The sequence below is a fragment of the Phycicoccus jejuensis genome (assembly GCF_044797865.1).
Taxonomy (GTDB): domain Bacteria; phylum Actinomycetota; class Actinomycetes; order Actinomycetales; family Dermatophilaceae; genus Phycicoccus; species Phycicoccus jejuensis.
Window position 1 is genome coordinate 1588162 of record NZ_CP085209.1, and the last position, 230686, is coordinate 1818847.

Below are 230686 nucleotides of genomic sequence, written 5' to 3' on the forward strand. Positions count from 1 at the left end.
GCCGCACCTCGCCGGACGGCACGTCGAGCGGATGACGGGACGGGGACGAGCCGGCCGAGGGCGGCCACCCGTCACGGAGCAACCCGCGCGCCCGCCGTCGTCCGGTGTTCTCGACGAGCACCCCGGTGGTCGTCGACTCGCCGAGCCGGACCTGGAGGGCGGGGTCCTCGCGGGTCAGCCGCAGGGCGCTCGGGGTGGCCGCGAGGGCGAGGTCGAGGCCGACGAGCACGAGCCACACGAGCGTCCACAGCGCGACCGTCGACCCCTCGGGCCGCAGCCCGACGGGGACGAGGCCGAGGAGGAGCAGCGCGGCGGCGCGCGTCGTCAGGGCCATCAGCGCGGCACGGGCACCGACGCGAGGACGCCGTGCAGGACCGACGTCACCGACGTGCCCTCGAGCTCGGCCTCGGGGCGCAGCATGAGGCGGTGCGCGAGCGTCGCGACCGCGAGGGCCTTGACGTCGTCGGGGGTGACGTAGCCACGACCGCTCAGCCACGCCCAGGCCCGGCTCGTCGCGAGCAGGGCCGTCGCGCCACGCGGCGAGACACCCAGCGCCAGCGAGGGGGAGGTGCGGGTGGCCCGTGCGATGTCGACGACGTAGCCGAGCACCTCGTCCGACACCTCGACCTCGCGGACGGCGGCCGCCCCGGCCTCGACGTCGGCGGCCGTGGCGACCGGGCGAAGGCCGGCGCCGGCGAGGTCGCGCGGGTCGAAGCCCGACGCGTGCCGGCGCAGGACCGACACCTCGTCGTCGCGCTCCGGCACGGGCAGGACGACCTTGAGGAGGAAGCGGTCGAGCTGGGCCTCGGGCAGCGGGTAGGTGCCCTCGTACTCGACGGGGTTCTGGGTGGCGGCGACGAGGAAGGGGGAGGGCAGCGGGTGCGGCGTGCCGTCGACCGTGACCTGCCGCTCCTCCATCGCCTCGAGCAGGGCCGACTGCGTCTTGGGCGGCGTCCGGTTGATCTCGTCGGCGAGCATGAGGTTCGTGAAGACCGGGCCGGGACGGAACTCGAAGTCGCTCGCGCGGCTGTCGTAGACGAGCGAGCCGGTGAGGTCGCCCGGCATGAGGTCCGGCGTGAACTGGACGCGCTTGGTCCCGACGTCGAGCGACGCGGCGAGGCTGCGCACGAGCAGCGTCTTCGCGACGCCGGGGACGCCCTCGAGGAGGATGTGCCCGCGGCAGAGCAGCGCGACGAGCATCCCGGCGACGGCGGCGTCCTGCCCGACGACGGCCTTGGCGACCTCCTCGCGGACCCGGACGAGGGCCGCGCGCGCGTCGGCGGCCTGCGGGGCGGGCGTGCTGGGGGTGTCTGTCATGACGTGCGGACCTTCTCCTCGAGATGGGCGAGCTGCTGGGCGAGGGCGACGAGGCCGACCTCGTCGAGCGGGGCGGGGGAGCGCAGGAGCGCGTCGACCTCGGTGGCCGGCATCCCGGCGGCCGCGGCGACGGCGGGCACGAGCTCGTCCGCCGGGGTGCGGGCGGACAGCCCGAGGCGGACGGCGAGCCGGGCACCCGTGGCCTGGCGGAGCACCCGGGCGGCGCGCACCCGGTCGCCCGAGGCGCGGTAGAGCTCGGCGCGGCTCTCGGTCGTCTCGGCGGCGCGCACGACGACGGGCAGCGGCTCGGGCACGAGGCGGCCGAGCCGGCGTCCACGGGCCACGGCGAAGGCGACGAACGCCAGGCCGGCGAGGAGCAGGCCCGGGCCGACCCACTCCGGCCACACCGACGAGTCGTCGGTCGACGGGTTGGCCGTCGCGTCCTCGGCGCCCGGGTGGTACCAGACGAGGCGCGGGGACGCGCCGAGCAGCCGGAGCATCAGCCCGGCGTCGTCGTCCTCGGTGACGAAGCGGTTCGTGGCGGCGTCGGGGAAGCCGACGACGGTGACCGGCGCGTGCGTGTCGGTGGCGGGGACGTCGACCGCCGCGTACGCCGTGGGGCCGTCGCCGTCATCCGGCGTGGGCCAGCACCCGACGACCCCGGGCGGCAGCTCGCGGCCGTCGACCGGGACGAGCGCCCACGCGGTCCGGCTCACGCGGTCCTCGCGCCCGACCCACGGGAGCGTGCACTGCGGGTCGGTCGCCGGGCCGTCGGCCGGGCGCGCCGTGACCCCGAGCCCGAGCGCGTCGAGGACGCCCGGTGCGGTGTCGAGGAGGACGACGCGGTCGGCGGCCCGGGTGCCCTCGAGCAGCCGGCGGGCCGCGGTGTCGGTCAGGAGGTCGGAGTTGCCGACCACGACGGTGCTGCCGTCGTCGGTGGCCTCGACGGCCTCCTGCGACGAGGTGACGACCTCGACGTCGATGCCCTGGTCGCGCAGCACCTCGACGAGGGCCCGGGTCCCGCCCTGCCCGGTGCCGTCGGGGTGCAGCCGGTCCTCGGGCGGGGGGCCGCCGGCCGCGTCGGCCAGGAGGGCGCCGCCGACCACGACGGCGATCACCCAGAGGACGACGTCGCGGGTGCGCCGGCCGACGCGGCCGGCATCGACGCCGGCCGGGGCGACGCTCATCGCACCGGCTCCGGGGCGGGAGCCGCTGCGGGCGGGTCGGTCGGGACCGTCGGACGCTCCGGGCGGGCGGCGGCCAGGCGCGCGTCGAGATCGAGCACGCCGCGGGCCTGCTCGGCGGTGGCGCGGCGGTCGCCGTACCGGACGGCGTCGAAGGCGTCGGCGGCGTCGGCGAGGGTCGCGTGCTCGCCGGGGAAGGGCACGCCGAGCAGCTGCGCGACCTCGTGCGCCGTCCGGCCGGGCGCGTCGTCGAGCAGCACCCGCTCGACCCCGGCTCGCGCGATCGCCCGCACGCCGTCGAGGACCGCTGCGTCGAGGTCGCCGCGCTCGAGGGCCGCCCGGGCGGACGCCCGCAGCGTCGCCGCCGGGACGTCGGGGACGTCGAGGGCGCGCGAGGACCCGCCGCCGGCGCTGCGCCCGACGTCGCGCCGCAGCACCCGCCAGAGGACGAGGGCCAGCACCGCGACGACGAGCCCGACGGCGATGGGCACGGCGACGCCCGGCAGGCCGCCCTCGGGGCGGGCGTCGAGCAGCCGGTCGAGGAGCTCGTTGAGGCGCTCGAGGATGCTCGGCTGCGCGTGGTACCGGGAGGCGGTCAGCTCCTCCTCGAGCCAGCGGCGCGCCTGCTCGTTGCTCGGGTCGAGCGGGGCGTCGGCGGGGGTCACGGCGAGGTGGAGGGCCACGGCGGGGCGGCGGCACCCTGGGCGCTCTGGATGAGCTGGATGTCGAGCCCCTCCAGGCGCATCCGCCCGTCGACGTACAGCAGCGCGTCGACCCCGGCGCTGAACGGTGTCGTCAGCGCCCCGGTCAGCAGGGCCGTCAGCCCGCTCACGAGGGTCTGCGCCACGAGCAGCGTGCCGCCGTCGGAGGAGCCCGAGCCGATGGTCGTCGCCGCGACGACGCCGAGCAGGAGGAGGGAGATGGGGAAGGTGATGACGGTGGAGGCGACGCCGGTGATGACGGCGGTGAGCAGGCGGATGCCGAAGACGCGCCAGAACGGGCCCTTCGACGGACCGCCGACGAGTCCCCACGAGCGCCGGAGCGAGGCCATGACCCCGATCCGCTCGAGGACGACCGCCGGTGCGGCGTAGGCCCATCGGGTCGCGAGCAGCGCGAGCAGGGCGACGGTCAGGAGCCCGACGAGCAGGACGATGCCGATCGCCGCGAGGATGCCCCCGGTGCCGCTCGGGTCGAGCGCGACGACGAGCGCCACGGCCCCCGCGACGCCGACGACGAGGACGACGAGGAGCAGGATGCCCGTGAGGAGGACGACCCCGACCAGCGGCAGGACGCGCCCGCGCGTGGAGCGCCAGATCTCGCCCATCCCGACCTTGCGGCCGAGGACGGCCTGGCCGACGACCTGGGCGAGGAACCCGGCGAGCAGGACCGCGGAGAGCAGCTGGCCGATGGTCGGCAGGTACTGGCCGACGAGCGAGATCCCGGCGTTGTCCGGGACCGTGTCGGTGGCCGCGAAGGAGCCGAGGGGGTCGCTGGACGCCTGGCCGGCGAGGAACGCGCCGAGAGCGGTCGTCGGCAGGAGCAGCGCGAAGCACGTGAGGGCGGCGAGTCCGATCGTCGCGGCGGGGTTGCCGCGCACGGCCTTGAGCACGCCGCCGTAGACGTCGCCGAGGCCGAGCGGGCGCAGCGGCACGATGCCCGGCCGCACGTCGACCGTGCGGTAGGCCGGCGGCTGCCATCCCGGCGGGGGAGCGGACCCCACGGGCGGCGGGGGGTGGGCCGCGCCGGGAGGCGGGGGGTGGGCCGCGCCGGGAGTCGGCGGGACGGCCGGTTGCGTCCATCCGCCCGGGGGCGGCGGGGCCGTCGGGTCGGGTCGTTCGGGCCCGGACCCGGGCGCCACCCAGGGCTGGTCGGTCATCCTCGGACCCCCTCGACGCTCACGGCGCCACCCTAGCCGAGGAGGGTGCGCTCCACGGCGGCTGCGCGAGAGCCCACGGCCCCGAGTGCGGTCTGCCGCTGGACGATCCCCGGCTCCTCCCGCATCAGCCGCCAGCCGCGTCGCACGAGGACGGTGGGCGGCTTGCGGCGCTCGCCGAGGTCGCGCAGCAGGCGGCGGACGAACGTGACCGACGGTCGGTGGTGGACGCACCACGCGCTGTGGAGCATCCCCTCGTCCTCGAGGCGTGCGACGACCTCGGCGGCGAAGATGCCCTCGGCGAGGACGAGGTCGGTCGGGCCGGCGGTCACCTCGTGCGACCCGGTGGCCCGGCTCGTCGAGATGTCGTAGACCGGCAGCAGCGTGCGCCCGGTGTCGACGAGCTCGCGCAGGGCGGCGACGGCGCGGTCGGCGTCCCAGCTGTCGGGGTGGTCCCAGTCGACGATGCCGAGGGTGGGATGGCGCGGCGCGGCGGGGTCGTCGCCGTCGCGGTAGAAGTCGTCGAGGCGGAAGACCGGCCAGCCGCGGCGGGCGTGGAGCCGCTCGGCGAGACGGGACTTGCCGGCTCCACTGGGGCCGGCGAGGACGACGACGCGGCGCCGGTCGGTCGTCGTGTCCCGCGCGTCCGTGTCCTGCTCACCCACGGGCCACCATCCTACGGCGCGCGGGGGAGGGCCCGACGCCGCCGTCGGGCGGGACCGCCTGCGCCGGATCGCAGCCGGGCGGTACCGTCGGTCCCGACGCAGGGGAAGGGAACGACATGGGTCGAGGGACGCGGGTCTTCGGGCTGGTGGCGGTGCTGCTCCTCGCGGGGTGCACGGGCACGGACTCGTCGCCCTCGCCGTCCTCGAGCGCGTCGGCTCCGGGCAGAGGTGCGCCCACGTCGGTGTCAGCGACGCCCGCGTCGCCGACGCCCGTCGTCACCGGGTCGCTGGACTCCGACGGTCCGGACGCGGCGACGGCCCGGCGCATCCTCACGGACTACCTCGCCGCGTGGCGCGACAAAGGGCCGGTGCTCGCCAGCACGACCTTCCTCACGCCCGACGAGCAGGCCACGACGTCCGACGACTCGCCGAAGCTCACGAAGGGGACGCTGGTCTCGGTCGAGGACCCCGAGCGCACGCCCGACGGCCGCCGCTACCTCGTGACCCTCGACCTCGCGTTCGACGGTGACCCCGGCGCCTGGTCCAAGGGCCGCAACGAGCGCTTCGTCACCTTCGTCCCGCGCGCCGAGGCGAACTCCTGGGAGATGACCTTCGCCACCGGTCGCTGACCGGGGGGCGGTGCTGCTCGGGTCAGCCGCGGGGTCGAGCCGGCGTGGCCTCGCGGTCGCGGCGCAGGAGGCCGAGGACCCACGTGTCCGACACCTCGCCGTCGACGACGCAGTCCTCGCGCAGCGTGCCCTCGTGGACGAAGCCGAGCTTCTCGAGGACGCGCCGGGAGGCCGGGTTGCGCGTGTCGGCCTCGCCCTGGACGCGGTTGAGGTCGAGGGTCGCGAAGGCCCAGCCGAGCAGCGCGCTCCCGGCCTCGGTGGCCAGGCCCTGCCCCCAGGCGTCCTGTCGCAGGACGTAGGTGATGACGGCGCTGCGGTACCCCGCGTCGTACTGCGTCAGAGCGCACCAGCCGACGAAGGAGCCGTCGGAGCGACGCTCGACGACGAGCCGTGCGCCGGAGCCGTTCTCGGCGACCCGCTCGCACGCCCGGACGAACGCCGGCGCCCGCTCGCGGTCCCGCCACGGCGGGGCGTCCCAGTACCGCAGCACGACGGGGTCGCTCATCAGGGTGAAGAGCGCGTCGGCATCCTCCGGGCGGAAGGGACGCAGCCGCAGCCTGGCGGTCTCCAGGGTCGGGGTCGGCAGCGGTGTCGGCATCCCGGCAGGCTAGGAGCGGTCGACGCGTCGGGGCGACCGGGTTTCCGGCGCGGAGCAGCGAGGGACGCATCTGACGCTCCGAGACCCCGGAACGTCCACGAGACCCCGGAACGGATCCGGGGTCTCGTGGACATTTCGGGGTGACCCCGAAAAGGTGGGGCGGGGGAGGAGACGAGGGTCAGCGGCCCTTCGGGTGCCAGACCGTCTTCGTCTCGAGGAACGCCGTGAGGCGCGAGAGGTCGGGCACCGCGTCGAAGTCGGGCTCGACCGCCTCGGGGCCGGAGCCGCCGGGGCGCAGCACCCGCTTGAGGTTCTCGGCGGCGGCGAGCTCGAGGTCGCCCCACTCCACGCCGGCCGCGTCCGCCGAGCCGGTGAGGTCGATGGCGTTGACGTCGCGGTGCGAGGCGAGCCACGGCGCGACCTCGGCGGTCCGCCCGGTGACGACGTTGACGACACCGCCCGGCACGTCGGACGTCGCGAGGCACTCGGCGAGGTCGATGGCCGGCAGCGGCCGGTCCTCGGAGGCGAGGACGACGCAGGTGTTGCCGGACACGACGACCGGCGCCACGACCGACACGAGGCCGAGCAGCGACGACGCCTGGGGCGCGAGCACCGCGACGACCCCGGTGGGCTCCGGCGCGGAGATGTCGAAGTACGGCCCGGCGACCGGGTTGAGCCCGCCGAGGACCTGCGCGTACTTGTCGGCCCAGCCGGCGTACCAGACCCACCGGTCGATCGCGGCGGAGACGACGGCCTCGGCGCGCGCGGGCGTCAGGCCCTCGCAGTCGCGGACGTCCTGGACGAGCTGCGCGCGGCGGCCCTCCATCACCTCGGCGACGCGGTAGAGCACCTGGCCGCGGTTGTACGCGGTGGCGCCGGCCCATCCGGGCTGCGCCTTGCGGGCGGCGACGACGGCGTCGCGGGCGTCCTTGCGCGAGCCCATCGCCGCGTTGGCGAGGAAGCGCGGGGTGGCGCGACGGCCGGTCGGCGCGGCGAGCACCTCGTAGGAGCGGCCGCTCTCGGAGCGGGGGAACTTCCCGCCGATGTAGAGCTTGTACGTCTTGCGGACGTCCACGCGCGCGCTCACTGGTCACTCCCGGTCTTGACGTAGGCCTCGAGGCCGTGGCGGCCGCCCTCGCGGCCGTAGCCCGACTCCTTGTAGCCGCCGAAGGGCGAGGTCGGGTCGAACTTGTTGAACGTGTTGGCCCACACCACACCGGCGCGCAGCTGGTCGGCCATCCAGAGGATGCGGCTGCCCTTCTCGGTCCAGATGCCGGCCGAGAGGCCGTACGGCGTGTTGTTCGCCTTGGCGACCGCCTCGCCGGGGGTGCGGAAGGTCAGCACCGAGACGACCGGCCCGAAGATCTCCTCCTGGGCGATCCGGTGCGACTGCGACACGTCGGTGAACACGGTCGGGCGGAACCAGTAGCCGGTGCTCGGCAGCTCGCAGCCGGAGTCCCAGCGCTCGGGGCCCTCCTGCGACCCGGCGGCCGTCAGCTCCTCGATGCGCTGCAGCTGCGCGCGGCTGTTGATGGCGCCCACGTCGGTGTTCTTGTCCATCGGGTCGCCGATGCGCAGCGTCGTGAGGCGGCGCTTGAGGCGACGCACGACCTCGTCGGCGACGTTCTCCTGCACCAGGATCCGGCTACCCGCGCAGCAGACGTGGCCCTGGTTGAAGAAGATGCCGTTGACGATGCCCTCGACCGCCTGGTCGACCGGGGCGTCGTCGAAGATGATGTTCGCGCCCTTGCCGCCGAGCTCGAGGGTCGCCTTCTTGCGGGTGCCGGCGATGGAGCGGGCGATCATCTTGCCCACGCCCGTCGAGCCGGTGAACGCGAGCTTGTCGATGCCCGGGTGGTCGACGATGGCCTGCCCGGTGGCGCCCGCGCCCGTGACGATGTTGACGACACCGGCGGGCAGCTCGGCCTGCTGGCAGATCTCGGCGAAGAGCAGCGCGGTGAGCGGGGTGGTCTCGGCCGGCTTGAGCACGACCGTGTTGCCGCACGCGAGCGCCGGCGCGACCTTCCACGCGAGCATGAGCAGCGGGAAGTTCCACGGGATGACCTGGCCGACGACGCCGACCGGCCGGGGGTTCTCGCCGAGCGCGGCGTACGACAGCTTGTCGGCCCAGCCCGCGTGGTAGAAGAAGTGCGCGGCGACGAGGGGGATGTCGACGTCGCGGCTCTCCTTGATCGGCTTGCCGTTGTCGAGCGTCTCGAGGACGGCGAGCTCGCGGGCGCGCTCCTGGATGATCCGGGCGATCCGGTAGAGGTACTTGCCGCGGTCGGCGCCGCTCATCCGCGACCAGACACGGGTGTAGGCGCTGCGGGCCGCGCGGACGGCGGCGTCGACGTCGTCCGCGGTCGCCTCGGAGACCTCCGAGAGGACCTCCTCGGTGGCGGGGTTGAGCGTCTTGAACGGCTTGCCGCCGGTGGCCTCGACGAACTCGCCGCCGATGAACAGCCCGTGGCTGCTGGCGATGTCGACGACGGCCCGGGACTCCGGGGCCGGCGCGTACTCGAAGGTGGGCATTCGCTGCTGTCCTTGGGTCGGTCGGGGTGGCGGGTCAGTAGCCGCTGGGGGCGTCGTCGGCGACGTAGTCGGCGCCGGAGTAGGCGCCCGTCGTCATCTTCTGGCGCTGGAGGACGAGGTCGTTGAGCAGGCTCGAGGCGCCGAAGCGGAACCACTCGTTGCTCAGCCAGTCCTCGCCGGCGACCTCGTTGACGGTGACGAGGAACTTGATGGCGTCCTTGCTCGTGCGGATGCCGCCGGCCGGCTTGACGCCGACCTGCTCACCGGTGGCGTCGCGCCAGTCACGGACGGCCTCGAGCATGACGAGCGTGACCGGCAGCGTCGCGGCCGGCGAGATCTTGCCGGTCGAGGTCTTGATGAAGTCGCCGCCGGCGAGCATCGAGAGCCACGAGGCGCGGCGGACGTTGTCGTAGGTGACGAGCTCGCCGGTCTCCATGATGACCTTGAGGCGCGCGTCACCGCAGGCCTCCTTGGTCTCGGCGATCTCGCGGAAGACCGACAGGTAGTCGCCGGCGAGGAAGGCCCCGCGGTCGATGACCATGTCGATCTCGTCGGCGCCGTTCTGCACGGCGTCCCGGGTGTCGGCGAGCTTGACGGCGCGGCTCGCGCGGCCGCTCGGGAACGCGGTGGCCACGGCGGCGATGCGCACGTCGCGCTCGCCGATGACCTCCCGGGCGAAGGGGACCATGTCACCGTAGACGCAGACCGCGGCCGGGCTCGGCGTGCTGGGGTCGCTGGGGTCCGGGACGAGCGCGCGCGTCGCGAGCCCGCGGACCTTGCCCGGGGTGTCGGCGCCCTCGAGCGTCGTCAGGTCGATCATCGAGATGGCGGTGTCGATGGCCCACGCCTTGCTCGAGGTCTTGACCGAGCGGGTCGACAGCGCCGCCGCGCGGGCCTCGCAGCCGACCTGGTCGACGCCCGGCAGGCCGTGCAGCCAGCCGGTCAGGGCGGAGTTGGTCAGGCGGGAGACCCCGAGGATGTCGCGGGCTCGCGTTGTCGGGTCGACCTCGGTGCTCGTGCTCACCCCGGGAGTGTACGGGGGTCGGTGGGGCCGGGTCACCGTCGGACGGGGGCACCACCGCATGACCCGGGGCCCGCCGGGATGGCACATCTCGCCACCCGCGGGCGCTGACCTCGGACGATGCCGAGGGGCCGGCGCCTGCGCCCCCTCGATGCACCCAGCCGGGCCGGCCGGGGCATCCTCCGCGACGCGTCCGGCGGATAGCCGAGGCGTCGCCGGCACCGGCTCGAAGTGCGGCCGATGGCGCGGGAACGGGGGTGATCACCCCCGTTCCCGCGCCACGGGCCCCACCGTCGGGTGCGCCACGGACGGCCGCCGATGGAGCGCGGGGTGCTGCAGCCATCAGGGTGCTGCGGCCGCCGAGGTCAGAGGGCGGTCGCGGCCTCGAGGTCGGCGCGGACCGCCGCGAGCCGGTCGGCCGCGCGCTCGCGGGCGCCGCGCAGGTCGTCGCCGGTGACCGGCTCGACGACCTCGAGGTACACCTTGAGCTTCGGCTCGGTGCCGGAGGGCCGCACGATGATGCGCGAGTCGTCCGCCAGGTGGTAGCGCAGGCCCTCGGTCGGCGGGAGGCCGCCGTCCCCGCGCGCGAGGTCGTCGGCGCGGGCGACGTCGACACCGGCCACCGTCGTCGGCGGCTGGGCGCGCAGCCGCTCCATGATCCGGCCGATGAGCGAGAGGTCCTCGACGCGCACGGAGAACGAGTCGGTGGCGTGCACGCCGTGCGCGCGGGCGAGGTCGTCGAGGCGGTCGACGAGGGTGCGGCCCTGCTGCTTGAGCGTCGCCGCGAGCTCGGCGACGAGCAGCGCGGCCGACACGCCGTCCTTGTCGCGGACGTGGCCGGGGTCGACGCAGTAGCCGAGCGCCTCCTCGTAGCCGTAGCGCAGCCCGGGCACGCGACCGATCCACTTGAAGCCGGTCAGGGTCTCCTCGTGGCGCACGCCGGCGGCCCGGCACATCGCCGCGAGCAGGCGCGAGGAGACGATCGAGTTGGCGAACACGGCCTCGGGGGAGTCCTGGGCGACGCCCCGCTCGAGCGCGTACGAGCCGAGCAGCGCGCCGACCTCGTCGCCGCGCAGCATCCGCCAGCCACCCGGGCCGGGCACCGCGACGGCGCAGCGGTCTGCGTCGGGGTCGTTGGCCACGACGAGGTCGGGGCCGGTCTGCTCGGCGAGCTCGAGGGCGGCGTCCATCGCCCCCGGCTCCTCCGGGTTGGGGAACGAGACCGTCGGGAACATCGGGTCCGGCTCGGCCTGCGAGGGGACGGGCAGCGGCTCGGCGAAGCCCGCGGCGAGGAAGGCGCGTCGCACCGTCTCGGAGCCGACGCCGTGCAGCGCGGTGTGGACGACGGTCAGCTCGCGCGGGGCCTCGGGCGAGACGACCGTCACGACGTCGTCGAGGTAGGCCTCGAGCACGTCGTCGCCGAGCGTGTCCCAGCCGTCGTCGGCCCGCGGCACGGACGCGACCGACGCGATGCGGTCGATCTCGGCGGCGATGAGCCCGTCGACCGGCGGGACGATCTGCGAGCCGTCGCCGACGTAGACCTTGTAGCCGTTGTCCTGCGGCGGGTTGTGCGAGGCGGTGACCATCACGCCGGCGTCGGCGCCGAGGTGGCGGATCGCGTACGCCAGCACCGGGGTCGGCAGCGGCCGGGGGAGGACGACGGCGCGGCCGCCCATCCCGGTGACGACGGCGCAGGTGTCGTGGGCGAAGACGTCGGAGTTGGTGCGCGCGTCGTAGCCGACGACGACGAACGGCTCGTCGGTGACGGTGCGCAGGTACGCGGTGAGCCCGGCCGCGGCCCGGATGACGACGGCGCGGTTCATCCGGTTCGGGCCGCCGCCGAGCTTCCCGCGCAGGCCGGCGGTGCCGAACTCGAGCATCCCCGACATCGCGTCGGCGAGCTCCTCGCGGGCGGCGTCGTCGGTGCCGGCGCGGTCGGCGAGGCCCTCCAGCTCGGCGCGCGTCGCGGGGTCGGGGTCGTCGGCCGCCCAAGCGCGGGCGGCGGCGGTCAGGGCGTCGAGGTCGGTGGGGGCGCTCACGGGGGCGATCCTCAGATGCGGCCGACGACGTCGGCGAGGAGTCGTCCGCAGCGCTCGGCCGCGGCCTGTCCGGCCTCGAGGACCTCCTCGTGGCTGAGCGGGTTCGGCGAGATGCCGGCCGCGGCGTTCGTCACGAGCGAGACGCCCAGCACCTCGAGGCCGCTCTGCCGGGCGGCGATCGCCTCGAGCGAGGTGGACATCCCGACGAGGTCACCGCCGAGGACCTTGGCCATCCGCACCTCGGCCGGGGTCTCGTAGTGCGGGCCGCGGAACTGGACGTAGACGCCCTCGTCGAGGGTCGGGTCGACCTCCTGCGCGACCGCACGCAGCCGGGGGCTGTAGAGGTCGGTGAGGTCGACGAAGTTCGCGCCCTCGATGGGGGAGTGCGCGGTGAGGTTGATGTGGTCGCTGATGAGTACGGGGGTGCCGGGCGCCCACTCGGGGCGCAGGCCGCCGCAGCCGTTCGTGATGACGATGGTCGTGCAGCCGGCGGCCGCCGCGGCGCGCACGCCGTGGACGACGGCACGCACGCCGCGGCCCTCGTAGAAGTGGGTGCGGGTGCCGTAGACGAGCGCGCGCCGGCCGGTGTCGCCGATGGCCACCGAGCGCATCGAGCCGCTGTGCCCGGCGACCGCGACCTTGCCGAAGCCGGGGACGTCGGTGTTCTCGATCGTCGTCACGGTCTCGCCGACGAGGTCGCCCGCCTGGCCCCAGCCGCTGCCGAGGACGAGGGCGACGTCGTGGCGCTCGACCCCCGTGCGCTCGCGGATGACGGCGGCGGCGGCCTCGGCGACCGCGAACGGGTCGGTCGAGGGGTCGGACAGGTCGTGGGCGGCGGCGGTGTCGGTCACGGCGGCAGCCTAGCGACGCCGCGCGGACCGCCCCAGTGCCGGGCTACACCGCAGTAACGGTCGCTGGGGCAGCACGTACTGCGGTGTAGCGCGCACCGGGCGCGCGTTAGGACTTGCGGATGCAAGTTGCATGTGCAAGTCTGCGTGCATGGCCTCCCTCGCCCACGAGCTCCACGTCCTCGTCGCCCTCATGGACCGCCGCGCCGAGACCCTCCTCGCGCGCTCGGGCAGCGGCCTGACCTACCGGCGCTACCTCGTCCTGCTCCACGCCTCTCGGCTCGACCGGCCCACCCAGCGCGAGCTCGCCGACGGACTCGGCGCGAGCGAGGCCGCGACGAGCCGGATGGTCGCCGGCCTCGCGGCGGACGGCCTGCTCGATGTCGGTCGCGGCCACGGCAACCGGCGCGAGCTGGCGGTGACCGCCGAGGGCGTCACCCGCCTCGCGGCCGCCACCGAGGTGCTCGGTGACCGCTTCGACGACGCCGTCCGCGCGGTGGGCGCCGACCCGGTCGACCTCCTGCACACCGTCACCACCCTCGTCACCGCCCTCCGGAAGGACTGACCGTGCACGCCTGGACCCTCCTCATCACCTCCCACGTCGCCGCCGCGCTCCTCTCGGTGTCGCTCGGTGTCGTGCAGCTCGCCCGCCGCAAGGGCGACGCCCGCCACCGTCACCTCGGGCGGGTCTGGGTCGTCCTCATGCTCTGGACGGCGGTGTCCTCGTTCTGGATCCGTCACCTGCGCGACGGCGCGTTCAGCTGGCTGCACGTCCTCAGCCTCGTGACGCTCGTGACCGTGTCGCTCGGCGTCGTCGGCATCCGCCGCGGCGACCTGCGGGCGCATCGGGCGAACATGGTCGGCAGCTGGCTCGGCTCGGCGATCGCGATGGTCTTCGCGCTCGCGCTGCCGACCCGGATGATCCCGACGTTCGCCGTCGACGAGCCGCTCGGCGCGGCCGCCGCGCTCGTCGTCCTCGCGGTCACGGTCGTGGCGGTCGTCGCCGCCGGGGACCGCCTCGCCCGTCGCAGCTCCGCGGTCGTCGTCCCCGGCTGATCCGTGGCCACCCGCGGCTCGGGCTACACCGCAGTAACGGTCGCTGGGGCGGCAGTTACTGCGGTGTAGCCCGCGCTCGCCCGGGGCTGGGGGCGTCAGTCGGCGGCGACGGCCAGCGCGGCGTCACCGCGCGGGGCGAGGACGACGTGGTCGCCCGGCCGGTAGCGCGTGACGTCGGTGTTGGGCACCTGGACCGTCACGAGCTCGCCGGCCGGCGTGCGGACGATGACGCGCCCGTGCCCGCCGAGGAAGCTCGCGCTGACGACACTCGCCCCGCCCTCGCCGGAACCGTCGCCCCCGGGGGAGACGGTGACGCCCTCGGGGCGCACGAGCACGACGGCGTCGCCCTCGGCCGAGCCCGGCAGGACCGGGATGCTGCCGCCGAGCACGTGCGCCCGACCGCCCTCGACGCGCGCCCGCAGCCGGTTGGTCAGCCCGACGAAGTCGGCGACGAACGGCGTGCGCGGCGCGGAGTAGAGCTCCGCCGGCGGCGCGAGCTGCTCGAGCCGGCCGGTGGACATGACGCCGACCCGGTCGGCGACCGCGAGCGCCTCCTCCTGGTCGTGCGTGACGAAGAGCGTCGTCGTGCCGACCTCGAGCTGGATGCGCCGGATCTCGTCGCGCAGCTGCGTGCGCACCTTGGCGTCGAGGGCCGACAGCGGCTCGTCGAGCAGCAGCACCTGCGGCTCGATGGCCAGCGCCCGGGCCAGCGCGACACGCTGCTGCTGCCCGCCGGACATCTGGTGGGCGTACTTGTCGGCGTGCTGCTGGAGGCCGACGAGGTCGAGCATCTCGCCCGCGCGGGCCCGCCGCGAGGCCTTGTCCCGGCCGCGCAGCTCGAGGCCGAACTCGACGTTCTGCCGCGCCGTCATGTGCGGGAAGAGGCTGTAGGCCTGGAAGACCATCCCCATGTCGCGCTTGTTCGTCGGGATGCGCGTGACGTCGCGGCCGCCGACCTCGATGGTGCCGCTGTCGGGGTCCTCGAGGCCCGCGAGGCAGCGCAGCGCCGTCGTCTTGCCGCAGCCGGACGGGCCGAGCAGGCACACCAGCTCGCCGGGCTCGAGGTGCAGGGTCAGCCCGTCGAGGGCCGAGACCCCGCCGTAGACGCGGCGCAGGTCGGTCAGCTGGACGGCGGTGCCGCGGGTCGTCGCGGTGTCGGGGGCGGCGGTCACGGGGTCTCCTTGGCGGGACGGGGACGACGCAGGCGGGCGATGCGCCCGGCGCCGGCCGGGCGGGTGCCGACGAAGGACATGGCGAAGAGCACGACGAAGCCGAAGACGAGGGCGGCGAGACCGACGGCGACGGAGATCTTCGCGTCGGACTTGCCGAGCTCGTACATCGCGACCTGGAGGTTCTTCTTGCTGAACAGGCTGGCGATGGTGAACTCGCCGAGGACGAGCGCGACCGAGAGGAACGAGGCCGACAGCACGGCGGTGCGCAGGTTCGGCATGACGACCCGCCACATGACGGTGAACCACGACGCCCCGAGCGAGCGCGCGGCCTCCGACAGCGTGCGGACGTCGATGGCGCGCAGCCCCGCGTCGAGCGAGCGGTACGCGTACGGGAGGACGAGCACGACGTAGGCGAGCGCGAGCCACATCGTCGAGGAGCCGACGAGGTAGTACACCCACGCGTACACCGGGGTCAGGCCGACGACGAGGACGATGGCGGGCACCGTGAGCGGCAGGAGGCAGACGAACTCGACGGTGCGCGACAGGCCGGGCAGCCGCAGCCGCACCCACGTCATCGTCGGGACGAGGAGCACGAGCATGACGAGCGGCGTGACGACCGCCAGCCCGACGGACGCGAGGAAGCCCTCCTTGAGCGCCGGGTACTCGAGCGAGATCTGCGAGACGTCGGCCAGGGTGCGCCAGGTGTCGAGCGTCCGGCCGTTCCCGCCGGGGCCCTGGAGCGTGAACTCGAGCATGCCGAGCAGCGGCAGGCCGAAGAACGCGAGCAGCAAGGTGAGGGTCACCCAGCGGAAGACCCGCTGGCGGTGACGGAACGTCGACCGCCCGCTCATCGCGTCATCCAGCGGCCGGCGCGCTTGTCGAGCCACGCGTACAGGGCCATGACGACCGCGACGACGACGACCATCTCGAGGGCCATCGCCTTGCCGATGTTCTCCTGGCCGAGGATGACCTCGGACGACAGCGAGCTGCCGATCTGCAGCGGGAGCAGCGGGTTCGCCTGCGGGACGAGCGCCTTCGCTGTCGAGTACGCCGAGAACGCGTTCGTGAACAGCAGCAGCGTGGCGCCGACGAACGACGGCAGGAGGATCGGCCCGGCGACGCGGCGCCAGTACGTCCACGTGGTGCCGCCGAGGGTCTCGGTCGCCTCGCGCCACTGCGGCCGCAGCCCCTCCACCGCGGGCAGGAAGACGATGAGCATGAGCGGGATCTGGAAGTAGAGGTAGACGAGCATCAGCCCGCGGTCCCACTCGTAGAGCCACAGGCCGCCGCCGGTCGACATCCCGACCTTCGAGAGCAGGACGCTGAGCAGGCCCTGCGCGCTGAACGACGCGATGAACGCGAACGCCAGTGCGACACCGCCGAACTGGGCGAGAACGCCGCACAGCGAGGTGAAGAACCGCTGCGTCACCGACCCCGGCCGCGCGGTGCTCACCGCGTACGCGAGGACGCCCCCGATGACTGCACCCCCGAGCGCGGTGACGGCCGACAGGACGACCGACTGCACGAGCCCCCGGACGACCGCCGGCTGCGTGAGCGCCGAGACGTTGCCGAGCGTGGGCCGGTTGTCGGCGTCGAGGAAGGCGCCGATGACCACGACGAGCGTCGGGATCAGCAGGAAGACGGTCGTGTAGGCGAAGAACGGCACGACCCCCGCGAGGGCGCCGGACGGCCGCAGCCGTCGCAGCGCCCCCGCGGGGCGGGCGATCGTCGTGTCAGCCAACCGCGTTGGCCCAGTTGTCGGCGAGGTACTTCTTGCCGCTGTCGGAGTCGGCCTGGGTCGGGACGACCGGGGTGCCCTCGACGGCCGGCAGCGTGGCGGCCGCGTCGGCGTCGAGCGTGCCGGCGGTCTTCATCGCGTCGAAGCGGACCGGTCGGGCGCCGCCCTTGAGCCAGAGGTTCTGGCCCTCGTCGCTGTAGAGGAACTCCTGCCACAGGCGCGCGGCGGCCGGGTGCGGCGCGTCGGCGTTGATCGCCTGGTAGTAGTAACCGGCGACGACGGCCTCCTTGGGCACGAACACCTTCCACGTCGGGACCTTGGCGCTCAGCGAGGCGTTGAGGTAGTCCCAGTCGATGACGACCGGCGTCTGGCCGGACTCGACGGTGGCGGGGGTCGGGTCGACCGGCAGGAAGTTGCCGGCGGCCTTGAGCTGCTTGAAGAAGTCGACGCCCTTGGTGAGGTCGCCGGCGCTGCCGCCCTCGGCGATCGAGACCATCTGCACGCCCGCGAACGCGGCGCCGGCCTCGGTCGGGTTGCCGTTGAGCGCGACCTTGCCCTTGAAGTCGGCGCCGAGGAGGTCCTGGACGCTCGTCGGGGCGGGGACCTTGGCCGAGTCGTAGCCGATGCTCATGTAGCCGCCGTAGTCGTTGACCCACGTGCCGTCGGCGTCCTTGAAGTCGGCCGGGATGTCGTCGAACGTCGCGACCTTGTACTTGGCGTACATGTCGGTGTTCGCGAGGGCGACGGCCGCACCGAGGTCGAAGACGTCGGGGGCGCCGGACTGGCCCTTGAGGCGCTTGGCCGTCGCGATCTCGTCGGCGCTGCTCGCGTCGGGCTGGTCGCTCGTGATCTTGATGTCCGGGTACTTCGCCTGGAAGGCCTTGATGACCTCGCCGTAGTTGGCCCAGTCCGGCGGCAGCGCGATGACGTTGAGCGCGCCCTCCTTCTTGGCGGCGGCGACGAGGCCGTCCATCCCGCCGAGGTCGGCGGCCGAGGTGGCCGTGGCGGCGGAGGAGCCGCCCGAGGACGCGGTGTCGCCGGAGCCGTCCTCCGAGGGCGGCGAGCAGGCGGCCAGGGCGAGGGCGGTGAGTCCGGCGGCGGCGAGCGCACCCGCGCGACGGCCGAGGGGACGGGACATGGAAGACCTCCAACAACGGGGGACGGCGGGGGCCGGGGACCGGCGGGGGTCCCGCTCGCACCCTAGGGGCACAGGTAGTGGTTCGGAAAGGGACCTTTGCCACTTCGTCACCCGGGTGCCCGGATCGTGACCTGCGCCGGAGTGGTTGGATGGGGGCCGTGAACGCGCGGTCGAGCAGAGTCGTCATCCTCGGCGGGGGGCCGGGTGGCTACGAGGCCGCCCTCGTGGCCGCCCACGTCGGCGCCGAGGTCACCGTCGTCGAGCGCACCGGCATCGGGGGCGCCGCGGTGCTCACCGACTGCGTGCCGAGCAAGGCGCTCATCTCGACCGCCGACTACATGAGCGACTTCGAGACCGCCGCGGACCTCGGGGTCCACCTCGAGGACCAGGAGGGCGACGAGGTCTCCGACGCGATCGCCGACCTGCCCGAGGTCAACCGCCGGGTCGTGCGCCTGGCCCGGGCGCAGAGCGACGACATCCGCGCCCGCCTCCTCGAGGTCGGCGTCCGCGTCGTCGAGGGCACCGGGTCGCTCGTGTCGCCGAGCACCGTCCGCGTCGACGACGAGCAGATCGACGCCGACGTCGTCCTCGTCGCCACCGGCGCCTCGCCCCGCGTGATGGACACCGCCGTGCCCGACGGCGAGCGCATCCTCACCTGGCAGCAGATCTACGACCTGCCCGAGCTGCCGCAGCGCCTCGTCGTCGTCGGGTCCGGCGTCACCGGCGCCGAGCTCGCGCAGGCCTACCTCGGCCTCGGGTCCGAGGTCGTCCTCGTCTCCTCGCGCGACCGCGTCCTGCCGGGCGAGGACCCCGACGCCGCCTCGGTCATCGAGGAGGTGTTCCGCAAGCGCGGGATGGAGGTGCTCGGTCGCTCGCGGATGGCCGCCGTCGAGCGCACCGACGACGGCGTGCTGGTGCGCCTCGAGGACGGCCGGGAGGTCACCGGGACTCACGCGCTGCTGGCGGTCGGGTCGGTGCCGTCGACGCGGGGCATCGGCCTCGAGGAGGTCGGGGTCGAGCTCGCGCCCTCGGGCCACGTCGTCGTCGACCGCGTCTCGCGCACGTCCGTCCGCGGCGTCTACGCGGCCGGGGACTGCACCGGCGTGCTGCCGCTGGCGTCCGTCGCGGCGATGCAGGGGCGCATCGCGATCGCGCACGCCCTCGGGGACGCCGTCGCACCGCTCAACCTCGGTGTGGTGTCGGCGAACATCTTCACCGACCCCGAGATCGCCACGGTCGGCATCTCGCAGAAGGACGTCGACGAGGAGCGTGTCGACGCCGAGGTCCTCATGCTGCCGCTGTCGCGCAACCCGCGCGCGAAGATGCTCGGCATCACCGACGGCTTCGTCAAGCTCTTCGCGCAGAAGGGCTCGGGGGCGGTCGTCGGCGGCGTCGTCGTCGCGCCGCGCGCCTCCGAGCTGATCTTCCCGGTGACGCTCGCCGTGCAGCACCGCCTCAACGTCGACCAGGTCGCGTCGACCTTCACGGTGTACCCGTCGCTGTCCGGCTCGCTCGCCGAGGCCGCGCGCCGGCTGCACCCCATCGCCTGACCTGCGGCGACGCCGTCGCTGCTGCGTCGCGCCCGGCCCGCCGGGAACCTTGCTCGGGCAGGATGGGTTGTCCCTTCAGACACCCCATCCCCGAGGAGGACAACATGGCCAAGGGTCGCGCCGCGGCGCTCATCGCTGCCGTCACGAAGGTCAAGGACTACGCCCGCAACAACCCGCAGAAGGCCGACGAGGCCATCGGCAAGGTGGAGGGCTTCGTGCGGTCCAAGGCCGGGCCGACGCACTCGGCGAAGGTCGACAAGGGCAGCGACGCTTTGCGCAAGGGGCTCGGGCTGCCGCCGCACGGCGGGTCCGGTGGGCCGACCTCCGGTGGCGGTCAGGTGCCCCCGCCCCCGCCGCCCTCCGGTGGCGGTCAGGTGCCCCCGCCGCCCCCGCCGTCGTCCGGTCCGACCCACTGAGGCGGGCGGGATGAGCGCCGAGCCCGGCCCCGACGTGCCCGACCTGCCCGACGAGGACCTGCCCGCGGCACCCGAGGCCCCGGACCCGGTCGACCCCGACGCGCCGGACACCCTCGACCCCGACCCCGTCGAGCCGTGGCACCCGCACGACCCCGCGGACCCGGCGCCGGTCGCGCCCAACCCCTCGCCGGGGACCGGTGACGACCCCCAGCCCCGCCGTGACCTGGGGTAGCAGCTCCACCACACCCGTCGAGTGAACAGAACACGCCGTCCGAGCCAGCGCTCGGACGGCGTGTTCTGTTCACTCGACGGGGTCGACCGGTTGGAGTCATCCCGCTGGGAGGCGGTCAGGCGTCGGCGGGCGCCTCGGCGTCCTTGATGTCGCAGATGACCGCACCGTTGGCGACCGTCCCACCGACCTCGGCCTTGAGGCCGGTGACGACACCGGCCTTGTGCGCGGTGATCGGCTGCTCCATCTTCATCGCCTCGAGGACGACGACCTGGTCGCCGGCGGCGACGGTCGCGCCCTCCTCGACGGAGACCTTGACGATGGTGCCCTGCATCGGGGCGGTGAGGGAGTCGCCGGACGCCGCGGCGCCGCCGGACCCGCCGCCGGAGCGCCGGGGGGCCTTCTTCTTCGCGCCGTGCGCGGCGCCGCCACCGCCGCCGAACGACAGGCCTCCGGGGACCGAGACCTCGAGCCGCCTGCCGCCGACCTCGACGACGACCGTCTGGCGCTCCTGCGCCTCGGCGGCGTCACCGACCGGGCCCGAGTACGGCTCGATGTCGTTGTCGAACTCGGTCTCGATCCAGCGCGTGTGGACGGTGAACTTCTCGTCGGGGTCGGCCGGGGCGAAGGCCGGGTCGGCGACGACCTTGCGGTGGAAGGGGACGACGGTCGGCATTCCCTCGACGACGAGCTCGGCGAGCGCGCGACGGGAGCGCTCGAGCGCCTGCTGCCGGGTGCGGCCGGTGACGACGAGCTTGGCGATCATCGAGTCGAACGCGCCGGCGACGGTGTCGCCCTCGACGATGCCGGCGTCCCAGCGCACGCCCGGCCCCTGCGGCACGACCATCCGCGACACGGTCCCGGGGGCGGGGAGGAAGTTCCGGCCGGCGTCCTCGCCGTTGATGCGGAACTCGATGGAGTGCGCGTGCGGCTCCGGGTCGGGGTAGTCGAGGGACTCGCCGTTCGCGATGCGCAGCTGCTCGCGGACGAGGTCGATGCCGGTGACCTCCTCGGACACGGGGTGCTCGACCTGGAGGCGGGTGTTGACCTCGAGGAAGCTGATGTCGCCCTGCGGCCCGACGAGGAACTCGCAGGTGCCGGCGCCGACGTAGCCGGCCCTGCGGAGGATCTCCTTGCTCGCGCGGAGGAGCTCGGTGTGCTGCTCCTCGGTGAGGAACGGGGCCGGCGCCTCCTCGACGAGCTTCTGGTTGCGGCGCTGGAGGGAGCAGTCGCGCGTCGAGACGACGACGACGTTGCCGTGCTGGTCGGCGAGGCACTGGGTCTCGACGTGGCGGGGGTGGTCGAGAAAGCGCTCGACGAAGCACTCACCGCGGCCGAAGGCGGTGACCGCCTCGCGCACCGCGGAGTCGAACAGCTCGGGGATCTCCTCGATGGTGCGGGCGACCTTGAGGCCGCGGCCGCCACCGCCGTACGCCGCCTTGATGGCGACGGGGAGGCCGTGCTCCTGCGCGAAGGCGACGACCTCGTCGGGGCCCTCGACCGGGTCCTTGGTGCCGGGGACGAGCGGGGCATCGGCGGCGAGGGCGATGTGCCGCGCCTTGACCTTGTCGCCGAGCGAGTCGATGGCCTCGGGGCCGGGGCCGATCCAGGTCAGGCCGGCGTCGATGACCTTCTGCGCGAAGTCGGCGTTCTCGGCGAGGAAGCCGTAGCCGGGGTGGACGGCGTCGGCGCCGGCCTGCTGCGCGACCTCGATGAGCTTGTCCTGCAGGAGGTAGGAGTCGCCGGGGGTGGAGCCGCCGAGGGCGTGGGCCTCGTCGGCGACCTTGACGTGGAGGGCGTCCCGGTCGGGCTCGGCGTAGACCGCGACGGACGCGACCCCGGAGTCCTTGCAGGCACGGGCGATGCGCACCGCGATCTCGCCCCGGTTCGCGATGAGGACCTTGCTGATCGGCATGTCTCGGACTCTATCGGTCCCGTGCGCCGCCCACCCGGGGGCGCGGCGAGGTCTCCCTCACACGTGGTCGGGGTGCTCGGCGCGGGCTCTGCTCAGGCGCCGAGGGACTCCGCGAGGCGCGCCAGCAGGCGGGCGAGGGTGTCGCGGTCGCGGGCGCCGAGGGCCTCGAGCAGCCGGGCCTCGTTGGCCACGTGGGCGGCCATCGCGTCGTCGATGAGGGTGCGGCCCGCCGGGGTGAGGACGACGGTGCGGGCGCGGCCGTCGGTGGCGTCGGCCCGTCGCTCGACGAGGCCGCGTGCCTGCAGTCGGTCGAGGCGCTTGCTCACGGCGCCGGAGGTGACCATCGTCCGCTCGGCGAGCTCGCCGGGGGAGAGGGTGTAGGGCTCGCCCTGGCGGCGGAGCGTGGCGAGGACGTCGAACTCGCCCTCGCCGAGGCCGAACTCGGCGTAGACGGCGGTCAGCTCGGGGGTGAGGGCGGCCGCGATGCGGTGGATGCGTCCGATGACGAGGAGCGGGGTGGTGTCGAGGTCGGGGCGCTCGGTGCGCCATTGCGCGTGGACGGTGGCGACGTGGTCCATCCCTCGACAATATCTTCCGCGGAAGGTAATGTCTCTTCCATGGAAGACACAGCGGGGATGCGGACGGTGCTCGTGACGGCGGTCGCTCCGGTGGTGTGGGGGTCGACGTACGCGGTGACGCAGCTCTGGCTGCCGCCGGGTCGCCCGCTCTTCGCCGCGGTCATGCGCATCCTCCCAGCGGGGGTGCTCCTGCTGCTCTGGGTGCGGCGGCGGCCGCGCGGTGAGTGGTGGGGTCGGGCGGCGGTGCTGGGGACGCTCAACCACGCGGTCTTCTTCGGGCTCGTGTACGTCGCGGCCTACCGTCTGCCGAGCGGGTTGGCGTCGACGCTGACCGCGGTGTCCCCGTTGGTGGTCATGGGTGTGGCGTGGCTGGTGCTCGGGGAGCGCCAGCCGTGGGTCGCGGTGCTGGCGGCGGTGGCGGGCATCGGGGGAGTGGTCGTGCTGGTCTCCGCGGGGGGCGGGGCGTCGGGGTCCGTCGACCCGGTCGGGGTGGCGGCGTCGGTCGGGGCCGTCGTGTCGGCGTCGGTGGGGTTCGTGCTCGTGCGGCGCTGGACGCCGCGCGACGCGGTGCTCGCGACGACGGCGTGGCAGCTGGTGGCCGGTGGGCTGGTGCTCGTGCCGGTGGCGCTGGTGGTCGAGGGGGCGCCGCCGGCGCTGGACGGGGCGGCGGTGCTGGCGCTGCTGTGGCTCGGGCTCGTCGGGTCGGTGGTCGGGTACGTCGTGTGGTTCCGCGGGCTGACCCGGATGGACGCCGGCGCCGTCGCGGTGGTGGGGCTGCTCAACCCGGTCGTCGGGACGGTGCTCGGGGTGGTCCTGCTGGGCGAGGGCTTCGGGTGGGTGCAGCTCGGGGCGATGCTCGTCGTCCTCGGTGGGGTGCTGGTGGCCCAGGCGCCGGTGCGTGCCGCGGCCGCGGGGTGGGCGCAGCGTATGCGGGGCCACCGGGTCGGGGTGGGCGGGCCGCGCGGCTCGCGCTCCGACGGCCGGACGCCGGAGCGCGAAGGGGCGCCCGACGCGGTCCGCGAGCCGTCCGAGCCCGCGGCCTGCCGCTCGTAGGGGCGTGGAGGGGGAATCACCTCGGCTCGAGGTGGAGCCTGTCAATGTGTCTGTGTAAGGGGCATGGTCAGAGGTGGGGGTTGATCCGGTCGGGGTAGGCGATCGCGAGTTGGGCGAGGGCCTTCTTCCAGTTGGTGACGATCTGGCCTTCGACGAGCCGGCCGGGGGCTTTGCGTTGGTCGGCGGGTCGGCCGCGTTCCTTCTCGCGTTCTCGGGCGCGTTTGTCCTCGATGGTGCAGATCGCCAGCCAGAGCAGCTTGACGACGGCGGTGTCGTTGGGGAAGTGGCCGCGGTTCTTGATGATCTTGCGCAGCTGGTAGTTCAGGGACTCGATCGCGTTGGTGGTGTAGATGACCCGGCGCAGCTCGGGCGGGAAGGCGAGGAACGGGGTGAACCGTTCCCAGGCCGCGCGCCAGGTGGAGACCGCGTGCGGGTACTTCCCGCCCCAGAGGTCCTCGAACGCCTCCAGCGCTGCCTGGGCGGCCGCGACGTCGGCGGCGGCGTAGATCGGTCGCAGCGCGGCCGCGACGGCCTTGCGGTCGCCGTAGCCGACGAACCGCATCGAGGCCCGGATCAGGTGCACCACGCAGGTTTGCACGGTCGCGGCGCTCCACGTGGCCTCGATCGCCTCGGGCAGCCCGGTGAGCCCGTCGCAGCAGACGATGAGCACGTCACGGATGCCGCGGTTGGCCAGGTCGGCGCACACCGACGCCCAGAACTTGGCGCCCTCGGTGGTTTGCACCCAGATCCCCAGGACGTGCTTGACCCCGTCCATGTCGACCCCGACGGCGAGGTGGGCGGCCTTGTTGACCACGTGTCCGCCGTCGCGGACCTTGACCACGATCGCGTCCAGGTAGATCACCGGGTACAGCGCCTCCAGCGGGCGCCGCTGCCAGGCCAGGACCTCCTCGCCGATCTCGTCGACGATCTTGCTGATCGTCTCGTACGACAGCTCGGTGCCGACCGTGGCGTGCAGGTGGTGGGCGATGTCGCGCAACGTCATCCCGCCGGCGTAGAGGCTGACGATCATCGCGTCGAGGCCGTCCAGGCGGCGCGCGCCCTTGGGGACCAGCTGCGGGGTGAACGTGCCCTGCCGATCCCGCGGGGTGTCCAGATCGACCGGCCCGACCTGGGTCGCCAGCGTCTTGGGTGTCGACCCGTTGCGGGAGTTGTCGAACATCGACGCCTCCGGGGCGCCCCTGTCGTAGCCGAGGTGATCGCTGAGCTCGGCCTGCAGGCCTCGCTCGAGCGCGGCCTTGATCAGTCCCGGGATCAACCCGTCGGTGCCGGTCATCTGGACCTGGCCGGCATCGATCCGCGCGAACAGCTCATCCAAGGCACCCGAGGCGGCCAGCTCAGCCGCCACGTCCCTCCCCGTAGCCGCCGACGCGGCCGGGCCCTGCTCATCGGTCATGGGATCCATCGTCTTCCTTTCAGACGGACCGACCCCTTACACAGACGATCTGACACCTCCTCGAGGTGCGATGGCCCCCGGGTGCGCGGGCCCGCCGACCTGAGAACCGGCCCGGGACAGGTGTTCTCCCAGCCTCCATGCGCCGCGGAAGGTTTCCCTTCCACCGGCAACCACCTGCCGGGCCCGCCGCCCCGGTGCCTGCGCCCGGCAAGGTTTCCCTTCCGCTCCGCAAGGTTTCCCTTCCGCTCCGCAAGGTTTCCCTTCCGCTCCGCAAGGTTTCCCTTCCGCTCCGCAAGGTTTCCCTTCCGGTGCGCATGGAGATCGGAGCACGGGGTTGTCCGTCGGTCGGCGACACGAGTGACACCCAGGATTCGTGGGACGGGCGTCGGGGTCCCGGGTGCGGTCGGCCTCCGCGCGGCCCGTGGCCACCCGGTCCGGTCGACGTGGCCGACGAGACACGGTCTGAGCACGAGTGCCCATGGCCCCGCCGGGAGGGGCGCGGGACACTGGCGGTGAACCCGGACCCGGGCCCGCTCTCCTCGAGGAGCACCGCGATGACCTCGCCCCCCAGCACCGCAGCGGAGACCCACCCGGACCCGGACGGCGCCCCCACCCTCCGCCACCCGGCCACGCCGGGCCAGCTGGCGTGGCTCGACACCCAGGTCACCGCCTGGCAGTCCGAGGGCCTCGTCGACGCACCCACCGCCGACCGCCTGCGCGCCCGCTACGTCGCCCACCGCCGCCTCACCCTCGCGCGGATCGTGCTCACCCTCGGGGCGGCCTTCGTCGGCATCGGCCTCGTGTGGACCGTCGCGGCCAACCTCGACGCGGTCCCGCCGCTCGTCCGCGTCCTCCTCGTGGCGCTCGTCTGGCTCGGGCTCGTCGTCGCAGCGGACGTCCTCCAGCGACGACGTGAGCACCTCGGCGACGTCGCCTCCCCGGTCGTCGGCGCCGTCCGGCTGCTCGCCGCGGCCGCCTTCGGGGCGGTCGTCTTCCAGGCCGCCCAGAGCCTCCAGGTCCCCGCCGACCGGCCGGGCCTCGTCGGGCTGTGGGCCGCCGGGGTGCTGCTCTACGGCTACGCCGTCGTCGGCGTCGGGCCGGTCGTCCTCGGCGTCGTGCTCGGCAGCATCTGGACGGTGTGGAGCGCCGCCGACGCGGGCCGCACCGTCCTCGGGGTGACCCTCACCGTCGCGGCCGCCGCGCTGGGCGCGGTCGCCGTCGGGGTCCTCCACCTGCGCCTCGACGGCCCGCTGCGCGACGGGCGGGCGCTGGGCGTCCCGTGGCGCGAGCTCGGAGCCGCGCTCGCCCTGGGCAGCCTCTTCGTCGCCGCGCTCCCGGTCGACGACGGCGGTGAGCGGACCGGCGCCGTCTTCGTCATCGCGCTCGGCGTCGCCGCGGCCGTCGCCCTCGCCGCGACCCTGCGGGCCGACCGCCTCGGCCGCACCGAGATCGCGCTCGCGGCGGCCACCCTCGTCGGCGTCGTCGTCCTCGGGCTGTGGCGGGCGTCGGCCGGACTCGGTGGCGTGGCGGACCCGACACCGTCCGACTGGGCTCGGGCGGTCGTCGCGGTCCTCGTCTACCTCGCCGTGACGAGCGGCTACGCCGTCCTCGGCGGGATGCGCGACTCCGAGCGGCTCACCTGGGTGGCCACCGCCGCGCTCGTCCTCTTCACGACCGTCCAGGCCTTCGCGGTGTTCGCGCCGGTGCTCTCCGGGGCCGTGCTCTTCCTCGCCGTCGGCGTCGTCCTCCTCGGCACCGGCATCGTCGCCGACCGGGGGCGCCGACGCCTCGTCGCCGAGGGCCGGGAGGCGCGCTCGTGACCGGCCGTACGGGACGCGTCGTCGCCGCCACCCTCGCCCAGCTCCTGCTCGTCGGCGTCGCGGTCTGGGCTCCGCTGTCCGCCCGGCTCACCGGTGACGAGGTGCGCCTGCGGGTCGCGCCGGTCGACCCCTATGACCCCTTCCGTGGCGCCTACGTCGACCTCACCTACCCCGACCTCCCGGACAGTGCCGCGACCGGCGACCGGTCCGACGCCGAGCCGCCCGAGGCTCGGGGCACGGCCTTCGTCCCCCTGACCCGCTCGGGCCAGGTGTGGGTCGGCGGGCCGGTCCGCCGCTCGGCCCCCGAGGACGGGCCCTTCCTCCGGTGCGACGACGCAGGATGGCGCCTGCGGTGCGGCATCGAGAGCTGGTTCCTGCCGCAGGACCGGGCCGCGGCGCTCGCGGAGGCGGTCCGCGCGGGCCGCGCCGTCGCGACGGTGCGCGTCGACGCACGAGGCCACGCGGCGCTCGTCGACGTCTCCATCGACCCCTGACACCCGAGCCGCGCCACCGCCGCACGGCGGCAGCGCCCCTAGTGCGCGAACCAGTCCGCCGGCGGCCGCGGGTCCGGGTCGCCCGACGCGCCGCCGGTCGCGGCCCAGGCCCCGAACCGCGCGGCGCCCCAGGTGCCGGGTTGCTCGACGTCGCCGACCTCGACGAGCGGCGCGAGGTCGCCGCGCGCCGCGACGACGGACCGCAACCGGGCCCATCCGCCGGCGACGACGATGCGCTCGACGGGCACGCCGGCCCGCTCGAGGGTCGCGAGGACGGCCCGCCCGCGCGCCGTGCCGCCGTCGAGGGCGGCCCGCCAGACGTGGGCCGGGGTGTGGTGGTCGGACCCGAGGTGCACGACGACCTCCCGGTCCTCCATCCCGAAGCCCGTGACGCGGACGTCCGCCGAGTCACCCGGTGCCAGCAGGAGCGCGGCGGCGTCGAGCTCCGAACGCGCGGGGTCCTCGGTGGCTCCGAGGATGCGCTGGACCCGTTTGAGCACGAGCCCGGTCCGGGTCCCGCCGATGAGGGCCGTGCTGCCGCGCACGACGTGCGGGTACACGGAGATGCCCTCGTGCGACAGACGGCCGACGACCGCCGGCTCGGGGACGTGGTCGGACGCCGCGAGCCAGGCCTCGGCCGTGCCGAAGCTGTCGAGGGCCGATCCTGGTGTGCCGCAACCCGTCGCGGCCGCTGCCACCGCGTGGTCGTGGCCGGCCATCGTGAGGACCGCGCCGCGCAGGGGGACGACCGGATGGTCCGCGCGCACGGTGCCGACCGGCTCGCCGGCCGCGACCGCGTCGGGCACGAGCGAGCCGTCGACCCCGAGCAGGTCGAGGCCCGGGCCCCACCATCCGCCGGTGTGGACGTCGAAGAACCCGGTCCGCCCGAGCAGCGAGCGCTCGGCGACGCGTCGGCCCCCGAGCCGGTGCACGACGAGCTCGGGTGCGCCGAGCCACTGCAGGCCGCGCAGGTCCAGGCCCTCGTCGCGCAGCCAGAGGAGCTTGAAGAGCGTCGCGACGTGGCCGACGGGCAGCCCGGTGCGCTCCGGGAAGGCCCGGGCGAGGTCCGCAGGCAGGACGGCTGCCTGCTCGTCGCCGCGCGGGTCGTGCCACGCCATGACGGGGGAGCGCGCGGCCCCGTCGGCGTCGAGCAGCGTCCCTGCTTCCGCCATCGAGGTGATGCCGACGGATCGCACGCCCGTGCCGGCGGGCAGGGCGGCCACGACCTCGTCGAGCAGGTGCTCGACCGCCTCGACGACCGACTCCGGCGTGCGCTCGGACCGGCCGTCGCCGGGCTCGCTCCAGGCGGTGGCGACAGCGGCGTCGCCGACGACCACGCCGGCCTCGTCGACGGCGGCCACCTTGGTCATCGTCGTGCCGAGGTCGATGCCGAGGTCGACGGTGCTCATGCCGCACCCCGCGGTCGCAGCTCGCCCGAGCCGCGCGGCACGAGCCGGGTCGGCAGCACGGTGTCGAGCGGCTCGGCGGACGGCTCGCGCAGCCGTCGCTGGAGGAGGTCGAACGCGGTCTCGGCCAAAGCGGTCGGCTGCTGGTCGACGACGGTCGTGGGTGGTGTCATCAGCTCTGCTCCCGGGAGGTCGCCGAAGACGACGAGCGCGACGTCCCGGCGGGCGAGGCGCTGCTGCGCCGTGAGGACGGCGAGCCCGGTCATCGGGGTCGCGGCGAGGAGGGCGGTCGGGGCGTCGGTGCGGGTGAGCAGGTGCGTCACGAGCGGCAGGGCCTCCTCGGTCGTCCACGCCCGTGTCTCGACGAGGGTGGGGTCGACCTCGAGACCGGCTTCCTGCAGCGCCCGCTCGTAACCGCGGTAGCGGTCGGCGAGGGTGACGAACTGGCCTGTGCGACCAACGAACCCGATGCGACGATGCCCGTGGTCGAGGAGGTGCCGGACGGCTTCGAACGCGCCCGCTTCGTCCGTGACGCGGACGGCGTCGGTGCCGACCGTGCCGCAGGGACGGTCGACGACGACCACCGGCACGTCGGACGGCAGGGCCGCGGCGATGGTCGCCGGGTTACCGAAGGGGGCGACGACGAGCCCCGCCACACCGCGCCGCGAGAGCCGCTCGACCTGCGAGCGCAGCCGCTCCTCGTCGAGGCCGGTCGAGGCGATGAGCACGTCCATCCCGACGGCCGCGGCGCGTGACTCGACGACCGCCGCGAGCTGGGCGAAGAAGGGGTCGGCGATGGAGTCGACGACGACGCCGACCGTGGGCAGGCGCCCGCCGCCGAGCCGCTGCGCGGCCGGGTCGGGCTGGTAGCCGAGGAGGTCGATCGCGGTGCGCACCCGGGCGAGCGTGGCCGGGCGGACGTTGGGGGCGTCGTTGATGACGCGCGAGACGGTCTTGATGGAGACCCCCGACTCGCGGGCGACGTCGTAGATCGTGGGCCGGCTCACGCGGGCACCGCCTCGGGCAGCGCGGCCAGCGCCGGGGCGACGAGGGCCGCGTCGAGCATCCCGCCGGACGGGTGCTGCACGGCGGCGGCCGCCACGGCCATCCCGCGGCGGACGGCCTCGGCGTCGGGGGCGCCGGACAGGAGCGCGTCGGCCGTCCCGGCGAGGAAGGAGTCGCCGGCGCCGATGGGGTTGGCGACCGGCACGCGGGCCGCTCCGAGCCACCACGCTCCGGCCGACGTGGCGAGGGCGGCGCCGTGCGAGCCCGCGGTGACGACCGCCCGTCGCGCGCCCCGCCCGTGCAGGTCGCGGGCCGCGGTGACACACCGGTCGACGAGGTCGTCGCCCGTCTCCTCGACCGCCTCGTCGGCGCGACCGTCCAGGAGGGCCTCTGCCTCATCGAGGTTGGGGCTCACGAGGTCCGGCTCGAGTGCGAGCGCGGCGCCGAGGACGGCGGGGGAGCCGTCGACGAAGGCCTCGAGCCCGCGGGCGTGGGCCAGCTCGACGACCCGGCCGTAGGTGTCGTCGGGCAGTCCCGGTGGGAGGGACCCGGAGCAGGCGACGGCGGGTGCGTCGTCGAGCGCCGCCTCGACGGCGGGCAGCAGCGCGTCGCGGTCCCACGCGGCGGGGTCGGGGCCGAGGCCGTTGACGACGGTGGCGCGTCCGTCGTCCTCGAGGAAGATCAGCGAGAGCCGCCCCTGCCCGTCGTGGGGGACCGGGACGAAGGCGCAGCCCTCGGCGGCCAGGAGGGTCGGCAGCCGGTCGTCGTCGCGTGGGGCGAGGCCGAGGAGGCGGTGCTCGCGGCCGAGCACGCGCAGGGTGCGGCAGACGTTGACCCCCTTGCCGCCGGCCACCGTGACGGTGCGCGAGGCCCGCGAGACCGTGCCCGGGGTCAGCGCGCCGAGCCACGTGGTGACGTCGAGACACGTGTTGGGGGTGACGACGAGCACGGAGGTCCTTCCGGGGCGACGGCGGTGTCGGGGCGCGCGAGGTCTTGTCGGACCGCCTCGCTCCGCGTACCGTAGGGCGGCATGACAGCGCTGTCAACGCCTCGCGTCCCGACCCCCTCGACCATCGGCCTGCACCGCCGCCTCGCGCGCATCTGCGACGCCGCCGGCCACATCCGCACGATGGCCATCGACCACCCCGAGAACTACCTGCGTCTCTTCGACGCCGACCTCGACGCCGTCTCGTTCGAGGAGGTCGTGGAGTCCAAGCTCGACATGCTGCGCGTGCTCTCGCGGCACGCGACCTCGGTGCTCGTCGACCCGGTGTGGAGCTTCGGCCAGTCCGTCGCCGCCGGCGTCGTGCCCGGTGACGTCGGCGTCATCAGCGGCATCGAGGACCTCTACTACCGGCCGGACAGCGCGGTCGGCTTCGACACCGGGCTGCACCTCAAAGAGGGGTGGGGGCCGCAGGTGCTCGCGACGCTCGGGGCCGACGCGGCGAAGCTCGTCGTCTTCCACCGCGCGGACCAGCCCGCCGAGGTCGTCGAGCAGCAGCACGCCGTCGTCGCCGACGCCGCGGCGCAGTGCCGGGCCCTGCAGATGCCGCTCGTCGTCGAGCCGCTGTGGTTCCCGACGGGCGACGAGGACACCGCCGACCCCGCGGTGCAGCGCGTGCGCCGCAGCAGCGTCCTGGCCTCGGCCCGCTCCTTCCGGGAGGCCGGCGCGGACATCATGAAGGTCGAGTTCCCCGTCCTCGACCTCGACGACCTCGGCGCCGCGCACGAGGCCTGTGCCGCCCTCGACGACGCGGTCTCCGGGCCGTGGGTCCTGCTCTCGGCGGGCGTGACGTACGAGGGGTTCCGCACCCAGCTCGACGTCGCCGCCGACCACGGCTGCAGCGGCTTCATGGCCGGGCGCGCGATCTGGGGCGACGCGGTCGGCCGGATGGACGCGACGGCGCGCGCCGCGGGGGCCGACCTCGCCGCCCGGCGCCTCGACGAGCTCGCCGAGGTGCTGGAGGGTCGGGGTGCGCCGGCATTCACGCCGGTCGACCCGGCCGAGGTCGCGGCGCTCGTCGGGCCGGAGTGGTACCGCGGCGCCGTCACGGGCTGAGCACCCGGGGCGACATCCCCGCACGTGCGGGCTTTTCGTGGTCCGCCACGGAACTCGGGCGCGACAACCCCGCACGTGCGGGGTTTTCGTGGTCCGGGAGGCGTGCGGGCATCGACAACCCCGCACGTGCGGGCTTTCCGTGGTCCGCCACGGAACTCGGGCGCGACAACCCCGCACGTGCGGGCTTTTCGTTGTGCGGGAGGCGTGCGGGCATCGACAACCCCGCACGTGCGGGCTTTTCGTGGTCCGGTTCGGGCGGGTCGGGGCTGCGGCGGGACGGCGGCGCGCGGTGGCACGATGGCGGCCATGAGCGACGACGCGGTCGACCGGGCCCAGCGAGCACTCGAGGAGGGCATCTCGCGGGACTTCGGCACCGCGATGTCGTACGGCGCCTACCTCGACCTCGACACGCTGCTGTCGGCGCAGCACCCCCGCAGCGAGCCGCCCCAGCACGACGAGCTGCTCTTCATCGTGCAGCACCAGGTCTCGGAGCTGTGGCTCAAGCTCCTGCTGCACGAGCTGCGTTCCGCGCGAACGCTGCTCGCCGCCGACGAGCTCGCCCCGGCGCTCAAGCGGCTCGCGCGGGTCAAGCACGTGCAGCGCCAGCTCGTGGAGATGTGGGACGTGCTCGCGACCCTCACGCCGAGCGAGTACGCGCAGATCCGCCCGTTCCTCGCGACGAGCTCGGGCTTCCAGAGCGACCAGTACCGGGCGGTGGAGTTCCTCCTCGGCAACAAGAACGCCGACATGCTCCGCGTCTTCGAGCACGACGCCCGGGCGAGCGTCCTGCTCGGGGAGCTCCTCGCCGAGCCGACGCTCTACGACGAGTTCCTGCGCCTCCTCGCGCGCCGCGGGTACGCCGTCCCGGAGGCGGTCCTGCACCGTGACGTCCGCGCGCCCTACCGGCTCGACCCGGACCTCGTCGCCGTCGTCGCGGAGGTGTACGCCGCCCCGGACGAGCACTGGGGCGTCTACGAGACCTGCGAGGAGCTCGTCGACATCGAGGACCTGTTCCAGCAGTGGCGCTTCCGCCACCTCCAGGTCGTCACGCGCACCATCGGTCACAAGGTCGGGACGGGCGGATCGAGCGGCGTCGACTTCCTGCGCCGCGCGCTCGACCTCACGTTCTTTCCCGAGCTCTACGAGGTGCGCACACAGGTCGGCTGACCCGCGAGCGTCTCACTAGGGTCGAGGCATGCCGCCCCGGGTCATCCACACCGCGCAGGCCCTCGTCGACGCCGTGATGGAGGTGCCGTCCCTCCCGCGGGGCGGCGGCAACGTCATGGCCAGCTCCTACCGGCGCTACGCCGGGGGCGCCGTGACCATCCTGCTCGCGGCGGCCCGCTCGGGGGCGCGCGCCGTCCACGCCGGCGCGATCGGGACCGGCCCGAACGGCGACCTCGTGCGGGCCTCGCTCGCCGCGGACGGCGTGGAGGCGGCGGCCCCGCCGGTCGAGGGTTCGGACACGGGGGTCTGCATCGTCCTCGTCGAGCCGAGCGCGGAGCGCAGCTTCGTGACGACCCAGGGCGCCGAGCGCGAGATCACGGTCGCCTCCCTGGCGACGAGCGCCCCCGTCGCGGGCGACTTCGTGTGCGTCAGCGGCTACTCGCTCGTCGGGCGCACGCGCGAGCCGCTGATGGAGTGGCTGGGCACGCTCGACGGCGGGGTGCAGGTCGTCCTCGACCCGGGCGCCGCCTTCGCCGAGGTGCCCCCCGCCGTCCGCGACGCGCTGCTGGCGCGCACGACCGTGTGGACGGGCAACGCCGAGGAGTCGGAGGCGCTCGCGGGTCTGCGCGGCCTGCAGGAGGCGGCGCAGGTCGTGGCCGGCATCCTGCGGCCGGACGCCGTCACCGTCGTCCGTGACGGCCCGCGCGGATGCCTCGTGCGGGCGGACGGGCGCGTCGACGTGCTGCCGGGCCACCCGCAGCGACCGGTCGACACCAACGGCGCCGGCGACACCCACACCGGGGTGCTGCTCGCCGAGCGCGCGGCCGGGCTCCCGTGGGTCGACGCGGCCGTGCGTGCCAACGCGGCGGCCGCCCTCAAGGTCACGAGGCGCGGCCCGGACACCGCCCCGACGCGCGCCGAGGTCGACGCCTTCCTGGCGGGCTGAGCCGGAGCACCGGCGGGTAATCGGGGTGCGCGGGCTCAGCGCATCCGGCCGAGGTCCTCGCGGCAGCGGCGCTCGAAGCCGTCGAGCTCGGCGAGCGCGGCCTCGAGGTCGCGGCGGCGCTGCTCGAGGTCGGCCCGGCGCTCGTCGATCTGGGCGAGGACGTACTCGAGCTGGCTGCGCCGGCCGCGCGGTGCGTCGTAGAGGTCGATGATCGTGCGGATCTCCTCGAGCGGGAACCCGAGGCGCTTGCCGCGCAGGACGAGCCCGAGGCGGGTGCGGTCGCGCCGGTGGTAGACGCGCGTGGTGCCGCGGCGCTCGGGTGAGATGAGTCCGAGGTCCTCGTAGTGGCGCACCGTGCGGTGGGTGACGCCGAACTCGTCGGCGACCTCGGCGATCGTCCACGTCATGGCGTCGGACGCCGGGTCGACCTCGTCGGGCAGGACGTCCGTCGTGCCGGGGGAGGTGCGCTGGCTTGTCACGGGGGTGAGTATTGCTTTACGTTGACGTCAACGTCAAGAACGTGACCACCGCCGGCCGCCGTGACCCGGGGCCGTGCACCTCGAGCGCGAAGGGGCGCCCATGTACGAGCTCAGCAAGGACCACGAGGACTTCCGGGCGGTCGTCCGCGAGTTCGCGACCGACGCCGTCGAGCCGCACGTCGCGCAGTGGGACCGCGACCACCACTTCCCGGCCGACCTCGTGCCGCGCATGGGGGAGCTCGGGCTCTTCGGGCTCGTCGTCCCCGAGGCGTTCGGCGGGTCGCTCGAGGACGCCGACGGCGGAGCGTTCACGAGCCTGTGCATCGCCATCGAGGAGCTCGGCCGGGTCGACCAGTCGATCGGCATCACGCTCTCGGCCGGGGTCGGCCTCGGCATCAACCCGATCCTCACGTACGGCAGCGAGGAGCAGAAGGAGCGCTTCCTGCCCGACCTCGTCGCCGGTCGCGCGCTCGCCGGCTTCGGCCTCACCGAGCCGGACGCCGGGTCGGACGCCGGCGCCACCCGCACCAAGGCGGTGCTCGACGGCGGCGAGTGGGTCGTCGACGGGGCGAAGGCGTTCATCACGAACTCCGGCACCGACATCACCTCGGTCGTTACGGTCACGGCGCGCACCGGCACGCTCGAGAACGGCCGTCCCGAGATCAGCGCCATCATGATCCCCTCCGGCACAACCGGATTCACCGTCGAGCCGGCCTACCAGAAGATGGGCTGGAACATCTCCGACACCCACGGCCTCTCGTTCGCCGGGTGCCGCGTCCCGGAGGCGAACCTCCTCGGCGAGCGCGGACGTGGTTTCCACCAGTTCCTCAAGACCCTCGACGACGGGCGCATCGCGATCAGCGCGCTCGCGCTCGGCCTCATCACGCGGATGCGGGAGGAGGCCGCGGCGTACGCGAAGTCCCGCACCGCCTTCGGTCGCCCGATCGGCGTCAACCAGGGCGTGGCCTTCCCCGTCGCCGACCTCGCCGTCATGGAGGACGCCGCCCGCCTGCTCACCTACCGCGCCGCCTGGCTCAAGGACGAGCACGAGGCCGGCCGCCGCTCGGTCGAGGAGGTCAAGCAGGCCGCCGCGAAGGCGAAGCTCTACACCTCCGAGGCCGCGGTCACCGCGACCCGCATCGCGACCCAGGTCTTCGGCGGCAACGGCTTCATGGAGGAGTACCCGGTGGCGCGCTTCTACCGCGACGCGAAGATCCTCGAGATCGGCGAGGGCACCTCCGAGGTCCAGCGGATGGTCCTCGCGAAGGGCCTCGGCCTCCCGGCATGAGCACCGACCCCGTGACCACCGACGCCCGCGTCGCCGACGTCCGCGCCCGGCTGCAGGCCGCCCACGCGGCCTCGGCCGCGCCGACGGAGAAGGCGGCGGCCAAGCTCGCCGCCCAGGGCAAGCTCTACGTCCGCGACCGCATCGCGCTGCTGCTCGACGAGGGCTCGTTCGTCGAGGACGGCCGCTACGCCAACTCGCGCGCGGCCGGGCTGCCCGCCGACGGCGTGGTCACCGGGCGCGGCACGGTCGAGGACCGGCCCGTGGTCGTCATCGCCAACGACCCGACCGTCAAGGCGGGGTCGTGGGGTGCCCGCACGGTCGAGAAGATCGTGCGCGCCACCGAGACCGCCCTGCGCGAGGAGCTGCCGGTCTTCTGGCTCGTCGACTCCGCGGGCGCCCGGATCACCGACCAGGTCGAGATGTTCCCCGGCCGGCGCGGGGCGGGGCGGATCTTCCACCACCAGGTCGCGCTCTCGGGCAAGGTCCCGCAGATCTGCTGCCTCTTCGGCCCGTCGGCCGCCGGCGGCGCGTACATCCCGAGCTTCTGCGACGTCATCATCATGGTCGAGGGCAACGCCTCGATGTACCTCGGCAGTCCGCGGATGGCCGAGATGGTCGTCGGCGAGAGGGTGTCGCTCGAGGAGATGGGCGGTGCACGGATGCACTGCACCGTCTCGGGCGTCGGCGACCTGCTCGCCGCCGACGACACCGAGGCCATCGAGCTCGCACGCCTGTACTTCTCGTACGTGCCCGACTCGTGGCGCGTCCCCACGCCGAGCTACCACGCGGAGGAGCCGACCGCGCCGCTGACGCAGGCCAGCGTCCCCGAGCGCGAGAGCCAGCCGTTCGACGTCCACGAGCTGATCGACGGCCTCGTCGACGACGACAGCTTCTTCGAGATCAAGCCGCTCTTCGCCCCCGAGCTCGTCGTCGGCTTCGGCCGGATGGCGGGGGAGTCGGTCGGCATCGTCGCCAACAACTCGGCCGTCAAGGGCGGCGTGCTGTTCACCGACTCCGCCGACAAGGCTGCCCGGTTCATCTGGCTGTGTGACGCGTTCTCGATCCCGCTCGTCTACCTCGCCGACGTCCCCGGCTTCATGATCGGCTCCGAGGTCGAGCGCGGCGGCATCATCCGGCACGGCGCGAAGATGGTCTCGGCCGTCGCCTCCGCGACCGTGCCGCAGTTCTGCGTCGTCGTCCGAAAGGCTTACGGCGCAGGGCTCTACGCGATGGGCGGGCCGGGCTTCGGCCCCGACGCGACGATCGCGCTGCCGACGGCGCGCATCGCCGTCATGGGGCCCGAAGCCGCCGTCAACGCGGTGTACGCCAACAAGATCGCCGAGATCGAGGCCGCCGAGGGGGCCGAGGCGCGCGACGCGTTCGTCGAGGCGCGGCGGGCCGAGTACCTCGAGGACGTCGACCTCGAGCGGCTCGCGGCCGACCTCGTCGTCGACCAGGTGGTGGAGGCCGACGAGCTGCGGGCCGAGCTGCTGCACCGGCTGCGCTACGCCGCCCGCCGCGACCGGCACTTCTCGACCAAGCGCCGCGACGTCCCCCCGGTCTGACCTCGTCCGGTCCTCGGCGCCCACCCGTCGAGTGAACAGAACACGCCGCGGGCGCGGTCGCTCGCACGGCGTGTTCTGTTCACTCGACGGGTTCTCGCGTCGGGGTCGGGCGGCGTGCTCAGGCGCCGGCGATGTCGCGCAGCGCCGCGAGGTGGGCCTGCCACGCGTCGCGGCCGGCCCGCGTGAGCGACAGCCAGGTCCGCGGCCGCTTGCCGACGTAGCCCTTGCGGACCTTGACGTAGCCGGCCTGCTCGAGCGCCGAGACCTGCTTGGAGAGCACCGAGTCCGACACCTCCACCTCGTCACGGACGAGGGCGAACTCGGCCTCGTCGGCGCCGGCGAGGGTGGCGGCGATGCTGAAGCGCACCGGGGCGTGCAGGACGTCGTCGAGGCGGTGCCGCGCGTGCGGGGGTCGCGTGGTGCCGTCGGCGCTCACTTCGGGTCACCACGGCGGATGCGCACCGCCGCGAGGAGCATCGGAGCCGCGACGACGACCCCGGCGAGCACGAGCAGCCACGGGTTCTCGGACGGGGCGAGGCCGTCCATCTTCTGCTCCGCCTCGCGGACGTTGAGGCCGATGACGGCGACGAGGAACAGCCCGAAGGTGACGCCGAGGCCGACGTACCCGGCCCGGCGGGCGTGCCGGGGCCAGGCCTGCGAGGCGCGGGTCTGCCACGTGGCCAGGCCGACGATCGCCAGCGCGTACGCGACGAGCACGGGCTGCTCGAAGGGCGTGTCGTCGGTGGCCCGCGAGAGCGACAGGTAGGCGCCCATCGCGGCGCCGAAGCCGGCGGTGGCCCAGGCGTGGACGCGGCGCTCGGCGTCGCGACGGCCGGTGGCGGCCTCGGCGTGGGCGAGCCGCTCGCGGGCCTGCTGGGGCGTCAGGTCGTTCATCGAGGTTCCCTCCTGCGTCGTGTGCATGCAGATCACACTACGAAAATACTTTCCAATGCGTCAAGTACTTTCTGGCAAGCGCTCGCAGCGGGCTACGCCGCAGTACGTGACGCCACAGCGACGGTTACTGCGGTGTAGCCCGCGATCGTGCGGGGGGAGGGGTGGGTCAGCGGGTGCGCAGGTCGTGCCAGGCGAGGCCGAGCTCGCCGACGAGCTCGCGCAGCAGCGGGAGGGAGACGCCGATGACGGTGCCGGGGTCGCCCTCGATGCCGGCGACGTACGGGCCGCCGAGGCCGTCGAGGGTGAAGGCGCCGGCGACGCGCAGCGGCTCGCCGGTGGCGACGTAGGCGTCGATCTCGGCGTCGGAGAGGTCGGCGAAGTGCACGGTCGTGCTCGCGGTGCCGCCGAGCTGGCCGCCGGTGCCGCCGTCGCCCGTGTCGCGCAGGTCGACGAGCCAGTGGCCGGTGTGCAAGACGCCGGAGCGCCCGCGCATCCGGCGCCAGCGCTCGACGGCCTCGGCGGCGTCGGCCGGCTTGCCGTGCACCTCACCGTCGAGCTCGAGCATCGAGTCGCAGCCGAGGACGAGCTCGACCTGGAGGTCCTCACCGGACTCCTCGAGGCTCGTGACGACGTCCTCGGCCTTGGCGCGGGCGAGGAGCAGGGTGACGTCCTCGGCCGCGAGGGTCCCGTGCTCCTGCTCGGCCGCGGCGACGGCACCGGGCTCGTCGACGTCGGAGACCCGGACGACGGGCTCGACGCCGGCCGACCGGAGGGTCGCGAGGCGGGCGGGGCTGGCGGAGGCGAGGACGAGGGTGACGTCGGGCATGGCGCACACGGTAGACGGCGGCGCCCGGCCTCAGCCCAGCACCTCGTCGACGAAGCACCAGCGCCACGCCTCGCCGGGCTCGATCGAGCGCATCACCGGGTGGCCCGAGGTGTTGAAGTGGCGGCTCGCGTGCTGCCCGACCGAGGAGTCGCAGCAGCCGACGTGCCCGCACTCGGTGCACGAGCGCAGGTGCACCCACGTGAGGCCCTCGGCCCGGCACTCGGGGCAGCCCTCCGTGTCGGACGGGGGGTGCGGGGCGCTGTCGTCGGCGAGGTGCTCGCACGCGCCGGCCACCCGGTCGGGCGGGCGGAGCTCGGACTCGCGCACGCCGGCCGTGCGGGTGGCGCTCCACACGAGGGCGGTCTCCTCGGCGTCGAGCTGGGCGAGGACGCTCGTGAGGACGGCGTGGTCGACCTCGCCGTTGCCGCGGATGCGGAGCAGCTCCTCGCGCTCGGCGCGGATCATCTCGGCGCGCAGCCGGGCCCGGGCCTCGGCCGGGCTCTCGCGGTCGGTCGGACCGAGCGTGCCGAGGCGCTCCCAGCTGCGGTTGACCCGGTCGGCGGCCTGCTGCCGGATGACCTCGAGCACGTCCTGGTCGACGTCGGGGTCGGCCTCGAGGTGCCGCAGCCCGGCCCCGGTCGTCGCGCCGAGGACGGTCGCCTCCTGGAGCGCGTCCTCGCGCGGGTCCGGGCCGCGGACGTCGAGGGCGCGGGCGAGCGCGGGCAGGGTCGTGCCCTGGAGGACCAGGGTGCCGACGGTGACGACGAGGGCGATGAGGACGAGCTCCGGGCGCATCGGGGTCTCCTCGGGCAGCGTGAGGGCCGCCGCGAGCGTGACGACCCCGCGCATCCCGGCCCAGCCGGTGACGAGGGACCACCCGAGCATCTGGCGGCGGTCGGCCCGGCCCCGCAGCACCTGGACGACGGACTGCCCGAACAGCCACAGCGGCCGCAGGACGAGGACGGTCACGAGGACCGCGCCGGCGACGGCCAGCGTGCGCCCGGTGCCGAGCTCGCCGGTGCGGGTGTCCTGGAACAGCGCCCACACCTGCAGCCCGATGAGGAGGAAGACCGCGTTCTCGAGGACGAAGGTGACGCTGCTCCAGTTGATCCGCTCCGCCAGGCGCGACGGCGCGGACTGCAGCACCGGAGCTCGGTAGGCGAGCAGCAGGCCCGCCGTGACGACGGCGAGGACGCCCGACGCGCCGACGGCCTCCGCCGGGGCGTACGCGACGTACGGGGCGATGAACGACAGCGCGGTGTCGGCCGCGACCTCGGTCAGCCGCCGGCGCATCCAGCCGATGACGACGAACGCGACGACCCCGACGGCCACGCCGCCGACCGCCGCGACGAGCAGCTCGAGGGTGACCGACGTGAAGGTGACCTGCGTGATCTCGGCGCCGTGCGCCGCGAGGCCGGCCGCCGCGAGGGCGGTGCGGAGGGTGACGAGCGCGGTCGCGTCGTTGAGCAGCGACTCGCCCTCGAGGATCGTCGTGATCTTGCGCGGCAGGCCGATGCGGCGCGCCACGGCGGTGGCAGCCACGGCGTCCGGGGGCGCCACGACCGCCCCGAGGGCCAGTGCCAGGGCGAACGAGACGCCCGGCATGAGCGCCCAGACGACGAGCGCGACCCCGAACGCGGTGAAGAGGACGAGGCCGACCGACAGGCTGAGGATCTTCGAGCGGAAGGTGCGGATGTCGACGAGCGAGCTCGACAGCGCGGCCGAGTACAGCAGCGGCGGCAGCAGCCCGAAGAGCGCGACCTCGGGGGAGAGGCGGATCTCGGGGACCTGGGGGATGGCCGACAGCACGGCGCCGACGACGAGCAGCGCGATCGGCGCCGGGACCCGGAGGGGTGCGGCGAGACGGCTGACGACGATGACGACGAGGATGATGGCGACGACGAGCGCGGCGGGCTCCACGGCGTGCATTCTCGCCTGTTGCGGCGCCGGAGGGGAGCCCGGGGCCGGGCGGACCCCGCGGTGCCCGGTCCGTGGACGGTCGGCGAACGGTCGGTGCGTTGCCGGCGCGCGGCCGGTCGTCAGCGGGGGACGACGTCCTCGAGGGCCCCGGTGAGGTAGTGCTGCAGGACCGGACCGACCGCGGCCGCGAGGCGGTCCGGGTCCTCCTCGGGGATGCCCGGGAGGGCCAGCACGTAGCGCGAGAAGATGTAGCCGACGAGCTGGCTGCCGATGAGCGAGGCCCGCAGCTCCGGCTCGTCCTCGCCGAGCAGGCGCGCGAGCGGGGTGAGCATCCGGTCGGACAGGACGTCGCGGACGAGCAGCGCGGCGTCGTCCTCCGAGGCCGCGGCGCGCACGAGGCCGGTCATCGACTGCCGGGTGCCGGGGTCGTCGAACATCCGGACGACCACCTGCGCGAGGCGGTACCCGGCCCGCTCCGGGCCCTCGGACATCACCGCGCCCGCGAGCTGGTCGGGGTCGAAGGGGAAGTCGACGACCGCGACGAAGAGGTTCTGCTTGGTGCCGAAGTAGTGCGTGACGAGCCGGGTGTCGACGTCGGCCTCACGGGCGATGGCCCGCAGCGTCGTGCCGGGGTACCCGTGCTCACCGAACTGGTGCGTGGCGGCGGCGAGGATGTCCTCGCGGGTGTTGCTGCCCGCCGGGCGTCGCCCTCGTGATCTCGGCATGGGTGCTCCTCCGGGTCCGGGTCCCACGGTCGCAGGACGGGGAGGCGTCGACCCGGCCGTCGGCCCCACCCCCCGGTGATCCACCAGCGTAGGGGACGCGGGTCCACCGGTGTCCACCCCCTCGGGCCCTCGAGTTTTCCCGGCCGGTGCGTCCGGGTGCCTCAGCCCCCGACGACGGCGGTGCGCAGCACGTCGAGCCCGACCGAGCCGACGTCGAGCGCCCGGCGGTGGAAGTCCTTGAGCGAGAACGCGTCCCCCTCGCGGGCGGCCACCTCGTCGCGCATCTGGAGCCAGAGCCGCTCGCCGATCTTGTAGCTCGGGGCCTGCCCGGGCCAGCCCAGGTAGCGGTCGAGCTCGAAGCGCAGCGAGGCCTCGTCGTTGCGGGCGTGGCGGCTGAGCAGCGTCCAGGCCTTCTCGTAGGTCCACGCGCCACCGCCGACCTCGGCCGGGGCCTCGAACCCGCAGTGGACGCCGATGTCGATGACGACGCGCACCGCGCGCAGCGACTGGGCGTCGAGCATCCCGAGGTACATGCCGGGGTCCTCGAGGTACCCGAGCTCGGCCATGAGCCGCTCGGCGTACAGGGCCCAGCCCTCGCCGTGACCGCTGACCCAGCACATCATCCGGCGCCACTTGTTGAGCAGCTCGCGGCGGTACACCGTCTGCGCGACCTGGAGGTGGTGCCCCGGCACGCCCTCGTGGTAGACGGTCGTCAGCTCCTTCCAGGTGCCGAACTCCGTGACGCCCTTGGGCACCGACCACCACATCCGGCCGGGGCGCGCGAAGTCGTCGCTCGGGCCGGTGTAGTAGATGCCGCCGGTCTGCGTCGGGGCGATGCGGCACTCGATGGTGCGCACCGGCTCCGGGATGTCGAAGTGGGTGCCGGCGAGCGCCTCGATGGCCTCGTCGGCGCGCACCTGCATCCACCGCTGGAGCGCGTCCGTGCCGTGGAGGCGGTAGGCCTCGTCGCGGTCGAGGTGCGCGACGGCGTCGTCGACCGAGCCGCCGGGGACGATGCGGGCGGCGGTGCGCTCCATGTCGGCGGTGATGCGGGCGAGCTCCTCCTGACCCCACGCGTAGGTCTCCTCGAGGTCGACGGCCGCGCCGAGGAAGGAGCGCGAGGCGAGGGCGTAGCGGTCGCGGCCGGCGGCGTCGGACTCCGGCGCCCGGTCGAGCAGGTGCGTCGCGAGGTCCTCGCCGGCGCGACGGTAGGCGGCGGCCGCGCCCTCCACGGCCCGGCGCAGGTCGGCGGCGACGGCGTCGTCGAGCGGCGCGTCGCCCGCCCGGGCTCCCGAGAGGAGGCCCGCGAAGTAGCCGTCGGGGGCGACGAGGTCCTCGCACTGGCGGATGCAGGCCTCGACCTGCCGCCGCGGCGTGACGAGCCCGCGGTCGGCCGTCTCGCGCAGGGTCCCGGTGTACTGCTCGAGCGCCCGCGGGATCTGCCCGACGCGGGCGGCCATCGTCGCCCAGTCGTCCTGGGTGTCGGTCGCCATGAGGTCGAGGACGTCGCGGACGCCCTGCAGCGGGGAGGCGATGACGTCGAGCTGCATCCGGTCCAGGCCGGCGTCGTGGGTCTCGAGCGCGAGGCCGAGCCGCTCGCGCATCGCGGCGACGGTGACGCGGTCGACGTCGTCGACCGGCTCCGCGGCGTCGAGACGGGCGAGGGTGGCGCGGGCGAGGTCCGCGTGGGCCGCGTAGCCCTCGGGGGAGAGGTCGTCGAGCTCGTGCTCGTGGCCGGGGACGCCGAGGTAGGTGGCCTCCATCGGGCTGAGGGCGACGGCGGCGTCGAAGTGGGCGTCGGCGACGGCGTCGACGGCGGTGGGGGTGCGGACGGTGGTGGGCTCGCTCACCCGGCGGACGCTACCCGAGGAGCGCGTCTGCGGCGCCCCGGTTTCCCGGCCTAGGCTCGGGTCCGTGACAGCACGCATCCGGTCGGTCAACGTCGGTGGCCCGCGCGAGGGCGTCGGGGCGCGCGGCCGGGCCAGCGCCATCGACAAGCAGCCGGTCGTGGCGGTCGAGGTGCGCGACCCCGGGCCGAAGCGGGGCGGGCTCGGCAGCGGGGTCGTCGGGGACGACGTCGTCTCGCGCAGGCACCACGGCGGGTCCTCGCAGGCGGTCTACGCCGTGGCCCGGGAGGAGCTCGACCACTGGGGCGTCGAGCTCGGGCGCGGGCTGCGCGACGGGCTCTTCGGCGAGAACCTCACGACGGAGGGCCTCGACGTCGACGCGGCCCTCGTCGGCGAGCGCTGGCGGGTCGGGACGGCGCTGCTCGAGGTGACCGGTCCGCGCATCCCGTGCGCGACGTTCGGGGCGTGGATGGGCGAGCGCGGCTGGGTGCGGCGCTTCACCGAGCGCGGGCGGACCGGGGCCTACCTCGCGGTGCTCGAGCCGGGGACGGTGTCGGTCGGCGACGCCGTCGAGGTCGTGGAGCGGCCGGAGCACGGCATCGTCGTCCCGCGGGTGTTCCGGGCGCTGTGCGGCGACCTGGAGGCCGCGGCCGAGGTGCTCGGGGCGCGGGTGCTCGACCCCCAGCACCACGCCGAGCTCGAGCGGTCGGTCGCCCGCCGCACCCCCTGACCCCCCGCCGATGTGCAGCAATCGTCGAATGTGTCGATTGATGCACGCCTGGACGGCACGGGGTGTGCAGGAATCGTCGAATGTGTCGATTGATGCACGCCTGGACGGCACGGGGTGTGCAGGAATCGTCGAATGTGTCGATTGATGCACGGTGGTCCAGTGGCGGCCGTCAGGCGGCCACTCGCACGACACGGAAATGTCGGCGCCACGCGTCGTGCGGTCGAGGCGGTACCGGCACACCCAGAGTCCTCAGCTCGTCGTGCAGCCGACTGACGAGGTTCTCCGTGGCGTTGAAGAGCTCGTCCGGAGTGACGACGAGGAACGTCCATCCGTCCTCCTCGGACAGGCGTGATCGGCGCGAGGAGTCGTGCAGACGTTGGGCGGGTTCCTCGTGCCAGCGGCCGTCGTACTCGATGGCGACCCGGTGCTCCTCGAAGGCGAGCTCGATGCGGTAGCGGATCGAACCGTCCTCGTGGTGGGCGGTGACATTGATCTGCGGTTCGGGGAGGCCGGACAGCACGATGAGCAGTCGCAGCGACGTCTCGGGTGACGAGTCGACGCCGTCCCGGACGAGGCGCGCGGCGTCGGTGGCCTCGGCGCGGCACTGGCCTTCCCAGCCCTCTGCCGACGCACGGAGGTCGAGCACCGTGATGTGTCCGCGCCGCACGAGGCTGTCCCCGAGGGCGACAAGGTCGACCAGCCCGAGGAACCTCGCGAGGTGACAGAACGTGACAGCAGGGGTGGTGACCGGGAGACCGTGCCGGCGCGTGGTGCCGAGTCGGTAGGTGAAGCAGTGCGGCTTGACCCCACGCAGCCGCCATCTCACGCGGCGGGAGAACGCGACGTGAACACAGTCGTGGTCCGGGACACGCCCACCCCAGAGGCGAGCCGCCGTCCAGTGGCTGAGGACTGCACCGTCGGGGGCGACGAGGAGCGCCGCTCGCGAGCGGACGACGACGGTGTCGGGCACCCGGACGTCGACGAGTACGCCACGCAGGACCGTCCGGTAGCGCGATCCGCGGAGCGCGCGCGCCGAGATGCCGAGGGCGACTGCGTCAGCCGCGAGGAAAGGGCCCAGCGGGTCGTCGGTCTGCATCCTTCGAGCGTGGCACCCGATGCAGCATCGGATCGCGTTGTCCACAGGCCAGGGGTGGCAGCAGGCTTGACGGGGCACGCCGTCAGCCGTCGGGGCGTACGGCAATCGACACATTCGTCGGATTGTGTACATCGGGCGAGTCCGGGGGTGTGCACGAATCGACACATTCGTCGGTTTGTGCACGGGCGTCAGCGGGAGGCCGGTGGGGGCGGGAAGGGACGGGGCGGGGAGGGACGGGGCGGGGAGGGACGGGGCGGGGCGGTCAGCGGCGGTAGGTGGTGTGCCAGGCGCCGGGGCCGTGGCCGACGGGCCGGCGGACGGCGGCGTCGTGGGCCGCCCACGTCGAGGTGCGCTGCGGCGGCGCCGGGTCCTCGCCGCCGCCGGCGGCCAGGAGGACGGCGACGACCGCCGCGACCTCCTCGGGGGTCGCGGGGCCGTGGACGACGATCGCCGGCGGCTCGTTCAACTGCACGTCGTCAGCCATCACAGGGCCGGGTCCCCCTGAGCTCTGGGCCTGCGAAGAGGTCATAGGGCGGGTCCCGTGGGAGGGCTGAGCCTGCGAAGCCATCACAGGGGGATGTTCCCGTGCTTCTTCGGCGGGAGGGACTCGCGCTTGGTGCGCAGCGCCCGCAGCGCCTTCGTGACGTTCATCCGCGTGTTCGACGGGGTGATGACGGTGTCGACGTACCCGCGCTCGGCGGCGACGTAGGGGTTGGCCAGCGCGTCCTCGTACTGCTTGATGAACGCCGCGCGCGCCTCCTCGACCGACTCGCCCTTCTCGGCGGCCTTCGCCAGCTCCTTGCGGTAGAGGATGTTCACCGCGCCCTGCGCGCCCATGACGGCGATCTGCGCGGTCGGCCACGCGAGGTTGATGTCGGCGCCGAGGTGCTTGGAGCCCATGACGTCGTAGGCACCGCCGTACGCCTTGCGGGTGATGACCGTGACGAGCGGGACGGTGGCCTCGGCGTACGCGTAGATGAGCTTGGCGCCGCGCCGGATGATGCCGTCCCACTCCTGGTCGGTGCCGGGGAGGAAGCCGGGCACGTCGACGAAGGTCAGCACGGGGACGTTGAAGGCGTCGCAGGTGCGCACGAAGCGGGCGGCCTTCTCGGAGGCGTCGATGTCGAGCGTGCCGGCGAACTGCATCGGGTTGTTCGCCACGACGCCGACCGAGCGACCCTCGACGCGACCGAAGCCGGTGATGATGTTCGGCGCGAACAGCGGCGAGACCTCGAGGAACTCGCCGTCGTCGACGACCTTCTCGATGACCTGGTGCATGTCGTAGGGGACGTTCGGGCTGTCCGGGACGATCGTGTCGAGGAAGCGGTCGTCGTCGGTGACCTCGAGGTCGAGCTCCTCGCCGAAGACCGGCGGGTCCTCCATGTTGTTGCTGGGCAGGTACGACAGCAGCGCCTTGACGTACTCGACGGCGTCGTCCTCGTCGGTGCCCATGTAGTGCGCCACACCGGATTTCGTGTTGTGCGTCCGCGCGCCGCCGAGCTCCTCGAAGCCGACGTCCTCGCCGGTGACGGTCTTGATGACGTCCGGGCCGGTGATGAACATGTGCGACGTCTGGTCGACCATCACGGTGAAGTCGGTGACGGCCGGCGAGTACACGGCGCCGCCGGCGCACGGGCCCATGATGAGCGAGATCTGCGGGACCACCCCGGACGCGTGGACGTTGCGCCGGAAGATCTCGCCGTACAGGCCGAGCGACACGACACCCTCCTGGATGCGCGCGCCGCCGGAGTCGTTGAGCCCGACCACGGGGCAGCCGACCTTCATCGCGAAGTCCATGACCTTGCAGATCTTCTCGCCGAAGACCTCGCCGAGCGAGCCGCCGAAGACCGTGAAGTCCTGCGCGAACACCGCGACCGTGCGGCCGTCGACCGTGCCGTACCCGGTGACGACGCCGTCGCCGTAGGGGCGGTTCTTGTCCTGCCCGAAGGAGACCGACCGGTGCCGGGCGTACTTGTCCATCTCGACGAACGAGCCCTCGTCGAGGAGCATCTCGAGGCGCTCGCGGGCGGTCTTCTTGCCCCGCGCGTGCTGCTTCTCGACCGCGCGCTCCGACCCCGCGTTGGCGACCTCCGCGACGCGCCGCTTGAGGTCGGCCAGCTTCCCCGCGGTGGTCGTGGTGTCGATGTCGGTCGGTACGTCGGTCCCGCCCATGGAGTGGTGGTCGCTCTTCGACATGACCCGAGCCTAGCCTTGGCGCCGTGAGCGAGAACCCCCTGAACGCGGCGCTGGACGCGGCGTCCGTCACACCCGGTGACCCATGGCTCCCGGTCGAGGTGCGGGAGCGGGTCGGGTCGACGAACGACGAGGTGCGCGCCGACCCGCGGCGGTGGCGCGTCCTCGTCGCGGAGGTGCAGGAGACCGGCCGTGGCCGGCTGGGGCGCTCCTGGACGACGACGCCCGGCACGGCGCTCGCCGTCTCGGTCTGCGTGCCGGTGCCGGCGTCCGGCGCCGGGTGGGTGCCGCTGTTCGCCGGGCTCGCGCTGCACCGGGCGGTCTCGGAGGTGGCCGGCGTCGCGACGAGCCTCAAGTGGCCCAACGACGTCCTCGTCCCCGGGGACGGCGACCGCAAGCTCGCCGGCCTGCTCTGCGAGTGGGTCCCGCCCGCCGGGGTCGTCGTCGGCTGCGGGGTCAACGTCGACACGCCGCGCGCGGAGCTGCCGCTCGACACCGCCACGTCGCTGCGGGCCGCGGGCGCACCGGGCGTCGACCGCGCCGCGCTGCTCACCTCCTACCTGCGCCACCTCGCCGCGGTCCTGCGGGAGGACACCGGCCCGGCGGGCCCGTCGGTCGCCGCCTACCGCGACGCGTGCGGCACGGTCGGGCGCGACGTCGAGGTCCACCAGCCGGACGGCAGCATCCGGCGGGGCAGGGCGACAGGCGTGGACGCGGAGGGCAGACTGGCCGTGCGCACCGAGGGCGGGACGACGAGCGTCTCCGCCGGCGACGTCGTCCACGTCCGGTCGCGCTGAGCGAGGGAGGTGGGATGACGCAGGAGCCACCGGGGGAGGAGACCGTCCTCCCCGTCCCGCCGCCGGAGCCGGCCGCCGACGACCTCGCCGAGCGGGTCGAGCGCTCGCTGCTCGGTCGCTCGGCGTCGATGGCCCGCGCCGAGGTGAGCGCGGCCGCGGGCGTCGACCCCACCGAGGCGCGCCGCTTCTGGCACGCGATGGGCTTCCAGCTCGTCGAGGACGACGAGGCGATGTTCACCGAGGCCGACCGGGCCGCCCTGCGCCGCGTCACCGACCTCGTCCAGCGCGGTGCGGTGAGCGAGGAGCTCGCGCTCGGGATGACCCGGGCCTTCGCCCGGACGGCCGACCGGCTCGCGGTCTGGCAGACCCAGCTCGTCGCCGAGTCGCTGACGCCGGAGGTCTCGGACCAGCTCGAGGGCAAGGACACCCGCTCGGTGCCCGAGCCCCGCATCGCCGCCGACGCGGCGAACCTGCTCTCGCGCACCATCGACGACATCGAGCCGCTGCTCGTCTACGTGTGGCGCCGGCACCTGACGAACGCGATCCAGCGCATGCTCGCGGACGCCGACCCTGCCGTCCGCTCCGACCCGTCGGCGCCCGTGCGCGCCGTGGGGTTCGCCGACCTCGTGTCGTTCACGTCCTTCGTGCGCCGGATGAGCGAGCGCCAGCTCGCCCGGCTCGTCCAGCACTTCGAGCTGCTCGCGAGCGACGTCGTCGCCGAGCACGGCGGCCGCGTCATCAAGACGGTGGGTGACGAGGTCCTCTTCGTCCACACCGACATCGCCGCGGCGTCCGCGATCGCCCTCGACCTCGTCGACGCGATGGCCGGGGACGAGCTGCTGCCCCCGGTGCGCGTCGGGATGGCCCACGGCCGGGTCGTCTCGCGGCTCGGGGACGTCTTCGGGGTGACGGTCAACAAGGCCAGCCGGATCACCGCCGTCACGCCGTCGGGCACCGTCTTCGTCGACGAGGACATGGCCCGTGCGCTGGGCTCGGTGTCCGGCTTCACGGCGGTCGAACGCCGCCGCCGGATGCTGCGCGGCATCGGCGTCGTGACCCTCCACGAGCTCCAGCGCTCGCCCGGAGGTCGCCGCCCCGCCGTGCCGAACGGCTCTGCGTGACTACGATCGCCCCCATGACGAAGGTGTTGCTTGCCGAGGACGACCCGGCCATCTCCGACCCGCTCGCCCGCGCCCTGCGGCGCGAGGGCTACGACGTCGAGGTGTGCTCCGACGGTGAGTCCGCCCTCGCGGCGGCCCTGCGCCAGCCCGACCTCGTCGTGCTCGACCTCGGCCTGCCGAAGATGGACGGCCTCGAGGTCTGCCGCCGGCTGCGGCAGGAGGGCAGCGGCGTCCCCGTCCTCATCCTCACCGCCCGCGCCGACGAGGTCGACACCGTCGTCGGGCTCGACGCCGGCGCCGACGACTACGTGACCAAGCCCTTCCGGCTCGCCGAGCTGCTGGCGCGGGCCCGGGCGCTGCTGCGCCGCGGCGTCGTCGAGGCCGCCGAGGACGAGGGCGACCAGCTGATCGACATCGACCCCGACGGCCGCCGGGTGTTCCTGCGCGGCGAGGAGGTGCAGCTGACCGGCAAGGAGTTCGAGCTGCTGCGCGTGCTCGTCGCGAACGAGGGCAAGGTCGTCTCCCGCGAGAAGCTGATGCGCGACGTCTGGGACAGCGCCTGGTACGGGTCGACGAAGACGCTCGACATGCACATCTCCGTGCTGCGCCGGAAGCTCGGCGACGATGCCGCGAGCCCGCGCTACATCACGACGATCCGCGGCCTCGGCTTCCGGTTCGACTCCCCGGAGGACTGACGCCGCGTGCGCCGCATCGCGCTGACCGTCGTCCTCCAGGCGTTCGGGCTCACGACCGTGGCCGCCGTCGCCGCCGTCGCGGGGGTCGCCGCCGAGGGCGTGCCGACGACCGACGACCCCGCGTCCTGGGTCGCGCCCGGGATCACCGTGCTCGCCGCGCTCGCCGTGGCGGTCCTCGGGGCGATGTGGCTCGCCGAGCGCAGCGCCGCGCGCGTCTCGACGCTGCTCGAGACGCTCCGACAACGGGTCGACCGGCTCAACGCCGGTGACCGGCCGGTGCCGCTGCACTCGGGCATCGTCGAGGTCGACCGGCTCGACGCGGCCCTCATCCGCGGCGCGGCCCAGGGCGCTCGGCGCCTGGCGTCGGAGCGCGACTTCGCGGCCGACGCCTCGCACCAGCTGCGCACGCCGCTCACCGCGCTCCTCATGCGCCTCGAGGAGATCAACCTCACCGACGACCTCTCCGTCGTCGCCGAGGAGTCGACGATCGCCATCGGGCAGGTCGAGCGGCTGAGCAAGGTCGTCGACGACCTGATGACGCGCACGCGGCACGGCGCCGAGGTCAACCCGTCGGTCTCGCTCGACTCGGTCCTCGCCTCGCTCCAGCGCGAGTGGCAGCCGGCCTTCGCGCAGGCACGGCGCAGCATCAAGGTGAGCGGCGAGCGCGGCCTCCTCGTGCGCGCGACCCCGGTGGCGCTCGGCCAGATCCTCACGACGCTGCTCGAGAACTCCCTCGCCTACGGGCGCGGGACGGTCGAGGTCAACGCGCGCCGCGTGGGGCCGTCGGTCGTCATCGAGGTGAGCGACCAGGGCGACGGGGTGCCGGCGTCGATGGCGCCGCACATCTTCGAGCGCTCGGTGTCGTCGTCCGGCTCCGGGCTGGGGCTCTCGCTCGCGCGCGACCTCGCCGAGGGCGCCGGGGGCCGGCTGGAGCTGGCCCGCGCCGCGCCGCCGGTCTTCGCGCTCTTCCTGTCGGTCAGCACCGACTGAGTGGCAGGTCTCAGAGGGGCTCGTGCGAGAAGACGAGCCGCCGGTAGGCCCAGAAGCGGAAGAGCGTCCCGAGGCCGATGCCGACGACCGTCGCGACGTTGTCGGCCAGGCGGCTCTCGAACCCGAGCCCGTAGTGCGAGAGGGCCAGCACGAGCGCCGAGATGCCGAGCGCCACGAGGTTGACCCCGAAGAAGAGCATCACCTCGTGGTGGACCGGGCGGCTGCGGCGGTGCCGGAAGGTCCACTGCCGGTTGCCGATCCACGCGACGAGCGTGGCCACCGCCCCGGAGATGATCTTGGCGGTCGTGATCTTGTCGGCGAGCACGGTGTGCCAGAGGAGGTTCGCGCCGCCGAGGTCGATGACGAAGGCGACGGCGCCGACGACCCCGAACTTGATCATCTCGCGGTACAGCACGTCGACCGCGCCCCGCGCCGAGGCGAGGACGCGGGAGACGGGGCCTCGCGAGGGGGCGTCCTGGGCGGTCACCCGTGCAGCCTACTGAGTGCAGGTCGGTATCCTCGGCCGGGTGACCACCCCACGTCGTGCGCCCGGAGGGTTCCCCGTCGTCGGCATCGTCGGGGGAGGGCAGCTGGCGCGGATGTGCGCCGGCCCCGCCGCGGAGCTCGGTGTCACGCTGAGCGTCCTCGCGGAGGCCGAGGACGCCAGCGCCGCCCTCGTCGTCCCGAGCTCGCCGGTCGGCCACCACACCGACGCCGAGGCCGTCCTCGCCTTCGCGCAGGCCTGCGACGTCGTCACCTTCGACCACGAGCACGTCCCGGCCGAGGTCCTCGCGCAGCTCGTCGCGACCGGGGTGCCGGTGCACCCGACGCCCGACGCCCTGCGCTTCGCCCAGGACAAGCTCGCGATGCGCGAGCGGCTCACCGCGCTCGGGGTGCCGTGCCCCCGCTGGGTGCGCGCCGACACCGCGGCCGACGTCGAGGCCTTCGCCGACGAGGTCGGCCGGCCGTTCGTCGCCAAGACCCCGCGGGGCGGGTACGACGGCAAGGGCGTGGCCGTCGTGTCGTCCGCCGCCGAGCTCGAGGACTGGCTCGCCCGGGCCCAGGAGGCCGGCACCGGGCTGCTCCTCGAGGAGAAGGTGCCCTTCCGCCGCGAGCTCGCCGTGCTCCTGGCACGCAGCCCCTCGGGGCAGGCGGCCGCGTGGCCCGTCGTCGAGACCGTCCAGACCGACGGCATCTGCACCGAGGTGCTCGCCCCGGCGCCCGCGCTCGACGCGGACCTGTCGGCGCGGGCCGTCGAGGCGGGGCTGCGCGTGGCCGGCGCGCTCGGCGTCACCGGTGTCCTCGCGGTCGAGCTCTTCGAGCTGGAGGGGGCGGACGGCGAGCCAGGGTTCGTCGTCAACGAGCTCGCGATGCGCCCGCACAACTCCGGCCACTGGTCGATGGACGGCGCGGTGACGGGGCAGTTCGAGCAGCACCTGCGAGCGGTGCTCGACCTGCCGCTCGGCTCGCCGCGGCCGCGCGCGCCGTGGACCGTCATGGCCAACGTCCTCGGCGGTGACTACCCCGAGCTCTACCCGGCCTACCGGCACGTCATGGCCCGCGACCCCGAGGCCAAGGTCCACCTCTACGGCAAGGGCGTGCGCCCGGGCCGCAAGATCGGGCACGTCAACGTCTCCGGCGACGACCTCGCCGACCTGCGCGAGCGGGCCGGGCACGCCGCCGACTACCTCCAGGGAGTGGTCACCGAATGAGCACGCAGCCGGTCGTCGGCGTCGTCATGGGCTCGGACTCCGACTGGCCCGTCATGGGGGCCGCCGTCGCCGCGCTCGAGGAGCTCGGCGTCGAGTGCGAGGTCGACGTCGTCTCCGCGCACCGGATGCCCGAGGAGATGCTCGAGTACGGCCGCTCCGCCGAGGAGCGCGGGCTGCGCGTGGTCATCGCCGGGGCCGGGGGTGCCGCGCACCTGCCCGGCATGCTCGCGTCGGTCACCTCGCTGCCGGTCATCGGCGTGCCGGTGCCCCTGAAGTACCTCGACGGGATGGACTCGTTGCTCTCGATCGTCCAGATGCCCGCCGGCGTGCCGGTGGCCACGGTGTCGGTCGGCGGGGCGCGCAACGCGGGCCTGCTCGCGGCCCGCATCCTCGGGTCCGGCGAGGGCGCCGAGGCGCAGCGGCTGCGTGCGGCGATGGGGGAGTTCCGCACCGCGCTGCGCGACCAGGCGCACGCCAAGGGCGCGGCCCTGCGGGAGCGCCGCCGCTCCTGAGCCCTCGGCTCCGGCCGGGTCGGCTCAGGCGGGGTCGGCCCCGGCCGGTCGGCTCAGGCGGGGTCGGCCGGGAGGATGCCGCGCCGCTGCAGGTCGTCGACGACGCGCCGCGCGGCGCCGCCGTCGTCGAGGGGCGCGAACCGCTCGCGGAAGTCGCGGACCGCCGGGGAGTACCCGGCCAGGCGCGCGTCGTCGAGCAGCACCTCGGCCAGCTCGGCGGTCGTGCGCACGAGCGGCCCGGGCGCCTCCTGCTCGAAGTCGAGGTAGAAGCCCCGCAGCGAGTCGCGGTAGTGGTCGAGGTCCGGGACGAAGAAGACCATCGGCCGGCCGAGCACGGAGTAGTCGAACATCACCGAGGAGTAGTCGGTGATGAGGACGTCCGCGGCGGCGAGGAGGTCGTCCATCTCGAAGCCGGCGCCGGTCTCGTGGACACCCCACGGCAGCCGCACCTTGCCGCGGACCACCGGGTGCAGGCGCACGAGCACCTCGTACTCCTCGCCGACGAGGCGCACCAGCGCGTCGAGGTCGACCGGCACGGTGAAGGTGAAGCGGTTGCCCGAGCGCTGGTCGTCGCGGAAGGTCGGCGCGTAGACGAGGACCTTCTTGGACCGGGCGAGGCCGAGGCGGCGGCGCACCGCGGCGGCGCGCTCCTGCGGCGCGGTGACGAGCACGTCGTTGCGCGGGTAGCCCTGCTCGATGACCGGCCCGTCGTACCGGAAGGCGGAGCGGAAGCGCTCGGTGGCCCACGGCCCGGGCGAGAGCAGCACGCTCCAGTCGCCGATCATCCGGTCGACGCGCCCGACGTAACCGGCGTCGCGGCCGACGACGGCGTCGAGGTCGTGGAGCATCCGCTTGAGCGGCGTGCCGTGCCAGGTCTGCACCCATGACGTCGCCCGCGGCCGGGGGACGAGGGCCGGCATGTTCTGGTTGCTGACCCAGACGCGGGCGCGACCCATGACCCACTGGTGGCGCAGCGACTGCCGGCGCAGCACCGGCACGTCGGCCGGCACCGGCACGCCGGGCTCGAGGCTCCACGCGGTCCGCACCGGCAGGCGGCGGCGCAGCACCTCGCGGTGGATGGCGCCGGGGCTGTCGCCGAGGTCGTTGCCGATGTTGCTCTCGAAGACGACGAGGGAGGAGCGCGGCAGCCGGCTCGCGAGGGTGAAGGCGACCCGGCCGGCAGGACGCACGACCCGGCGACGGACGGCGGCGACCTTGCCGCGGCGGCTCGAGCGCCGCCACAGCCGCTCGGCGGACCCGACGAGGTCGCGCAGGCCCGGCGGGTCCAGGCGTCGACGGGGGGCCGAGCGGGCCGCCTCGACGATGCGCTCGCGGGCGCCGGCGTCGCGGTGGGCGATGAGGTTGTCGGACTTGCGCCGGGCCGCCGGGCTGATGGCGAACCCGCGTGCGGCGGCGGCGTCGAGCTCCTCGAGCACCTCCGCCCTGGTCGCGACGATCTCGCCGGGCAGCTCCTCGTCGAGGTCGAAGTGCGAGGGGCGCTTGCCGATGAACCGGGTGCGGTCGAACTGGTAGTAGATGACCGGGCGGTCGAGGAACGAGAAGTCGATCGCCGCGCTCGTGTAGTCGGTGAGCATCGCGGTCGAGCGCAGCAGCAGGTCCTGGATGCTCACCTCGCCGTGGCGGACGACGTCGACGTGCGAGAGGTCGAAGAGGTGCGCGAACGGCTGCATGTTCGCGTGGAGGTAGAGGTCCGCGCGCAGGTCGTTGCGGCGCAGGAAGTCGACGAGCGCGGGGTCGTGGAGCAGGTCGTTCCACCGCGCGAAGAACTCGCTCGTCGCGACGTCGTCAGAGGTGCGCAGCCAGTCCCGCCACGTCGGCATGACGAGGAGGCGGCGCTCGGGCGGCGGGTGCTTCTCGAAGAGCCGGTCGTGCCGCGACAGGCCCGTGACGACGACCCGGTGCTCGGGCCAGCCGAAGTCGTCGACGATCATCCGGCGCTCGCGCTCGGAGCTGACGACGAACGCGTCGGCGCTGAAGCCGGGCGCCTTCCAGCCGTAGTTGGCGACCATGTTCTTGGTTCCCATGACGCCGTGCTGGAGGAAGACCCGGCGGGCCCGCACGTTGCGCTGGAAGGCGGGGCTGCGGGTGGCGAGCAGGTAGTCGCCGTGGTGCGAGGAGAGGATGCGCCGCGCCGCCAGGGTGGCCTCGACGTGCTCGCGGCTGCCGAACTCCAGCACTCCCGGGTCGTCGCCGAGGGCCTCGCGGTCGGGGGACCCGGGGGCGATGACGTAGCGCGCGTCGATCTCGGGGTGGTGCTCGCGCAGGTGGCGGTACAGCGCGATCCCGGTGTCCTGGGCGGTGTCCGGACGCTCGCCGACCACCCAGACCGGGCGGTGCCGGGTCTGCCAGCGCAGGCGGACCCCGTTGCGCGCCGGTGAGCGGGCGAGGTCGACGGCCGCGGCGTCGAGCGGACGGAACTCGAGGGCGAGGGCGCCGGACTTGAAGGTGCGGTAGGCGCGGACCTCGCCGGCGCCGTCGCCGGACCGCAGGACGGACGCGGGCATCGAGAGCCGCATCCGCCGGGCCACCTGGCGGACGGGGACCTCGGCGCGGCGGTGGTGGTGCGCGACGTCGGCCGACAGCACGACGTCGAGGAACTCCGGCCGGTCCAGGCGCCCGACGACGTCCGCGGCCGTCAGGTGCGCGACGAAGCGGGTGCGCCGGGCCGCGGCCGGCCGCTCCACCGGCGAGAGGGGCGTCAGCTCGGTGCGCAGCGGGATGCGCTCGCCCGTCCGCCGCGCCACGAGCGTCAGCTCACCGGAGGTGAGGGCGAAGCTGCGGGTGTCGACGACACCGTGGACCTCCCATCCCTCGTGCGAGGCCCGCACCCGGACGACCCGGCCGGACCCCGACACCGGGGGCTCCTGGCGGGCGTAGGCGAGGCTGAGGTTGCCCCCGCGGCGCTGGTACGGGGCGATGACGCCGCCGGGGACCTCCACCGCCCGGGAGGCGGCGAAGGAGGAGTCCCGGACGGGCAGGGTGCGGTAGGTGCCCCGGCCCGGGCGGACGACGTCGTCGCCCTCGTCGGCCTCGAGGGTGAGCTCGAGGTCGAGGATGGCCATCGGGTCGGTGCCGGGGCGAGGAGCCCGGACGATCGTCTCGAAGCGGGGGTCGGCGGACGCGCCCACCTCCGCGAGGGGCACACGGGCGCGCTCGGTGCTGCTGCCGCCGAGGGGCGCCGACCACAGCGTGGCGACCTCGCCCGCCCGGGCGACCACCGCGACCTCGAGCAGCCGCACCCCGGGGCGGGCGACGACGAGGACCTCGAGCCTGTCGTCGGTCTGGGTGACCTCGAGCCGCTCGAGGGTGGCGGGACGCAGGATCCGCACGGCGGTGGAGGCCTCTCGGGGTCGGAGCAGAGGGGAGCGCCGGTGAGCACGCGCGCTGGGTCAACGATATCGGGGTCCGAGGGGTGCCCGGGAGCGGGGCTCAGCGCTGCATGCCGTCGCGGCGGACCTTCGGCCACTCGATCTTCGGGCAGGTGTCCATGACCACGCCGAGGCCCGCGCGCCGGGCGCGCTCGGCCGCCGCGACGTCGACCACCCCGACCTGCATCCACACGGCGTCGAGCTGGAGGCGGTCCTTGTGCTCGATCGCCTGGTCGACGACCGCGCCGACCCGCGAGGAGTTGACGAAGCAGTCGACGACCTTGAGGTCCTGGTCGGGGATGTCGGCGAGGCTCGCGTACCCCTGTGCGCCGTGGACCGTCTGGGCCTTGGGGTGCACCGGGATGATCGGCGTCCCGAGCTCGACGCTCATCCAGCGCGACACCGACCACGCGGGACGGGACCGGTTGTCCGACAGGCCGACGACCACCCAGATGCCGGGGTCCATGAGCAGCTCGCGGATCAGGTCGGGGTCGTTCTGGTGCCTCAGTGCGCCCATCCGTCCATCATGCTCCGCCGCCGGTGCCGGTGGGGGGCGCCGCGCGGACGGGCTCCCGACGGCGGGACGGTCGGGGCCCGTCAGTCGTTGCCGAAGAGGTCACGCGTGTAGACGCGGTCCGCGACGTCGGCGAGCTCGTCGACGAGGCGGTTGGCGACGATGACGTCGGCACGCTCCTTGAGCTCCTCGAGCGAGACGAGCGGCGAGCCGAAGAAGTGGTCCTCGTGCAGCTCGGGCTCGAAGACGACGACCTCGACGCCCTTGGCCTTGAGGCGCTTCATGACGCCCTGGACGCTGCTGCTGCGGAAGTTGTCGGACCCGGACTTCATGATGAGCCGGTGGATGCCGACGACCTTCGGGCGGCGGGCGAGGATGTCGGTCGCCACGAAGTCCTTGCGGGTCGTGTTGGCGTCGACGATCGCCTGGATGAGCGTCTGCGGCACGTCCGCGTAGTTGGCGAGCAGCTGCTTGGTGTCCTTGGGCAGGCAGTAGCCGCCGTAGCCGAAGCTCGGGTTGTTGTAGTGCGTCCCGATGCGCGGGTCGAGGCCGACGCCGTCGATGATCTGGCGCGTGTCGAGCCCGTGGGTCGCCGCGTAGGTGTCGAGCTCGTTGAAGTACGCGACCCGCATCGCGAGGTAGGTGTTGGCGAAGAGCTTGATCGCCTCGGCCTCGGTGGGGTCGGTGAGCAGGACGGGCACGTCGGGGTCGAGGGCCGCCTCGGCGAGGAGGCGGGCGAAGAGCTCGCCGCGCTCGCTGCGGTCGCCGACGACGATGCGCGAGGGGTGGAGGTTGTCGTGCAGCGCGCGGCCCTCGCGGAGGAACTCGGGGCTGAAGACGACGCGGTCGGTGCCCAGGCGCTCGCGCAGGCCGCGGGTGAACCCGACGGGGACGGTCGACTTGACGACGGCGGTGGCGTCGGGCGCGATGCGGCGGACGTCGCCGACGACCTGCTCGACGCTGCTCGTGTCGAAGTAGTTCGTCCGCTCGTCGTAGTTCGTCGGGGTGGCGACGACGACGAACTCTGCGCCCCGGTACGCCTCCTCCTTGTCGGTCGTCACCGTGAGGTTCAGCCCGCCGGCGGCGAGGTGGCTCTCGATGTCGGGGTCCGAGATGGGGCTGCGACCCTCGCGCAGGGTCGCGACGCGGGACTCGTCGATGTCGAAGGCGACGACGTCGTGCCGGCGCGCCAGCAGGACCGCGAGCGAGAGCCCGACGTACGAGGTGCCGACGACGCAGATCCTGTGGGTCACGGCCGACAGCCTACGGTTCGGCGCGCTGGGGCATGATCGAGGTCCACGACCACGAGGAGAGCTCACGATGAAGTTCGGACTGTTCGTCCCGCAGGGCTGGCGCCACGACCTCGTCGGCATCGACCCGGCCCAGCACTGGGGGGTGATGGCCGGGCTCGCGCGCCGCGCCGACGGCATCGAGGACTGGACCTCGATCTGGGTCTACGACCACTTCCACCCGGTCCCGCGGCCGACCGAGGCCGGCGTGCACGAGGCGTGGACCCTCATGGCAGCGTTCGCGGGCGTCACCGGCCGGGTCCGCCTCGGCCAGATGTGCACCTGCCTGGGCTACCGCGAGCCGACCTACCTCGCCAAGGTCGCCGCCACCGTCGACGCCGTCTCGGAGGGACGCGTCGAGATGGGCATCGGCGCCGGCTGGTACGAGCACGAGTGGCGGGCCTACGGCTACGGCTTCCCGGGCGCCGGCGAGCGGCTGGCCCGCCTGCGCGAGGGCGTCGAGGTCATGCGGCAGATGTGGACCACCGGGCGCGCGACGCTCGACGGCGACCACTACCAGGTCGACGGCGCGATGTGCTTCCCGCAGCCGCTGCAGGGCACGTCGATGCCGGGCTCGCGCGCGAACGGCATCCCGATGTGGGTCGCCGGCGGCGGCCAGAAGAAGACGCTGCGCATCGCGGCCGAGTACGCCGACTACACGAACTTCGACGGCTCGCCCGAGGGCTTCAGCGCCAAGAGCGCGATCCTCGAGCAGCACTGCCGCGACATCGGTCGGGACTTCGGCGAGATCGTCCGCAGCGCCAACTACAACGTCGTCATCGGGCGCGACGAGTGCGAGGTGCAGGAGCGGCTCGCGTGGATCCGCGACCACTACGCGTCCGCCGGGCTGCCGGACGACGTCGTCGACGACACCGTGCGCTCCTTCGAGACCGGGCCCCTGGTCGGCACGCCCGAGCAGGTCGTCGAGAAGCTCAAGGACCTCCAGGCGCGCGGGATGACGTACGCCATCACCTACTTCGTCGAGCAGGCCTACGACCTCTCGGGCGTCGAGCTGTTCGAGCGCGAGGTGATGCCGGAGCTCGTCGACCGCGAGCGCCACGGCCACCTGTGGCACCTGCTGCGCGGCGAGTGACCGACCCGGGCCGGCTCCGGTGATCCTCCCGCCCGAGCGGGACCCGCGGCTGACGACCGTCCGCCGCGGGGGCACCCTGACCGACGCCGACCACCGCCTGCTGGCCCTGTGGGCGGTGGCCTGCGCCGAGCACGTCCTGCCGCTCGTCGAGGCCGAGCGGCCCGACGACCCCCGCCCCCGGGCCGCCCTCGAGGCGGTCCGGGGCTGGGTGCGCGGCGAGGTCGGGATGATGGCCTCGCGTGCGGCCGGCGGGCACGCGATGGGGGCGGCCCGCGACCTGCGAGGGGCCTCGCGCTTCGCGGCCTACGCCTGCGGGCAGGCGGCGTGCGTCGCGCACGTCGCGGCGCACGACCTTGGGGCGGCCGCGTACGCCCTCAAGGCCGTGCGGGCGGCGGCAGCGCCCGGCGAGGCGGAGGCGGCGGGGAGGGCCGAGTGCGCGTGGCAGCGCGCGCAGCTGCCCCAGGCCGTGCGCGGGCTCGTCCTCGAGGACCAGGAGCGCCGCAACCCCCTGTGCTGGGACCTCTTCCACACCTGACCGCGCGCGACGTCCAGCCCCGGTTTTCCCCAGGGTGGGGGTGGGGTCGGTCAGAGGAAGAGGGTGGGGTCGAACTCGTCGATGGGGATGATCCGGACGCGCGGGAGGGGCTCCTTGAACGCGCGGACGTCGTGCTCGAGGTCGAGCGCCTCGAGCCCACGGCCCACGAGCGCGTTGAAGGCCTGGTTGCGGAACTCGTCGAAGCCCGCGACCGCGACCTTGCGGCCGTCGAGGAGGCCCTCGACCTGCGGCAGGAAGTCGCCGTCGTTGCTCACGAGGATGACGTCGGCGGAGCGCTCCTGCAGCGCCTCGAGGGTGCGCTGGATCGCGACGTCGACGACCTTGACGCCCGGGTCGCCGGACAGCGGCACCGGGCGGTAGCCGATGGCGAGCAGCGCCTGGACGAACGACATCGGCAGCTCGGAGTTGGCTGCGAGGAAGAACAGCCCGCGGGTCGGCTGCTGCCAGTGCTCCTCGGCGAACTTGAGGACCCGCTCCCACCGCGGGCGCTCCTCGGGCCGGGGCCGCCGGGCCAGGATCGCGTTGCCCAGGGTGGCGTCGATGTTCTCGCCGTCCACCAGCACGTAGGTCAGCCGGCCGCTCTCGTCCATGAGGGCAGGCTAGGGGGCCCGGCGGTCCACGTCGCCCCCGGGGGCCGGTGCGGTCCGGCCCGGGCCGTCAGGTCGTCGGCTCGCCGGCGGCCGCGCGCAGGGCGGGGAGGAGCTCCTCCACGGGGCGGGAGGAGCGCACGACGACGATCTCGGTCTCGGGCGGCGGCGGGGCGGGAGAGCCCGACGGCGCCGCCCAGCGGGCGACCTCGGCCATCGCCCGGCCGAGCTCGGCGCGGGCGTCGGCGGCGTCGGTGTGGCCACGCAGCCACCGGCGCAGGACGTGGTTGTGGGCGGTGACGACGGCGCCCGCGAGGAGCTCGGCGCGCAAGTCGGAGGCCTCGCTCTCGTCGGTCAGCCGGCGCAGGAAGACCCGGAAGGTGCGGTGGTAGGGCAGCTGGCTCGCGGCCTCGCGGTCGCGCAGGGCGGCGACCTGCCGGGTGATCCGGTAGCGCAGCCGCGCCCGGTCGCCCTCGGCCAGGTAGTGCTCGAGCACGAGCCCCGCGGCGTCGGCCGCCGCCTGCAGCGCGGGGGCCTCGGACGCGGCCAGGCGCTCCTCGACGCGTGCGACGAGCGCCTCGTGGTCCGGGAAGACCGCGTCCTCCTTGCCGCTGAAGACGCGGAAGAAGGTCGTGCGGCCGACGCCCGCCCGGGCGACGACGTCGTCGACCGTCGTCTCGTGGAAGCCGCGCTCGGCGAAGAGGGCGAAGGCGGCGTCGGTGAGCCGCTCGCGGGGGGTGGACGTCACACGGCCCACGATAGACGCTGACGGTGGTACTGAGTATCGTGAGACGGGACTGAGTACCACGCGGCCCCGGCCGCCGGACGGAAGAAGCACCCATGAGCGGCAACCCCGACTTCGACACCTACCGGCTCTCGGAGGACCACGAGGCCATCCGCGAGGCCGTCCGCGCCGTCGCCGAGGACAAGATCGCGCCGTTCGCGGCGGCGGTCGACGAGGAGTCGCGCTACCCGCAGGAGGCGCACGACGCGCTCGTCGCCTCGGACTTCTTCGCCCCGCACGTGCCCGAGGAGTTCGGCGGCGTGGGGGCCGACGCGCTCGCCACCTGCCTCGTCATCGAGGAGGTCGCCCGGGTCTGCGCGTCGTCCTCGCTCATCCCGGCGGTCAACAAGCTCGGCTCGATGCCGCTGCTCCTCGCGGCGAACGACGACGTCAAGAAGCGCTACCTCACGCCGCTCGCGGCGGGGGAGTCGACGTTCTCCTACGGTCTCTCGGAGCGCGAGGCCGGGTCGGACACCGCGGCGATGAAGTGCAAGGCCGTGCGCGACGGCGACGACTGGGTGCTGACCGGCCAGAAGTCCTGGATCACGAATGCCGGTGTCTCCGAGTACTACACCGTCCTCGCGGTGACCGACCCCGACGGCCCGCGCGGCAACAACATCACCGCCTTCGTCGTCGAGAAGTCGGACGAGGGCTTCTCCTTCGGCGAGAAGGAGCGCAAGCTCGGCATCAAGGGCAGCCCGACCCGCGAGCTGCACTTCGACCGCTGCCGCATCCCCGGCGACCGCGTCGTCGGCGAGGTCGGCGCCGGCCTGAAGATCGCCCTCGCGACCCTCGACCACACCCGCGTGACGATCGGTGCGCAGGCCGTCGGCATCGCGCAGGGCGCGCTCGACCAGGCCGTGGCCTACGTCAAGGAGCGGCAGCAGTTCGGGAAGAAGGTCGCGGAGTTCCAGGGCGTGCAGTTCATGCTCGCCGACATGGCGATGCAGCTCGAGGCCGCCCGCCAGCTCGTCTACGTCGCCGCCGCGAAGTCCGAGCGCTCCGACGCCGACCTGCCGTTCTTCGGCGCCGCGGCCAAGGCCTACGCGTCCGACGTCGCGATGCAGGTGACGACCGACGCCGTCCAGCTGCTCGGCGGCGCCGGGTACACGCGTGACTTCCCGCTCGAGCGGATGATGCGCGACGCGAAGATCACCCAGATCTACGAGGGCACCAACCAGGTCCAGCGGATCGTCATGGCCCGCCAGCTCCTCAAGGGCTGACCCGCCGACCCGGCCGAGCCGCCGCCACGCTCGTCAGGCCAGAGCCAGGCGGGCGAGCGCGACGACGAGTCCGACGCCCGCGCAGGCCGCCAGGGTCCGCAGCACGGACCACCCGCGCCACAGGAGCAGCACGGCGGCCAGCGCGAGGTGGCCGAACGCGACGGGGTCGAGCGCGCGCGGGTCCGGGAGCTCGACCGAGACCGGCCCGAGGGCCGCGACGACGGTGCGGTCGGCGAGGGTGTGGACCGCGAGGTAGACGCCGAGGTGGGCGATGACGCCGACGACGGCGGCGGTGACCCCGCCCAGCGCGGCGGCGAGCGTGCGGTTGCCGCGCAACCGCTCGATGAACGGGGCGCCGAGGAAGACGAGGACGAACGAGGGGACGAATACGACCCACGTCGTCAGGAGCGACGCGAGGACCCCGGCGGCCCAGGGGGAGAGGGCGCCGGGGTCGCGGTACGCGCCGAGGAAGGCGACGAACTGCACGACCATGATGAGCGGCCCGGGCGTCGACTCGGCCAGCGCGAGCCCCCGGGCCATCTCGCCGGGGGCCAGCCACCCGTACACCTCGACCGCCCGCTGCGCGACGAAGGCGAGCACCGCGTAGGCGCCGCCGAAGGTGACGAGGGCGGTCCCCGTGAAGAACAGCCCCTGCTGCGTGAAGACGCTGCCCCGCCCGGTGAGGAGCACGACGGCGGTCATCGGCAGGGCCCACGCGAGCAGGCCGACACCGAGCACGCGGGCGACGTACCCCCGGGTCGGGCGGACGTGGTGGAGGGTGTCATCCCGGACGACCGGGGCGACGTCGCCGGGGCGGGAGGGCACGGCCGCCGTCGGAGGTTGGCCGCGAGCGGCGACCAGCCCGACCAGGCCGGCCGCGAGCACGACGAGGGGGAACGGCACGTGCACGAGGCCGAGGGCCAGGAACGCCGTCACCGCGATGCCCACGGAGAGGCGGGTGGTGAGCGCCTTGCGACCCACTCGCAGGACGGCCTGCGCGACGACGACGAGGACGGCCGGCGCGACGGCGGCGAACACCCCCGAGACGACGGCGGTCTCTCCCCACGCGACGTAGACGGCCGAGAGCCCGAGGAGCGCGACGAGCCCGGGGAGGACGAAGAGGGTCCCCGCGACGAGGCCCCCTCGGACGCCGTTGAGGAGCCACCCGACGTACACGGCGAGCTGCTGGGCCTCGGGCCCCGGCAGCAGGGTGCAGAAGGAGAGGGCGTGGAGGAAGCGCTCGTGGCCGATCCAGCGACGCCGCTCGACGAGCTCGCGCTCCATGACCGCGATCTGGCCCGCCGGCCCGCCGAAGGTCTGCAGCGAGATCGAGAACCACGCACGGACGGCCTCCGCGAACGGCACCAGGTCGGTGCGCCGGTCGGCGGCAGGCTGGGCGTCGGCCACGGTGGTCCTCCTCGGTCGCGGACCAAGGTAGGGGACGGCGGGGACGTGGGACGAGCCACCGCCCGTGGCGACGTCGCGTGCCTGCGGACGCACCGGCGGTCCATGGGTGCTCGGGGGCCGTGGCCCACAGCTGGTCACGAGCGGCTGAGCGGGGCGCGTCGAGAGCGGCCGAGAGGTGGTGCACCGGAGGGAAGTCCGGCCGATCGCACGGTCTGGTCGGACGATCGGCTGATTCGTCCACCGTCGAGCGGCCGCCCGGTCCCACCTCTGCGCACAATCACGGGGTCGACACAACTGGAGGACGGACCGTGCTTGTAGGGGAGCCCGCGACGTCCACGGCCACCCCCGCGGTGGCCGTGGGACGCCAACCGATCGTCGACCGCACCGGCGCGGTCATGGGCTACGAGCTCCTGTACCGCGCCGCGCGGTCGGACACCCCGCTGCCCTCCGGGGAGCAGATGACCGCCGACGTGGTGCTGGGTGCCCTGACCATCGGGGTCGCCCAGCTCGTCGGCGACAAGGTGATCTTCTGCAACGCCGAGCGGGGCGTGCTCACCGGCAGGACCCCCGTGACCCTCCCGCCCGCGCGCACCGTCATCGAGGTGCTCGAGACCGTGACCGTCGACGACGAGTCCGTGCAGGGATGCCGCGACCTCGTCGCGCGCGGGTACCAGCTCGCCCTCGACGACTTCGTGTGGATCGACGGCGCCGAGCGGCTGCTGGAGCTCGCCACGATCGTCAAGATCGACGTGCAGGCCCTCGGCCGGGAGGGTTCGCTCGCGCTCGCGGACCGGTGCCGGCCCCACGGCGTGCGGCTGCTGGCCGAGAAGCTCGAGACGCTCGACGACCTCGACTGGGCGATGCGCTCCGGCTTCGAGCTGTTCCAGGGCTACGCCATCGAGAAGCCGCGCGTGGTGCGCGGCCAGACCATCCCCACCGCCGCGCTGGCCCACGTCAACCTCGCGACGACCCTGCTCACCGAGGACGTCGACCTCGACGCGCTGGAGGCGATCCTGCGTCGCGAGCCCGGGCTCGTGCTCCAGGTGCTGCAGCTGGCGTCGGTCGGCGCCGACCACGGGCTCCGGCGCGAGGTCCGCGGCATCCGCGAGGCCCTCGTCATGCTCGGCACCGTCCGGATCCGGCAGTGGGTGGCGCTCACCCTGCTCTCGGGGCGGCCGGGGGCCGGAGCCGACGGGCTGGCGACCGCGCTGGTCCGGGCCCGCACCTGCGAGCTGCTCGCGGCCGAGCGCTCGGTCTGCGAGCCGGACTTCGCCTTCACCGCCGGGCTGCTGTCCGCCCTCGACCTGCTGCTCGGCGTCCCGATCGAGGACGTGGCGGGGATGCTCGACGTGCCCGCAGCGGTCGCCGACGCCGCCTTCCGCAGGGCGAGCGCCGCCGGCGAGCTGGTCGCCGAGGTGGCGGCGTTCCAGCACGGCGTGCTCGACGCGTCGCCCGCCGCCGCCGCTGCTGACCTCGACGCCGCCGCGGCCCGCGCGTTCGCGTGGGCGATGCCCTACGTCAACGGGATGCCCGGCCCCTCGGCGTGAACGACGTCCGCAGCCGCACGGTGTGGGACGGTCCGCGTGCCCCTCACGCGCGGACGCGGCAGGAGAGCAGCAGGTCAGCGGCGAGGGCCTCCCGCGCGAGGCGCGCCAGCCGGTACACGTCCGGGCGGTCCCGCCATCCGGCCGCCGGACCGTCGGCGGAGGCGGCGACCGCGTCGCGCAGGTCGGCCGGGCCGGCGGTGGCGAGGGCCTGCTGCAGCCCGCGGGTCACGGTGACCACCAGCGGGGTGGGCCCGCGGGGTGCGCCCAGGGCGCGGCCGCTGCGCGGGTCGGCGACGACCTCGGCGTGCGGACGCGCGGTCAGGAGCTCCTCGTCCTCGCCGGGTGCGGCACGGCCGTCCTCGCCGCCACCGCGACGGCGCAGGCCGACGGTCGACCCGTGCTCGTCGGGGTCGGCTACCTCGGCGTCGCCCTGGCCTTCGGCCTCGCCGTGACCACCGCCGCCTACGGCGTGGGCCACCTCTCGGGTGGGCACTTCAACCCGGCCGTCAGCGTCGGGCTCGCCGTGGCCGGCCGGTTCTCGTGGCGGGACGTGCCCGCCTACGTCGCGGCGCAGCTCGTCGGGGCGGTCCTCGGCGCCGGTGTCCTCCTCGCCGTCGCCTCCGGGCGTCCCGGTTTCACGACGGCCGACGGGTTCGCGACCAACGGCTTCGGCAACCACTCGCCCCAGCAGTACGGGCTGCTCGCGGCCCTCGTCGTCGAGGTCGTGCTCACGGCCGTGTTCGTCCTCGTCATCGTCGGTGCCACCGGCGAGCGCGCCCCGAAGGGGTTCGCGCCGTTGGCGATCGGCCTGACGCTCACGCTGATCCACCTCGTGTCCATCCCGGTGACGAACACCTCCGTCAACCCGGCCCGCTCGATCGCCCCGGCGCTGTTCGCCGGTGGCGCCGCGCTCGGCCAGGTGTGGCTGTTCGTCCTCGCGCCGCTCGCCGGCGGTGTGCTCGGCGGGCTCGTCGCCTCGCGGCTGCGTCCCTGACCTCGCCCTGACGACGACGGCGGCCCCGGTGCTCTCGCGCCGGGGCCGCCGTCGGTCGTCGGACCGGGTGCGTCCTCAGGCCCCGCAGATGTCGGCGTCGGCGGGGCGGGCCTCGATGGTGGGCGTCGGCGTCGGGGCGGGCTTCGGTGCGCTGACCGGCTGGTCCGGCAGGGCCTTCGTCCCCGTGCGGTTCTCGACCTCGACGACGTTCTCGGAGCCGGCGCCGAGCGTGACGCGGACGGTCCTCCCGAGCCCGGACGCCTCCTCGAGCGTCGCCCCGGGGAAGGCGGCGGCGACGGTGCGTGCGGCCTCCTCCTGCCCGGCGCCGTACTCGACGAGCGTGCCGGTCCGGCGCTCCCCGTTGCCGGTCGCGGTGACGGTGAAGCCCTGCACCGCGAGGGCGGCGCCCGCCTGGGAGGCCAGGCCCGAGGCGCCCGATCCGTTGCGCACCTCGACCCGCACCTCGTCGGGGGAGACGGTGAGCGGCGACGCGGTCGGGGACGGCGACGCGGTGGCCTCCGGCTCTTGCCCGAGCCGGCGGTCCTCGCGGAACGCCGTCCAGATGACCTGCGCCGACTCCTGCCACTGGACGCGGTTGGGGTCGGGCTCGTAGGCCTCGTGGGGGACGGTGACGAACTCGATGTTGTCCAGGCCGATGCCGCGCACGCTCTCGGCGAGGTCCTTCATCGTGCCGAGGCCGAACTCCGGGTCGGTGGTCAGCGAGCGCGTCGCGGCGTCGAGGAACCCGTAGAGCCGCGTGGGCTGGAAGAGCAGCTGGCTCGAGGTGGCCTTCTGCGCGATCGAGGAGAGGAAGGCCTGCTGGCGCTGGATGCGGCCCAGGTCGGAGCCGTCACCGACCGACTTGCGGGTGCGGACGTACGCGAGCGCCTGCTTGCCCTGGAGGGTGTGGGTGCCCGCGCTCAGGCGCAGGCCCGACTCCTTGTCGTCGATGGCCTCGCGGGTGCAGACCGGGACGCCGCCGAGGGCGTCGACCATCGACTGGAAGCCGCGGAAGTCGACGACGCCGTAGTGGTCGACGCGCACGCCGGTGTTGCCCTCGAGGGTGCGGATGAGGCAGCCGATGCCGCCGATCTTGTAGTTGTGGTTCCACTGCCGCGTGACCCACTGGTCCTTCGGGGCGGTGGGGGAGCACTCCGGGGGTGCCTTGGTCATCGAGTCCCGCGGGATGGAGACGACCGTGGCCCACGAGCGGTCCTTGGAGAGGTGGACCAGCAGGTTGGTGTCGGAGTGCTGGCCCGGGTCCTCGACGACCTTGCCGATGGCGTCGTTGCCGTCGCCCTCCCGCGTGTCGGAGCCGACGAGCAGGATGTTGACGGCGCCGCGCGCCTGCGGGGCGGACGTGGGCCGGTCGGTACCGAGCGCGCCCGAGACGTCGACCTTCGTGATGTTCGAGTTCAGCCGCCACGCCGCGACGGCGCCGCCGGCGCCCCCGACGACGACGAGGGAGACGAGGCCGATCGCGAGGCGCCGACGCCACCGCGGTCGGCCGCCGTGGATCTCCCGGCGACGGGAGCGTGACGCGTCGGCCGCGGGTGTCTCGTGCGCATCCGGCTCGACGCCGTCCACCGGGTCCTCCCCACGGGTGCTGGTCAGGGGCCCCGCGGTGCGGGACGTCGGGGAGTGTAACGAGCCGGGCTGAGGAGCGCGTCCAGGGTCGGGCCCGTCCGGGTGTCGCTCTCGTCAGCGACCCGAGGGGGTGCCGTCCGTCCCCGGCGGCGGCGCGTCGAGCGGGGTGCCGTCGCGCAGCATGCCGAACAGCTCCTTCGCGCGCTGCTCGTCCCAGAGGACCGAGGAGCCCGCCCGCGTCGTCGCGTTGAGGTCCGACACGGGCACGACGAGGCTCAGCGCCTCGTCGGAGGAGACCTTCCGCATCGTCGAGAGGATGCGGTACGCGTCGAGCAGCGAGGTGTCCTCGCCGACGAAGACGCTCGAGGCCGCCGCGTGGGTGAAGGACCACCAGCGCCACGGCACGAGCACGGTCCCCGGGGTCGCGGCCTCCTTCATCACGGCGCCGAGGAACTGGCGCTGGCGCTCGGCCCGGCCGAGGTCGCCCTTGGGGTCGGAGTACCGGGCCCGCACGTACCCGAGCGCCGTCGGCCCGTCGAGGGTCTGGCAGCCCTTCTTCACGTCGAGGTGCGCCTTCGCGTCCTTGATGTCGCGCGGCACGCAGATGTCGACGCCCCCGAGGCTGTCGACGACGTTGGCGAAGCCCCCGAACCCGATCTCGACGTAGCCGTCGATGCGCAGCCCGGTGGCCTGCTCGAGCGTCTGGACGAGCAGCTTCGGACCGCCGAAGGCGAAGGCGGCGTTGACCTTGTTGCTGCCGCGGCCGGGGATCGGGAGGTAGCTGTCGCGGGGGACGGAGACGAGGGCGGGCTTGCCGGAGCCCGACGGCACGTGGACGAGGATGATCGAGTCGGTCCGGCGGCCCTCGGCGGAGCCGGTGCCGAGCGCCTTCTTCTGCTCGGCGCTCAGCCCCTCGCGGCTGTCCGACCCGACGAGCAAGTAGGTGTGGCCGTCGCCGGCGGCGGGGCGCTCGCCCGCGGGCTCGGTGTCCTCGCGGCTGACCGTCGTCCACGCGTGCCACGGCGCCGCGGCCGTGACGGCCACCCAGCCGACGAGGAGCAGGACGAGGAGGAGCGCGACCCGGCGGGCGGGACGGCGACGGCGCGGGGGCCGCGGCTCGCGCACCGGGCGCGCCGAGCGGCCGCCGCGACCTCCGTCCCCGCCGCGCGCGGGGAGCGGACGGCCGTACTCGTCGTACCCGCCGGCGGGCTCGGCGGCCGCCGGCGCCGGCCGGCGCGGGGTCCGGGGGAGGGCACCCGTGGGTGCGGAGCGGGAGCCGGTGGGCGCGGACCGGGGCGCGGACGCCCGGGGGCGCCGCCGCGTGTCGACGACGTAGACGTCGTCGTCGGACCCCTGGGGGATCGGTCGGGCGCGGTCGTCGTCGCGCATCGTGGGTCCACCTCCGGGTCGGTCGCGGCGATCCAGTATGACGGGACCGGCCGGGAGGGCGGCGACGGCGGGGCCGGCCGAGCGCGCCGCGGCGCCGGTCGCGCGCTCGGCCGGCCCCCGGCGCGCCTCGGCCGCGCCCGCGCCGGGCGTGCCGATACTGGCTGACCATGGAGGAGCGACGGGGTACCGACCTGCTCGAGCGCGACGCGGTCGGGGACACGCTGCGGGTCGACACGCGGGGACGACGCGCCGGCAGCCGCGAGCGGCGCCGCGCCGTCACCCTCCTCGTGCTCACCCTCGTGCTGCCCGGCAGCGCGCAGGTCGCCGCCGGCAGCAAGCGGCTGGGTCGCCTCGCCTTGCGGGTGTGGGCCGGGGTGCTCTGCCTGGCCCTCGTGGCCGTGCTCGTCGGGCTGGTCAGCCGCACCACGCTGCTCTCGGTGCTCACCTCTGGCGTCGTCCTGGTCCTCCTCCAGGGACTGCTCCTGTGCCTCGCGGTCCTCTGGGTCGTCCTGCTCGTCGACGCCTGGCGGCTCGGGCGCCCGGACCGGCTCCCGGCCGGCGACCGCCGCCGGCTGCTCGTGCTGCTCCTGGTGCTCCTGCTCGTCCCGGGCCTCGTCGGCTGGCTGGGCACGACCGTCGGCACCGCCCGGGCCGCGATGACCTCGGTCTTCGGGACCGGGGAGGCCGCGGGCGCGGTCGACGGCCGGTACAACGTCCTGCTCCTCGGCGGCGACAGCGGCGCGGGCCGCACCGGCCTGCGCCCGGACTCCATCCAGCTCGCGAGCGTCGACGCGCAGAGCGGTCGTGCCGTGCTCTTCGGGTTCTCGCGCGAGACCGAGAACATCCGGTTCCGCCCCGGGTCGGTCATGGCCGGCCTCATGCCCGACGGCTGGACCTGCGGCGACGAGTGCCTCCTCAACGCGCTCTACACCTGGGGCCACGACCACGCCGACCGGTTCCCCGCCGGCACCCCCGACCCGGGCCTGCTCGCGACCCGGGAGGCGGTCGAGTCGCTGACCGGCCTCGACATCCAGTACTACGTCATGGTCGACCTCAAGGGCTTCAGCAGCCTCGTCGACGCCGTCGGCGGCCTCGACATCGCCGTGCAGCGCCGCACGCCGATGGGCGGCGGGTCGCGCGAGATCTTCGAGTGGATCGAGCCCGGTCGCCAGCACCTCGACGGCTTCCACGCCCTCTGGTACGCCCGCAGCCGCACGCAGTCGACGAACTACGAGCGGATGGCCCGGCAGCGCTGCGTCGTCACCGCCCTCGTCAAGCAGCTCGACCCGCAGACCGTGCTGCTCAACTTCGGTGACCTCGCGGCGGCCTCCAAGGGCGTGTTCAGCACCGACATCCCGCAGGACGCGCTCGCCGGGCTCGCCGACGTCGCGGTGAAGACCAAGCAGGAGAAGATCACGTCGGTCAACTTCGTCCCGCCGCTCATCAAGCCCTGGGACTACGACCCGGCCGTCGTCCGCTCGACCGTGGCGAAGGCCATCGCCGCCTCCGAGAAGGCGCCGGCGCCGCGTGCCGCGGCCGCGTCGCCCGCCGCGAAGAGCGGCGCCGCGACCACGAGCAGCCCGGTGAAGGCCACCCCGACGCCCGAGGCCTCGACACCTGCCGTGATGGAGCGCCCGGGCACCGACCCCGACGCGAACACCGAGGACCTCGCCGGCGTCTGCTCGGCCGGCTGACGTCCGCCGCGCGCACCGTCGGCGCCGTCACCCGATGGGCAATACTGACCGCCGTGCCCGACACCGCCTTCGCCCGACGCAACGCCGAGAAGGTCCTCTGGCTCCCGCAGTACGTGCTCGGGGACCTCGTGACGCGGGTCGTGCCCCGGCGTCCCGGGACCTGGGTGGTCGGCAGCGCCTACGGCGTCCACGACGGTGCCCGCGCCCTCGTCGAGGAGCTCGTGGAGCGTGGCCGGGCCGCCGAGGTGACGTGGCTCGCCCGCACCCCGCAGGAGGCCGCGGACGCCCGGGCCCTCGGGGTCCGCGCCCTGCGCCACGGCTCCCTCGCGGCCTTCCGTGCCGCCACCCGGGCCGCCGTCGTCGTGCTCACCCACGGCTACGGCGACGCCAGCCGCTTCGGCACCGGGGGAGCCCTCGTCGTGCAGCTGTGGCACGGCAGCCCGCTCAAGCGGATGCACCTGGACAGCCCGGCCGCGATGCGCCTGCCGCTGCTCGGTGACGCTCCGCCCGTCCCGGCCCTGCTCGGGGCGATGTACCGGCGCGGGGGTGCCCGCATCGGCCTCCTGCCCGTCTCGTCGCCGACGGTGGCGCCGCTCATGGCCTCCGCGCTCGGGGCCGACCCCGAGCGGGTCGAGGTCCTCGGCGAGCCGCGCGCCGACGTGCTGTTCCGCGGCACGGAGCAGGAGCGGCGCGACGCCGCGCGGGCCCGGCTGGAGGCCTCGGTCGGCGACCTCGGCGGGCGGCGCGTCGTCCTCCTCGCCCCCACCTGGCGCGACGGCGCCGCCGACCCCGTCGTGCCGACGCAGGCGGAGTGGGCCGCTGTCGAGTCCTGGCTCGCCGCCCACGACGCGGTGCTCGTCGTGCGCCCGCACCCGCTCGCGGTCGGCGACTGGTCGCACCGGTCCGACGCCGTCCGGCTGCTCGACTCCGCGCTCGAGCCCGAGGTGATGCGCGTCCTGTGGGCCACCGACGCCGTCGTCAGCGACTACTCGTCGGTCGTCATCGACGCGGCGGTCACCGGGGTCCCGCTCGTGTTCCTCGCGCCCGACCTCGAGGACTACACGCGGCGGCACGGCCTCTACGAGCCCTACGCGGCGACGACCGCCGGACGGGTCGAGCGCACCTGGGCGCAGGCGCTGGACCGGCTCTCCGACACCTGGGTCGGGGCGCCCGGGCGTGACGAGGCGCTGCGGCACACCCGCGCCCTGGCCGACCGCTACCACCAGCGACGAGACGGGCGCGCGGCCGCGCGCGTCGTGGACCGGGTCGACGCCCTGCTCGGACGGCCCGCCACCGCGCCGGTGGGACCCGTCCGCGGCACCGCCTTCTTCGAGAGCTTCCACGGGCGCAACGTCTCGTGCAACCCCGCGGCCATCGACCGCGAGCTGGCCCGGGTCGCGCCGGACGTGCAGCGGTACTGGTCGGTCTCCCGCGACGACGTCGAGGTGCCCGCCGGCGCGACGGCCGTGCGCGTCGGGTCGCCCGAGTGGCTGGCCGCCCGCGACCGCGCCGACCTGCTCGTCCTCAACGACTGGATCGAGGACGGCTGGCGCCCACGCCGCGAGCAGTTCGTCCTCCAGACGTGGCACGGCACGCCGCTCAAGCGGATCGCGCTCGGCCGGCGCGACCGCACGCCGCGCCTGTTCGCGGCGGTCGTCAAGCAGTCGACCCGCTGGTCGGCGATGCTCGCGCAGAACCCCTTCGCTGCCCGAGCGCTGCGCCGCAGCTACGCCGTCGCCCGCCCGATGTGGACGCTCGGCTACCCGCGCAACGACGTCGTCGTCACCTCCTCCGGCGAGGACGTGCGGGCGCGCCTGGGCGTCACGACGCCGCGGGTCGTCCTCTACGCACCGACCTGGCGCGACGACGCCCTCGACGGCCCCGACCCCCTCGACGCCGTCGCCCTCGCCGACCGGCTCGGCCCGGGGTGGACGGTGCTGGCCCGCGGACACGCGCGCACGCTGGGGCTGCGGGCCGAGGTGGGCGCCGACCGGGTCCTCGACGTCACCGGCTACCCCGACGTCAGCGACCTGCTCGCCCTCGCCGACGTCCTCGTGACCGACTACTCGTCGGTGATGTTCGACTTCAGCGCCACCGGGCGGCCGATGGTCTTCCACGTCGCCGACGCCGAGCACTACGAGCGCGAGGTGCGCGGCTTCGCGTGGGACCTCGGCGAGCGGGCCCCCGGGCCGCTCGTGCGCTCGGTCGAGGAGGTCGCCGACGCCGTGGCCCGCGCCGACGACCCGGACGAGCGGGCCCGCTGGGCCGAGCGCTACGCGCGCTGGCGGGCGGACTTCAACGCGCTCGACGACGGCCACGCCGCCGAGCGCGTCGTGCGGCGCCTGCTCGACGTCGGGGCGCTGCCCCGCCGGTGAGCCTCAGGGGCGGGGGAGCGCCCGGTGCCGCCGCAGCCGCGAGCGGTCGACCGTGGTCCCGGCCCCCGCGAGGAGCCCCTTGAGGAAGCCCGCGCCCCACGTCGTCTGGATCGTCGCGACCACCGCGGCGTCCCGCAGCCGGTCGGCCGGCTCCGTCGCGCCGGCGCGGGCCGCGACGTAGCCGAGGAAGCCGGCGTAGGCGACCGGCGCGGCGTGCGCGAGGGCGAACGGCACCGGATGCCGACGGTCGGCGCCGGTCAGGGCGACGGCCGCGCTCGCGGCGAGCCCGGTGACGACCGCCGGCGCCGCGAGGTAGCGCAGCCGCGAGCGGCCACGACGACGGACCATCTCGCCGCGCCACACGCCGGTGGCCCACATCTGCCGGACGAGCGGGCGCCAGGCCTCGCGGGGCCAGTACGTCACCTCGACGTCCGGGACGAACCACACCTCGAGCCCCGCCGCGCGCAGCCGCTCGTTGAGGTCGTAGTCCTCGCCGCGGCGCAGCGTCTCGTCGTAGCCCCCGACGGCCTCCAGCGCCGAGCGGCGGAACACCCCGAGGTAGGCGGTCTCCGCCGGCCCCGCGGCGAGGCCGCCGTGGTGCACCCCGCCCCCGAGCCCGAGGCCGCTGTTGTACGCCCGCGCGACGGAGGCCTGCAGCGGGGTGCGGCCGACGGCGCGCATCACGCCGCCCGCGTTGGCGGCGCCGGTCTCGAGCAGCACGCCGACCATCCGGCGGGTGTAGCCGGCGGGCAGCTCCGAGTGCGCGTCGACCCGGACGACGAACTCGCCGGTCGAGGCCTCGAGGGCGCGGTTGAGCCCCGCGGGGATGTCGGTGGCGTCGTTCTCGACGACCCGCACCCGGGCGTCCTCGCGGGCGAGGCGGGCCGCGACCTCCTCGGTGCCGTCGCTCGACGGGGCGAGGGCCACGACGACCTCCTGGGGCCCGTCGTGGTCCTGCGCGAGCGCGGCACGCACCGCGTCGGGCAGGCGCAGCGCCTCGTTGAGGACGGGCACGAGATAGGACACGGACGGGCCGGACACGGGGTCACCTGGGGGTCGTCGGGTAGGGCGCGGGTCAGGCTATCGGGCGGTGCACGCGCACCGGGTACTCTCGACCCTCGGGCCCGCGACCGCGGGCCCGACCCGAGCGACGAGGATTCGATGGAACTGGTACGCACGACGCAGCGGCTCTGGGGCCGTCGCAGCGTGCTCGCGACGCTCGTGGTGCGTGATCTGCGGATCCGCTACGCGCAGAGCGTCCTCGGGTACGTGTGGACGGTGCTCGACCCGCTGCTCATGTCGCTCATCTACTTCGTGGTGTTCGTCTACATCTTCAAGCGGGGCGACCTCGGCCACCAGCCGTACTTCCTCTTCCTCATCGTCGGCCTGCTCGCCTGGCAGTGGTTCTCGACGGTGCTCACCGACACCTCGCGCGCCCTGACCGGCGAGGCCAAGCTCGTGCGCTCGACGAACCTCCCGCGCGAGATCTGGGTCGTGCGCGTCGTCCTCAGCAAGGGGGTCGAGTACCTGCTCTCGCTCCCGGTGCTCCTGGCCTTCCTGCTCTTCTACCTCGTCCGGGGGGAGGCCCAGCTCAACGCGTGGCTGCTGCTCTTCCCGGTGGCCGTCGCCCTCCAGGCCGTCGCGCTGCTCGGCTTCGGGCTGGTGCTGGCGCCGCTGACCGTCCTCGTCACGGACATGCAGCGCGTCGTGCGCATCGTCCTGCGGATGCTCTTCTACGCGACCCCGGTCATCTACGCGACGCACCTGGTCCCCGCGCCGTACGACAAGATCACCTGGCTCAACCCGATGACGGGCATCCTCGAGATGATGCGGGCCGGCTTCTTCGAGCACGACCGGCTGCCGATCGTCTGGGGGTCGGTCGTCACGGCCGTCGTCGTGTCCTTCGTCATGCTGCTCGTCGGGGTGGCGGTCTTCCGCCGCCTCGAGCGCGCCGTGCTCAAGGAGATCTGATGACCGAGCCCGTCATCTCCGTCGAGGGTCTCGGCGTCGAGTTCTACCGCTCGCGCCGGCGCCGGCTCTCGGTGCGCGAGATGCTCTTCCGCGGCTCGTCCGGCACGTCCAAGGAGACGTTCTGGGCGCTGCGGGACGTCTCCTTCGACATCCACCACGGCGAGGCCGTCGGGGTCGTGGGCGGCAACGGCGGCGGCAAGTCGACGCTGCTCAAGATGATCGCCGGGGTGCTCCTGCCCGACGAGGGCACGGTCACCGTCAACGGCGGCGTGGCCCCCCTCATCGAGCTGACCGGCGGGTTCGTCGGCGACCTCACGGCGCGCGACAACGTCTACCTCCTGGCCGGGCTGCACGGCGTCTCCAAGGAAGCCGTCGACGAGCGCTTCGACGAGATCGTCGCCTTCGCCGGTCCGCAGGTGAAGGCCGGCCTCGACACCCCGTACCGTCACTTCTCCTCCGGCATGAAGGTGCGCCTCGGCTTCGCGGTCGTCACGACCCTCGACGAGCCGATCGTCCTCGTCGACGAGGTGCTCGCGGTGGGGGACAAGGCCTTCCGCGAGAAGTGCTACAAGCGGATGGAGGACCTGCTCTCCGACGGGCGCACGCTCTTCCTCGTCAGCCACAGCGAGCGCGACCTGCGCCGCTTCGGCGACCGCGCCCTCTACCTGCGCCACGGCCGGCTCGCCGTCGACGGCTCGATGGACGAGGTCCTCGACCAGTACAACGCCGACCTCGAGCGCAACGCCTGAGGAGGCCCGGCCCGATGACCGAGCCCGCGACGCACGACCCTACCCCTGCCGCGGGGTCGTCCACCGCCGACGCGGACCCCGCCGGCCTGGTGACCGGGCGGCGGACCACCCGCCTCGACGTCGGCGTCGGCGTCCTCGTCGGGCTCGTCGTCGCGGCGGTCGTCCTCGTGTGGCGCTCGCCGCTCGTGCCGACCGACCCGTGGCACTACGTCATGGCGACCCTCGACTTCCCGAGCGACCAGTGGATCGCCCTCGGGCTGACGCGGTACGGGATCATGCTGGCCACCATCCCGCCGGCCCTGCTGTGGAAGAACGCGGAGGCGACGTACTACGTCTGGCCCCTGCTCTCGTGCGCGGTCCTCGCGGCCTCGGTCTACCTGCTCGGCCGCCGCTTCTGGGGCGTGCTCGCCGGGCTCGTCGCCGTCGTCGTGCTCTTCGCGAACACCGTCCTGTTCTACAACGCCTCCCGCTTCTACCCCGACGTCATGGCGATGGCGCTCGTCGTGCTGGCGCTGCTCACCGCGGTCCTCGCGCGCGACCGCGGCCTGCGCGGCCGCGGCGCGGTGCTCTGGGTGCTCGCCACCGGCTTCCTCCTCGGGTGGAGCTTCGAGGTCCGTGAGACGGCGTTCTTCTCGTGGCCCGTCGTCCTCGCCGTCCTGACCCGCCGGGGGTCGGCGCTGCGCACCTGGGCGCTCGTGGCGCTCCCGGTACTCGGGTGGGCCGCGGTCGACGTCGCCATCAGCACGCTCGCCTACGGGACGCCGCTGGCCAAGGTGCAGGCGCTGCTCGGGATGAACCCCGAGGGCGTCGGGTACCCGCCGCCGACGAGCGGCGGCCCGCCGGCCGACCTCTCGGAGCGCACCCGCGGCTACTACCTCCTGGCCGTCCCGCTGCGGGCGCTCGAGACGCGGCCCGACGGGCTGTGGATGGTCGCCACGGGCGTGCTCGCGATCCTCGCCCTCGTGGCGGGCAACCGGGCGCTGCGGCTCATGGCCTTCGGCTTCGTCAGCGTCTACGCGCTCAACCTCCTCGCCGGCGGCGTGGCCGTCCCGACCCGGCCGCTCGGGAGCATCGACAACCCGCGGTACTGGATCCAGTACTTCCCGCCGATCGCGCTCGTCGTCGGCGGGGTGACCGCGCTCCTCGCGGCCCGGTTGGCCCGGGCGCTGCCCCGCGGGCGGCGGCTCCTGCGTGCCGCCGCCGTCGGGGGCGTGGCCGTCCTGGTCTGCGCGGTGCCCGCCTACCACGCCCAGCGCTTCATGACGACGACCAGCGCCTTCGCCCCGAACGGCGGCGACGCGATGGAGCGGCTGCGCTCGGCCCTCGAGGGCCGCGACTTCCGGGTGCCGGCGGTGTGGACCGACAGCCGGACGATGCGTGTGCTGCCCGCCTACCAGCGGCCGGTGTTCAACGGCCCGCAGGTCTGGAGCGGCCCGGGGGAGCGCCTGCGCCCCGACTCGCAGCCCCGGCCCGGCGACGCGGTGCTCTACTACAGCGCCTACGACGACGGCGTGTGCGTGCACTGCTACGAGTCGATCCGCCCCTGGATGGAGGCGCACCCGACGCCCCCGGCGAGCTGGGAGCTGGTCTACGCCACCCCGGACCGCGTCGTCGAGCTCTACCTCGTGCGCTGACGCCCCGTCGGGGACGCGGCCGGGCTCAGTGCTCGGGGCCGCCCTCGAGGCGTCCGCGGACCTCGGCCTCGTCGAGGGCGATCCGGCGGGCGAGGCGGGTGTAGCGCGTCTCGAGGTCGCGGAAGCGCAGGTAGGTCGTCACCGTGAAGCTGAGGAAGGCGACGACGAGCCCGTAGAGGACGAGGTCGGTGCCACGACCGACGCCGAACACGTGCGCCAGGCGCGTCCACACGTCCGGGAAGATGATCGACACGACGGCGAACGCGGCGAACGCGAGCACCCCGAGGCGGCGGATGGCCTGCGCCCGGGCCCCGCGCGAGCGGAACAGCCGGGCCGCGACGACGGCGACGACGACGATGAGCAGGACCTGGACGACGACGAGCTTCATCGGAGGATCAGCTCCACGAGGATGTTGACGGAGTTCCACAGCGACTGGCCCTTGGAGCGCGAGTAGTCGGTGTAGAGGATGTGCACCGGGCTCTCGGCGTAGCGCACGTCCATCGCGCCGATCTGCTCGACGAGCTCGGAGGCGTGGGCCATCCGGTTCTGGGTGATGTCGATCCGCTCCACGACGTCGCGGCGAAGCAGCCGCAGCCCGTTGTGGGCGTCGGTCAGGCGCGTGTGCGTCGTGAGGTTGGTGTACCCGACGGCCGCCCGCAGCACGAGCCGCTTGGCCAGGCTCGGGGTCGTGCGGTCGTCGAGGAAGCGGGAGCCGAAGACGACCTGGAGGTCCTCGGCGCGCGCCTTCTCGAGCATGGCGAGCACGTCGTCGGTCTGGTGCTGGCCGTCGGCGTCGAAGGTGACGGCCCACTCCATGTCGGGGCGGGAGCGGACGTACTCGAAGCCCGTCTGCAGCGCCGCGCCCTGGCCGAGGTTGACGGGGTGGCGCACGACGACGGCCCCGGCCTCGCGGGCGACCTCGGCCCCGTCGTCGGCGGACCCGTCGTCGACGACGACGACCTGGGGGAAGACGCTGCGGGCCCGGGTGACGACGTCCCCGATGACCGCGGCCTCGTTGTAGAGCGGGATCACCAGCCAGACACCCGAGGTGTCGACCTGCCGTGAGGTGTTCATCGCCGACCAGCGTACGGGGCCGGGCGGGAGGCCCTCACCATCCGGCCTGCGCCGCCCGGCGGGCCCACCAGCGCAGGCCCTCGTACTTGACGCGGGCGACGTGGCCGCGGCGCCGCCGGCCGGTCGCGACGTGCTCGGCGTGCCGCAGGACGGCGCTCGGGAGGTACCGCACGGCGAGGCCGAGGCGCTCGCACTCGCTCGCGAACCACAGCTCCTCGCCGAAGAGCGCGAAGGGGTAGTCGGTGCGGCCGCCCGCCGCGAGGTAGCGGGGGGTGAGGACGACGCACGAGCCGTGGCCGGCGAACACGGCCGCGCCCGGCTCGACCCCGCTCACCGTGCGCGAGCTGTGCCCTCCGCGGCGCAGGAGGAAGAGGTCCGCGACCGCCGGGAAGCGGTGGGCCGCCGCGAGCAGGCGCAGGCGGCGGGCGCTCGGCGGGTGCAGCAGGTTGGGGTTCTGGTCCTGCCCGAGTGCGCCGAGCACCGACGGCGCGAGCCACCCGGCGTCGGGGTGCTGCGCCACCCCGTCGAGGAGCGCCGCGACGCACCCAGGGTCGGCGACGAGGTCGCAGTTGGACAGCACGAGGGGGAGGGCGGGGTCGACCTCGGGCAGCGCCCGGTGCAGGGCGGGGAGGTAGCCCGGGTTGTCCTCGAAGTCGAGGACGCGCACCCGCGGGTCGTCCCCGAAGGCGGCCCGGGCGGCCGCGGTGTCGCCGGGCTTGTTGGCGCACAGGACGATGTCGACCGGGGCGTCCGGGCCGAGCGAGGCGACGAGGCCGCGGGCGTCGTCGACGCCCCCGTAGGACACGACGACCCAGGTGAGGGCGGGGGCGGGGCTCATGCCGCCGCCTCGCGTGCGCCGCGGCGGAAGAGGGCGGCGTACACCGGCCCGAGGAGGCGCCCGGGGACGAGGCGGAAGGCCCCGCGCACGACGAGGTTGACGGCCATCCGCGGGACGCCGACGACGCCGGCGGCCCGCAGCCGGCGCTGGAGGTCCCACTCGTAGCGCAGCATCCGCCAGCCGCCGCGCCGCGAGATCATCTCGTCGCCGGCGTTGAAGAGCACGAGCGGCTCCTCGAGGTTCTCGGCCCGCGCCCCGGCCGCGAGCATCCGCGCGAAGAGGTCGTAGTCCTGCATGTAGCGCAGGTCGGCGTACCCCCCGACCCGCAGGGCGAGCTCGCGGCGGAAGAGGGAGGTGGGGTTGTTGACCGGGTTGTTGAGGGGCAGACGGCGCATGATCGCCGCGTGCGAGGCGGGGTTGGTCCGGACGCCGAGCACGTGCCCGGGGTCGCCGCGGAACTCGAGCATCGCGGAGCCGACGAGGTCCAGGCCGTGCTCCTCGAGGTGGCGCACCTGGCGCTCGAGGCGGGTGGGGAGCGAGACGTCGTCGCTGTCGTGCCGGGCGACGAGGTCGCCGGTCGCGAGCTCGAGGCCGCGCGCGGAGGCCAGGCCGCTGCCGACGTTGCGGGGGAGGCGCTCGACGCGGACGGACGGGTGCTCCGCGGCGGCCGCCGCGAGCGCCGCGTCCAGGGCGTCCGGCACGGGGCCGTCGACGACGACGAGGAACTCCTCCGGCGGCCGCGTCTGGCCGGTCACCGAGGCGACCGAGCGCTCGAGGTCGGCGACCGTGGTCCCGTGGTAGGTCGTCATGAGGACGGTGACGGTGGGGGGCACGGCCAGCAGTCTAGGAGGCGGCCGGGTCGCCGCCCGCGCCACGCAGGGTGGCCCACAGGCTCGCCACCTCGCGCCGGTTCAGCCACCCCCAGAGCGCGGCGAAGCCGAGCGCCCCACCCACCTGGGCCAGCACGCCGGCGGGGCCCGCGAGGTCGCGGGTCAGCAGGGCGACGGCGGCGACGACCGCGACACCGGCCACGAGGCGCATCGCGAGGTCGAGCCAGGACTGCCTCTCGAGCCACCAGACGGCGCCGAGCGTCGCGAGGGACGCGCTGCCCGCCCCGACGAGGTAGCCGAGCGCGACGCCGTCGACACCCATCGACGGGGCGAGGACGAACCACGTGGCGACGCCGAGCACGAGCCCGCCGAGGTTGACCGCCGCGACGACCTGCGGGCCGCGTCGCCGGGTGGACTGGAGGGCGGTCGCCCCGCCGAGGGCGACGGAGGTGAGCATCACCGCGCCGAGCAGCACCGGCAGGACCGCCTCGGAGCGGGCGAACGAGGCGCCGTAGACGACCCGGATGCCGAGCGGGCTGAGGATGACGAGCACGCCGATGACACCGACGAAGATCGCGACGAGCCGGCGCGCGATGGCGTCGCTGTGCCGGCGCACGGCCGCGCGGTCGGCGCGCCCCGCGGCGGCGACGAGCGGCGGGACGAGGGCGGTGCTCAGGGCGATGGCGAACATCGACATCGGGGTGGCGAGGGAGAGCGCGGCCGCGAAGTCGCCGGCGCCGCTCTCGCCGCTCCAGTGGTGGGCCGCGAGCTGCGAGGCCTGGAGCAGCCCACCGCCCGCGAGGACGCCGACCGCCGAGAACGCGACCCACTGGTCGATCTCGCGCCGGGCGGCGCGGTCGAGGCGACCCCGGACGCGGGCCGGCCACGTGGCCACCGCGAAGAGGCCGTACCCGACGGCGAGGGGGATCAGGGTGAGCAGGTCGAGGTCGAGGACCAGCACGAGCGCGAGCACGGAGAGGGAGGTGACGGCGGCGAGCGTGTCCCAGAGGGCCACCTGCCGGAACCCGAGGAGCCCGAACCGGACGCCGCGGGTCGTCACGTAGACGGAGTAGGTCCAGCAGAGCACGACGCTCGCGACGACCTGCACCGGCTGCAGCCCGAGCCACCACGCCCCGAGCAGCCCGGTGGCCGTCGGCAGGACGGTGGCCACGAGAAGGGAGCGCTGGGCGATGTGACGGGCCACGCGCAGGGCGCCCTCCTCGTCCCCGAGCGAGCGGCGCAGCGCCACGAAGCGGGTGCCGGCGCTCGCCGCGGGGGAGGCCCAGGCGAGGCTCGTGAGGACCGAGATCGACAGCGCGCTGTTGGCCTGGCCGAGCAGCTCGCGGGAGCCGAGGCGGCCGATGATGACGCTGTAGACGAGGCGGGCGGCCCCCTGGACCGCCGTCGCGTAGGTGCTCAGCGCTGCGTTGTCCCGCAACGCCGCTGCGGGCGTGGAGCCTGGGGGGCGCTCCGGCGGCGGGGGCGCGGAGGGCATCGGCGAAGCATACCGGCGGGCCGTCCTCGGGTTGCGCCGAAACCCCGGTACGCGAGTGACGGCTGTGACAGACTCGAAGGACCCTGCCGTCCCCGAGGTGCCACGCCGTGCCGTCGGGGAAAATCCCCTCACTCCGTGGACTTCGCCATGCGCTCATTCCGCCTGCTCACCGCCACCACCCTGCTCGGTGGCCTCGCCGTCGTCGCCCCCGTGACCGGTCCGGTCACGGCCCGGGCCGTCACTCCCGTCGTGGAGGACGTCCCGATGCCCGCCGTGACACCCGTACCGACCGGCACGCCGACCCCCTCACCGGACGCGACGGGAGCCGGCGCCCTGCGCGCGGCGACCCCGAGCCCGAGCGCGTCCTCGCGCCCGTCGCCCTCGCCCTCGGCGACGCCGACGGTCGGCACCCGGCCGACCACCCCCGCCGGGGAGCAGCAGAGCCTGCTCGAGCGGGACGGCGAGAGCCTCGACGTCGTCGGCGTCAGCTTCCCGGACGAGGCCTCCGCCGCCCGCTCCACCGTCGAGGTCCGCACGAAGACCGACGGCCGGTGGAACGCCTGGGTGGAGGCCGCGGTCGACCCGGACGGCCCCGACGGTGACACCGAGGAGGCCCGCCGGGCCCGCGTCGGCACCGAGCCCGTGGCGGTCGCCGGGTCCGAGGCGGTGCAGATCCGCGTCCGCGCGGCCCGCGGGGTGGACCTCACGAAGGCCCACGCGGCCCTCGTCGACGCCGGCGACAGCGCGGCGGACGCCTCCGTCGGCCGGCCGGCCCTCGGGGCGGCCCACGCGGCCGGCCTCGCGCCGGCGATGGTGACCCGCGCCCAGTGGGGCGCCGACGAGAGCCTGCGCGGCTGCTCCCCGAGCTACAACGACAAGATCTCCGGCGCCATCGTCCACCACACGGTCAACGCGAACGACTACTCCGCGTCCGAGGCGGCCGGGCTCGTGCGCGGCATCTACGCGTACCACACGCGCTCCAACGGCTGGTGCGACATCGGCTACAACTTCCTCGTCGACCGCTTCGGCCGGCTCTACGAGGGCCGCTACGGCGGCGTCGAGCGCAACGTCCAGGGCGCCCAGGCCGGTGGCTTCAACGCCCAGACCGTCGGCATCGCGTCGATCGGCACCCACGACTCCTCGCAGGCCGGCGCCACGACGCCGTCGAGCTCGGTGCTCGCGACCGTCGCGAAGGTCATCGCGTGGAAGGCCGTGCTCAACGGCTGGGACCCGAGCACGAGCGCGACGTTCACCGCCGCCTCGGGGGCCGACAAGTACACCCCCGGCACGAAGATCACCCGCCCGCGCGTCTCGGGGCACCGCGACTTCAGCCTCACCTCGTGCCCGGGCAACCTCTACTACACCCAGCTCCCGGCCCTGCGGACCGCCGTCCAGGCGCGCTACCAGGAGGACCTGGCGAGCAGCGTCGGCGCGATGACCGGTGCCTCCGGTGACGAGGCCTACGGCCGCCCGGCCGGGTCGTCGTTCGACCTCTCGGGCCGGGGCTTCGGCCACGGCCGCGGGATGAGCCAGTACGGGGCCTACGGCGCCGCGCTCAAGGGCCTGACGACCGAGCAGACGCTCGCCTTCTACTACCCGAAGACCTCCCTCGTGTCGACGATCGGCAACCCCACGCTGCGGGTCTGGCTCTCGGCCGTCGGCAGCGGTGGCACCTCGGTGCGCTCGACGCCCGACCTCGTGATGTCGACCGGCGGTCGCACCGCGACGATCTACGGCCGCAACGCCGACGGCAGCGTCCGGGACCGCTGGCGCCTCGTCCCGGACTCCAAGGGCCTCACCCTCCAGTGGCTCGAGAAGGGCGTCTGGCGCAGCACGTCGAGCTGGCGCGCGATGACCGGCGGCGTCCGCCTCGTCGACACCCGGGCCGGCAAGGTCCGCGTCGTCCTCCCGAGCGGTGAGGAGCGCGCCTACCGGCGCACGGTCGAGACGACGAAGTCCGGCTCCGGCGCGCTGACGACGAACGTGCTCTCGCTCGACTACTACCTGCAGAGCGTCGTGCCCTCGGAGATGCCGGCCTCGTGGTCGAGCGCCGCCCTGCGCACGCAGGCCGTCGCCGCCCGCACCTACGCGCTCTACCAGCGTGCGCACCGGCCCTCGGGCTCGCTGTACGACGTCTGCGACAGCACGTCGTGCCAGGTCTTCAAGGGCCTCAACGGCTACACCTCGAGCGGCGGGGTCATCCCCTTCGAGAACGCCGCCACGACCGCGGCGGTCAAGGCGACGACGGGACGCGCGCTGTACTACGGCGGCGCGCCGGCCCTCACCGAGTTCTCGTCGTCGAACGGCGGCTACACGGTGGCGTCGTCGCTGCCGTACCAGCGCGCGGTGGCCGACCCCTACGACGCCGTGCCCTCGGGCAGCCCCAGCCGGTGGACGAGCACCCTCTCGGTCGCCGCGGTCGAGCGGGCCTTCCCCTCGGTCGGCCGGCTCACCGCGCTGCGCGTCGACTCCCGCGACGGGAACTCCACGTGGGGCGGCCGCATCGCGTCCGTGACGGTCCAGGGCCTCGACGGGGAGAGCACCGTCTCGGGTGACTCCTTCCGGGGCAGGCTCGGGCTGCGCAGCACGTGGTGGACCGTGACCTCGGCGCCGGCGCAGTCGGCGGCCTCGTTCCCGAAGGATCTCTCCGGCGACGGCAAGGGCGACCTCCTCGCCGTCGACTCCTCGCGGCGGCTCACCGTCGTGGCCGGTAACGGCGCCGGCGGGTTCTCGAGCAGGCCGATGGTCGGCACCGACTGGTCGTCGGTCTCGCTCGTCGCCAACGTCGGGACGTGGGACAACGACAGCCGCCACGACGTCGTCGAGCGCGACAAGGGGACGCTGTACTACCACCCGGGCGACGGCAACGGCCGGCTGAACCCGCGGCAGAAGATCAGCTCGGGCTGGGACGGCGTCGACTGGGTCGCCGGCACCGGGGACATGGACCAGGACGGGCGCACCGACTTCCTCGCGCGCCAGGTCAACGGCCAGCTGAAGATCTACCGCGGCGACGGCCGCGGTGGCGTCCTCGGCACGAAGCTCATCGGCTCCGGCTTCGGGGCCTTCCGCGTCCTCGTGGCGCCGGGCGACGTGACCGGCGACGGTCTGCCCGACGTCCTCGGCATCCGGGCGAGCGACGACGCGATGCTGCTCTACGCCGCGGCCCCGTCGCGCGACGGCCGCCTCTCGGCGCCGGTCGTGGTCCCCGGCTCCTGGTCCGGCGACAGCACCGTCGTCGGCGCCGGTGACGTCACCGGCGACGGGCGCGCCGACCTCGTCGCGCGCAAGTCCTCCACGGGGGCGCTCGTCGTCCTGCGCGGCGACGGGGCCGGCGGCTTCACCGCCGGGTCCGACGTGGCCGGGACCTCGACGTGGCGCACCTGGACCCGCTGGTCCTCCTGACGGCACCCGACGACCGAGGGCCGCGCGAGCATCGCGCGGCCCTCTGTCGTGTCGTGGCGTGTGGCGGGGGAGGCCGTCAGGCGAGGTCGACGGTCAGCGGGGCGCCGGTGGCCTCGCGGACCTGCTCCTCGGTGACGTCCGGCGCGAGCTCGCGCAGGACGAGGCCGTCCTCGGTGACGTCGATGACGGCGAGGTCGGTGATGATCCGCTGGACGACGGCCTTGCCGGTCAGGGGCAGCGAGCACTCGGCGACGATCTTGTGCGAGCCGTCCTTGGCGACGTGCTCCATGAGGACGACGACCTTCTTCGCGCCGTGGACGAGGTCCATGGCCCCGCCCATGCCCTTGACCATCTTGCCGGGGATCATCCAGTTGGCGATGTCGCCGGTCGCCGAGACCTGCATCGCGCCGAGGATCGCGGCGTCGACCTTGCCGCCGCGGATCATCCCGAAGGAGAGGGCGGAGTCGAAGTAGGAGGCGCCGCGACGGACCGTGACGGTCTCCTTGCCGGCGTTGATGAGGTCGGGGTCGACCGCGTCCTCGGCCGGGTAGGCACCGACGCCGAGGATGCCGTTCTCGGACTGCAGGACGATCTCGACGTCGTCGGGGACGTAGTTCGGCACGAGGGTCGGCAGGCCGATGCCGAGGTTGACGTACGCGCCGTCCTCGAGCTCGGCGGCGGCGCGGGCGGCCATCTGCTCACGGGTCAGCGGCATGGCTCAGGCCTCCTGGGGCGCACGGACGGTGCGCTTCTCGATGTGCTTGTCGGCGGCCTGCTCGGGCGTCAGCGGCAGGACGCGCTGGACGTAGATGCCGGGCAGGTGGACCTCGTCGGGGTCGAGCTCGCCGGGCTCGACGAGCTCCTCGACCTCGGCGACCGTGATGCGTCCGGCCATCGCCGCGAGCGGGTTGAAGTTGCGGGAGGACTTGTTGAACACGAGGTTGCCGTGCCGGTCGCCCTTCCAGGCGCGCACGAGACCGAAGTCGGCGACGATCGCGTGCTCGAGGACGTACTCGCGCTCCTCGCCGTCGCGCTCGAAGACCCGCACCTCCTTGGCGGGGGAGGCCTTCTCGACCCCGCCGTGGCCGTCGTACTTCCACGGCAGCCCGCCGTCGGCGACCTGGCTGCCGACGCCGGTCGGGGTGAAGAACGCCGGGATGCCGGCGCCGCCGGCGCGCAGCCGCTCCGCGAGCGTGCCCTGCGGCGTGAGCTCGACCTCGAGCTCGCCCTCGAGGTACTGCCGGGCGAACTCCTTGTTCTCGCCGACGTACGAGGAGACCATCCGGCGGATCTGCTTGCTCTGCAGGAGGATGCCGAGCCCCCACTCGTCGACCCCGCAGTTGTTGGAGACGACCTCGAGGTCCTTGGTGCCGGCCCGGTGGAGCTCGGCGATGAGGACCGAGGGGATGCCGCAGAGCCCGAACCCGCCGACGGCGAGGGTCGCCCCGTCGGAGATCCCGGCCACGGCCTCGGCTGGTGTGGCGACGACCTTGTCCATGGTCGGCACCCTAGCGCGGGCCGACCGGGGCCCCACGACGGGTGCCGACCACACAGGTCCGGCCGGCGAGCGGGGTCGGCCGCCATGCGCGGGGACCGGCCGGTCGGCGCCGACGACGTCGGCCGGACGGTCCGGGCCGACAAGTACAGCGGTGTAATTCGACGGAACCGGTTGCGCGCCCGTCGTGCCCAGTGAGAGAACAGGTGTGCCCGGTGATCCGACGGTGGCGGATGTGACATCTGAGACGACGGATTCCGGGCCACGTCCGGTTCCCTGCCCCGGGCGTACCCCCTGCCGAGGAGCCCTGCGTGTCCCTGCCCCATGTCGACGCCCCGACGAACCGACGCCTGCCCGTGCGGACCCTCGGAGCCCTGTCGGCCTCCGTCATCGCGTTCCCGCTCGCGGCCGGGACGGCCGAGGCCGCGACCCTGCCGCTGCCCAAGCCGAGCCGGACCCTGCCCTCGGCGCTCGACGTGGCCCCGCCCTACCAGCCGGGCACGCTGTGCCTGACCGAGAACCAGGTCGGGCCGGTCGCCTTCGCGAAGCTCCTCGACGCGACCTACGGCAAGCACGTGTGGGGCGTCCTGCGCACGTGCGACCAGGAGCACGGCGAGGGACGCGCCCTCGACTGGATGCTCAATGCCGCCAAGAGCTCCGACCTCGCGATGGGCAACGCGATCACCCGCTGGCTCGCCGCCCCCGACGCCCAGGGCCGCCAGGGCGCGATGGCCCGCCGGGTGGGCATCAACTACATCATCTGGAACCGGCAGATCTGGAAGGCCTGGGCGCCCGAGCGCGGCTGGCAGGCCTACACCGGCTCCTCGCCCCACACCGACCACATCCACCTCTCCTTCACCTGGGACGGCGCGGTCAAGCGCACGTCGTGGTGGACCGGCACGGCGGTCACCAACTACCTCACCGGCCCTCCCGGTACGGGGATGCCCACCTCCAACGACCCGCGCGACTACGTCAAGGTGACGCTGCGCCGCGGCTCGCGCGGCAAGCCCGTCGAGGTGCTCCAGCGCTCCATCGGCGGCATCGGCGTCGACGGCTCCTTCGGCCCGGCCACCGAGACCCGCGTCCTCGGCTACCAGAAGGAGAAGGGCCTCACGCAGAACGGCATCGTCGACAGCCGTGTCTGGAACGCGATCATCGGCGCCCCGAGCACCGGCGGCACGACCGGCTCCGGCTCGACCACGCCCACGACGAGCGCGCTCGCGAAGTACGCCGGGACCGTCCTGCGCAAGGGCTCGCGCGGGGAGGCCGTCACGGCGATGCAGAAGGCCGTCGGCGGCCTCGTCGCCGACGGGTCGTTCGGCCCGGCGACCGAGGCCCGCGTCAAGGCGTACCAGAAGTCGAAAGGCCTGCCGCAGAACGGTGTCGTCGACGCCACGGTGTGGGCCGCACTCATGGGCACCACGACCGCGGCCACCGGCTCGACCGGCTCGTCGCTCGCGAAGTACTCCAAGGTCGTCCTGCGCCTCTGGTCGCGCGGCGAGGCCGTCAAGGCGATGCAGAAGGCCGTCGGCGGCATCGCGGTCGACGGGTCGTTCGGCCCGGCGACCGAGGCCCGCGTCAAGGCCTGGCAGCGCTCGAAGGGGCTCGCGGCCGACGGCGTCGTCGACGCCAAGGACTGGAAGGTGCTGGCCGGCGGCTCGTCCGGGGTCGCCGCGTCGACGCCGGCCACCTCCAAGCCCTCGACGTCCACCCCCGCGACGACGAGCACCGAGCTCACCGCCCACAAGGGGAGCGTCCTGCGGTCCGGCTCGGCCGGCGCGGCGGTCAAGGCGCTCCAGCGCGCCCTCGGCGGCCTGTCCGCCGACGGCCGCTACGGGCCGGCCACCCAGGCGCGGGTCGTCTCCTTCCAGCGCGCCGCCGGGCTCACGGCGACCGGCGTCGTCGACCGGGCGACGTGGGACGCGGTGGAGCGCTCCGTGCACCCGCTGCTCGCGCACTGGAACACCGTGCTCAAGCGGGGCTCGCACGGCGCCGCGGTCGTCGCGCTCCAGCGGGCCCTCGGGATCGCCGCCGACGGGTCCTTCGGGCCGGCGACGGAGACCGCCGTCAAGGCCGCCCAGAAGGCCGCCCACCTGGCGCAGACGGGCGTCGTCGCCACCGTGACGTGGAAGGCCGTCGAGGCCCGCGCCCGCTGAGCGGGGCTCAGGCCTCCCGCGTGACGCCCTCGCTCGCGAGGCGTGCCGCGCGGGTGCCCGGCCCGGGGGTGCCCCGGGTCAGCACGAGCGAGCCGTCACCGGCCCACGCCGCGAGCGCGAGCCGCAGCAGCTCACCGGTGTCGGTGGTCTGCGTGTGCACCCGGCCGCCCGTCCCGTCGCCGGCGGCGGGGACGACCTCGGCGTAGGCGAGGACGTCGGCGCCGTCCCGCAGGGCCGGGTCCGCGGGGTCGGGCTCGTCCAGGGCGACGAGGACGTCGCCGTGCGTGGCGAGGTCGCGCGCCTCGTCGACGGCGCCGCCCGGCACCTCGACCGCGGCGGCCCGGGCCAGGGCCGCGAGGGTGACGACGACGAGGTGCTCGGCGCCGCCGCCGCGGGCGGGGTCGTCGGTGACGACGACGTCGGCGCCGTGCCCGTCGTCGCCCGGACGCGCCACCTCGACGCAGGCCCCGACCGACCAGGCGGCCAGCGCCCAGTACAGCGTGCGCCAGTGCGGCGGGAGGGCGAGGCGGACGACGCTGCCCGGCCCGGCGTCGAGCTCGTCCTGGAGCAGGTTGCCGGCCTTGGCGACCCAGTTGGCGAGGACGCGTGCCGAGAGCTCGACGCGCTCACCCGCGGTCGGGCCGTCCGTGTCGTCGTAGACGGTGACCCGGGGGCGTCCCGGGTCGGCCGCCACGAGGCCGGCGAGGAGGGCTGCGGGGGTGCGCGCGGGGGCCATCCCCCGGACGGTAGCAAGGGCCTCACCGACTAGGCTCGGCGACCATGAGTGGGCGCACCGTCATCACGTTCGGGACCTTCGACGTCTTCCACGTCGGCCACGTCCGGGTGCTCGAGCGCGCCGCCGCCCTCGGCGACCGGCTCGTCGTCGGGGTCTCCGCCGACGCGCTCAACGTCGCCAAGAAGGGTCGGCCCCCGGTCTACACGCAGGACGAGCGGATGGAGATCGTGCGCTCGCTGCGCGTCGTCGACGCGGTGTTCGTCGAGGAGTCGCTCGAGGCCAAGCGCGACTACGTCGTCGAGCACGGCGCCGACGTGCTCGTCATGGGCGACGACTGGGCGGGCAAGTTCGACTGGGTGTCGGACGTGTGCGAGGTCGTCTACCTGCCGCGCACCCCCTCGGTGTCGACGACGGGCATCATCGAGCACATCTCCGGCCTCGGGTCGTGACCGGCCGCGGCCTCACCGCCACCGGCCTGGGCGCGGCCCTCTGGGTCGTCGTCGTCACGACGGTGGGCGGCGTGGCCGCCGCGGTGGGCGTCTGGTCGCCCTGGCTGGGCTGGCCGGTCGCGGTGCTCGCCGCGGTCGGGGCGTGGTGGGCCGTCCGCGGCCTCCCGGCCGTCCGGACCGCGGCCGCACCGGGCCTCGCGCTCGTCGCGCTCGTGCTCGGCTTCGCGGTCTACGCCGGCGTCACCCACTCCGAGCACGTCCTGCCGCGCCGTGACGCCGCGAGCAACCTCCAGGCGGCGGTCAGCCTGGCGGCGACGGGGGAGCGGGTCGTCCCCGTCGACCCCTCGGTCATCGGCGGGCCGCGGCCCCTCGAGGACGGTGACGTCACGGTCGCCAGCGCCGCGTTCTACCAGGTGGGGTCCGCCGACGACCCCGCCGTCCAGCCGCAGTTCCTCATGGCCCCGGCCGTCGTCTACGGCTACGGCGTGTGGGCCGGCGGGCCCCCGCTCGCCCAGCTGCTCCCGGCGGTCGTCATGGCGCTGGTCCTCCTCGTCCTCGGGCTGTTCGCGGGGCACCTGGCCGGACCGTGGTGGGGCGTCGCCGCCGCCGGCCTCACGGCCGTGCTCTTCCCGGTCCTCAACGTCGCCCGTGGCACGTACTCCGAGCAGCTGGCCCTGCTGACCCTCGTCGGCGGGCTGCTCGCCCTGACCCTCGCGGTCGGTCGCGACGTGCCCGGCACCCGGCGGCTCGCGCTCGTCGCCGGGGTCCTCGTCGGCGGCACGGCCCTGGCGCGGGTCGACGCGCTGCGCGAGGTCCTCCTGCTCCTGCCCTTCCTCGCGGTCGGCGCCGCCCTCGGCCACCGCTGGGTGCGTCCGTTCGTCACGGGGCTCGCGGCCTCGAGCGTCGTCGCCTGGGGCCTCGCGGTGCTGCTGTCCTACCGCTACCTCGGTGACATCCACGCGAGCCTGCTGCCGCTCGTCGCGATGGCCGCCCTCGTCCTCGTCGCCTCCGTCGGGGGCCTGGTGCTGTGGCGGCGCGGGCGCCGGCTGCCGGGCGGGGTCGTCCGCCGGCTGCCGGACGTCGTCGGCGCGCTCACCGTCGTCGTCGGGGTCGGCCTGTGGACCCGCCCGTGGTGGATGACCGTGCGCCAGGACCCGAACGACCCCGGGGCCCGCTACGTCGCCGGGATGCAGCGCCGCCAGGGCCTGCCCGTCGACGGCGGCCGCACCTACGCCGAGCACACCGTCGACTGGCTCTCCTGGTACGTCGGCTGGGTCGCGCTCGTCGTCGCGCTCGTCGCGCTGGCCGTGCTGCTGCGCCGCGCGCTGCGCTCGCTCGGCGAGGGGCGGCTCGAGCCGTGGGCGCCCGTCCTCGTCATGGCCGCGGGCTCGACCGTCCTCACGCTGCTGCGCCCGGGCATCACCCCGGACCACCCGTGGGCCGACCGGCGGCTGCTCATCATGCTGCCGTTCGTCGTCGTGCTCGTCGTCGTGGCGGCCGCGTGGGCGGCGCGGCGGCTGGTGTCGTCCGGGCGCCCTTGGGGGACACCGGTGGTGGCGGTGGCGACCGTGCTCGCGCTCGGGGTGCCGGCCGTGCTCGCGACGTGGCCGTTCCGCGGGGTCGGGGTCGAGCGCGGGTCGCTCGAGGCGGCCGACCGCGTCTGCGCGGCGCTGGGCCCCGACGACGTCGTGCTCGGCATCGACGGCCGGGCCTCCTCGGAGTGGCCGCAGACCGTGCGCGGGATGTGCGGCCGCCCGTTCTTCGTCGCGGCGACCCCGGTGCGCCAGGACCCGCAGCGCCTCGCGGTGCTCGTCCAGGAGCTCGCGCGCGGGGCGTCCTCGAGCGGGCACCGGCTCGTGCTGCTCGCCGCCGACGGCCCCGAGGCCATCGAGGAGCTCGGTCTCACGCCGCGCTCGGTGGCGGACCTGCGCTTCCCGGAGGAGGAGCACGCGCTCGACCGCCCGCCGCGACGCACCGACCTCGGTGGGGTCCGGGTCTCGGTGGCCGAGGTGCCGCTGCGCTGAGCGCCCTTCGCCACCGGCCGCGGCCGGCGGCGGTGGGTCAGCGGGTGAAGTGCTCCGCCGCGCGGCGCCGCACCGCGCCGCAGGTGTGCGGGTCGACGGCGACGACGAGCCCGGGCAGAAGGGAGCGCGGGCCGTACGGGGTGCCGTCGGGGTGGACGACCGAGCCGCCGGCCTCGGTGACGAGCAGCGTGCCCGGGGCGTGGTCCCAGGGGTTGGAGCGCGAGTAGACGATGTAGTCGGTCGCGCCCTCGACGAGCCGGGTGTAGTCGACGCCGCAGCACACCCACGACAGCCGCATCCTCGGCAGGCCGTCGAACGCGTGGTCGCGCAGGCTCCACATCGAGGTGACCCCCTGCGGGGCGCGGTCCTCGGGGACGGGCGTGCAGGTCATCCGCTCGCCGTCGCGGAAGGTGCCGGCACCCTTCTCGGCGACCCAGGTCCGGCCGTGCTCGGGCTGGTGGATCCACGCCCGGACGGTCTCGCCGCCGATCGTCTCGGCGATCATGACGGCGTGGTCGGGGGAGCCGTGGACGAAGTTCTTCGTGCCGTCGACCGGGTCGACGGTGAAGGCGTGCTCGGCCCCGAGGTAGCGGTCCATCAGCGCGTGGTCGGCGGCGAAGGCCTCCTCGCCGAGCACGACGGCGTCGGGGTAGGCCTCGCGCAGGCGGGCGGAGATGACCACCTCGGCCTCGCGGTCGGCGACGGTGACGAGGTCGCCGGGGTTCTTCTCCATCACCTCGCCCTCGCCGAGCGAGCGGAACCGGGGCGTGATGACCTCCGCGGCGACCTCGCGCAGGAGGTCGGCGACGGCGTCGGTCGAGAGGCCGGACATGGGGGCCACGGTTCCACACGGGACCGACGCCGGCCAAAACGACCCCACCCCCCTCAACTTTTCGGGGTCACCCCGAAATGTCCGCGAGACCCCGGCTCGGTTCCGGGGTCTCGCGGACGAACCGGGGTCTCGGACCCGCCCGGCCGGCCGTCCACCAGATCGTCGGTCGAGGTAGGTAGACAGACCATCTAGGTAGTGCCACGATGTAGTCATGACGACGGAGGAGTGGCCCACCGAGTGGCTGCGGGCCGTGCTCGGGCTCGCCGTCCTCGGGGTGCTCGACGACGCGCCCGCCCACGGCTACGCGGTCGCGCAGCGGCTGGCCGAGCGCGGGCTGGGCGACGTGCGCGGGGGGACGCTCTACCCGCTGCTCGGCCGGCTGCAGGACGCCGGCTGGGTGGAGGGCGAGTGGGAGCCCGGCACCGCCGGCCCCGGCCGCAAGGTCTTTCGCCTCACCGCCACCGGTCGCCGCCACCTGGCCGAGCAGGGCGAGCGGTGGGCCGCCTTCTGCCGCACCACCGGCGTCGTGCTGTCCCCGTCCACCGCCTCCGAGAGGACACCCCGATGAGCGAGTCCCCGTCCACCCGCCACCCCCGCGAGCTCGCCACGGCGGCGGACCCGGCCTGGGTCGACGCCTTCGTCGTCGAGCTGCGGCTGCTCGGCGTCCCGGGTGACGAGATCGGCGAGCACCTCGTCGTCCTCGACACGCACCTGCGGGAGTCGGGCGAGGCGGTCGACGAGGCCTTCGGCGACCCCCGCGAGTACGCCCGCTCGCTCGCGCCGGGGGGTGGCCCGGCCGCCGCGGTCGACCGCTCGACGGTCGCGATGGCCGTGCTCGCCCTGGTCGGGGTCGTGCTGGTACCGGCGGCGCTCGGGGCCGTGCTCGACGGCACGCGCGTCACCGTGACGCTCGGCGGGGTGCTCGCCGCCGTGCTGCTGGGCGGGGCGCTCGCGGGCCTCGTGCTGCCGGGTGCGCCGCTGCTCGCGCTGCTCGTCCGCCGCCGGTGGGTGTCCTTCCTGCTCGCGCCGGCCCTCGTGGCCCTCGGAGCCGGGCTCGTGCTGCTGCTCCCGCAGGTCCTCGTGCGGGTGCCCGCGCCCCTCGTCCTCGGGGCCGGGGCGGCCGCGGTGCTCGCCGGGTCGGTGCTGCTCGCCCGCGCCCCCGCCGACCTCGTCACCGCGCCCGGCGAGCGGGCGAGCGGTGGTGGCGGGCGGCTCCTCGGGCTCCTCGTGCTGCCGGTGTTCGCGCTCGTCGCGTGCGTGCCGGTGCTGCTGGTGCGCCTCCTCGGCTGAGTGGCGCGTCCGCGCAGGTCACGCGCGTGGGGCGGGCCTCGCGTGGGTAGGGTCGCGCCATGGCGAGGTTGCGGCGGGTGTCCCCGCGGTCGGCGGGGTGGACGCGCAAGCGGGCGGGCAAGGGCTTCTCCTACCGCGACGCCGCGGGGGAGCCGCTGCCCAAGGAGTCGGTCGAGCGCATCCGGGCCCTCGCCATCCCGCCGGCGTGGCAGGACGTGTGGATCTGCCCCCGCGAGAACGGCCACATCCAGGCGGTCGGCACGGATGCCGCGGGCCGGCGCCAGTACCTCTACCACCCGGACTGGCGCACCGCCCGCGACGAGCTGAAGTTCGACCGCGTCAAGGTCGCCGGCACCCGGCTGGCCAAGGCGCGCGAGTCGATCGTCGGTGACCTCGCCGCCGAGGGGATGCCCCTGGCGCGCGCCGCGGCGACGGCCACGCGGCTGCTCGACCTCGGTTACTTCCGGATCGGCTCCGACGCCTACACCGACGCCAACGGCTCCTTCGGGCTGACGACGCTCGAGCGCCGGCACGTGCGCCGCCGCGGCTCGGACCTCGTCTTCAGCTTCGTCGGGAAGTCGGGCATCGAGCACTCGATCTCGGTGAGCGACCCCCAGGTCATCGAGTCGCTCAACTACATGCGCAAGCGGCGCGGCGGCTCCAAGCGGCTGCTCGCCTACCGCGGCGAGGCGAAGTGGGCCGACCTGCAGGCGTCGGCGGTCAACGAGTACATCTCGACGATGGTCGCCGAGGACCTGACCGCCAAGGACTTCCGCACCTGGCACGCGACCGTGCTCGCCGCCGTCGCGCTCGCCGAGTCGCCGGAGAAGGGCGACACCGCCGCCTCCCGCCGGCGCGCGGTCAAGGCCGCCGTCGAGGAGGTGTCGGCCTACCTCGGCAACACCCCGACGATCGCCCGCAAGTCCTACATCGACCCGCGCGTCATCGACCAGTACGAGGACGGCGTGACGATCGCGGGGACGCTGCGGCGCTCCTACCCGGACGACGCCAAGCGGCAGGCGGCGATCGAGAAGGCCGTCGCTCGCCTCATCGACGGCGCCTGACCCGCCCCGCGGCGCACCCCCGGGAGCGGCGGGACGAACGCAGCCGCACCGCGCCGGTAGGCTCGCGGGCGATGAACGAGCACCCCGCGGCGCCCGAGGGCGACCCCACCCACGACGTCCTCCACGCGGCCCCCACCGAGCAGATCGACGTCCGCACCGGTGAGATGGCCGGCCGCGGCAACGACCCCGCGGCCGGCGGCCGGGCCACCCGGACCAGCGGCGGCTACGTCATCGAGGACGGGCCCGACGGCCCCGGCCCGGCGCCGTACGTCACGGTCGTCCTGCCCTGCTACAACGAGGGCGCGCACGTCCTGAAGGAGATCGACCGCATCTCCGCCGTGCTCGAGGACTCCGAGCACACCTACGAGATCCTCTGCATCGACGACGCGAGCACCGACGACACCCTCGAGGTGCTGCGCGGGGCCCAGCGGCGCTACCCCCACATCCGTGTCCTGCCCTTCCGGCGCAACGGCGGCTCCGGCACCGCGCGGCGCATCGGCACCCAGCAGGCCCGTGGCGAGATCGTCGTGTGGACCGACGCCGACATGACCTACGAGAACGAGCGCATCCCCGAGCTCGTGCGGATCCTGCGCGACGACCCGACCTACGACCAGGTCGTCGGCGCGCGCACGACCGAGGAGGGCACGCACAAGTGGGCCCGCGTGCCCGCGAAGTGGCTCATCCGCAAGATCGCCGAGTGGCTGACCAAGACCCGCATCCCCGACCTCAACTCGGGCCTGCGCGCGTTCCGCCGCGAGGTCTCGCTGCCCTACCTGCGCCTGCTGCCGGCCGGCTTCTCGTGCGTCACGACGATCACCATCGCGTTCCTGTCCAACCAGCACGACATCAAGTACGTCGAGACGAGCTACGCCAAGCGCGCCGGCGTCAGCAAGTTCCACTTCGTCGGCGACGCCTACCGCTACATCCTCCAGGTGCTGCGGATGGTCATGTACTTCGACCCGCTCAAGGTCCTCATGCCGCCGGCCCTGTGGATGGTGGCGCTCGGTCTCGTCAAGGCCGTCGTCGACATGGTGCGCCACCCGTTCTACTTCCCGGCGAGCACGGTGCTGCTCGTCGTCAGCGGCATCATGATCGCCTCCCTGGCCCTGCTCTCCGACCTCGTCGTGCGCTCGCGCGACGGTGTCTGAGGTGTCGGACAGCGCGCTGCGGGTCGCCCTCGTCGGGCCGACGCACCCGTTCAAGGGCGGTGTCGCGGCGCACACGACGAGCCTCGCCCACGAGCTCGCGGACGCCGGGCACGAGGTCACCCTCGTGTCGTGGAGCCACCTCTACCCGGCGTTCCTCTACCCGGGCGAGCAGGCCGTCCCCGGCGGCGCCCCGGACGTCGAGCCCTTCCCGCGGACGCTGCGCGTCCTGTCGTGGGCCCGCCCCGACACCTGGCTGCGCGCCGGGCACCGGCTGCGCGACGTCGACGTCGTCGTCGTCGTCCACGTCGTGCCGGCGGTCGTGCCCGCGCACCTCGCCCTCCTGCGCGCCGCGGGCGCCGGGAGCGGTCGCGGCCCGCGCGTCGTGGTCGTCGCGCACAACGTCCTGCCGCACGAGCCGGGGCCGGGGGACCGGCCGCTCGTCGGCTCCCTCCTGCGCCGCGCCGACGCGGTGCTCGTGCACTCCGACGAGCAGGCGGCCCTCGCGGCCGAGCTCGGCGCGCCCCGCGTCCGCGAGGTCGACCTGCCGCCGCACCTGCCCGGCGGCCCGCCCGAGCCCCGCCCGGAGCACGACGGACCCGTGCGCCTGCTCTCGCTCGGCATCGTCCGCGACTACAAGGGCATCGACCTGCTCCTCGAGGCGCTGCGCGAGGTCGACGGCCCGACGCTGACCGTCGCCGGCGAGCTCTGGGGGGATGCCGGCCGCCGCGTGCGCGAGCTCGCGGCGGACCCCCGGCTGCGCGGCCGCGTCGAGGTCCACGGCGGCTACGTGCCGGCCGACCGCATCGCCGGCCTGATGGCCCGCCACGACGTCGTCGTCCTGCCCTACCGGTCGGCGACGGCCTCGCAGAACGTCCTCCTGGCCCGCCGCCACGGCCGGCCGGTGCTCGCGACGAGCGTCGGCACCTTCCCGGCGCAGGTGCGCGACGGGGTCGACGGCCTCCTCGTGCCGCCGGCGGACCGCGAGGCGCTCGTGGCGGCGCTGCGCACGCTCGCCGAGCCGGGCACCGCCGACCGGCTCGCCGACGCCGTCCGCGAGCCCGACCTGTCCGGCCCCTGGGCGCACTACGTCGGAGCCCTCGAGGCGCTCGCCGCGCCGCCGGCCGTCCCCGTCGACGAGCCCGAGCCGTCCGTCGTCCCCGTCGGTCCGGTCGCCCGGGCGAAGGCCGCCGTCGCCGGCCTGCGCGCCCGTCGGCAGCCGGTCCTGACCATCGGGCCGCTCGACCTCCCCGAGGACGTCCGCGCCACCGACCTCCTCGCCGTCGACGCCGACGCCGTCCGGGCCGCGGAGGTGGCCCGCGAGCTCGGGCTGCCGCGCGCCAAGGACCCCGTCGCCGCGTGGGCCGCCCTCGGCGCCGTCGCCTCGCTCGTGCGGGTCCTCGACGACCGCTCGCGCACGGCCGTCATCGTCGACGAGTCCGGCTCGTCGAGCCCGTTCTCGCGCTGGGCGCGGGCGCTCGGCTTCGCCCCGGTCGAGCTCGAGCTCACCGGGCGGCGCGCGGCCGTCGAGGCGCTCGACGTCGACACCGCGAGCCTCGACGTCGTGGCCCGCCTGCACCCCGGGGGCTGCACCGCCGACGACGTCCAGCACGTCGTCGGGCAGGCGTCGTGGTCGCTGCGCTCCGGCGGGCTCCTGCTGCTCACGCTGCCCATCGGGGACGACGACCCCGACTTCGCGGTGCGCGCGGCCGACGTGCGCGGCATCGTCGCGCGCGCCGACGACCTCGGCCTGGCCCTCGTCGGCGACGCCGACGGCGAGGTGCTCTCGCAGATGCGCGACGCACGGGTCGCGTTCGGCGACAACGGGGCTCCCGCCTACGCGGTGCTGCGCCTGACCTTCCGGCGGAAGTGACCCCGTGAACCGCGCTCGCGTCCTCGTCGTCGTCCGCTACGGCCTGCTCGTCCTCGTCCTCGCCGCCGTCGTCTGGGCGCTGGCCGGCAGCTGGGACGAGGTCTCCCGCGAGCTCGGCCGGATGAGCGCACCCGCCATCGTGCTCGCGCTCGTCCTCACGCTCGGGGCGCCGCTGTGCACGCTCGTCGGCTGGCGCATCCTCCTCGCCGACCTCGGCACGCGGCTGCCGCTCGCCCCGGCGGCGAGCGTCTTCTTCGTCGGCCAGCTCGGCAAGTACGTGCCGGGGTCGGTGTGGACCGTCCTCGCGCAGGCCGAGATGGGGGCCAGGCTCGGGGTGCCGCGCCGCCGGATGGCCGTCACCGGCCTGCTCTCCATCGGGCTGGCCATCCTCTGCGGCAGCCTCCTCGGGGTGGTCGCCCTGCCGCGCCTGCTCGCGCGCGGCAGCTCGCCCGTCACGGCCTGGGTCGTCGTCGCGGCGGTGGTCGTCGGCGCCGTGCTGTTCTGGCCGCGCCTGCTCAACGCGATGGTCGCGCTCGGCCTGCGGGTGCTGCGCCGCGAACCGCTCGAGCACGGGCTCGGGGGCCGGGCCGTCCTCGCCACGGCCGCGTGGTTCACGGGCGCGTGGGTCTCGGCCGGCGTCGGGGTCGCGGTGCTCGTCCGCTCCCTCCAGCCCGCGGCCTCGCTCACCGACCTCGCCGTCGCCGGCGTGTGCGGCTTCGCCCTCGCGTCGGCCGCCGGCCAGCTGTCCGTGCTCGTCCCGGCGGGGGTCGGGGTGCGCGACGGTGTGCTGGCCCTCCTCCTCGTCACCTTCATGCCCCTGTCGGCCGCGACGGCGGTCGTCGTCGTGGCTCGCTTCCTCGCCATCGTGGCCGACCTCCTCGTCGCGGGCGGCGGCTGGGCGTGGGGACGTCGGCAGCACCTCCTAGGATCTGCGGGATGAGCGAGCGACCGGAGCGCGAGGAGCAGCTCGCCTACTCGGAGTCCATGGCGAAGATGCTCGACGAGCAGGCGCGCCGCCAGAAGGCGGCCAAGCTGATCGCCGTCGTCCGGCACGCCCTCGGGGTCGACACGCTCGAGGGCCTGAGCGCCGTCGACGTCGGCTGCTCGGCCGGCTTCATCGCCGACGAGCTCGCGCTGGCCGGCGCCACGACGAGCGGCGTCGACATCGACGAGCCCGGCCTCGAGAAGGCGCGCGCCCGCTTCGGCGAGCGCGTCGACTTCCGCCTCGCGCGCGGCGAGGACCTGCCGTTCGACGACGGCTCGGTCGACGTCGTCGTCCTCAACCACATCTACGAGCACGTCGTCGACCCCGAGGCGGTCGTCGCCGACATCCACCGCGTGCTGCGTCCCGGCGGGCTGCTCTACCTCGGCATCGGGCACCGCTGGCAGGTCGTCGAGCCGCACCACCGGCTGCCGTTCCTCTCGTGGCTGCCGCAGCGGGCCGCCGACCGCTACATGCGCCTCACCGGCAAGGGCGAGACGTACTACGAGCACTACTACTCGCCGGCCGGGCTGCGCCGCCTCTTCGCGGCCTACGACGTCTGGGACTACACGCTGCCGGTCCTCGCCGATCCCGCTGCCTTCTCCGCCGGCGACAACGTGCCCGGATGGGCCGCTCGTGTGCCCGAGCCTGTCCTCGCCGCCGCCCTTCCGCTGGTCCCCACGTACGTCTGGGCGGCCTTCAAGGGCGCCGCGCGGCCGGCCGGACCCCCGCTGCGCGTGGCGCCGCGCCACGTGGGCTGATGTCCGCCGAGGGCGCGCTCCGGGTCGTGCGCACCGCACGGCCGGTGCCGCTCGGTGCGGTCGTCGGCATCTTCCGGCGCGGTGGGGGCGACCCCACGAGCCGTCGCGACGACGGTGGCTGGTGGTTCGCCTGGCGCACCCCCGACGGCCCGGTCACGCTGCGGCTCACCGCTCCCGGCGGCGCGTCCGACGAGGTCACCGCGCGGGCGTGGGGGAGCGGCGCGGGCTGGATGCTCGAGCAGGTGCCGGCGCTGCTCGGCGAGGACGACGACGTGGCGGGCTTCGACGCCTCGCTCCACCCGCTCGTCGCGCAGGAGTGGCGTCGCCGCCCCGGGTGGCGCGTGCCCCGCTCGGGCCTGGTCGTGCAGAACCTCGTGCCGTCGGTCATCGAGCAGAAGGTCACCGGCAAGGAGGCCTTCGCGGGGTACCGCCGGCTGGTCCGCCGCTTCGGTGAGCCCGCGCCCGGCCCGGGTGAGGAGCTGGGCCTGGCCGTCGCCCCCACGCCGGCCGGCTGGGCGTCGGTGCCGTCGTGGGAGTGGCTGGCCGCCGGCGTCGACCCCCAGCGCTCGCGGACGGTCTCGGCGGCCGTCCGCTACGCCGGCCGGCTCGAGGAGTGCGTCGGGATGCCGGTCGAGGCGGCGCGCGCCCGCATCACGGCGCTGCCGGGCATCGGCCGGTGGACGTGGGCCGAGGTCGCGCAGCGGGCGCTCGGCCTGCCGGACGAGGTGAGCTTCGGCGACTACCACGTCGCCAAGGACATGACCTGGGCGCTGACCGGCACCCCGCAGGACGACGACGCCCTCGCCGAGCTGCTCGAGCCGTGGCGCGGGCACCGCTACCGGGTCCAGCGCCTCCTCGAGCTCGGCGGCCACCACCGGCCGCGCCGCGGGCCGCGGATGACGCTGCCGACCCACCTGCCCACCAGGGGCCGCTGAGCGGGGCGGGCGTCGTCAGGTGAGGCGCAGGGTGGTCGAGGACGGGCCGCGGGCGACGACCTCGGCGTGCAGGTCCTCGCTCGCCGCGGCGACCTGCGCGCGGGTGACCAGCCGGCCGAGGTCGTAGGGGTCGGGCGCGGCGAGGACGAGCTCTGCGGCCTCGTCGGTGACGTCGACGTCGGCCGAGCCGTCCTCGACGTCGTGCAGCGCGAGCGCCACGACGCGACCGACCCGGTCGGCGAGAGGCTCCGGTGCGACGGAGCGCAGCCCGACGTCCGTGGAGTCGCGCGACCCGGGGGCGACCCCCAGCGCGGCCCGCACGGCCTCGACGTGGCCGAGGGCGAACCAGTCGCCCGGGCCGGTGCGGACGAGTGCCGCAGCGCCGTCGGCCGGCGCGGCGAACCACAACGCCGGGAGGCCGCGCACGAGCGCCGCGGGCACGCCGTCGGCCTTGCCCTTGACGAGGTCCGCGGCCGCGGCGACCTCGTCGGCCACCGCGCGGGCCGTGACGGCGAGGGGGCGGCCGTCGTGGTCGACCCTGCCGCGCAGGTCGTCGAGGACGGCGAGGCCGGCCGCGCCGAGCGCGAAGTCCGTCTGGCCGGCGCGCCACGGGCGACCGGCGGTGTCGGACAGGACGATCCCCAGCGCGCGCCGGGGGAGGGTGCCACCGGCCGCCGCGAGCAGCGCGTCGCGGAGCCGGGTCGCCTCGGCGTCCGGCTGCTCCGGGAGCAGCAGCACCGCACCGGTCGGCCCGGTGTTGGAGGCGTCCACCCCGGCCGCCGCCATGACCGGCCCGGCCGCGGACTCGACGACGCGGGTGACCCCGGTGGCCCCGGCCCGCTCGGCGACGACCCGCCGGGTGTGCGCGGCGACCGCGTCGGCCCGCTCACCGGGCCACGTCATCCCACTGGCCTTGGAGACGACCTTGCTCGAGACGACGAGGCAGTCACCGTCCGACAGCACCAGCCCGGACGCCTCGAGCGCCGCGAGGAGCAGCGCCGCGAGGTCGTCACCCGCCCGGACCTCGGGCAGTCCGGCGAGCGGGTGGACCTCGACGGCCCCCTCGCTCACGCCGTGACCGAGGACGCGAGCCGCAGCGCGTGCGCCGCGATGCGCGCCGTCGCGTCGACGTCGGACATGAGGAGCGGCCCGTCGAAGACCTCGACCCGCGCACGGGCCAGCGTGGTGCCGGCGTCGGCGGGGTCGACGAGCCAGGCGTCGAGGAAGTCCTCGTAGAGGCCGCCGACGGCCGCGGCGTTGGCCGGCACGCCGATGGCCTCGAGGCACGCGTCGGCGTGACCCCGCACGGGGCGGCCGGAGATGAGCGGCGAGACGCCGACGACGGGGGCGGTGGTGCCGCGCAGGGCGTCCCGCACACCGGGCACGCCGAGGACGATGCCGATCGAGACCACGGGGTTGCTCGGCGGCAGGAGCACGACGTCGGCCTGCCGGATGGCAGCGAGGACCCCCGGCGCGGCCGCGGCGCGGTCCAGCCCCGCGACGACGAAGCGGCGCGCCGGCACCGACGCCTGGTGGCGGACCCACCACTCCTGGAAGTGGATCGCGCGCTCGCCGTCTCCCTCGTCGACGACGACGTGCGTCTCGACCGGGGTGTCGGTCATCGGCAGGAGCGTGATGCGCTGCTCGGGCAGCCCCCAGCGCGCGGCGAGCCGCGCGGTGACCTCGGACAGGCTCAGGCCCTGGCCCAGCCACTGCGAGCGGACGACGTGCGTCCCGAAGTCGCGGTCGCCGAGCGCGAACCACTGCGGCTGCGCACCGTAGGCGGCGAGCTCGGACTGCACGCGGTGGCTCTCGTCGGCGCGTCCCCACCCCTGCGCCTCGTCGATGCCGCCGCCGAGCGTGTAGAGGAGGGTGTCGACGTCGGGGGAGACCCGCAGCCCGAAGAGGGTGATGTCGTCCCCGGTGTTGGCGACGACGGTGACCTCGGTGTCCTCGAGGCCGGGGGTGGTGTCGAGGTGGTGCCGCAGGCCCCGGACGAACCGGGCCCCGCCGACGCCACCGGCGAGAGCCGTGATGCGCATGGGCGCCAGTCTCTCAGCCCGTCGCCGCCGGACCGGCGGCGGACCACGACCGGTCGTGCACGGGGCGGTCGCGGACGTCACGCGCCTTTCGCCGCGTCAGTCCCGTACCACAGGCACCGGATCACGGGAAATCCACTCGATAACACCGTTTGGCTTGACGTGCGTGGCATGACACGCGTGTAATTCCATGCATGTACTCCGGGGTGACCGGCCGGGGTGCACGGGTCGAGGTCGAGGAGGAAGCATGATGCACGAGCTCTTTCTGGTCGAGGGGATGCTCGGCTCACCGGAGCCGGACGAGGGGGCCCTGTCGTGGCAGGAGCGGTCGCTCTGCGCCCAGACCGACCCCGAGGCGTTCTTCCCCGAGAAGGGCGGCTCCACCCGCGAGGCCAAGAAGGTCTGCGTCTCGTGCGAGGTGCGCTCCGAGTGCCTCGAGTACGCGCTCGGCAACGACGAGCGCTTCGGCATCTGGGGCGGCCTGTCCGAGCGCGAACGCCGCAAGCTGAAGAAGCGCGCCGTCTGACGAGGGGTCTCCCCTCGTCGCAGGCCCCGCTCGGATGACGCTCGCCCCACCCCGTCCCGTGGACACCGCCCCGCCCGCCGGCGCCGGTGCGGTGCGCCCCGTCGTCACGGCGGTCGTCGTGACCCACCGCGACCCCTCGGGTCTCGGCCGCCTCCTCGACGCCCTCCTCGCGCAGACCCAGCGCCCGGACGACGTCCTCCTCGTCGACCGCACGGGCGGTGCCGCGGTCCCCGACCCCGACGGCGTCGGCGACGTGACGGTGACCTCCCTCGTCGACCGGCTGCGCTCGCGCCACGACGTCGCGGTCCGGGTCGTCGCCGCCGACGGCCGGGCGCCCGTGCGCCGGGTCGTGCACCGCGCCGTCCTCGACACCCTCGGCGACCGCTCGCACCTGCTCTGGCTGCTGCCGGTGGGGACCACCCCCGAGCCCGCGGCCCTCGTCCGCCTCGTCGACGCCTGGCGCCGCTCGCCCTCGACCGGCATCGTCGGTCCCAAGCACGTCGACGCCGAGGCGCCGCACCGCCTGCGCGCGCTGTCCATCCGCACGACCCGCGGCGGGCGCCTGCTCGCGCGCCCGCTGCCCGGCGAGCCCGACCAGGGACAGTACGACACGACGAGCGACGTCCTCGCCGTCCCGTTCGCCGGATCCCTCGTCGAGCGCGAGCTCCTCGTCGACCTGCGCGGCTGGGAGACCTCGTTCGGTGACGTCGGGGCCGACCTCGACCTCGGCTGGCGCGCCCAGCTGAGCGGCCGCCGGGTCGTCGTCGTCCCCTCCTCCCGGATGCGCTCGGCCCCCGGCGTCGCGGTCGCCACCGCCTCCACCGCCGCCCGCCGCCGCGCCGCCCGCCGCGTCGCGCTGGCCCGCGCGCCCTGGTGGTGGTCGCCGGTCCTCGTCGTCTGGGTGGCCCTGACCTCCGTCGTCGCCGCCGTCGGGCTGCTGCTCCTCAAGCGGCCGCGCAGCGCGTGGGCCGAGCTCGGCGCCCTCACCTCGCTCGACCCGGTGCGCGGCCTGCGCTCGAAGTGGCGCACCCGCCACCGCGCCGCGGTCCGGCGCCGCGACCTCGCCGCGGTCTTCGAGCCGCGGCGGGCCGTCCTCACCTCGTGGGGCGACAGCGTCCACCACGCGCTGCTCCCGCCACAGGCCCCCATCGGGGACGCCGCCGCCGACCTCAACCCCCGCTCGTGGCTGGTCCGCGTCCTGCGCCACCCGGCCGTCGTCGCCGTCCTCGCCGCACTGGCCGTCACCGTGGCGGCCGGGCGCACCCTCGGTCTCGGCGTCGTCACCGGCCTGGGCTCCGGGCTGTCCGGTGGCGAGCTCGTCGGCGCCCGGGCGACCGCCGCCGGCCTGTGGCACTCCTGGCGCGACGGCTGGAGCGGCAGCGGCCTCGGCGGCCCCGAGCAGGCCGGCCCGGCCGCGGCGCTGCTCGCCGGGCCCGCGTGGCTCGTCGCGCACCTGCCGATGGTCCCCGTGCCCGCCTCGCCGGCCGGGCTCGTCGTCGGCCTCGTCCTGCTCCTCGCGATGCCGCTCGGCGCCCTCTCCGCCTACCTGATGCTGCGCCCGGTCACCTCCCGGCGCTGGCTGCGGACCCTCGGCGCGCTGGCCTGGGCCACCTCCGGCCCGGCCGCGGCGGGCGTCGCCCAGGGCCGGCTCGGCGCCGCCGTCGCCCTCGTCCTCCTCCCGGCGGTCGCCGGTGGGCTGGCCCTGCTCGCCGCCCGCCGCGCCACCGCCACCAGCGCCTTCGCCACGGCGCTCGCGCTCGTCGTCCTCGGCGCGTTCGCGCCGGTGCTCGCCGCGCTCGGGGTGCTTGCCGCGCTCGTCCTCGCGCTCGTGCGCCGGGGCTCGCGCACCGCGGCGCTCGTCACGGCACTCGTCCCGGCGGCGGTGCTCGCGCCGTGGGTGGCCGCGGCCGGCGCCGTCTCGTGGCCGGCCGTCGTCGCCGGCTCCGGGCTCGCCGCGTGGGGCGGGGAGCCGCTCCCCGCGTGGCGCACCGCCCTGCTCGACGCCGGCGGCGCCGGCGCCCCCCTGTGGTGGACGGCCGCCCCCTTCGTCGCCGTCGCGGTGCTCGCCCTCGGGGCCGGCCGGCGCCGCCGCGGTGGCGCCGCCACGCTCGCGGTGCTCGTCCCGCTGCTGCTCGCGGTGGCCCTCGCCGCGCCCCGGGTGCGGCTGGGCACGGTCCCCGCCGGGCTGCCGGCCGCGGGGCAGCCCATCACCCCGTGGGCCGGGACGCTGCTGCTGCCGCTCGTGCTCGTGCTGGTCCTCGCGCTCGTCCGCGGCCTCGACGGCCTGCCGCTGCGCGGCCTGCAGGGTGCGCGCCGGGCCGGGGCCTGGACGGTCCTCGGGGCCGGCGTCGCGACGGTCGCGCTCCTGGCCGGTGGGATCGTCGCCGGCGGGCTGGGGCGCCTCCTCGGCCCGTGGAGCGACCCCCGCCCCGCCGTGGCCGTCGACCAGTCCGAGGGAGCCTTCGCGACCCGCTCGCTCTTCGTCGTGCCGGGCAACCGCGGGGCCGGCTACCGCTTCGTCGGCCGTGAGGACGCCACGCTCGTGCGCGGCCTGCCCGTCGCCTCCTCCGCCGACGCCGCCGTCTCCGGCGACGTCACCGCCCTCCTCGGGGCCGTCCCCGGCAGCGAGGCCCTCGTCCGCGACACCGCGGCCGACCTCCTCGCGGTCCGGGGCGAGCAGGTCCCGGAGGTCGTGCGCCGCCTCGACGCCACCGACGGCCTCCAGCGGATCTCGCCGCGGGCGGGCTGGGAGCTGTGGCGGCTCAGCCCCTCCGGCACCGACTCGGAGGCGCTCGTCGCGTCGCCGCGGCTGCGGATGGAGACCCCCGACGACGTCCGCCTCGTCGTCGCCACCGGCGCCCACGGCGCGACCGTGACGGCGCTCGACGCCCCGAAGGGCAGCCGCCTCGTCGTCGCCGAGCCGACCGGCTGGGCCGAGCACGCGGTCGTCGAGGTCGACGGCCGCGTCCTCACCGCGGTCGACGGCGAGCCGACCCCCACCTACGAGCTGCCGGCCGGCCGCGGGGAGCTGACCATCACCCTCACCGACCCGCAGCGCTGGTGGCACCTCGGGCAGCTGCTCGCGGTCGCCGTGCTCGCCTTCCTCGCCGTGCCCTTCGGCCGGCGCGAGAGCCGGGTGGGGGAGCGATGAGCCGCCTCTCGGCGCTGCGCCCCGCCGTCCCCGGCACCGTGCGCGTCCTGCTCGCGGCCGGCGCCGCGGCCGGCCTCGTGTGGGGCGCCACGGCGCGTCCGTACACCCTCGACCTCGCGCAGGCCAGCGGGGTCGCCGAGGCCCCCGTCGCCCCGACCAGCCTCGCGACGAGCGTCGACGCGATGTGCCCCGGGCCCGAGCTGACCGGCGTCGCCGGCGTCGCCGACGTCCGCCCCGCGGGCCGCGTGAGCGCCGTCGCGGGACCGGCCGAGCTGCTGCCCGTGCCCGCGACCGGGGCCGGCAGCGCCCGCGCGACCGGCGGGTCGGTCCCGATCGCGACCCTCTCGGGACGCTCCTCGCGCAGCACCGGCGCCCTGCCCCGCAGCGGTCCCGTGGCCCTGCGGGCCCAGGGCTCGCTCGCGCCGGCGGTCACCGCGACGCAGGAGTGGTCGAGCACCAGCGCCGACCTGCGCGGCCTGGTGACCACGCCGTGCCGCACCGCCGCCACGGACCTCTGGCTGCTCGGCGGCGGCGCCGGACCCGGGCGCCTCGAGCGGCTCGTCCTCGCCAACCCCGGCGGCAACCCCGTGACCGCCGACGTCACCGTCCACGGCGCCGAGGGGCCGGTCGGCCCGGCACGCACCGAGACGGTGCCCCCGGGCGGTCGCACGACCCTCCTCCTCGACGCCGTCGCCGCGGACGAGAAGACCCCCGCCGTGCACGTCGTCGCCGACGGTGGCGGGCTCACGGCCTTCCTGTCCGACACGTGGATCGAGGGGACGACCCCGCTCGGCGCCGAGACCACCGTGCCGACGGCCGACCCCTCGACCGTGCAGGTCGTGCCCGCCGCGCTGCTCGGGGGCCGGGCCACGCTGCGCGTCGCCACCCCCGGCGGGGACGAGGCGGTGGCCAGCGTCACCCTCCTCGGCCGTGACGGGCCCGTGACGACGAGCGCCGACACCGTCCTCACCGTCGGCGCCGAGGGCGTGGCCGAGCTGCCCCTGCCGGCGGTGCCGGCGGGCACGTACGCGGTGGTCGTCCGCTCCGACGTGCCGGTCGTCGCCGGGGTGCTCACCCGGGTCGGGGACCCGGAGGGCGCCGGCGACATCGGCTGGGCGGTCTCGGGGCCGGTCGTCGACGAGGTCGCGGGCCTGGCCCTGCCGCCGACGCCCGGGGTGTCCCGCACCCTGCACCTCGTGAGCACCGGCGGCGCGAGCACCGCCGACGTCACCGTCGTCGTCGACGGCGAGTCGCGCACCCGGACCGTCTCGCTCCTCGCCGACCGGTCCGCCGACGTCGACCTCGCCGGCGCCGCGTCGGTCTGGGTCGAGCGGACGGACGGGTCGGGGGCGCTGCGCGGCGGCGTGGTGTCGACCTCCGGCTCCTCCGCCCAGCAGCTGCTCTCGGAGGTGCCCCTGGCGCCGACCGACGTCACCTCACCCGTCAGCCGCGCCTTCCCGCTGCCCTGACCGGTCAGGCGTCGGGGTCGACCTCCGGGTCGAGCTCGTGCGCCGGCACACCGAGGAGCGCCGCCACCTGCTCGGTGACGACCTCGCGCACGATGTCGGCGAGGTCGAGGTCGTCGTGGGCCCGGGCCTCGACGGGGCGGCGGTAGACGACGACGCGGTCGGTGCGCGCGGCCGTGGCCCGCATAAGACGGCCGAGCGGCGCCACCTGCTCGTCCCACGGCGCGGGGTCGGTCGGGGGGACCTCCTGCACCGCGAACTCCGTTCCCGCGTAGCGGTTCCCCAGGTGGGGGCGCAGGCGGTCCGCGGCGTCGAGGACGAGGTCGTCGAAGCGCTCGCGGCGGCTGGCCATCACGGGGACGGTCGGCCAGGCGAGGGGGCCCCGGGGGCCCCGCCCGTGGCGGTCGCGGCGGCGTGGGCTCACCCGGTCGATGCTACGGCGTGCCTCCGCGGGCGGGTGGCAGGCACGGTTAGAGTCTCGGTGTGAACCTGTCGCGAAAGTGCACGAAGACCGGCTGCCGCCAGCCGGCGGTCGCGACGCTCACCTACGCCTACTCCGACCGCGCCGCCGTCCTCGGCCCGCTCGCCACCTACGCCGAGCCGCACACCTACGACCTGTGCGCCGAGCACGCGACCCGCCTCACCGCCCCCCGGGGCTGGGAGGTCCTGCGCCTGGCCACGGAGTACCCCGACCCCGAGCCGTCGTCGGACGACCTTCTCGCCCTGGCCGACGCGGTCCGCGAGGCCGGTCGTCCGCGGCCCGCGGCCGCCCCGGTGACCCCCGAGGCGCCCGTCACCGGTGAGGTCGCGCGGCGCGGCCACCTGCGGATACTGCGGGGCAGCGCCGAGGCCTGAGACGCTCGGGGACGCCGGCGCGCGCCGCGTCCTCACCCGGCCGGTCCGACCTCCTCGGCCGTTCGGCCCCTCCCGTCCTCGGAGCCGTTCCGGTCGCGGCCGAGCGCGCCTAGCGTCGGCAGCGCCCACACCGCTCGCAGGGAAAGGGGCCCTCTGTGGCACGCCCGCGCCTCCGCCTCGCTCGAGGCTGCCCCGGACCGGGCCCCGACGCCCGGGACGAGCGCGGTGCGGTCGCCCTCGAGGCCGCCATCGTCTTCCTCTTCCTCTTCGCCATCCTCGCCGGCGTCATCGACCTGTCGATGTACTTCAAGGACGCCTACTCGGTCTCGACGGGCGCGCGGGCCGGGGCCCGGATGGCCTCCGCCGACCCCCTCAACGCGACGTTCACGCGCTCCGCGGCCACGCAGGCCGCCTCGGCGCTCACCGACCTGCGCTGGCAGGACGTCACGGAGATCTGGGTCTACAAGGCCAACGTCGGCACGACCTCGGTCCTCGCGACGCCGGCGGTGTGCGCCGTCAACTGCGTGAAGTTCACCCTCACCGGTCCCGGCACGCCGAGCGCCGGCACCGGGACCTGGCTCACCCGCAACGCCTGCTCGGGCACGCTCGCCGCCGTCGACAGCGTCGGGGTGCGGGTCGTCTACCGGCACAAGGCGTCGGTGATGTTCGCCAACAACGCGCTCATCACCGAGGACGTCGTCATGCGCCTGGAGCAGATCCCCTCGACGCAGCCGTGCATCGGGACGGGGCCGTGATGCGCCGACGGCCGCGCGGCGAGCGCGGTGCGGTGGCGGTCGAGGCGGCGCTCGTCACGCCGATGTTCATCCTCCTCGTCGTCGGCATCATCGAGTTCGGGATGTTCTTCAAGGACTACCTCTCCGTCGCGGACGCCGTGCGGGCCGGTGTGCGCACCGCGTCGGCCGAGCCGCGGATCAGCACCTACGCCCAGGACGCCGCCGACAGCGTCGCGGCCGAGGGCACGGCCTTCAACCGCGGCCAGGTGCAGGAGCTCTGGGTCTACAAGGCGAACACGGCCAACCAGTATCCGGCCGGCACGAGCAGCTTCGCCGGCGGGTGCACGACCTGCGTCAAGTTCCGCTGGAACGGCACCCGCTTCGCACCGACCTACTCCAACTGGGCGGCCATCAACCAGAAGGCGTGCTCCTACAACCCACCCGACCGCATCGGGGTGTACCTCAAGACGCGGCACAACGCGTTCACGAAGTTCGTCTTCAGCTCCATCACCATCGAGGAGTCAGCCGTGCTGCGCTTCGAGCCCATGCCCCAGACGCAGGGGTGCGAGTGATGTCCCGCCCGCTGCGCCGACGTCAGCGCGACGAGCGCGGCTACGTTGCCGTCGTCTCGGGGCTGCTGCTCATCGTCCTGCTCGGGTTCTCGGCCTTCGCGGTCGACGTCGGCCACTGGTACCTCGAGGGCCAGCGCGCCCAGCGGGCCGCCGACGCCGCCGCGCTCGCCGGCGTCACGAAGCTCCCCGACGACCGGTTCGGCGCCTACGCGGAGGCGCAGCGGTACGCCGCCACGAACGGGTTCACCAACGGGGTCAACCGGGCCGTGGTCTCCCCGTCGCTGGCCGGTGGCTCGACGCGCCTGCGCGTCGACGTCGACTCGACCGTCACCAACTTCTTCGGCGGGTTCCTCGGGCTGGGGGCGACGAAGGTCTCGCGCCACGCGACGGCGGAGTTCGCCGGCCCGGTGCCGCTCGGCAGCCCCTGCAACCACTTCGGGGACGACCCCGAGGTCGGCTCGACCGGGAGCTCCAACTGCGACAACACGGGGGCCTTCTGGGCCAACGTCGGCAGCATCCCGGCCAACAAGCAGAGCGGCGACGCCTTCCAGAACGACTACTGCACCAGCTCGACGTCGGACGGGTGCACCAATGGCGACAACGCCGACTACGAGCCGAACGGGCACGTCTTCACCGTCACCGTCCGCCAGTCCGTGAAGAACCTGACGATCGAGGCGTTCGACCCGGCCTTCGTCGCCGTGGGCGACCTCTGTGACCTCTCGACGGCGAAGCTACCGCAGGCCGCGGCGCTGGCCGCAGCCGACACCTACGTCAGCAACCCCGCGCAGCGGTACGCGAAGGGCAACACGTCCCCGTGGTGCACCGGCGACCAGCCGTTCACCACCGGGGCCAAGCCCAAGACCGAGTTCGTCATCAAGGGGCCGGCCGGCAACCCCTGGGAGCCGACGGCGTGGCCGACCCTCAACACCGCGAGCTGCAAGCCCCGCACCTTCGGCGGCTACAACGAGGACCTCTCCCTCGCCCTCAAGAAGAACTCGGCGCAGAACCTCGCCAACCCGGAGATCGCCGAGACCTTCCGTCGCTGGGTCACGCTGTGCACCATCCCGGGCACGGTCCAGCCGGGGACCTACTCCATCCAGGTCCACACGAACGGGCTCGGCAGCGACACCCAGAGCGGCCACAACCGGTTCTCGCTGCGGGCCTACGGCACGAGCGGTGGCGACAAGGACAAGATCGCCGTCGCGGGCTACTCGCAGATGGTCCTCTACGCCAACATCCCGAGCACCACCTCCAAGTTCTTCCTCGCCCGCGTGCCGAGCAACTCGAGCGGCCAGTTCTTCAACGTCAACCTCTTCGACATCGGCGACGGCGCGGTGGCCGGCAGCACCGTCAAGGTGGTGCCGCCGAGCGAGACCGGTGGGTCCTTCAGCGGCTGCAAGGGCAAGGGCATCACCAACGGCAACCTCGTCGACTGCACCATCGCGGTGAGCAGCATCTACAACGGCCGCTGGCAGACCATCACCGTCCCGATCCCGTCGACGTACTCGTGCACCGACTCCTCGCCGAGCGGGTGCTGGGTGCGCCTGGAGTTCAACTACGGCGCGGGCTCGCAGCCCGCCGACACGACGTCGTGGAGCGCCACGCTCGACGGCGACCCCATCCGCCTGGTGGAGTGACCTCGCCCGCGGCCTTCCCGCGGGGCGTGCTCACGTAGGCTCGGGCGCCGTGACCACGCGATCCCTCAGCGACCTCGTCAAGGCCTACGACGTGCGCGGAACCGTCCCCGACCAGCTCGACCCGGAGGTCGCGCGCGCCCTCGGGGGCGCCTTCGCCGAGGTCGTCCTCGCCGCGGACGACGCGCCGGCGTGCGTCGTGGGCCACGACATGCGCGACAGCGGGCCGGCGCTCGTCACGGCCTTCGCCGAGGGGGTGCGCAGCCGCGGGCGGGACGTCGTCCTCATCGGTCTGTGCAGCACCGACGGCCTCTACTACGCGAGCGGGGCGCTCGACCGGCCGGGCGCGATGTTCACCGCGAGCCACAACCCGGCGCAGTACAACGGGATCAAGCTGTGCCGCAGCGGTGCCCGGCCCGTCGGGCAGGACTCCGGCCTCGCCGACGTCCGCGTGCTGGCCGAGCGCATCCTCGCCGGCGAGGTCGCGGACCCCGACGGGCCGCAGGGGACGCTCACCGAGCGCGACGTCCTCGCCGACTACGCCGGCTTCCTGCGGGGGCTCGTCGACCTCTCCGGCATCCGGCCGTTGCGCGTCGTCGTCGACGCGGGCAACGGGATGGGCGGGTTCACCGTGCCCGCCGTGCTGGGCACGCAGGCAGGCCTGCCGGCGCTGCCGGTCGAGGTCGAGCCGCTGTACTTCGAGCTCGACGGCACCTTCCCGAACCACGAGGCGAACCCCCTCGAGCCCGAGAACCTGCGCGACCTCCAGGCCGCCGTCGTCGCGCACGGCGCCGACCTCGGGCTCGCGTTCGACGGTGACGCCGACCGCTGCTTCGTCGTCGACGAGCGCGGGGAGCCGGTGAGCCCCAGCGCGATCACCGCCCTCATCGCCCGCCGCGAGGTGGCCCGCGCCGTCGCCGAGGGGGCCGACGCGGCCGACGTCGCGGTCGTGCACAACGTCATCACCTCGGCGCAGGTGCCCGAGGTCATCGCGGCCACCGGGGCCCGGGCCGTCCGCACCCGCGTCGGCCACTCGTTCATCAAGGCCGAGATGGCGCGGCACGGTGCGGTCTTCGGCGGCGAGCACAGCGCCCACTACTACTTCCGCGACTTCTGGTTCGCCGACACCGGGATGCTCGCCGCGCTGCACACGCTCGCGGCCCTCGGGGAGCAGGACCAGCCGCTCAGCGTGCTCATGGCCGACCTGTCGCGCTACTCCGCCTCGGGGGAGGTCAACTCGACCGTCGACGACGCGGCCGCGGCCACGGAGCGGGTGCTCGCGTGGGCCGAGGCCGAGGGCGTGGAGGTCGACCGGCTCGACGGGCTGACGCTGACCCACCGGGGTGGTGACGGCGACCCGATGTGGTGGCTCAACCTGCGGGCCTCGAACACCGAGCCGCTGCTGCGCCTCAACGTCGAGGCCGCCGACGTCCCGACGATGGCGCGGGTGCGCGACGCCGTGCTCGCGGTCGTCCGCGCCGGCTGACGGTCGAGGCCGGCGCGACGGGCTCAGGCGGGGCCGGGGCTGCTCCGGCGCGGCGCCACGACCCGCGCCTGCGTGGCCCGTCGGACGGCCTGCTCCTCGAGCCGGAGCGCCTCGCCGGCCCCGACCCGGTCGCCGGTGGCGTCGAGCACGTCGGCGAGGACCTGGTAGGCGAAGGCCACGCTGAGCGGTCTCTCGAGCGCCGTGAACTCCTCGATGACGGTGCGCAGGTCGGACTCCGCGCCGGCGAGGTCGCCGAGAGCGAGCCGCGCGCGGGCCAGGGTCCGGCGCGACCGGGCCGCGAGGAAGGCGTCGTGCGAGGTCAGCGCCCGGTCGAGCGCCGTCTGCGCGTCGTCGAGGGCCTCCTGCGGACGGCTGCTCGCGAGCGCCACCTCGGCGCGGGCGTCGAGGGCGTACGAGTACATGTGGACGGCCTCGATGCTCGCGAGCAGGTCGAGCGCCTCGTCGATGAGCAGCACGGCGGGGCCGAGCTCCCCGGTGCGGCGGTGCACCCGCGAGAGCTCGAGCGTCGCGAGCGCGTAGGCGACGGTGCGGGGCGAGTCCTCGAGGAGCCGGCGGGCCCGGGTGAACTCCCGGGCAGCGGGGCCGAGCTCGTCGTAGTCGTTGTGCAGGGTCCCGCGGACGACGGCCGCCCAGCCCGCGAGCGTCGCGTCACCACCGCGACCGATCGACGTCTCCGCGGCGTGGACCGCCCGTTCCGCGTAGGCCCGGTGCCCCAGCGACACCGAGGCCAGCGCGGCGACGAGCGAGGCGGCAGCGGCGGCGTCGTGCGCCCCGAGCAGGTGGAGACGCCGGCGGGCGGCCTCCGCGAGCTCCCGCGCCTGCGCTGACGCCGAGCGCCGGTCCTGGAGGAGCCAGGCGCGGCACAGCAGCAGGTGGGCGACCCCGAGACGGCTGTCGTCGTCGGCCCCGACCAGGGCGCCCCGGACCTCGCGGTCGGCCTCGAACCACGCGTGGAGGTCGCTGGAGGCATCCGTCCCCAGGGCGGTCTGGACGAGGAGGCGCCACGCGAGGTCCGGCCGGACCGGCGTGAGGCGTCGCGAGAGCGCGACGAACAGCGGTGTCTCGGTGCGGAAGAAGCGGCGCGAGCGTCGGCGGACCACGGGGGAGGGGGCGGGAGGCGCGACCGCAGCGGGGAGCTGCGGGACCGGGACCAGGCGGTAGGGCCGGTCGACGAGGAAGGCGTCCGCGCGGGCCACCGCCGCCGAGCCCAGCAGCTCGACCTCGGACGGGCTCGGCCCGGCGCCCCCGGGGCGGTCGCCCCGGGTCGTGTGGCGCACGTGCGCGCGGACGAGGTCGTGCAGGCGGTACTGCGTGTCGTGCCCCTCGCGGACGACGGGCTCGACGAGGCCGGCCTCCAGCAGCGCGTCGAGGGCCGCCTCGCCCGCGGTCGGGTCGCCGAGCACCCCGCCGACGACCCAGCCGCTGAAGGCGTCGACCGGCAGGTGCGCCAGCGCCTCGAGCGCGGACCGCGACGGCGGGAGCAGACCGGAGACGAGCCCCTCGAGGCTCTCGTGGACCACCGCGAGGTCGTGGCCCGAGGAGGTGCTGCCGCGCAGCCGGGCGGCGAGGTCGTCGAAGCCGAGGTCGGGGCGCTGCGCCAGCCGGCCGGCGGCGAGCCGGAGCGCGAGGGGCAGGCCCCCGGTCAGCCGGACCACCTCGTCGGTGGCCTCGGGCGCCTCGTCGGTGCGCAGGGTGCCGACGAGCTCCTCGAGCAGGCGGCGGGAGGACGCGGGGTCGAGGCTGCCGAGGCGGACGTGGTGCCCGGCCGCGAGCCCCGGGAGCGGACGGCGCGAGGTGATGAGGGCCATCGAGCCGGCGCCCGCGGGCAGCAGGTCCGCCAGGCGCGCCACGTCCTCGTCCCCGTCGACGTTGTCGAGCACGAGCAGGACGCGCCGGGCGTCGAGCAGCGAGCGCAGCAGCCCCACCCGGGCCCGCGTCGACGCCGGGACGCCCTCGGGGTGGACCCCGAGGAGGGGCAGGAACGTGGTCACGAGGGTCTCGACGGGGGTGCCGCCCGGGAGGTTGCCGCCGTCGTGGTGGAGCGTCCCGCCGGGGAAGCGGTCGCGCAGCGCGTGGCCGGCCTCGAGGGCCAGGGTCGACTTCCCGGTGCCCGGCAGCCCGGTGACGGACACGACGACGGCGGCGTGCTCGAGGCCGGCGGCGGCACGCAGCACCCGGTCGACCTCGGCTGCGCGGCCCACGACGACGTCGGGCCGCCGCGGGAGCGTGCGGGGGACCGGCAGCGCCGCGGGGAGCGCGGGCGCGTCGTCGGCGGGGAGCGACCCCGGCCGGGACGCCGGGCGGCGCGAGCCGGTGAGCACGGCCTGGAGCGCGCCGGCCAGGGCGTCGGAGGGCCGCACCCCGAGCTCGCGGTCGAGCCGCTCGCGGGCCGCGTGGAAGACCTGCAGGGCGCGGCGCTGCTGGCCGGTGGCCGCGAGCGCCTGGACGAGCAGCGCGGTGAACCCCTCGTGGAAGGGGTGGCGCGCGGAGAGCGCGTCGAGCTCCGCGACGAGGCCCTGGTGCACCCCCGCGCGCAGGGCGGTCTCGTGGCGCTCCTCGAGCACCGAGAGCCGCTCCTGGACGAGCCGGTTGCGCTCGACCTCGACGGCCGCGGTGGCGGGGGGCCCGAGGAGGGGCTCGTGCACGAAGGTCGCCAGCGCCCGGTCGTAGAGCTCGAGGGCCGTCACGGGGTCGGTGGCCCGCGCCCGCCGGGCCGCCGCCAGACGGTCGGCCCACACGGCCACGTCGCGCTCGACGCGGTCGGCCAGCCGGTAGCCGCGACCGTCGGTCACGAGGACCTGTGTGCCCTCGGCCTTGCGGCGGATGCCCGACACGAGGGCCTGCACCCGGTTGCGGGCCGACGCGGGCGGCTCACCGTCCCAGAGCCAGGTGCCGAGGGAGTCGACGCCGACCTGGTCGCGCAGGGCGGCGAGGGCGAGGAGACCGCTCTCGAGCTCGGTGAGGCGCAGCGGGCCCGAGGGGCCCGTGAGGCGCAGCCGTCCGAGGACCTCCAGGTACACAACGCCTCCTCCCACGCGTCGTCCCTGCGGCGTCGTCTCCTCCCGACCCTAGAGACCGTCCCCGCAGGTCACAACACCGGACACGCCGTGGGACGGCCACGGTCGTCCCCGGGCGCACCGCGCGGCCGGGCCGGGTGGTGGACCGGTGTGGGAGGATCGGCGACGACGTCCAGACACCCCGGAGAGGACCCCATGAGCGAGCCGGCCGGCACCAGCGCCCACCTCGAGCCCTGGCTGCGCGAGATCCTGCGCTGCCCGGCGTGCCGGAGCGAGCTGCGCGACGACACCGGTCCCTCCGGTCCCGAGCTCGTCTGCACGAACGGCGCCTGCGGCCTCGCCTACCGCATCGACGAGGGAGTGCCGGTGCTCCTCGTCGACGAGGCCCGGCACCCGGCCTGAGACGGACGCCGCGATGGGGTGGGTCGACGAGGCACGGCTCGACGACGTCGAGGCCCTCGCGGCGCTCGACTCCCGCGACACGCTGCGCTCGCTCGCGCAGGCCGGGGCCCAGGTCCGGCGCTCCCTCGTGTCCGCCGAGGAGGCGGGCATCGCGCGCGTCGCCGGTGGTGAGCGCCCGCGCTCCGTGCTCGTCGCCGCCCTCGGCGGCTCGGCCGTCGTCGGCGACGTCCTCGACTGCCTGACCGACCCCGGCTCACCCGTCCCGGTGATGCTGCGCGCCGACGGGCCGCTGCCCGGCTGGGTCGGCCCCCTCGACCTCGTCGTCGCCGTCTCGCAGTCCGGGCGCGCCGCCGGCCCGCTCGCCCTCGCGGCCGAGGCCGGCCGCCGCGGGGCGTCGCTGCTCACCGTCGGGGCGGCCGACTCGCCGCTGGCCGACGTCACCGCCCGGGCCCGCGGCGTCCACGTCGAGGTCGCCCTGCCGGCGCCGTCCTCGCGCACGGCGCTCTGGTCGCTGCTCGTCCCCGTCCTCGTCGCCGCCGACCGCCTCGGGCTCGCCGACGCCCCGGACGACGCGCTGCAGCGGGTCGCCCGGGTCCTCGACGAGGTGGCCGAGGAGTGCCGGCCGTCGTCCGACGCCTTCGTCAACCCGGCCAAGGTGCTCGCCACCTCGCTCGACGGCACGGTGCCGGTCGTCCTCGGCGACGGCGCCCTCACGGGGGTCGCCGCCTGCCGGGCCGCGCAGATGCTCTCGCGCACCGCCCGCGTCCCGGCGACGCACGGCCGCCTGCCGGACGCCGCGAGCGCCGCCGTCGCCGCGCTGGACGGGCCCTTCGCGGCGGGCCTCGGGGCCCGCGACGGCGGGGGAGCGGGCGGCGGGCGCGACATCTTCGCCGACCCCTACCTCGACGGGCCCGCGATGCCCCGCCTCGGCCTGCTCGTCCTGCGCGACCCCACCCTCGACCCGGCCGCGGCCGGCCTCGCCGACGCCGTCGTGGCCTCCGCCGAGGACGCGGGTGCGGTCGTCCTCCAGCAGGAGGCCCGCGCCGGCCACCCGCTCGAGCGGCTGGCGTCGCTCGTCGCCCTCACCGACTTCGCGGCCACCTACCTCGCCCTCGGGCTCGGGTTCGACCCGTCGGTGTCGCGGCACGTCACGGACCTGCGCGACCGCACCTCCTGAGCGCACCTCCCGGGCCGGGACCGACTCGTCCGTTCGGCCGGGCCCGCCCCGGCGGCACCTCGCCGGCCTGACGGGCGCCCCTAGGGTGGCGGCCGTCCGGCACGGTGGGGAGGGAGCGCGTCATGGCCCGCTCGACCGACCGTGCCGCGACGGCCGTCGTCGTCGCGCTCGCGGCGGCCTCCGTCGTCCTCGAGCTGGCCTCGTTCCGACGCGGCCTCGACTTCTGGGACGGCGCCTGGACCCTCGTCCTCGCCGAGCACCCCGGGGTCGCGCTCGACCGCGAGGTCGTCACCGTCCAGTACCTGCTGCACCCGGTGTGGGTGCTCGTCGGACGGGACGTCGCCCTCCTCGAGGCGGTGGGCTTCGGCGCGCTCCTCGTGACCGCGGCCGCGGCCGCCCTGTCGGTGTCGGCGCTGCTGCGCGCCGAGGGGGTCGAGGTGACGCGACGCCGGTCGCTCCTCACGACGGTGGTCGTCGCGGCCTCCACCGCCACGGCCTACGTCGGGGTGGGCCGCGTCCCCGGCTACCGCGTGGTCGCGCTGCTCGGTGCCCTCTGGCTCGTCGTCGCCCTCGCCCGGGTCTGGACGACGCGCCGCCCGGCGTGGGGAGCGCTCGCCGGTGCGGCGGGCGTCCTCGCCTTCACGGGGAAGCCGACCACCGCGGCCGCCCTCGCGCTCCTGCTCCTCGCCGCCCTGTGCGCCGGCCGTCGCCAGGTCCTGCCGACGGTGGCCTGCGCCCTCGTCGGTGCGGTGGGGGCCGGCGCCGCCGTCCTCGTCGTGGCCGGCCTCTCGCCGGCCGGTCTCGTCCGGCACCTCGCGGGCGGGCTGGCGGTCGACGAGGCGGCAGCGACGCACTCGTCGTGGCTCGCGATGCTCGGCGTCGCCCCGGTGCCCGCGCGGGTGCTCCTCGTCCTCGGCCCGCTCGTCCTCCTGCCCCTGCTGCTCGCCCTCCACGACGTGCGCTCCAGCGCGGTGCCGCGGTGGCCGACGGGCCTGGCGACGGTCGTCGGCGTCGTCGTCCCGGTGGGCGTGGCCGTGCTCGGCGCGTGGCTCCTGTCGGCGCAGGGCTACGGCGCCCAGTCCGCGCAGCTGCTCCTGCCGTGGGGGCTCGGTGCCCTGGGCCTCCTCGCCCTCGCTGCGTCCCGCGCCCCCCGCCCACCCGTGGTCCTGACCGGCGTGCTCGTCGTGCTGCCCTGGACCGTCGCCGTGGGCACGAACACCGGGTTCTCGGCGACGATGACCCAGGCGGCCGCCTGCTGGGCCCTCGCCGTGACGACGGGGCTCGCCCTCGTGCGGGCGCGGTGGCCCCGCACCGACCGGCTCGCGGTGCCGGTCGCGCTCACGCTGGTGACGACGACGGTCCTCACGCAGGTGCTCTGGTTGGGTGACGCCGTCGAGGGCCGTGGGGTGCTCGGGGCGAGGTCCACGACACCGGTGCTGGGCGGTACCCTCGGCCTGGACCGGGACACGACCGCGCTGGTGCGCGGGCTGACCGGTGCGCGGCAGCGCGAGCACCTGGCCGGGCGTCCGTCGGTCGACCTCACCGGGTTCGGCGCCGGCTACCAGCTGCTCCTCGGGACCCGTCCGCTGGGGCGCGCGTCCTTCTTCGGGACCTTCCGGGGCGCCGACCGGGGGGCGGCCCTCACCCTCGGGCAGGAGGACCGGCGGGACCTGTGCTCCGCCGTCGTCCTCGTCGCCGACCCGGACAACCCGCTGGGCGTCGTCCCGGCGGCGTCGGCGGTGGGCCTCGATCCCGCCCGGGGCTACCGGGAGGTCCACCGCTTCCACCCGAGCCACGGGGAGCCGGTCGTCACCGCCCTCACCGTGCGCGTCCTCGTGCCGGACCCCGCCGCGGACGGCGCCTGCGGCGGGGTCAGTCCGGGCGGCGGGTGAGCGCGAGCCGCTCGGCCCCGGGCAGCGCGAGCAGGTCGACGCCGGTGACGAGCAGCTTGCCGCCGCGGGTCCCGCTGCCGATGACGACCTCACCGGCCTCGACGACGGCGTCGTCGACGAGCACCGGCCACCCCTCGGGCAGGCCGACCGGCGTGATCCCGCCGAACTCCATCCCCGTGAGGCCCACCGCCTCGTCGTGCGGGGCGAAGGAGATCTTGCGGGCGTCGAGGTGGCGGCGGACGACGCCGTTGACGTCGGCGCGGTCCGTGGCGAGCACCATGACGGCGGCGTACCGGGTCTCGCCCCCGCGGCGGCCGGCGACGACGACGCAGTTGGCGCTCGCCCCGAGCGCGACGTCGTAGGCGTCGCAGAACGCGGCGGTGTCCGCGAGGTCGGCGTCGATGGCCGCGACGAGCGCGCCGTCGACCTCGCCGACCGCCGCGGCGACCGGTGGGGCGAGCAGCTCCGGGTGCTCGGCGGCGGGCATCCAGTCGAGGGTTCCACGTGCGCTGGGCATGCGACGACGGTACGGGCCCGGGCCTCCCTAGGATCGCCCCATGAGCGAGACGAAGAGCGGCGGGTCATCCGGGGGGTCGGAGGCCGAGAGCTCGGCGGCGGTCGTCGCGGCGCTGCTCGCCAACCTCGGGGTGGCCGTCACGAAGTTCGTCGCCTTCCTCCTGACCGGCTTCTCGTCGATGCTCGCGGAGTCCATCCACTCGGTCGCCGACACCGGCAACCAGGTGCTGCTGCTCGTCGGGAGCAAGCGCGCCGGGCGGGCGCCGGACCAGGAGCACCCCTTCGGCTTCGGGCAGCAGCGCTACGTCTACTCGTTCCTCGTCGCGATCATGCTCTTCGTCCTCGGTGGGCTCTTCGCCCTCTACGAGGCCTACGAGAAGATCCGCGAGTCGCTCGGCGAGGAGGACTACGACCCGTTCGAGTCCCGGTGGTGGTGGGTCCCGCTGGCCGTGCTGGTGGCGGCGATGGTCATGGAGGGCCTGAGCTTCCGCACCGCGATCCGCGAGTCGAACAAGGTCCGCCGGGGCCGCGGCTGGGTCCGGTTCATCCGCACGACGAAGTCGCCCGAGCTGCCCGTCGTGCTCCTCGAGGACTTCGGCGCGCTCATCGGCCTCGGGTTCGCGATGGCCGGCGTCGGGCTGACGCTCGTGACGGCCAACCCGGTCTGGGACGGCATCGGGTCGGGGGCGATCGGCGTGCTGCTCGTCGTCTTCGCCGCCGTGCTCGCGGTCGAGATGGGCTCGCTCCTCGTCGGCGAGGCCGCCTCGCCCCGGGCCCGCGAGCGCATCCTCGCCGCGCTCGAGTCGCCCGAGGCCGTCGACCGCGTCATCAACAGCCGCACCCTGCACCTCGGCCCGGACCAGGTCCTCGTCGCCGCGAAGCTCGCCGTCGGCGAGACCGACAGCGCGGCCGAGGTCATCGCCGCCATCAACGAGGCCGAGCAGGCGGCCCGCGACAGCGTCCCCGAGGTGCGCCTGGTCATCTACCTCGAGCCGGACGTCGACACCGCCCCCGGCAGCCCGAGCGTCGACGGCCCCGGCGAGGTCTCGGCCGACCCGCGGGAGAGCGCCGTCGAGGACGCCTCGCGCGGCTGAGGCCTCGAGCCCGCCCCGCCCGCGCCCGCCGGCCGTTCTCACCGCGATGACCCCGCACGTGCGGGCTTGTCGGGGTCAAGGACCGGTTCTGACAGCGATAACCCCGCACGTGCGGGCTTGTCGGGGTCAAGGACCGGTTCTGACAGCGATAACCCCGCACGTGCGGGCTCCCCGCGCCGGCCAACCCCGAGGTCGCCGGCGTCGAAGGCCGGGGCGACGGCTGGGAGGGCGCACGCCCGCTGCGGTATCCTGAGAGGCGCTGCACCGGCCCGGGTGATGACCCTCGCAACGCGCGGCCCAGATGGGCGATGCCGGTCAACCGAATCGCAACGACCTCCTGAGGAGCTCACGCATGCCCGTTGACCACAAGGTCCGCGACCTCTCGCTCGCCGAGTCCGGTCGCCACCAGATCCGCCTCGCCGAGCACGAGATGCCCGGCCTGATGTCCCTGCGCGCGGAGTTCGGCGACAGCCAGCCGCTCAAGGGCGCCCGCATCGCCGGCTCGCTGCACATGACCGTGCAGACCGCGGTGCTCATCGAGACGCTCACCGCGCTCGGTGCCGAGGTCCGCTGGGCCTCCTGCAACATCTACTCGACGCAGGACGAGGCCGCCGCGGCCATCGTCGTCGGCCCGCACGGCACCCCCGAGGACCCCCAGGGCGTCCCGGTCTTCGCCTGGAAGGGCGAGACCCTCGAGGAGTACTGGGACTGCACCGAGCAGATCCTCACCTGGCCGGGCGGCCAGGGCGCCAACATGATCCTCGACGACGGTGGCGACGCCACGATGCTCGTCCACAAGGGCAAGGAGTGGGAGACCGCCGGCCAGGTGCCCCCCACGACCGAGGAGGACACCGAGGAGTTCGGCGTCTTCAAGGCGCTCGTGCGCCGCACGATGGGCCAGGACCCGCAGAAGTGGACGAAGGTCGCCGCCGAGATCAAGGGCGTCACCGAGGAGACCACGACCGGTGTCCACCGCCTCTACCAGCTGGCCGAGGCCGGCGAGCTGCTCTTCCCGGCGATCAACGTCAACGACTCGGTCACCAAGAGCAAGTTCGACAACAAGTACGGCTGCCGCCACTCGCTCATCGACGGCCTCAACCGCGCCACCGACGTCCTCATCGGCGGCAAGGTCGCCGTCGTCGCCGGCTACGGCGACGTGGGCAAGGGCTGCGCCGAGTCCCTCCGTGGCCAGGGCGCGCGCGTCATCGTCACCGAGATCGACCCGATCTGCGCGCTCCAGGCCGCGATGGACGGCTACCAGGTCGCCAAGCTCGAGAACGTCGTCGACCAGGCCGACATCGTCGTCACCTCGACCGGCTGCTTCAACGTCGTCACCGCCGAGCACATGCAGCAGATGAAGAACAAGGCGATCCTCGCCAACATCGGCCACTTCGACAACGAGATCGACATGGCCGGTCTCGCGAAGGTCCCGGGCGTGCAGAAGCAGGAGATCAAGCCGCAGGTCCACGAGTGGACGTTCGACGACGGCGACTCGATCATCGTCCTGTCCGAGGGTCGCCTCATGAACCTCGGCAACGCGACGGGTCACCCGAGCTTCGTCATGTCGAACTCGTTCTCGAACCAGACGATCGCGCAGATCGAGCTGTTCGGCAAGACCGACGAGTACTTCGACGAGGAGGGCAAGCCGGAGGTCAAGACCCTCCCGAAGCACCTCGACGAGAAGGTCGCCGAGCTGCACCTCGAGGCGCTCGGGGTCGAGCTCACCGAGCTGACCAAGGAGCAGGCCGAGTACCTCGGCGTCGACGTCGCCGGCCCGTACAAGCCGGAGCACTACCGCTACTGAGGTCGTCGGTCGTCCCCCGACCGACACCCACGAGGGCCGTCCGGACACCGTCCGGGCGGCCCTCGGCGTCTGCACGGCCCGTCAGGGGACGGCGGACGCCGCCGGACGGCGCAGGAGGACCCACCCGTCGGCCTGCGCCGACGCCCCCCACCCGGAGGCCACGAGGGTCCGCTCCGCGGGAGACGCCGTGCGGACGAGGGCCACCGCGCACCCGCGGCGCTCCGCGAGGGCCGTGGTGCCCGAACCGCCCGCCGCGAACCGGGCGTAGTCCTCGATGTCACGGGCGTCGTACAGCTCGGTCCGGCCGTCGACCACCGGGACGAGCGCCGGGTGCGCCCACCAGAGCCATCCGCCCGCGTCGTAGTCGTTGCACACGACGCTGCCGCGGGGCAGCGCGCTGAGGGGGGACGCGAGGGCCGTCGGGAAGCCCGCGGGGCGGGTCACGGCGCCGGTGACCGAGATCGCCGAGGCGCCCGCCGCGAGGACCGCGGCCACCGCGAGGGCCAGCACCTCCGGGCGGGCGACACGCTCCCGCGCGAAGGGGACGAGTCGCTCGAGCGCCGGAGCGAGGAGGGGCACGAGCAGCACCGCCGCGAGCGACACCGTCCGCCCGTGGCTGACGACGAGGTAGGAGGCGAGCCCGAGCACGCCGATCTCCGGCCACGAGGGCAGCGGCCCGCGTGAGCGCAGGGCGACGAGCAGGAGCGCCATCCCGACGGTGACGACGAAGGCCGGCAGGTCGCGCGTGGGGGGCTGCCACTCCTCGATGAGCGCGGTGATGCGGCCGACCTCGAAGGGGGCGGCGAGCAGGCGCGGGCCCACCGGCGTCAGCGCGGCCACCACGAGGCACGCCACCGCCGCCGCCGCGGTCCGCACGAGGAGGGCGCGCGGCGCCCGCTCGAGGAGCAGCCCGACGAGGACGACCCCGCCGAGGACGGGGGAGACGAACCAGAAGCCGTGGCAGCACGCCCAGACCCAGGTGAGCGGCACGAGCCACCAGCGCACGCGGCCGTCGCGGGCGGTGGCGGTCCAGCCGTGCGCGGCGACGACGGCGAGCGGGAGGGAGAGCGACTGCGGGCGGGCCGTCACCGTCATCGAGGCCCCGACGAAGGCGGCGAGGGCGACCGCGGTGGAGACGAGCACGGACGCCTGCCGGCGCGCCACCGCGTAGCAGGCGAGGACGGTGAGGAGGGCGAACACGGTGACCAGCCACGCCACGGCGCCGACGCCGCCGACCGCGTGGACGCCCGCGAGGAGGAGCTCGCCGAGCCACTGGTGACGGATCCACACGTGGGTGGTGAAGGGGCTCCAGGGGTCGGGCCCGACGAGCTCGAACCGCTGCGCGAGCTCCTGTCCGGCGCGCAGGTGCCACCAGGTGTCGGGGTCCTCGATCGGCCGGAGGGTGCGCACGGCCACGACGACGAGGAGCAGCGCCACGGGCGCGACGCGGGTCCACGCGGGCGTCGACCACTCGCGGCGCGCCGTCGGGCTGACCGTCCGGGAGGTCGTGGTGGCGGTCACGGGGGCAGCGCCACGGGGCTGGTCACCACGAACAGCGTCCGGACCCACCACAGCTGCACGGCGAGCTCGACGCCGAGCAGCAGGCCGGCGCCGAGGAGGACGCGGCTCTGGCTGCGGACGGCCCGGTCGAGCGGCCCCGTGAGCGCCCGACGCAGGGGCTCGACCGGGACGAGCGTCAGGAGGGCGTAGCGGGCCAGGCTGGGGTTGACCGTGGTCGTCATCAGGACGTAGCCGAGGTAGCTCGTCCCCCAGGTGCCGAGCCCGTCCGGTGACCGGAACCGGTCCGGGCGGCGCAGCCGGACGACGGCGAACGCCAGCGCGGTCGCGACGAGGAGGGCGACGAGCACGGGACCGACGAGCTGGGCCAGGCCGCCCACCCATCCGCCGCCGAGCCCACCCGCACGCACCCAGGCGCGCATGGTGTCGAAGTAGGCCGTCGGCACGCCCGTCATGACGGCCACGGCGACCGGCCAAGCCAGCGTGCAGACCCCCGCGAGGACCGTGAGGAGGGCCAGCGGCCGCACCCGGACCCGGGCGGCCGGGTCGTCACGGTGTCGCAGCGCGAGCAGCAGCGCGAGGCCGAGGAGCAGCGCGAGCGGCGCGAGGATCGGGCGGGTGACGGCGAGCACGACGAGCAGCCCGGCCGCGGGGCGCCAGCGTTCCTCGTGGATCGCGCGCAGGGTCGGGACGAGGACGGCGAGGGCGAGCGACTCCGTGTAGGTCGCCTGGAAGAGGACCGCCGTGGGGAAGCACACGAGCCCGGCGACGGCGAGGTGGGCCGTCATCCGGCCCCGGGTGACCACGAGCCAGCGCGCCAGCAGCGCGCAGCCGACGGCTCCGGCCACGAGGCTCACGAGGCCCCCGGCGACGCCGAACCCGGCCCCGGTGACGGCCATGACCGCGCGGCAGAGGAACGGGTAGAGGGGCGAGAAGGCGTAGGGGTTGCGCTCGGCGGGTGGGCCGAGGACCGACGGGTCGTCCGGGTACCCGTGGCGGGCGATGGTCTCGTACCACTGGCCGTCCCAGTTGGTGATGACCTGCCAGTACCCCGGCGCCGCGGGGGAGGTGCCCTCGACGTGGTACGTGGGTGAGTCGGTGAGGGCGATCTGGTCGGGTGCGCTGACCACGAGGAAGACCGCCGAGACGGCCCGCGCGACGAGGAACACCGCGACGGCGACCACCGCGTCGAGCCGGGTGGCGACGGCGGGACGGGCCGGCCGGAGGGCGACGGCGGTCATCGGGGTCGGCGCCGGACCGGCGCCGGCGACGCGGCAACGGCGGCCGCGGCGCCGAGGGCTCCACCGACGCCGCGGGACGCACGCCACGACGGGGCGACGTAGCCAAGCAGCACGTGCTTGATGGTAGTTGCGGGAGTGTTGCGCCGCAGGCCGATCGAGTGCAGCGGGCAGACCCGGCGTGCTGGGCCCCAGCCGCGGGGCCCACTGGCCGGCGTCGGACCTCCCGGTCACGCGACGCGCTGCGCCCTACGATGGCGCCGTCCTTACCGGTGAGCCTTCCGCTCCGCCGGACCAGGCTGGATCGAGGAGCGTCGTGAGCCATCCGGAGCAGCTGGCCTTCATCGCTGCGTGTGTCGAGGCGAACCGGGACCTCGTCGATGGCGGCTCCGTGCTGGAAGTGGGCTCCTACGACGTGAACGGCAGCGTGCGTTCGGTGTTCGCCGCAGCCCGCCGTTACGTGGGTGTCGACCTCGTCGAGGGGCCCGGTGTCGACATCGTGGCCGCCGGGAAGGACGTCGAGGCACCGGACGCGTCCTTCGACGTCACCGTCTCCGGCGAGTGTTTCGAGCACGACCCGGACTGGCGCGAGACGCTCCGGGCAATGGTCCGTCTCACCAGGCCCGGCGGTCTCGTCATCGTCACCTGCGCCTCGCGTGGTCGCGTCGAGCACGGGACACGACGGACGACTGCAACCGAGTCGCCCGGCACGCAGAGCCTCGGTCTGGACTACTACCGCAACGTGTCGATCGACGACGTGAAGTCGCTGCCGCTGGTCGAGTGGTTCGACCAGCACCTGCTCGTCCACGCACCACGTGCCGCGGATCTTTACCTCTGCGGTGTCCGCCGAGGCCGGGGCGAGGCTCCGTCGGGGACGTTGCCCGACGAGGCGTCGGTGTCGGCCGCTGCCGACCTGATGTCACCAGTCGACCGGGCCGTCCGTCTGCCCTTGCGCGCGATGGCCTTCGGAATTCGTGACGAGGCACGCTTCCAGGCCGTCGCGACCCGCTACTGGCGGCTGCTCCTCCTCGTGGGGGCTGCGGCGCGACGGCTTCGGCGGCCCCGAGGGTCCTCGGCTTGACGGGCCGCATCAGGCGCGCCGCCGCGAGTCCCCTGGCCGGCTTCGGGGCCGTCCTCGCGGTCCAGCTGGTCGGGGGAGTGGTGCAGACCGTCGGGTTGCTGGCGACTTTGGGACCCGTGGGGTGGGCCACGGTCTCCGTCGGTCAGATCGCGGGCTTCCTCGGGGCGACCCTCGCCTCAGGTGGCTTGGTGACCTTCGGTGGCTCACTCGTGGCGACGAGCGAGCCCGCGGAGCGGCCCGGCGCGCTGCTGGGAACGCTGCGGGCGCGCGTGGTCTGCGCCGGGGCGACCTTCGCCGTCCTTCTCCTCGTCCTCTCCGCCATCTCCCCGGGGCCGCTCGCCGTGTCCGCCACGACGGCCGCGGCGACCCTCGCCTCGTCGCTCGCCGCATCCTGGTACTTCATCGGACGCGGTGAGCCCGCCCGATGGCTGAAGGCGGACGTCCTGCCGTTCAACGCGGCGGCGGTGGCCGGTGTCGCGCTCACGTGGGTGTACCCGTCGTCGGTCGCCTACGCGCTCGTCTATGCCGCTGGGGCGAGCGTGGCTGTGGTCCTCAGCCTCCGTGCGGTTCGCGCCGACCATCGGCCGGCTCCTGCTCCGCCGCAGTCGACGGTCGCGTCGTTCCTCGTCGGGCACCGCGCACTGCTGGCCACTGGGGCGGCGGCAGGGGTCAACGGCCAAGGTCCTGCCCTTCTCATGGCGGCCTCCGGGGCTCCCGCGGTGCCCACGTTCCTCCTGCTCGACCGGCTCGTGAGGTACGTCGTCGCAGGGGCCGCCCCCCTGGTGCAGGTGACCCAGTCCTGGGTCCCGGGTGGAGGTGCCGAGGCGATGGGGCGCCGCGCACGAAGGGCACTGGCGACGACCGCCGTCGTCGCGGGCCTCGTGTCTGTGGCTTTCGGTGCGCTGTCCGGGCCGGTGGTGTCCGCACTGTCCTCCGGCGACACCGCTGTTCCCGGAGTCGACCGGGTTCTCTTCTCCGTGCTCGTTGCCGTCCTCGTGCTCACGCAGGTGAATGCCCTGGCCGTGATGGTCCCGCTCGGGCTCGGACGCGTCCTGGCCGTCTCGACGTCGCTCGGTGCGGTCGCGATCGCCCTCGGTGGGGGTGTCGCAGCGGCGCTGGGCGGCCTTCGGTCGATCCTCGCGGTGACCCTCGTCGTCGAGCTCGCCGTCCTTCTCGTACAGCTTCGCGCCGTCAGGCGGACGACGAGCCGCTAACGCGCCTGAGGTGCCGCTCCCGCTCGGAGGCGGAGCTCGGTGGGCAGCCCCGGCACCATCGTCGCCATCACCCAGGGCGAGACCGACGACGAGCGCAGCCCGCGCCAGAGCAGGAGGAGCGCATCGCGCCTCCGCGACCGGAGGCTCAGCACCCAGGCGGCGCGGAGGAGGGCGTCGTCCGGCTCGTCGACGCGGGTGGTCAGGGTCTCGACCGTGAGGCGTCGCCACCCGAAGGCGAGGGTGTGGGCCGCCCGCAGGGACTGCGCCGGCGAGTGGCCACCCTCGTAGGTGTCGGCCAGCGTCCGCAAGCGCGCCAGGGCACGTCGTGGGGTCCATCGCCGGTGCAGTGCCACCTCCCCGACGAGGTTGCCTCCGTGCTGGACGTAGTCCTGGACGACCGTGTGCTCGACGAGCCAACCGCCCGAGGCCGCCGCGGACAGGGCGAGCCAATGATCGTGCATCTGTGTCACGGTGTGCAGGCGAGGAAACGGGAGTGCGATGTCCAGAAGCTCCCGGCGGAACACGGTGAAGGCGCCCGTCACCTGGTTCTCGAGCAGCAGGTCCTCGAACACCACCGCGTGGCGCGAGGTCGAGGTCGCGAGCACCGTTCCACTGGGCCAGCCGACGACCCGCGCCTGTCCCGAGACCAGCGCCACCTCGTCGAGGTGGGGGACGAGGCGCTCGAGCTTGTCGGGGTACCAGCGGTCGTCCTGGTCGGCGAGGGCGACCCACGCGGCGTCGGCGGGGAGCGAGCCCAGCAGACGTTCGACGTTGAGGTAGAGCCCGACGTTGTCGTCCCACCCCACGACCTCGAAGCGCGGGTCGTCACCGACGGCGGCCACGACGAGCCGCCGGACCTCGTCCCGGCCGCCGTCCGCGCCGACCAGGCAGCGGAAGGAGCCGAGCGTCTGGTCGCGGATCGAGCGCAGCTGCACCGTGAACAGGTCGGGGTCGGGGCGGTACGCCGCGAGGACGACGGCGCCCGGACGGCCGGCGAACGACGTCATCGGACGCTCTCGCCGAGCGGGCGTGCCGCCCGGGGCGATGCGGCCCGCGAGCCCACGACCGCGCGCCGCCAGTAGCCGGCCACGAGCCGGTCGAGGAGCGCCTGCCCCGGGGCGGGGCGCACCTGTGCCGCGGAGAGGGTCGTCGTCAGGACGTCGTGGAGCGCGTCCGGGTGGGTGACGAGCGACTGCACCCGCCGCCGGCGGCGGACCAGGTGGCGGGGGTGGCGCGCGAGCCAGGCGAGCGCGCTGAGGTGCTCGCGCAGCCACCGGTCGCGGGCGGCGACGGCCACGAGGGCGACCTCGCTCGCGAGCAGGAGCGGGAGCGCCCACCGCAGGAGCGGAGCGGGGTAGGTCGTGAGGACGCTCGTCAGGCGGTTGCGCTGGAGCAGGTACATCGTCCTCGGGTTGTGGTTGAAGGTGTACGCGTGGGTTGCGCCGGCCTCCGGGACGACGACGACGCGCAGCCCGGCGAGGTGGCAGCGCAGGCTGAGGTCGGTGTCCTCGTAGTACATGAAGAAGTCGGCGTCGAGGCCCCCGAGGCGGTCCCACGTTGCCCGGCGCATCGCGAAGAAGGCACCCGTGACGGAGGCGACGTCGCGCTGCTCGGTGTGCTGCGTCGTGGGCTCGCCGAGGCCCCCGGCCCAGCAGAGGCCGGTGACGTGCACAGGATTCCCGGCGGCGTTGACGGTGTCGGGGCGGTCCTCGAAGACGACTCTGCCGCAAGCCATCCCGACCGACTCGTCCCCGAGCGCGGACCGCAGGGCGTCGAGCGACCCCGGCAGGATCGTGGCGTCGCTGTTGACGAACACGAGGACGTCGCCGCTCGTCGCCGCCACCCCGGTCACCGCGCCGCCCGCGAAGCCGGTGTTGCCCCCGGCGTCGAGCCGGCGCACGCCGGGCACGTCGACGCTGCGGGTCAGCCCGTTGTCGACGAGCACGGCCTCGTCGCCCGGTCCCATCTGCGCCGTGACCGACGCGAGGCACGCCTCGAGGCCCGCCTCGGGCCCGTGGCCGACGACGACGACGGAGGTCCTCACGACGCCCGGGGGGTCGTCGGTCGGGCGGCGCCGGCGGTGTCCGGGGCCGACGGGTCCACGGCGGGCGACCCACCCGCGGCGGGCAGGTGGGCGCGAAGCAGGGCGACCTCCTCGGCGAGCCGGCGGGTGCGCGACTCGAGGCGACCGACCTCGCTGGCCAGCTGCATCGAGACGACGAGGAGGAACAGGACGCCGGAGAAGAGCACGAGGTTGAGCGGCACCTGGACGTTGACCGCCGCCGAGAGGTCACCGAGCAGGTCGGGGAAGAGGGCGAGGACGACCGCGGCCGCGCCGAGGACCACCCAGGCGAGGGCGAGCCGCCCACGCACCTGGCGCCGGCGGACGAGCTCGAGGCTGAGGAGGAGGACGATGACGCCCCCGACGAGGCCGAGCCAGTAGCCGTCGGGCCTCACGGGGCGCCCTCCACCGGGACCGGCACGGACCAGCGGCGCACCATCCCGAGCCCGATGGCGGCCACGGCGCGCGAGAGGTAGACGACGGACCCGACGACGCCCTGACTGGGGCGGCCGTGCTCGCGTGCCGTCATCCGCACCGGAACCTGGCGCACGACGAGGCGGCAGCGCCGCGCGATGACGAGGGTCTCGAGGGTGTCGCCGAGGTACTCGGCCGGGTAGTGCTCGGCGAAGACGCGGACCGCGCGCGGGCCGGCGGCGCGGTAGCCGGAGGTGACGTCGGTCAGGTGCGACCCGACGATCGCGGACACGAGCCGCGCGAGGATCGCCATGACGGCCCGGCGGGTCCGCGAGACGCCGTAGGGGTCGGCTCCGGCGAAGCGCGCGCCGACGACCACGTCGGCTCCCGCCTCCAGGGCGGCGACGAGCTCGGGCAGGTGCCGGGTGTCGTGCTGGCCGTCGCCGTCGACCTGGACGACGACGTCGTAGCCCTCGCGGACGGCGTAGGTGAAGCCGGTGCGGACCGCGCCGCCGACCCCGAGCCGGAACGGGAGCCGCGCCACGACGGCCCCGGCGGCGGCGGCGCGGGCGCCCGTGGCGTCGGAGGAGTGGTCGTCGACGACGAGCACGTCAGCGCCCGGGAGGTCGCGACGCACGCCGGCGACGACGGCCGCGACGGTGTGCTCCTCGTCGAGCGCGGGGACGACCACGAGGGTGCGCAGCATGCCGGTCACAGCACCTCCACCGCTGCTCGGGGCCCCGCGGGCCGGGGCGCTCCTCGACGCTAGTGCGGGCCTGCGCACGTCGTACAGGACGCGGGCCCGGGCCCGAGCCGGATGTCCGCGACGACTGGCCGAACGGTGGAGGCGCGACCCGACCCGGCCGGCGGATGCGGCTCCGGAGCCGCGCCCGCCGGCGCCGCCGCGTGCCATGCTCGCCGCGATGAGCACCGCGACGGTCCGGGTGACCGCGCCGACCGCCGGGTCGCCGCGGCCGCGCCCGCGCGACGCCGCCGGCCCGCTCGCCGACGGTCTCGTCGTGCTCGTCCTCGTCCTCGCCGGCGTCGTCGTCGTGGCGACGGGGGCGCAGGTCCTCGGGCTCCGCCCCCTGGCCACGCGCGCCGGCAGCGCCGCGGCGGCGGCCCTGGTGCTGGTACCGCTCGTGGCCCTGGCCCTGGGCCTGCACCTGCGGCGTCGGCCGGAGCGGCCTCTGGCCCGCGACCGGGGGGCCCCGGCGCGAACGCTGCTCGTCGCGGCGCCGGCCCTCGTGCTCGTGGCCGTCCTCCTGTGGTCGCTGACGCTGCCGCACGCCCTGCGGGTCGAGTGGTTCGTCAACGGCGACCACGTCCGCCACCTCGTCCTCGTCGCCGACGAGCGGGCCCACGGCGCCCTGGACTACTCGGTCCGGGGCTACCCACGGGCCTGGCACACGACGGTCGCGCTCGTCCGGAGCCTGACCGGTCCGCCCTCGGAGCGCGCCGACCTCGTCGGACTGCTCGACCTGATGGCGGGAATGGTCTGGCTGCTCTTCGCCGCCGTCGCCCTGGCGACGGCCTCGCTCACCTCGGCGCTGGCCACCCGGGCCGGCCTGGCCCCGTGGACGGCGGCCGGGGCGGCCGCGACCGCCGGCGCGGCGACCCTGTGGCCGGCCTTCCTCGGCAACTACCAGGCGCTCGGCTTCGAGGGCTCGCTGGTGGCCGCCCTCGTCGTCGCCGTGCCTCTCCGCGAGGTCCTCGTGCGGTCCGTGTCGGTCACCGCGTCGCTCACCGCGTGGGCCGGCCTGCTCGTCATGGCCCACACCTGGCAGCTCCTGCTGCCGGTCTCGGGTGCGCTCGCGCTCGTCGCCACCGTCGCCCGGGTCCGCGCCGCGGCGCCGGGACGACGGGCTCGTCGACTCGCCGGGGCGGCCGGGCTCGGGGTCGTCGTGGCCGCCGCCTCGCTCCCGGCCATGACCGCGGTCGTCGGCGCCGTCGGGGTCGGGCACGCGGTCGTCGCCGACGTCGAGGCACCCGTCCCGCTGTGGTTGCTCGGTCTCGGCCTCGCCGCGACCGCGGTGCTCGCGGTCGTGCGACGTCACGACCGTACCCTCCTCGTCGTCCTCGCCCTCTCCGTCCTGCCGGCGCTCACCGCGCTCGGCCTGGCCGTGCGGCTCGGCATCCCCGTCACCCGCTACTACCCGGCAAAGCTGCTGTGGCACAGCACGGTCCTCGGTCTGTCGATGGTCACCGTCGTCGCCTTCCTCGCGGTCGTCCGGGCCCGAGCGCAACGCCTGCCCACGCTCGTCGGGCGGGGCGTCCTCGCGGTGACGGCCGCCGTCGTCGCGCTCGGCGCCGTCGTGACGCCCGTGGCCGCCTTCGGGGGCGCGTGGTCGACGGTCGACGGGGCCACCGTGCTGCGCCTCCTCGACGTGTCCGGCGCCGAGCGAGCCCAGGTCGTCTGGTCCGGGGGGCCGCTCGTGACGGACGTCGCGACGCGCATCCTGCTCGACGGTGACCGCCCGGAGGCCGGCCGTCGTGACACCCCCCAGGGCGGGCTCACGGTGGTGCAGGAGTGCGACCTGCTGCGCGCGGCGGCGGACCCCACCGTCCTCAGCGACCGCCCCGAGGCGGAGGTCCGTCGTCGCTACGCCTGCGTGCCCGCCGTCACCGTCATCGGGCCGGCGCGTGGCTGAGACGACCCTCGCCCCGGCGTCCCGGACCGCGGCGCCCGCGCGACGGGTGCGCCGTCGGTGGGCCGACCTGCCCGTCGTCGTGCGTTACGGCGTCGTCGGCGGCGTCACCCAGGTCGTGTACCTGTCGGTCCTCGCCGCGACCCTGGCCGCCGGGGCGAACTACGTCGTCGCGCTCGGGGCCGCCCAGCTGGCGGCGATGATCTTCGCGTTCCCCGCCTACCGTGGTCAGGTCTTCCGCGCCGAGGGCCCGCTCGGGCGCCAGCTCGTCGCGTTCCTCGGCGTGTGGTGGACGGGTGCCGCGCTGAGCCTCGTGGGGGTCCCCGCCCTCGTCGAGGTGGCCGGGCTGCGACCCCTCGTGGCGCAGCTGCTCGTCCTCGTCGGGGTCGTCCTGCTCAGCTTCGTCGGCCACCTGCGCGTGACCTTCCGGCGCACCGCCTCCTGAGCCACCCGGCCCCGCGCGGGGCAGCGGTCAGGGCAGGACCCAGCCGGTCCTCGTCCGGTCCGTGAGGGCGACCGCGCGGCGTCCGCCCTCCGCCGTCACCGTGAGGTCGCTGACGAACGCCGTCGTGACGCGCTCGGTCTCGATGTCCTTGTCGGTGGCTCCCGAGACGGTGACGGAGAGGTCGGTCGCCCCGCGCGCGGCCTCGACGGCGAAGGAGACCCGGGTGGGGGAGGCGTCGGACACGACGACGCGGGCGACCTCCCGGTCCCCGTCGGTGACCACGACCTCCCGCCGCTCGGCGCCGACGCCCCGGACGTCCATCGAGACGGTGACCCGTGTGGGCTCGCCCGGGTTCGCCAGCGACACACCGGCGTACGGGCCGACGTACTGACCGTAGGTGCCGTCCACGGTCTCGGGCTCGAAGCCGCCCACCGACGCGAGCACCGGGGCGAGGACCTGGGCGCGCCGCGCGTGGTCGCCCTCACCGGCCGCGCCGACCCGGCGCAGGTCCCAGGCGACGAAGGTGCCGTCGGCGGTCCGGGCCACCGGCTCGCCCCACGCCGCGGTGAGGCGGTCCGACGGGTCCTGGGCGTCGGAGAAGCCCTCCGTGTCGACCTCGAGCGCGCAGAAGCCGGCCGAGCGCAGGTCGGCCGCCAGCGCCGCGAGGTCGGAGGGGTCGACCGCCGACTGCCACGTCGCGGCCTCCGTGCCGCGCATCGCCGCCGCGCTGAAGCGCAGGTCGTCCGAGGCGAGGTACGGCTTGAGCTGGTCGTAGCCCTGCATCGTGCCCGGCCCGAGCGTCTCGGGGTAGGGCAGCACCGGGACCTGGAAGACGCCGCACCCGGCTCCGACCCGGTCCTGCAGCGACGAGGTGTAGGCGCGCAGCCCGGCCATCTCGCGGGCGATGGCGCGGTGGTCGGGCGCGACCGCGGGGTTGGTCTGGTCGAGGCTGCCGACGACGACGAGCGCGCCGGCGACGAGGCCGGCGGTGAGCATCCCGCGGCGTCGTTCCAGGCGCGTGAGCCAGGCCCCGACCGCGAGCAGGGCGAGGGTGAGGATGTAGAGCGAGACCCGCGACCAGGTCCGCACCTGCGGGGTCGCGAAGACGGCGACGAACGAGCCGAGGCCGCCGACCGTGAAGAGGAGGAACGACACGAGCATCAGCCCGGACCAGCGCAGGTGCTCGGCGTCGGCGCGCCGACCGGAGAGGAGGGCGAGCAGCCCGATGACGGCCAGGCCGGTCATCCCCGCGACGCCGACCACGCCGAGCGCCGAGGTCTCCACGGTCGCCCGCGTCGCCGAGCGGTAGGCGAGGGTGAGGTACCGGAAGGCCTCGACCCGGTGGTCGGGCCACGGGAGCAGCAGGTCCATGAGCTTGCCGGCGAACAGCTCCGACTCGGCCGGGTTGCGACCGGCCGGCACCCGGCCGGTGACGAGCACGCCGCGCATCCCGAGGCGCGCCACGGCCAGCGGCACGGCGATGACCAGGCCGATGCCGACCATCACCGCGAGGCCGCGCAGGAGGTCGGCCGGCACCCCGGCCACCCGCCGCGCGAGCGCTGCGACCGCCAGCAGGACGAGCGTGAAGGCCACGTAGTAGACGCCGCTGCCGCCCACGACGACGACGGCCGCGACGGTGACGAGCGTCCGGCCGCCGCGCCACCACGGGACCGGTCCGCCCCGGGGGGACAGCAGGGCCCGGCCACGGGCCACCTCGAGCACGAGCCACAGCGCGACCGGCACCACCCAGTACTGCGCGAGGTAGAGGTGGCCGAACCGCTCGGCGTGCCCCGGGGCGTTCGCGAGGAGCACCCCGAGGACGAAGCCGGCCGGCCGCCCGAGCCCCTGGCTGCGGGCCAGGAGGTACCCGGTGGCGCCGGTGAGGGGGAAGGACAGGACGAAGTACACGCCCCCGGCCGTGTAGACCCCCGGCACGACGAGGTCGATCGCCTTGACGGCGAGGACGTGCAGGACGTTGAGCTCGGGGAAGAACGAGGCGTCCTGGCCGAAGGGGAAGCCGAGGTCGGGGTTGTGCCAGTACCAGCCGTGGTCGTGGATGTCGCGCAGCGACGACAGGATCTGGGTGTGGTCCCACCCGAGGGCGATCGGGTCCGACGGGTCCCACTGCCAGAGGCGGAGCGACCACGCGCCGACGCCGAGGGCGACGAGCACCGTGGCGACCATCCAGGAGGCCTCACGGGCGCGTCGGGGTCGTGTCGTGCTCCCGGTGGCCATGAGCGTCGATTATGGTCGAGCCCCCGCTCCGACCCCGGCAGCTCGAGGAATCCCGTCATGTCGCAGGCCGATCCCACCCCGGCGGTCCGGCCCCGTCGTGGCGTCCCGGTCGCCTCGCTCGCCGTCGCCGCGTGGGTCGTGGCCCTCTCGTTCTTCGTCCTGCTCGGGTCCGACCTGCTGTGGGTCGTCGCGCTTGGCGACACGGTGCGGGCGACCGGCTCCGTGCCCGACGGGATCCCCTTCGCGTCCGCGCCGCAGGAGGGGTGGCACAACCCGATCGTCCTCGCCGAGCTGCTGCTGTCGGTCGTCGCCGGTCTGGGCACGCCGGCCCTCGCCGGGCTCCAGCTGGTGCTCGTCGCCGCCACGCTGCTCGTCGTCCTCGCGGACGGCCGGCGCGCCGGCGGGTCCGAGGTGCGGGGCGCGCTCGTCGCGACCCTCGTCGTGGTCGGTGCGGCGGCCGCCTTCGCGGTGACCCGCCTGCCGTCGCTCTCGCTCGTGCCGTTCGCGCTCGCGGTCGCGCTGATGCGCCGGCAGCACGAGCACCCGGACCGCGGCCTCTGGTGGCTCGTGCCGCTGTTCGTGCTCTGGGGCAACCTCCACGGCGCGGTGCTCGTGGGGCTCGCGGTCCTCGGGGTGTTCCTCGTCCTGTCACCGGGCGGCGGGCCGTGGAGGCGCCGCGTCGGGGTCGGTGCGGGCTCCGCGCTGGCCCTCCTGCTCACCTCCGCCGGGCTCGGGACGCCCGCCTACTACGTCCAGGCCCTGGCGAACGAGGCCGCAGCCCGCGGGACGGACCTCTGGGCCCGCCCGAACCTCGGGCACCCGCTCGACGTGGCGATGCTCGTGGCCGCCGCGCTCCTCCTCGCACTCGCGGCCCGGGCACGGATGCCGGTGTGGGAGTGGGTCGCCACGGCGGGGCTGGCGCTCGGCACGGCGTCGGCGGCCCGCAACGGCGTGTGGCTGCTGCTCTTCCTCGCCGCCGCCGCGATGCGTCCGCGCGTGGCCACCGGGCGGGGGTCGTCCGCAGGCCGTCCGTCCCTCGTGCCCGTGGTGGCCCTCGCCGCGGCTGCCGGCGTCTCGGGGGTGGTGCTCGCCGGCCGTGGTCCGTCGGTGGGCGCCCCCGGGCAGTCGGCCGTCGGCGCCGTGCGCGAGGTGGCCGCCGGGCGTCCGGTGCTGGCCGTCGAGCCGTTCGCCGAGACGCTGGCCCGCGAGGGCGTCCGGGTCTGGGCCGCCAACCCGATCGACGCGTTCCCGCGCGACGTGCAGAGCGACCTCCTCGACTTCCTCCACGACGGCACCGTGCCCGCCGGAGCCGACATCGGGGTCGTGGTCGTCGAGCAGGACGCGACGGCACCCGTGGTCGCCGCGGGCTGGCGGGTCGTGCGCGAGGTGGGTGGCTACGCCGTCCTCGAGCGCGACGGCTGAGTCACCCGCGCCGCCAGAGCACCCACTCGCCCTCGCCCGCGGCCCGTGACCAGCCGGCGGCACCGGACAGCCCCCGGTCGAGGGGCTCCCCGACCCGGGTGAGGACGGCGTCGACGCCGTGCTCGTCGGCGTAGGCCTCCCAGCCGGGGCCGGTCGCCGAGAACGTCTCGTAGGCGGCGGCGGTCGCGGGGGAGTAGACCTCGGCGCGCAGGTCGCGCAGCACCCGGACCTGCGGGTGGGCCCACAGCACCCAGCCGGACGCGTAGGCGTCGACGACCGTCGGCGTCCCGGCCGGCAGCCGCTCGACCGCCGCGCCGACGGTCCGCGGCAGCGGCCCGGCCTCCGGCCCCCCGAGCACCACGCCGGGGACGAGCAGGAAGACCCCCGCCACGACGAGCCCGGGCAGCCGCTCCCGCCGTGCCGGAGCGGCCCCGGCGCGGAGGGTGCGAGCCAGGGCGGGTGCCACGAGGAGCGCGCCGACCGCGATGGTGCGGACCGAGGACGCCGCGAGGACGACGCCGGCGCCGGCGAGGAGGAGTGACGGGAGGTCGAGCCGCCGCGCGCGCACCAGGCGCACGAGCACGACGAGGGCCAGCAGCAGGACGAGCAGGAGGAGCGGGTTGCCCGGGGCCGGCGGCTTCCACTCGTTGACCGTGGAGCGGGCCGCCATCCCGACCGCGAACGGCTCGACGAGCGCCCGGGGGCCGAGGGGCCCCAGCACGGGGACGAGGGCGGTGCCGACCAGCAGGACCACGAGCCGGCCCCACGGGACCGGGGCGGGGCGGGGCGCGAGCGCGAGCGCGAGCAGCACGAGCACCCCGAACCCGACGCCGAGCGGCCACGACCCGTGCACCGAGGACCACAGCCAGGCGACGGCGAGCAGCGACCACCGTGGGCGCCCGTCGACGAGCGTCCCGGCCCACAGGTGCAGCGACCACGCGGCGAGGACGAGGCCGAGCAGCTGCGGCCTCTCTCCCCACGCCGCCGACGTCGCGACGAGCGCCGCGGTCGCGACCACCACCGAGGCGAGCGGGCCGGCCCACCGGCGCGCGGTCGCGGCGAGCAGCGCCGCGAGGGCGACGAGCAGGAGCGCCCGGACGGCGTGGAGCCCGGTGACGCCGGCGACGTCGTCGACGACGCTCATCCCGACCTGCGCGAGCCACTGGGTCGGCACGTACGGACGGTCCGCGAGGGCCGAGAGGGGGTCGGGGAGCGTGCCGAACCACTCACCGTCGCGCAGCGACCGCCCGATGCGCAGGTGCAGCCACAGGTCGACGTCCGGAGCCGTGCGCAGCCGCAGGAGGAGGCCTGCGAGCACCGCACAGACACCCCAAGCGATCACCAGAGGCGTTCTGGCACTCCGGGTTTCGCGATCCTGCTCGGGAGTCGTGGACATCTCGCTGGCCTCGTGGCGGTGGGTGGTCGTGGACGAGCATGTCACGGCCGGCGCGCGGTCCCGGTGAGCGATCGGCCGAACGGTTGACCCGGCTGCACCGTACGGGGGGCGGTGTTCGGGCCCATCGGTCCATGCCGCTCCGGGGCCGGACCTGACAGCGTGGTGACTGCTCGACAGCACCCCTTCGTACCGAAAGGCAACACCCGTCATGACCAAGGCCCTCGTCAAGCTCCAGATGAAGTTCAACGACCTCCGCTCCGAGAAGGGTGCGACCGCCGTGGAGTACGGCCTCATGGTCGCCCTCATCGCGGTCGTCATCATCGTCGCCGTCGCGCTGCTCGGCACGAACCTCAAGTCGATGTTCAACTCGGTCGCCAACAGCGTCTGAGCGAACCAGGACGACACGTCGGGGCGTCGGTCGCCGTCGGAGCACCGACGCGGCCGGCGCCCCGACCCACATCGGACGAAAGCAGGTGACGTGATGACCACGCTCCTCCGCCGGACCCTCGCCCGATCGGCCACCCTCCTCGCCCGGACGCCCGTCGCCCGGGGCGAGCGAGGCGCCACCGCCGTGGAGTACGCCCTGATGATCGGCTTCGTGGCCATCGTCATCGTCGCGGCGGTGACCGTCCTCGGACGCAACCTCAGCTCCATCTTCCAGACCGCCGCCACGAGCTTCTGACGGCGACATCGGACCGACCGCACGACACCCGCCCACCGTGGCGGGTCGGCACACGCTCCTGAACTCACCTCTGTAAGGACACCATCCCCATGGGTCGTCGTATCCTCGCCATCCTCACGGCCGCCGTGATCGCGCTCGTCGGTGCCGTCCTCGTCCTCGTGTACGCCCGTGGGGCGGACGCCCGCGCCGTGGCCGCCGCCAGCCCGACCAAGGTCTACGTGTCCAACACGGTGATCCCGGCCGGCACCTCGCTCAAGGACGCGGTCCGCCTCGGACAGCTGGTCCAGACCGACGTCGCCGCCCGGGCCAAGCCGCTCGGCGCGCTCGAGAAGGTCGACGAGAACAACAGCGACCTCGTCGCCCTCACCGACGTGCAGCCCGGGCAGTACGTGCTCGGGGCCGCGTTCGGCGACACCCCGGTCGGCGAGAAGAAGCTGCAGATCGACCCGGGCAAGCTCGCCGTGTCGGTGCAGCTCCAGGACCCGGCGCGGGTCGGCAACTTCGTCACCCCCGGCTCCTACCTGACGGTCTTCATGACCTACGCGGAGAAGGGCGCCTCGAGCGGCGGCGACGCCGCCGCGGCCACGACCGGCATCCAGAAGACCTCGGTCCTCCTCGACAACGTCAAGGTCATCGCGATGGGCGACGCCTCGCTCACCCCCGCGCAGACGACCGACGGCGAGGCGGCCGCCCAGAGCGCGAGCTTCCTCGTGACGCTGCAGGTGACCCCGGAGGACGCCGTGCGCCTCGTCCACGCGATCAACGGCAGCACCCTCTACGCCGCCCTGCGCGGATCGGAGCTGAAGATCAGCCCGACCCTCGAGGCGGACGACCTCAACATCACGAAGGTCGTGGCCCGGTGAACATCCTCTGGGACACCGACCCCACCGCGGTGGAGCGCTACCGCTTCGCCCTCGGACCGGACACGACGGCCCTCGACTCCTCGATCGTCGTCGCCCGCACGCTGCACGACGACCCGCTGGTCGACCAGGTCGTCATCGGGGCCGACGTCCCGCTCGACGACGCGTGCACCCTCGCCGAGGGTGCACGCCTCGACCGCCCCGAGGTCGGCGTCATCCTCCTGCGCTCGCGCATCGACGTGACGACCCTCTCGCAGGCGCTGCGCTCCGGCATCCGCGAGGTGGTCGGCGCCGACGACCACACCGGCCTCGCCGACGCCCTGCGCCGCAGCCGTGAGCTCACCTCCCGGCTCGTCGGGCACGCCGGCGGCGGCAGCTCCAAGGACGGCAAGATCATCACGGTCTTCTCGGCCAAGGGAGGGGTCGGCAAGACGACCGTCTCGACGAACACGGCCTGCCAGCTGGCCCGGCTCGGGCACAAGACGCTCCTCATCGACCTCGACCTCTCCTTCGGTGACGTCGCGATCAGCCTCCAGCTCGTCCCGGACCGCTCGGTGTTCGACGCCGTCGCCATGGCCGGCACCATCGACGACGAGGGCGTGCGCAGCCTGGTGACGACCCACGAGTCGAGCGGCCTCGACGTCATCTGTGCCCCGAACGACCCGGGCGACGCCGACCGCATCCCGGTCTCGACGGTCGCCGAGCTGATCAAGGTCGCCCGCCGCACCTACGACTTCGTCGTCGTCGACACCCCGCCGAGCTTCACCGAGCACGTGCTCGCCTCGGTCGACCTCTCCGACATCCTCGTCCTCATCGCGACGCTCGACATCCCGGCGGTCAAGAACCTCCGCGTCGCCATCGACACCCTCGACATGATCGGCAGCCCGAAGGACTCCCGCGTCATCGTCCTCAACCGCGCCGACGCCAAGGTGGGCCTGCGCCCCGAGGACGTCGAGTCCGCCATCAAGACCGCGATCGCCGTCAACATCCCGAGCTCGCTGACCGTCCCCGCGTCGGTCAACCGGGGTGTCCCGATCGTCCTCGACGAGCCCAAGCTGCCGGTCAGCGTCGCCATCCGCGACCTCGTCGACCACCACATCCGCCCCCGCTCCGCGGGCGAGGACGTCGAGCCCGTCGACGCCCACGCACGCCGAGGTCTCTTCAGGAGCCGTCGATGAGCCTCGCCGACCGTCTCGACAGCGTCCGCCGCGCCCAGGCCGCGGTCTCCCAAGCCCAGCAGCCGACGACCGCCGGCGGTGCCGGCCCCCGACCGGGGACGGTGCCCCGCCGCCGGGTGCTCGACCCCTTCGGCGAGGTGAAGGGCCGGGTCCACCAGGCCCTCATCGAGAGCCTCGGCCCGCGCCTGTACGACCCCCACCTGCCCGAGGCCGAGCTGGCCCAGCAGGTCCGCACCACGCTCCAGCAGACGATCGACGCCGAGCAGACCCCGCTCTCGCACGCGGACCGCACCCGCATCGCGCAGGAGGTGTCCGACGAGATCCTCGGGCACGGCCCGCTCGAGCCGCTGCTGCGCGACCCCGAGATCTCCGAGATCATGGTCAACGGCCCGGACAGCATCTACGTCGAGCGCAGCGGCAAGCTGTACTCGGTCGAGACCCACTTCTCGAACGAGGCGCACCTGCGCCGGGTCATCGACAAGATCGTCGGCCGCGTCGGCCGCCGCGTCGACGAGGCGAGCCCCCTCTGCGACGCCCGCCTGCCCGACGGCTCGCGCGTCAACGCGGTCATCTCGCCGATCGCCCTCGACGGCGCGATGCTGACGATCCGCAAGTTCTCGCAGGACCCGTACACCGACGCCGACCTCATCGCGTTCGGCACGATCACCCCGAGCGTGCGCGACTTCCTCAAGGCCTGCGTCATGGGCCGGCGCAACATCGTCATCTCCGGCGGCACCGGCTCCGGCAAGACGACGACGCTCAACGTCATCTCCTCGTTCATCCCCGAGGACGAGCGGATCGTGACGATCGAGGACGCCGCCGAGCTCCAGCTGCACCAGGACCACGTCCTGCGCCTGGAGTCCCGCCCGGCGAACATCGAGGGCAAGGGCGCGATCGCCATCCGCGACCTCGTGAAGAACTCGCTCCGCATGCGCCCCGACCGCATCGTCGTCGGCGAGGTCCGCGACGGCGCCGCGCTCGACATGCTGCAGGCGATGAACACCGGCCACGACGGCTCGATCACCACCGTCCACGCCAACACCCCGCGCGACTCCCTCGCCCGCCTCGAGACGATGGTGCTCATGGCCGGCGTCGACCTGCCGGTCCGGGCCATCCGCGAGCAGGTGGCCGGCGCGGTGCAGCTCATCGTCCAGCAGTCCCGCCTCAAGGACGGCTCGCGCCGCATCGTCGCCATCACCGAGGTCGTCGGGATGGAGGGCGACGTCGTCACGCTCCAGGACATCTTCACCTTCGACTGGGCCGCGGGCCGGGACGAGAACGGCCGCTTCCGGGGGACCCTCGTCTCCACGGGCCTGCGCCCGAAGTTCCTCACCGAGCTGCACGACCTCGGCATCGAGGTGTCACCGCAGCTGTTCATCAACGGGGCACGGCTGACGTGAGCCCCCACCTGCTGCCCCCTCGCCACCGGACGGCCGTCCTGCCGGTGGCGGTCGTGGCGCTCGTCGTGCTGCTCGCGCTCCTGATCCCGGTGCTCGCCGCGCCGCGGGCGCACGCGGCCGACGGCATCCCGTCCACCCTCAGCGACATCCGGGTCAAGGGCGACAAGGTCACCGCGACCCTCGTCCTGCGGCCGGGGAGCAAGGTCGACGTCGACTGGAAGAGCGTCACGGCCACGTTCGGCTCGCGCGTCGTCCCGGTCGCCGTGTCCGCCCCGACCAAGCAGGCCCGCTCGACGATGCTCGTCATCGACACGAGCGGCTCGATGGGCGCGGCCGGGATGGCGGTCGTCCGCGACGGCGTCGACCGCTTCCTGTCCGCCGTGCCCTCCGACGTCAAGGTCGGTGTGGTCTCGTTCGCGTCCACCTCCGGCATCGACGTCGCACCGACCACCGACCGCGGAGCGGTGCGCCGCGCGGTCGGCGCGCTGCGCTCGGGCGGGGAGACCTCGCTCTACCGGGCCGTCCAGGACGCCGTCCGCGGCCTCGGGACCGACGGCGAGCGCAGCATCCTCCTGCTCAGCGACGGCGGCGACACCGTGGCCGGGCTCGACGGCGGTGACGCCGCCGAGGCCTCCGAGCAGCGCAAGGCGCTGCGCGCCCTCGAGCGGGCCAAGGTCCGGGCCGAGGTCGTGTCGTTCAACTCCGGCGAGGCGAACGTGCAGGTGCTGCGCGAGTTCGCTGCTGCCGGAGGCGGTTCGGTGGCCGACGCCGCCGACCGTGCGGCCGTCGCCTCTGCCTTCGACGCGGCCGCGGTCGCCCTCGACTCGCAGGTCGTCCTCACCATCACCAAGCCGGCCGACGTCGGCGGGGACCAGCTGCTGACCATCGACGGCACCGCCTCCGGGCGCGGCTTCATCAACAGCTCGCGGCTCGACCTCGGCGACGTCGCGCCGGTCGAGGCGCCGGAGGACGACGGCCCGGTCGTCGCCCCCGTCGTGCAGACCGACCCGGCGGCGCTCGCGACGATCACCGCGGTCGCCCCGGCCTTCCTCGTGCCCGCCGTGGCCGTCGTCTTCCTCGGGGTCTTCGGCCTCGCCGTCGCGTTCGCCGCGCCGGTCTTCCGCAGCCGCCGCTCCGAGCGGATCGAGGCCATCGAGGGGTACGGCATCGGCCGGGCCCGGGCCCAGGCCCGTCAGGCGCCCACGGCCGCCGCGATCAGCGAGTCCATCGTCTCGATGGGCGAGTCGTTCATGGAGGGCCGCGACTCGACGACCCGCACGATGGAGCTGCTCGTGCGCGCCGACCTGCCGTGGCGTGCGGGGGAGTGGCTCGTGCTGCGCCTCGTGGCCGTCGTCATCGGCATCGCCGGCGGCATCCTCCTCGTCGGCTCGATCCCGCTGCTCGGCGGTGTGCTCGGCGCCGTCGTCGGCCTCATCGTGCCGCCCGTCCTCCTGCGCACCCTCGCCAAGCGGCGGGCGCGCAAGTTCGAGGGACTGCTGCCCGACGTCATGATGCTCGTCGCGACCTCGCTCGCCTCGGGCTTCAGCCTCCTCCAGGCGCTGGACTCGGTCGCGCAGGACGCCGGCGAACCCGCGGCCAAGGAGTTCAGCCGGGCCCTCGCCGAGGCGCGCATCGGCTCCGACGTCAGCGACGCGCTCGACAAGATGGCCGTGCGGATGGACAGCCCGAACATGCGCTGGACGACGATGGCCATCCGCATCCAGCGCGAGGTCGGCGGCAACCTCGCCGAGACGCTCCGCACGACGGCCGCGACCCTCCGCGAGCGCGAGATGCTCCGTCGCCAGGTCAAGGCGCTCTCGGCCGAGGGTCGCCTCTCGGCCTACGCCCTCATCGCCCTGCCCATCGGCCTGTTCCTCTACAGCACGGTCGCCAACCGCGCCTACGTCAGCCTCCTCTGGACCCGACCCCTCGGGTGGCTGATGCTCGGGGCCGGCATCGTGGCGATGGGGCTCGGCATCGTCTGGATGCGCAAGCTCGTGAAGATCGAGGTGTGACGTGATCGTCCTGCTCACCGCCGCCGGCCTCGTCGCCGTGGCCATCGTCCTGCTCGTCCTCGCGGTGGGGATGGGCGCCGGCTCGACGACGGGCGTCGCCCGCTCGCTCGAGCTCCTCCAGCACAAGCCGACGGTCCGCGAGGTCGCGACCAACGAGCTCGGGATGCAGGAACGGCTGCTCGCCCCGGCCCTCGACCGGCTGCGCGGCATCGCCGACCGGCTCTCACCGGCCGGCACCGGCGGGCGCATCGCCCGCAACCTCGAGCGCGCCGGCAACCCGTCGATGTGGACCGTCGAGCGGGTCATGGGCGCCAAGGGGCTCGGCCTCATCCTCGGTGTCGTGCTCGTCCTGGCCCTCATGGGCCTGTCGCTCACGTCGCTGCTCGCGGCCCTCGCCGCCGGTGCGGTCGCGTTCTTCGTGCCCGACCTGCTCGTCTACAACGCCGGGCTCAAGCGCCAGCAGGACCTGCGCAAGGGGCTCGCCGACTCGCTCGACATGCTCACCGTCTGCGTCGAGGCGGGCCAGGGCTTCGACGCCGCCATCCTCCAGGTGGCCCGGACCGTGCACGGCCCGATCGCCGGCGAGTTCGCCCGCGTCCTCTCGGAGATGCAGATCGGCAAGTCGCGCGGCGAGGCGTTCTCGTCGCTCGGCGAGCGCACGACGGCGCCAGAGATGAAGAACTTCGTCAGCACGCTCGTCCAGGCCGACCGGCTCGGCCTGCCCATCGCCGCCGTCCTGCGCGAGCAGACGAGGGAGATGCGTGTCGTGCGCCGTCAGCGCGCGGAGGAGCAGGCCCAGAAGGTCACGGTGAAGATCCTCTTCCCGCTGCTGCTGTGCATCTTCCCGGCGCTGTTCATCGTCATCATCGGGCCGGGCGTCATCACGATCATCGACTCCTTCAGCGCCCTCTGACCCCGGGCGGGCCGGCCGCGTCCGCCCGCGCCCCAGCACCGAGCATCCGGGTCGTCACGGTGACGACCCGGATGTTCTCTGCTGACGGGGATGCATCCCCGCCCGGGCGGAGGTTCCGCGCCGTCACCGTGACGACGCCGGGGGTCGGAGCTCCTCGGCCGGGACGAGCCCGGCACGTGCGGGCTTTTCGTGGATGGTGACGTGTGCGGGGCGTGAGATCCCGGCACGTGCGGGCTTTTCGTGGATGGTGACGTGTGCGGGGCGCGAGATCCCGGCACGTGCGGGCTTTTCGTGGACGGTGACGTGTGCGGGGCGCGAGATCCCGGCACGTGCGGGCTTTTCGTGGATGGTGACGTGTGCGGGGCGCTGGGACATCACGGAGCATCCGCGCCGTCACGGTGACGACCCGGATGTTCTCTGATGGCGGGGATGCATCCCCGTCCTGGCGGAGGTTCCGCGCCGTCACCGTGACGACGCGTCAGCCGGCGGGGCGGGACCGTCCTCCCGCCGCGGACGTCAGGTGCGGTCGACGTCGGCGACGAGCCCGAGACGCACGGCCGCGATGACCGCGCTCGCCCGGTTGTGAGCGCCGAGCTTCTCGTAGATCTTGCCGATGTGCGTCTTGACGGTCGAGGGGCTCATGAAGAGCTGACGCCCGACCTGCGCCACGGACGCGCCCTCGACGAGCAGTTTGAGCACCTCGGTCTCGCGGCCGGTGAGCGTGGTCTGCGGCGTCTCGTGCTGGCGGCGCATCGCCTCCGCGAGACCGCTGGCCGAGAACTCGAGCGGGAAGTCCGCGGCCCGGCGCACCGCCGAGAGGACCTGGTCGGCCGGGGCGCTCTTGCGCACGAGCGCCGAGGCCCCCGCGTCGAGCGCCTCGAGGAGCGTCGAGTCGTCGTTGAGCATCGTGAGGACGACGAGCCCGATGTCCTTGGAGCGCTCGCGGACGGCGCGCACGAGCGAGAGCCCGCTGCCGTCGGGCATCGTCACGTCGATGACGGCGACGACGCGGCCGGGCGGTGGGGTGCGGAGCAGACGGTCGAAGAGCGCACGCCCCTCGGCGAGCGAGCCCGCCTGTCCGACCACGCTCACCTCGTCCTGGGCGTTGAGCATCCCCGCCACGGCCTCGCGGACCACCGCGTGGTCGTCGACGAGCACCACGCTGATCGTCACGGTCTCTCCCTCGGTTGGTTCAGCTCGCAGGATGGAGCGTCCCCGCAGGCGACGGCTCCTCGACGGTCAGGTTAACGGTGGTGCGGCCGTTCGGCTCGTTGCGCACGACGAGTGTCCCGGTCAGCTCGTCGAGCGTGGTGTTGCGGTAGGAGCGTCGCGCCCGCCGCGGGTCGCCGTCGTGGGAGACCTCGACGACGGCCGGGCCGACGACTGAGGTGCTCAGGCTGACCCACGCGTTGCGGGCCCCGGAGGCCTGCGCGTCGGCGAGGACGTCCATGACGAGGCGGTGGACGAACATCTCGACGCGCGGGTCGAGGCGCCGGCGCCCCTCGCTCACCGTGACCGTCGTGCGGACGCCGGTCATGCTGCCGAAGCTTTGGACCGCCGCGCCGAGCACCGCGCCGAGGCCGCTGCCCGGCCGCTCGGCCACGCGCAGGTCGGTGATGTGGGTGCGCAGGTCGGCCATCGCGTCGCTCAGCTGCTTGCGCAGGCCGTCGAGCTGGTCGCGCATCCCCTGGCCGGGCGGGCCGGCCTGCATCCGCAGGGCGTCGACCGCGTAGCCGAGGGCCGCGAGCTCCTGCGCGATGCCGTCGTGGATGTCGCGGGCGATGCGGTTGCGCTCCTCGAGGCTCGCGTACTGCCGCAGGTTGCCGAAGAGCAGGCCCGCCTGGACGGTCGGCGCGAGCCGGCGCGTCACCTCGGAGACGGCGCGCCGCTCCTCGTGCGTGAAGGGGTGGTCGACCCCGCGCTCGACGACGACGACGGTGGTGGGACCGACCCCGTAGGCGAACGGCACGACGAGCGCGCTGCGCTGGCCGAGCTCGTCGGCGAAGGGGATCTGGGTCGGGCGCCAGCTCGCCGGGTTCTGGGCGAGGAGGTCGGAGAGGGCGTCCGCGAGGTACCAGGGCGCGCGGGTCGAGCCGCGCAGCGCGACCGGGACGAGGTGCTCGGAGTCGGAGGCGACGAGGACGGCGCTGCGGGAGGAGGGGACTTCGGCCGAGAGCAGGTCGAGGGCGAGCGTGGCGCCCGCCGGAGCGTCGAGCCCGGTCGCCATCTCCTCGGAGAGGTCGTGCAGGCGCTGGATGAGCTGGATGGCCTCGCGCGCCGCGGGGTCCGCGCTCTCGGAGTCGTTCTCGACGGCGAGGCGCTGGTTCCACGCGCCGAGCGCGCCGAGCACGAGGGCCGCGGCGACCCAGGCCACGAGGCCGATGCGGAAGCCCTTGTCGTCGTTGTGGCCCACCGAGGTCAGCAGGTAGACCGCGCTGCCGACGACGCAGGTGCCGAGGTAGCCGACCCGTCCGAAGCGCGTGCCCGCGTGGTACGCCGGGACGAGGAGGAGCAGCGAACCCGACTGCGCGGCAGCGTCGTAGCCCGCTCCCGCGGCACCCGCCGACAGGCACAGGAGGGTGAGGACGACGGTGTCGAGAAGGCCCTGCCGGGAGATGGGCAGGCGGTCGAGCGCGGTGACGACGAGGTCGAGCGCGAGGACCGCGAGGAGCCACGGCGCGAGCTCGACGATCTTCCCCGCCAAGACGGCGAGGAAGATGCTGAGCACCGCGAACGCGAGGCGGATGGTGGCGGACGCGTCGATGCGCGCCAGCCGGAACAGGCGGACCACGGTTCACAGGGTACGGGCGCGACGCCGATCCCTCCTGTCATTCGGAGTTCTCGCAGGGCCCTGTGTGATCATGGAGACGGAGTCAACGCTCGGGGAAGGACGGGGACGTCAGGTGAAGGGTCGTGTGCTCGTCGTCGACGACGACCTGGCGCTCGCGGAGATGCTCGGCATCGTCCTGCGCGCCGAGGGGCTCGAGGTGGAGCACGTCGCCGAGGGCGGCGGTGCCCTCGAGGTGTTCCGGCAGTACCGGCCCGACCTCGTCCTGCTCGACGTCATGCTCCCCGGCACCGACGGCCTCGAGGTCTGCCGGCAGATCCGCGGCGAGTCCGGCGTCCCGATCGTCATGCTCACCGCGAAGACCGACACGGTCGACGTCGTGCTCGGCCTGGAGTCGGGGGCCGACGACTACGTCGTCAAGCCGTTCAAGCCGCAGGAGCTTATCGCCCGCATCAAGGCCCGGCTGCGCCGGGGCGACGAGCCGGCCCCCGAGCGCCTGACGATCGGCGACCTCGTCATCGACGTCGCCGGCCACACCGTCGTGCGCGACGGCCGGCCGCTCGGGCTCACCCCGCTCGAGTTCGACCTGCTCGTCGCGCTCGCGCGCAAGCCGTGGCAGGTCTTCACCCGCGAGGTACTCCTCGAGCAGGTGTGGGGCTACCGCCACGCCGGCGACACCCGGCTCGTCAACGTCCACGTGCAGCGTCTGCGCAGCAAGATCGAGCACGACCCCGAGCACCCCGAGATCGTCGTGACGGTCCGCGGCGTCGGCTACAAGGCCGGCCGGGCCTGACGGTGCCCGGGGCCGCCGACGTCGGCGTGGGTCGGGACGCGTCGGCCCGCGAGCCGCTCCGTGGGGTCGTCGTCGGCCCGGCCGCGGCACCCGCACTCCCGCGCGAGCGACCCGCGCTCGTCCTGCTGCGGAGGCTCTCGTCGGGCGCCGGACGACGCCTGCGCGGGCTGCGCCGACGCTGGCGGCAGTCACTGCGCCTGCGGGTCGTCGCGACGACGATGCTGCTCGGCCTCGCCGTCGTCAGCGTGCTCGGGTCGGTCCTCCACGAGCAGATCGCGACCGGGCTCGAGCGCAGCCGGATCACCAACTCGCAGTACGAGGCCCTGTCGCTGACCTCGCGAGCGCAGGTGCAGTGGAACGCCTCGACGTCGGCGTCCGTCGACGAGCTCAACCGCTCGGCGACCGACATCATGACGCGCATCCTCAGCGCCCCCGGGCCGGACCCCAGCCGCTACGTCGTGATGAACCGGTCCACGAACAACGACAGCGACGTCGTGCTCGTCGAGGCGCGGAGCAACCGCGCGGTCGGCATCGACGCCGTGAGCCAGCAGCTGCGTGCCGCCGTCGCCGCCGACCCCGGCCGGCAGCACACCCAGGTGAGCACGCTGCGGCTCGGTGGCCGTGACGTGCCGGCCGTCGTCGTCGGCAGCGTCGTGACGATCCAGAACGCCGGCCTCTACGACCTCTACTTCATCTTCCCGATGGAGCAGGAGGTCGCGACGATGGACCTCATCGGCAACGCGTTCCTCGTCGCCGGCGTCATCCTCACCCTCCTCGTCGGCGCCGTCGCCTGGGTCGTCACCCGCCAGGTGGTCACCCCCGTGCGGCGGGCCGGGCAGGTCGCCCAGCGGCTGTCCGCCGGCCGGCTCAACGAGCGGATGCCCGCGCGCGGCGAGGACGACCTTGCGCTGCTCGCCACCTCGTTCAACAACATGGCCGACAGCCTCCAGAGCCAGATCCGCCAGCTCGAGGGGCTCTCCGCCGTCCAGCAGCGGTTCGTCTCCGACGTCTCGCACGAGCTGCGCACGCCGCTGACGACGATCCGGATGGCCGTCGACGTCCTCCACGGCTCGCGCGACGAGTTCGAGGCCCCGGTCGCGCGCTCCGCCGAGCTGCTCGCCGGCGAGCTCGACCGGTTCGAGGCGCTGCTCGCCGACCTGCTCGAGATCAGCCGGTTCGACGCCGGCGGCGCGGTGCTCGACCTGGAGCCGGTCGACCTGCGCGGCACCGTCGCCAAGGTCGTCGAGGCGGCCCGGCCGCTGGCCGAGCGCCGCGGCAGCGTCGTCACCGTCGTCGCCCCCGACGGCCCGGCCGAGGCCGAGGTCGACGAGCGCCGGGTCGAGCGCATCCTGCGCAACCTCGTCGTCAACGCGGTCGAGCACGGCGAGGGCCGGCCGGTCGAGGTCCGCATCGGGGTCGACGACCACGCCGTCGCCGTCGTCGTCGAGGACCACGGGGTGGGACTGCGCCCCGGCGACGCCGCCAACGTCTTCACGCGCTTCTGGCGGGCCGACCCCGCGCGCGCCCGCACGACGGGCGGCACCGGCCTCGGGCTCTCGATCTCGCTCGAGGACGCCCGGCTGCACAACGGCTGGCTCCAGGCGTGGGGCGAGCCGGGGGAGGGGTCGCGCTTCCGCCTCACGCTGCCCGCCCAGGCCGGCACCAGCCTGCACTCCTCCCCGCTGCCGCTCAGCCCCCGGGACGAGCAGCCGTGAGGCCGTCGCGCCTCCTCGCGGCCCTGCTCGGTGCGCTCCTCCTCACCGGGTGCAGCGGCCTGAGCGGCGGGGGCCCGGTGCAGCCGGGGCTCGACGTCTCGGCGCCCATCGCCCCCCAGATCGGCCTCGTCTACCCCGGCCCGGACGCCCGGGAGACGCAGCAGGGCATCGTCAGCGGCTTCCTGCGCGCCGGGGCCTCGAGCGACGGCAAGTACGACAACGCGCGCAAGTTCCTCACCTCCCGGATGGCCGAGCGGTGGCAGCCGGACGAGACGATCGTCCTGCTCTCGGGGAACGAGTCCCCGACGACCCGCCTGCTCGACCCGGCCACCGTCCAGGTCACCGCCCCCGTGGCCGGGACGGTCGACGCCGACGGGCGCTACACGGCGGCCCGGCCGGGCAGCTCGGCCTCGGCCCGGTTCTCGCTCACCTCGGTCGGCGGGCAGTGGCGCATCGACGGGATGCCCGAGGGCTTCGGGCGGTGGATCGCCGCCGACGACGTCCCCCGCCTGGTCCAGCCCTTCGCCGTGCACTACGTCTCGGCGAGCCACCGCGCCACCGTCCCCGACGTCCGGTGGTTCCCGCTGGACCGCCTGCTCACCCGGCTGGCCAACGCCCAGCTCGCCCCCGTCCCCGACCACCTCCTCGGGGCGGCGACGACCGCCGTGCCGGCCGGGGCCCGGCTGCTCGGTGACGCCGTGTCGATCGACGCCTCCGGCGTGGTGTCGGTCAACCTCATCGCCAGCCGCCTCGCGCCGGGGGACACCACCCGCGAGAACATCTGGGCCCAGTTCCTCACGACCCTGACGCAGGACCCGACCGTCACCGCGGTGACCCTGCAGATCGACGGGGTCCCGGTCGACCTCGACGGCGTCGAGGGACCGGTCTCCTCCCTCGAGCGCATCGGCTTCCCGCCGGAGTCCGACACCGCCACCACCGCGCCCGTCGTGCGCCGCGGGGCGACGGTGGCCGTCTTCGACCCCACCGGGAGCGTCCGTCAGAAGGGGGCCTCCGTCGGCCCGAGCGCCTACCCGGACGTCCCGGCCGACTTCACCCGGTTGGCCCTCTCGGCCGACGGCGCCGAGACCGCCGCGGTCGACCCGTCGGGCGACGGCCTCTCGCGCTGGCGAGGCACCAACCGCTACGAGGTGCCGCCCTTCGGGGCCGACGTCGGTGCCCCCGCGTACGACCGTCGCGGCTTCCTCTGGGCCGGCGCCGTCGGCTCGGGGGACGCCCGGCTGTTCACGGTCGACACGCGGGTGTCCCCGGCGGACCTCGTGGCCGCCCGCGCCCAGCCCGTCGAGGCGTCGTGGCTCGCGGGGCGGCGGGTCGTCGAGGCCCGGGTCGCCGCGGACGGCGACCGTGTCGTCGTCCTGTCCACCCGGCCGGACGGCCGCGACGTCCGGCTCGACCTCGCCGGGGTCGTGCGGGGCGGGGGCCAGCGCCCCGAGCGGCTGTCCGCCCCGCTGCGGCTCGGCACCTGGGTCACCCGGGCGAGCGGGCTGACGTGGGTCGACGCGCAGCAGGTCGCCACGGTGGCGTCCGTGGGCGGGGCGGCGGTCCGTCCGGTCCTCGTGTCCGTCGACGCGTCGGTCTCGCCGCTGCCCGAGGCCGCCGGGGCCCGCGCCGTCGCGACGGTCGGCGTCGAGCGCGACCTCTACCTCGTCACCCGCGAGAACCGGCTGCTGTCACGCTCCGGACTGCGCTGGGTCGACAGCGGGCAGGCCTCCGACCTCGCAGCCCCGGCCGGCTGACCTCCGGCGCCGTCCACAGCGGGGCACGCCGTCCGTCGTCGTCCACAGGACCGACCGGGCTCGGGCACGACGGCCCGGACGGGTGGGCCCTCGCTGCGGCAGGGTGGGCGCAGAGCGAGCGGGGGTGGTGGCGTGCACGGACGCAATGACGCGACGGCCGCGGCGGCGGCGTGGACGGACCTGCCGGGGGCGGTGCGCGACGGTGTCCGCGACGCGGTCGGCCTCGTCCTGCCGGTGCGCTGCGGTGGCTGCTCGGCCCAGGGGCAGCGCTGGTGCCCCGCCTGCCGCCGGGCGGCGCGCGTCCCGCCCGTGGACGACGGCCCGGTCCCGGGGGTCGACCCGCCGGTGTGGGCCGCCACCGTCTGCGCCGGCCCGGTCCGGGCCGTGGTGACGGCGCACAAGGACACGGGGCGCGGTGACCTGCGACCGGGGCTGGCGCGGCTCCTCGCGGTGGCGATGCACCGGGCCCTGGCCTCCGACCCCGACCTGCGGGACGCGTGGCGCCGCGGCCCGGTGCTCGTGGTCCCGGTCCCGACCTCGCGCCGTGCCGGGCGCCGACGCGGGGAGGACGCCGTCGCGGCGCTCGGGGCCGCCGCCACCCGTCGTCTCGGGGACCCGTCGCTCACGTGCCGGCCCGTGCTGCGGCACACCCGACCGGTCGCCGACCAGACCGCCCTCGGCCGGGCGGCCCGAGCGGCGAACCTCGCGGGGTCGATGGCCGTGCGGCCCGCTGACCTGCGGCTCGTCGAGCGGGCGGTCTGCCTGCTCGTCGACGACGTCGTGACGACCGGGGCCACGCTCGCCGAGGCGGCCCGGGCGCTGCGGGTGGCGGGCGCGGTCCACGTCGTGGCGGCCGTCGTCGGGGCGACGCCGTCGACGAGGTCCGGGGCGAGGGTGTCCGCGTGACGAGCACGACGGGACGGGTTCTCCCGTCGTGGTTGTGAGGCCCCTCGGGGACGGCTAGCGTCTGTGCATGGACCCCGTGTTCCGGAGGTGGTGCCCCTGTCGCTGAGTGTTCGGCCCCCACACCATCGAGCACGAGGAGGACCACGTGGACATCGTCGTCACCGGACGGCACCTGACCGTCTCCGACCGATTCCGGGACCACATCGAGGAGAAGCTGGCCAAGATCACCCAGCTCGCCCCACGCACCCGGCGGGTCGAGGTCATGGTCAGTCATGAGGCCAACCGCTCCCAGGCGAAGGCCTGCGACCGGGTGGAGGTCACCTGCTACGCGAAGGGCCCGGTGGTGCGCGCGGAGGCGTGCGCCGACGACAAGTACGCGGCCCTCGACGTGGTGGTCGACAGGCTCATGGAACGCCTCAGGCGGCAGAGCGACCGCAAGCGGGTGCACCGCGGCCGTCGCACGCCCGAGTCCGTCGCGATGGCGACCTCCCGCATCCAGACCCCGGACGCCCCGCCGGCCGAGGGCGAGGAGCAGCCCGACGACCCGTTCGGCGACTCGCCGATCGAGGTGCGCGAGAAGGTGCACCGCTCGACGCCGATGACCCTGACCGACGCGCTCGCCCAGATGGAGGCGGTCGGCCACGACTTCTACCTCTTCCACGACGTCGAGACCGACCGCGCGAGCGTCGTCTACCGGCGCCGCGGCTGGTCCTACGGCGTCCTCCACCTCGACCTCGAGGCGGACGGCGAGGTCCAGGAGGCCGCGTCGTAGCGGCTTCCCGCGCGTGGGGGCCGCACGGCGGCCCGCGGACCTGACACGATGACGATGTGACGGACGAGGTGAGTGGGGTGCCAGAGGCGCACGGGACCGACGAGGTCTCCGGCCTGCCCTCCGGCCCCGTCCGCGTCGTCATCGCCGACGACCACGCGCTCTACCGGCAGGGCATGGCGATCGTCGTCGAGCTCGACGGGGCGGCCACCGTGGTCGGACAGGCGAGCAACGGCAGCGAGGTCGTCGAGCTCTGCGCCCGCCTGCACCCCGACGTCGTCCTCATGGACGTGCGGATGCCCGTGGTCGGCGGCATCGAGGCGACCGCTCGCCTCCATGCCGCCGACCCGCGCATCCGCATCCTCATGCTGACGATGAGCGACGACGAGGAGGACCTCTTCGAGGCGATCAAGGCCGGCGCCAGCGGCTACCTCCTCAAGGACCTGCCCGGCGAGGAGGTCGCCGACGCCATCCGCCGGGTCCACGACGGGCAGGCGATCATCCCGCCGGGGATGGCCGCGACGCTGCTCCAGGAGTTCAGCCGGCTCAGCCAGGCCGACGCGCCGCCGGAGGGCCCCGAGCCGACGACCCTCACCGACCGCGAGGTCGAGGTGCTGCGCCACGTGGCCCGGGGCATGGTCAACCGCGAGGTCGCGGAGGCGCTGGGCATCGCCGAGAACACGGTGAAGAACCACGTCCGCAGCATCCTCGAGAAGCTGCACCTGCACTCGCGGGTCGAGGCCGCCGTCTACGCGCACCAGCAGCGGCTCGTCCCCCCGGATGCCTGAGCCGGCTCCGGTCCGGCTCACCCGCCCCGCCGCGCGCCGCATCGCGCTCGCGGCCCAGGGCTTCGCCCGGCCCCGTCCCCTCGCGCCCGGGGTGCGCGACCTCCAGCGCGTCGTCGACACCGTCGGCGTCGTGCAGATCGACAGCGTCAACGTCGTCGTCCGCAGCCAGTACCTGCCCTTCTTCTCGCGCCTCGGCCCGTACGACACCGGCCTGCTCGACCGCGCCCGCGACCGGGCGCCGCGGCGGCTGGTCGAGTACTGGGCCCACGAGGCGTCCCTCGTCCCGCCCTCGACCTGGCCGCTCCTGGACTTCCGGATGCGCCGGGCCCGCGACGAGTCGTGGGGCGGGATGCAGCGGGTCGCCCGTGACCACCCGGGCCTCGTCGAGACCGTGCTCGCCGAGGTGAGCGCGCACGGGCCGATGACCAGCCGCGAGGTGGAGGCGGCGCTGGCGCACGACCTGCCGCGCGAGCGGGAGCACTGGGGCTGGAACTGGTCGCTCGTCAAGAACGCCCTCGAGCACCTGTTCTGGGCCGGGCGGCTGAGCAGCGCGGGGCGCACGCCACAGTTCGAGCGGCGCTACGCACACCCCACGCGGGTGCTGCCCCCGGCCCTGCGCGAGGCCGCGCTCGACCCTGCCGCGCGACCCACCGACGAGGAGGCCTTCCGGCGGCTCGTCGAGATCGCCGCGCGGGCGCACGGCGTCGGCAGCGAGCAGTGCCTGCGCGACTACTTCCGGCTGCGCCCGGAGCAGGCGCGGCCGGCCATCGCCGCCCTCGTCGCCGACGGGGTCCTGCTGCCCGGGGTCGTCGAGGGGTGGAGGCGGCCGGTCTACCTCCACCGGGACGCGCGGCGGCCGCGACGGGTCCACGCCCGGGCCCTGCTCTCGCCGTTCGACTCCCTGGTCTGGCAGCGCGACCGGGTCGCGGCGCTCTTCGGGTTCGACTACCGCCTCGAGATCTACGTGCCCGAGGAGCTGCGGGTGCACGGCTACTACGTCCTGCCGTTCCTCCTCGGGGACGAGCTCGTCGCGCGGGTCGACCTCAAGAGCGACCGGGCCGCCGGCCTGCTCCGGGTGCGGCGGACCACCTGGGAGCCCGGGCGCGGTGACGAGGGCGACCGCACCGAGCTCGACGCGGAGCTCCTGCTCCTGGCCGGCTGGCTGGGCCTGGCCGGGGTCGCGGTCGACCCTCGCTGAGCCGCCCTGCGCGGCAGGGCGGCTCGAGATCGGAGGTCTCGTCGGCGACGCTCGAGGCGCCGTCAGGGCGTCCAGGGGCGCAGGCGCTCCCAGTGCAGCGACTCCACCGTCCGGCCGCCCGGCAGCACGTCGGCCTCGGTCTCGCGGCCCCAGATCTCGAAGCCGGCCGCGTCGAGCACGGCGTTGCTGCCGGTGTTGTCCTCGGCCGTCTGCGCGACGAGCCGGCGCAGCCCCATCCCGCCGTCGGCGCGCGGCGCGAGCGCGTGCTGCGCGACGAGCCGGGCCGCGGCCGTCGCCACGCCGCGTCGTCGGGCGCTCGGCAGGACCTGGTAGCCGAGCTCGGCGGTGTCGTCGTCGAGGGTGCCCGCGTGGACGAAGACGAGGGCCTCGCCGAGCGCCCGGCCGGTCGACGCGTCGGCGACGCACCAGCTGAGGGTCGTCCCGAGCGCCATCTTCTCCCGACGGGTCAGCAGCCACTCCGGGAAGGTGTCCGGCTCGAGGATGCCGCGCGCCGGCATGTGGTGGGCCGGCTGGTCGCGGGGCTCGAGCGCGTCGACGTCCTCGTCGAGCCACGGGCGCAGGACGAGCCCGCCCGCCTCGTCCGTGCGCAGGACGGGCGGCTCGGGCCACGGGGTGCGGGCCTCGAGGACGTCGTCCGGGCCGATGCTGCCCTGCCACGCGTCGAGCGGCGCCCCGCCGCCCACCGCCTCGAGCGAGCCGGGGAGGGTGCCGTGGTGGGTGAACCCGCACGCCCACGCGACGCGCCACGACGCGAAGTTGCCGCGCTCGGCCTTCCAGTGCACGCGGTGGCCGCCGCGCTCGAGGAACCAGGCGACGGCCAGCCGCACGGCCGCGGCCATGTAGCCCTGGCCGCGCGCGTCGGGGTGCAGGAGGTAGCCGAGCTCGGCGACGGCGCCGCCGAGCCGGGGACGCAGGTCGACGGTGCCGAGGTAGCCGCGGCCGGGGTCGGTGGCGTCCTCGAGGGCCCAGAGCCGGTCGCCCCCCTCGTCGTTCCAGCCCGCCTCGACGAGCGCGAGGAAGCGGTCGGCGTCGGCCTCGGCGTAGGGGCGGGGGACGGTCGTCCAGCGGACGGCCTGTGGGTCGCGGCACTGCTCGACGAGCCGCGGCACGTCCTCGGGTCGGTGCGCGCGCAGGCGCACGTGCCCGTCGGTGAGCACCGGCACGCAGTCGGGGAAGACGGCCTCGGTCATGGACCCCACCCAACCACCGCGACCCGCCGACCGGGAACCGGGGCGCGCCGACCGCCCGTTGGACCCTCGGGTGCGCCGCCGCGGGACGGCCGCGGGGGCCTCGACTACCCTAGGCGGGTCCGGCGCTCGGGCACCGCCTCGTCCGACCGCCGCCGTCCGTCTACCAGGGAGTCCCACTCGTGAAGATCGTCGAGAAGCTGCTGCGTGCCGGTGAGGGACGCATCCTCAAGAAGCTCGACAGCATCGCCGCGCAGGTCAACGCGATCGAGGAGGACTTCGCCAAGCTCACCGACGCCGAGCTGCGCGGCGAGACCGACACCTTCCGCCAGCGCCTCGCCGACGGCGAGACGCTCGACGACATCCTGCCCGAGGCGTTCGCCGCGGTCCGCGAGGCGGGCAAGCGCACCATCGGCAAGCGGCACTTCGACGTGCAGATCATGGGTGGCGCCGCGCTGCACATGGGCAACGTCGCCGAGATGCGCACCGGTGAGGGCAAGACCCTCGTCGCGACGCTGCCCAGCTACCTCAACGCCCTGAGCGGCAAGGGCGTCCACGTCATCACGGTCAACGACTACCTCGCCGAGTACCAGTCCGAGCTGATGGGCCGCGTCCACCGCTTCCTCGGCCTCGAGACCGGCTGCATCCTCTCCTCGATGACGCCCGAGCAGCGGCGCGTCGAGTACGCGAAGGACATCACCTACGGCACGAACAACGAGTTCGGGTTCGACTACCTGCGCGACAACATGGCGTGGTCGACCGAGGAGCTCGTCCAGCGGGGTCACAACTTCTGCATCGTCGACGAGGTGGACTCGATCCTCATCGACGAGGCGCGCACGCCGCTCATCATCTCCGGCCCGGCCGACGCGCCGACCAAGTGGTACACCGAGTTCGCCCGCATCGCCCAGCGCCTCGAGCGCGGCGAGCTGGAGTCCGGACGCGGCGACTACGAGGTCGACGAGAAGAAGAAGACCGTCGGCGTCCTCGAGCGCGGCATCGACAAGGTCGAGGACCACCTCGGCATCGACAACCTCTACGAGTCGGCCAACACCCCGCTCATCGGCTACCTCAACAACGCGATCAAGGCCAAGGAGCTCTTCCAGCGCGACAAGGACTACGTCGTGATGAACGGCGAGGTCCTCATCGTCGACGAGCACACCGGGCGCATGCTCGCCGGCCGTCGCTACAACGAGGGCATGCACCAGGCCATCGAGGCCAAGGAGGGGGTGGAGATCAAGAACGAGAACCAGACCCTCGCGACGATCACCCTCCAGAACTACTTCCGCATGTACGACAAGCTCTCGGGCATGACCGGTACGGCGATGACCGAGGCCGCCGAGCTCAACTCGATCTACAAGCTCGGCGTCGTCCCGATCCCGACCAACCGCCCGATGGTCCGCCAGGACCAGGCCGACCTCGTCTACCGGACCGAGGAGGCCAAGTACAAGGCCGTCGTCGACGACATCGCCGAGAAGCACGAGGCCGGCCAGCCGGTCCTCGTCGGCACCGTGTCGGTCGAGAAGTCGGAGTACCTCTCCGAGCAGCTGCGCCGCCGGGGCATCCGCCACGAGGTCCTCAACGCCAAGCACCACGAGCGCGAGGCCTCGATCGTCGCCGACGCGGGCCGCAAGGGCGCCGTGACGGTCGCGACGAACATGGCCGGTCGAGGCACCGACATCATGCTCGGCGGCAACCCCGAGTTCCGCGCCGTCGCCGCGCTCAAGGACCGCGGGCTCGACCCGCACGAGACGCCCGAGGAGTACGAGGCCGCCTGGGACGCGGCGCTCGAGCAGGCCGAGGCGCAGGTCGAGACCGAGCACGAGGAGGTCACCGAGCTCGGCGGCCTCTACGTCCTCGGCACCGAGCGGCACGAGTCGCGCCGCATCGACAACCAGCTGCGCGGCCGCTCCGGCCGCCAGGGCGACCCGGGTGAGTCGCGGTTCTACCTCTCGCTCGAGGACCACCTCATGCGGCTGTTCAACGCCGGGCTCGTCGACCGGGTGATGACGACCGCCAAGCTCGACGACGACCAGCCGATCGAGTCCAAGCTCGTCTCGCGCTCGATCCAGTCGGCGCAGGCGCAGGTCGAGGCGCAGAACTTCGAGATCCGCAAGAACGTCCTCAAGTACGACGACGTCCTCAACCGCCAGCGCACCGTCATCTACGAGGAGCGCCGCCGCGTCCTCGAGGGCGAGGACCTGCACGAGCAGCTGCGCTTCTTCGTCAACGACGTCGTCGAGGGCTACATCGACGCCGAGACCGCCGAGGGGTTCGCCGAGGACTGGAACCTCGAGCGTCTGTGGACGGCGCTGCGTGCGCTGTACCCGGTCTCGGTCACGCCCGAGCAGCTCGAGGAGGCCGCGGGCGGTCGCTCCGGGCTGACGACGGAGATCCTCAAGGAGGAGCTGCTCTCGGACGCGCACCGTGCCTACGACGAGCGCGAGGCGGCGCTCGGGTCCGAGGTCATGCGTGAGGTCGAGCGGCGCGTCATGCTCTCGGTGCTGGACCGCAAGTGGCGCGAGCACCTCTACGAGATGGACTACCTCCAGGAGGGCATCGGCCTGCGGGCCATGGCCCAGCGCGACCCCCTCGTCGAGTACCAGCGTGAGGGCTTCCAGCTCTGGCAGGCGATGAACGAGGCCGTCAAGGAGGAGTCCGTCGGGCTGCTGTTCCACGTCGACGTCCAGGTCGACGAGGCGCAGCAGGCGCCGGCCGTCCAGCCGGTCCACGTCTCGCAGATGCTCGGCGCGATGGCCGGGGGCGGCGGCGCCGCGACCGACGAGGCTCCGGCCGAGGCGGCCGAGGCGGCCGAGGAGCGCGAGCGGTCGGTCGAGGACGCCCCGCACGTCGAGGTCTCCGGGGTGGGCGTCGGCCGCCCCCGCACCGGTGCCCTGCACTACTCGGCGCCGACCGAGACCGGCGAGGTCGAGGTGCGCGACGACCGCGCCGGGACGGGTGCCACCCTCACCGAGGAGCAGCTCGCGACGACCCGCAAGAACGACCCGTGCCCCTGCGGCTCGGGCAAGAAGTTCAAGATGTGCCACGGTCGCCGCTGAGCGACCCCGCGCACGACGACCGCGCCGGCTCCCTTCGAGGGAGCCGGCCCGCTCCTCGTCCGGGTGCGTGACGGCGGGCCTGCGGTGGACCGGCACCCTCCGCCCCACGCGCCCCTCGCGCCTCCACATTTCGGGGTCACCCCGAAATGTCCACGAGACCCCGGCTCGGAGCCGGGGTCTCGTGGACGAACCGGGGTCTCGACGCCGGCGGGCGGTGGCGCGGATGACGGCGCACCCGGTGGCGCGACACCGGGGGTGATCACCCCCGTTCCTACGCCTCGAGCCGCACCACGTGCCGGCGACGAGGCCTGGGCCGAGGACGCCCACCGGGTGGGCGCGGCCGTCGTCCGAACGACGGCCGACGGGCGCGGCTCGCGGCCGGTCAAGGACGACTCCCGACCGGTGCGGCCCGTGGCTCGTCAGCCCACCTGGAGGGCGGCGACGCGCCACTTGCCGTCCTGGCCGACGAGGCGCACCGCGACCGCCCGGACCCGAGGACCGTGCTGGACGACGACCGCGACCTCGGCGACCCCGTCGGCGGGCTCGCAGACCCGCACCCGCCGCACGTGCGTGCGCAGGGCGGGGGAGCGGCGCCCGTCGGCCGCGCGCCGGGCGACCCTGGCCCCCCGGCGGGCCAGCACCGCGTACACCTCCGGCGTCGTCCAGCGCAGGACCTGGGGCGCGGGCCGCCGCCCACCCATCACCTCGAGGAGCGCCTGGACGATGTAGGCACCCCAGGCGGCCGGGTCGGGCAGGGCGGCCCGTGCGGTGCGCTGCGGGCCGAAGACCTGCTCGTCGGTGGCGCAGGAGAGGTCGACGGCGAGCGCGTCCTGGACGTACCCCGGCACCCGCGCAGGGGTGGGCCGCGCGGCCCGGGCCCGGCGCAGCGCCTCGCCCAGCGGCAGGGCAGGCGGCAGGGGACGCGCCGGGAGCAGGCTCGGCGGCGTCGCCCGGCTCACGACGCGTCCACGGTGGGGGCGCGCAGGACCTGGCCGGGGAGCAGGAGGTCGGGGTCGGCGCCGATGACCGCCCGGTTGGCGGCGTACCACCGGGGCCAGGCCCGGGCGACCTCGGCGTCGCTCGCGCCCGGCCCGAGGTGACGGGCCGCGAGCGTCCACAGCGAGTCGCCGCGGTGCACGACGACCACGTCGGGGTCGGTCACGGAGAAGCGCCCGCTGACGACTCCGACGTCGGGCTGCGGCCTGACGCGCGGTGCGTCCGGGGTCCAGCCGGGGTCGGGGGCGGGGCCTTCGCCTGCCGGGTGCGCCGACGCATCGACCAGGGACCCGACGATCGCCGTTGCGCTCCACCCGGGGTCGGGGAGCCGCGGGTCGGCGGAGGCGGCGCTCGCGGTCGCCGCCCCCGCACCGGTCGCGACCCCGGCACCGAGGAGGAGCGCAGCCAGCTGCCGGGCAGCCCGGGGCGTCACCGCTGCCGAGAGTCGCGCCGCCCCGCGCCCGAGCGCACCCGGCACCCCGGCGAGCGCCGCGAGCACGAGGGTGAGGACGAGCCACCCGAGCCCGAGCGCGGCGAGCGCGGCGGCCGTCGCCACGAGGGCGTCGTCGACCGCCACCGGGACCCCCGCGAGGCCGGCCCGGGCCGTGGCGAGGGCGAGCCGGCCGAGGGCGGCGGCGCCCAGCGTGGCGGCCGTCGCGACCGCTCCGCCGGCGATCATGCCAGTTGGGTGTCGTTTGACGTCGTTTGGTGCTCCCTGCATGCGGTGGACGCTAGACCGTGCTGCCGACGTCGGCAAGAGGGGCTCGCTAGCCTGTGGATGTCACGGGTGACGGACCAGCGCCGGGTGGACCTCCGCGGGAGGTCGCCCGGCCCGGAGGGGGACCATGAGGTGGGAGGGGCTGTTCGCGGACCTCGAGGGCCAGCTGGCCGCCGAGGAACGCCGCGAGCTCGACAGCGAGGTCGCCGAGCGGACCCGGCGTGAGCGGGCGCTCGTCGACCTCACCGCCCGGCTCCTCGCCGGCGTGGGGACGGAGGTGTCGCTCCTCGTCGAGGGCGGACGGAGCCTCACCGGCAGGCTGAGCGACGTCGGTGACGGATGGTTGCTGCTCGGCGACGGCGGGCGGGAGCGACTCCTGCCGCTACACGCGGTGGTCACCCTCACCGGCCTGCCACCGCACGCGGACCCGGGCCGCACCGCACGCCGCTTCGGGCTCGGTCACGCCCTCCGGGTCCTCGCGCGCGACCGTGCGACCGTCGCGGTCGCGCTGGCCGGCGGGACCTCGCTCGTCGGCACGGTCGACGTCGTCGGCTCCGACCACCTCGTGCTCGCCGAGCACCCCGACGGGGAGCCCCGCCGCCGCGAGAACGTCCGCGCCGTGAGCGTCGTCCCGTTCGCCGCGCTGCGCGTCGTCGAGTCGCGCCGATGAGCCGCTCAGCCCTCGGTGGGGGCTCCCTCGCCCGCATCGCCGCGCGTCGCGACGAAGTCACGCGTCTGCGCGTACATGCGCTCGATGTAGGCCTCGAGCTCGCTCGTCTCGACCCGCCACTGGCCGCGCCCGCCCACCTTGATGGCCGGCAGGTCACCGCTGCGCACGAGGGCGTAGGCCTGGGCCGCGGAGACATCGAGGATCTCCGACACCTCGGTCAACGGGATGAAACGCTTCGGCACGCGGCCAGTCTGCCACCGGCCGGCCCGGCTCCGGCAGCGTCCTCCACAGCGCCGCCTCCGGCGACCCGTCGTCCACAGGTCGGCGCGACGGACCTGCGCGCCGCGCGCCGCTCGGGCAGGATCCCGGCATGACCGAACTGCCCGCACCCACCGCCTCGCGCCTGCGGGCCCCGTCGTGGCGCGACTCCCGGTTGCTGGTCGGTGTCCTGCTCGTCCTCCTCTCGACGGTGGCCGGCTCGCTCGTCGTGGCGCGCGCCGACGACCGGGTCCCCGTGTGGGCGGCGGCCCGTGCCATCACGCCCGGGCAGCGGCTCGTCGCCTCCGACCTCACGGTGGTGCAGGTCCAGCTCGGCGACAGCGCGGCCGGCTACGTCGCCGCCGACCGGCCCCTCGCGGCCGACGCCTACGCGCTGCGCGAGCTGCGGACGGGCGAGCTGCTGCCCCGCAGCGCCGTCGGCGACGCGTCCGCCGTCGGCGTGCAGCAGGTGGCCCTGCGGGTCGACGGCACCTCGGCGGCCGCCCTGCGGCGCGGGTCGCTCGTCGACGTCTACGTCAACCGGCCCGAGGACGGTTCGGGCGGGGTGGGTGTCACCCGCTACGCCGGGCCCGAGCGCGTCCTCCAGCGCGTGTCGGTCGCCGCGGTCGCCGAGGACGACGGCGTGCTCGCCGGTGCCGAGCAGACCCGGCCGGTGCAGGTGATGGTGCCGAGTGCCGACGTCCGCGACCTCGTGTCCGCCGTCGACGACGGTGCCCGCATCACGCTCGTCCCGGTGCCGGGTGGCGCCCCGTGACGACCCTCCTCACCGCGCTGACGCATCGCCACGAGGCCCACTTCGTCGAGGTCCTCGGGGCCGCCCGCGGGCTGACGCTCGTCCGGCGCTGCGCCGACCTCGCCGAGCTCCTGTCGGCGGGGGCCGCCGGGGTCGCGCGCGTCGCCGTGGTCTCGCCCGACCTGCGCGGGCTCGACCGGGACGCGCTGCGGCACCTCGCCGGCCACGGGGTGCGGGTCGCGGGGCTGGTCGCCGCCGACGACGAGGAGGGGGAGCGCCGCCTGCGGCAGCTGGGGGTCGCCACGCTCCTTCACCCCGGCGACGGCCCCGACGCCGTCGACGCGGCGCTGTCGGCGCTCGCGGACGCCACGACCTCGCGCCGGCCCGACGACGAGGACCCGACGCAGGACGACCCGGTGCCCGAGGCGCCCGGACGCCCGACGCCCGTGACGGTGGTCTGGGGGCCGACCGGCGCGCCGGGGCGCACGACCGTCGCCGTCACGGTGGCGGCGGCCCTCGCGGCCGACGGTGTCCGCACCCTCCTCGTCGACCTCGACACGTGGGGGGCGTCGGTGGCGCAGGTGCTGGGCCTCGTCGACGAGGCGCCCGGGGTGGCGGCCGCCGCCCGCGCCTCCGAGCAGGGGACCCTCGACGTCCCGGCGCTGGCCCGCCTGGCGCCCGAAGCGCTCCCGGGGCTGCGGGTGCTCACCGGGCTGCCCCGCGCCGACCGGTGGCCGGAGCTGCGGACGGCCGCGGTCGAGGACCTCCTGCGCCTGGCCCGCGGGATCGTCGACCACGTGGTCGTCGATGCCGGCTTCGCGATCGAGGACGACGAGGAGCTGAGCTACGACACCGCCGCCCCGCGCCGCAACGCCGCGACGCTGGCCGCCCTCGAGGCCGCCGACGCCCTCGTCGTCGTCGGCGCCGCGGACCCGGTCGGGCTCCAGCGGCTGGTCCGCGCCGTCCAGGAGGTGGCGCTCGTCGCCGCGCCCCCGCCCCTCGTCGTCGTCAACAAGGTCCGGGCCTCGGCCGCCGGGCCGCGGCCCGAACGCACCATTCGTGACGTGCTGGGGCGCTTCGCCGGCCTCGAGGAGGTGCGGATGCTGCCCTGGGCGCCCGACGACTGCGACGAGGCCGTGCTGACCGGCCGCACGCTCACCGAGGTCCGGCCCCGTGGCGCGCTGACCCTCGCCCTCACGGCGCTCGCCGCCGCGCTCGACCCCCGCTGCGCCGACACGTCGACCACCGCCCGTCACGGCCGACGGCGCCGGGCGGCGGTCTGACACCATAGGGCCGTGGCCGACCGACTCAGCGCGCTCGACGCGTCCTTCCTGCGCCTGGAGGACGCGACCACCCCGATGCACGTCGGCTCGGTCATGGTCTTCGACGTGCCGGCCGAGGGCTTCGACTACGCGACGCTCGTCGACCTCATCAGCGAGCGCATCGCCCACGTCCCGCGCTACCGCCAGCGCATCAAGACCGTGCCCGCCGGCCTGGGCAACCCGGTGTGGGTCGACGACCGCTCGTTCGACCTCAGCTACCACGTGCGCCGCAGCGCCCTGCCGCGTCCCGGCTCCGACGAGCAGCTCGAGGAGCTCGTCGCCCGCATCCTGCCGCGCCCCCTGGACCGCTCGCGCCCGCTCTGGGAGGTCTACCTCGTCGAGGGGCTCGCCGACGGCCGCTTCGCGATCATCACCAAGAGCCACCACAGCCTCGTCGACGGCGTCAACGGCGTCGACATCGGCGGCGTCATCGTCGACGGCCGCCCGGGCGGTGGTGACGGTGTCCTCGCGACGTGGCGGCCGCGTCCCGAGCCGACGTCCGCCGAGCTCCTCGTCGGCGCCCTCGCCGAGGTCGTGCGCACCCCGGGTCAGCTGGTCGACACCCTCCGCAGCGGCGCCGTCGACGTCGCGCGCACCGCCGGCAAGGTCGCGTCGGTGGCGGGCGAGGTCGTCTCGACCCTCGCCCGCGTCTCCGCCCGCCCGGCGCCCGACTCGCCCCTCAACGCCTCCGTCGGCCGCGCCCGCCGCTACGTCATGGTCGGCACCGACCTCGACGACTACCGCACGGTGCGCACCCGCCTGGGCCAGGGCTCCTTCGCCGACGAGGTGACGGTCAACGACGTCGTCCTCGCCACCGTCGCCGGTGCGTTCCGGTCCTGGCTGCTGACCCGTGGCGAGCCCGTCTACCCCGGCACCACGGTCCGCGCGCTCGTGCCGGTCTCGGTGCGCCCGGCCGACGACGCCCCGGCCGACGTCGGCGCCGAGGTCACCGCCTGCTTCGTCGACCTGCCCGTCGGCGAGCCCAAGGCCTCGATGCGCCTGCACCAGATCGCCTTCTCGATGCGCCAGCAGACCGAGGGCGGGGGACGCCGGGCGGTCTCGGCCGAGGCGCTCGCCGGGGTCGGCGGCTTCGCGCCGCCGACGCTGCACGCACTCGGCGCGCGGCTCGGCGGGATGGTCTCGCGCCGGCTGCACAACGTCGTCATCACCAACGTCCCCGGCCCGCAGACGCCCCTGTACGCCGACGGCGCGCAGATGGTCGCGACCTACCCGGTGACGCCGCTCGGCGCCGGGCAGGCGCTCTCCATCGGGCTGACCTCCTACGACGGCGGCGTCTACTACGGCCTGTACGCCGACCGCGACGCGATGCCGGACGCCGACGTGCTCGGCCGCGGCATCGTCGACTCGCTCCAGGAGCTGCTCGACGCCCCCCGCCCGCGCGGCCGCCGGCGCGCGTGAGCGACCCCACGAGGAGGACCCGATGGCCCTGACCCGCGTCTACCTGCCGCTCACCGCGGCCGACCTCGAGGCGCTCGCCGACGGCCGCGACCTCGGCACGCCCCCGGTCCCCGCGCACGGCGTGACGCCCGCGCTCGGCACGCCCGGCCTCGTCACCGACGAGGAGGAGCTCGAGCACCTCGCCTGGGAGGCCGCGGCCGACGAGGCCGAGGCGCTGCGCGACGGCGACGAGCGCCGCGTCGTCGCGTCGGCCGACCTCGACGCCGGCGTCGTGTCCGTCCCGGCCGACGCCGACGTGCCCTCGCGCGTCGAGCTGCTCGCCGTCGTGCCGCGCTCGCGGATCGTCTCCTTCCACGTCGACGAGTCGGCCGGCGACACCGGCACGGCCGACCTGCTGTGGTTCGACGTCACCGAGCTCGGCGACGTCCTCGACCTCCTCGCCCGGGAGTGAGGCTCTGCCCGGGCCGCCCGGGGCGAGTTGCGTCCGCCCGAGGCCGGGCGCGAGAGTGGGGCGTCCCGACATCGTGACCCGAACGAGGTGCCCCACCCCATGGACGCTGTGACCCAGGTCCCCGCCCCCACCAACGAGCCCGTCCGCGACTACGCGCCGGGCAGCCCCGAGCGCGCGGCCGTCGAGCAGGCCCTCGTCGAGCTCGCCGCCGAGCGCCACGAGCTGCCGCACACCATCGGCGGCAAGCGCGTCATGGGCGGGGGGAAGAAGTTCGAGGTCCGCCAGCCGCACAACCGTCGTCACGTCCTCGGTGTCTCCAAGGGCGCCACGAAGGCCGACGCGGTCGCCGCGGTCGACGCTGCGCGTGCCGCGGCCCCGGGATGGCGCGACCTCTCCTTCGACGACCGCGCCGCCATCCTCCTCAAGGCCGCCGACCTGCTCGCCGGCCCGTGGCGCGCGCGGCTCAACGCCGCGACGATGCTCGGCCAGAGCAAGACCGCCTACCAGGCCGAGATCGACGCCGCGTGCGAGCTCATCGACTTCTGGCGCTTCAACGTGCACTTCGCCCGCCAGATCATGGCCGAGCAGCCGCCGGCCAACAGCGCCGGCGTGTGGAACCGCAGCGACCACCGCTCGCTCGAGGGCTTCGTCTACGCGGTGACCCCGTTCAACTTCACCGCCATCGCCGGCAACCTCCCGACCGCGCCGGCGCTCATGGGCAACACCGTCGTCTGGAAGCCGTCGCCCACGCAGCAGCTCGCCGCGCAGCTGACGATGGAGCTGCTCGAGGAGGCGGGGATGCCCCCGGGCGTCATCAACCTCGTGACCGGCGACGGCGTCGCGGTGTCGGACGTCGTCCTGTCGCACCCCGACTTCGCCGGCCTGCACTTCACCGGATCGACCGCCACGTTCCAGTCGCTGTGGCGCACCATCGGCGAGAACCTCACCGGCTACCGCCACTACCCGCGCATCGTCGGCGAGACCGGCGGCAAGGACTTCGTCCTGGCCCACCCGAGCGCCGACGTCGACGTCCTGCGCACCGCCCTCATCCGGGGTGCCTTCGAGTTCCAGGGCCAGAAGTGCTCGGCTGCGTCGCGCGCCTACGTGCCGCGCTCGCTGTGGAAGAAGATGCGCGACGACCTCGTCCAGCTGACCGACGGCATCCCGATGGGCGACGTCACCGACCTGTCGAACTTCATGGGCGCGGTCATCGACGAGCGCGCGTACGCCAAGCACGTCGCGGCCATCGACCGCGCGCACGCGACGAGCCACCTCGACGTCGTCGCCGGCGGCACCTACGACGACTCGCAGGGCTGGTTCGTCCGCCCGACGATCGTCGAGAGCAGCGACCCGACCGACGAGATGTTCACGACCGAGTACTTCGGCCCGATCCTCGCGGTCCACGTCTACCCGGACCGCCAGTACGACAAGGTCCTCGACCAGATGGAGTCCGCGGCGCCCTACGCGCTGACCGGCGCCGTCATCGCCCAGGACCGCGCGGCGGTCGCCGACGCGATGCACCGCCTGCGCTTCGCCGCCGGCAACTTCTACGTCAACGACAAGCCGACCGGCGCCGTCGTCGGCCAGCAGCCGTTCGGCGGCGGGCGCGCCTCCGGCACGAACGACAAGGCGGGCTCGGCGGCCAACCTCATGCGCTGGACCTCGACGCGCTCGATCAAGGAGACGTTCGTCCCGCCGACCGACCACCGCTACCCGCACATGGGCTGACCCCCCCCGGCCCCACCTTTTCGGGGTCACCCCGAAATGTCCACGAGACCCCGGCTCCGAGCCGGGGTCTCGTCGACGTTCCGGGGTCTCGCGCCGCCCCGCACCCTCACCCTCCTCGTGGCGCGCTACACCGCAGTAGGTGTCGTGATCACGACGCTGACTGCGGTGTAGCCCGCGTCGTCAGCGGCCGAGGCGCTCGCGCAGCAGGCCGACCTCGACATCGACGGCGGCGTTGATGGGGTCCGCCGCCGCCTTCTCGATCTTGCCGCCGACGAAGGGGACGTTGGCCTTGAGCTCGGTGTCGAGGACCTCGGCCGAGCCGCTGCCGTCCGGCTCGAGGCGCAGCGTGCCCTTGAGCGTCAGCGGCGCGCCCTTGACGTGCAGGTCGACGACGGCCTCGCGGGAGCCGTCGGCGGCCGGGGCGCCCCAGTCGTAGCTCTCGATGACGGTGAGCGTCGCGCCGACGAAGGAGCGGGCGACGTCGGGCAGCCCGTCGGCGGGCAGCTCACGCGTCGTCGCGACCCGGTGCCCGACGGCGCTCTGCGTGACGTCGGCGCTCCACGCGCCACCGCCGGTCGTCGCCTCGCACTTGGCCTCCTGGAAGCCGCGGTCGGTGAGCAGGGCGTAGACCTCCTCGGGGGTCGCGTCCAGCCGCTCTCGCCTCGTCAGTCGCACTCGGTCCGTCCTCGCAGGTCGCAGGAGGGCGGGCCGCACCGGGCCCGCCTCGGGTCCGGCGATCCTCTCACCCGCGCCGCAGCGTGTGGGAGAGCGCGGCGAGGCGCTCGGTCGAGGCACGCAGGTCGGCGAGGAGCAGGTCGCGCCGCCGTCGGTGCTGGTGCAGCACGAGGGTGAGCTCGGCCGCGATGCGCTCGGCCGCCGCGTCGCCGTCGGCGACCGCGCCCGCGTCGGCCTCTCCGCGCACGCCCCACGCGGGCACGACGCGTCCGTCCCGCACGACGAGCCCGGCGGCCGCCGCGCGCTCCTCGACCCTTCGGCCCCGCGCCACGAGGTCGGCGAGGTCGGTCGCGCGGTCCTGCAGCTCGCGCCCCATCCGCTCGAGCTCCTCGGCCGTGGTGACGGCCGCCGCGGCGACCTCGGCCCCGCGACGCCGCGTGGCGACCGATGCGCGCCCGGGCCAGCCGTCGCCGAGCTCCTCGACCGGCGCGCCGAGCGCACGGCCCGATGCCGCCAGCCGTCGCGCGACCTCGGCCACCGCAGCGGCGCAGGCCGAGAGCGAGGCCGGGTCGCCGGGGACGACGCTCATCGCCGGGCCTCGTCGTCGCGCCACGCGGGCAGGGGGATGACGGGTGCCGTCGCGCCGGGCGCCTCGGCCCGGGTCGGAGCAACGTGCGGTGCCAGCGCGGCGGCCACCTCGTCGGCGGCCTCGCCGAGCGCGCGCAGGGTGTCGGCGGCCTGGTCGAGCCAGTCGTCCAGGACGCGCTGCGGGCGCGGCTCGCCCGTGACGACGAGGCACGCGAGCAGGTCGTCCTCGGCCGCGGGCAGCAGGCCGCGCAGCGCGTCGAGCCGGTCGAGCGCGGTCCGGGCGAGCGAGGGGTCGGGACCGAGGGGCACAGCGCCACGGTAGCCACATCGGTCACACCGGCCGCGCAGTTGCCCACAGGCTCCCCCGCGCCGCGTAGCGTCGCCGCGTGAGCACTCGCGACCTCGGCGCCGACACCGTGGCCCTGACCGCCGAGCTCGTCGCCACCGACTCGGTCAACCCGGGCCTCGTGCCGGGCGCCGCGGGCGAGGCCGCGGTCGTCGACCTCCTGGACCGGCGGCTGGCGGCATCCGGCTTCGACACCCACCGCGTCACGCCGTCCGACCACCCCGACCGGCCGAGCCTGCTCGCCGTCGGCCCGGGGGAGCCCGGGACGCCGTGCCTCGTCCTCACCGGCCACGTCGACACGGTCGGCACCGACGGGATGGACGCGCCGTTCACCCCCGTCGTCGACGGCGACCGCCTCGCCGGCCGCGGGGCCTGCGACATGAAGGGCGGCGTCGCGGCCGTCGTCGTCGCCGCCGAGGAGCTCGTGCGCCGCACCGCACCGGTGCGCGTCGTCCTCGCGCTCGTCGCCGACGAGGAGGACCTCAGCCTCGGCACCGAGGCCGTCCTCGAGGCCCTCCCGAGCCTCGGCCTCGCCCCGGACGCCGCGCTCGTCGCCGAGCCGACGTGGCTGGCCCGCACCGCCTCCCTGCGCGGCTACGCGGTCGCCGAGGTCACGCTGACCGGCCGGGCCGCGCACTCGTCCCAGCCGGAGGAGGGCGTCAACGCCGTGGCCCACCTCGGGCGCCTGCTGGCCGCGGTCGAGGAGCGCGGCCACCACGTCGCGGCGTCCGGCGGCTCGCTCATGGTCACCGTGGCCTCGGGCGGCGAGTCGCCCTTCGTCCTCGGCCGCTCGGCCCGCGCGGTCGTCGAGCGACGCACGGTGGCGGGCGAGGCCGCCGACTGCGTGCTCGCCGAGCTCGACGAGCTCCTCGACGGGCTGCGCGGACGACCCCACGGTCGACGCCCGCGTGCGGCTCGTCGCCGCGCGCGAGGCCTGGCGGCTCGACGACGCCGGGCCGGCCGCAGCGTTCGCCGACTCCCTCGACGCCGCGCTCGCCGCCGAGGGCGTCGAGCAGCCCCCGCCCCTCGACGCGCCCTACTGGATGGAGGCCCCGCTCTGGCAGGCGGCCGGCGTGCCGGCCCTCGTGTGCGGCCCCGCGGGCGGGGGACTCCACGCCGCCGACGAGTGGGTCGACCTCGGGCAGGTCCGCCGCTTCACCCGCGCCCTCGTGGCCGCGGCCGAGTCGTGGGGGAGCGCCCGTGCCGACTGACCCGCGCGGGCTGCGGTCGGACGCACCCCTGCTCGATGCCTGGCTGCGCTTCCACGAGGAGGCGCCGACGCCGTTCACCATCCCCGGGCACAAGCAGCGTCACGACCTCGTCGGCGACGTCGTGGCCGGGGACGTCCCGCTCTACGCCGGCCTCGACACGATGAAGCTGTCGCGCGGCGTGCTCCACGACGCCGAGCGGCGGGCGGCGCGGGCCTGGGGTGTCGACCTCTGCCGCTTCTCGGTCGGTGGTTCGACGCACGGCAACCAGGCCGTGGCCCTCGCGCTCGGGCGCCCCGGTGACGAGGTCGTCGTCTCGCGGACGCTGCACCGCTCGATGCTCCTCGGGCTCGTCCTCGCCGGGCTCGTGCCGGTCTGGGTGCGTCCCGAGGTCGACCCGGCCCACGGGCTGCCGGTGGGGGTGGCCCCGACGGCGGTCGACGCCGCCCTGCGTGAGCACCCCCGCGCCGTGGCCGTGCTCGTCGGCGACCCCTCCTACGTCGGCACCGTCGGCGACGTCGCCGGCCTGGCGCGGGTCGCCCACGCGCACGACGTACCGCTCGTCGTCGACGCGGCGTGGGGCGCCCACCTCGGCTTCCACCCCGACCTGCCGCCGCACGCCCTCGCCCTCGGCGCCGACGTCGTCGTCACGAGCGCGCACAAGGCGCTGCCGGCGGTCTCGCAGGGTGCCCTCGTCCTGGCCAGGTCCGGCCGCATCGACCCCCGCCGCCTCGACGCCGGCGTGGAGGCGACGGCCACGACGAGCCCGGCCGGCGGCATCCTCGCGTCGGTCGACGCGGCGCGGGCCCTGCTGGAGCGTGACGGCGCGGCGCTGCTCGGGCCGGTCCTCGAGGCGGTCGACGCCGCCCGCGCGCGGCTGGGCGAGGTCGACGGGCTCGTCGTCCTCGACGGCCCGGGCACCGACCCCCTGCGGCTGACCCTCGTCCTGCCCGGCACCGGTGCCGACGGCAACGCCGTCGAGGCCGACCTCCTGCGCCGCGGCCTGCCGCTCGAGATGGCCGACCGCGACACCCTCTGCGCGATGGTGACGCTCGCCGACACACCCGCCGGCGTCTCCGCGCTCGCCGACGCGCTGCTCGAGTCCCTCGCGCGTCGGCGCCGCCCGGCCCGCCCCCTTGCCCCGAGCGGCGTCTGGGCGGTCGACCCGGAGGCCGCCAGCACGCCGCGCGAGGCCTTCTTCGCGCCGCGCGAGACCGTGCCGCTGGAGGCCGCCGTCGGCCGGGTGAGCGCCGAGCTCGTGGCCCCCTACCCGCCCGGCGTCCCGGTGCTGGCGCCCGGCGAGCGCGTCACCGTCGCGTCCCTCGACGCCCTGCGCGCCGCCCGCGCGGCGGGCAGCCGCATCGCCTACGCCGCCGACCCGAGCCTGGCCACGCTCGACGTCGTCGCCCACTGAGCCGGGGTCGACGACCGCGCACGAACCGTCCCGCCCACGAGACACCCGCGCCGCAACCCCGGGCGGCCCCGGCGAGCGCGGGTGGATAGGCTCGGTGGCACCCACGAGGACGTGGCCACCGCGCGTGCGGTGCCACCCGCGACGAAGGAGTGCCACCGCACCATGTCGACCGCCCCGGCCACCCACCGCGAGGAGATCCTCGCGCCGATCGCGGCAGCGTACGAGGAGCTGGCACCCGACGGCTGGGGGCGCGACTTCCTCGAGCGGTACTTCCGCCACACGCCCCTCGACGAGCTGACCTCGCGCACGCCGGACGTCTTCGCGGGGGTCGCCCACAGCCACCTGCGCCTCGCCCGCACCCGCCCCCCGGGCACCGCCAACGTCCGCGTCTACAACCCGAGCAGCGACACCGACGGCTGGTCCAACCCGCGCACGATCGTGCAGGTCGTCACCGACGACATGCCCTTCCTCGTCGACTCCGTCACCGGCGCCCTCGTCCAGGCCGGCATCGACATCCACCTGATCGTCCACCCGCAGCTCGTCGTCGTCCGCGACGCCGTCGGCGAGCTGATCTCGGTCGCCGACCGCGACATCACGAAGGGCTTCCGCAGCGGGGCCGTCGGCGAGCTCGCCGAGTCCTGGATGCTCCTCTCGATCGACCGCGAGAGCGACGAGGAGCGGCGCGCCGAGATCGAGCGCACCATCCGTGAGGTGCTCGAGGACGTGCGTCAGTCGGTCGAGGACTGGCCGAAGATGCGCAGCCGCTGCCTCGTGCTGGCGGCCGAGCTCGAGGGCGGCCAGGCCGCCGGGGTCGACCCCGAGGAGGTCGCGCTCGCCGTCCGCTTCCTGCGCTGGATGGCCGACGACCACTTCACCTTCCTCGGCTACCGCGAGTACACGCTCGACGAGCGCGGCGACGGCGAGGTCATCACACCGGTCACCGGCACGGGTCTCGGTCTCCTGAGGGCCGATCCGCCGCTCGGCGCCGATCCGGACCTCCTCAGCCCCGAGGCGTCGCACATCGCGCACACCCGCGAGCTGCTCGTCCTCACGAAGGCCAACTCGAAGTCGACCGTCCACCGCGTCGCCCACCTCGACTACGTCGGCGTCAAGACGCTCGACGAGCGCGGCGAGGTCGTGGGGGAGCGCCGCTTCCTCGGCCTCTACGCGTCCACCGCGTACACCGAGTCGGTGATGCGCGTCCCGCTCGTCGCCGAGAAGGTGCAGGCGGTCATCGACCGCTCCGGGCTCGCCGCCGACAGCCACACCGGCAAGGACCTGCTCGAGGTCCTCGAGAACTACCCGCGCGACGAGCTCTTCCAGGCCGGCGTCGAGAACCTCTACGAGACGGCGCTCGCGGTCACGCAGCTGCAGGAGCGACGCCGCACCAAGCTCTTCATCCGCGAGGACGACTTCGGCCGCTACGCCTCGTGCCTCGTGTTCATCCCGCGCGACCGCTACAACACCGCCGTGCGCCTGCGGATGGCCGACATCCTCAAGGACACCTTCGGTGGCGTCGAGGTCGAGTTCTCGGCGCGGGTCAGCGAGTCCGCCCTCGCCCGACTGCAGTTCGTCGTCCGGGTCGCGAAGGGCCAGCGCATCCGCACCCTCGACCGCGCCGAGCGCGATGCCCTCGAGCAGCGCCTGGTCGAGACCAGCCGCACCTGGGCCGACCGCCTCGGCGACGCGCTCGTCACGAAGTACGGCGAGGAGGACGGCGACCGGCTGATGAGCCGCTTCGGCCGGGCGTTCCCCAACGCCTACGAGGAGTCGTTCTCGGTCGTCCAGGGCATCGCCGACATCAGCCACCTCGACCGGCTCGGCGCCGACCGGGGCACGAGCGTCGCGCTCTACCGGCCGCTCGGTGCGCCGGACGACATCCGCCGCTTCAAGCTCTTCCGCGTCGAGCCGCTGTCGCTCACCGACATCCTGCCGATCTTCACGCACATGGGCGTCGAGGTCGTCGACGAGCAGCCCTTCCAGGTCGAGCGCGGCGACGGCTCGTCCCTCCACGTGTACGACTTCGGCCTGCGCGTCCCCGACCACGAGATGTGGGACTCCTGCTCGCACGACCGGCTGCGCGACCTCTTCGAGGAGGCCGTGGCCGCCGTCTGGGACGGCCGGGCGGAGTCGGACGGCTTCAACAAGCTCGTCCTCGGCGCGCAGCTGACCTGGCGCCAGGTCGTCGTGCTGCGCACCGTCGCGAAGTACCTGCGCCAGACCCGGGCCACGTACTCGCAGCACTACCTCGAGGACGCGCTCGTCGCCCACCCCGGCATCGCGCGCGACCTCGTCGGGCTGTGGGAGACCCGTTTCGACCCCGACGCGTTCACTGCCGACGAGGTCGGCACGATGGCGCGCGACGAGGCCGAGGAGGAGGTCGCCCGGCGCGTCACCGAGGCCCTCGACGACGTCTCGAGCCTCGACCACGACCGCATCGTCCGTGCCTTCCTCGGTGTCATCCGCGCCGGGCTGCGCACGAACTTCTACCAGCGCGGCCGTGACGGCTCCGACCACCACGCGTACGTGTCGGTCAAGCTGGACCCGCGCGCCGTGCCCGACCTGCCCGCTCCCCGACCGCAGTTCGAGATCTTCGTCTACAGCCCGCGGGTCGAGGGCGTGCACCTGCGCTTCGGTCCCGTCGCCCGCGGTGGCCTGCGCTGGTCGGACCGGCGCGAGGACTTCCGCACCGAGGTGCTCGGCCTGGTCAAGGCGCAGATGGTCAAGAACGCCGTCATCGTGCCGACCGGCTCCAAGGGCGGCTTCTACGCCAAGCAGCTGCCCGACCCCGCCGTCGACCGCGAGGCGTGGCTTGAGGAGGGCAAGGCGGCCTACCGCCTCTTCATCTCGGGCCTGCTCGACGTCACCGACAACCGCGTCGCCGGCGCCGCCGTCCCGCCCGAGCGCGTCGTGCGCCACGACGGCGACGACACCTACCTCGTCGTCGCGGCCGACAAGGGCACCGCGACCTTCTCCGACATCGCCAACGGCGTCGCGCAGTCGTACGGGTTCTGGCTCGACGACGCCTTCGCCTCCGGCGGCTCGGCCGGCTACGACCACAAGGCGATGGGCATCACCGCCCGCGGCGCGTGGGAGTCGGTCAAGCGGCACTTCCGCGAGATGGGCCACGACACCCAGACCGAGGACTTCACGGTCGTCGGCGTCGGCGACATGAGCGGCGACGTCTTCGGCAACGGGATGCTCCTCTCGGAGCACATCCGGCTCGTCGCGGCGTTCGACCACCGGCACGTGTTCGTCGACCCCAACCCCGACGCGGCGACCTCGTTCGCCGAGCGCCGGCGCCTGTTCGACCTGCCGCGCTCGTCGTGGGACGACTACGACCACACGCTCGTCTCCGAGGGCGGCGGCATCTTCCCGCGCACGCTCAAGTCGGTGCCGGTCTCGCCGCAGATGCGCGAGGCCCTGGGCCTCGCCGACGGCGTGCGGTCGATGACGCCCGCCGAGCTCATCCACGCGATCCTCCTCGCGCCGGTCGACCTGCTGTGGAACGGCGGCATCGGCACCTACGTCAAGGCCTCGACCGAGGACCACCTCGAGATCGGCGACCGCGCCAACGACGCCATCCGCGTGAACGGCGACGAGCTGCGGGTCAAGGTCGTCGGCGAGGGCGGCAACCTCGGTCTCTCGCAGCTGGGTCGGATCGAGGCGGCGTTCCACGGGGTGCGCGTCAACACCGACGCGATCGACAACTCCGCGGGCGTCGACACCTCCGACCACGAGGTGAACATCAAGATCCTCCTCGGCGAGGTCGTCCGCGACGGCGGCATGGACATCGCGCAGCGCAACGAGCTGCTCGCGTCGATGACCGACGACGTCGCCGAGCACGTCCTGCGCGACAACTACGAGCAGAACGTCCTGCTCGGCAACGCCCGCGCGCAGGAGCACGGGATGGTCAGCGTCCACGAGCGCTTCATGCACTGGCTCGAGGACCGCGGGCTGCTGGACCGGGGGCTGGAGTTCCTCCCCGTCGACAGCGAGCTCGAGAAGCGGCAGAACGCCGGCCTCGGCCTCAAGAGCCCCGAGTTCTCGGTGCTCGTCGCCTACGCCAAGCTCGCGCTCAAGGAGGACATCCTCGCGAGCTCCATCCCCGACGACCCGTACTTCGAGGCGACGCTGGCGGAGTACTTCCCGCCGCCGATCCGCGAGCGCTTCTCGGGCCAGCTCGGCGAGCACCCGCTGCGCCGCGAGATCATCACCAACTCGGTGGTCAACTCGATGGTCAACCGCGGCGGCATCACCTTCGCCTACCGCGCGCAGGAGGAGGCCGGCGCGACGCCGGAGCAGGTGACGCGGGCCTTCGTCGTCGCGCGCGAGGTGTTCGGCCTGGCCGACTTCGTGCGCCGCGTCGAGGCGCTCGACAACGTCGTGCCGACCTCGGCGCAGACGGCGCTCTACCTCGAGTTCCGCCGGCTGCTCGACCGCACCGTGCGCTGGTTCCTCTCGGCGCGGCCCTCGCAGCTCGACATCGGCGCCGAGGTCGAGCGGTTCGCCGGCGTCGTCCAGGAGCTCGCGCCGACGGTGCCCGACCTCCTGCGCGGCACCGAGCGGACGCGGTTGGACGAGAACGCCGCACGGCTCCAGGAGGCCGGCGTGCCGGAGGACCTCGCGGTGCACGCGGCGTCGCTGCTCGACCAGTTCTCGCTGCTCGACATCACCGACATCGCCGCCGACACCGGCCGCGAGCCGACCGACGTCGCCCCGCTGTACTACCTCGTGTCCGAGAAGTTCGGCATCGACGGGATGCTCGGCAAGGTCACCCGCCTGCCGCGCGAGGACCGCTGGGACGCCCTGGCCCGTGGCGCGCTGCGCGACGACCTCTACGCCGTGCTCGAGTCGCTGACCCGCTCGGTCATCGAGACCTCGGGCTCGGCCGACGTCGACGCGCACGACCCGGCGGCGCAGTACGCGGCGTGGCGCGAGGCCAACGGCGAGTCGGTCGACCGGGCGACGTCCGCGCTCGCGGGCATCGTGCGGCTCGAGCAGCCGAACATCGCGGCCCTGTCGGTCGCGCTGCGCACGCTGCGCTCCGTCATCCGGGTGGGCGCGTCGAGCTGACCACGCGTGACCTAGGCTCGGCGGGGTGAGCACGCTCGCCGAGATGCTGCGGACGACGTCGGACCTCGAGCCGATGGAGTCCGAGTGGCTGCACCTCCTCGCGGGGGACTGGCAGCTCGTCGCCGACCTGTCGTTCGCCGACCTCGTCCTCTGGGTGCGCGGCGGCCTCGACGGCTGGCGGGCCGTCGCGCACGTCCGCCCGAACACCGGCCCGATGGTGTTCTACGACGACATCGTCGGGCGCGGCTCGACCCGCCAGCGGGCGGCGATGCTCGACAACGCCGCCCGCCAGCGCCGGATCGTCGCCGCCCCCGTGCCGACGGTCCGCGAGGACATGTCGATCCGCGAGGACGCCGTGCCGGTGCTCTGCGGCGAGCGGGTCATCGCGGTTGTCACGCGGCACACCAACCTCACCGGCGGGCGCACCCCCAGCCGCCTCGAGCTGACCTACCGCGACCTCGCGGACTCGATGCTGCGGATGGTCGCGACGGGCGAGTTCCCCTCACCGTCGGCCCCGACCGGGCTGCGCCGCGGCGCGCCGCGGGTCGGTGACGGCGTCATCCACCTCGACCCCGACGGCGTCGTGCGCTACGCCAGCCCCAACGCGGTCTCGGCCGTGCACCGGATGGGCCACGTCGGCGACGTGATGGGCGAGACGCTCGCCAAGGTCGTCACCGACCTCGTCGCGGCGGGGGAGCGGGCGGTCGACGAGTCGCTGGCCGTCGTCGTCATGGGCCGCGCGTCCTGGCGCACCGAGGTCGAGACGGCGAGCGCGACGGTGACGATGCGCGCCATCCCGCTCACCCTCAACGGGGTGCGGACCGGCGCGATGATCCTCCTGCGCGACGTCTCGGAGCTGCGCCGGCGCGAGCAGGAGCTGCTGACCAAGGACGCGACGATCCGCGAGATCCACCACCGGGTCAAGAACAACCTCCAGACGGTGGCCGCGCTCCTGCGCCTCCAGGCCCGCCGGGTGCCGCAGGAGGACGCGCGGGCGGCCCTGAACGAGGCGGTGCGCCGGGTGGCGGTCATCGCGACGGTGCACGAGACGCTGTCGTCGGGCTTCGACGAGACCGTGTCGTTCGACGAGATCGCGCTGCGGGGCCTGCGCGCGGTCGTCGAGGTCGCGGTGCGCGAGCACCACGTCGACAGCCGATTCGAGGGCTCGTTCGGGCGGGTGCGCGCCGAGGACGCAACCGCGTTGGCGATGGTCATCTCCGAGCTCGTCCAGAACGCCATCGAGCACGGGCTCGAGGACCGCGACGGGTCGATCGTCGTCAAGGTCGACCGTCGGCCGGCCGACGGCGGCGACGAGCTGACCGTGTCGGTGACCGACGACGGCGCCGGCCTGCCCGCGGGCTTCCGGCCGGGGATGGCCGGGCTCGGCACGAAGATCGTCACCTCGTTCGTCCAAGACCTGCGCGGGCGCATCCGCTGGGAGAACACGCAGCCGCACGGGACGAAGGTGGAGTTCGTCGCAAAGCTGCGCCCGCTCGGCGGCCGCTGACTCGCGGCGCCGGGCGGGCGCAGGCGGTGGTGCTGGTGGGGGCTGTCGTCAGCCGGCGCGGCGGGCGCGCGCGTTCCGGCGCTTGAGGGCGCGGCGCTCGTCCTCGGACATGCCGCCCCAGACGCCGGCGTCCTGGCCGGACTCGATCGCCCACTTGAGGCAGGTGTCGAGGACCTCGCAGCGGCTGCAGACAGCCTTGGCCTCCTCGATCTGAGCGATCGCCGGGCCGGTGTTCCCGATCGGGAAGAACAGCTCGGGGTCCTCGTCGAGGCAGGCAGCGCGGTCGCGCCAATCCATGGATGGAGCTCCTTGGTCGGGGTCACAGAAGTCGGTCGAGCACCGGCAGTGAGGGGTGGGCTGCAGGGTTCGTCATGTGGTGGGATGCGCCCTTGCAGCCCGGTGACGGATGTGTTTCGCACAGACGTCCGTGGCGTTACTCTACCGTGACGTACCCAATCGTTGCTAGGGCATACCCCGGTCGTTCCGGGTGTCGGTGCTCACCACGACTCAACGGGTGGACGGGGGCCACGTGTTCCCGAGGGGTGGGGTAGGACCACGCGACGCCCGAGCGTAGCGCTCGCCTAGGCTGCTGCGGTGCCTCCGCAACCGCCTTTCGACGCGGCCCCGGCGCCCACGCCCGGGCCCCGACGCGTCGCCGCCGCGCTCTGCGGCGTGCAGTCGCTCGCGCTGCTCGGGTTCGCCGCGTTCTACGTCTACGAGCTGGCGATCGGGGAGGGCAGCGACGCCGGCCGGGTCGTGATGTCGGCCCTGCTCATCCTCCTCGGCGCGGTCGGCCTCGGGCTGCTCGCCAAGGGCTGGCTCGGCGAGCGTCGCTGGCCGCGTACCCCCACCGTCGTCTGGGACCTGCTGCTCCTGCCGGTCGGTGCGAGCATCCTCCAGGCCGGGCGCACCGGCCTCGGCTGGGGCGTCCTCGGCCTCGCCCTGGCCACCCTCGGCGCGGCGCTGCTGGCGCGGGTGCCGGACGTGGAGTTCGACGACCCCGCCTGACGGCGTCCCAAGCGGACGGCGACCCACTCGACGGATGGCCGCCGCCATCACCGACGAGGTGGCCGCCCGCCTGCTGAGCCGACGGGTACCGCTCGGGATCAGGCGCTCCGGAGCGGCTGGATGAGCTCGAGCGCGTCGCCGAGGTGGTCCTTCTCGATCTCGAGGTCGTAGCGGGTCTGCAGGTTGAGCCAGAAGCGGTCGGTGGTGGCGAAGTAGCGGGACAGGCGGAGCGCGGTGTCCGCGGTGATTCGGCGCTTGCCGTGCACGATCTCGTTGATCCGCCGCGGGGGGACGCCGATGGAGACCGCCAGCCGGTGCTGGGTGACTCCCAAGGGTGCGAGGAACTCCTCGAGGAGAACCTCGCCCGGGTGGATGGGCGCGATGGTCACCAGAGGTGCCTCCTTCGGGCTAGTGGTCGTCGACGATCTGGACGTCTTCGGGACCGGCCGGCGTCCACACGAAGCAGATGCGCCACTGCTGGTTGATGCGGATGCTGTGCTGACCCGTACGGTCGCCCTTGAGCGCTTCCAGCCGGTTGCCGGGTGGAACCGTGAGGTCGTCCAGGGCCTCGGCCGCATCGAGCATGACGAGCTTGCGGAGGGCGGTGCGTTCGATGCGGGGATCCACGGTCCTGGTGTGTTGTCGTGCCCAGAGCCGTTCGGTGGGGGTGTCCCCGAACGACCTGATCACTGGACGAGCATAACGGCACGCGTTATGCGCCGGCCACCCGCGAACAGCGGATCCGGAGGTCGCTCGAGGCGGCCGCCGGCGTGTTCCTCCGGCGGCACGGCGGAGGACATCGACGTCATGCTGTGCCCGTTGGCCGGCCGCCGAGGGCGCTGGTCGGCGCCTTGGTGTCCTCCTGAGAGTCGTCGAGCACCTGCAGGGGGGTGGCCTCGCCGTCGACGACGAACAGGCCGCGCCCCGGCGGCCCTCCGGTGGCGCGGGCGACGGCCGCACGCGGGATGCCGACGAGGGTGGCGTCGTCGAGGGTCGGCTGGAGGAGCACGGCCGAGCCCAGCCGGGCCACGGTGACGTCGAGCCCGCGCAGGCGGCCCGCGAGCACGCGCGAGGGGGACGAGATGACGAGTGCGCCGCCGTCGCGCTCGACGAGCGAGGCGATCTCGTCGAGGACGCGGCCCACGCCCGTGTCGTCGAGCAGGTGGACGTCGTCGACGAGGACCAGCAGGTCCGGATGGGCCCGTTTCAGGGCGACGAGCGGCTCGGCGTCGTCGGGACCGAGCACCGGCCACGGGGGCGGCGGCCCCTCCGGAACCGCCCGGGGTGGCAGGGGGCTCGCCGGCGGTCGGCCCGTGACGACCGCGAGCGGACGGCCTCGTCCGGCGCCCGAGCGAGCCAGCACCTGCAGGGCGGTGCTCCGTCCGGAACGGGAGCGCCCCGTCACGAGGAGCAGCCGCCCGTGCTCCGCAGGACGCCAGAAGAAGGCGGTGGCCCGGGGCCCGGCGAGGCCGAGGAGGAGAGCGTCGTCCGGTGGCGCTGTCGTCTCCACGGGGACATCCGCGCGGTCGACGCGGGCCGGCAGGGGCCGGTAGGTCCAGGGCGGGGTCGGTGGGGTCGTGGCGTCGGACCCACCCGCCGCGGCGGCGACGTCGTCGGGTCCGACGAGGAGCACCTGGACCTCGCGCTGGTCCCGGGCCCGCCACCCGCGGCCGGGAGGAGAGGCGCTCGTCGCCGCCGTCGTCGGCGGGAACCCGAGGAGGGTCGCGTCGAGGACGTCGGGTCGCCCCAGGAGGAGGGTCTCGCCGCCGAGAGCGGCCCACGCCGGACGCAGCAGGTCCCGTCCGCCGGCGAGGAGCGCGTGCACGTCCGTGTCGCGCACGAGGCGCAGCACGCGATCGCGCCCGGAGGCCACCGGCCCGGGATCGTCCTCGAGCCGGTCGACCCCGTCGACGACGAGCAGCGTGGTCGCGCCGGGGACGGAGCTCGTCGACTGCTCCAGCCGGGACAGCAGGGCGTCGACGCCCACCGGGTCCGTCGGGTCGACCACCGAGCCGACTTGCGGCAGCGCCGCCAGGTCGCCGAGACCGGGCGGGGCGATGACATGAATCTGCAGCGGCCCGCCGTGATGAGTCACGGCTGCGAGGACGAGCGCGCGCAGGGTGGCCGTCCGCCCGCTGCGCGAGGGGCCGACGACGCGCCACGCCGGCGCCACCGGGGTCCAGGCCCACGTGCTGCGTCGCTGGTGGTCGGGCTCGTCGACGAGGGCCACCGTGCCGGACGGGTGCTCGGCGACGGGCGCGACGGCGGGGAGCGGCGGCACCCACGGGCGGCGTGGCGGCATCGAGCCCAGGGCATGCGCGGCCCGCCGGACGAGGTCGACCACCGCGCGGACCTCGACGTCACGCTCCGACGCGGGGTCCCCTCCCGGCGGACCTGCCGCCGACCGGCGCAGGGCCGCTTCACCGGTCCGGCCACCGGCCGCGGCACGGACGCGGACCTGGGGCCGGCGCGTGTCGGCGGGTGCTACGAGGGCCGCCTGGAAGGGGCGCAGGACACCGTCGCCGCCCCGGCGTACGCCACGGCCGGGCCGGTCGGGAGGGACCAGCGCGGCGTCGTCGGACTCGACGACCAGGCACGAGTCGGCGCGGTCGCGGACGCGGAAGGCGATCCTCAGGGTGACGTTCGCCTGGATCTCGGCCCCCAGCGTCCCCGTGGGGCGCTGCGTCGCGAGGACGAGGTGGATGCCGAGCGAGCGACCCTGCGCGGCCAGGCGGACGAGGGAGCCGACCGCGTCGGGGTGCGCGTCGACGAGCGCCCGCACCTCGTCGACGACGACGACAAGACGGGGCAGCGGTGCGGCGTCGTGGCCGGCCAGCCGCCGGGCGGCGTCGATGTCGGAGGCCCCGAGGTCTGCGAGCACCTGCTCGCGGCGGCGCAGCTCCGCGGCGAGGGAGTCGAGCATCCGGTCGACGAGGTGGCTGTCGAGGTCGGTGACCAGACCGACGACGTGGGGGAGGTCGACGCACGGACCGAACGCCGCCCCACCCTTGAAGTCGACGAGCAGCAGGGTGACGTCGTCGGGGGAGGAGTCCAGGGCGAGGCCGGTCACGAGGGTGCGCAGCAGCTCGGACTTCCCGGAGCCGGTCGTGCCGCCGACGAGGACGTGCGGACCGTCCCGGTGCAGGTCGAGGCTCCACGAACCCTCGGCGTCGACCCCCACGGTCGCGGTCGGCGCCGTCGCGGTCGCCCACCGGCGCAGCACCACGTCCGGGTTGCGGCCGAGCCCGAGCAGGTCACCGACGCGTGCCACCGTGGGCAGGAGGGCCCGCCCCGGCTCGTCCTGGCGCAGGGGGGCCAGGGCGCGGACGAGGCGGTCGAGCCACACCTCGGAGGTCCCGTCCGCGACCAGCGAGGCCGCGGTTCCGGGGCCGACGAGGGTGTACCTCCCGCCGCCGTCGTGGCGCAGCACGGCGGCGGTGCCGGTGGGGGACGGCCCCGGCCCGGCGGAGAGGCAGAGCCCTTCGTCGGCGAGCGTGCCGGCGATCCGGGGCGCCGCGTCCGGCACGGCGGAGTCGGGGACGACGAGCAGCCGGCGCCCGGAGCCGTGACGGTGGGGGAGCAGGTCCAGCACACGCCATCCCCCCGGGTCCGCCGGGCGCACGAGCTCCAGCGAGACCGACTCGGGGCCGTGGGCGACGACGACCTGTCCCACGAGGTGTCGGAGCAGGGCGGCGCCGTCGAGGGCAGGGCCCTGGACGTGCAGCGCGCCGACGCGGCCGAGGTCGAGGAGGACCGGCGCGTCGTCGAGGAGGGGGTGGTGCTCCGCGCCCTCGGGGTCGACCACCGTCAGCTCGGCGTCCACCGCGCCCAGGCCGAGGCGCAGGACGGGTGTCGCCGCTCCCGACCACAGGCGCGGACCGCCGTGCACCGCGGTCGTCAGCACCTCGTGCGCGTCGGGATGGTGCGCGAGGAGCAGGGTCCGCTCCGCGTCCGTCGCGGCCGTGACCGTCTCGTGGTGCCGGGCCAGCGCCTGCGCGTGCTCGGCGAGGGCGCGGCGGTGCCGCCGCCGTCCCCCCACCCGGTCGCCGACCCCCGTGCTCAGGAGGACGACCGGACCGAGCAGCGCGAACGCGAGGACCTGCGGGCCGATGAAGAACGCCAGCCCGACCACGATCGGCACCGGAGCCAGCGCCGCCACCCAGGGGAGCCGCGCCCGGGACGGCGGGGCGGGCGTGCGCGGCGCCGTGAGGGTCGGGGCAGGCCGCTCGGCAGCGGACGAGGTGGCCACCGGTATCCGGGCCGTCCCGTCACCGGGATGGTGCCGTGGTGGTCCGGGAGCCGGCGCCCGCCGCAGCCGCAGGGTGGTGGTCCCCACCCGGACCTCCGAGCGGGTGTCGATCTCGGCGTCACCGTCGAGGGGGCGTCCGTCCACGCGCACACCGTTGGTCGAGCCGTCGTCCCGCACGCGGACACCCGAGGGATCGGCGTCGACCCGGCAGTGCACGCGGCTCAGCGAGGGGTCCGCGAGCCGCAGGTCGGCGAGCTCGGAGCGCCCGACGCTGAGGCCGGGAGGGCGCAACGGCACCGCGCGGCCGGCGTCGGGCCCACCCACGGTCGTGAGCAGCAGCATCGCCGACGACGCCGCGCGTGCAAAACGACCGTCGTCAGCAGGGTCCGCACCCTCCGGGGTGTCGGCGACGACGAGCGAGACACCGTGCAGGAGCGGTGGCGCGCCGACATGATCGGAGACGGGCACCCGCTCGCCGTCGTGGAGAAGCCCGGGGACGGCGACGCCGAGGTGCTCCGCCAGGGCCTGCTGGAGGTCGCCCGCCGTCGCGGCGCCGCTCCACGCGACCACGACCTCGACCGCCTCGTGGCGGCGAGGGACGTGGACGGTGGCGGTGAGCTCCATGGCCGGGACGCTAGACGCGACGTCCGACCCGGCCGCAGGGTTTTCCACAGGTGTCCGGTCGGGGGGTCGCGCTCCGGGCCCGCTCGGTGTTGGGTGTACCCCAGAGCACGGACCGGGGGCGGTCCACGGGAAAGGGGTCGGGCCGGACATGGATGCCGTGCGTGCGCTGGAGACGGAGGTCCGCGAGCTGCTCCGTCGCTCCAACCTGGACCCGCTCCGTGACGAGCCCGCCGTGCGTCGTCTCGTCCAGGACGCCGTCAGCGACTACGACGAACGGTCCATGCACGGCGGGATGGCCGTCATCCCGGATCTGGCTGCCGCGTCGAAAGCGGTGTGGGACAGCGTTGTCGGGTTCGGCCCGCTGCAGCAATACTTCGACGACCCGCACGTGGAGGAGATCTGGGTCAACGAGCCCTCACGAGTGTTCGTCGCGCGCGACGGCGTCGCGGAGCTGACGACCACGCTCCTCACCGCCGACGAGGTCCGCGACCTCGTCGAGCGGATGCTGAAGTCGTCCGGGCGTCGTGTCGACCTCAGCTCGCCCTTCGTCGACGCCGTCCTGTCGGACGGCAGCCGGCTGCACGTGGTCATCCCCGACATCACCCGCGAGCACTGGTACGTCAACGTCCGCAAGTTCGTCGTCAAGGCCGACTCGATGGACGACCTCGTCCGGCTCGGCAGCCTCACCGGACAGGCGGCCCGCTTCCTCGAGGCCGCCGTCGCGGCCGGTCTCAACATCCTCGTGTCCGGCGGCACGCAGGCCGGCAAGACCACCCTCCTCAACTGCCTGGCGTCCGCGGTGCCCGCGCGCGAACGCGTCGTCACCTGCGAGGAGGTCTTCGAGCTGCGCATCCCGCACCGGGACGTCGCGGCGATGCAGTGCCGCCAGCCGTCGCTCGAGGGCACGGGGGAGGTCCCGCTGCGGCGGCTCGTCAAGGAGGCGCTGCGCATGCGCCCCTCCCGGATCATCGTCGGCGAGGTGCGCCAGGCCGAGAGCCTCGACCTGCTCATCGCGCTGAACTCGGGTCTCCCGGGCATGTGCACGATCCACGCCAACAGCGCGCGCGAGGCGGTCACCAAGATGTGCACGCTGCCGTTGCTCGCCGGCGAGAACGTCTCGGCGCGCTTCGTCGTCCCGACCGTCGCGTCGTCCATCGACCTCGTCGTGCACGCCGCGCTCGAGCGGGACGGGCGCCGCACCGTCCGCGAGATCGTGGCGGTGCCGGGCCGTGCGGAGGAGGATGTCGTCGAGATCGCCGAGCTCTTCGTGCGTCGCGGGGGCGACCTGGTGCGGGCCGACGGGTTCCCGCCCCACGAGGACCGGTTCGAGCGCGCGGGGCACGACCTCGCGGCGCTGCTGGCGCGAGGGACCTCGTGAACGGGCTGCTCCCGGGGCTGGGCCTCGGCATCGGTGCCTTCCTCGTCTGGTGGAGCTGCTGGGTGCCCGAGCCCGGCGAACGCCGCCGGGGCCGGCTCGCCGGTCCGGTCGAGGTGCTGCGCGACGAGGTCGTGCAGGCGGGGTTCCGTGGCCTCGGCGTCCGGACGCTCCTCGGCTCGTGCGTCGTCGCGTTCGTCCTCGTCTTGGCGCTCGGATGGTTCGTCGTCGGGGTGCTGCCGATCGCCGTGTGCTTCGCGTCGATGGCCGGGGCGCTGCCTCTCGTGCTGGTCCGACGTCGCGCCCGCAGGCGCCGCGCGGTCCTGCGTGACCTCTGGCCCGAGGCGGTCGACAACATCGTGTCGGCCGTCCGCGCCGGGATGGCCCTGCCCGAGGCCCTGGCCCAGCTCGGTGACCGCGGTCCGGAGGAGCTGCGCGAGCCGTTCCGGCGCTTCGCCGAGGACTACCGGCTGACCGGGCGCTTCTCCGACTGCCTCGACCGACTCAAGGAGCGGCTGAGCGACCCCGTCGGCGACCGCCTCGTCGAGAGCCTGCGCATCGCCCGCGAGGTCGGCGGCAGCGACCTCGGTCGGTTGCTGCGCACGCTTTCCGCCTTCCTGCGCGAGGACGCCCGGACCCGGGCCGAGCTCGAGACGCGGCAGTCGTGGACGGTCAACGCGGCCCGGCTCGCGGTGGCTGCCCCCTGGGCCGTCCTCGCGATGATGTCGACGCGCCCCGAGTCGGTGCAGGCGTACGCGACCAGCGTCGGCGCGGGGGTGCTCGCCGCCGGTGCTCTGGTGACCGCGGTGGCCTACTGGGTCATGATGCGCATCGGGCGGCTGCCCGAGGACCAGCGGGTCCTGCGATGAGCGACCTCGCGCGCACCGGTGCGCTGCTCGGGCTCCTGGCCGGGATCGGGCTCCTGCTCGTCTGGGTCCGGTTGCCGCGCAACCGGCGCCGTGGGCTCGCGGACCGGGTGCTGCCCTACCTGCGCGACACCCCACGTCCGTCGAGGCTTCTCGACGACCGTGTCACTGGTGGGGTGCTGGCCTCGGTCGCCGCTCCCGTCCTCCGCGACCTGGGCCGGGGTGTCGAGCGAGTGCTGGGAGGTGCGGCCTCGGTCCGCAGCCGCCAGCTGAGGGCGGGCGGGACCGCCGACGTCGACAGCTTCCGGGCCGAACAGGTGCTGTGGGGCATCGGGGCCGCGGTCGTCACCGCGACCACGGGCACGCTGCTCGTGCTGGCGCGTGGTGGCTCGTCGCTCACCGTCGTGCTGCTCACCGGGATCGGTTTCGGTCTGGGGGTGACCGGCGCCGACTACCTGCTGACCGTGCGCGCCGTCCGTCGAGAGCGCCGCATGCTCGCCGAGTTTCCCACCGTCGCAGAGCTGCTCGCGCTCGCCGTCGGGGCGGGCGAGGGAGCGGTGGGCGCCCTCGAGCGGGTCTGCCGCCTCTCGCAGGGGGAGCTCGCCGCCGAGCTCCGGCGCTGCTTGGCCGACGCGCGCGCCGGAGCCAACCTGCCGACGGCGCTCCAGGGGCTGGCCGACCGGACCGGCCTACCGAGCCTGCGGCGTTTCGTCGACGGGGTGGTGGTCGCGGTCCAGCGCGGCACGCCGCTCGCCGAGGTGCTCCGGGCCCAGGCGCAGGACGTCCGGGAGGAGGGACGCCGCGCGCTCATGGAGGCGGGGGGCAAGAAGGAGATCGCGATGATGGTCCCCGTCGTGTTCCTCATCCTGCCCGTGACCGTGCTGTTCCTCGTGTTCCCGGGCTACAGCTTCTTCCGCTTCACGATCTGACCGATGAGAGAGGACGACCATGAGAACGACCCACCTCGCCGCCCGCCTGCACGGCGTGGCCTTCCGGGTGCTGAACCGGGCCGAACGCCGCGCTGAACGCGGTGACGTCCCCGGCTGGGTGCTCATCACCCTCATGACCGCCGGTCTCGTCACGGTGCTCTGGGCGGTCGCGCGGGAGCAGCTCGTGAGCCTGTTCCGCAGCGCGCTGTCCTCGGTGACCGGCTGACCGTCGCCGCCGTGTGCGGGTCCCGCCGGACGGAGCGCGGAGCAGCCGTCGTCGACTTCGTGATGGTGTCCGTGCTGCTCACGACGATCTTCCTCGCCCTGGTTCAGCTCGGGTTGGTGCTCCACGTCCGCAACGTCCTGATCTCGTGCGCGTCGGAGGGTGCCCGGGCCGGCGCGCGGGCCGACGCCGTTCCCGGAGAGGCCGTCCTGCGCACCCGCTCTCTCGTCGGTGCCTCGCTCTCCCCGCGGTACGCACGGTCGGTGAGCGCACGCGAGTCCACGGTCTCGGGGGTGCGCGTCGTGGAGGTCGAGGTGGTGGCCCCGCTGCCGGTGCTCGGCCTGCTCGGGCCGGAGGGCCGCCTCGACGTCGTCGGCCGTGCCTTCCGGGAGGACCAGTGAGCCGCCCGCGTCGCGTGGCGACCGCGAGCCCACGCCCCGAGGGGCGGGCGATGCGTCGCGAGTCCGGCAGCGCCGTGGTCGAGTTCGTCATGCTCGGTGTGCTCCTGCTCCTGCCACTCGTCTACCTGGTGTTCGCCCTCGGGCGGGTCCAGGCGGGGGCCTTCACCGTGAGCCAGGCCGCGCGCGAGGCCGGTCGCGCCTACGTGACGACCGACGCGGGGGAGGACCCGACCGGGCGGGCCCGGGCGGCAGCGCGGATCTCCTTCCTGGACCAGCGGTTCGAGGACACCGGGACGCTGACGATCGCCTGCGACGGCTCTCCGTGCCTGCGACCCGACGGCCGTGTCGAGACGACGGCGACGGTCCTCGTGCCGCTCCCGCTCGTGCCGGCCTTCCTCGAGGACGTCCTGCCGCTCAGCATCCCGGTGACGGCCTCGCAGGTCTCGACCGTCGACCGCTTCCGGGTGCTGCCGTGACGGCGCGGGCCGCCGTCGTCCATGACGAGCGCGGGACCATCACGGTGTACCTCCTCGGGCTCGTCGTCGTGGCGATGACCCTCATCGCCGGCACGGTCGCGGTGACCTCGGCGCACCTGGCGCGGGTGCGGATGCTCGACGCGGCGGACGGCGCGTCCCTCGCCGCGGCGGGGGCCCTCGACGAGGGGGCCTACCGGGAGGGCGTCGGCGAGTCCGTGCCGCTCGCGACCGCCTCGGTGCGGGAGCGGGCTGCGGCCTACCTCGGCTCGGTCGAACGTCCGACGGGCGTCCTCGACTGGCGTCTCGGGCCCGCGACCGGCACCCCCGACGGACGCACCGCCGTCGTCGACCTCAGCGGTGAGGCGGAGCTGCCGCTCGTCGGTGGTGTGCTGCGCGAGCTCGGCGTGAGCATCACCGTGCACGTCACCTCGCGCGCCCGCTCCGACCTCCTCGCTCCCTGACCGCGGACCCTGTCGCCGGCGGCCCGGCGGGCGTAGCGTCGTGACCGTGCCAGACCTCCCCGCCCGGTTGCGCGGCCGATGGTGCATCCGCTCCACCGACAGCTTCCTGTCCGTCGGTTCGCGCGGCAGCGTCCTCTCCGTCGGCAGCATCGGCTCGGTGCTCAGCATCGCGAGCATCGGGAGCTTCACCTCGGTGCTCAGCCTCGGCTCGTCGATGAGCCTCGCGTCGGCGTTCTCGAGCATGTCGATGTTCTCGGCCATCTCCGAGCGCAGCGACCGCAGCCTGCTGTCCAGCCGCAGCCGGCGCAGCATCCTGTCCGACCGCAGCAGCGACGCGGTCCGTGGCCACCTCGAGGCGGGCGACCGCCACCACCTGCTGCCGCTCGACTGACGCCGGGCGCGACGCAGCGGGGCGGCCGGGCCCTGCTCCCGACCACCCCGCCCGTCCACGACGCCGGCGCCCCTGCGCGCCGATGCGGTGGACCACGTCGAACGCCTTCGTGCCCGTGCCCCGGACCCTGCGAGCGGCCGACCGGCGGGCCCCTGCTGCCCGCCGTCGAGGTGAAGGAGACGCGCCTGCGCACCCTGATACATCTCCCGGAAGAGTTCTTTCCGGCCCTCCCTCACTCCACTTCTTGCGAGTTCCGCCGCTCGACACGCCGACGACCCGCGTGTCGAGCGGCGGAACTCGCAAGAAGTCGGGAAGGGCCCGGGGGGGGGAGGGGGGCAGGGGGGCAGGGGGGCGGGGGATTGGGGGAGGGGGAGGGTCAGTCGTCGGTGGTCGCGCGCAGGGCCGCGCTGGCCTCGTCGATGATCGCCGCCATCGCCGCGGACGCGGCCACCGCGTCACCCGCCCCGATGGCCTGCGCCACCTCGGAGTGCAGCCGGATCGCCTCGGGGTTGGGACGGGCCGGCATGAGGTCGTGGTGGGTGCGGCCGGCGAGCACCTCGTCGACCACCCCGGAGAGCGCCGCGAGCATCTCGTTGCCGGACGCCTCGAGCAGCGCCCGGTGGAACTGCTGGTCGGCCCCGAGGTAGGCGACGAGGTCCTGGGCCTTGGCCTGCACCTGCATCTCCATGACGGCGGCGGCCATCCGGGCGCACTGCTCGCCGGTCGCGCGCGCGGCGGCCAGGCCCGCGGCCACCGGCTCGACGCCGCGCCGCAGCTCGCCAAGCGAGAGCAGCTGCTCCTCGCGGCCGGGCCCGTCGAGGCGCCAGCGGATGACGGTGGGGTCGAAGACGTTCCACGCCGAGCGCGGCTGCACGAGCACCCCGACCCGCCGCCGGGTCTCGACCAGGCCCATCGCCGACAGGACCCGCACCGCCTCGCGCACGACCGAGCGCGAGACACCGAAGCGCTCGTCGAGCCGGTCGATGCGCAGCACCGACCCCTCCGGCGCCGCCCCCGACACGATCTCGGCGCCGAGGGCGTCGAGCACCCCGGCGTGCAGGCCCGGCGCGGGCGGGCGGCGGCCCGGCGCGGACCAAGAGGGCGTGGCCATGCGGCAAGGGTGCCAGACGCCGATGTAAGCACCCGCCCGACGTGACTCATGAGACTTTCTCAGGGTCAGGAGTTGATAAAGCAGACTTAAGGGCGCATGCTGTGCGACGACCCGCCCTCGGCGTCGAGGGCCCGCCGACACAGGAGTCGCGCAGCATGACCACCACCAGCCCGTCCCCCCTCGTCGTCGTGATGGGGGTGTCCGGATCCGGCAAGACGACCGTGGGTGCTGCGCTCGCCCAGCGGCTCCGGGTGCCCTTCGCGGACGCCGACGACTTCCACCCCCCGGAGAACGTCGCGAAGATGTCCGCCGGCGTCCCCCTCACCGACGACGACCGCGAGCCCTGGCTGCGGACCATCGCCGCCTGGCTCGACGCGCACGCCGAGGCCGGGGGAGTCGTCTCCTGCTCGGCCCTCAGGCGGTCCTACCGCGACCTGCTCCGCGAGCAGGCGACGCAGACCTTCTTCCTCCACCTCCACGGCGACCGCGACGTCATCGCCGCGCGGATGGCCGGCCGCCCCGGCCACTTCATGCCGGCGGCCCTCGTCGACAGCCAGTTCGCCACGCTCGAGCCCCTCCAGGCCGACGAGCACGGCACCGCGCTCGACGTCAGCGCCCCCGTCGACGACCTCGTCGAGCAGTCCCTCCAGATCCTCGCCCCGAAGGACGGTTCCCCCCGATGACGACCACCGACCTCCACGGGCTGCTGTTCCCGGCCCTCACCGCCGCCGACGGCGCGACGCAGAGCATCCCCGCGAGCCGGCTCATCCCCGCCGCGCTGCTCGGCATCGCCGTCATCGTCGTGCTCATCACCCGCTTCAAGCTCCACCCCTTCCTCGGCCTGACGCTCGGCTCGCTGACCGTCGGCGCCGTCGCCGGGGTCGCGATGGGCGACGTCGTCGACTCCTTCACGAAGGGCTTCGGCTCGACCGCGGCGGGCGTCGGCACGCTCATCGCGCTCGGCGCGATGTTCGGCAAGCTGCTCGCCGACTCCGGCGGCGCCGACGAGATCGTCGACACCCTCATCGGCCGCTCCTCCGAGCGCACCCTCCCGTGGGCCATGGCCGCGGTCGGCGCGATCATCGGCCTGCCGATGTTCTTCGAGATCGGCCTCGTGCTCCTCATGCCGGTCATCTACCTCGTCGCCCGCCGCGCCCAGGTCTCCGTGGTCCGCGTCGGCATCCCCGCCCTCGCCGGCCTCTCCGCGATGCACGGCCTCGTGCCGCCGCACCCCGGCCCGCTCGTCGCCATCGACGCCCTCAAGGCCAACCTCGGCCTCACCCTGATGTTCGGCGTCATCGTCGCCATCCCGACCATTGCCGTCTCCGGGCCGCTGTTCGCCAAGCTCGCCGGCCGCTGGGTCGACGTGCCCCCGCCCGCCATGTTCGGCACCGGCGACGACGACGAGCGCGGCTCCCGCGAGCGCCGGCCGTCCTTCGGCCTGACGATGTTCGCCGTCCTCACCCCCGTCGTCCTCATGATGGGCAAGGCGCTCGCCGACATCTTCAGCAGCGAGGGCACCGCCGTCCGCTCGGCCCTTGACTTCATCGGCACGCCGGTCATCGCGCTCCTCATCGCCGTCCTCGTCGGGATGGCCACCCTCGGCCGCGGCGCCGGCATGGGCATGAAGGAGATCAGCACGAGCCTCGAGGGCTCGCTGCCCCCGATCGCCGGCATCATCCTCATCGTCGCCGCCGGCGGTGGCTTCAAGCAGACCCTCGTCGACACCGGTATCGGCGAGCTCGTCGCCGACTGGGTCCGCAGCAGCGGCATCTCGGTCCTGCTCCTGGCCTGGGTGGTCGCGGTCCTCATCCGCCTCGCGACCGGCTCCGCCACCGTCGCCACGGTCACCGCGTCGGGCATCCTCGCCCCGCTGGCCACCGGGCTCCCGGCGGCGCAGGTCTCGCTGCTCGTCCTCGCCATCGGCGCCGGCTCGGTGTTCTTCAGCCACGTCAACGACGCCGGCTTCTGGCTCGTCAAGGAGTACTTCGGCCTCTCGGTCGGCCAGACCTTCAAGTCCTGGTCGGCGATGGAGACGCTGCTCTCGGTCACCGGTCTCGTCGTCGTGCTCCTCCTGGGGCTCGTCGTCTGACCGACGCACCACCGCCGCCCGACACGGCCCGTACCCCACCGGTGCGGGCCGTGCCGTGCGTCCGGCCCCCGACCCGGCACGTCGGGGCCCCGAGCCCCGCTCGCGTAGGCTGACCCCTCGTGGCCACCGACTTCACCCAGGAGATCAAGGACCTGCGCAGCACGATGGCGTCGGTCCGGGAGGTCACCGACCTCACCGCCCTCGAGCAGCAGATCGCCGAGTACGAGCAGCAGGCCGCCGAGCCGTCCCTCTGGGACGACCAGGAGCGCGCCCAGCAGGTGACCTCCGGCCTCTCCCGCGCCAAGGCCGAGCACGACCGGGTCGTCGGCATGGACGCGCGCATCGACGACCTCGAGGCCCTCGTCGAGATGGGCCAGGAGGAGGACGACGCCGACACCCTCGCCGAGGCCGAGCGCGAGCTCGTCAAGGTCCGCAAGGCCGTCGGCGAGCTCGAGGTCCGCACCCTGCTCTCGGGCGAGTACGACGAGCGCGCCGCCGTCGTCACCATCCGTGCGGGCGCCGGGGGCGTCGACGCCGCCGACTTCGCCGAGATGCTCATGCGGATGTACCTGCGCTGGGCCGAGCGCCACGGCTACCCGACCAAGGTCATGGACACCTCCTACGCCGAGGAGGCCGGCCTGAAGTCGGCCACCTTCGAGGTCGACGTGCCCTACGCCTACGGCAACCTCTCGGTCGAGGGCGGCACGCACCGCCTCGTCCGGATCAGCCCCTTCGACAACCAGGGCCGCCGCCAGACGAGCTTCGCCGCCGTCGAGGTCGTGCCCCTCATCGAGGGCACCGACAGCATCGACATCCCCGAGAACGAGCTCAAGATCGACGTCTTCCGCTCCAGCGGCCCCGGCGGCCAGTCGGTCAACACGACCGACTCCGCGGTCCGGATGACGCACATCCCCACCGGCACCGTCGTCTCGATGCAGAACGAGAAGTCGCAGATCCAGAACCGTGCCGCCGCGTTGCGGGTCATGCAGTCGCGCCTCCTGCTCATCAAGAAGGCCGAGGAGGCCGCCGAGCGCAAGGAGCTCGCCGGCGACATCAAGGCCAGCTGGGGAGAGCAGATGCGCTCCTACGTCCTGCACCCGTACCAGATGGTCAAGGACCTGCGCACCGAGCACGAGGTCGGCAACACCTCGGGGGTCTTCGACGGCGACATCGACGGCTTCATCGAGGCCGGCATCCGCTGGCGCAAGGCCCAGGAGAAGGCCGACGCGCAGGGCTGACGCCCGGCCCGCCGACGCCCACCCGCCGATGACCGACGCGCTCGACCCCGCCTGGGGCGCCTGGACCGACGACCTCGCCGCCGCCGTGCGCCGCCTCGACGACGGTGCCTCGCTCACCGTCACGGCCCCGCCCGGGCACGAGCGGATGGCGCGCAGCGGCTCCCGGCTGCGCTGGCTGCTCGGCGGCGGACGCCGCCCCGTGGCCCCCTCCGTGCGCCTCGTGCGCGCCGAGGACCACCTGCGCGGCCACTGGGCCGGACCGCAGCGGGCCGGCGGGACGTTCCCGTGGACCCGCGAGGAGGAGGAGCGCATCCTCGCCGCCGGCTGGCACGTCCCGACCGCCACCGACGGCAAGGACTACCTACGCTTCTGGCCCGACGACGTCGCGAGCGGGCCCTACCTGCCCGAGGCCGACGCGCGGCGCGCGGCGACCGTCGTGGCGACCACCTTCCGCGACGTCCTCGGGGTCACGCCGCACGACGGCGGGCTCCCCGTCGTCGGCCCGGCGGTCGGTGACCCGCCGAACGTCCCGAGCTGACCGCCGCGCGGCGTCGCTCGACCTATCCTCGACAGTGCCGTGGTGTGCCCGCGGTCCCTTGTTCCCCAGCCGTGAGGCCCTCTGCTCCGCATGATCCGCTTCGAGAACGTCACGAAGGTCTACCCGCGCTCGACCCGTCCGGCCCTCGACGCCGTCGACGTCGACATCGACCGCGGCGAGTTCGTCTTCGTCGTCGGCCCCTCCGGCTCGGGCAAGTCGACGATGCTGCGCCTCGCGCTGCGCGAGGAGGCCGCGACCGAGGGCGTCGTCCTCGTCGCCGGCCACGACCTGCGCAAGCTGTCGACCCGGCAGGTGCCGCGCCTGCGCCGCGAGATGGGCGCGGTCTTCCAGGACTTCCGGCTGCTGCCGAACAAGACCGTCCACGAGAACGTCGCCTACGCGCTGCAGGTCATCGGCAAGCCGCGCCACGCCATCCGCCAGCTCGTGCCCGAGACCCTCGAGATGGTCGGGCTCGCCGGCAAGGAGAAGCGCTTCCCGCACCAGCTCTCCGGCGGTGAGCAGCAGCGCGTCGCCATCGCCCGGGCGGTCGTCAACCGGCCGCAGATCCTCCTCTGCGACGAGCCGACGGGCAACCTCGACCAGGCCATCAGCCTCGACATCGTCCGCCTGCTCGACCGCATCAACCGGACGGGGACGACCATCGTCATGGCGACGCACGACCACGACATCGTCAACGCCCTGCGCAAGCGGGTGCTCCAGCTCGCCGACGGCCACGTCGTGCGCGACGAGCGGGAGGGCAACTACCACCCGACCGGTGAGCTGCCCGTGGTGACGACGGACGGGGAGGCCTGAGATGCAGGCGCGCTTCCTCGCCTCCGAGGTGGGCTCCGGCCTGCGTCGCAACGTGTCGATGGCGGTCTCGGTCGTGCTCGTGACGATGGTCGCGATGTTCCTCCTCGGCCTCGGGCTGCTCGCCCAGCGGCAGGCGGACACGATGAAGGGCTACTGGTACGACCGGATCCAGGTCTCGATCTACCTCTGCAACGCCAACGCGCTCGCGCCCAACTGCGAGGGCAAGGCGGCCACCGACGCCCAGCGCACGGCGCTGCAGGACCAGCTCGAGGCGCTGCCCGAGGTCAAGCAGGTCTTCTACGAGTCCGAGCAGCAGGCCTTCCAGCGCTTCAAGGAGCAGTTCCGCAACAGCCCGATCGCCGGCAACGTCCAGGAGGGTGACCTCCCGCCGAGCCTGCGCGTGCAGCTCGACGACCCGACGAAGTTCCGCAACGTGACGACGCAGTTCGAGGACGCCCCGGGCGTCGCCACCGTGCAGGACCAGGAGAAGGTCCTCTCGAAGTTCTTCACGATCATCAACTGGGTCACCGTCTTCGCGGTGTTCCTCGCCGCCCTCATGGCCGCGTGCGCGGCGCTGCTCATGGCGACGACCATCCGGCAGGCGGCCTTCATCCGCCGCCGCGAGATCGGGATCATGCGGCTGGTCGGGGCCTCGAACTGGACCATCCGTGCCCCGTTCATCTCCGAGATGGTCATCGTCTCGGCGGTCGGGGTCCTGCTCGCCGTCGGCCTGCTCATCGGGCTGACCCAGTACGTCTTCACCGAGGGGGCCAGCCAGATCGCCCTCTCGCAGGCGTTCATCGGGGTCTCCGACGTGTGGCTGCTCGCGCCGTGGATGCTCGGCGGGGTCGTGCTCATCGCGGTGGGGACGAGCGTCGTCACGCTGCGCCGCTACCTGCGGGTCTGAGGCCGGCGACCTGCCCGGACGGCCTGCGCGAGAGGGTCGGGCGCTGAGAGACTGCTGATGTCCGCCCGGCGTCCGCCCGGCCCCCGCCTAGCCTGTTGACTGTGCACATCGATGGGGTTCGTGTTACCAATGGTGATCATGGGACGACCTGACCGCCCACGCGGCGCCCGTTCACGACGGCTCCTCGGGCTCGCCGCGGCGATGACCTGCTCGAGCGCGCTCGTGCTGGCGGTCGCCCCGTCGGCGCCCGCCGCCCCGGACCCGGGGACCCAGAAGCGGCAGGTCGACCGCAAGGTCGACGCCCTCGAGAACGAGGTCGAGGACTCCAGCGCCGCGCTGCGCAAGGCCTACCAGGCCCTCCACGCCACCGAGGACAAGCTCCCCGCGGCCCGCAGCGCCCTCGAGAAGGCGCGCTCGGCGGCCGAGGCGGCCGACGCGGCCGAGGCCCGGGCCTCCCAGGAGCTCGACGTCGCCAAGGCCAACGAGGCCAAGGCGCGCGACGACCTCGAGGCCTCGACCAAGGCCGTCGCCGCCGGGCGCAAGCGCCTCGCGCAGTTCGCGTCGCAGGTCTACCAGCAGCAGGGCTTCGGGCAGCTCGACGTCGCGCTCTCGAGCACGCAGCCGCAGCAGTTCGCCGACCGGCTCGCGATGGTCGACACCGTCCTCGACGTCCAGAACGCCACGATGCAGCGCCTGACCACCGAGCAGGCGGGGCTCACCGCGCTCGAGGACCACGTGAGCGCGCTGCGCGCCGACTCCGCGCGCAAGCAGCAGGCGGCCGCGGCCGCGCTGAAGAAGGCCGAGTCCGCCCGGGCGAGCGCCCAGCAGGCCCAGGTCGACCTCGAGTCGCTCGTCAGCGCGCAGAAGGGCCAGGCGGCGAGCTTCGCCGACCAGCTGGCCGCCGACAAGAAGCAGCTCGCCTCGATGAAGGCCGAGCAGGACCGCCTGAGCGCGGTCCTCGCCCGCCGCGCCGCCGAGGCCCGCGCCCGCGCCGCGGCCGAGGCGAAGAAGCGCGCCGAGCAGAACAAGGGCAAGGGCGGGTCCGGCGGAGGCTCGAGCTCCGGTGGGGGATCCACCGGCGGCGGGGGCTCGACCGGCGGGGGCGGCTCCAGCACCTCCAGCGGCGTGCTGTCGCGCCCGGTGAAGAGCGGCTGGATCAGCTCGGAGTTCGGCCAGCGCTTCCACCCGATCTACCACTACTGGAAGCTGCACTCCGGCCGGGACTACGCGGTCAACTGCGGCACGCCCGTCTACGCGGCGGCGTCCGGCACGGTCATCTCGGCCGGCTGGGGCGGCGGCTACGGCAACCGCATCGTCATCGACCACGGGCTCGAGCGCGGTGTCGGCCTCGCGACGACCTACAACCACCTGACGAGCATCGTCGTCGGTGGCGGCTCGGTCGGCCGCGGCCAGCTCATCGGCTACAGCGGCACGACCGGCACCTCCAACGGCTGCCACCTGCACTTCGAGACGCTCCAGGACGGCGCGTTCGTCGACCCCCGCAAGTGGCTCAACACCCTCTCCTGACGCGCCCGGCCGGCCCGTCGGCGGGAATCGCCGTGAGCCGGTGCCACCCGGGCGGGTAGCCTCCTGACCGTGGCGAAGGACAAGGGGCGGACCCCCGGGACGAAGCTCGTGGCGAGCAACCGCAAGGCGCGCCACGACTACCTCGTCGAGGACACCTACGAGGCCGGCATGGTCCTCATGGGCACCGAGGTCAAGGCCCTGCGGATGGGTCGGGCCTCGCTCGTCGACGGCTGGGCCGGTTTCGACCGCGACGAGGAGCTCTGGCTCGAGGGCGTCCACATCCCCGAGTACGTCAACGGGACGTGGACCAACCACACCCCGCGCCGGCGCCGCAAGCTCCTCCTGCACCGCCGCGAGCTCGACAAGATCGCGCAGGCGACGCGCGAGTCGGGCTACTCCGTCGTCCCGCTCAGCCTGTACTTCAAGGAGGGCCGCGCGAAGGTCGAGATCGCGGTCGTCAAGGGCAAGCGGGCGTACGACAAGCGGCAGGCGCTGCGCGAGCGGCAGGACAACCGCGAGGCCGAACGGGCCATCGCCGCCCGGCGGCGCGGCGAGGACTGACGATGCCCCGCCGCGGCGGGGTGCGGGCCGCGCTCCTCCTCCTGCTGGCCTGCCTCGCCGCGCTCACCGCCTCCGCCCCCGCGGCGGCCGCTGCTCCCGGGGCGCGAGCACCCGAGCGCGTCGGCGCCTGGGGCGGCGCCGCACCGGCCGCCCTGCCGGCGCAGGAGCAGGCCGACTCGCTGCACACGAGCATCGAGGCGCAGGAGGACGGCAGCGTCGTCGTCACCGAGGACATCACCTGGCGCTTCCCGGAGGGGGAGGACCGGCACGGCATCTACCGGCTCGTCCGGGTCCGGGCGGGCTACCGCGACAGCGAGACGCAGTACCGCTACTACGAGCTGTCCGGCATCGAGGTCACCTCGCCCACCGGGGCGCCGACCGACATCACGGTCGAGGACGACGGGGCCGACCGCCGGATCCGGATCGGCAGCCCCTCGGAGACGGTCAGCGGCACCGCGCGCTACGTCGTGCGCTACCGCCTCGCCCACCTCGTCAACGACATCGGCGACGGCACCGCCGAGGTCTACTACGACGTCGTGAGCACCGCGAGCTCCTTCCCGCAGCACGACGTCCGCGCGACGGTCACCGGTCCCGCCGACGTCACCCGCGCGGCGTGCTTCCACGGCCCCTACGGCTCGACCGACCCGTGCCCCGCGACGCCCGGCGCGAGCGCCGAGTACACCATGCCCGACCTCGCCGCCGAGGAGGGGGCCTCCGTGGTCGCCTCGTTCCCGCGCGAGGCGTTCGGGGACCTCACACCCGACCTGCGCGAGGGCGACGTCGGCAGCAGCGGGGGCAGCACGGTGACCCCGGCCACCGCCCGCACCCTCGGGCTCCTCGCCACCGGGGGCGGGCTGCTCGTCCCGCTGGCCGCCGGCACCCTCATGGGGCTGCTCGTATGGCGCCGCGGGCGGGACGAGCGCTACGCGGGCCTGACGCCGGGCCTCTCGCCGGGCGCCGGCGAGTCCGCGCCCGTCGTCGTCGGCGGTCCCGCCCCGACGGTCGCCGTGCAGTTCACCCCGCCGGAGGGCGTGCAGCCCGGCCTCGTCGGGACCGTGCTCGACGAGGAGGCCGGCCTGGTCGACGTCACCGCGACGATCATCGACCTCGCCGTGCGCGGCCACCTGCGCATCGGCCGTGAGGAGCGGGGCGCCTTCCGCTCCGACGACTGGGTCCTCACCCGCACGACGCCGCCCGCCGGGGGCCCACCGCTCGCGCCGTACGAGCAGCTCCTCCACGAGTCGCTCTTCGCGGCCGGCGACCAGGTCGCGCTCTCGTCGCTGAAGAACCGCTTCAAGCCCACCGTCGACGCCGTCCAGCGGCTCATGTACGAGGAGGTCGTCGAGCGCGGCTGGTTCCGTCGCAGCCCGCAGGCGCAGCGCTCGGGCTGGATGGCCCTGGGCAGCGTGCTCGTCGGTGTCGGTGTGCTCGGGGGCTTCTTCCTCGCCGGCCCGGCCTCGGGCCTGTTCGCCGACTCCGGCCTGCCGGTGAGCCCCGTCTGGGTGCTCGCGGGCGGTCTCGTCGTCGGCGGTCTCGTGACGCGCGCGCTCGGGCGGCGGATGGCGGCCCGGACCGCGGAGGGATCGGCCGTGCTCGCCGGCTCGAAGGGGTTCGAGCGCTACCTCGCGACGGCCGAGGCGAACCAGATCCGCTGGGAGGAGGCGCAGGACCTCTTCAGCCGGTTCCTGCCCTACGCCATCGTCTTCGGGCTCGCCGACCGGTGGGCCGCGGTGTTCGAGGAGGTCGCCGCCGCGGCGGCCGCCGCGGGGCACACGGTCGTCAGCCCGCTCTGGTACGTCGGCTCGTGGGGCGACGGCGGCTTCCGCGACGTCGCGTCGAGCATGGACTCGTTCTCGACCGTCGCCGCGGGGACCCTCGTCTCCACCCCGGGCTCGTCCGGCTCCTCGGGCTTCAGCGGGGGAGGCGGCTTCAGCGGCGGCGGTGGCGGGGGATCGTCCGGCGGCAGCTGGTAGCACGGCCGGCCGGGTCGGCCCCGCACGACGGACGGGCCGCCCCCGTGAGGGAGCGGCCCGTCGTGGTTCCCCGACCCGGGGGTCGGTGGTCCGGTGTCAGTGCTTGAAGGCGTCCTTGACGTTCTCGCCGGCCTGCTTGACGTCCGACTTCGTCTGGTCCCCGCGGCCCTCGGCCTCGAGGCGCTCGTTGTCGGTCGCCTTGCCGGTGGCCTCCTTGGCCTTGCCGACGACGTCGTCCTTGATGTTCTCGATCTTGTCTCCGAGACCCATGAGGTGCTCCCTTCGCTACGGGTGCAGCACGCCCCGCCAGGAACGCACCGCGCTGATGGGTCCCACGCTATGCACGCGCGAGCGCCCGTGGGCCTTTCGACGCGACAAACTTTCGACGAACATTCGACGCCGCAGGTCGCGGCCCCTCAACGGCATCCACCACCGCGCCCCCGGGGCGACGGCGGCCGTGCGGTCGTGGGATGCTCCCGCGGTGGTCCCCAGCGAGTCGCCCGACACCTCCACCGAGCAGCCCGAGCCGTCGGCGCGCTTCGCCGACCGGGACCTTCGAGAGGCGCGCTTCGTGCGCTGCGACCTCTCGGGCGCCGTCCTGCGGGCGGTCGACGTCGCCGGCGCGGAGATCGACGCGCCCTGGCTGCTCGACGGCGAGAGCACCCTGCTCGTCAACGGCGTCGACGTCACCGGCTTCGTCGACGCCGAGCTCGACCGGCGGATGCCCGGGCGGGCCCTGCGCCGGGCCGAGGACCCCGACGGCCTGCGTGCCGCCTTTGCCGCGGTCGAGCAGGCCTGGGCCGGTGCGGTGGCCCGGGCCGAGTCGATGCCGCAGGGGTCGCTCGACGCCTCCGTCGACGGGGAGTGGTCCTTCGCCGAGACGGTGCGGCACCTCGTCATGGCCACCGACACGTGGGTGCGGGGGGCGGTGCTCGGGGTCGAGCGCCCGTGGCACCCGCTGGGGATGCCGAACGCCGAGTACGCCGCCGACGGCCACGACCCGTCGGTCTTCGCGCCGGGCACGCCGCCGTGGTCCGAGGTGCTCGCCGTCCGGGCCGAGCGGACGGCCCTCGTGCGCGAGCTGCTCGCCGCGACGACCGCCGACGAGCTCGACGCGACCCGCGCCAACCCGTGGGCGCCGCAGTACCCGGAGACCGTGCGGTCCTGCCTCCACACCGTCCTCGAGGAGGAGTGGGAGCACCTGCGCTACGCCCTGCGAGACCTCGACGTCCTGGCCGCCCGTGCGGGGGAGCGCAGCTCAGCCGGGTGACACGACGAGGACGAGGTCGCCGCCCTCGACCTGCTGGTGCCCGGAGATGGCCAGCCGCTCGACGGTGCCACCCGTCGGCGAGGTGATGCTCGCCTCCATCTTCATCGCCTCGATCGTCGCGACGACGCCGCCGGCCTCGACGGTGTCGCCCTCGGCGACGACCGGGGTGACGACGCCGGCGAACGGGGCCGCGACGTGGCCGGGCGTCCCGGGGTCGGCCTTCTCGGCGGCCTTGGTCGCCACCTCGACCGAGCGGTCGCGCACCTGGACCGGACGGAACTGCCCGTTGAGGGTGCACATGACCGTGCGCATCCCCTGCCGGTCCGGGTCGCCGATCGAGCTGATGCCGAGGAGCAGCCGCTTGCCCGCCTCGATCTCGGCCTCGTACTCCTGACCGTGCTCGAGGCCGTGGAGGAACTCGATCGTGCCGAGGACCGACAGGTCGCCGTACAGCTCGCGGGTCTCCTCGAACTCGCGCGTCGGCCCCGGGAAGAGCAGCTGGTTGAGGGTGCGCCGGGTGTCGGTGACGAGCGCCTCCTCCTGTTCGGGCGTCAGCTCGGTGACGCGCGGCTTCGGGGTGCGGCCCTGAAGCGCCTTGGTCCGGAACGGCTCGGGCCAGCCACCGGGCGGGTCGCCGAGCTCGCCACCGAGGAAGCCGATGACCGAGTCCGGGACGTCGTAGCGGGTCGGGTTCTCCTCGAAGTCCGCCGGGTCCGCGCCGGCACCGACGAGGGCGAGCGCGAGGTCACCGACGACCTTGCTGCTGGGCGTCACCTTGACGAGGTGCCCGAGGATGCGGTCGGCGGCGGCGTACATGTCCTCGACGTCCTCGAAGCGGTCGCCGAGGCCGAGCGCGATGGCCTGCTGGCGCAGGTTCGACAGCTGGCCGCCGGGGATCTCGTGGAAGTAGACGCGGCCGGTGGGGGAGGCGAGCCCGGACTCGAACGGCGCGTAGAGGCGGCGCACGGCCTCCCAGTAGGGCTCGAGCGCGAAGACGGCGTCGATGTCGAGGCCGGTCTCGCGCTCGGTGCCGTCCGTGGCCGCGACGAGGGCCGAGAGGCTCGGCTGGCTCGTCGTCCCGGACATCGTCGCCGTCGCCGCGTCGACGGCGTCGACCCCGGCGTCGATGGCCGCGAGCAGCGTGCCGACCTGCCCGCCGGCGGTGTCGTGCGTGTGCAGGTGGACCGGCAGGTCGAAGTTCTCGCGCAGGGCCGTCACGAGGCGCCGGGCCGCCGGCGCCCGCAGCAGCCCGGCCATGTCCTTGATGGCGAGGACGTGCGCGCCGGTGCCGACGATCTCCTCGGCGAGGCGCAGGTAGTAGTCGAGCGTGTAGAGCCGCTCGCCCGGGTCCATGAGGTTGCCGGTGTAGCACAGGGCGACCTCGGCGACCGCGGTCCCCGTGTCGAGCACCGCCTCGACCGCGGGCCGCATCTGCGAGACGTCGTTGAGCGAGTCGAAGATCCGGAAGACGTCGAGGCCGGTGCGGGCCGCCTCGTGGACGAACGCGTCGGTGACCTTCGTCGGGTACGGCGTGTAGCCGACCGTGTTGCGCCCGCGCAGCAGCATCTGGAGCGGGATGTTCGGCATCGCCTCGCGCAGCAGGGCCAAGCGCTCCCACGGGTCCTCGTGGAGGAAGCGCAGCGCGACGTCGTAGGTGGCCCCGCCCCAGGACTCCATCGAGAGCAGCTGCGGGGTGGTGCGGGCGACGTGGCCGGCGACGTGGAGCAGGTCGCGCGTGCGCATCCGGGTGGCCAGCAGCGACTGGTGGGCGTCGCGGAAGGTGGTGTCCGTGACCGGCACGTCGGTGCGCTGGCGCAGCTGCCGGGCGAACTCGGCCGGGCCGACACGCAGCAGGAGGTCGCGGGTGCCGGGCGGCAGCGGCGCGTCGGTGTCGAGCGCCGGCAGCTTGGTCCGCGGCTTGAGGTGGGTGGTCGCCGGCCCGTGCGGCTGGTTGACGCTGACGTCGGCGAGGTACTGCAGCAGCTTCGTGCCGCGGTCGCCGCCCATCCGCGCCTCGAGGAGCTGGGGGCGCTCGTCGATGAAGCCGGTCGTCGCCTCGCCCCGCTGGAAGACGGGGTCGGCGAGGACGGCCTCGAGGAAGGGGATGTTCGTCGAGACGCCGCGGATCCGGAACTCCGCCAACGCCCGTCGCGCCCGCCGGACGGCCACGCCGAAGTCGCTGCCGCGGCAGGTCAGCTTGACGAGCATGGAGTCGAAGTGGGGGCTGACCTGCGCGCCGACGAACACGGTGCCGCCGTCGAGGCGCACGCCACCGCCGCCGGCCGAGCGGTAGACGGTGATCTGGCCGGCGTCCGGGCGGAAGCCGTTGGCCGGGTCCTCGGTCGTGATGCGGCACTGGAGCGCGGCGCCGCGCGTGCGGATGTCCTCCTGGCGCAGCCCGAGGTCCTCGAGGGTCTCGCCGGCGGCGATCCGCATCTGCGAGACGACGAGGTCGATGTCGGTGACCTCCTCGGTCACGGTGTGCTCGACCTGGATGCGCGGGTTCATCTCGATGAAGACGTAGCGGCCGTCCTCGCCGAGGAGGAACTCGACCGTGCCGGCGTTGCGGTAGCCGATGGTCTCGGCGAAGCGCACGGCGTCCGCGCACATGCTCGCGCGGACCTCGGGGTCGAGGTTCGGAGCGGGCGCGATCTCGACGACCTTCTGGTGGCGGCGCTGCACGGAGCAGTCGCGTTCGAAGAGGTGCAGGACGGTGCCGGTGGCGTCGGCGAGCACCTGGACCTCGATGTGCCGCGGCCGGACCACGGCCTCCTCGAGGTAGAGCGTCGGGTCGCCGAAGGCCGCGTCGGCCTCGCGCTGGGCGGCCTCGAGCGAGTCCCGCAGCTGCGCCCGCTCGTCGACCCGGCGCATCCCGCGCCCGCCACCGCCGGAGACGGCCTTGACGAAGACAGGGAAGCCGATCTCCTCGGCCGCGGCGGCCAGCGCGTCGAGGTCGGTCGTCGGCTCGGCGCCGCGCAGCGTCGGCAGGCCGGCCTCCCGGGCCGCGGCGATCGCCCGGGCCTTGTTGCCCGCGAGGTGCAGCGCGGAGGCCGGCGGGCCGATGAAGGTGATGCCGGCGGCCTCGCACGCCTCGGCGAGGTCCGGGTTCTCCGACAGGAAGCCGTAGCCGGGGTAGACCGCGTCGGCGCCGCAGTCGACCGCGACCCGGACGATGTTCGCGTGGTCGAGGTAGGCGCGGACGGGGTGGCCGACCTCGCCGATCTCGTAGGACTCGTCCGCCTTGAGCCGGTGCTCGGAGGTGCGGTCCTCGTGCGGGAAGACCGCGACCGTCTTGGCCCCGAGCTCGGTGGCGGCGCGGAACGCGCGGACGGCGATCTCCCCGCGGTTGGCGACGAGGATCTTCTGGAACACGGCGGACCTCCGGGCGTCGGGGAGCGGCACGGCCCACCCTAGTGACGCGCGACACACCGGTGTCCCGACGTCCACGGGAGCGGGCGGCACACCCGGACGCGACACCGCATCGACCGTTCGGATGTCCCGAATGCGTTCCGGTTGCGCTTAGCCTGTCTGTCGTGCAGGGGTACCGCAGGGGTGCACCCACCTCCGCACGCGTCGGCGTGCTGCAGGTGGTCGCTGCCGCCTGCGCGGGTGTCGCGGCCGTCGTCGGGATGGTCGCGCTGCAGCCCGGCGGCCTGTCCGCGCTCGACGGGAGGCCCGAGCCCACGCCCTCGGTCAGCCCGACGCCCACCCCGACGACCCCGTCGCCCACGCCGACGCCGACCACCACCGGCCCAGGGCCCCGCTCGGGGCCGGGGACGGTGCCGTCGCTGCCCTCGCCGACCCTCGCGGACCCGACGGCCTCGCCGTCCCCGACCGCCACCGCGCTGCCCGGCCCGCCGTTCGTCAGCCCGCAGGACCTCTGGCTGCGGCCGGGCGCCTCGCGCACGCCCGTGCCCTCGAGCAGCCCGACCCCCACGGACACCCCGACCCCCACGCCGAGCCCGACGCCCTCGACCGGCGAGTCCTCGCCGCAGCCGACGGCCACCGAGCCCTCCACGACGCCGAGCGACCCGACCCAGGGCAGTGACGGGATCCCGAGCAGTGACGGGACCCAGGACACCGGTGAGGGCACCGGCCCGGTGCCGAGCCCGACCGCCGCGCCGGGCGCCGACCCGGCCGTCCCCGCCACCTGACCCGTCCCGGGGACCGACGCTCGTGGCCGCCCCACGGCTCGCGGGGAATCGGGTTGGGGCGTGTCGGTGTTGCACGGCATACTGGCAGTGCGGTGGCCCTGTGCCGCCGTGACAACTCAACAGCGTGGGAGTGCTCCCCTCAGGGGGGTGATCGGTTTCGACATTGGTCGGATGTCCAGTGGGAAGCGGGTCGAGGAGGCACGGTCATCTCGTCAAACGCTCCGTGCAAACCAATAGGTGCCGATTCCAAGCGCACCGACTTCGCCCTCGCCGCCTGAGCGAGCCCGAAGTCCGTTGGCCTGAGCATGATCTCGGCTCAGTAACCAGCGTCATCTAGAGATCTTGCTGCGTCGTCACGCCGAGGGGCGACGCGGGACTCTCACTCGGCTGGGCCTGTCGGGGAACGTGTGCGTGCGAGCCCCGGGGCCGAGAAAATCCACAGCGCACTGCACCCGGAGAAGCCCTGGTCTCCCGTCAGTGGACGCGGGTTCGATTCCCGCCACCTCCACCACGGCGCATTCCCACGCCTGCCCCGCAGACGACCCGGGCCCTCCTTCCCGAGGGCCCGGGTCGTCCACGTGCGGGGCGGCTCAAGCGAGGTCGAGGCGGTAGCGCTCGCCCTCGCGGGTGAAGCCGAGCCGGTCGTAGTACGGCGCGACCATCCCGGGCGCGGTGAGCACCCGACGGACCCCGAGCTCGCGGAAGAGGCCGGACCGGCGGAAGACGAACTCGCCCGGCGCGAAGTCGCGGAACCGCGGGGTGACGTAGTCCAGCTCGACCTCGGCCGTGCGGTCGCCGACGTCGCGGACGACGATGACACCGGCCGTCTCGTCGCCGTGCTGCACGAGCCACGTCGAGCGCGAGGGGTCCGTCCCGGCGGTGAACCCGGGGAAGAAGCGGGCGATGTCGCCGGCCCACAGGTGCAGGACGTGCAGCAGGTAGCCGTCGGCCCCGCGCACCGGGACGACGGCGAAGGCCCGCTCGTCACCCCGCTCCCGGAGCATCCGGACGATGAACCACAGGTTGATGCCGGCGAGGACGACGTTCATCGCGACCATCGGCCAGACCCCGAGCACCGCGTTGAAGACGACGAGGATGACGCAGGCGACCGTGTTGAGCACACGCAGCCGCAGGATGCGGGCCTGCAGCAGCGAGAAGACGAGCAGCGCCGACCCGAACCAGCCGAGCGCGTCGACCCAGGTCACGGCTCGCCCAGCGCGAAGCGGACCTGCACCTCGACCCCGACGACCGACTCGCCACCCTCGAGAGGGACGCCCGCATCGGCCGCGGCGAAGCGCGCCTTGGGCATCGGCACCGGGCCGCCCATCGGCGCCTCGCGGACGCGCAGCACCGGCCCGAGCGGCCGGCCGGCGAGGCGCGCCCACTGGTCGGCCCGCTCCTGCGCGTCGGCGAACGCGGCGTCCCGCGCGCGCACGAGCAGGGGAGCGGGGTCGGCGACCTCGAGCGAGACCCCGTCGACGGCCAGGGCGTCACCGGCCGCCCCGGCGAGCGCCGAGATGACGGCCCCGGCCCGGTCCCGGTCTCGCACGCGCAGGCGCAGCGACTGGTGCGCCGTGTACCCGACGACCCCCTGCCCTTCCCGGTCCCAGCGCGGCGAGACGCCCATCCCGGTCGTGCGCCGGTCGGCGTCGCGGACCCCGTGGTCGTCGGCGGCGGCGACCGCTGCGGCGAGCCGGTCGGCGAGGCCGGAGAGCGTGGAGGGCACGTCGGGGCCGTCGACGTGCACCCGCACGTCGAGGACGACGACGTCGGGCGGTGCACCGGCGCTGCCGGTGCCGGTCACGTCCACGTGGTCCGACATGCGGGTCACGGTAGCGGCGCGGGGGCGACCGCACCACGGACCCCGATTCGGGATACCTGCTGGTACGCGGTTAGATCGACCGCATGCCCGCCGCGCCCTCCATCGCCAACAGCGTCACCGTCCGCCTCGTCCTGCCCGCCCGGCCCACCGCGGTCAGCGAGATGACGAGCCTCATCGAGAAGGCGGGCGGGGTCGTCACCGGCCTCGACGTCACCGGCTCGGGGCACGCGCGGATGCGGGTCGACCTGACGATGCTCACGCGCGACGTCGACCACGCCGACGAGATCGTCGCGGTCATGCGCACGGTCGAGGGCGTCGAGATCGGCAAGGTCTCGGACCGCACCTTCCTCATGCACCTCGGCGGCAAGCTGACCGTCGAGTCCAAGGTGCCGATCCGCACCCGTGACGACCTGTCGCTCATCTACACGCCGGGTGTCGCCCGCGTCTGCATGGCGATCGCCGACAACCCGGCCGACGCCCGCCGCCTGACGATCAAGCGCAACACCGTGGCGGTCGTCACCGACGGCACGGCGGTGCTCGGGCTCGGTGACATCGGCCCGCTGGCGGCGCTGCCGGTCATGGAGGGCAAGGCGGCCCTGTTCAAGCGCTTCGCCGACATCGACGCCTTCCCGATCTGCCTCGACACCACCGACGTCGACGAGATCATCCGCACGGTCAAGGCCATCGCCCCCGGGTTCGCCGGCATCAACCTCGAGGACATCTCGGCGCCGCGCTGCTTCGAGGTCGAGGCGCGCCTGCGCGAGGAGCTCGACATCCCGGTCTTCCACGACGACCAGCACGGCACGGCGATCGTCGCGCTCGCCGCGCTGCGCAACGCCCTGCGCGTCGTCGGCAAGCGGCTCGAGGACGTGCGCCTCGTGATGAGCGGCGCAGGCGCGGCCGGCACCGCGATCCTCAAGCTCATGCTCCACGCCGGGGCGCGCCACGTCGTCGTCGCCGACGTCGACGGCGTCGTCCACCGCGACCGCGCAGACGTCCTCTCGGGCGACCACCCGAACCACGCGTGGATCGCCGAGCACACCAACCCCGACGACATCAGCGGCTCGCTCGCCGACGCGGTCCGCGGCGCCGACGTCTTCCTCGGCGTCTCGGCCCCGAACATCCTCTCGGAGGAGGCGGTCGCCTCGATGGCTCCCGGCTCGGTCGTCTTCGCGATGGCCAACCCGGTGCCCGAGATCGACCCCGAGATCGCCGCCCGGCACGCCGCCGTCGTCGCGACCGGTCGCTCGGACTTCGCGAACCAGATCAACAACGTCCTCGTCTTCCCCGGTGTCTTCCGCGGCCTCATCGACGCGGCGAGCAGCCACGTGACGATGGAGGTGCTCCTCGCCGCGGCCGACGCCCTCGCGGGCGTCGTGACCGAGGAGGAGCTCAACGCGACGTACATCATCCCGAGCGTCTTCCACCCGGACGTCACGGGCACCGTCGCGGACGCCGTGCGCCGTGCCGTCGAGGGTGTCGAGGGCGTCCACGACGACCCCGACGCGTGACGGCGGCGTCCTCGCGCACCGGTCGCGTGGCCGGGGCGCTCGCGCTGGCCGCGACGCTCGTCCAGCTCGTCGTCCTCTACGTCCCGCGGGCGCCGGGCGTCGACCCGTTCCCGAACGCCGACAAGGTGGTCCACCTCGCGGTCTTCCTCGTCCCGGTGGCCCTCGCCGTGCTGGCGGGCGTCCGGGTGCGCTGGGCCGCCGGGGTCTTCGCGGCCCACGCCGTCCTCAGCGAGGTCGTGCAGGCCACGCTCCTGCCGGCGCGCAGCGGTGACCCCCTCGACGCGGTCGCCGACCTCACCGGTGTCGCGCTCGGGGTGCTCCTCGGCGTGACCCTCGCCCGTCGGCGCGTGGCCGGGAGCACCCCCGCGCGCTGGTAGACTGGACCCCTTGACCGAGGTGGCCCGGCGCCTGGCCGCGCCGATGCCCGCAGAGTGCGGGCGCTCCACACCACTCCCACCCGGTCCGCCGGTGACACCGCGAGGTCGAACCGGCCACCCAGGGCCACAGACGGCCCCGAGGCTCGTTGTCCGTGCTGGTTCGCCACCGGTTGACGACGTGTCTGTCAACCGAACGACGAACCACGAAGGTGAATCACCCATGCCCAAGAAGGCATCCGGGCCCAAGGCCCGTTGGACCGCTGCCCAGAAGGCGGAGGCCCAGAAGGGCCCCAAGAAGCCGCACCGCGGCCAGTCCGCCCGCAGCACCGAGACCACCGAGCGCACCAAGCGCCCCCGGGCCGAGCGCTCGCCGCGCTGGGACCGCGAGGACCCGCGCCGCGGTGACCGCCCCGCCCGCAGCGAGCGTCGCGAGGGGCTCCAGCGCGAGGACCGTCCGGCGCGCTTCGCGCGGGACGACCGTCCGCGTCGTGACGACCGCTTCCAGCGGGACGAGCGTCCGGCGCGCGTCCAGCGCGAGGACCGTCCGCAGCGCGTCCAGCGGGACGACCGTCCGCGTCGTGACGCCGGCTTCCAGCGCGAGGACCGTCCGGCGCGCTTCGCGCGGGACGGCCGTCCGCGTCGTGACGACCGCTTCCAGCGGGACGAGCGTCCGGCGCGCGTCCAGCGCGAGGACCGTCCGCAGCGGTTCGAGCGCGAGGACCGTCCGCGTCGTGACGACCGCTTCCAGCGGGACGAGCGTCCGGCGCGCTTCCAGCGCGAGGACCGCCCGCAGCGCTTCGAGCGCGACGACCGGCCCCGCCGCTGGGTCTCCGGCGACGGCGAGGAGCGCCGCGTCCACCGTCCCCACGACGAGCGCCCCCGCCGCGAGCGCGGCGACCGTCCCTTCCGTGAGCGCTCGCCGCGCGTCGCCGACCCCGTGCGGCGCGACCGCCACGAGGGCCGCCACGTCGAGCAGCGTGGCTACGAGGCGCCGCGCAGCTTCGAGGAGGCCGAGGCCGAGCGCGCCGAGGCCGACACCTGGACCGCGTACCGCTCGGTCGCGGCCGGTGGCCCGCGTGAGGTGACCGAGGACAACGGCTTCGCCGCCCTCGGCCTGCCCGAGCGCCTCGTCGAGCGACTCGCCCGCGACGGCATCACCGAGCCGTTCCCGATCCAGGCCGCGACGATCCCCGACGCGCTCGCGGGCCGCGACGTCCTCGGCCGGGGCCGCACCGGCTCCGGCAAGACCCTCGCCTTCGGCCTGCCGACCATCGCGCGCCTCGCCGACGGTGTGCGCCCCGAGCCGCGCCGCCCGCGGGCGCTCGTCCTCGTGCCGACCCGCGAGCTCGCGATGCAGGTCAGCGACGCGCTCGAGCCGTTCGTCCACGTGACCGGCCTCAAGCACCGGCTCGTCGCCGGCGGCCTGTCCTACGAGGGCCAGATCTCGGCGCTCAACCGCGGCGTGCACCTCCTCGTCGCGACGCCGGGCCGCCTCGTCGACCTGATGGAGCGCGGCGCCGTCGAGCTCGGCGGGGTCGAGGTCGCCATCCTCGACGAGGCCGACCACATGGCCGACATGGGCTTCGTCCCCGAGGTCACCGCGATCCTCGACGCCGTGCCCGAGGGCGGGCAGCGCCTGCTCTTCTCGGCCACGCTCGACCGCGGCGTCGACACCCTGGTGGAGAAGTACCTCGTCGACCCGGTGACCCACTCGACCGACGACGCGCAGGCCGCGGTGACGACGATGAGCCACCACGTGCTCCTCATCGACCCGCAGGACAAGAAGACCCTCACCGCCGAGCTGTGCTCGCGTGCCGGCCGCACGGTCGTCTTCGCCCGCACCCAGCTCGGGGCCGAGCGCATCGCCCGTGAGCTGCGCGAGCGCGGTGTCCTCGCCGCGGCGCTGCACGGCGGGCTCTCGCAGGGCGTGCGCAACCGCGTCCTCGGCGCCTTCCGCGACGGCCGCGTCCCCGTGCTCGTCGCCACCGACGTCGCCGCGCGCGGCATCCACGTCGACGACATCGGGATGGTCGTCCAGGTCGACCCGCCGACCGACCACAAGGACTACCTGCACCGCGCCGGCCGCACGGCCCGCGCCGGGGAGGAGGGCGCCGTCGTCATGCTCGCCCTCCCGCACCAGCGCAAGATGGTCACCCGGATCATCGAGGGGGCCGGCGCCGAGGCGCAGGTCGCCAAGGTGGCCCCCGGCGACGCGACCGTCTCCGCGCTCGGTGGCGTCGCCCCGAGCGGCGTCCCCGTGCCCGACGAGGTCTGGCGCCCGCTGCTCGAGGCCAAGCCGCAGGGCCGGGGCGGCCCGCGCCGCGGTGGCCCGCACCGGGGTGGTCCGCGCGGCGGTCGCCCGCAGGGTGGCCGCAGCGGCGGTCGTCCGCAGGGTCGCGGGGGCAGAATGGGCGCGTGAGCGCCACCACCACCGGGCGCCTCCTCGTCGCCACCCCGCAGATCGAGGAGGGCGTCTTCCACCGCAGCGTCGTCCTCGTGCTGCACCACGGCGACGACGGGGCGCAGGGCGTCGTGCTCAACCGCCCCGTCGACGCCGGCATCGACTCGGTCCTGCCCGGCTGGGAGGAGCACGCCAGCCGGCCGGCCACCCTCTTCCAGGGCGGGCCGGTCCAGCTGGACTCCGCGCTCGGGCTGGTCGCCGTCCCCGGCGACTCGCCCGAGCCGACCGGGGTGCGCCGACTGTTCGGCGCCGTCGCCCTCGTCGACCTCGACACCCCGCCCCCGCTCGTCGTCCCCGAGCTGTCGGGCCTGCGCATCTTCGCGGGCTACGCCGGGTGGTCCCCGGGCCAGCTCGAGGAGGAGATCGCGACGGGGTCGTGGTTCGTCGTCGACACCGAGAGCGCCGACGCCTTCACCGACCACCCGGCCGACCTGTGGCAGCGGGTGCTGCGCCGCCAGCCCGAGCCGCTGCGCTGGATGGCGCTCTACCCGCCGGACCCCTCGCTCAACTGACGCCGTGGGCCCGCCGGCGTCCGGGAGGCCCCGCAGGACGAGCGCGTACCCTGCTGCCCATGAGCGAGACGATGCCGCCGCCCAGCGACCCGAACGCGCCGCAGGGGCAGCCCGACGGCCCGCAGACGCAGACGGCCGTCCTCGAGCGCACCGAGACCGTCCCCGAGGTCGCCGAGCCCGGCGACCACGAGCGCTTCGCGCACTACGTCCGCAAGGAGAAGATCCTCGAGAGCGCGCTGTCGGGGGAGCCGGTGACGGCCCTGTGCGGCAAGGTCTGGATCCCCGGGCGCAACCCCGACCGCTTCCCGGTCTGCCCGACCTGCAAGGAGATCTACGAGGGCCTGCGACCGCCGGAGGACGGCGACTGAGACGGGGCTGAGGGTCTCCCGCCGGAGTTGACCGAGTTCTTACGCGGGCCTGACCCGCAGCAGTCGTCGGGCGCGTATCGCGGGAGGCCGAGGTCTTACGCAACCCTGACCGCGGGCTGACCCCGTCGGTCCGGACGCGCGCCTAGCGTCCTGCGGGTGCCCCGGTCGACCGACCGGGCTGACTCCCGGAAGGACGCCCATGCGTACTCGTTCCCTCACGGCCCTCGCCGCGCTCACCCTCGGCGTGGCCGGCTCCCTCGTGCCCCTGTCCTCGGCCCAGGCCCGCCCGATGGCGGCGGACACCGCCCAGTCGGCCGAGTGCACCGTGCACAGCGACGTCGTGGGCGGTCGGCACGCCGCGGGGCCGAACCGGGCCGACCCGCACGAGCTGACCCCGGCCCAGACGAAGGCGAACGACGCCGCGATGGCCAAGGCGCTCGCGGCCAAGGGCTACGACACCCGCACCGACGGCAAGGCCGTCACGCAGTCGGCGCAGCGCTCCGCCGCCGCCTCGAACAAGAAGCCCGTCGCGGCGTTCGCCGGCGGCGTCGTCGACGTCTACGTCCACGTCATCACCGACGGCACGAACGGCAGGCTGACCAGCACCCAGATCAACAACCAGATCTCGGTCCTCAACAACGCCTACTCCTCGGCCGGGTTCTCCTTCCGCCTGGCCGGCACGGACACGACGACCAACGCCTCCTGGTACCAGGGCCTGACCGACGGCACCACGCAGGAGCGCCAGATGAAATCCGCCCTGCGCAAGGGCAACATGGGCGACCTCAACCTCTACACCGCGAACCTCGGCGGCGGCCTGCTCGGGTGGGCGACCTTCCCGAAGGCGAGGCAGGACGTCATGGACGGCGTCGTCATCCTCGACCAGTCGGTGCCCGGCGGCACGGCCGCGCCGTACAACCAGGGCGACACCGGCACGCACGAGGTCGGCCACTGGATGAACCTCTACCACACCTTCCAGGGCGGCTGCTCGGGCAGCGGTGACTCGGTCTCCGACACCCCGGCCGAGGCCTCGCCGGCCTACGGCTGCCCCACCGGCCGCGACACCTGCGGCACCGCCGGCCTCGACCCGATCACCAACTTCATGGACTACTCGGACGACGCGTGCATGAACAGCTTCACGACCGGCCAGGCCACCCGGATGCAGAACGCGTGGCTCGCCTACCGCAACGTCTGACCGGCCATCTCGGCTAGCACAGACCGAGGGCCCCGGCGCAATCCGCCGGGGCCTTCGGTGTGTCGTCCGGCGGCCGGTTATCGTGGCCGTCGCCCATGAGTACCTCTGCTGCCGGACACCTGCCCCCCGCCTATCCCGAGCGGGCCGCGTGGGGTACCGCGTCGAAGCTCCGCGCGTGGCAGGAGGAGGCCCTGGCCGCCTACCTGGCCCGCCAGGAGAAGGACTTCCTCGCGGTCGCGACGCCCGGCGCCGGCAAGACGACGTACGCGCTGCGGATCGCCACCGAGCTGCTCGACCGCGGCGTCATCCGGGCGGTCACCGTCGTCGCCCCGACCGAGCACCTCAAGACGCAGTGGGCCGACGCCGCGGGCCGGGTCGGCATCCAGCTCAACCCGTCGTTCTCCAACGGCGCCGGCGTGCAGTCGAGCGAGTACCACGGCGTGGCTCTGACGTACGCGCAGGTCGCGGCCAACCCGGGGCTGCACAAGCGGCGCACGGAGGCCGAGCCGACGCTCGTCATCCTCGACGAGATCCACCACGGCGGCGACGCCCGCTCGTGGGGCGACGGCATCCGCGAGGCGTTCACGCCGGCCACGCGGCGCCTCTCGCTGACCGGGACGCCGTTCCGCTCCGACACCAACCCGATCCCGTTCGTGCGCTACGAGATGGACGCCGCGGGCATCCTGCGCTCGGGGTCGGACTACACCTACGGCTACGCGGCCGCGCTCCGCGACGGTGTCGTGCGCCCGGTCCTCTTCCTGGCCTACGGCGGCGCGATGCGCTGGCGCACCAAGGCCGGCGACGAGGTCGCGGCCCGGCTCGGGGAGCCCCTGACCAAGGACATCACCGCGCACGCGTGGCGCACCGCGCTCGACCCCAAGGGCGAGTGGATCCCGGCGGTGCTCAGCGCCGCCGACAAGCGCCTGTCCGAGGTGCGCCGGCACGTGCCGGACGCCGGCGGCCTCGTCATCGCCTCCAACCAGAACGCGGCTCGCGCGTACGCACGCATCCTCACGGACATCACCGGCGAGAAGACCACCGTCGTGCTCTCCGACGACGCGGGCGCGAGCTCACGGATCGAGGAGTTCAGCCAGAGCGAGGCGCGCTGGATGGTCGCGGTCCGAATGGTCTCCGAAGGCGTCGACGTCCCGCGCCTGGCCGTCGGCGTCTACGCCACCTCGACCTCGACGCCGCTGTTCTTCGCCCAGGCCGTCGGTCGCTTCGTCCGGGCCCGTCGTCGCGGCGAGACCGCGTCGGTGTTCCTGCCGTCGGTGCCGATCATCCTCCAGCTCGCCGCGACGATGGAGGAGGAGCGCGACCACGCGCTCAACCGCCCGAGCAGCGACGAGGACGAGGCGTCGCTGTGGGCCGAGGAGGAGGGGATGCTCGCCGCCGCCAACCGGACCGAGAAGACCCTCGGGCTGGACGAGTCCCGCTTCGAGGCGCTGGAGTCCGACGCGCACTTCGACCACGTGCTCTTCGACGCCAAGCAGTTCGGTCTGCACGCCGAGGTCGGCTCCGAGGAGGAGCAGGACTACCTCGGCCTGCCGGGGCTGCTCGAGCCGGACCAGGTGGCGATGCTCCTCCACGAGCGCCAGGCCAAGCAGGCCAAGGGGAGCTCGGCCCGGCCGCAGCCCGCGCAGGGGCCGACGCCGGTGGCCCAGCACCGCGCCCTCGCCGCGCAGCGCAAGGAGCTCAACAAGCTCGTCGCGGCGTACTCGAGCAAGACCGGGGCCCCGCACGCCAACGTCCACATGGAGCTGCGCCGGGCCTGCGGTGGTCCGGAGCTCGCGTCCGCGACGAGCGAGCAGGTCACCGAGCGGATCGCGAAGATCCGCAACTGGTTCGTCGGCCGCCGCTGACCGCTCGGCGGTCGTGCGCCGGCTCCACCTGCTGTTCACCGGATGCTCGGCGCATCCTGAGAGAACGGCCACGCCCTCGTCGCGCACCGGCCGCCCGGACGGGCTAACGTGCCGCCCCGTGACCGACAACACCTCTGCATCCCGCCGTCAGCTGCTCACCATGGCCGTCGTCGGTGGCGCCGGCCTCTGGGCGGCCCCATCGGCCTCCGCCGACCCCCACCACGGGCACGGCCACGACCACGACCACCACCACGGCGGCAAGACCTTCCGTCTCACCGTGCTCGGCACGACCGACCTGCACGGCAACGTCTTCAACTGGAACTACTTCGCCAACGCGGCGTACTCCGACAAGGCCGGCAACCAGATCGGCATCGCCAAGGCCGCGACGCTCATCAAGGCCATGCGCGCCGAGCGCGGCGCGAGCACCTGCCTGACGCTCGACGCGGGCGACACCATCCAGGGCACGCCGCTCGCGTACTACTACGCGAAGATCGACCCGATCACCGGTGGCTCCAAGCACCCGATGGCCCTCGCGATGAACGCCGTCGGCTACGACGCGGCCGCCCTCGGCAACCACGAGTACAACTACGGGCTCGACACGCTGCGGGCCTTCCAGAAGCAGTGCCGCTTCCCGCTCCTGTCGGCGAACTCGGTCGACTGGAACACCGGCCGGCCGGTCTTCCCGCCGTACGTCCTCAAGCGGGTCAAGGTCAAGGGCGGCAAGGACATCACGGTCGGCATCCTCGGCCTCGTGACGCCTGGCGTCGCGATCTGGGACAAGGCCAACGTCGAGGGCAAGGTGAAGTTCCCCGGCATCGTCGAGCAGGCGAAGGTGATGGTCCCGCGCCTGAAGCGGATGGGCGCCGACGTCGTCGTCGTGTCCTGCCACTCCGGCCCGGTCCCCGGCTCGAGCTACGGCGACGCCCTGCCCTACCCCGAGAACGCGAGCACCCAGCTGGCCGAGGAGGTCCCCGGCATCGACGCGGTCCTCGTCGGCCACGCCCACCTCGAGGTCCCGCAGAAGCTCGTGACCAACAAGGTCACCGGCCGGCAGGTGCTCCTCAGCGAGCCGTACTACTGGGGCATGCGCGTCTCGGTCATGGACCTCGACCTCTGCTTCGAGCGCGGCCGCTGGTCGGTGCGCTCGTCCTCGGCGACGCTGCTCAACGCGAACACCGTCCCCGAGGACGCCAAGATCGCCGCCCTCGTCCGGCCCGCGCACGAGAAGGTCCTCGCGTACGTCAACGGCGTCATCGGCACCTGCACCGAGGCGATGTCGGCCGCGACGTCCCGCTACGAGGACACCGCCGCGATGGACTTCATCAACCTCGTCCAGGGGCAGGCCGTCAAGGACGCCCTCGTCGGCACCCCGCAGGCCGACCTTCCGGTGCTCTCGATCGCCGCGCCGTTCAACAAGGACGCCGCCATCCCGGCGGGCGAGGTGACCGTGCGCGACGTCGCGGGGCTGTACATCTTCGACAACACGCTGCTCGGCATCACGCTCACCGGTGCGCAGGTTAAGACCTACCTCGAGCAGTCGGCGGCGTACTTCCAGCAGGTCACCTCGGCCGGCCCGTTCACCCCGGAGCAGGTGACCAACGCGAAGACGCCGACCGCGCCGAACGGCACGCCCGACTACAACTACGACATCATGGGCGGCCTCGACGCACCCCTGACCTACGAGATCGACATCGCCAAGGACCCGGGCTCGCGGATCACGAACCTCCAGTACGCCGGCGCCCCGATCGACCCGGCGCAGGAGTTCGTCATCGCGATCAACAACTACCGCCAGTCCGGTGGCGGTGGCTTCCCCGGCGTCACGACGGCCCCGGTCGTCGACAACCGGCAGGTCGAGATTCGGCAGCTGCTCATCGACTGGGTGACCGCCAACCAGCAGATCGACCCGCCGAGCTTCGCGTCCACCGACTGGCGCCTCGTCGCGAACGGCACGCCGGTGGTCATCACCGCCTGAGCTCCGCCCCGCACCCCGGACGAGGCCTCCACCCCGTCGAGTGAACAGAACACGCCGTGCCCGACCCCTCGGGCACGGCGTGTCCTGTTCACTCGACGGTCGAGCGGGTGGCCGCCGTCGCGACGAGCGGGCCGGTGCGGTGGGGGAGGTGGGTCACGAGGCAGATGGCCGTGTTGGCCCGCAGCACGTGCACGTCGTCGATGATCTCGTCGATGACCCGGCCGAGGTCGGCGTTGTCGCGGGCCGCCACCCGCACCACGAGGTCGCCGACGCCGGTGATCGAGTGGATCTCGAGCACCTCGGGGATGGCCGCGAGGTGCGCGACGACCGGCTCGTGGCCCTGCCGCTGGCTGATCTCGAGCGTGCAGAACGCGGTGACCGGGTACCCGAGGGCGTCGGGGTCGACCTGCGGGGCGAAGCTGCGGATCACCCCGCGCTCCTGCAACCGGTCCAGGCGCGCCTGCACCGTGCCGCGCGCCACCCCGAGCCGGCGGGAGGCGCCGAGCACGCCGACGTGCGGGTCCTCGGTGAAGAGGGCGATGATCCGGGCGTCGAGGGCGTCCACCCCGTCCTTGTTGGCCATGGTCACATCGTCCAGCAGGAAGGGGTGCCGAGGCAACAGCATGCACATCGTGTGCACCGTGTCGGCGAGAGGTTGCACATCCCGACCAGCGCCCCGACAGTGGCGGGATGACTGACACGACGACGACGTCCGCCAGCCGCCTCGACCTCACCGACCAGGAGCGCGCGGCCGAGCTCGACCTCGAGCAGCTCAAGCAGCTCGTGGGCCTGGTCGACTACGACGAGAGCACCGACCCGTTCCCGGTCACCGGCTGGGACGCCATCGTCTTCGTCGTCGGCAACGCGACGCAGACCGCGCACTACTACCAGAGCGCGTGGGGCATGGAGCTCGTCGGCTACACCGGCCCCGAGAACGGCACCCGCGACCACAAGGCGTTCGTCCTCAAGTCCGGCTCGATCCGCTTCGTCGTCAAGGGCGCGGTCACCCCCGACAGCCCGCTCATCGAGCACCACGCGAAGCACGGCGACGGCGTCGTCGACATCTCCCTCGAGGTGCCGGACGTCGACAAGTGCCTCGAGCAGGCCCGTCGCGCCGGCGCGACCGTCCTCCAGGAGCCGGAGGACCTCACCGACGAGCACGGCACCGTGCGCGTCGCGGCCATCGCGACCTACGGCGAGACGCGGCACAGCCTCGTCCAGCGCGTCGTCGACGGCACGACCTACGCCGGCCCGTACCTGCCCGGCTACGTCGCCGCCTCCTCCACCTTCGTCAAGCGCGACGGCGCCCCGAAGCGCCTCTTCCAGGCCCTCGACCACATCGTCGGCAACGTCGAGCTCGGCAAGATGGACGAGTGGGTCGGCTTCTACAACAAGGTCATGGGCTTCGTGAACATGGCCGAGTTCATCGGTGATGACATCGCCACCGACTACTCGGCGCTCATGTCCAAGGTCGTCGCCAACGGCAACCACCGCGTGAAGTTCCCGCTCAACGAGCCGGCGATCGCGAAGAAGAAGAGCCAGATCGACGAGTACCTCGAGTTCTACGCCGGCCCCGGTGCGCAGCACCTCGCGCTGGCGACGAACGACATCCTGCGCACCGTCGACGAGCTGCGCAAGGAGGGCGTCGAGTTCCTCGACACCCCGGACGCCTACTACGACGACCCCGAGATGCGCGAGCGCATCGGTGAGGTCCGCGTGCCGATCGAGGAGCTGAAGTCCCGCAAGATCCTCGTCGACCGCGACGAGGACGGCTACCTCCTCCAGATCTTCACCAAGCCGCTCGGCGACCGGCCGACCGTCTTCTTCGAGATCATCGAGCGCCACGGCTCGCTCGGCTTCGGCAAGGGCAACTTCAAGGCGCTCTTCGAGTCCATCGAGCGCGAGCAGGACAAGCGCGGCAACCTCTGACGCGCGACCACTGGGGCACGCTCGACGCCGCCGGATTCCGAGGGGGTCCGGCGGCGTCGCCGTGTCAGGAGCGCTCCTGGTCCGCGGGGGAGGACCAAGGGGTGACGGGCCGCGGGACGGGCACGCCGTCGATGACGAGGTCGGTGCGCTCGGCGTAGAAGCAGACGAGGTCGCGCAGCGCCGCGACCTCGGGCAGCGGGTCGGGGTAGGACCAGGCGACGTCCTCGACCTCGGGCCGCCCCTCGCGCGCCGGGAGCGACCAGTAGCGGGCGTCCCCCTTGTACGCGCAGGTCGTCGTCGACGCGCTCGGGCCGAGCAGGTCGAGCCGCACGTCCTCGGCCGGGACGTACCAGCGCGCGGGGATGTGGGTCTCGTGCACGGCCGTCGCGCGGTGGGTGTCGGCGAGGACGACACCGGCGACGGCGACGACGACGTGCCGGTCGGCCGCGAGGAGGTCGATGCGCTTGAAGGGGTCGTGCGGGTGGCCGGTGACCGCGGTGGCCTCCTCGACCCAGTCGAACGGCGCCCACTCGACGACGACCCGCCCGCCGAGGTCGGGGTCGTCCGGGGCGACGCCCGCCCCTCAGGCCGCGGAGTCGGCGCGTGCGTTGAGCCGGGCGTGCTTGCGGCCGTAGAGGAAGTACACGAGGAACCCGAGCGCCATCCAGACCGCGAACCGCAGCCAGGTCTCGACCGACAGGTTCGTCATGAGGTAGACGCAGGCCAGCGCCGACAGGGCCGGCACGACCGGCGAGAACGGCGTGCGGAAGGGCCTGGGGAGGTCCGGCTTGGTCCGGCGCAGCACCGGCACGGCGATCGAGACGACGACGAACGCGAACAGGGTGCCGATCGAGACGAGGTCGGCGAGGGCGGTGAGCGGCACGAACCCGGCGAGCACCGCGACGAGGACGATCGTCATCATCGTGATCTTCCACGGCGTGCCCCACTTCGGGTGGACCTCGGCGACCGAGCGGGGGATGAGGCCGTCGCGGCCCATCGAGAAGCCGATCCGACCCATCGCGACGATGTCGACGAGGATGACCGACGTCAGGCCCGCCACGGCGGCGATCGAGACGAGGACGGACGCCCATCCGGCTCCCACCGCCTCGAACGCGCTGGCGATGGGCGCGCCCTCGTTCAGCTGCGAGAACGGGACCATCCCGGTGATGACGAAGGAGACGCCGACGTAGAGCAGCGTGCAGATGCCGAGCGTCCCGAGCAGGCCGAGCGGCAGGTCGCGGCTCGGCTTCTTCGTCTCCTCGCCGAGGTTGGCGACGGCCTCGAACCCGGTGTACGCGAAGAAGACCACGGCCGCTGCGGTGAGGACGCCGGCGAAGCCGAAGGCCGTCGGCTCGATGCCGAAGAGCGCCTGGCTGACCGGCTGCTTGAGCCCCGAGGTGCCCTCCTTCACCGGCTGGGCCGGCGGGATGAACGGCGTGAGGTTGGCGGCCTTGACGTAGAACGCGCCGGCGATGATGACGAAGACGCAGACGGCGACCTTGACGACGACGAGCGTGTTGGTCACGCGGGCGCTCTCGCGGATGCCGACGACGGCGACGACGCCGAGGAGCAGGACGATGGTGATGGCGCCGAGGTTGACGACCGACTCCTCGCCGAAGATCGAGGTCGGCAGGTCGAACAGCTCCTGCGCGTAGCCGGACCATCCGCGCGCGACCACGGCTGCGCCGAGGGCGAACTCGAGGATGAGGTCCCAGCCGATGATCCACGCGAACACCTCGCCGATCGTCGCGTAGGCGTACGTGTAGGCGGAGCCGGCCGTGGGGACGGCGGAGGCGAGCTCGGAGTAGCAGAGGGCCGCGAGCAGGCTGACGGCCCCGGCGATGACGAACGAGATGACGACGCCCGGGCCCGCGTGGTTCTTGGCCTCGATCCCGGTCAGGGTGAAGATCCCCGTGCCGATGACGATGCCGATGCCGAAGCCCATGAGGCTGAACGGGCCGAGGCGTCGGTTCAGCCGGCCCGGGCCCTGGGTGTCGCTGCCGCCCTCGCCCTCCGGGCCACCGGCCTGCGCCAGGACGTCCTCGACGGGCTTGGTGCGCAGGACGGAGTGGTCGTCGCTCATCCGGCGACCCTACGACCGGCGGGGGAGCGGCGGCGCGATGCGTCCACGGACGTTGCGAGCCCGTCCCGGGTGACGCCTCACGCCCCCTGTCGGTTGCTCCACCCACTGAGGCAACCGGGACGAGCGACGCTCCTCGACCGCTCACCGTGGTTGCTCCACCCACTGAGGCAACCGGGACGAGCGGTGCTCCTCGACCGCTCACCGTGGTTGCTCCACCCACTGAGGCAACCGGGACGAGCGGTGCTCCTCGACCGCTCACCGTGGTTGCTCCACCCACTGAGGCAACCGGGACGAGCGGTGCTCCTCGACCGCTCACCGTGGTTGCTCCTTGGCTCGAAGCGAACGACAGCGGGCGTCGGGGGTCCATCTGCGGCGACGAGCGGCAGCCCCGCCTCGCTGGACGGCCGGGGACGGCTCTCGGAGGCCGCCATCCCTGCGGTCCCCGAAGGGCCGAGCACGAGGGCGTCCGGGGCCGCGTGCGATCCTTGGGCGCATGACGACGCCGAGCGCCCCCGGCTGGTACGAGGACCCCGACGACGCGACCCGCCTGCGGTACTTCGACGGCATCGTGTGGAGCAGCCACACCACCCCGCGCCACGCCCAGCCCGCCGCCCCCGCCGCGAACGCCCCCGTCGACCCGGCATCCACCGCCGCGCCGGGCGCGCCGGCCGGTCCCGCCGACCCCCGGACCCAGGGCACCCCGTGGGGCGGCGCCCCGCAGCAGCCGTGGGGGCAGCCCCCGGCGCAGCACCCCCACTGGCAGCAGGCCCCGGTCGACCGCGCGCTGCGGATGCCCGACGGCGACGTCGTCGCCGAGTGGTGGCGCCGCCTGCTGGCCTGGGTCGTCGACTCGCTGCTGACCGGCCTCCTCGCGGGTCTCGCGTCCCTCCCGCTCATGGGTTCCTACCTCGACGCCGTGCGCGACTGGCTCCAGGCGTCCGCCAACGGCGAGAACCCCGATTTCTCCGTGCCGCTCAACGCCTTCGCCGAGATCGCGCTGCCGATCGGGCTCATCCAGATCGGCGTCGGCCTGGTGTACTCGACCCTCTTCCTCGTCTGGCGGTCCGCGACACCGGGCAAGATGCTGCTCGGCACCATCGTCCGCCCCACGGCAGGGCGTGCGCGGATCGGCGTGGGGGTCGCCCTGCGCCGTCAGTCCCTGGGCGTCGTCAGCGACCTGCTCCAGCTCAACCCGCTCGTCAACGTCGCGGGCATCGTCCTGTCGGTCGTCGACCCGGGGTGGCTGATCCGCGACCCGCGCCGCCAGGCGCTGCACGACAAGGTCGCCGACACCGTCGTCGTGCTGCGGAAGCGCTGACCTCCGAGGGTCAGCGGGCGGGCCGCACCGTCCCGGTGCACTCACCGAACCCGATGACCGTCCCGTCGGGACCGGGCGCGGTGGCCCGCAGCGTCACCGTGTCGCCGTCCTCGAGGAAGGTGCGCTCACTGCCGTCGTCGAGGGTGACCGGCTCCTGCCCGCTCCAGGTCAGCTCGAGGAAGCACCCGCGGGTCTCCTTCGCCGGACCCGAGATCGTGCCGGAGCCGAAGAGGTCGCCCGGACGGACGCTCGCGCCGTTGACGCTCAGGTGCGCGAGCATCTGGGCCGGCGACCAGTACATGTCGCGGAACTCGGGCCGCGAGACGACCGTGCCGTTCCAGTCGACCTCGACGTGGACGTCGAGACCGTACGCGCCGTCACCCGCGAGGTAGGGCAGCGGCTGCGGGTCCTGCCCGGGCAGCGCCACGCGCGCGGCGCGCAGGGCGTCGGTGGTCACGACCCACGGGCTGATGCTCGTCGCGAAGGACTTGCCGAGGAACGGGCCGAGGGGCACGTACTCCCAGGCCTGGAGGTCCCGCGCCGACCAGTCGTTGAGGAGCACGACCCCGAAGAGGTGCTCGTCGGCGTCCGCGAGGTCGACGCGGTCACCGAGGGCGGTCGAGCCGCCGACGACGAAGCCGAGCTCGGCCTCGATGTCGAGGCGGACGCTCGGGCCGAAGGTCGGGGCGTCGTCGGCCGGGGCCTTGCGCTGCCCGGTGGGCCGCACGACGTCGGTCCCGGAGACGACGACGGTGCCGGCGCGCCCGTGGTACCCGATCGGCAGGTGCTTCCAGTTGGGCGTCAGCGGAGCCGAGTCCGGCCGGAAGATGCGTCCGACGTTGGTCGCGTGGTGCTCGCTGGCGTAGAAGTCGACGTAGTCGGCGACCGCGAACGGCAGGTGCATCGTCACGTCGGACACGGGGAGGAGGTGGGGCTCGACGGTGTCGCGGTAGTCGTCGTTGGTCAGCTGCTCGGTCAGCCACTCACGGGCCGCGGTCCACGCCGGCCGGCCCTCGGCGAGGAAGGCGTCAAGGGACCCGCCGCGCCACACGGCGGCGGACTCCATCCCGGCCTGCTCGGCGCAGGCGACGAGGTCGAGCACCTGCTCGCCGACGCGGACCCCGACGCGGCGCTCGCCGTCGGGGCCGGTGGAGAAGACGCCGTAGGGCAGGTTGTGCAGGCCGAAGGGGTGGTCGGCGGGCAGGTCGAGCCAGGTCATGGCGCGGGGTCCTCTCCGGGGGTGGGGTGGTCGGTCGCGGCGAGGCCGAGCGTGGCGAGCTCGCCGAGGGGGTCGGTGACGGTGCAGCAGCCGTAGGCGGTGAACGCGGCGCGGACCCGACGGGTGGTCGAACCCGGCCAGGCGAGGACCAGGTCGGCGAGGGCGCGGCCGTCGCGCACGTCGAGCAGGGCGGCGACCTCGGCGACCGGTGCGCCCTCGAGCGCCGCGGCGGTGGCCACGAGGACGTCGAGGACGCCGTGGTTCTCCTCGTCGGTCCCGCCGACCGCGTAGGTCCCGCGGACGGCGTGGTGCAGGCCGCCGGTCAGCTTGAACGGCACCCGCACGGAGGTGGCGGCGACGAGGAAGCCTGCCAGCTCGTGCTCGTCCGGCCAGGGCCACGTCGGCGTCGGGCCGGTGCGGAACTTCGCGACGACCGCGTCACCCTCGGCGACGGCCGCCCGGACGTCGGCCAGCGCCGCGTCGCGGGCGTCGGCCTCGCGCGGCACCTCGAGCGCGAGCGGCAGGTCGCCGGGCAGGTCGAGGCGGCGCCATCGGTCGGTCCAGCCCAGCTCGGCGCCGCGCACGTCGACGCGGGGGTCGGCGCCGAGGACGGCGAGACCCTCGCGCAGCGCAGCCGGGTCGGTGCCGGGCCGGGCGACGACGCCGAGGTCGAGGGGGCCGCGCCCGGTCCACCGGCCGGCGTCGAGCGCGTCGAGCAGCTCCGGGGCGGACGACGCCGGCACGAGCAGCGGCCCGACGCATCCGCCGTAGGGCGCGGCTCGGTGCGTGGCGTGGGCCGAGACCGCCTCGGGCAGAGGACTGTTGCCGGGCGGGAAGACCGCGGCGTCGTCGACGAGGGCGCGCAGGACCTCCGGCGTCGTCGACATGCTGTCCAACCTATCGCGGACATCGGGAGCCTCCGCGCCTCCGGTGGGGCAGTGGCGGTTAGCGTCGACCCATGGGACGAGACGACGAGCAGAGCGACGGCCAGGTGTCCGAGGTGCAGAAGATGGACGGCGAGGACGCGGGCACGCCGATCAGCGACGACCAGTCGGTCAACGCCCAGCCCGACGGCGAGTCGGGCGAGGTCCAGGAGGGCCCGGCCGGCCCCAACGCCTGGGTCCCCGGCGACGACGGCACCGAGCCGGCGCACGGCAACTGACCTCCAGGGTCCGCGCGCCGACCGGAGTCCCCGCCTGGCGGGCCGGAGGTTCCGCGTCATCACGGCGATGACCCGGATGCTCCCTGATGACGCGGATGCATCCCCGACCACGAGGAACTTCCGCGCCGTCACGGTGGTGACGCGGACGTTCCGGAGCCCACGCGACGTGGAGCGGACCGACCGCGCACGTGCGGGCTTTCCGTGGTCGGGGGGTTTCGGACAGCGACAACCCCGCACGTGCGGGCTTTTCGTGGTCGCGGGGCTGTTCGGACAGCGACAACCCCGCACGTGCGGGATGAGCGGGGGCGTGGGAGTCAGACGCGGCCGCGGACCGGCGTGCGCTCGACGGCGTCACCCTCCTGCGGCATCGTCATCTCCGCGCGGACCCCCAGCAGGCGGACCTCCCGACCCTCCTCGAGGTGGTCGGCCAGCAGCCCCTGCACCGCCGCATGCACCGGCCCCGGCTCGGACGTCGTCGCCGGCAGCTTGCGGCTGCGGTTGACCGTGAAGAACGGCGCGTAGCGGATCTTCAGCCCGATGCGCACGACCGGCCGCCCCTCCCGCCCGACGTCCTCGAGCACCTGGTCGGTCAGCACCCGCACGGCCTCGCGCACCTCGTCCCCCGTCACGAGGTTCGACTGGTAGGTCGTCTCGCGGCTGTGACCACGCGCGACCCACGGGGTGTCGTCGACCTCGGCCGAGCCCTCGCCGCGTCCGAGCGAGCCGTACCAGGCGCCCATGCGTGGCCCGAACTCACCGACCAGCACCTCGGGGGACGCGGCGGCCAGCTCGGACACGGTGCGGATGCCGTGCGTCGCCAGCCGGGCCGAGACCCGCGCCCCGATGCCCCAGAGGTCGGCCGTCGGACGATGGCCCATCACCTCGACCCAGTTCGCGGCGGTCAGGCGGAAGACCCCCTGCGGCTTGCCGAAGTCGGTCGCGATCTTCGCGCGGACGCGGGTGTCGCCGATGCCGACCGAGCAGTGCAGCGAGGTCCGCCCGAGCACCGCTGCCTGGATGTCGCGGGCCAGCGCCTCGGGGTCGTCGGTGTCACCGCCGACGAAGCCCTCGTCCCAGCCGAGCACCTCGACGACGAGCCCGAGGTCGCGCACCGCGGCGAAGACCTCCTCCGACGCGGCGAGGTAGTGCGGGCCGTCGACCGGCAGGAAGACCGCGTCCGGCGCCTTGCGGGCGGCGACGCGTAGCGGCATCCCCGAGCGCACTCCGCGCTCGCGCGCCTCGTACGAGGCCGTGGAGACGACGGCCCGCTCGGTGGGGTCGCCGCGGCCGCCGACGACGACCTCGCGCCCAGCGAGCTCCGGCCGGCGCAGGACCTCGACCGCGGCGATGAACTGGTCGAGGTCGACGTGCAGGACGAAGGGGAAGGCGCGAGCCGTGGTCACCGCCCCCTCGGTGCCGTGGCGGCGCTCAGCGGCCGGTGTCCTCGGGCAGCGGGGTGCGGGCGGCGTCCTCGACGCGCGTGTCCTCGCGGGTGCCGCGGCGGCGGGCGTCCTTGACGAGCGCGCGGGCGAGCCGCACCGTCGAGGACGGCAGCCGGGCCATGTTGCTCGGGCCGGTCGTCGCGGTCATCACGCCTCCTCCTGCTCGGTGCACCCATCATCCCTCGCCGGGAGGGCGAGGTCCACCTCCTCGGACCCGGTGGTTCCCTCGTCGATCTGCTGGCCGAGCCGGATGCGCGCGATCCGGCGGGCGAGCTCGCGGTCCTCGTCGCTGCCGAGGTCGGACTCGATGAGGTCGGCGAGCAGCTCGTCGCCGATCTGCTGCTCGGCCTCGGTGTCGGCCGTGACCAGCGCGATGGCCTGGTCGAGCCGCTGGCGCCACTCGCCGCGGGCGTCCTGGCGCTGCCCGCGCAGCGCGACCCACGCCGCGCCGGCCGCGCCGACGAGGGCGCCGGCGAAGGAGAGCAGCGGGACGAGCCAGGTCATCGCCCCATCATGAGGGCCGCCACCGACGCAGCGCTCGGCCAGTGCACAAGGTGTCCAGGGCTCCGCGGTGACCGCTGGGCAGATGTGGCCACTGTGCCGCGCACCGACCGGGCAGACGTGCCGGTGGCCGGTGACGGGCCCTAGGGTGGGCGGAGCAGGCCGGACCGGCCCCCAACCACAGCGACCCGAACCACAGTGAGGTGGACGACAACCGTGGCGCACTACCAGGCGATGGGCAGCATCCCCCCGAAGCGGCACACGCAGCACCGCCGCCCGGCCGGGCGCGGCCGGAAGGGTGAGCTGTACTACGAGGAGCTCATGGGGGAGGAGGGCTTCAGCTCGGACTCGAGCCTGCTCTACCACCGCAACATCCCCTCGACGGTGTCGGGCGCCCGCGTCTGGGACCTGCCCGACCAGTCGACGACGCCCAACCACCCGCTGACCCCGCGCCACCTGCGTCTGCACGACCTCTTCGCCCCGAAGGACGTCAAGGAGACCGACGCGGTCACCGGACGGCGCCTCGTGCTCGGCAACGGCGACGTGCGCATCTCGTACGTCGTCGCCGGGGCCGACAGCCCCTGGTACCGCAACGGCGTCGGTGACGAGTGCATCTACGTCGAGCGCGGGTCGGGCCGCGTCGAGACGGTCTTCGGGGCGTTCGACGTCGCCGAGGGCGACTACCTCGTCATCCCGCGGGCGACCACGCACCGGTGGCTGCCCAAGCGATCGACGAAGAACCCGCTGCGGCTGTACTGCATCGAGGCCAACAGCCACATCGCCCCGCCGAAGCGCTACCTCAGCCGCTACGGCCAGCTCCTCGAGCACGCCCCGTACTGCGAGCGCGACCTGCGCGGCCCGCAGGGCCCGCTGCTCGCCGAGGACGTGGGCGCGAAGGCCACCGACCCCGCCGAGGTCTACATCAAGCACCGCGGCACCGGCCCGGGCGGCATCGTCGGCACGGTGCACGAGCTGCCCTTCCACCCCCTCGACGTCGTCGGCTGGGACGGCTGCCTCTACCCGTACGCGTTCAACATCCGCGACTACGAGCCCATCACCGGCCGCGTCCACCAGCCGCCGCCCGTGCACCAGGTGTTCGAGGGCTGGAACTTCGTCATCTGCAACTTCGTGCCGCGCAAGG

The 230686-nt window shown here is 74.4% G+C and carries 209 protein-coding genes and 1 other RNA gene (2 of these 210 running past the window's edge); 119 read left to right on the plus strand and 91 right to left on the minus strand.

Annotated elements, in window-relative coordinates; genetic code table 11:
- The 6 genes from LG324_RS07475 to LG324_RS07500 form a co-directional block, all read right to left on the minus strand.
- Positions 1-334 carry the 5' end (the start) of a DUF58 domain-containing protein gene (locus LG324_RS07475; RefSeq protein WP_404352773.1) on the minus strand. 959 nt of this gene lie to the left of the window's left edge, so the window shows 334 of its 1293 coding nt (coding positions 1-334); the start codon lies at positions 332-334; the stop codon falls past the left edge of the window.
- Positions 334-1317 carry a MoxR family ATPase gene (locus LG324_RS07480; protein WP_030527721.1) on the minus strand — a complete coding sequence of 328 codons (984 nt, stop codon included), beginning with the start codon at positions 1315-1317 and terminating at the stop codon, positions 334-336. The genes LG324_RS07475 and LG324_RS07480 overlap by 1 nt, the downstream gene beginning before the upstream one ends.
- Positions 1314-2504 (minus strand): DUF4350 domain-containing protein, encoded by a 1191-nt coding sequence (locus LG324_RS07485; RefSeq protein ID WP_404352774.1) that lies wholly within the window; start codon positions 2502-2504, stop codon positions 1314-1316. Before LG324_RS07485 ends, LG324_RS07480 begins: the two co-directional genes overlap by 4 nt.
- Positions 2501-3184 carry a DUF4129 domain-containing protein gene (locus tag LG324_RS07490; protein WP_404352775.1) on the minus strand — a complete coding sequence of 228 codons (684 nt, stop codon included), beginning with the start codon at positions 3182-3184 and terminating at the stop codon, positions 2501-2503. Before LG324_RS07490 ends, LG324_RS07485 begins: the two co-directional genes overlap by 4 nt.
- Positions 3163-4221, minus strand: a complete 1059-nt coding sequence (locus LG324_RS07495) for a hypothetical protein (protein ID WP_404352776.1) — start codon at positions 4219-4221, stop codon at positions 3163-3165. The genes LG324_RS07490 and LG324_RS07495 overlap by 22 nt, the downstream gene beginning before the upstream one ends.
- A 188-nt stretch (positions 4222-4409) precedes the next feature.
- The gene (locus tag LG324_RS07500) at positions 4410-5039 is read right to left on the minus strand and encodes a uridine kinase (RefSeq protein ID WP_404352777.1); all 630 of its coding nucleotides are present in this window, start codon (positions 5037-5039) and stop codon (positions 4410-4412) included.
- Positions 5040-5281: 242 nt separating this feature from the next.
- On the opposite strand from LG324_RS07500, the gene LG324_RS07505 reads away from it, so the two are divergent.
- Positions 5282-5668 (plus strand): hypothetical protein, encoded by a 387-nt coding sequence (locus tag LG324_RS07505; protein ID WP_404352778.1) that lies wholly within the window; start codon positions 5282-5284, stop codon positions 5666-5668.
- A 22-nt stretch (positions 5669-5690) separates the two neighbouring features.
- Here the strand turns inward: LG324_RS07505 and LG324_RS07510 are convergent, their stop codons facing one another.
- The 6 genes from LG324_RS07510 to LG324_RS07535 form a co-directional block, all read right to left on the minus strand.
- On the minus strand, positions 5691-6266 hold the full coding sequence (locus LG324_RS07510; protein ID WP_404352779.1) for a GNAT family N-acetyltransferase: 576 nt from the start codon (positions 6264-6266) through the stop codon (positions 5691-5693).
- 178 nt (positions 6267-6444) lie between these two features.
- On the minus strand, positions 6445-7353 hold the full coding sequence (locus LG324_RS07515; protein ID WP_404352781.1) for an aldehyde dehydrogenase family protein: 909 nt from the start codon (positions 7351-7353) through the stop codon (positions 6445-6447).
- Positions 7350-8798, minus strand: coding sequence for an aldehyde dehydrogenase family protein (locus tag LG324_RS07520; protein WP_404352782.1), 1449 nt, complete (start codon positions 8796-8798; stop codon positions 7350-7352). Before LG324_RS07520 ends, LG324_RS07515 begins: the two co-directional genes overlap by 4 nt.
- A gap of 34 nt (positions 8799-8832) precedes the next feature.
- Complete coding sequence (gene deoC, locus LG324_RS07525; protein WP_404352784.1) at positions 8833-9882, minus strand: deoxyribose-phosphate aldolase; 1050 nt, start codon at positions 9880-9882, stop codon at positions 8833-8835.
- A gap of 302 nt (positions 9883-10184) precedes the next feature.
- On the minus strand, positions 10185-11858 hold the full coding sequence (locus LG324_RS07530; RefSeq protein WP_404352785.1) for a phospho-sugar mutase: 1674 nt from the start codon (positions 11856-11858) through the stop codon (positions 10185-10187).
- 11 nt (positions 11859-11869) lie between these two features.
- Positions 11870-12709, minus strand: coding sequence for a purine-nucleoside phosphorylase (locus LG324_RS07535; RefSeq protein ID WP_404352786.1), 840 nt, complete (start codon positions 12707-12709; stop codon positions 11870-11872).
- A gap of 148 nt (positions 12710-12857) precedes the next feature.
- Between LG324_RS07535 and LG324_RS07540 the strand changes: the two genes are divergently transcribed.
- Entirely contained in the window at positions 12858-13271 is a 414-nt protein-coding gene (locus tag LG324_RS07540) for a MarR family winged helix-turn-helix transcriptional regulator (RefSeq protein ID WP_030527712.1), read from the plus strand.
- A gap of 2 nt (positions 13272-13273) precedes the next feature.
- Entirely contained in the window at positions 13274-13762 is a 489-nt protein-coding gene (locus tag LG324_RS07545; RefSeq protein ID WP_030527711.1) for a DUF2306 domain-containing protein, read from the plus strand.
- Positions 13763-13857: 95 nt separating this feature from the next.
- Here LG324_RS07545 and LG324_RS07550 read toward each other — a convergent pair whose 3' ends face one another.
- Genes LG324_RS07550 through LG324_RS07565 form a run of 4 tightly spaced genes read right to left on the minus strand, consistent with a single transcriptional unit; the run spans position 13858 to position 17810 of the window.
- Positions 13858-14934 carry an ABC transporter ATP-binding protein gene (locus tag LG324_RS07550; protein ID WP_030527710.1) on the minus strand — a complete coding sequence of 359 codons (1077 nt, stop codon included), beginning with the start codon at positions 14932-14934 and terminating at the stop codon, positions 13858-13860.
- Positions 14931-15785, minus strand: coding sequence for an ABC transporter permease (locus LG324_RS07555; RefSeq protein WP_404352788.1), 855 nt, complete (start codon positions 15783-15785; stop codon positions 14931-14933). Before LG324_RS07555 ends, LG324_RS07550 begins: the two co-directional genes overlap by 4 nt.
- Positions 15782-16675: an ABC transporter permease gene (locus LG324_RS07560; protein WP_404352789.1), complete on the minus strand. Its 894-nt coding sequence runs from the start codon at positions 16673-16675 to the stop codon at positions 15782-15784. Before LG324_RS07560 ends, LG324_RS07555 begins: the two co-directional genes overlap by 4 nt.
- The gene (locus tag LG324_RS07565; RefSeq protein ID WP_404352790.1) at positions 16668-17810 is read right to left on the minus strand and encodes an ABC transporter substrate-binding protein; all 1143 of its coding nucleotides are present in this window, start codon (positions 17808-17810) and stop codon (positions 16668-16670) included. Before LG324_RS07565 ends, LG324_RS07560 begins: the two co-directional genes overlap by 8 nt.
- Before the next feature lie 149 nt (positions 17811-17959).
- Between LG324_RS07565 and LG324_RS07570 the strand changes: the two genes are divergently transcribed.
- The 3 genes from LG324_RS07570 (at position 17960) to LG324_RS07580 (ending at position 20008) form a co-directional block, all read left to right on the plus strand.
- Positions 17960-19360, plus strand: coding sequence for an NAD(P)H-quinone dehydrogenase (locus tag LG324_RS07570; RefSeq protein ID WP_404352792.1), 1401 nt, complete (start codon positions 17960-17962; stop codon positions 19358-19360).
- Between the two features lie 104 nt (positions 19361-19464).
- Entirely contained in the window at positions 19465-19776 is a 312-nt protein-coding gene (locus tag LG324_RS07575) for an antitoxin (protein ID WP_051750364.1), read from the plus strand.
- Positions 19777-19786: 10 nt separating this feature from the next.
- Positions 19787-20008, plus strand: a complete 222-nt coding sequence (locus LG324_RS07580; protein WP_030527704.1) for a hypothetical protein — start codon at positions 19787-19789, stop codon at positions 20006-20008.
- A gap of 115 nt (positions 20009-20123) precedes the next feature.
- Here LG324_RS07580 and LG324_RS07585 read toward each other — a convergent pair whose 3' ends face one another.
- Together LG324_RS07585 and LG324_RS07590 are read right to left on the minus strand one after the other, a co-directional pair.
- Positions 20124-21920 carry an acetyl/propionyl/methylcrotonyl-CoA carboxylase subunit alpha gene (locus LG324_RS07585; RefSeq protein ID WP_404352793.1) on the minus strand — a complete coding sequence of 599 codons (1797 nt, stop codon included), beginning with the start codon at positions 21918-21920 and terminating at the stop codon, positions 20124-20126.
- Between the two features lie 92 nt (positions 21921-22012).
- Entirely contained in the window at positions 22013-22498 is a 486-nt protein-coding gene (locus LG324_RS07590; protein ID WP_404352794.1) for a MarR family winged helix-turn-helix transcriptional regulator, read from the minus strand.
- Positions 22499-22537: 39 nt separating this feature from the next.
- On the opposite strand from LG324_RS07590, the gene LG324_RS07595 reads away from it, so the two are divergent.
- Positions 22538-23551, plus strand: coding sequence for an EamA family transporter (locus LG324_RS07595; RefSeq protein ID WP_404352795.1), 1014 nt, complete (start codon positions 22538-22540; stop codon positions 23549-23551).
- Between the two features lie 67 nt (positions 23552-23618).
- Here LG324_RS07595 and LG324_RS07600 read toward each other — a convergent pair whose 3' ends face one another.
- The gene (locus LG324_RS07600) at positions 23619-24965 is read right to left on the minus strand and encodes an IS256 family transposase (protein WP_404349120.1); all 1347 of its coding nucleotides are present in this window, start codon (positions 24963-24965) and stop codon (positions 23619-23621) included.
- Positions 24966-25519: 554 nt separating this feature from the next.
- Between LG324_RS07600 and LG324_RS07605 the strand changes: the two genes are divergently transcribed.
- Together LG324_RS07605 and LG324_RS07610 are read left to right on the plus strand one after the other, a co-directional pair.
- Positions 25520-26785 (plus strand): DUF2157 domain-containing protein, encoded by a 1266-nt coding sequence (locus LG324_RS07605; protein ID WP_404352796.1) that lies wholly within the window; start codon positions 25520-25522, stop codon positions 26783-26785.
- Positions 26782-27279, plus strand: coding sequence for a GDYXXLXY domain-containing protein (locus LG324_RS07610; RefSeq protein ID WP_404352798.1), 498 nt, complete (start codon positions 26782-26784; stop codon positions 27277-27279). The genes LG324_RS07605 and LG324_RS07610 overlap by 4 nt, the downstream gene beginning before the upstream one ends.
- Positions 27280-27317: 38 nt before the next feature.
- Here the strand turns inward: LG324_RS07610 and LG324_RS07615 are convergent, their stop codons facing one another.
- From LG324_RS07615 to LG324_RS07625, 3 genes are read right to left on the minus strand one after another with little or no spacing between them, the layout of a single operon-like run.
- Positions 27318-28688 (minus strand): L-fuculokinase, encoded by a 1371-nt coding sequence (locus LG324_RS07615; RefSeq protein WP_404352799.1) that lies wholly within the window; start codon positions 28686-28688, stop codon positions 27318-27320.
- Positions 28685-29692: a LacI family DNA-binding transcriptional regulator gene (locus LG324_RS07620; protein ID WP_404352800.1), complete on the minus strand. Its 1008-nt coding sequence runs from the start codon at positions 29690-29692 to the stop codon at positions 28685-28687. The genes LG324_RS07615 and LG324_RS07620 overlap by 4 nt, the downstream gene beginning before the upstream one ends.
- Positions 29689-30639 carry a 1-phosphofructokinase family hexose kinase gene (locus tag LG324_RS07625; protein WP_404352802.1) on the minus strand — a complete coding sequence of 317 codons (951 nt, stop codon included), beginning with the start codon at positions 30637-30639 and terminating at the stop codon, positions 29689-29691. The genes LG324_RS07620 and LG324_RS07625 overlap by 4 nt, the downstream gene beginning before the upstream one ends.
- 81 nt (positions 30640-30720) lie before the next feature.
- Here LG324_RS07625 and LG324_RS07630 point away from each other — a divergent pair, with 81 nt between their 5' ends.
- The 3 genes from LG324_RS07630 to LG324_RS07640 all read left to right on the plus strand — a co-directional run bounded on the left by LG324_RS07630 (position 30721) and on the right by LG324_RS07640 (position 33862).
- Entirely contained in the window at positions 30721-31749 is a 1029-nt protein-coding gene (locus LG324_RS07630; protein ID WP_404352804.1) for a hypothetical protein, read from the plus strand.
- A gap of 306 nt (positions 31750-32055) precedes the next feature.
- Positions 32056-32916 carry a tryptophan 2,3-dioxygenase gene (locus LG324_RS07635; RefSeq protein WP_030527694.1) on the plus strand — a complete coding sequence of 287 codons (861 nt, stop codon included), beginning with the start codon at positions 32056-32058 and terminating at the stop codon, positions 32914-32916.
- Between the two features lie 28 nt (positions 32917-32944).
- Positions 32945-33862, plus strand: coding sequence for a PfkB family carbohydrate kinase (locus LG324_RS07640; RefSeq protein WP_404352805.1), 918 nt, complete (start codon positions 32945-32947; stop codon positions 33860-33862).
- A gap of 35 nt (positions 33863-33897) precedes the next feature.
- Here the strand turns inward: LG324_RS07640 and LG324_RS07645 are convergent, their stop codons facing one another.
- Positions 33898-34269, minus strand: coding sequence for a MerR family DNA-binding transcriptional regulator (locus LG324_RS07645; RefSeq protein WP_030527692.1), 372 nt, complete (start codon positions 34267-34269; stop codon positions 33898-33900).
- A gap of 172 nt (positions 34270-34441) precedes the next feature.
- Here LG324_RS07645 and LG324_RS07650 point away from each other — a divergent pair, with 172 nt between their 5' ends.
- Both LG324_RS07650 and LG324_RS07655 read left to right on the plus strand, forming a co-directional pair.
- A complete protein-coding gene (locus tag LG324_RS07650; protein WP_030527691.1) occupies positions 34442-35629 on the plus strand; it encodes an acyl-CoA dehydrogenase family protein in 1188 nt (395 codons plus the stop codon).
- Positions 35626-37194, plus strand: a complete 1569-nt coding sequence (locus LG324_RS07655) for an acyl-CoA carboxylase subunit beta (protein ID WP_404352807.1) — start codon at positions 35626-35628, stop codon at positions 37192-37194. Before LG324_RS07650 ends, LG324_RS07655 begins: the two co-directional genes overlap by 4 nt.
- 118 nt (positions 37195-37312) lie before the next feature.
- On the opposite strand, the gene LG324_RS07660 is transcribed toward LG324_RS07655, so the two are convergent.
- The 6 genes from LG324_RS07660 to LG324_RS07685 form a co-directional block, all read right to left on the minus strand.
- Positions 37313-37630, minus strand: coding sequence for a winged helix-turn-helix domain-containing protein (locus LG324_RS07660; RefSeq protein ID WP_404352808.1), 318 nt, complete (start codon positions 37628-37630; stop codon positions 37313-37315).
- Positions 37627-38115, minus strand: coding sequence for a hypothetical protein (locus LG324_RS07665; RefSeq protein WP_404352809.1), 489 nt, complete (start codon positions 38113-38115; stop codon positions 37627-37629). Before LG324_RS07665 ends, LG324_RS07660 begins: the two co-directional genes overlap by 4 nt.
- A gap of 139 nt (positions 38116-38254) precedes the next feature.
- Positions 38255-38914 carry a Maf family protein gene (locus LG324_RS07670; RefSeq protein ID WP_404352810.1) on the minus strand — a complete coding sequence of 220 codons (660 nt, stop codon included), beginning with the start codon at positions 38912-38914 and terminating at the stop codon, positions 38255-38257.
- 30 nt (positions 38915-38944) lie between these two features.
- Positions 38945-40843 (minus strand): cation:proton antiporter, encoded by a 1899-nt coding sequence (locus LG324_RS07675; protein ID WP_404352812.1) that lies wholly within the window; start codon positions 40841-40843, stop codon positions 38945-38947.
- Positions 40844-40953: 110 nt separating this feature from the next.
- Positions 40954-41559: a TetR family transcriptional regulator gene (locus LG324_RS07680; protein WP_030527685.1), complete on the minus strand. Its 606-nt coding sequence runs from the start codon at positions 41557-41559 to the stop codon at positions 40954-40956.
- A gap of 161 nt (positions 41560-41720) precedes the next feature.
- Positions 41721-43409: a DUF885 domain-containing protein gene (locus tag LG324_RS07685; protein WP_404352814.1), complete on the minus strand. Its 1689-nt coding sequence runs from the start codon at positions 43407-43409 to the stop codon at positions 41721-41723.
- A gap of 64 nt (positions 43410-43473) precedes the next feature.
- Here LG324_RS07685 and LG324_RS07690 point away from each other — a divergent pair, with 64 nt between their 5' ends.
- Positions 43474-44136 (plus strand): MOSC domain-containing protein, encoded by a 663-nt coding sequence (locus tag LG324_RS07690; protein WP_404352816.1) that lies wholly within the window; start codon positions 43474-43476, stop codon positions 44134-44136.
- A gap of 169 nt (positions 44137-44305) precedes the next feature.
- On the opposite strand, the gene LG324_RS07695 is transcribed toward LG324_RS07690, so the two are convergent.
- The 3 genes from LG324_RS07695 to LG324_RS07705 form a co-directional block, all read right to left on the minus strand.
- Positions 44306-45232: a DUF559 domain-containing protein gene (locus LG324_RS07695; protein ID WP_404352817.1), complete on the minus strand. Its 927-nt coding sequence runs from the start codon at positions 45230-45232 to the stop codon at positions 44306-44308.
- A gap of 262 nt (positions 45233-45494) precedes the next feature.
- Complete coding sequence (locus tag LG324_RS07700) at positions 45495-45704, minus strand: acyl-CoA carboxylase epsilon subunit (protein WP_404352818.1); 210 nt, start codon at positions 45702-45704, stop codon at positions 45495-45497.
- 95 nt (positions 45705-45799) lie between these two features.
- Complete coding sequence (locus LG324_RS07705; RefSeq protein ID WP_030527680.1) at positions 45800-47404, minus strand: acyl-CoA carboxylase subunit beta; 1605 nt, start codon at positions 47402-47404, stop codon at positions 45800-45802.
- A 47-nt stretch (positions 47405-47451) separates the two neighbouring features.
- Here LG324_RS07705 and LG324_RS07710 point away from each other — a divergent pair, with 47 nt between their 5' ends.
- Genes LG324_RS07710 through LG324_RS07725 form a run of 4 tightly spaced genes read left to right on the plus strand, consistent with a single transcriptional unit; the run spans position 47452 to position 51028 of the window.
- Positions 47452-48222 (plus strand): biotin--[acetyl-CoA-carboxylase] ligase, encoded by a 771-nt coding sequence (locus tag LG324_RS07710; RefSeq protein ID WP_404352819.1) that lies wholly within the window; start codon positions 47452-47454, stop codon positions 48220-48222.
- A gap of 14 nt (positions 48223-48236) precedes the next feature.
- Positions 48237-49343, plus strand: coding sequence for an adenylate/guanylate cyclase domain-containing protein (locus tag LG324_RS07715; protein WP_051750361.1), 1107 nt, complete (start codon positions 48237-48239; stop codon positions 49341-49343).
- A 14-nt stretch (positions 49344-49357) separates the two neighbouring features.
- Positions 49358-50038 (plus strand): response regulator transcription factor, encoded by a 681-nt coding sequence (locus LG324_RS07720; RefSeq protein WP_404352820.1) that lies wholly within the window; start codon positions 49358-49360, stop codon positions 50036-50038.
- 6 nt (positions 50039-50044) lie between these two features.
- On the plus strand, positions 50045-51028 hold the full coding sequence (locus LG324_RS07725) for a sensor histidine kinase KdpD (RefSeq protein WP_030527676.1): 984 nt from the start codon (positions 50045-50047) through the stop codon (positions 51026-51028).
- Between the two features lie 10 nt (positions 51029-51038).
- Here the strand turns inward: LG324_RS07725 and LG324_RS07730 are convergent, their stop codons facing one another.
- The gene (locus LG324_RS07730; protein WP_030527675.1) at positions 51039-51515 is read right to left on the minus strand and encodes a GtrA family protein; all 477 of its coding nucleotides are present in this window, start codon (positions 51513-51515) and stop codon (positions 51039-51041) included.
- A gap of 40 nt (positions 51516-51555) precedes the next feature.
- Between LG324_RS07730 and LG324_RS07735 the strand changes: the two genes are divergently transcribed.
- Together LG324_RS07735 and purE are read left to right on the plus strand one after the other, a co-directional pair.
- A complete protein-coding gene (locus LG324_RS07735) occupies positions 51556-52740 on the plus strand; it encodes a 5-(carboxyamino)imidazole ribonucleotide synthase (protein ID WP_404352822.1) in 1185 nt (394 codons plus the stop codon).
- Positions 52737-53252 (plus strand): 5-(carboxyamino)imidazole ribonucleotide mutase, encoded by a 516-nt coding sequence (purE, locus tag LG324_RS07740; RefSeq protein WP_404352824.1) that lies wholly within the window; start codon positions 52737-52739, stop codon positions 53250-53252. The genes LG324_RS07735 and purE overlap by 4 nt, the downstream gene beginning before the upstream one ends.
- Before the next feature lie 53 nt (positions 53253-53305).
- Here the strand turns inward: purE and LG324_RS07745 are convergent, their stop codons facing one another.
- The 3 genes from LG324_RS07745 to LG324_RS07755 all read right to left on the minus strand — a co-directional run bounded on the left by LG324_RS07745 (position 53306) and on the right by LG324_RS07755 (position 58408).
- Positions 53306-56602, minus strand: a complete 3297-nt coding sequence (locus LG324_RS07745; RefSeq protein WP_404352825.1) for a CDP-glycerol glycerophosphotransferase family protein — start codon at positions 56600-56602, stop codon at positions 53306-53308.
- A 100-nt stretch (positions 56603-56702) separates the two neighbouring features.
- Positions 56703-57158, minus strand: a complete 456-nt coding sequence (locus tag LG324_RS07750) for a CoA-binding protein (protein WP_030527671.1) — start codon at positions 57156-57158, stop codon at positions 56703-56705.
- 80 nt (positions 57159-57238) lie between these two features.
- Positions 57239-58408, minus strand: a complete 1170-nt coding sequence (locus tag LG324_RS07755; RefSeq protein ID WP_030527670.1) for a nucleotide sugar dehydrogenase — start codon at positions 58406-58408, stop codon at positions 57239-57241.
- 67 nt (positions 58409-58475) lie between these two features.
- On the opposite strand from LG324_RS07755, the gene LG324_RS07760 reads away from it, so the two are divergent.
- Together LG324_RS07760 and LG324_RS07765 are read left to right on the plus strand one after the other, a co-directional pair.
- Positions 58476-59537, plus strand: a complete 1062-nt coding sequence (locus LG324_RS07760; RefSeq protein WP_404352826.1) for a TIGR03560 family F420-dependent LLM class oxidoreductase — start codon at positions 58476-58478, stop codon at positions 59535-59537.
- 19 nt (positions 59538-59556) lie between these two features.
- A complete protein-coding gene (locus LG324_RS07765; RefSeq protein ID WP_404352827.1) occupies positions 59557-60072 on the plus strand; it encodes a putative immunity protein in 516 nt (171 codons plus the stop codon).
- A gap of 50 nt (positions 60073-60122) precedes the next feature.
- Here the strand turns inward: LG324_RS07765 and LG324_RS07770 are convergent, their stop codons facing one another.
- A complete protein-coding gene (locus LG324_RS07770) occupies positions 60123-60683 on the minus strand; it encodes an NYN domain-containing protein (protein WP_030527667.1) in 561 nt (186 codons plus the stop codon).
- Positions 60684-60750: 67 nt separating this feature from the next.
- Positions 60751-61428 carry a TetR family transcriptional regulator gene (locus LG324_RS07775; protein WP_051750358.1) on the minus strand — a complete coding sequence of 226 codons (678 nt, stop codon included), beginning with the start codon at positions 61426-61428 and terminating at the stop codon, positions 60751-60753.
- Positions 61429-61520: 92 nt separating this feature from the next.
- Here LG324_RS07775 and LG324_RS07780 point away from each other — a divergent pair, with 92 nt between their 5' ends.
- On the plus strand, positions 61521-62687 hold the full coding sequence (locus LG324_RS07780; protein ID WP_207022635.1) for an acyl-CoA dehydrogenase family protein: 1167 nt from the start codon (positions 61521-61523) through the stop codon (positions 62685-62687).
- 33 nt (positions 62688-62720) lie between these two features.
- On the opposite strand, the gene chrA is transcribed toward LG324_RS07780, so the two are convergent.
- Positions 62721-64094 (minus strand): chromate efflux transporter, encoded by a 1374-nt coding sequence (gene chrA, locus LG324_RS07785; protein ID WP_404352829.1) that lies wholly within the window; start codon positions 64092-64094, stop codon positions 62721-62723.
- Positions 64095-64450: 356 nt separating this feature from the next.
- On the opposite strand from chrA, the gene LG324_RS07790 reads away from it, so the two are divergent.
- Positions 64451-65641: an EAL and HDOD domain-containing protein gene (locus tag LG324_RS07790; RefSeq protein WP_404352831.1), complete on the plus strand. Its 1191-nt coding sequence runs from the start codon at positions 64451-64453 to the stop codon at positions 65639-65641.
- A 43-nt stretch (positions 65642-65684) separates the two neighbouring features.
- Here LG324_RS07790 and LG324_RS07795 read toward each other — a convergent pair whose 3' ends face one another.
- Entirely contained in the window at positions 65685-65879 is a 195-nt protein-coding gene (locus LG324_RS07795; RefSeq protein ID WP_404352832.1) for a hypothetical protein, read from the minus strand.
- A gap of 66 nt (positions 65880-65945) precedes the next feature.
- Here LG324_RS07795 and aqpZ point away from each other — a divergent pair, with 66 nt between their 5' ends.
- Entirely contained in the window at positions 65946-66635 is a 690-nt protein-coding gene (aqpZ, locus tag LG324_RS07800; RefSeq protein WP_404352833.1) for an aquaporin Z, read from the plus strand.
- A 75-nt stretch (positions 66636-66710) separates the two neighbouring features.
- On the opposite strand, the gene LG324_RS07805 is transcribed toward aqpZ, so the two are convergent.
- Both LG324_RS07805 and LG324_RS07810 read right to left on the minus strand, forming a co-directional pair.
- Positions 66711-68222 carry an LCP family protein gene (locus LG324_RS07805; RefSeq protein ID WP_404352834.1) on the minus strand — a complete coding sequence of 504 codons (1512 nt, stop codon included), beginning with the start codon at positions 68220-68222 and terminating at the stop codon, positions 66711-66713.
- A gap of 114 nt (positions 68223-68336) precedes the next feature.
- Positions 68337-69611, minus strand: a complete 1275-nt coding sequence (locus tag LG324_RS07810) for an LCP family protein (protein ID WP_030527659.1) — start codon at positions 69609-69611, stop codon at positions 68337-68339.
- Between the two features lie 167 nt (positions 69612-69778).
- Between LG324_RS07810 and LG324_RS07815 the strand changes: the two genes are divergently transcribed.
- Positions 69779-71305: an LCP family protein gene (locus LG324_RS07815; protein ID WP_404352835.1), complete on the plus strand. Its 1527-nt coding sequence runs from the start codon at positions 69779-69781 to the stop codon at positions 71303-71305.
- A 53-nt stretch (positions 71306-71358) separates the two neighbouring features.
- Complete coding sequence (locus tag LG324_RS07820) at positions 71359-73680, plus strand: CDP-glycerol glycerophosphotransferase family protein (protein WP_404352836.1); 2322 nt, start codon at positions 71359-71361, stop codon at positions 73678-73680.
- A 3-nt stretch (positions 73681-73683) separates the two neighbouring features.
- On the opposite strand, the gene LG324_RS07825 is transcribed toward LG324_RS07820, so the two are convergent.
- A complete protein-coding gene (locus LG324_RS07825; RefSeq protein ID WP_404352837.1) occupies positions 73684-74721 on the minus strand; it encodes a glycosyltransferase in 1038 nt (345 codons plus the stop codon).
- Positions 74722-74841: 120 nt separating this feature from the next.
- Between LG324_RS07825 and LG324_RS07830 the strand changes: the two genes are divergently transcribed.
- Genes LG324_RS07830 through LG324_RS07840 form a run of 3 tightly spaced genes read left to right on the plus strand, consistent with a single transcriptional unit; the run spans position 74842 to position 78034 of the window.
- On the plus strand, positions 74842-75651 hold the full coding sequence (locus LG324_RS07830; RefSeq protein ID WP_051750357.1) for an ABC transporter permease: 810 nt from the start codon (positions 74842-74844) through the stop codon (positions 75649-75651).
- Complete coding sequence (locus tag LG324_RS07835; protein WP_404352838.1) at positions 75651-76400, plus strand: ABC transporter ATP-binding protein; 750 nt, start codon at positions 75651-75653, stop codon at positions 76398-76400. The genes LG324_RS07830 and LG324_RS07835 overlap by 1 nt, the downstream gene beginning before the upstream one ends.
- Positions 76401-76414: 14 nt before the next feature.
- Positions 76415-78034, plus strand: coding sequence for a hypothetical protein (locus LG324_RS07840; protein WP_404352839.1), 1620 nt, complete (start codon positions 76415-76417; stop codon positions 78032-78034).
- Between the two features lie 25 nt (positions 78035-78059).
- On the opposite strand, the gene LG324_RS07845 is transcribed toward LG324_RS07840, so the two are convergent.
- The 5 genes from LG324_RS07845 to LG324_RS07865 are packed head-to-tail and all read right to left on the minus strand — an operon-like array spanning position 78060 to position 82271.
- A complete protein-coding gene (locus LG324_RS07845) occupies positions 78060-78422 on the minus strand; it encodes a DUF2304 domain-containing protein (RefSeq protein ID WP_036829426.1) in 363 nt (120 codons plus the stop codon).
- Positions 78419-79108 (minus strand): glycosyltransferase family 2 protein, encoded by a 690-nt coding sequence (locus tag LG324_RS07850; protein WP_030527651.1) that lies wholly within the window; start codon positions 79106-79108, stop codon positions 78419-78421. Before LG324_RS07850 ends, LG324_RS07845 begins: the two co-directional genes overlap by 4 nt.
- Positions 79109-79142: 34 nt before the next feature.
- Positions 79143-79946, minus strand: a complete 804-nt coding sequence (locus LG324_RS07855) for a glycosyltransferase family 2 protein (RefSeq protein ID WP_404352840.1) — start codon at positions 79944-79946, stop codon at positions 79143-79145.
- Positions 79943-80779 carry a glycosyltransferase gene (locus LG324_RS07860; RefSeq protein ID WP_051750356.1) on the minus strand — a complete coding sequence of 279 codons (837 nt, stop codon included), beginning with the start codon at positions 80777-80779 and terminating at the stop codon, positions 79943-79945. The genes LG324_RS07855 and LG324_RS07860 overlap by 4 nt, the downstream gene beginning before the upstream one ends.
- A gap of 10 nt (positions 80780-80789) precedes the next feature.
- The gene (locus LG324_RS07865) at positions 80790-82271 is read right to left on the minus strand and encodes a lipopolysaccharide biosynthesis protein (protein WP_404352841.1); all 1482 of its coding nucleotides are present in this window, start codon (positions 82269-82271) and stop codon (positions 80790-80792) included.
- A gap of 135 nt (positions 82272-82406) precedes the next feature.
- On the opposite strand from LG324_RS07865, the gene LG324_RS07870 reads away from it, so the two are divergent.
- Positions 82407-85673 (plus strand): SpoIID/LytB domain-containing protein, encoded by a 3267-nt coding sequence (locus tag LG324_RS07870; RefSeq protein ID WP_404352843.1) that lies wholly within the window; start codon positions 82407-82409, stop codon positions 85671-85673.
- A 76-nt stretch (positions 85674-85749) separates the two neighbouring features.
- Here the strand turns inward: LG324_RS07870 and LG324_RS07875 are convergent, their stop codons facing one another.
- Together LG324_RS07875 and LG324_RS07880 are read right to left on the minus strand one after the other, a co-directional pair.
- Complete coding sequence (locus LG324_RS07875; RefSeq protein ID WP_030527646.1) at positions 85750-86388, minus strand: CoA transferase subunit B; 639 nt, start codon at positions 86386-86388, stop codon at positions 85750-85752.
- A 3-nt stretch (positions 86389-86391) separates the two neighbouring features.
- Complete coding sequence (locus LG324_RS07880) at positions 86392-87171, minus strand: CoA transferase subunit A (RefSeq protein ID WP_030527645.1); 780 nt, start codon at positions 87169-87171, stop codon at positions 86392-86394.
- 308 nt (positions 87172-87479) lie between these two features.
- Here LG324_RS07880 and LG324_RS07885 point away from each other — a divergent pair, with 308 nt between their 5' ends.
- Positions 87480-89324 carry a peptidoglycan-binding protein gene (locus LG324_RS07885; RefSeq protein ID WP_404352844.1) on the plus strand — a complete coding sequence of 615 codons (1845 nt, stop codon included), beginning with the start codon at positions 87480-87482 and terminating at the stop codon, positions 89322-89324.
- A gap of 7 nt (positions 89325-89331) precedes the next feature.
- Here the strand turns inward: LG324_RS07885 and LG324_RS07890 are convergent, their stop codons facing one another.
- Positions 89332-90060, minus strand: coding sequence for a TIGR03089 family protein (locus LG324_RS07890; protein WP_404352845.1), 729 nt, complete (start codon positions 90058-90060; stop codon positions 89332-89334).
- Between the two features lie 44 nt (positions 90061-90104).
- On the opposite strand from LG324_RS07890, the gene LG324_RS07895 reads away from it, so the two are divergent.
- Together LG324_RS07895 and LG324_RS07900 are read left to right on the plus strand one after the other, a co-directional pair.
- On the plus strand, positions 90105-90509 hold the full coding sequence (locus LG324_RS07895) for an adenylyltransferase/cytidyltransferase family protein (protein ID WP_030527642.1): 405 nt from the start codon (positions 90105-90107) through the stop codon (positions 90507-90509).
- Positions 90506-92533, plus strand: coding sequence for a hypothetical protein (locus LG324_RS07900; protein WP_404352846.1), 2028 nt, complete (start codon positions 90506-90508; stop codon positions 92531-92533). The genes LG324_RS07895 and LG324_RS07900 overlap by 4 nt, the downstream gene beginning before the upstream one ends.
- A 37-nt stretch (positions 92534-92570) precedes the next feature.
- Here the strand turns inward: LG324_RS07900 and LG324_RS07905 are convergent, their stop codons facing one another.
- A complete protein-coding gene (locus LG324_RS07905) occupies positions 92571-93365 on the minus strand; it encodes an inositol monophosphatase family protein (protein ID WP_404352848.1) in 795 nt (264 codons plus the stop codon).
- Positions 93366-93576: 211 nt separating this feature from the next.
- On the opposite strand from LG324_RS07905, the gene LG324_RS07910 reads away from it, so the two are divergent.
- From LG324_RS07910 to LG324_RS07945, 8 genes are all read left to right on the plus strand, one after another.
- Positions 93577-93933 carry a PadR family transcriptional regulator gene (locus LG324_RS07910; protein WP_404352849.1) on the plus strand — a complete coding sequence of 119 codons (357 nt, stop codon included), beginning with the start codon at positions 93577-93579 and terminating at the stop codon, positions 93931-93933.
- Positions 93930-94655, plus strand: coding sequence for a hypothetical protein (locus LG324_RS07915; RefSeq protein WP_404352850.1), 726 nt, complete (start codon positions 93930-93932; stop codon positions 94653-94655). The genes LG324_RS07910 and LG324_RS07915 overlap by 4 nt, the downstream gene beginning before the upstream one ends.
- Before the next feature lie 77 nt (positions 94656-94732).
- Complete coding sequence (locus LG324_RS07920) at positions 94733-95719, plus strand: DNA topoisomerase IB (RefSeq protein ID WP_242525770.1); 987 nt, start codon at positions 94733-94735, stop codon at positions 95717-95719.
- Between the two features lie 71 nt (positions 95720-95790).
- Entirely contained in the window at positions 95791-96867 is a 1077-nt protein-coding gene (locus LG324_RS07925; protein WP_404352851.1) for a glycosyltransferase family 2 protein, read from the plus strand.
- A 1-nt stretch (position 96868) separates the two neighbouring features.
- The gene (locus LG324_RS07930; RefSeq protein ID WP_404352852.1) at positions 96869-98737 is read left to right on the plus strand and encodes a glycosyltransferase; all 1869 of its coding nucleotides are present in this window, start codon (positions 96869-96871) and stop codon (positions 98735-98737) included.
- Positions 98738-98741: 4 nt separating this feature from the next.
- Positions 98742-99677 carry a lysylphosphatidylglycerol synthase domain-containing protein gene (locus tag LG324_RS07935; RefSeq protein WP_404352854.1) on the plus strand — a complete coding sequence of 312 codons (936 nt, stop codon included), beginning with the start codon at positions 98742-98744 and terminating at the stop codon, positions 99675-99677.
- On the plus strand, positions 99674-100480 hold the full coding sequence (locus LG324_RS07940; protein ID WP_207022667.1) for a class I SAM-dependent methyltransferase: 807 nt from the start codon (positions 99674-99676) through the stop codon (positions 100478-100480). The genes LG324_RS07935 and LG324_RS07940 overlap by 4 nt, the downstream gene beginning before the upstream one ends.
- Entirely contained in the window at positions 100480-101415 is a 936-nt protein-coding gene (locus LG324_RS07945; protein ID WP_207022668.1) for a DNA-3-methyladenine glycosylase, read from the plus strand. Before LG324_RS07940 ends, LG324_RS07945 begins: the two co-directional genes overlap by 1 nt.
- A 15-nt stretch (positions 101416-101430) precedes the next feature.
- On the opposite strand, the gene cofE is transcribed toward LG324_RS07945, so the two are convergent.
- Positions 101431-102486, minus strand: a complete 1056-nt coding sequence (gene cofE, locus LG324_RS07950) for a coenzyme F420-0:L-glutamate ligase (protein WP_404352855.1) — start codon at positions 102484-102486, stop codon at positions 101431-101433.
- On the minus strand, positions 102483-103457 hold the full coding sequence (cofD, locus tag LG324_RS07955) for a 2-phospho-L-lactate transferase (RefSeq protein ID WP_404352856.1): 975 nt from the start codon (positions 103455-103457) through the stop codon (positions 102483-102485). Before cofD ends, cofE begins: the two co-directional genes overlap by 4 nt.
- A 247-nt stretch (positions 103458-103704) precedes the next feature.
- Here cofD and LG324_RS07960 point away from each other — a divergent pair, with 247 nt between their 5' ends.
- The 3 genes from LG324_RS07960 to LG324_RS07970 are packed head-to-tail and all read left to right on the plus strand — an operon-like array spanning position 103705 to position 108600.
- Positions 103705-103980, plus strand: a complete 276-nt coding sequence (locus tag LG324_RS07960) for a WhiB family transcriptional regulator (RefSeq protein WP_030527629.1) — start codon at positions 103705-103707, stop codon at positions 103978-103980.
- A 58-nt stretch (positions 103981-104038) separates the two neighbouring features.
- The gene (locus LG324_RS07965; RefSeq protein WP_404352857.1) at positions 104039-107131 is read left to right on the plus strand and encodes a hypothetical protein; all 3093 of its coding nucleotides are present in this window, start codon (positions 104039-104041) and stop codon (positions 107129-107131) included.
- Positions 107128-108600, plus strand: coding sequence for a DUF5719 family protein (locus LG324_RS07970; RefSeq protein WP_404352858.1), 1473 nt, complete (start codon positions 107128-107130; stop codon positions 108598-108600). The genes LG324_RS07965 and LG324_RS07970 overlap by 4 nt, the downstream gene beginning before the upstream one ends.
- A gap of 4 nt (positions 108601-108604) precedes the next feature.
- Here the strand turns inward: LG324_RS07970 and LG324_RS07975 are convergent, their stop codons facing one another.
- Positions 108605-109021: a metallopeptidase family protein gene (locus tag LG324_RS07975; RefSeq protein WP_404352859.1), complete on the minus strand. Its 417-nt coding sequence runs from the start codon at positions 109019-109021 to the stop codon at positions 108605-108607.
- 59 nt (positions 109022-109080) lie between these two features.
- On the opposite strand from LG324_RS07975, the gene LG324_RS07980 reads away from it, so the two are divergent.
- The 5 genes from LG324_RS07980 to LG324_RS08000 all read left to right on the plus strand — a co-directional run bounded on the left by LG324_RS07980 (position 109081) and on the right by LG324_RS08000 (position 113878).
- Positions 109081-109452 carry a DUF3499 domain-containing protein gene (locus LG324_RS07980; RefSeq protein WP_404352860.1) on the plus strand — a complete coding sequence of 124 codons (372 nt, stop codon included), beginning with the start codon at positions 109081-109083 and terminating at the stop codon, positions 109450-109452.
- Between the two features lie 155 nt (positions 109453-109607).
- The gene (locus LG324_RS07985) at positions 109608-110207 is read left to right on the plus strand and encodes a TadE/TadG family type IV pilus assembly protein (RefSeq protein ID WP_404352861.1); all 600 of its coding nucleotides are present in this window, start codon (positions 109608-109610) and stop codon (positions 110205-110207) included.
- Positions 110207-110758 (plus strand): TadE/TadG family type IV pilus assembly protein, encoded by a 552-nt coding sequence (locus LG324_RS07990; RefSeq protein WP_051750352.1) that lies wholly within the window; start codon positions 110207-110209, stop codon positions 110756-110758. Before LG324_RS07985 ends, LG324_RS07990 begins: the two co-directional genes overlap by 1 nt.
- Positions 110758-112395 carry a pilus assembly protein TadG-related protein gene (locus LG324_RS07995; RefSeq protein WP_404352863.1) on the plus strand — a complete coding sequence of 546 codons (1638 nt, stop codon included), beginning with the start codon at positions 110758-110760 and terminating at the stop codon, positions 112393-112395. The genes LG324_RS07990 and LG324_RS07995 overlap by 1 nt, the downstream gene beginning before the upstream one ends.
- Positions 112396-112444: 49 nt before the next feature.
- Positions 112445-113878 carry a phosphomannomutase/phosphoglucomutase gene (locus tag LG324_RS08000; protein ID WP_404352864.1) on the plus strand — a complete coding sequence of 478 codons (1434 nt, stop codon included), beginning with the start codon at positions 112445-112447 and terminating at the stop codon, positions 113876-113878.
- A 23-nt stretch (positions 113879-113901) separates the two neighbouring features.
- Here LG324_RS08000 and LG324_RS08005 read toward each other — a convergent pair whose 3' ends face one another.
- Complete coding sequence (locus LG324_RS08005) at positions 113902-116919, minus strand: BTAD domain-containing putative transcriptional regulator (protein WP_404352866.1); 3018 nt, start codon at positions 116917-116919, stop codon at positions 113902-113904.
- 192 nt (positions 116920-117111) lie between these two features.
- Between LG324_RS08005 and LG324_RS08010 the strand changes: the two genes are divergently transcribed.
- The 3 genes from LG324_RS08010 to LG324_RS08020 all read left to right on the plus strand — a co-directional run bounded on the left by LG324_RS08010 (position 117112) and on the right by LG324_RS08020 (position 120387).
- Complete coding sequence (locus LG324_RS08010) at positions 117112-117318, plus strand: Trm112 family protein (RefSeq protein ID WP_030527619.1); 207 nt, start codon at positions 117112-117114, stop codon at positions 117316-117318.
- Positions 117319-117331: 13 nt separating this feature from the next.
- Entirely contained in the window at positions 117332-118495 is a 1164-nt protein-coding gene (locus tag LG324_RS08015; protein WP_030527618.1) for an SIS domain-containing protein, read from the plus strand.
- A gap of 122 nt (positions 118496-118617) precedes the next feature.
- Entirely contained in the window at positions 118618-120387 is a 1770-nt protein-coding gene (locus LG324_RS08020) for a hypothetical protein (protein ID WP_404352867.1), read from the plus strand.
- Here LG324_RS08020 and LG324_RS08025 read toward each other — a convergent pair.
- On the minus strand, positions 120368-120904 hold the full coding sequence (locus tag LG324_RS08025; RefSeq protein ID WP_030527616.1) for a YbaK/EbsC family protein: 537 nt from the start codon (positions 120902-120904) through the stop codon (positions 120368-120370). The genes LG324_RS08020 and LG324_RS08025 overlap by 20 nt on opposite strands.
- A 40-nt stretch (positions 120905-120944) precedes the next feature.
- On the opposite strand from LG324_RS08025, the gene LG324_RS08030 reads away from it, so the two are divergent.
- Both LG324_RS08030 and ahcY read left to right on the plus strand, forming a co-directional pair.
- On the plus strand, positions 120945-121997 hold the full coding sequence (locus LG324_RS08030; RefSeq protein ID WP_404352868.1) for a cation diffusion facilitator family transporter: 1053 nt from the start codon (positions 120945-120947) through the stop codon (positions 121995-121997).
- Positions 121998-122349: 352 nt separating this feature from the next.
- Entirely contained in the window at positions 122350-123801 is a 1452-nt protein-coding gene (ahcY, locus tag LG324_RS08035; protein ID WP_404352869.1) for an adenosylhomocysteinase, read from the plus strand.
- Positions 123802-123882: 81 nt separating this feature from the next.
- Here ahcY and LG324_RS08040 read toward each other — a convergent pair whose 3' ends face one another.
- Positions 123883-125322: a hypothetical protein gene (locus LG324_RS08040; RefSeq protein ID WP_404352870.1), complete on the minus strand. Its 1440-nt coding sequence runs from the start codon at positions 125320-125322 to the stop codon at positions 123883-123885.
- The gene (locus LG324_RS08045) at positions 125319-126560 is read right to left on the minus strand and encodes a hypothetical protein (RefSeq protein ID WP_404352871.1); all 1242 of its coding nucleotides are present in this window, start codon (positions 126558-126560) and stop codon (positions 125319-125321) included. The genes LG324_RS08040 and LG324_RS08045 overlap by 4 nt, the downstream gene beginning before the upstream one ends.
- Positions 126561-126873: 313 nt before the next feature.
- Between LG324_RS08045 and LG324_RS08050 the strand changes: the two genes are divergently transcribed.
- Both LG324_RS08050 and LG324_RS08055 read left to right on the plus strand, forming a co-directional pair.
- Complete coding sequence (locus LG324_RS08050) at positions 126874-127638, plus strand: class I SAM-dependent methyltransferase (RefSeq protein ID WP_404352872.1); 765 nt, start codon at positions 126874-126876, stop codon at positions 127636-127638.
- Positions 127635-128852, plus strand: coding sequence for a hypothetical protein (locus tag LG324_RS08055; RefSeq protein ID WP_404352873.1), 1218 nt, complete (start codon positions 127635-127637; stop codon positions 128850-128852). Before LG324_RS08050 ends, LG324_RS08055 begins: the two co-directional genes overlap by 4 nt.
- Here LG324_RS08055 and LG324_RS08060 read toward each other — a convergent pair.
- The 4 genes from LG324_RS08060 to LG324_RS08075 are packed head-to-tail and all read right to left on the minus strand — an operon-like array spanning position 128849 to position 132034.
- Complete coding sequence (locus LG324_RS08060) at positions 128849-129859, minus strand: glycosyltransferase (RefSeq protein WP_404352874.1); 1011 nt, start codon at positions 129857-129859, stop codon at positions 128849-128851. The genes LG324_RS08055 and LG324_RS08060 overlap by 4 nt on opposite strands.
- Complete coding sequence (locus LG324_RS08065; protein ID WP_404352876.1) at positions 129856-130896, minus strand: glycosyltransferase family 2 protein; 1041 nt, start codon at positions 130894-130896, stop codon at positions 129856-129858. Before LG324_RS08065 ends, LG324_RS08060 begins: the two co-directional genes overlap by 4 nt.
- On the minus strand, positions 130893-131309 hold the full coding sequence (locus LG324_RS08070; RefSeq protein WP_404352877.1) for a DUF2304 domain-containing protein: 417 nt from the start codon (positions 131307-131309) through the stop codon (positions 130893-130895). Before LG324_RS08070 ends, LG324_RS08065 begins: the two co-directional genes overlap by 4 nt.
- The gene (locus LG324_RS08075; RefSeq protein ID WP_404352879.1) at positions 131306-132034 is read right to left on the minus strand and encodes a glycosyltransferase family 2 protein; all 729 of its coding nucleotides are present in this window, start codon (positions 132032-132034) and stop codon (positions 131306-131308) included. Before LG324_RS08075 ends, LG324_RS08070 begins: the two co-directional genes overlap by 4 nt.
- A gap of 217 nt (positions 132035-132251) precedes the next feature.
- Between LG324_RS08075 and LG324_RS08080 the strand changes: the two genes are divergently transcribed.
- Positions 132252-133979: a hypothetical protein gene (locus LG324_RS08080; RefSeq protein ID WP_404352880.1), complete on the plus strand. Its 1728-nt coding sequence runs from the start codon at positions 132252-132254 to the stop codon at positions 133977-133979.
- Positions 133972-134421 (plus strand): GtrA family protein, encoded by a 450-nt coding sequence (locus LG324_RS08085; RefSeq protein WP_404352881.1) that lies wholly within the window; start codon positions 133972-133974, stop codon positions 134419-134421. Before LG324_RS08080 ends, LG324_RS08085 begins: the two co-directional genes overlap by 8 nt.
- A gap of 27 nt (positions 134422-134448) precedes the next feature.
- On the opposite strand, the gene LG324_RS08090 is transcribed toward LG324_RS08085, so the two are convergent.
- Positions 134449-136656: a hypothetical protein gene (locus tag LG324_RS08090; RefSeq protein WP_404352883.1), complete on the minus strand. Its 2208-nt coding sequence runs from the start codon at positions 136654-136656 to the stop codon at positions 134449-134451.
- 57 nt (positions 136657-136713) lie between these two features.
- Between LG324_RS08090 and LG324_RS08095 the strand changes: the two genes are divergently transcribed.
- Positions 136714-138078 (plus strand): hypothetical protein, encoded by a 1365-nt coding sequence (locus LG324_RS08095; protein WP_404352884.1) that lies wholly within the window; start codon positions 136714-136716, stop codon positions 138076-138078.
- A 1-nt stretch (position 138079) separates the two neighbouring features.
- Here the strand turns inward: LG324_RS08095 and LG324_RS08100 are convergent, their stop codons facing one another.
- Complete coding sequence (locus LG324_RS08100; protein ID WP_404352885.1) at positions 138080-139420, minus strand: hypothetical protein; 1341 nt, start codon at positions 139418-139420, stop codon at positions 138080-138082.
- A gap of 262 nt (positions 139421-139682) precedes the next feature.
- Between LG324_RS08100 and LG324_RS08105 the strand changes: the two genes are divergently transcribed.
- The 7 genes from LG324_RS08105 to LG324_RS08135 all read left to right on the plus strand — a co-directional run bounded on the left by LG324_RS08105 (position 139683) and on the right by LG324_RS08135 (position 146522).
- Positions 139683-139862 carry a Flp family type IVb pilin gene (locus tag LG324_RS08105; RefSeq protein ID WP_030527602.1) on the plus strand — a complete coding sequence of 60 codons (180 nt, stop codon included), beginning with the start codon at positions 139683-139685 and terminating at the stop codon, positions 139860-139862.
- A 93-nt stretch (positions 139863-139955) separates the two neighbouring features.
- Positions 139956-140156, plus strand: coding sequence for a Flp family type IVb pilin (locus tag LG324_RS08110; RefSeq protein WP_207022691.1), 201 nt, complete (start codon positions 139956-139958; stop codon positions 140154-140156).
- 89 nt (positions 140157-140245) lie between these two features.
- Complete coding sequence (locus tag LG324_RS08115) at positions 140246-141019, plus strand: Flp pilus assembly protein CpaB (RefSeq protein ID WP_030527600.1); 774 nt, start codon at positions 140246-140248, stop codon at positions 141017-141019.
- Positions 141016-142194, plus strand: a complete 1179-nt coding sequence (locus LG324_RS08120; protein WP_207022692.1) for an AAA family ATPase — start codon at positions 141016-141018, stop codon at positions 142192-142194. The genes LG324_RS08115 and LG324_RS08120 overlap by 4 nt, the downstream gene beginning before the upstream one ends.
- Positions 142191-143594: a CpaF family protein gene (locus tag LG324_RS08125; protein ID WP_030527598.1), complete on the plus strand. Its 1404-nt coding sequence runs from the start codon at positions 142191-142193 to the stop codon at positions 143592-143594. Before LG324_RS08120 ends, LG324_RS08125 begins: the two co-directional genes overlap by 4 nt.
- On the plus strand, positions 143591-145609 hold the full coding sequence (locus LG324_RS08130) for a type II secretion system F family protein (RefSeq protein WP_051750345.1): 2019 nt from the start codon (positions 143591-143593) through the stop codon (positions 145607-145609). The genes LG324_RS08125 and LG324_RS08130 overlap by 4 nt, the downstream gene beginning before the upstream one ends.
- A gap of 1 nt (position 145610) precedes the next feature.
- Positions 145611-146522, plus strand: a complete 912-nt coding sequence (locus LG324_RS08135) for a type II secretion system F family protein (protein WP_030527596.1) — start codon at positions 145611-145613, stop codon at positions 146520-146522.
- A gap of 516 nt (positions 146523-147038) precedes the next feature.
- Here the strand turns inward: LG324_RS08135 and LG324_RS08140 are convergent.
- Positions 147039-147695 (minus strand): response regulator transcription factor, encoded by a 657-nt coding sequence (locus LG324_RS08140; protein ID WP_207022693.1) that lies wholly within the window; start codon positions 147693-147695, stop codon positions 147039-147041.
- Between the two features lie 19 nt (positions 147696-147714).
- The gene (locus LG324_RS08145; protein ID WP_404352887.1) at positions 147715-149313 is read right to left on the minus strand and encodes a sensor histidine kinase; all 1599 of its coding nucleotides are present in this window, start codon (positions 149311-149313) and stop codon (positions 147715-147717) included.
- Between the two features lie 112 nt (positions 149314-149425).
- On the opposite strand from LG324_RS08145, the gene mtrA reads away from it, so the two are divergent.
- From mtrA to LG324_RS08180, 7 genes are all read left to right on the plus strand, one after another.
- Positions 149426-150103 (plus strand): MtrAB system response regulator MtrA, encoded by a 678-nt coding sequence (mtrA, locus tag LG324_RS08150; protein WP_030527593.1) that lies wholly within the window; start codon positions 149426-149428, stop codon positions 150101-150103.
- Positions 150104-150105: 2 nt separating this feature from the next.
- The gene (gene mtrB / locus LG324_RS08155; RefSeq protein ID WP_404352888.1) at positions 150106-151818 is read left to right on the plus strand and encodes an MtrAB system histidine kinase MtrB; all 1713 of its coding nucleotides are present in this window, start codon (positions 150106-150108) and stop codon (positions 151816-151818) included.
- Positions 151815-153572: a GerMN domain-containing protein gene (locus LG324_RS08160; protein ID WP_404352889.1), complete on the plus strand. Its 1758-nt coding sequence runs from the start codon at positions 151815-151817 to the stop codon at positions 153570-153572. The genes mtrB and LG324_RS08160 overlap by 4 nt, the downstream gene beginning before the upstream one ends.
- Positions 153573-153704: 132 nt before the next feature.
- Positions 153705-154478 (plus strand): ComF family protein, encoded by a 774-nt coding sequence (locus tag LG324_RS08165; RefSeq protein ID WP_404352890.1) that lies wholly within the window; start codon positions 153705-153707, stop codon positions 154476-154478.
- 145 nt (positions 154479-154623) lie between these two features.
- Positions 154624-155250 (plus strand): ribosome hibernation-promoting factor, HPF/YfiA family, encoded by a 627-nt coding sequence (gene hpf / locus LG324_RS08170; RefSeq protein ID WP_404352891.1) that lies wholly within the window; start codon positions 154624-154626, stop codon positions 155248-155250.
- Between the two features lie 77 nt (positions 155251-155327).
- Complete coding sequence (locus LG324_RS08175) at positions 155328-156035, plus strand: response regulator transcription factor (protein WP_242525776.1); 708 nt, start codon at positions 155328-155330, stop codon at positions 156033-156035.
- Entirely contained in the window at positions 156028-157233 is a 1206-nt protein-coding gene (locus LG324_RS08180) for a winged helix-turn-helix domain-containing protein (protein WP_404352893.1), read from the plus strand. The genes LG324_RS08175 and LG324_RS08180 overlap by 8 nt, the downstream gene beginning before the upstream one ends.
- A gap of 62 nt (positions 157234-157295) precedes the next feature.
- On the opposite strand, the gene LG324_RS08185 is transcribed toward LG324_RS08180, so the two are convergent.
- Positions 157296-158444, minus strand: a complete 1149-nt coding sequence (locus LG324_RS08185; RefSeq protein WP_404352895.1) for a GNAT family N-acetyltransferase — start codon at positions 158442-158444, stop codon at positions 157296-157298.
- Positions 158445-158623: 179 nt separating this feature from the next.
- Here LG324_RS08185 and secA point away from each other — a divergent pair, with 179 nt between their 5' ends.
- A complete protein-coding gene (gene secA, locus LG324_RS08190; RefSeq protein ID WP_404352897.1) occupies positions 158624-161497 on the plus strand; it encodes a preprotein translocase subunit SecA in 2874 nt (957 codons plus the stop codon).
- A gap of 419 nt (positions 161498-161916) precedes the next feature.
- Here the strand turns inward: secA and LG324_RS08195 are convergent, their stop codons facing one another.
- Both LG324_RS08195 and LG324_RS08200 read right to left on the minus strand, forming a co-directional pair.
- Positions 161917-162456 carry an Rv3235 family protein gene (locus LG324_RS08195; protein WP_404352898.1) on the minus strand — a complete coding sequence of 180 codons (540 nt, stop codon included), beginning with the start codon at positions 162454-162456 and terminating at the stop codon, positions 161917-161919.
- A complete protein-coding gene (locus LG324_RS08200; protein WP_404352900.1) occupies positions 162453-163172 on the minus strand; it encodes a LysM peptidoglycan-binding domain-containing protein in 720 nt (239 codons plus the stop codon). Before LG324_RS08200 ends, LG324_RS08195 begins: the two co-directional genes overlap by 4 nt.
- Before the next feature lie 166 nt (positions 163173-163338).
- Here LG324_RS08200 and LG324_RS08205 point away from each other — a divergent pair, with 166 nt between their 5' ends.
- Positions 163339-163881, plus strand: coding sequence for a hypothetical protein (locus tag LG324_RS08205; protein WP_404352902.1), 543 nt, complete (start codon positions 163339-163341; stop codon positions 163879-163881).
- Between the two features lie 5 nt (positions 163882-163886).
- Here the strand turns inward: LG324_RS08205 and LG324_RS08210 are convergent, their stop codons facing one another.
- The gene (locus LG324_RS08210; RefSeq protein WP_404352903.1) at positions 163887-164123 is read right to left on the minus strand and encodes a helix-turn-helix domain-containing protein; all 237 of its coding nucleotides are present in this window, start codon (positions 164121-164123) and stop codon (positions 163887-163889) included.
- A gap of 128 nt (positions 164124-164251) precedes the next feature.
- Between LG324_RS08210 and LG324_RS08215 the strand changes: the two genes are divergently transcribed.
- From LG324_RS08215 to pruA, 5 genes are all read left to right on the plus strand, one after another.
- Positions 164252-164914, plus strand: coding sequence for an SAF domain-containing protein (locus LG324_RS08215; protein ID WP_404352904.1), 663 nt, complete (start codon positions 164252-164254; stop codon positions 164912-164914).
- Positions 164911-166176 (plus strand): hypothetical protein, encoded by a 1266-nt coding sequence (locus LG324_RS08220; RefSeq protein ID WP_404352905.1) that lies wholly within the window; start codon positions 164911-164913, stop codon positions 166174-166176. Before LG324_RS08215 ends, LG324_RS08220 begins: the two co-directional genes overlap by 4 nt.
- Positions 166177-166188: 12 nt before the next feature.
- Complete coding sequence (locus LG324_RS08225) at positions 166189-167634, plus strand: wax ester/triacylglycerol synthase family O-acyltransferase (protein ID WP_030527578.1); 1446 nt, start codon at positions 166189-166191, stop codon at positions 167632-167634.
- 22 nt (positions 167635-167656) lie between these two features.
- The gene (locus tag LG324_RS08230) at positions 167657-168085 is read left to right on the plus strand and encodes a DUF6912 family protein (RefSeq protein ID WP_404352906.1); all 429 of its coding nucleotides are present in this window, start codon (positions 167657-167659) and stop codon (positions 168083-168085) included.
- Between the two features lie 99 nt (positions 168086-168184).
- The gene (gene pruA, locus LG324_RS08235; protein WP_404352907.1) at positions 168185-169813 is read left to right on the plus strand and encodes an L-glutamate gamma-semialdehyde dehydrogenase; all 1629 of its coding nucleotides are present in this window, start codon (positions 168185-168187) and stop codon (positions 169811-169813) included.
- Positions 169814-169993: 180 nt separating this feature from the next.
- On the opposite strand, the gene LG324_RS08240 is transcribed toward pruA, so the two are convergent.
- The 3 genes from LG324_RS08240 to LG324_RS08250 form a co-directional block, all read right to left on the minus strand.
- Positions 169994-170488 (minus strand): DUF2505 domain-containing protein, encoded by a 495-nt coding sequence (locus tag LG324_RS08240; protein ID WP_036829410.1) that lies wholly within the window; start codon positions 170486-170488, stop codon positions 169994-169996.
- Positions 170489-170555: 67 nt separating this feature from the next.
- A complete protein-coding gene (locus LG324_RS08245; RefSeq protein ID WP_404352908.1) occupies positions 170556-171077 on the minus strand; it encodes a WXG100 family type VII secretion target in 522 nt (173 codons plus the stop codon).
- On the minus strand, positions 171074-171385 hold the full coding sequence (locus LG324_RS08250; protein WP_404352909.1) for a hypothetical protein: 312 nt from the start codon (positions 171383-171385) through the stop codon (positions 171074-171076). Before LG324_RS08250 ends, LG324_RS08245 begins: the two co-directional genes overlap by 4 nt.
- Positions 171386-171462: 77 nt before the next feature.
- Here LG324_RS08250 and LG324_RS08255 point away from each other — a divergent pair, with 77 nt between their 5' ends.
- From LG324_RS08255 to LG324_RS08270, 4 genes are all read left to right on the plus strand, one after another.
- The gene (locus tag LG324_RS08255; protein ID WP_404352910.1) at positions 171463-172797 is read left to right on the plus strand and encodes a M20/M25/M40 family metallo-hydrolase; all 1335 of its coding nucleotides are present in this window, start codon (positions 171463-171465) and stop codon (positions 172795-172797) included.
- Positions 172713-174044, plus strand: a complete 1332-nt coding sequence (locus tag LG324_RS08260; protein WP_404353131.1) for an aminotransferase class I/II-fold pyridoxal phosphate-dependent enzyme — start codon at positions 172713-172715, stop codon at positions 174042-174044. Before LG324_RS08255 ends, LG324_RS08260 begins: the two co-directional genes overlap by 85 nt.
- Before the next feature lie 162 nt (positions 174045-174206).
- Entirely contained in the window at positions 174207-179120 is a 4914-nt protein-coding gene (locus LG324_RS08265) for an NAD-glutamate dehydrogenase (RefSeq protein ID WP_404352911.1), read from the plus strand.
- A gap of 25 nt (positions 179121-179145) precedes the next feature.
- Entirely contained in the window at positions 179146-180627 is a 1482-nt protein-coding gene (locus LG324_RS08270; protein WP_404352912.1) for a sensor histidine kinase, read from the plus strand.
- Positions 180628-180675: 48 nt separating this feature from the next.
- Here the strand turns inward: LG324_RS08270 and LG324_RS08275 are convergent, their stop codons facing one another.
- On the minus strand, positions 180676-180924 hold the full coding sequence (locus tag LG324_RS08275) for a WhiB family transcriptional regulator (RefSeq protein WP_404352913.1): 249 nt from the start codon (positions 180922-180924) through the stop codon (positions 180676-180678).
- A gap of 297 nt (positions 180925-181221) precedes the next feature.
- On the opposite strand from LG324_RS08275, the gene LG324_RS08280 reads away from it, so the two are divergent.
- Entirely contained in the window at positions 181222-181635 is a 414-nt protein-coding gene (locus LG324_RS08280; RefSeq protein WP_051750340.1) for a hypothetical protein, read from the plus strand.
- A gap of 98 nt (positions 181636-181733) precedes the next feature.
- Here the strand turns inward: LG324_RS08280 and LG324_RS08285 are convergent, their stop codons facing one another.
- From LG324_RS08285 to LG324_RS08295, 3 genes are all read right to left on the minus strand, one after another.
- Positions 181734-182027, minus strand: a complete 294-nt coding sequence (locus LG324_RS08285; RefSeq protein ID WP_030527566.1) for a HigA family addiction module antitoxin — start codon at positions 182025-182027, stop codon at positions 181734-181736.
- A gap of 16 nt (positions 182028-182043) precedes the next feature.
- Complete coding sequence (locus LG324_RS08290) at positions 182044-182262, minus strand: type II toxin-antitoxin system RelE/ParE family toxin (RefSeq protein ID WP_404353132.1); 219 nt, start codon at positions 182260-182262, stop codon at positions 182044-182046.
- Positions 182263-182440: 178 nt separating this feature from the next.
- A complete protein-coding gene (locus LG324_RS08295) occupies positions 182441-186508 on the minus strand; it encodes an FtsK/SpoIIIE domain-containing protein (RefSeq protein WP_404352914.1) in 4068 nt (1355 codons plus the stop codon).
- Positions 186509-186656: 148 nt separating this feature from the next.
- Here LG324_RS08295 and LG324_RS08300 point away from each other — a divergent pair, with 148 nt between their 5' ends.
- From LG324_RS08300 to LG324_RS08335, 8 genes are read left to right on the plus strand one after another with little or no spacing between them, the layout of a single operon-like run.
- A complete protein-coding gene (locus LG324_RS08300) occupies positions 186657-187886 on the plus strand; it encodes a CpaF family protein (RefSeq protein WP_404352915.1) in 1230 nt (409 codons plus the stop codon).
- The gene (locus tag LG324_RS08305) at positions 187883-188752 is read left to right on the plus strand and encodes a type II secretion system F family protein (RefSeq protein WP_207022719.1); all 870 of its coding nucleotides are present in this window, start codon (positions 187883-187885) and stop codon (positions 188750-188752) included. The genes LG324_RS08300 and LG324_RS08305 overlap by 4 nt, the downstream gene beginning before the upstream one ends.
- Positions 188749-189678 (plus strand): type II secretion system F family protein, encoded by a 930-nt coding sequence (locus LG324_RS08310; RefSeq protein WP_404352916.1) that lies wholly within the window; start codon positions 188749-188751, stop codon positions 189676-189678. Before LG324_RS08305 ends, LG324_RS08310 begins: the two co-directional genes overlap by 4 nt.
- Positions 189679-189697: 19 nt before the next feature.
- Positions 189698-189904 carry a hypothetical protein gene (locus LG324_RS08315; protein WP_051750339.1) on the plus strand — a complete coding sequence of 69 codons (207 nt, stop codon included), beginning with the start codon at positions 189698-189700 and terminating at the stop codon, positions 189902-189904.
- Between the two features lie 11 nt (positions 189905-189915).
- On the plus strand, positions 189916-190302 hold the full coding sequence (locus LG324_RS08320; protein ID WP_030527559.1) for a TadE family protein: 387 nt from the start codon (positions 189916-189918) through the stop codon (positions 190300-190302).
- Positions 190303-190352: 50 nt separating this feature from the next.
- The gene (locus tag LG324_RS08325) at positions 190353-190778 is read left to right on the plus strand and encodes a TadE/TadG family type IV pilus assembly protein (RefSeq protein WP_404352917.1); all 426 of its coding nucleotides are present in this window, start codon (positions 190353-190355) and stop codon (positions 190776-190778) included.
- Positions 190775-191239: a pilus assembly protein TadG-related protein gene (locus tag LG324_RS08330; RefSeq protein ID WP_404352918.1), complete on the plus strand. Its 465-nt coding sequence runs from the start codon at positions 190775-190777 to the stop codon at positions 191237-191239. Before LG324_RS08325 ends, LG324_RS08330 begins: the two co-directional genes overlap by 4 nt.
- Before the next feature lie 46 nt (positions 191240-191285).
- A complete protein-coding gene (locus LG324_RS08335; RefSeq protein ID WP_404352919.1) occupies positions 191286-191630 on the plus strand; it encodes a hypothetical protein in 345 nt (114 codons plus the stop codon).
- 376 nt (positions 191631-192006) lie between these two features.
- On the opposite strand, the gene LG324_RS08340 is transcribed toward LG324_RS08335, so the two are convergent.
- Positions 192007-192741 carry a FadR/GntR family transcriptional regulator gene (locus tag LG324_RS08340; RefSeq protein ID WP_404352920.1) on the minus strand — a complete coding sequence of 245 codons (735 nt, stop codon included), beginning with the start codon at positions 192739-192741 and terminating at the stop codon, positions 192007-192009.
- A gap of 155 nt (positions 192742-192896) precedes the next feature.
- Here LG324_RS08340 and LG324_RS08345 point away from each other — a divergent pair, with 155 nt between their 5' ends.
- From LG324_RS08345 to LG324_RS08385, 9 genes are all read left to right on the plus strand, one after another.
- Positions 192897-193424, plus strand: a complete 528-nt coding sequence (locus LG324_RS08345; protein ID WP_404352921.1) for a gluconokinase — start codon at positions 192897-192899, stop codon at positions 193422-193424.
- Positions 193421-194833 (plus strand): GntP family permease, encoded by a 1413-nt coding sequence (locus LG324_RS08350; RefSeq protein ID WP_084696652.1) that lies wholly within the window; start codon positions 193421-193423, stop codon positions 194831-194833. The genes LG324_RS08345 and LG324_RS08350 overlap by 4 nt, the downstream gene beginning before the upstream one ends.
- 119 nt (positions 194834-194952) lie before the next feature.
- Positions 194953-196071 (plus strand): peptide chain release factor 2, encoded by a 1119-nt coding sequence (prfB, locus tag LG324_RS08355; RefSeq protein WP_215512738.1) that lies wholly within the window; start codon positions 194953-194955, stop codon positions 196069-196071.
- A gap of 28 nt (positions 196072-196099) precedes the next feature.
- The gene (locus LG324_RS08360) at positions 196100-196609 is read left to right on the plus strand and encodes a TY-Chap domain-containing protein (protein WP_404352922.1); all 510 of its coding nucleotides are present in this window, start codon (positions 196100-196102) and stop codon (positions 196607-196609) included.
- 90 nt (positions 196610-196699) lie between these two features.
- Complete coding sequence (gene ftsE / locus LG324_RS08365) at positions 196700-197422, plus strand: cell division ATP-binding protein FtsE (protein ID WP_030527550.1); 723 nt, start codon at positions 196700-196702, stop codon at positions 197420-197422.
- A gap of 1 nt (position 197423) precedes the next feature.
- Positions 197424-198329, plus strand: a complete 906-nt coding sequence (gene ftsX, locus LG324_RS08370) for a permease-like cell division protein FtsX (protein WP_030527549.1) — start codon at positions 197424-197426, stop codon at positions 198327-198329.
- Between the two features lie 138 nt (positions 198330-198467).
- Complete coding sequence (locus LG324_RS08375) at positions 198468-199856, plus strand: M23 family metallopeptidase (RefSeq protein ID WP_404352923.1); 1389 nt, start codon at positions 198468-198470, stop codon at positions 199854-199856.
- Between the two features lie 69 nt (positions 199857-199925).
- A complete protein-coding gene (gene smpB, locus LG324_RS08380) occupies positions 199926-200417 on the plus strand; it encodes an SsrA-binding protein SmpB (RefSeq protein ID WP_207022730.1) in 492 nt (163 codons plus the stop codon).
- A 2-nt stretch (positions 200418-200419) separates the two neighbouring features.
- Entirely contained in the window at positions 200420-202390 is a 1971-nt protein-coding gene (locus LG324_RS08385; RefSeq protein ID WP_404352924.1) for a DUF2207 domain-containing protein, read from the plus strand.
- Positions 202391-202486: 96 nt separating this feature from the next.
- On the opposite strand, the gene LG324_RS08390 is transcribed toward LG324_RS08385, so the two are convergent.
- Positions 202487-202660 carry a CsbD family protein gene (locus LG324_RS08390; RefSeq protein WP_084696651.1) on the minus strand — a complete coding sequence of 58 codons (174 nt, stop codon included), beginning with the start codon at positions 202658-202660 and terminating at the stop codon, positions 202487-202489.
- Between the two features lie 211 nt (positions 202661-202871).
- Here LG324_RS08390 and LG324_RS08395 point away from each other — a divergent pair, with 211 nt between their 5' ends.
- Positions 202872-203660: a DinB family protein gene (locus LG324_RS08395; RefSeq protein WP_404352925.1), complete on the plus strand. Its 789-nt coding sequence runs from the start codon at positions 202872-202874 to the stop codon at positions 203658-203660.
- Here the strand turns inward: LG324_RS08395 and LG324_RS08400 are convergent.
- Entirely contained in the window at positions 203649-207032 is a 3384-nt protein-coding gene (locus LG324_RS08400; protein ID WP_404353133.1) for a pyruvate carboxylase, read from the minus strand. The two genes, LG324_RS08395 and LG324_RS08400, sit on opposite strands and share 12 nt — an antisense overlap.
- A gap of 161 nt (positions 207033-207193) precedes the next feature.
- On the opposite strand from LG324_RS08400, the gene LG324_RS08405 reads away from it, so the two are divergent.
- Together LG324_RS08405 and ssrA are read left to right on the plus strand one after the other, a co-directional pair.
- On the plus strand, positions 207194-207814 hold the full coding sequence (locus LG324_RS08405) for a hypothetical protein (RefSeq protein ID WP_404352926.1): 621 nt from the start codon (positions 207194-207196) through the stop codon (positions 207812-207814).
- Positions 207815-207957: 143 nt separating this feature from the next.
- Positions 207958-208325, plus strand: a transfer-messenger RNA (tmRNA) gene (ssrA, locus tag LG324_RS08410).
- Between the two features lie 79 nt (positions 208326-208404).
- On the opposite strand, the gene LG324_RS08415 is transcribed toward ssrA, so the two are convergent.
- Positions 208405-209019 carry a hypothetical protein gene (locus LG324_RS08415; protein WP_404352927.1) on the minus strand — a complete coding sequence of 205 codons (615 nt, stop codon included), beginning with the start codon at positions 209017-209019 and terminating at the stop codon, positions 208405-208407.
- The gene (locus tag LG324_RS08420; protein ID WP_404352928.1) at positions 209016-209636 is read right to left on the minus strand and encodes an SIMPL domain-containing protein; all 621 of its coding nucleotides are present in this window, start codon (positions 209634-209636) and stop codon (positions 209016-209018) included. Before LG324_RS08420 ends, LG324_RS08415 begins: the two co-directional genes overlap by 4 nt.
- Positions 209637-209719: 83 nt before the next feature.
- Between LG324_RS08420 and LG324_RS08425 the strand changes: the two genes are divergently transcribed.
- From LG324_RS08425 to LG324_RS08460, 8 genes are all read left to right on the plus strand, one after another.
- Entirely contained in the window at positions 209720-211147 is a 1428-nt protein-coding gene (locus LG324_RS08425; protein ID WP_404352929.1) for an NAD-dependent malic enzyme, read from the plus strand.
- Positions 211144-211524: a VanZ family protein gene (locus tag LG324_RS08430; RefSeq protein WP_404352930.1), complete on the plus strand. Its 381-nt coding sequence runs from the start codon at positions 211144-211146 to the stop codon at positions 211522-211524. The genes LG324_RS08425 and LG324_RS08430 overlap by 4 nt, the downstream gene beginning before the upstream one ends.
- 220 nt (positions 211525-211744) lie before the next feature.
- Entirely contained in the window at positions 211745-213943 is a 2199-nt protein-coding gene (locus LG324_RS08435) for a DEAD/DEAH box helicase (RefSeq protein WP_404352931.1), read from the plus strand.
- Entirely contained in the window at positions 213940-214497 is a 558-nt protein-coding gene (locus LG324_RS08440) for a YqgE/AlgH family protein (RefSeq protein ID WP_207022737.1), read from the plus strand. Before LG324_RS08435 ends, LG324_RS08440 begins: the two co-directional genes overlap by 4 nt.
- A 59-nt stretch (positions 214498-214556) precedes the next feature.
- Positions 214557-214865 (plus strand): DUF3039 domain-containing protein, encoded by a 309-nt coding sequence (locus LG324_RS08445; protein ID WP_030527536.1) that lies wholly within the window; start codon positions 214557-214559, stop codon positions 214863-214865.
- A 199-nt stretch (positions 214866-215064) separates the two neighbouring features.
- Positions 215065-216057, plus strand: a complete 993-nt coding sequence (locus tag LG324_RS08450) for a zinc metalloprotease (RefSeq protein WP_404352932.1) — start codon at positions 215065-215067, stop codon at positions 216055-216057.
- A gap of 95 nt (positions 216058-216152) precedes the next feature.
- Positions 216153-217919, plus strand: coding sequence for a DEAD/DEAH box helicase (locus LG324_RS08455; RefSeq protein ID WP_207022738.1), 1767 nt, complete (start codon positions 216153-216155; stop codon positions 217917-217919).
- Between the two features lie 118 nt (positions 217920-218037).
- Entirely contained in the window at positions 218038-219891 is a 1854-nt protein-coding gene (locus LG324_RS08460) for a bifunctional metallophosphatase/5'-nucleotidase (RefSeq protein ID WP_404352933.1), read from the plus strand.
- Between the two features lie 88 nt (positions 219892-219979).
- Here LG324_RS08460 and LG324_RS08465 read toward each other — a convergent pair whose 3' ends face one another.
- The gene (locus LG324_RS08465; RefSeq protein WP_030527532.1) at positions 219980-220474 is read right to left on the minus strand and encodes an Lrp/AsnC family transcriptional regulator; all 495 of its coding nucleotides are present in this window, start codon (positions 220472-220474) and stop codon (positions 219980-219982) included.
- Positions 220475-220581: 107 nt separating this feature from the next.
- On the opposite strand from LG324_RS08465, the gene hppD reads away from it, so the two are divergent.
- Positions 220582-221820, plus strand: a complete 1239-nt coding sequence (hppD, locus tag LG324_RS08470) for a 4-hydroxyphenylpyruvate dioxygenase (RefSeq protein ID WP_404352934.1) — start codon at positions 220582-220584, stop codon at positions 221818-221820.
- A gap of 64 nt (positions 221821-221884) precedes the next feature.
- On the opposite strand, the gene LG324_RS08475 is transcribed toward hppD, so the two are convergent.
- The gene (locus LG324_RS08475; RefSeq protein ID WP_404352935.1) at positions 221885-222199 is read right to left on the minus strand and encodes a DUF427 domain-containing protein; all 315 of its coding nucleotides are present in this window, start codon (positions 222197-222199) and stop codon (positions 221885-221887) included.
- 204 nt (positions 222200-222403) lie between these two features.
- The gene (locus LG324_RS08480) at positions 222404-223903 is read right to left on the minus strand and encodes an amino acid permease (RefSeq protein WP_404352936.1); all 1500 of its coding nucleotides are present in this window, start codon (positions 223901-223903) and stop codon (positions 222404-222406) included.
- 493 nt (positions 223904-224396) lie between these two features.
- Here LG324_RS08480 and LG324_RS08485 point away from each other — a divergent pair, with 493 nt between their 5' ends.
- The gene (locus LG324_RS08485) at positions 224397-225221 is read left to right on the plus strand and encodes an RDD family protein (protein ID WP_404352937.1); all 825 of its coding nucleotides are present in this window, start codon (positions 224397-224399) and stop codon (positions 225219-225221) included.
- A 10-nt stretch (positions 225222-225231) separates the two neighbouring features.
- Here LG324_RS08485 and fahA read toward each other — a convergent pair whose 3' ends face one another.
- Both fahA and LG324_RS08495 read right to left on the minus strand, forming a co-directional pair.
- Complete coding sequence (gene fahA, locus LG324_RS08490) at positions 225232-226440, minus strand: fumarylacetoacetase (RefSeq protein WP_404352938.1); 1209 nt, start codon at positions 226438-226440, stop codon at positions 225232-225234.
- Positions 226437-227327, minus strand: a complete 891-nt coding sequence (locus tag LG324_RS08495; protein WP_404352939.1) for a hypothetical protein — start codon at positions 227325-227327, stop codon at positions 226437-226439. Before LG324_RS08495 ends, fahA begins: the two co-directional genes overlap by 4 nt.
- Positions 227328-227398: 71 nt before the next feature.
- Here LG324_RS08495 and LG324_RS08500 point away from each other — a divergent pair, with 71 nt between their 5' ends.
- Positions 227399-227602: a hypothetical protein gene (locus LG324_RS08500; RefSeq protein ID WP_030527525.1), complete on the plus strand. Its 204-nt coding sequence runs from the start codon at positions 227399-227401 to the stop codon at positions 227600-227602.
- Positions 227603-227916: 314 nt separating this feature from the next.
- Here LG324_RS08500 and LG324_RS08505 read toward each other — a convergent pair whose 3' ends face one another.
- The 3 genes from LG324_RS08505 to LG324_RS08515 are packed head-to-tail and all read right to left on the minus strand — an operon-like array spanning position 227917 to position 229548.
- The gene (locus LG324_RS08505) at positions 227917-229005 is read right to left on the minus strand and encodes a DNA polymerase IV (RefSeq protein WP_404352940.1); all 1089 of its coding nucleotides are present in this window, start codon (positions 229003-229005) and stop codon (positions 227917-227919) included.
- Between the two features lie 25 nt (positions 229006-229030).
- Positions 229031-229192 carry a hypothetical protein gene (locus tag LG324_RS08510; protein ID WP_157577414.1) on the minus strand — a complete coding sequence of 54 codons (162 nt, stop codon included), beginning with the start codon at positions 229190-229192 and terminating at the stop codon, positions 229031-229033.
- Entirely contained in the window at positions 229192-229548 is a 357-nt protein-coding gene (locus tag LG324_RS08515) for a hypothetical protein (RefSeq protein WP_404352941.1), read from the minus strand. Before LG324_RS08515 ends, LG324_RS08510 begins: the two co-directional genes overlap by 1 nt.
- Before the next feature lie 213 nt (positions 229549-229761).
- Between LG324_RS08515 and LG324_RS08520 the strand changes: the two genes are divergently transcribed.
- A protein-coding gene (locus LG324_RS08520; protein WP_404352942.1) for a homogentisate 1,2-dioxygenase crosses the window boundary here: on the plus strand, positions 229762-230686 show its 5' portion. It continues 314 nt past the right edge of the window; 925 of the gene's 1239 nt are visible here — the first part of the coding sequence; the start codon lies at positions 229762-229764; the stop codon falls past the right edge of the window.

Coding starts and splice junctions, on each gene's coding strand:
- LG324_RS07760 (WP_404352826.1), top strand. CDS start 58,476: ATGAAGTTCGGACTGTTCGTCCCGCAGGGCTGGCGCCACGACCTCGTC.
- LG324_RS08510 (WP_157577414.1), bottom strand. CDS start 229,192: ATGACCGCGACGACCGGCCCGAGCAACATGGCCCGGCTGCCGTCCTCG.
- LG324_RS07810 (WP_030527659.1), bottom strand. CDS start 69,611: ATGCGCGACGACGACCGCGCCCGACCGATCCCCCAGGGGTCCGACGAC.
- LG324_RS08115 (WP_030527600.1), top strand. CDS start 140,246: ATGGGTCGTCGTATCCTCGCCATCCTCACGGCCGCCGTGATCGCGCTC.
- LG324_RS08340 (WP_404352920.1), bottom strand. CDS start 192,741: ATGGCCACGCCCTCTTGGTCCGCGCCGGGCCGCCGCCCGCCCGCGCCG.
- LG324_RS07720 (WP_404352820.1), top strand. CDS start 49,358: ATGACGAAGGTGTTGCTTGCCGAGGACGACCCGGCCATCTCCGACCCG.
- LG324_RS07540 (WP_030527712.1), top strand. CDS start 12,858: ATGGCCTCCCTCGCCCACGAGCTCCACGTCCTCGTCGCCCTCATGGAC.
- LG324_RS08015 (WP_030527618.1), top strand. CDS start 117,332: ATGGGGTGGGTCGACGAGGCACGGCTCGACGACGTCGAGGCCCTCGCG.
- LG324_RS07650 (WP_030527691.1), top strand. CDS start 34,442: ATGTACGAGCTCAGCAAGGACCACGAGGACTTCCGGGCGGTCGTCCGC.
- LG324_RS07990 (WP_051750352.1), top strand. CDS start 110,207: ATGCGCCGACGGCCGCGCGGCGAGCGCGGTGCGGTGGCGGTCGAGGCG.
- LG324_RS07910 (WP_404352849.1), top strand. CDS start 93,577: ATGACGACGGAGGAGTGGCCCACCGAGTGGCTGCGGGCCGTGCTCGGG.
- LG324_RS08455 (WP_207022738.1), top strand. CDS start 216,153: ATGAGTACCTCTGCTGCCGGACACCTGCCCCCCGCCTATCCCGAGCGG.
- LG324_RS07705 (WP_030527680.1), bottom strand. CDS start 47,404: ATGGGCGGGACCGACGTACCGACCGACATCGACACCACGACCACCGCG.
- LG324_RS07555 (WP_404352788.1), bottom strand. CDS start 15,785: ATGAGCGGGCGGTCGACGTTCCGTCACCGCCAGCGGGTCTTCCGCTGG.
- LG324_RS07845 (WP_036829426.1), bottom strand. CDS start 78,422: ATGAAGCTCGTCGTCGTCCAGGTCCTGCTCATCGTCGTCGTCGCCGTC.
- LG324_RS07520 (WP_404352782.1), bottom strand. CDS start 8,798: ATGCCCACCTTCGAGTACGCGCCGGCCCCGGAGTCCCGGGCCGTCGTC.
- LG324_RS08105 (WP_030527602.1), top strand. CDS start 139,683: ATGACCAAGGCCCTCGTCAAGCTCCAGATGAAGTTCAACGACCTCCGC.
- LG324_RS08425 (WP_404352929.1), top strand. CDS start 209,720: ATGCCCGCCGCGCCCTCCATCGCCAACAGCGTCACCGTCCGCCTCGTC.
- LG324_RS07575 (WP_051750364.1), top strand. CDS start 19,465: ATGGCCAAGGGTCGCGCCGCGGCGCTCATCGCTGCCGTCACGAAGGTC.
- LG324_RS07565 (WP_404352790.1), bottom strand. CDS start 17,810: ATGTCCCGTCCCCTCGGCCGTCGCGCGGGTGCGCTCGCCGCCGCCGGA.
- LG324_RS07585 (WP_404352793.1), bottom strand. CDS start 21,920: ATGCCGATCAGCAAGGTCCTCATCGCGAACCGGGGCGAGATCGCGGTG.
- LG324_RS08435 (WP_404352931.1), top strand. CDS start 211,745: ATGCCCAAGAAGGCATCCGGGCCCAAGGCCCGTTGGACCGCTGCCCAG.
- ahcY (WP_404352869.1), top strand. CDS start 122,350: ATGCCCGTTGACCACAAGGTCCGCGACCTCTCGCTCGCCGAGTCCGGT.
- LG324_RS07865 (WP_404352841.1), bottom strand. CDS start 82,271: ATGCCCTCCGCGCCCCCGCCGCCGGAGCGCCCCCCAGGCTCCACGCCC.
- LG324_RS07635 (WP_030527694.1), top strand. CDS start 32,056: ATGAGCGACGACGCGGTCGACCGGGCCCAGCGAGCACTCGAGGAGGGC.
- LG324_RS08275 (WP_404352913.1), bottom strand. CDS start 180,924: ATGGATTGGCGCGACCGCGCTGCCTGCCTCGACGAGGACCCCGAGCTG.
- LG324_RS08465 (WP_030527532.1), bottom strand. CDS start 220,474: ATGGCCAACAAGGACGGGGTGGACGCCCTCGACGCCCGGATCATCGCC.
- LG324_RS07970 (WP_404352858.1), top strand. CDS start 107,128: ATGAGCCGCCTCTCGGCGCTGCGCCCCGCCGTCCCCGGCACCGTGCGC.
- LG324_RS07925 (WP_404352851.1), top strand. CDS start 95,791: ATGAACGAGCACCCCGCGGCGCCCGAGGGCGACCCCACCCACGACGTC.
- cofD (WP_404352856.1), bottom strand. CDS start 103,457: ATGCGCATCACGGCTCTCGCCGGTGGCGTCGGCGGGGCCCGGTTCGTC.
- LG324_RS07665 (WP_404352809.1), bottom strand. CDS start 38,115: ATGCACACGACGCAGGAGGGAACCTCGATGAACGACCTGACGCCCCAG.
- LG324_RS08515 (WP_404352941.1), bottom strand. CDS start 229,548: ATGACCTGGCTCGTCCCGCTGCTCTCCTTCGCCGGCGCCCTCGTCGGC.
- LG324_RS07580 (WP_030527704.1), top strand. CDS start 19,787: ATGAGCGCCGAGCCCGGCCCCGACGTGCCCGACCTGCCCGACGAGGAC.
- LG324_RS07815 (WP_404352835.1), top strand. CDS start 69,779: ATGGAGGAGCGACGGGGTACCGACCTGCTCGAGCGCGACGCGGTCGGG.
- LG324_RS07855 (WP_404352840.1), bottom strand. CDS start 79,946: ATGAGCCCCGCCCCCGCCCTCACCTGGGTCGTCGTGTCCTACGGGGGC.
- LG324_RS07875 (WP_030527646.1), bottom strand. CDS start 86,388: ATGCCGCTGACCCGTGAGCAGATGGCCGCCCGCGCCGCCGCCGAGCTC.
- LG324_RS07655 (WP_404352807.1), top strand. CDS start 35,626: ATGAGCACCGACCCCGTGACCACCGACGCCCGCGTCGCCGACGTCCGC.
- LG324_RS08095 (WP_404352884.1), top strand. CDS start 136,714: ATGTCGCAGGCCGATCCCACCCCGGCGGTCCGGCCCCGTCGTGGCGTC.
- LG324_RS07995 (WP_404352863.1), top strand. CDS start 110,758: ATGTCCCGCCCGCTGCGCCGACGTCAGCGCGACGAGCGCGGCTACGTT.
- ftsE (WP_030527550.1), top strand. CDS start 196,700: ATGATCCGCTTCGAGAACGTCACGAAGGTCTACCCGCGCTCGACCCGT.
- LG324_RS07840 (WP_404352839.1), top strand. CDS start 76,415: ATGACCGAGCCCGCGACGCACGACCCTACCCCTGCCGCGGGGTCGTCC.
- hppD (WP_404352934.1), top strand. CDS start 220,582: ATGACTGACACGACGACGACGTCCGCCAGCCGCCTCGACCTCACCGAC.
- LG324_RS07905 (WP_404352848.1), bottom strand. CDS start 93,365: ATGTCCGGCCTCTCGACCGACGCCGTCGCCGACCTCCTGCGCGAGGTC.
- LG324_RS08110 (WP_207022691.1), top strand. CDS start 139,956: ATGACCACGCTCCTCCGCCGGACCCTCGCCCGATCGGCCACCCTCCTC.
- LG324_RS08025 (WP_030527616.1), bottom strand. CDS start 120,904: ATGCCCAGCGCACGTGGAACCCTCGACTGGATGCCCGCCGCCGAGCAC.
- LG324_RS07595 (WP_404352795.1), top strand. CDS start 22,538: ATGGAAGACACAGCGGGGATGCGGACGGTGCTCGTGACGGCGGTCGCT.
- purE (WP_404352824.1), top strand. CDS start 52,737: ATGAGCACGCAGCCGGTCGTCGGCGTCGTCATGGGCTCGGACTCCGAC.
- ftsX (WP_030527549.1), top strand. CDS start 197,424: ATGCAGGCGCGCTTCCTCGCCTCCGAGGTGGGCTCCGGCCTGCGTCGC.
- LG324_RS08060 (WP_404352874.1), bottom strand. CDS start 129,859: ATGACGTCGTTCGCCGGCCGTCCGGGCGCCGTCGTCCTCGCGGCGTAC.
- LG324_RS08300 (WP_404352915.1), top strand. CDS start 186,657: ATGGATGCCGTGCGTGCGCTGGAGACGGAGGTCCGCGAGCTGCTCCGT.
- LG324_RS07600 (WP_404349120.1), bottom strand. CDS start 24,965: ATGACCGATGAGCAGGGCCCGGCCGCGTCGGCGGCTACGGGGAGGGAC.
- LG324_RS08295 (WP_404352914.1), bottom strand. CDS start 186,508: ATGGAGCTCACCGCCACCGTCCACGTCCCTCGCCGCCACGAGGCGGTC.
- LG324_RS07480 (WP_030527721.1), bottom strand. CDS start 1,317: ATGACAGACACCCCCAGCACGCCCGCCCCGCAGGCCGCCGACGCGCGC.
- LG324_RS07830 (WP_051750357.1), top strand. CDS start 74,842: ATGGAACTGGTACGCACGACGCAGCGGCTCTGGGGCCGTCGCAGCGTG.
- LG324_RS07850 (WP_030527651.1), bottom strand. CDS start 79,108: ATGAACACCTCACGGCAGGTCGACACCTCGGGTGTCTGGCTGGTGATC.
- LG324_RS07890 (WP_404352845.1), bottom strand. CDS start 90,060: ATGGCCCCCGCGCGCACCCCCGCAGCCCTCCTCGCCGGCCTCGTGGCG.
- LG324_RS07940 (WP_207022667.1), top strand. CDS start 99,674: ATGAGCGAGCGACCGGAGCGCGAGGAGCAGCTCGCCTACTCGGAGTCC.
- LG324_RS08230 (WP_404352906.1), top strand. CDS start 167,657: ATGGCCCTGACCCGCGTCTACCTGCCGCTCACCGCGGCCGACCTCGAG.
- LG324_RS08185 (WP_404352895.1), bottom strand. CDS start 158,444: ATGACCGAGGCCGTCTTCCCCGACTGCGTGCCGGTGCTCACCGACGGG.
- LG324_RS08030 (WP_404352868.1), top strand. CDS start 120,945: ATGAGCGAGACGAAGAGCGGCGGGTCATCCGGGGGGTCGGAGGCCGAG.
- LG324_RS08495 (WP_404352939.1), bottom strand. CDS start 227,327: ATGTCGACGACGCCGGAGGTCCTGCGCGCCCTCGTCGACGACGCCGCG.
- LG324_RS08450 (WP_404352932.1), top strand. CDS start 215,065: ATGCGTACTCGTTCCCTCACGGCCCTCGCCGCGCTCACCCTCGGCGTG.
- LG324_RS07715 (WP_051750361.1), top strand. CDS start 48,237: ATGACGCAGGAGCCACCGGGGGAGGAGACCGTCCTCCCCGTCCCGCCG.
- LG324_RS07960 (WP_030527629.1), top strand. CDS start 103,705: ATGCACGAGCTCTTTCTGGTCGAGGGGATGCTCGGCTCACCGGAGCCG.
- LG324_RS07945 (WP_207022668.1), top strand. CDS start 100,480: ATGTCCGCCGAGGGCGCGCTCCGGGTCGTGCGCACCGCACGGCCGGTG.
- LG324_RS08375 (WP_404352923.1), top strand. CDS start 198,468: ATGGGACGACCTGACCGCCCACGCGGCGCCCGTTCACGACGGCTCCTC.
- LG324_RS07895 (WP_030527642.1), top strand. CDS start 90,105: ATGAGTGGGCGCACCGTCATCACGTTCGGGACCTTCGACGTCTTCCAC.
- LG324_RS08325 (WP_404352917.1), top strand. CDS start 190,353: ATGCGTCGCGAGTCCGGCAGCGCCGTGGTCGAGTTCGTCATGCTCGGT.
- LG324_RS07570 (WP_404352792.1), top strand. CDS start 17,960: ATGGGGGCCGTGAACGCGCGGTCGAGCAGAGTCGTCATCCTCGGCGGG.
- LG324_RS07780 (WP_207022635.1), top strand. CDS start 61,521: ATGAGCGGCAACCCCGACTTCGACACCTACCGGCTCTCGGAGGACCAC.
- LG324_RS07915 (WP_404352850.1), top strand. CDS start 93,930: ATGAGCGAGTCCCCGTCCACCCGCCACCCCCGCGAGCTCGCCACGGCG.
- LG324_RS08045 (WP_404352871.1), bottom strand. CDS start 126,560: ATGACCGCCGTCGCCCTCCGGCCGGCCCGTCCCGCCGTCGCCACCCGG.
- LG324_RS08345 (WP_404352921.1), top strand. CDS start 192,897: ATGACCACCACCAGCCCGTCCCCCCTCGTCGTCGTGATGGGGGTGTCC.
- LG324_RS08390 (WP_084696651.1), bottom strand. CDS start 202,660: ATGGGTCTCGGAGACAAGATCGAGAACATCAAGGACGACGTCGTCGGC.
- LG324_RS08010 (WP_030527619.1), top strand. CDS start 117,112: ATGAGCGAGCCGGCCGGCACCAGCGCCCACCTCGAGCCCTGGCTGCGC.
- LG324_RS08090 (WP_404352883.1), bottom strand. CDS start 136,656: ATGGCCACCGGGAGCACGACACGACCCCGACGCGCCCGTGAGGCCTCC.
- LG324_RS08265 (WP_404352911.1), top strand. CDS start 174,207: ATGTCGACCGCCCCGGCCACCCACCGCGAGGAGATCCTCGCGCCGATC.
- LG324_RS08485 (WP_404352937.1), top strand. CDS start 224,397: ATGACGACGCCGAGCGCCCCCGGCTGGTACGAGGACCCCGACGACGCG.
- LG324_RS08385 (WP_404352924.1), top strand. CDS start 200,420: ATGCCCCGCCGCGGCGGGGTGCGGGCCGCGCTCCTCCTCCTGCTGGCC.
- LG324_RS08445 (WP_030527536.1), top strand. CDS start 214,557: ATGAGCGAGACGATGCCGCCGCCCAGCGACCCGAACGCGCCGCAGGGG.
- LG324_RS07485 (WP_404352774.1), bottom strand. CDS start 2,504: ATGAGCGTCGCCCCGGCCGGCGTCGATGCCGGCCGCGTCGGCCGGCGC.
- LG324_RS08310 (WP_404352916.1), top strand. CDS start 188,749: ATGAGCGACCTCGCGCGCACCGGTGCGCTGCTCGGGCTCCTGGCCGGG.
- LG324_RS07590 (WP_404352794.1), bottom strand. CDS start 22,498: ATGGACCACGTCGCCACCGTCCACGCGCAATGGCGCACCGAGCGCCCC.
- LG324_RS07630 (WP_404352804.1), top strand. CDS start 30,721: ATGACAGCGCTGTCAACGCCTCGCGTCCCGACCCCCTCGACCATCGGC.
- LG324_RS08350 (WP_084696652.1), top strand. CDS start 193,421: ATGACGACCACCGACCTCCACGGGCTGCTGTTCCCGGCCCTCACCGCC.
- LG324_RS07695 (WP_404352817.1), bottom strand. CDS start 45,232: ATGCAGACCGACGACCCGCTGGGCCCTTTCCTCGCGGCTGACGCAGTC.
- LG324_RS07680 (WP_030527685.1), bottom strand. CDS start 41,559: ATGCCGAGATCACGAGGGCGACGCCCGGCGGGCAGCAACACCCGCGAG.
- LG324_RS08420 (WP_404352928.1), bottom strand. CDS start 209,636: ATGTCGGACCACGTGGACGTGACCGGCACCGGCAGCGCCGGTGCACCG.
- LG324_RS07770 (WP_030527667.1), bottom strand. CDS start 60,683: ATGGACGAGAGCGGCCGGCTGACCTACGTGCTGGTGGACGGCGAGAAC.
- LG324_RS08200 (WP_404352900.1), bottom strand. CDS start 163,172: ATGATCGCCGGCGGAGCGGTCGCGACGGCCGCCACGCTGGGCGCCGCC.
- LG324_RS08315 (WP_051750339.1), top strand. CDS start 189,698: ATGAGAACGACCCACCTCGCCGCCCGCCTGCACGGCGTGGCCTTCCGG.
- LG324_RS08205 (WP_404352902.1), top strand. CDS start 163,339: ATGAGGTGGGAGGGGCTGTTCGCGGACCTCGAGGGCCAGCTGGCCGCC.
- LG324_RS08020 (WP_404352867.1), top strand. CDS start 118,618: ATGGCCCGCTCGACCGACCGTGCCGCGACGGCCGTCGTCGTCGCGCTC.
- deoC (WP_404352784.1), bottom strand. CDS start 9,882: ATGCGGTGGTGCCCCCGTCCGACGGTGACCCGGCCCCACCGACCCCCG.
- LG324_RS08075 (WP_404352879.1), bottom strand. CDS start 132,034: ATGCTGCGCACCCTCGTGGTCGTCCCCGCGCTCGACGAGGAGCACACC.
- LG324_RS07880 (WP_030527645.1), bottom strand. CDS start 87,171: ATGGACAAGGTCGTCGCCACACCAGCCGAGGCCGTGGCCGGGATCTCC.
- LG324_RS08080 (WP_404352880.1), top strand. CDS start 132,252: ATGAGCACCGCGACGGTCCGGGTGACCGCGCCGACCGCCGGGTCGCCG.
- LG324_RS07645 (WP_030527692.1), bottom strand. CDS start 34,269: ATGACGTGGACGATCGCCGAGGTCGCCGACGAGTTCGGCGTCACCCAC.
- LG324_RS07750 (WP_030527671.1), bottom strand. CDS start 57,158: ATGGGCGCACTGAGGCACCAGAACGACCCCGACCTGATCCGCGAGCTG.
- LG324_RS08480 (WP_404352936.1), bottom strand. CDS start 223,903: ATGAGCGACGACCACTCCGTCCTGCGCACCAAGCCCGTCGAGGACGTC.
- LG324_RS07510 (WP_404352779.1), bottom strand. CDS start 6,266: ATGCCGACACCGCTGCCGACCCCGACCCTGGAGACCGCCAGGCTGCGG.
- LG324_RS07605 (WP_404352796.1), top strand. CDS start 25,520: ATGACCTCGCCCCCCAGCACCGCAGCGGAGACCCACCCGGACCCGGAC.
- LG324_RS07615 (WP_404352799.1), bottom strand. CDS start 28,688: ATGAGCACCGTCGACCTCGGCATCGACCTCGGCACGACGATGACCAAG.
- LG324_RS08500 (WP_030527525.1), top strand. CDS start 227,399: ATGGGACGAGACGACGAGCAGAGCGACGGCCAGGTGTCCGAGGTGCAG.
- LG324_RS08360 (WP_404352922.1), top strand. CDS start 196,100: ATGACCGACGCGCTCGACCCCGCCTGGGGCGCCTGGACCGACGACCTC.
- LG324_RS08215 (WP_404352904.1), top strand. CDS start 164,252: ATGACCGAACTGCCCGCACCCACCGCCTCGCGCCTGCGGGCCCCGTCG.
- fahA (WP_404352938.1), bottom strand. CDS start 226,440: ATGACCTGGCTCGACCTGCCCGCCGACCACCCCTTCGGCCTGCACAAC.
- LG324_RS08180 (WP_404352893.1), top strand. CDS start 156,028: ATGCCTGAGCCGGCTCCGGTCCGGCTCACCCGCCCCGCCGCGCGCCGC.
- LG324_RS07670 (WP_404352810.1), bottom strand. CDS start 38,914: ATGCCCGACGTCACCCTCGTCCTCGCCTCCGCCAGCCCCGCCCGCCTC.
- LG324_RS07835 (WP_404352838.1), top strand. CDS start 75,651: ATGACCGAGCCCGTCATCTCCGTCGAGGGTCTCGGCGTCGAGTTCTAC.
- LG324_RS07675 (WP_404352812.1), bottom strand. CDS start 40,843: ATGCACGCCGTGGAGCCCGCCGCGCTCGTCGTCGCCATCATCCTCGTC.
- LG324_RS08245 (WP_404352908.1), bottom strand. CDS start 171,077: ATGAGCGTCGTCCCCGGCGACCCGGCCTCGCTCTCGGCCTGCGCCGCT.
- LG324_RS07640 (WP_404352805.1), top strand. CDS start 32,945: ATGCCGCCCCGGGTCATCCACACCGCGCAGGCCCTCGTCGACGCCGTG.
- LG324_RS08125 (WP_030527598.1), top strand. CDS start 142,191: ATGAGCCTCGCCGACCGTCTCGACAGCGTCCGCCGCGCCCAGGCCGCG.
- pruA (WP_404352907.1), top strand. CDS start 168,185: ATGGACGCTGTGACCCAGGTCCCCGCCCCCACCAACGAGCCCGTCCGC.